This window comes from Shewanella sp. LC6, assembly GCF_006385735.2.
Classification (GTDB): domain Bacteria; phylum Pseudomonadota; class Gammaproteobacteria; order Enterobacterales; family Shewanellaceae; genus Shewanella; species Shewanella xiamenensis.
In genome coordinates this window covers 4,567,103-4,735,000 of the sequence record NZ_CP043902.1, presented here as the reverse complement: position 1 = coordinate 4,735,000, position 167,898 = coordinate 4,567,103, and the positions used below count along the sequence as shown (strand labels likewise).

Here is a 167,898-nt window from a genome sequence, read left to right as displayed (position 1 = left end):
TAGTTGCAAGGCGTAGACCCGAAACCCGGTGATCTAGCCATGGGCAGGTTGAAGGTTGAGTAACATCAACTGGAGGACCGAACCGACTAATGTTGAAAAATTAGCGGATGACTTGTGGCTGGGGGTGAAAGGCCAATCAAACCGGGAGATATCTGGTTCTCCTCGAAAGCTATTTAGGTAGCGCCTCGAGCGAATACCATTGGGGGTAGAGCACTGTTAAGGCTAGGGGGTCATCCCGACTTACCAACCCTTTGCAAACTCCGAATACCAATGAGTACTACTCGGGAGACAGACGGCGGGTGCTAACGTCCGTCGTCAAAAGGGAAACAACCCAGACCGTCAGCTAAGGTCCCAAAGTGTATGTTAAGTGGGAAACGATGTGGGAAGGCTTAGACAGCTAGGATGTTGGCTTAGAAGCAGCCATCATTTAAAGAAAGCGTAATAGCTCACTAGTCGAGTCGGCCTGCGCGGAAGATGTAACGGGGCTAAACATACCACCGAAGCTACGGGTGCAATTCATTAGAGTTGCGCGGTAGAGGAGCGTTCTGTAAGCCGTTGAAGGTGAAGGGGTAACCCACACTGGAGGTATCAGAAGTGCGAATGCTGACATGAGTAACGATAAAGGGGGTGAAAAACCCCCTCGCCGAAAGACCAAGGGTTCCTGTCCAACGTTAATCGGGGCAGGGTGAGTCGACCCCTAAGGTGAGGCCGAAAGGCGTAATCGATGGGAAACAGATTAATATTTCTGTACTTCCGCTAACTGCGATGGAGAGACGGAGAAGGCTAGGCTAGCGCGGCGTTGGTAGTCCGCGTTTAAGGTGGTAGGTGGGTGACTTAGGCAAATCCGGGTCACTATACACTGAGAGCTGATGACGAGTCCCCAAGGGGATGAAGTAGTTGATGCCATGCTTCCAGGAAAATCTTCTAAGCTTCAGGTTAGCGGGAATCGTACCCCAAACCGACACAGGTGGTCGGGTAGAGAATACCAAGGCGCTTGAGAGAACTCGGCTGAAGGAACTAGGCAAAATGGTACCGTAACTTCGGGAGAAGGTACGCTCCTGTTGGTGATGAGACTTGCTCTCTAAGCTGACGGGAGTCGCAGATACCAGGTGGCTGCAACTGTTTATCAAAAACACAGCACTGTGCAAACTCGCAAGAGGAAGTATACGGTGTGACGCCTGCCCGGTGCCGGAAGGTTAATTGATTGGGTTATCGCAAGAGAAGCTCATGATCGAAGCCCCGGTAAACGGCGGCCGTAACTATAACGGTCCTAAGGTAGCGAAATTCCTTGTCGGGTAAGTTCCGACCTGCACGAATGGCGTAATGATGGCCACGCTGTCTCCAGCCGAGACTCAGTGAAGTTGAAATTGCGGTGAAGATGCCGTATACCCGCGGCTAGACGGAAAGACCCCGTGAACCTTTACTATAGCTTGGCACTGAACATTGACCCTACATGTGTAGGATAGGTGGGAGACTATGAAGTTGGAACGCTAGTTCTGATGGAGTCGTCCTTGAAATACCACCCTTGTAGTGTTGATGTTCTAACTTGGCCCCATTATCTGGGGTAAGGACAGTGCCTGGTGGGTAGTTTGACTGGGGCGGTCTCCTCCCAAAGAGTAACGGAGGAGCACGAAGGTTGGCTAAGTACGGTCGGACATCGTACGGTTAGTGCAATGGCATAAGCCAGCTTAACTGCGAGACAGACACGTCGAGCAGGTACGAAAGTAGGTCATAGTGATCCGGTGGTTCTGAATGGAAGGGCCATCGCTCAACGGATAAAAGGTACTCCGGGGATAACAGGCTGATACCGCCCAAGAGTTCATATCGACGGCGGTGTTTGGCACCTCGATGTCGGCTCATCACATCCTGGGGCTGAAGTCGGTCCCAAGGGTATGGCTGTTCGCCATTTAAAGTGGTACGCGAGCTGGGTTCAGAACGTCGTGAGACAGTTCGGTCCCTATCTGCCGTGGGCGTTGGATGATTGAGGGGAGTTGCTCCTAGTACGAGAGGACCGGAGTGAACGAACCGCTGGTGTTCGGGTTGTCATGCCAATGGCATTGCCCGGTAGCTATGTTCGGAATCGATAACCGCTGAAAGCATCTAAGCGGGAAGCGAGCCCCAAGATGAGTCATCCCTTGGACTTTAAGTCCACTAAAGAGCCGTTCGAGACTAGGACGTTGATAGGTCAGGTGTGTAAGCGTTGTGAGGCGTTGAGCTAACTGATACTAATGACTCGAGAGGCTTAACCATACAACCCAGATGGGTTTTGCTAAGTAGCACTTAGCTTGAATAGAAACACTTAAGAAGTGATACTCAATACAGCTTTCTAAATTAACAAATAAAGGTTAATTACGCAGGTAATTGTACGGCAGACAAAGCCGTGACGAGCGAAGGGCGGAGTGTACGGTAGTACATGAGCACTGGAGTGAGGAAACAATGCCGTCAGACGTAGAATTAACCAGTAAGAATTTGCTTGGTGACAATAGCATTGTGGTCCCACCTGATCCCATCCCGAACTCAGAAGTGAAACGCAATCGCGCCGATGGTAGTGTGGGGTCTCCCCATGTGAGAGTAGGTCATCGCCAAGCGCCTAATTTAGCTTAATGTGCAAACGTTAAGTTAAAGGAGCGGTAGTTCAGTTGGTTAGAATACCGGCCTGTCACGCCGGGGGTCGCGGGTTCGAGTCCCGTCCGCTCCGCCAACATTTCGAAAAGCCCTAACAGCAATGTTAGGGCTTTTTCGTCTTTGGAATTTATCTATTTAAATTGTCGCGGAATCCTGTTCTGCAGCATTTATCCCTCTCATTTATTGAGCGCATCACTGTGTGATGTACCATACCAATCGTATTCAATATCTGTTCATTTCGCGGAGTACAAAGCACTTTAGGCAAGGTGAAGGCTTGAAGGCATAATGGGTTCTGCCAAAAGCCTTGAGCGCAGCATAAGCGCTTTACCAAGCAGTAAACATCTGACAGCCTCAAAGGCATCCTGCTTCCTGTGGGATTGACTTAAAATGGAATAACTCTTTCTGCGTTATGCGCCTCGGATTGAAATACTTGTGAGGCTATGAACTGGTGAGATATTTGATGTGGCTGGTTTCAATGGCGAGCTAAATTTAGTGGGATCGGGACAGTGTCAGTGGTTTGCTTAAATGAACTTGAGAATGAAAATACTCGACTAAAAAGCGGTTAAAGGCTGAAGTAATAGCAGAGATGATAATCCAATTTTGTTGATCAATATAAATACCCCTTTAGTGATTAGAAGAATATAGCCTACTTAAAAATCACTAAAAGTGAGCCATAGGGATCGCTCTTATCGGCCAGATTTAAACTGGTTTATAGCGTCTCTAAGGCTAATATTCTGTCAACTAAATAGCTTAAAAGCTTTGTTTGACTAAGAATCGCCATTCCCAACTGTTTACTGAATCGCCCCCCGTGTAAGGTACCGAAAAATCGATATGGGCGACGTTGCCGTAGCTGGATCTAGATGAATAAATCCGCGCGCCAATACCTATGCTACCGAGCGGGCCGTTGACTTCGTTATTGTCGGCTAAGGGGCCACCAGAGGCTTGGCCTACATCCGCAAAGACTGCCCAGCCGAGTTCGGCTAATTGGTATAAGTTGATATTCGGATAATTGCGGATTTCGGCGGTAAATAACCATTGGTTATCCCCTTGTTGATATTCGTTGGGATAACCTCGTACTCCAGTTTCATCCCCAAGTCCTTGAGTTAGATCGAGATAGGTATTATTGGACAGGCTTGCCCAAGCTTTGCCATATGCAATCCATTTTGGATTGATTTGATAGAAGTATTCCGCTTGTACATTAGCCTGAAAAGTATCTTTTTGCGTGGTGCCTAGAGTGCTGGTCGCGCCCATTTCCAGTAACCAAAGATGTTCATCAAATTTATAACCTCTAGTGGTTTGCCATTTAAAGTGGTAACCCACTGGGTTATTGTCGCCGATATCATTGGTTTCAATACCGAGTTGGATATAGTGATGCCATCCTAAGTTAAAGTCTTCATTATTACGGATCAGGTGCACGTTGTTCAGTATCTGAAAATCATCTTGAACATATTCATAGGCAACCCAGGGATACATAAAGTCCCTATCTTGTGGTAACTCTGAGTTAGGATATACCTCTGAATTGGCAAACTCGTGTTTGTCTTGGGTAAAGCCAGCAATAAAGCGAGACAGATTGTCGTTGCTTCTATTGAGTAACCAACCATATTGCAAATTAAGATAATCGACAGTGTGGGCAAACTCGTTCACCTCTTGCCCATTTTGTCTCAAAATATCGGTGCGGCTATCATCTTAAAACTCGGCCGAGTACATGGTCTCAGTATTCAATGAATAGAAAGGCTTGCTCACGTACACATGTTTAGCTTGGCCGTCACTATTATCATAAAATTCAGCGGCGACAATGCCGTGATCGATAAAACTCACGGGTGCCTCAAAGGCAAACTTATAGCCAGTGCGGGATTCGTTAGATTGATACTTTAAGCGGGTGCGAATGCCAGTACCTAGAAGGTTATCTTCTTTTACGCCAAAGGAATAACGAGTGTCTCCTCCTGAGCTGCTAAAGCTGGCCGTTGGCAGTAGCGACCAGTTGTCCCAAGTTTCAATAATAATGGATTCATCTTCGAGGGGAGAATCCGTTTGGGGATCTTTCTCACTTGTATAAACTTTGGCATCACGAATATAGGGTTCGGCGCGCAGTAAACGTTGAGACTCATCGAGATCTTTTTGGGTGACCGTATCGTTTTCGCTAAAGGTAAGCTTATCGCGAACCACATATTCCTTGGTATTTATATGCAGATAGTTTGCCCAGCGGTGGATAAAAAATGCATCGGGATCTGACTCGTCGAAGATCGGGTTGCTCACCACGACAATTTTGCTGACCTTTTTTGGGGCTTCCTCGGGAGGCGTTTTAGGCAAAGCCTCATCCGCTGTGGCTAGGTTGACTAGACCACAGAGGCAACAAGGTAGAATCGATGCATACAGGGTAAACTTCTGCATAAAACCACTCCCGTAAACTGGATGGCGACAGCTTAAGGTTCTGCTGTGCTTTACAATTTAATAACACACGGGATATGACGATTAGTCAAGTAAACATTTTAATAAGATTATGATTTTTCATAAGGTTATTTTAAGAATAGGGCTGGAATTGGCGCCAGCCCTGAGGATGAATGTTATAGCGTACGCCTTGGTGGTACTACGACGTTGGCAAAAATCAGTCCGGCGATAAGCGACATAAAGATCAAAAAGATCTGTGAGCCAATATGGGATTGGTTAAGCATAGTTTCGCCGGAGATCAGCGCGTTCAGCCCTATGTAGGTTTTACTGCCGGGTACTAAGATCACAATGCCTTGCAGCAATGCAATTGAGGCGGGAGCCTTCATCCAACGGGCATAAAGATTGGAGTAAACTCCTACGGCTAGGGCACCGAAAAATATCCCCACCGAATCACCAAAAAAGTGTCCTCCTAACATGGCGGAGAAAAATGCGACAATTCCCGCTAGAACGCCCCAAGGCGAATCTTGCATCCGTGCTTTAAAGATGAACACCAGCGCCATAGAAAGGATGGGCACCGCCGACCAAATCGCCCAGCGAGGCAATCCTTCCGGTTCAATATAAATGGCCTCACCGAAGAAGGCTTTACCAATTGCCATCCCCAACACTGCACCAAAATATAGCTTAAATAACAGCATACTGGCATCCATGATCCGCGCTGTGCCCGAAATCAAATCGCGTGCCGCCAGCTCAGCAAGCCCCAAGGTTAAGGCTAAACCGGGAATAAAGATGATGATGGAGGAGAGGATCACCACCGGAATATTAATATTAGGGTCGATGCGGGCAATGGCGCAGGCGGCAATGGCGCAAACAATCGTCGCGAATGGCTCTAACACTTCTGCCATGCGAGTCGAGCGCTCGGCGCGGTATACAAAGCCATAGACTAGCAAGCCTAACAAACCAGACCAAAAAACATCGTTCCACCCTGTGCCCATCAACATGGCAAATGCCGCTGCTGAGGTGCCGAAGGAAAAACAAGTTAGTGCTGGGCCGTAGGGGTTGGGTTTGTTGGCAATTTCCTCTAGCCTGTCTAAGGCTTCGGTGAGCGTGCGTTTACCTGAGGTGAGTTCATCCACCAGTTCATCGGTGCGGGCGAGAGAACCTAAATCCAACTCGCCGGGTTTTACCCGCGCAACATGGTTATATTCTTGATCGGTATCGTGTTGTAATACGAAGGTCATGGAGGTCGGCGAGATTAAAAAATAACCTTCGATTCCGAGCGTCCGAGAAACGGTTTGTAAATGGGTTTCAAGACGGTAAGCGGGTGTGCCAAACTTATGTAAAGCCTTACCTAGCTTAATGATAAATTTACGCTTTTCGAGAAACTGTTCGTTATCCAATCGGGCTATTCGCTGTATAAAAAGTTGTAAGAGATTGCGCGCGCATATTAACCTATCTCGTCACTAAAAGGTTAATGGCTTTTAACCTTAATGCAAATAAATTGCTGAATTTTTGCGGTATATACCGTGCTTATGTTAATTAAAAGGGAGTTGCTATGCCATTAATCGTAACAGGGTTTTACGCGAGCCTGACTGGGTTGTTAATCATTGCTTTAGCGTATCGAGTCGTGAAATTAAGACGAAGCCAAAAAATCGGTCTCGGTGACGGCGGTAACGATGCTTTAGCACTGGCGAACAGGGTGCACGCAAATCTAATTGAGAATGCGCCCATCGTATTGATTTTAATGCTAGTGGCCGAGGCGGGTGGCTTAGCGCATTTCTATTTGCATTGCTTTGGTACTGTATGGATTGTAGCGCGTTTACTCCATGCTATTGGCTTAACTCAGGGGAAAGGCGGTTATCATTTCGGCCGTTTTTGGGGCGTGTTGCTCACTTGGTTGGTGACTATCAGCCTAGCCCTAGTCAATTTAGCGCATTTTGCCCAAAGTCTGTAACTGCTGGGATAGGGTAATGGCCGTCTAAGCCATATCCTTAGCCACTTTAGGGGTATTAAGCGCATTGGCGTAAATACCCCGAAAAACACCTCGGCTGCTGTTTTTTTAATCGCACTTATCCCTGTTTGCCTGCTATACTCCGCGTCCCTAAATCGGTGCGGCTTGCTTTTGTCTGCACCTTTGTTTGACATTACGTTTTTGGGTCAAAATCGATGCAAGTTGAATCCACACTGTTTAGCCATCCCAAGTATTGGGCCGAATGTTTTGGCACAGCGCCTTTCTTACCTATGTCCCGCAAGGAGATGGAGAAATTAGGCTGGGACAGCTGTGACATTATTATCGTCACTGGCGATGCCTATGTGGATCACCCAAGCTTTGGCATGGCGGTCATTGGCCGGATGTTAGAAGCCCAAGGCTACCGCGTTGGGATTATTTCTCAGCCCGATTGGTCGAGCAAAGATGCCTTTATGCAGCTAGGGCGCCCGAATCTGTTTTTTGGCGTTACCGCTGGCAATATGGATTCGATGATCAACCGTTACACCGCCGATCGCCGTATTCGCAGTGATGATGCCTATACTCCCGGTGATGTGGGCGGTAAGCGCCCCGACCGCGCAGTCACGGTTTATACCCAACGTTGTAAAGAAGCCTTTAAAGATGTGCCAGTGATCATTGGCGGCATCGAGGCGAGTCTGCGCCGTATTGCGCACTACGATTATTGGTCGGACAAAGTCCGTCGCAGCGTGATTTTCGATGCTAAGGCCGATATCTTAATGTACGGCAACGCCGAACGCCCGCTGGTTGAGGTGGCACGCCGTTTAGCGGCGGGTGAAGCCATTGCGGATATCCAAGATGTGCGCGGTACAGCGGTGATCCGTAAAGAACCTATGCCCGAGTGGCGTGGGATGGATTCTCGCAAGATCGATCAGCTGCATAAGATCGATCCTATCCCGAACCCCTATGGCGCCGACGATGTGGGCTGCGCCAATTTATCTGGCCCATCGGATGTTAAAATTTTCGATAACGATGCGCCAAAGCCTATCAGTGTGCAGCCGCCACGCCCTAAGCCATGGGATAAAACCTATGTGCTGCTGCCTGCCTTTGAAAAGGTGTCTGAAGACAAATACTTATACGCCCATGCTTCGCGGATTTTGCACCAAGAGCAAAACCCGGGTTGTGCGCGGGCGTTGTTCCAGCCCCACGGTGACCGTGGCGTGTGGGTGAACCCGCCAGCTTGGCCACTCAATACCGACGAAATGGATGCCGTGTTCGATTTACCCTATAAACGGGTGCCGCATCCTGCCTACGGTAAGGAAAAAATCCCCGCCTATGACATGATCAAAACCTCGATCAACATCATGCGCGGTTGCTTTGGCGGCTGTTCATTCTGCTCGATTACCGAGCATGAAGGCCGGATTATCCAGAGCCGTTCACAAGAATCGATTATCAAAGAAATCAAAGATATTCAGGATAAGGTTCCCGGTTTTACTGGGGTGATTTCCGACTTAGGCGGCCCCACTGCCAACATGTATCGCCTCGGCTGTACCAGCGAAAAAGCGGAGAAAACCTGTCGCCGTTTATCCTGTGTGTATCCATCGATTTGCGGCCATTTAGGCACAGACCATAAACATACCATCGACTTGTACCGCGCTGCTCGCGCTGTGCCCGGCATTAAGAAAATCTTGATTGCTTCGGGCGTGCGTTACGACTTAGCGATTGAAGATCCTGCCTATGTCAAAGAGTTGGTCCAGCACCATGTGGGCGGCTACTTAAAAATCGCCCCTGAGCATACCGAAGAAGGGCCGCTCAGCAAGATGATGAAACCCGGCATGGGCGCCTATGATAAGTTTAAAGAGCTGTTTGATAAGTTTTCTAAGGAAGCGGGTAAAGAGCAGTTCCTGATCCCTTATTTTATTTCGGCGCATCCGGGCACGACCGACGAGGATATGCTCAACCTCGCGCTCTGGCTGAAGGAGCGTAAGTTTAAGCTCGACCAAGTACAAAACTTCTATCCATCGCCAATGGCAAACGCGACGACCATTTATCACACTGAGTTGAACTCGTTGAAAAACGTGAAGCACAGCAGTGAAGTAGTGCCAGTGCCGAAGAAGGGCCGCCAACGCCGCCTGCATAAGGCGCTGCTGCGTTACCACGACCCAGCAGGTTGGCCAATTATCCGTGAAGGCTTGATTGCCATGGGACGTGAAGATTTGATTGGTAACAGTCCAAATCACCTCGTTCCACCAGAAGGGCGCAACGAACGTGGCCCTAAATGGATGAAGGATGCCAACCAAGGGCAAAAAGCCCTGACACGCTTCTCGGGTAATCAGTTTGATGAGCGTAAAGGCAAAGGCGATGCCAAGGGCAAACCGAGCGCAAGCAAGCCTAAGGGACCAAAGTCTGGGGCGAATGCGGCGCAAGGTCAGCAGCCTAAAACCAGCCGTCCGGGAGCTAAGGCGCCTTTTGGTCAGTCGGGCTTTAAGGGAAAATCAGAGCAGGGTAAGGCTGGCCACCAAGGTCGCGGAAACAAAGCCTCTTCAGGCCGTCAGCACGCCAAGTAACGGTGAAAAAAAGCCACTCCAGTAAACCTATTTGGAGTGGCGCAGAGATGATAGTAAACCAGCGGTACCATCCAATGAGTGTGTGGCGAGCGTTTGTAGACGGAACGTGCGCCGCACCTCGGTCTCAAATGGGCCCACGGATATGAGGAACGTGAGCCACTATCCCTCAATGTACGGGAGAGCCTGATGAAGACTTTCCATTCCTAAAAGAAGTAGTTAATCCCTACCGCAAAGCCATTATCTTCCTGCGCTTCGAGTGCTGGATCATCCATATTGCTGAAATCTAACTTCATTTCGGCAAACATCACAGTGTCGTTACTGTAACGGTAGTGCAGGCCAAGCATGGCGAATTGGCGGGTCCATTTGCCTTGGATGGGCGTACTGGCATCTGTATCTAAGTCCAAATAGCTGAGGACAATCATAGGCACAAAGCCATTATCGAATTGATAGGCCGTCATCAGCTCAGCGCCAGTAGCGTCGTAGAGTTCGCCGCCGACTAGCTCATTGTTCTTACTCTGATGGGCGTTAAAGCCGACGTAGAGACCGCTGGCTTCGCGGTTATCGGCGTAGTGATAGTAATCACCATACATGGCGCCGATACCGACGATTTCGTTGGTTTCATCGACTTGAGTGTTTCCTAGGTGACCTTCAAAGTCGCCACGGTTAACGCCGGCGAGCAGTTTAAATTTGTTGGTGAGTGAGTAGGTTAGGCTAGCGCCGTAACTGCTATCGAAATTAAGCTCAGAGTTAGCCATTTCGCTGCCGTCATCGTTTTTTAAGGTGACATCACCATTGGTTTTGGCGGCGTATTGTAGGGCGATTTGCACTGGGCCAAAGCTATTGCGGTAGATAAACGCGGAGTCGGCACGGCCAGTTCCGGTTAAACCGCCATCGCTAAAGGCATAGGCACCGACACTATATCCGGCGAAGACGTTCGGTAAGTCCGTTGTGCCAGCGACATCGTAGTAAGCGCCCCATTGCTTACCAAAGCTGAGGCTACCCCATTCATCGTGTGACATACCGACATAGCCTAAGCGGTTGTAGAGGAAGTCTTCGGTTTTTTCGGCGGCCAATTTGCCACCTTGCATCACTAAACTGTCATCGCTAGACACCATGTTGATGCCCCATTCCGTGGTGGCAAAGGCGGTCCAGCCATTTCTCTCGCTGCGTTCAAAGCTAAATCGTACTCGGGAGGAGTCATCGATTACTGAGGTATCGTGGCTGTCGTTGAGTGCCGCGAAGCCTAACCAACCGCTTAAATCTAATGAATTTTTTTGATCGTTATAGAGTTCAATCGCTTGGCTGCTGGTGGCCACCAACAGCATAGGTAGCATTAACGCTATGCAGGTTTTATTCATCATTCCACCGAAATTAGGCAAGTTTTGTCTGGGGACCTTAGGCGCAGTGGCTTAAGGTCCCTAAAGACGGATTGCTGTTAAGTTTCTTATTTATTAAGGGATTAGACTCGCAGGTGCATTGTGCTCACGCCGCTTTGATCCCAACGCTTGGGGTTTTATTTGAAATCACCCCGTAGATGGTCCAACCGAAGAAGGTCGCGATAGCACCTAACATCACAGCAGTTTCACCAGAGCTATAGAGGGCGTAAAAGCTATACAGAGCACCGATAATCGCAATCACGTTGGCGACACGGGCTTTGTTCGCTGGCACCTTGAGTTGTTTTTGCATCACACCTAGCGCTGCCATCGACAGGATATAAGGCACAATGTTAGTTACCACCGCAAGGTTAACGAGCGCTTCAAACTGTTTGCTCAGTGATGGACTGATAGTCATCAAAGACAGCAGGGTTTGAATCGAAACGATGATGGTCATCCCCCAAATTGGCGCATCTGCTTTGCTGACTTTAGCGAACACTTTAGGGAAGAAACCTTCATCGGCAGAGGCTTTAAACACTTGCGCGATAGTGAACTGCCAACCGAGCAATGAACCTGTACAGGAGATAATGGCGCAGGCCATGACGATTTTACCCACAACAGGGTTAAACATTTGCGCGAAGGCTAAACCAAAAGGTGCGTTTGAATTAGCAAGTTCGGCGTTAGGCACAATCCCAGCTATCACGTTGGTGGAAACGATATAGATAAGCGCCGCTCCTAAGGTTCCGCCCATTACGGCGATAGGAACGTTTTTCTCTGGGTTATCAACGGCCTCTGAGTTAGCACAAGCCGATTCTAAGCCAAGGAATGCCCATAAGGTCATCGCGATAGAACCGCCTAAGGCTTTGAAGAACGGCATATCATGTGGGTTCCATGCGCCTTTATAGAGGTCGATGTCGAACCAGAACCAACCGACTAACGACACGCCAATCACTGGCAGAATAATCCCCCATACGGTCACGCTGCTCACGCGGCCCGTAATGCGAGCACCACCAAAGTTTGCGACTGTGGCTAACCAAAGCACGCCAATGGTGGCAAGACAGATAGCCATTGGGCTTAAGTTCACTTCGAGTAGCACCGCGGCATAACCCACGGCGGAGATAGCGATGGCGACGTTAGCGATAAGTAGCGAAACCGCATAGGTGTAGTTCGCCATAAAGTTACCGCTGCGGCCAAAGGCATATTCGGCATAACCGCCCATACCACCAGTTTTTTTACTGAACATCCCGCATTTTGCAAACGCAAAGGCCAGCGCGGTTGAGCCTGCGGCGGTCACAAGCCAAGAAAGCACAGAGATAGTACCGACTTGGGCTAATTGGGTGGGCAGCATGATAATCCCAGAGCCCATCATATTAACTATGGTGATAATCGTTAATTGGACAACGCCAATTTTATTTTCTGATTTACTCATAATAATGACCTAATAATATAATTCATTATAGAAGGTTGAAATTGACTGTAGAGCGGGGTTAATTAACTCTACAGTCAGATTCAATTATTTATTTAATACATAACCTAGGGCTTGGATTTTTCCGTCTGGGGTGCTTTCGAGGTAAACACCTTGTAATTCTGGAGAGAATCCGGGTAATAAATTGATGCCTTCTTCAAGGGCTAGGAAATAACGTTGTACTGCGCCACCCCATATTTCACCTGGCACCATACATAATACCCCTGGTGGATATGGCAGGGCGCCTTCTGCGGCAATTCGCCCTTCGATTTGTGACAGTGGCACTAATTCAACATTGCCGCGAATAAACTCGAGGTTAGCTTCCTGTGGGTCCATTACTTTTGTTGGGAAGTGAGCATGGCGGAACATTTCTTTTTGCAATTGTTTTACGTCATGGCTGACATAAAGGTTGTGCATTTCTTGGCAGAGTTGACGAATGGTATAGTCTTTATAACGAGCTTTATTGGCGTTATAGACGTTTGGCAATACTTCCGATAATGGCGCATCTTCATCGACTAATTTCTCGAAGCGAGATATTTGCGACACTAAGTGCTGCATTTTTGCCATATCTTCTGCAGGTGTCATCAAGAATAAAATCGAATTTAAGTCGCACTTCTCGGGAATAATATTATTTTCACGTAAGAAGTTAGCCAAAATCGTCGCGGGAATACCAAACTCAGTATATTTACCGGTTTCGGCATCAATACCTGGCGTAGTTAATAGGAATTTACAAGGATCAACGAAATATTGGCCTTTTTCATAGCCCTCGAAGGAGTGCCATTTTTGTCCGGGTTCAAACTCAAAGAAACGTAAATCATCGGCCATTAGTTCAGTTTGATAATCCTGCCATGGGCGCCCCTCGATCATACTTGGGATAAATGGCTTGATATATTTACATTTTTTCAGCAGTAACTTGCGCGCTTCGATACCGGCTTTTACCGCTTCACGCCACAGATAACGGCCGCTGGCGCCTTCGTGCATCTTAGCGTTCACATCCAATGCCGCAAACAGCGGGTAGAAGGGGCTGGTAGAGGCATGCATCATAAAGGCGTTGTTGAAACGTTTATGGTTGCAATATCTGGCTTGGCCTTTGATATGTTTATCTTTTTTGTGAATTTGCGAGGTTTGTGAGAAACCTGCTTGCTGTTTATGTACTGACTGAGTCACGATAATACCGGGATCGTCAGGTGTCAGTTCCAGCAGCAGTGGCGAGCAGTCGTTCATCATAGGAATAAACTGTTCATAGCCAACCCAAGCCGAGTCAAACAGGATGTAATCACATAGATGACCTATACGATCAACCACTTGGCGAGCGTTGTAGATAGTGCCATCGTAGGTGCCCAGCTGGATAATGGCTAAACGGAATGGACGTTGTTCATCGGCACGCTCAGGCGCAACGGCGCGGATCTGCTCCCTTAAATAAGACTCTTGGAAACAGTGGGCGTCGATACCGCCAATAAAACCGAAGGGGTTACGGGCGGTTTCCAAATAAATCGGTGTTGCGCCCGCTTGAATTAACGCGCCATGGTGGTTGGATTTATGGTTGTTACGGTCGAATAATACCAAGTCACCCTTCGCCAGCAGTGCGTTGGTCGCCACTTTGTTTGAAGAAGAAGTGCCGTTAAGCACAAAGTAGGTTTTATCGGCGTTAAATACCTTCGCCGCGTATTTTTGTGCATCCAGCGGCGCACCTTCGTGGATTAACAGATCGCCGAGTTTAACGTCGGCATTACACATATCTGAGCGGAAAATGGTTTCGCCAAAGAAATCGAAAAATTGACGACCCACAGGATGTTTACGGAAAAATTGACCACCCTGATGTCCTGGGCAAGCAAAGGTAGAGTTACCCATTTCCACGTATTTTTTCAGTGTGCCAAAGAAAGGTGGTAGTAGGGCTTGCTCATATTTTTGGACGGCGGTTTCGACCTGTTTTCCATAGAAATCGGTATTGTTACCGCAGAGTTCAAATACCCCGGTAATCGAGGAGCAAATATCATCTGGGAAGGTTTCTTCACAGCAAACGGATACGAAAATAGGCAGTTTTAATCCGGTATTTTTAATTTTTTCAACAATACCATTTTTAACATCATCAACAGAAACTACAGCCGCGCCCACATCGCAAAAATCTGTGGTTAATACATTGACAACTTCTCTGTCTATTTCAAAACATGATCTAACAGATAAGCTGGCGGCAACTTTTAATGATTTCATCGTTAATTTCCCTTTTACTTTAAAAAGTTTTGGATACAACTTGGCCTATACCTAATTAAAAATATTAATGGTATTAAATTAGATATGGCTATTCCGTGTGCAGATATGATGAAGCTATAAGTCGTCCAAGAATAAATAGATAGATTTATTCAAAATGAATGACTTAGCCGCAGCGTTACTGCACGAGCAAAAGAATGCTTTGATTTAGGTGCGAGATAATAAACCTGAAAAAAAACAGTACGATAAGTGTATGCGCTTACGAGGGCAATACCACTTTAGACCTGTTAATTGGTCTACTACCTACGCGAAGATTAGCGAAGGAAGATAAATGAATGGTCGAAGTAATCACGTTGGCTAGGCATCATGATATGTCTAGTACGTCGGATATGTGCCATGATTTTAGATTTCCTCTTCATATACAACTCCATTATGAAATTCGAGAAAATTATTAATTCGTTTTATTACGGCATGGAGTTTATCTAGGTGTTGCCAATAAAAATATGATCGGTGTCTTATTTTTAATTAACTGTAATTATTTATTGCAATAAGTTTTATCTGTGTAATTACAGTCAATCATCCTTAAGTATCATTATCTAAATAACGAAAGTAAATATTGTCAGTTTATTTTTAAAATTAAAAATGCATAAATTTATAAATAATAAATATCTAATTACGCGCAAACTACAGTATTAATTTGCTTGGTAATTTATAGAGTACGCCATCCCTGCATAAAAATGCAGATTAAGTCTTTACAAAATCACTTGAGTGCTTAAATATGACAAAAAGTCGACACTTTTTCTCAATTTTGAGCATTTAGGGAAGAAAATTGGCGTTTTGAGGCAGGTTTGCCACTTAAGACTGACGTAAATTAGCGGTGTTACGTATCAATTGGAGATTGTGATGAAGCATTTACATAAGTGGATAGTCGGAATTGGATTATTTACCGCAGTATTAGGGTCGGTGCAGGCCATGACCTTATCGAGCAAAGATATTAGTGAAGGTCAGCAATTATCTAATCAATTTGTTTTTAATGGGTTTGGCTGTACAGGCGCAAATATTTCGCCCCAACTTGCTTGGCGCGATGCCCCTGAAGGCACGAAAGCCTATGCGGTGACGGCGTATGATCCCGATGCACCGACGGGCAGCGGCTGGTGGCATTGGGCAGTTTATAATATTGGTGGCGATCAACAGCAATTAGCGCAAGGTGCGGGTTCTAAAGCCAATGCATTACCTAAAGGGGCGATTGCGCTAAAGAACGATTTTGGCACCACCGACTTTGGTGGCGCCTGTCCACCACAGGGGCACGGCATGCACCGATATGAATTTACAGTGTGGGCGCTACCGTCGCCATTAGAGTTACCTAAGGATGCCTCACCCGCGCTGTTAGGCTTTATGCTCAATGCACAAGCTTTAGGGCACGCTAAGCTGACCGCAGTGTATCACCGCTGATATTACAGGGCTGATGTATGATCCGCATGTTTGAATACGACTCGAAACAGGCGCAGTCACTCTCACGGGTGCCTGTGCATCAGCCCTCGATTATTAGAGTGATCCAAGGGGAAAAGTCGTTGCTTTGGCAAGATGATACCCTCGCCGTGAATGCGGAACAGCTATTATTGTTACCCGCCGGAAGCCATATCAGTTTCGTCAATCGGCCGATGAGCGGACGTTACCGAGCGGTGCAACTCGTCTTGCCCTATGAGTTGCCCTCAGGCGTTACGCTGGCGGCAACCGATAGGATGATGCCAAAGCCTACACAAACGATCTCACGCTCGGTCGATTTTGCCTGGAATGCGTTACTGCATAGCCTGACCTTGGCGCTGCCCACATCGGTGCAGATGCATTATTTAGCCGCATTATTGTTAAGTTTGCCGCAGCAAAGTAGTGTGAATTGGCTTTATGGGCATAAGCAATCGAGTGTCACCCAAGCCGTATTGGCAATACTGAGTCAACATCCTTCGGCCCCGTGGCAGCAAGAGGAAATCGCCGACAAGTTGCATATGAGCAGTGCCAGTTTAAGACGTAAACTGGCGCAGGAAGACACTAGCTTTAGGCAATTACTTGCCGAAGTGCGCTTGTGCCAGGGTTTAGCACTATTGCAAAACTCTAGCGATTCAGTTTTACAAGTCGCATTGTCTTGCGGGTACTTGTCAGCAGAAAAATTTTCGGCACGCTTTAAACAAACCTTCGGCCTAACACCCGCCGCGTATCGCCGCACCTTATGAACAATCTGCGCAGTTGAGTGGAGTGCCATCCTTGGCTGGGTTTGGGTTAACCTTTCCAGTTTAAATCGAAGTCGTAGCGAACCCCGATAGCGATACTGTTATCTGTATCTCGGTTGTCATTGTCTTGATATAAGTATTCTGCATGTAGGCGCACATTGGCGCTGGGATTCCACTCTATTGTGGTATTAACGCCTTGATAGTTAAGACTGCTTGAGTCGTTTATCCCATCGTCGAATCGGAAGTAACCCAGCTTAAGCTTATAGTCCTGGCCGAGTGGAAGGGCGAGTGCACTATCGAGGCTATAGCCCTCTCGGTCTTCGCCTTGATTGAGTTGGTAGTCCTTATATTGATAGGCAACGGCAAGATAGACACCATTGGTAAAGCTATAAGCCATTGCAAAGCCAGTAGTATTTTCTTTGCCAGTATTAAGATTGGACTCGAAAGTATCCTGCTCTAGGTAACTTAGGCCTAGGTGCAACTGCTGCCAGTCGAAGCCAAGCCCTGCGTTCAGCATATCGGCACCACTGTTGGCCTCTTCGCTCTTAAATTGCGCGGAACCCATAAGGGTAAAATAGCCGATTTTTGTTTGATAGAGCGCGAGATTATCCGTAAAGAAAGGACTCTCCTGATTGTAGGCGAAAGGTGAGTTGGCATTATTGAAGATGTCAGTATATTCGGCGACTAGGCTATATTGTACGGGGCGTTGACGGCCGAGAGTGAATTGTCCCCAAGGAGAGCTTACGCCCGCAAAAGCTAAGCGTGCATCACCAAAGCTACCATCACCGTTCAGGTTTATTTTCCATTCCCCTTGTGCCAGCAGTGCCCAGCCGGGAGCGAATTCAGTTTTACCTTTAATCCCTATACGTGAGAGCGCATCTCCAACATCCCAATCGTCGCTCAAACGACTATCGCTGTAGACTAGCGTCGGTCTCAGTGAGCCGTAGAGGCTAAGTTCGGTATTTTGCAGTTGAGTTGTTTGTTGCTGTTCTAAGTGTTGTAGGCGGCGATCGAGTTGCTCCCAATCACGATTTTCTGCGGCCATAGTGGCAAAAGGCAGCGTGAGACCGAGTAGCAGTAGTGAGGTTTTATTCATAATTTCCCCTTATTTTAGGGTGTAACGGTTTTTTAAGATGCAACTAGCCCTGACCTTAAAGATCGCGGACATGGGTGTGGGTGATTCCCCCCGAATGGGGGGATACTGGCGTTATTGACTCACTTGGAGTTGCAGTGACCCCGAGTCGTCAGCTTTTACTTGCTTTTAGGTAACTTCTGGAACCAGAGATTGTGGTGTTGCTTAGCCCAGTTCTCATCGCATTGTCCCGTGAGCATGCATTCCATACCGCCTTCAGAAATCACTGTCGCCATATAGATATGTACGACGGTAAATGCCCCTAGCACGAAAGCGCTCACGAGATGCAGGATTAAGGCGAGATTGGCGCCATCTTTGGTTGCGACCAAGCTTGGGAACATCAAGACCACACCGGAGCCAATCATCAGAGCGCCAAACAGGGCAAAACACCAGAACCAGAGTTTTTCGCCTGCGTTAGCAAAGCCTGCATCAGGGTGCTTACCTTTGAACGAGCCGAAGTTGAGGTAGCCGCCGAGCGCCTTAAACCAACCTAAGTCGCAGGCTTCAGGGAGTTGTTTGTTGGCCCATTTCACCACCATTACTAACCAACCTAATATAAAGGGAAAGGCCATAAGGTTATGAATGGCTACAGAGCTACCGATAAAACCGATCCAACGTTCTGCTCCCATATTCGGTTCTAACCAAAAACGGCCTGCGATCATCGCTAGTCCGGTGCCGATCAGCAGTAGGCAAGCAATTGCGCCTATCCAGTGGAACAATATATCCATTCCACTCCAGCGGTTGACTTTATGGCCAGAGAAACCTTGAGTCAGTTTTGCCTTGCCATTGATTAAAACAAACAGGGCTAAGACGAAAAACATCCCAAAGAAACTGTAGGTCAGTAGATCGGCCCACCAAGTCGCAGGAGCGAGCGTTTCGAGATAGCCTTGATTGACTTGGGCCAAGGGCGCAGGAAACTCAGGCTGTAGTGGCATTCCACGAAGTTCAGGAATATCCCCTTGAACGGCGATTTCCTGTATAGGTTGCCATTGTTGAGGTTGGGGCATTAACGTTTCGCTCGCCAGTAGCGGTAAGCTGTAAATGCCAGCAGTAAGACTAGTGATAACAGTGATTAATCTTTTCATATTATATCCTTAAGCATCGAGTCGAGGCTTTTCAGATGGGGCATGGGCCCCTGCAATATTTAATCTGTTCGCCAAAAAGTCGGCTAGCGCCTTGGCATAGCAGTCCCAAAACTTGAGCTGAGCATGGCGTGACATTCCGTCTGTGAAATATTCAAACCAAGTACCGAGATGTTGTTGTAAAAAACACTGCGCCATCTGGTTCAACTCATTGGCTACTGTAGGGTTGGTATTGCTATGGTGGTGACGTAGGGCTTCGGCACAGAAGAGAAACTCCATTTCATTGCCAATATAATCAGCAGGTTCATTGAGTTTGTTATCTATAACTAAGCCCAGTTTTTGGTAAAACGTCGCCACAGCGCTAGTGTTGTCGGTGTTGAGTTGCCTTCCCCCATCGCGATACACAGACTCGTAAGGGGGAACTAACAAGCGTGTCGGTCCGATACACATGCGGTTATAGTCACATTCGAGCTCTATCGGCTCAGTCAACCATTTACGAGCCTCCTGCAACAGCATGGGATATTGCTGGTTATGCTCTAACCAAGTGATCAGCAGTTGCAAGGTTTCGGGAGAGGAAGGAGTAAACAACATTCCCTTGAACGCCTGATAACCTGCCGCTACTGGACCAAAATCCGTTGATGTCATAGCCGCTCCTTAACAATGACCATGTTAGGTTTGGTGACGCAGTTACCGTAACCAATCCCTTGCTTAGAGACTGAAGGTTTTTGAGCGAGTAGCTGATTGATACGGTCGGTATCGAGACATTTTACGGGGCAGCCATCGACGCACGCTGGCTTAAGACCTTGGTCGATCAGTTCAATGCACATATTGCATTTAGCGGCTTTACCATCAGTTTTAAGCATGACGACGGCATCGTAAGGGCAGGCGCTGACACACAGGCCACAACCTGTGCACTTGTCGCGGTTGAGTACGACGAGCCCGTCACTACGTACGGTATATGCTTGGGCAGGGCAAGCAATTAAGCAGGCTGGATTACCACAGTGCATACAGGAGTGGCTTAGCCATACGTCTATTGCACCGTCATCGCGCGGCACTTCGTATCTGTCAACTTTACGAAAGCGTACGTCTTCTGGGAGTTCATTGTGGATTTGGCAGGCAATGGTGCAGGCTTGGCAGCCAACACAGTTTTCTTGTCTGAAGACGAATCCGAGTTGATGTTTATTTTCCATGGGGTTCTCCATCAGGCTTTAGCCAAAGACACGCGGGTTGAATGGTAGGCAGAGCAACCACCCATGTCGGTCAATCTGTCTGTCGTCAATGAGTTAGTGCAACCCTCAGTGCCGTTAGGATTGAGTCTGAGCCAATTACATTTAGGGCTCATCAAGGTCCCTTGAGGTACGCCACTGGTTATCATGGCGTCAAACTTGGCCTCACCGCGGTGATTACTGAGTTGAACTCTGTCGTTGTTTTTGATGCCGTAGGTTTTTGCATCTTCAGGATTGATTTTTACGTAGTAGGCGGGAATGGCACGAATGTATTTTACATTGTAGAAGGAGCTATTGACCCGCTGTGGAACACCTGATGAGAGTAGGCGGAAGGGAAGTGCTTTTTCTTTGGCTTCCATCTCATCTTCGGGTAAACCCCAATCGAGTACAGGGTGAAAACCTGCATCGGCCATGAGCTGAGAACTAAATTCAATCTTGCCACTTGGCGTATCGTATTTACCATCGGCGAGTACAGGCTGGGGAATGTCTAACTTGATGTATTTTTCCTTCATCAACCGCTCGTAACTGACGCCTTTATAGTAAGGCGAATCGTTCGTTAACAGCTCGCGAATGATGTCATCATTACTGGCTTTGAAGGCGGGGTCTTCAAATCCCATGGCTTGGCCTAATTCACGGAAGAAGGTCCAGTTGCATTTAGATTCTCCCAGCGGTTCAATGACTTTCTGACAGACCTGCACATAGTAGCCATGGTAGTCGCCGACGATATCATCGGTTTCAAATTGGCTGGCCGCAGGCAGGATAATATCGCAGTATTGCAGTGAGTCCGTCATGACCATGTCATGGCCGACCACAAACAGATCTTCCCGTTTCATCCCTTCGATAACGGCATTGGTATCCGGTGCCACAACGACAGGGTTACCGTTATAGATAATCATGCCGTGAATCGGTTTACTCGGTTTGTCATGGCTGGTGGGATGTGTAGGATGAAGCGCCTTGGCAAGCTCAGTCATATTAATCCGCTGCGCATCAGGATTGGAGCGCATATATTTACCGCTCGCTTGATACTGATTCAGTCCGCCACCTGCATGAACGTTATCGTAGATTAACCCGTTACCACGCTTACCAAAGTTCCCTGTAACGGCGAGCAACATAGCCACAGCGCGGGACATGCGGGCACCGTTAAAGTTACGTTGGAAACCATAGCCCATACGCAACATGGTTTTTTCGTTTTCGCCTAGCACCTTGGCAAATTCAAACATTTTTGCCCGAGGAACCCCTGTGATCTTCTCTATTTCGTCGTAACTGATCTCGTTCAAGCGTTGCAATAAGGCGTCGTAGCCAATGGTTTGCTCTGCGATAAACTTATGTTCGACAAGATCTTTCTCTACAAGATATTTCATTATGCCCGCGCAGAGTTGCACATCTGTGCTGGGGCGAGGTTGTAGGTAAATATCTGCCTGTGAACATAAAGGGGTTCGCTGTGGATTGACGGCTAACAGCTTGGTGCCGCGGTCACGGGCTTGGTTAATGAGTTTGATAGCAATAGTGTTAGAAACAACTTCATCATGTCCCCAGGTGAGGTACACATCGCTGAGTAAGATATCCTCAGGATCTGGGCCGAGGAAGGTGCCATACAAGGATTCGAGCCCATCATAGGCGGCATAGGTACAGACTTTACGTTCAAGAATAGAGGAGCCGATACGGTTCCAGAAACGCTCACCGGAAGCGGACATACCAATGGCGCCATAATTACCAGAATAGCTATAGGGAAGAATGGCCTCTGAACCGTGCTCTGCAATGATCTGCTTGAAACGACTAGATATTTTACTATAGGCTTCATCCCAACTAATACGGCGCCATTTACCTTCGCCTTTGTTACCAACACGCTCCATTGGATGTAAGATCCGGTCGGCGGCATAGGTATACTGAACGTAGCTTTGACCTTTCAAGCAGGGAGCTAAACCTGTTTTAGCTTGTTCTTCTGCCCCGGATACATAGGTCATGCGACCATCTTGCACTCTAAACTTAAGTAAACATCGGGCTGCACAGTTGCGTAAACAACTATGATAAACAACATCTCCATTTCGTTTTGCCAATAGACCTGTATTGGCGCCTTGTTGCTTGGCATGTGCTATGCCGGGGGTTAAGCCTGACAGGGAGGACAGCACAGCGCTTGCTGCAGCTCCTTGTAAAAACGTGCGTCTATCGATTTTCATCGTCATCACCCACCATGATTTGAACCTTAGGTTCGTTTTGATTATTGGCTTTGTGCCTTTTATATCGCCGGGGAACCGGCATGCCCCGAGAGAATCTCAGGGCGAAATTACTTACATCACATAGGTTTGCAGTTGGTTTTGCCCATTGATCAGGCTGATGGTCAACAGTTTGCCATCCTGTACTAACAGTCCTTGCGGATTGTTCGTGCCAGCCAGTTTGGCCATAGGTGTTACTTCGCCAGTAAGCAGATTGAGCTTAAGTACCTCGCTGCCGTCATTGTTGAGGATCCAAGCTTGCTCGCCTTGAACGCTGATGCCTGTTACTTGAGGTAGTGCAGGGAGTCCTTGTAAATTTGATTCGGCAGAGAGCGTCATATCTGTGCGGTCAAAGCGTGATAACACTAAGTGTTCGTTGAGTGCATCGCGGGTCGTAACCGTGACAAATTGTGCGAGTGTGCTGCTGTAACCCAATGCCAAGCTGTAGCTGGTTTTAGCGCGTACCGTGCTGAACTGGCCGCGAGCGGTTTCACCTATGCCATCGCTACTTTGGTTGAAGCGGCGATAGTTCATTTCCCAGTTTTGTGTTGGATCGAGCGTTAATTCCGCCCAAGCTTTATTGAAGCCCATCACCAGCAAGCTGTTGGCGGAAGTAAAGGCAACCCCATGAAGCGTTTCAATATGCAGCATATACATGCCGTCAATCTGCGCTTTACTGAGAATTTGCATTTTCTTATCAAGGATATAGACCCAATTATCTGTTGTCGTCAGAGCATAAACTCCCGCATCGGCCTGATAGTCAATGGCAGTCACTCGTCCACTTATCTCCGATGGCAGCACTTGTTCAGCGACTAATTTCGCTCTAGGAGCCTTAGCAAATAGCGGTTCTGTTGGTTGCCAAGTCTCAATATCAGGATTATCAATGGCGTAAGCACCGCGAGCATTAGGTGCATAAGTTGGCCAGTGGTCGAGTTCCCAACTCATGTATTGAGGATTAAAAGAGACTCGGCCAGGGCTATCTTGACCTACGAAGGGAAGGGGGCCCGTTTGCGTAAAGGCTTGGACAATATTGCCACTGATCACGACTAGGAATATCCCACAGGCAACCTTAGGAAGCGTATCGAGTGGTTGCTTGCCGTAGCCGTTATTCGGGAACTTATTGCCAAGTGTGAGCATGAGTAATGCCACCACAATAAGCACGACGACAAACACGAATAACGCCCAAGTATAGGTATGAGCGCCCATGATTTTCAGTGAAAAACCTTGGCCAATATCACTGCCTAAATTGATCGAGGTATGAACTGAGGCCATAAAGGCACCATATATTCCAAGCCAAACTAACGCGGCGATATATTTAGGTTTTAGGCCAAAGCGAACGATATAGAGGGCAGTTAGCGCCACTAAGATCATGGCTGTACGTTCTTGCCAGCAGAAAGCACAAGGGTTATCTAAATAAATAAATCCGAAAATAAAACAAGCAATACCAACGGGTAATGCCATGATAATAATAGAAGCAAATGAAGCTAGCTTGTTAAATAAATGCTCTTTCATGGTAGCCCTTTAGTAATTGCCGATAGGAAGTAAAATGCCCCAAGACATCATTATCCAAATGAAGAAACTTAACCCAATGCAACCAAATAATAATTTGTCTGCGAGCGACTCTTTTTCTGGTTTTTTTAACACCAGATAAGCGGCAAATGCCGTGATGCAAAAAAGTGTGAACTCCATTAACTACCTCTTTATTGACGTGTGACTTATCTCTTAATTAGCTGAGGCTAATCGCCATTCTCTCTCTAATCCATAAACGAGTTTTGATTTAACCCAGTTGAATGCTGGTGAGTTATTTATATTTCCATAGAGAATGTAATTTCCAACTGCTCTTTGTTCACTGCGGATTTCTTTAATATCGTTAATCATTTCATCTGTTAATCTTCGATAATTAACCGAGGGAATCATGTCGACAAATTGACGAGTAAATTGATTACAACTTAACGTGATGCTGTTAGATTGAGCGAGCATTTGCATGGCGGTTGCTACACTGTCGGTATAACCCGCCACATCCATTTGTAATCCATTGTCACGACAAAGATTAACCAATAGCGGACAACTGAGATCGTTATAGTTATCAATCTCTAACAGTGGATAGTTTGATAGTTGTTCCAATGACATTTCACCCTCAAGAATGGGGTGGTTATGATTGGCTAAGATGTATATATCTCCGGTTTCTGAAAATATTTCATTATTGAGGCGACTATCATCGAAGCCTTCGTACACAACAACAAAATCAATATCACCTGTAATAAGTTCATTGTTGCAGTCATGACTTAAACTACGAACATCAAATCTAAGATTGGGTGCTTCTGGTTGAATATAATTAGCGATTACTTTATGTACGGCATAAACGAATTCATCGTAGGCGCGTATTACAAAATGACCGCCTGACTCACTAGGAGTAAAAACAGAATGTTGACGTTCGAGTAGTTGATATTGTTCAACAAGATACTTAGCGTGCGGAATGAGCTCTTCTAACTTTTTAGTTGGAATTAATCCATGTGATTTACGAATGAATAGTGAGTCCATGAATATATCGCGTAGTGCATTTAATGTACGCGTGACGTTACAGTTTGATAGACCAAGCTCTGTAGCCGCGATATTACCTTGACCATGTTTATAGACGGAAAGTAACACTCTAAGCTGAAGATAATTCAGATTATCTATTTTCATGTTTAGTAAACTCTTTGCAATATTTACTTATTACTATGAGTTCTTTGTAGGCTTGTTGCCAAGATTAATGTGGCATTATGTTCTGGTTAATTCTGTTATTTATGAGTTTCATCCTGTTTTTAAGCGATTGAAATAATCTTATTTCTGATGATGAAATTTAATTTTTCTGGGTTTTATGAGTGAATGTGTGAATAGGGTCAAATATAAAGTTGAAAGATATATCGATGTAAATATTTGTGATGTTTGTACTTGTGTTATCTATTAGTGTGTCGTAGAAGGTTAATCGGGCTAAATAACAGTCAATATGAAAATGTGATATGAGATTGAATGTTTGCTTTATTCTTGAACAAAAGTGTGATTAGTTATTCGTAATACTCGGGGTTTGCTAGTTTGGAAAGGTAATGTGGATAGCAGTATTCAGGTTACGTTTAAATGGCACATTTTATCAGAGGGGGGGAGAGGTTTATGGCCGAGGAAGCATTTACTGAAACTGGTTTTTGGAACAAAATCAAAATGTTTGGTCGCCAGGCTGGGCGTGAGGTGGTTGAGCGTGCTTTGTGGCTTTACTATGCTGCACAAAAGCCTAATACACCTACGTGGGCCAAGTCGGTAATTTTTGGGGCCTTGGCGTATTTTATCTCGCCTTTAGATGCGATTCCCGATTTAACGCCGTTAGTCGGTTTTACTGATGATTTAGGGGCGTTAGCGGCGGCGTTGACTATGGTAACGCTTTATATTGATGATGAGGTTAAATCACTGGCTGCGGCTAAGTTAGCGTTGTGGTTTGGCGATGAGCCGACAACGCCTAAATCCTGATATCTCTGAGCATTAAACCTTAAAAATATGATTTTATTAGTGGTTAATGAAGATGAGTTGGCTTAGTTTTTTGAGGGTAAAAAAATTTTCTGTTAAACGTTTCACTATTACGCAATTGCGCTATATGCTAGCGCTGTTTTGTGAACCCATTGTGTGTGTTTAGGCAAATAAATGAAAAATATTATGGTGGTGATCCTGTGGTTGATAGGAGTCTCTGCCGCCACTCCCGTGTTCGCCGATAAGGCCTCGCCAGAACAACTCGCTCGTCTGTACCTCGATTTTATGGCTCAAACTAGTCGTCAGAGTGAAACTCTGTGGCCGGGATTTCGTCTCGACGATAAAGTCCACCTCTTCAGCTATGCGGGCAGTGTTTGGTTACGTCAGCCCGGTGGTGAGATTATTAAAGACAACAGTGTGTTAGAGTCAGTTAACCTTCACTCTGGTCTATCAGTTAATTTTGGTTTTCCTCAGTATCAAGGGTTGGCTGGTGTGCTGATCCAGCTCGAGTCGCCGACGATTCAATTTGATAGTACGACAAAAACTGCCGATTTGCCTTTCGTGATTTGGGCTGGCAATAGCGTGCATGAGGCGTTTCATTTTTACGCTCAATCCGAGTGGCGTGTATTAGAGGACGCTCGCCGCTATGAAGGGGAGGTCTACCCGCTTAATTTTGATGCGCGCTATTACCGTCTTCAGTTATTCAACTCGCTCATGTCAGCCTTAAAACAGCCCGAGCAACAAGCATTGTACTTAGGCCATGCTGCTTACTGGTTGCAGGCATGGCGTCAAACGGCGCCTAACGAAGATAAAGTCAGTTATGTGAGTGATTTAGTCGAAGGCAGTGCAAAATACGTTGAGTTGATTGCGGGCGCGCGCTTCCTGAGCCAAAACCAAACCTATCTCGGTTATCAACAGATACTGCTGCAATATGTGCAGGATTATTATCAACAGCAGCAAATGCTTGGCGGTTGGACGGCCGAAGCTGAGAATATCGGCGCACTTGCGGGAATACTGTTAGATAGCACTCAAGATGGCTATGTGTGGAAAGAGTCAGTGATGTCGGGCATGTTGCCTGTGGATTTACTACTGGGTCGCATTAAGCCGATTACTCCACCGGTTGGGCAAAATAGTGCACAGAAGAAACGTCTGCAAGATATGCTGGCTTACTATCCGTCGACTGACCAAAAATTGGCTCAGCTGTTGCGAGATGTGCAGGACCCCAAGGTGCCACTATTGGTCATGCCGAGCGTGAGCGATAGCAGTAGTTTTATGGATGTGGGGGAAGTTCGTTCCGGGTTTTATGTCGTGCCTTATCAAGAGGAAATGACTCAGGCTTATTTAGGGATGAGTGTGCAATTTAGTAACTTAAATGTCAGTGGTAGCCCCTTGTTGGATGTGCCTTTGCAAAATTATTGTGAGGGCATTGAAGCCGCAACTCTGTTACCTTTGGGGTTTACCTTCCAACGCGAAGGTCAGTATCTGGTGTTTAATGAGCCGGAAATCCACGGAACAATAAGGGTTTCTGCAAGTGTTGTTGAGGGAAGAACCCTCTACTGTGCGATGAATTAATATGAGAAAAAATCAGCTCGAATTTACCTACATGCGCGGCATTGCGATTATTTTTATCGTGCTTGGGCATAGTATTTACAACTCTGGGGAAGGGTTTCCGTCATTGCTGGAAAATTTACTCAGAGGTGGCACGGCGCTGTTCGTGTTTATCTCTGGCTATTTTTTCCATCGGATTTTTTATAAGGACTTCGATTACGGTAAGTTCATGAAGAATAAAGTGCAAAATGTGCTTTATCCCTTCTTAGTGGTTTCTGCTGTTGGCTTATTCTGCTTGAGTTTGCGCTGGATTTTTATGGAGCATCAGCCACTTGAACAGTTGTTGCTCAGTATTTTTTATACCGTACGGAATGGTTACATCTTGTACCCGCATTGGTATATCCCTTTTATCATGGCAGTGTTTTTATTGTCGCCAGTATTTTTATGGTTTATTCGCTGCTCACAGCAAATGCGTTGGACGCTATTTGTACTGAGTTGTGTGGTGGCCATTTTGCTCCACAGACCCATAGGCAACGTTAACTTTATTCATTCAGTCGTTTATTTTATGCCTTTCTATTTGATTGGTATTTTATATTCCCAAGATGAACATATTGTGATGCGCTATGGCTCGATTTTGAGTGCATTAGCAGGGATTTTCCTTGTTGTGAGTTTGGTTGAACAGAGTTACATAGTGCAGCACATTGGTAACTACCATAAAGCGCCGTTTGAATATAACGGCATCGACTGGCAGTTTATCCAAAAACTGAGCCTGTGTGTGTTGGTGCTTAACTTCTGTGATTGGCTGTCAAAACGTAGTCGCTTACCTTGGCTTATCGAAATCGCCGAAATGAGTTTTGCGATTTTCTTTATCCATCCGCTGTTCGATATGTTGTTTAATACCACTGCAACGATATTCCGTTTCCGTTTTCCGCCTGGGTCTGCTATCACGAGTATTCTGTTCTCGGCCGCGATTTTTCTCTTCCTGATGGTGGGTAGTATTATCACGGCACGCTTTATCAAAAAACGTTTAGGTAACCGTTCTCGTCTTTACATCGGTTGGTAATCCTTCACAAGTACAGGGGAATTAAGTTTAAATTTATTCCCCTGTGTTAGCGTGTTTTGCATTGAATTTCCCATGGAAAACATAATGCAAACTATCACCTTAGCACGTCTTGGAATTGTCGGCCTATGGATGGCAACGCCAGTATTTGCCAATGCGACTCCCAAACCTGCACTTGCCATAGAACAAGAGACTTTCTTCAATCAATTAGCCGCCCATTGCGGTAAAGCGTTTGCGGGTAAAGTCGTCTCAAAGGACAGCGCCGATGCGGCTTTTCGTGATAAAGCGCTGGTGATGCATGTGCGCGAATGCAGCGATACTGAGCTGAAAATCCCATTCCATGTGGGAGACGACCACTCCCGTACTTGGGTGATCACTAAAACGGAACAGGGGTTAAGGCTAAAGCACGATCACCGCCATCAAGATGGGACTGAAGATAAAGTCACTATGTATGGTGGCGATACCGCCAGTATGGGAACCAGTCAAAAGCAATCATTTCCCATCGATCAGGCATCGATTGATAACTTTATGCAAAATGGCCTAACCCAGTCTGTCACCAATGTGTGGCATATAGAAGTTACGCCAAACACCTTCAGTTATTTACTCACTCGGGAAGCCCGTCATTTTCAAGTGGATTTTGATCTAACCCAACCGCAGCCTTTCCCGCCAGTTCCTTGGGGACATGAGTAGGTTAAAGCGTAATTAAAACAAAACCTCTGAGCTTTTCGAGTTCAGAGGTTTTCTGGAAGCGGTCTTGTAATCTTAGTTAGCCCTAGGCTCGAAGGTAAAAGATTGTCCCGCCAGTGCGGCTTCAAACATTAGTCCACCCTTGGCAACGGTAAAGACTGCCATGCCATTGATATAGGCTGCGGTAGCAGATTGATTACCACCGGCTTGACCTGCACCTGCCGAGTTGCCTGTGGTGCCCGCTTTGGCGTTAGCGCCCATATTAATGGCAACGGCGGAGGCTTGGGCATCAAACTCAAAACTGCCACTGGTGAACTCATTGTAGGATTTGGCATCTTTAAAGAAGATGATTTCACTATAGGCTTGTCCACCTAATTGAAATCCAATAGATAGCTGGGTTAGGCTGGAGTCTCCCATATATTGTCCCGCTTGAAAAACCCGACCTTTGCCGTAGGCGGCGCCAATACCAATTCCACCTTTGCCAACTGTTGGAAAGAGGGCGTAGCCATAGGCGGTATCAAAAAATTTGCGGGTTTCCTTGGCTTGGTGAAAATTTTTTAAAGCCTCAGTGTAACTATCATCTGCTTGCGCAGCTGGTGTCAGTAAGCTGGCAATCAAGCAGGTCGATGCGACAACAAAAGATAAAATTGATTTCATGGCGTTCCTCCTTAAGTCTTGGTTCCATCAGACTACCCTTTGTTGTCACAAATGACAGCCTAAAGCTGCGTTAATGTCAGCTCGGATTCAGTTTTTCAATAAGACATGCTGCCAGTTTTGATTGCTAAGCGATGGTTTAGTTCTGAGGTGTACTGGGCGTGGTAGTCGATTTTTCCTTGCTATCGTTCGATTCTTGCTGCAGTTGCTGAATAAATTCAAGCTCCTCGGGGGTGAGCACTCCTGAAGATGAAGATTCAACTTTGGGTTTAGGCACTGATAAATGGCCTTTCAAATACGCTGTGCGAGTGATCTGCTTTAGACCATAGGCGGCAAGTAAGTAGAAACTTAATAGTAAGCTTAAGCGGGGCAAGGCGTGGGATAAGGCTGAAAGCGAGTCGCCTAGATAAAAAGGCAGTACAACCACAAATACACGCAGTAGCCAGTTAAATAACATCGCTAAGGTTAGGCCAAATAACCAGCGGAAACGGATGAGTTTCAAGGTGTCCTGTGGTGCATCGCTCAATGGCGGTTGACTGACTTTATATTGTTTAAGTAGATGCCACAGAGCGACAAAATAGGCTGCTGTTTGAGTAAACAGCAACAACGGCATTGCTAAACTCCAGTGGCTGAAATCGATCGTCAGCGGATTATTAAAGAATTCAGCCTGAAACCAAATGGCGTTTTTATGTAAGTTGAGCCGCAAAGTAATATCTATAACTGCAAGCAGTAGTGTGATAATCGCCGGCCAATAATGCCATGAAAAACCAATTGGCTCAGTATGTTGCTCTAAACTGCGTTTGCAATAGAGGTAAAGCAGTGGCATGAGTAAAAAATAAATCGGGGCAAGCAAATTAAATAATATGTGGATAGGAATTGGCGTGTTATCACGGTTAAGCATTCCCGTCAGAAAATACAGTGCGATGAGACTTAGAAAAGCCGCCAATAGCTTTTGATTATTGTCCGAATGATAAAAGTAACGAATATAAATAGCTAACGCGAGGCAATGTAAGCCACCAAATAGGGATAACCACCAATAGGCTTGAGCAAAAAATGTATTAAATTCGTTCATTTTGTCACCTCGACGACCTGTTATATCAGGGAAATTCGAGGCGAAAAAGCATTCCTAGGTATTTTTCTGTGAAATAGCGATGCGTTGATGACGATTAGATGCGGCTTCGGGGACTGACGCAGGTACGGGATGACGCTCGGCCAGTAAGTGTTTGATTGCACGAATGGGATGCGGTAACAGCATTCTCGGCCCCGCGAAAATCATGATCTCTTTGACCTGCGCCTTTTGGGCGGGCTTGTAGCAATGCACTGGGCACTTATTGCACGTGGGCTTATCTTGCCCATAGGGACAACGGTCGAGGCGAACGGCTGCATACTCTAGCAGTGCTAAACATTCTTCACACAGGCCGGATGCCGTTTGGCCTTGGTGCTTAGCTTTGCAATAGATCTTCGCCATCGCGCTAATGGTTTGATGCTCGTAGCGCAGTTTGCCTGTGAGTAGGGCCGCTGAGTCCATGGGAATACCTTAGTCTGTTACTCGGATAATCCCATCATAAGCAGCGGCACTGGCTTGTTCAAAACGTAAGTGTCAATTTATGAAGATGCGCACAAAATAAGACTTTAAATGTGCATTACCTTATCGGCGGCCAGAGTCCAGCGGGTGAGATCCTGTAAGGTGCCAATTTCAGCGCCTTCGAGCAGCATATCCGTATTCACTCCCCGCGCTTGAGCGCAGGTTTTACACAGTAAAATCGGGACTTGCTGAGCACTAAGGATCTCAAACATTTGCTGCAAGTTATAGCTTAAATCAGGCGTTGTCTGCTGTTTGAGTGCCCCAAATACCGCATCTGACATTAAAAAGATTTTGAGATCAACATCTTGCTCGGTTTGATCCTTGAGGGCTAAAGCAATGCGCAGGCTGTTAAACAGTTTTTCTGTGCCGTATGGACTCGCGTGGGCAACAATAAGAATTTTTTGCATTAGGCTTTCCTTAATTTTTTGCAAACGGTCATAAACCTTAGCAGTCTAGCCGAATTGCTTATATCGATTTGCGTGCAAGATCGGATAAAACGGCATAAATACTTGATTTACACAGACACTATGGACTTTAATAGCGGTTAATCACTGCTCAACTTTTGGACAAAACTCCTTGTCAGTCGCAGACCACTGAGTCGTTCTGGCAAGCCAACTGCAATAGCTTCTAACAGGAAGCAGCCATAAAAGGTGAAGAAGAATGAAGGTCATTGTCGTTTTAATACTGATCGTTATCGGAGTGTTTTTATTTCGTCGTGCCCAGCGCTTGGCGAAGGAAGAGCAAGAGGCAATGATGGCAAAAAAAACAACTGAAATGACAAAGGATACTAATTCTTTCCCAGAAGTGGCTGAATCTACGCCCGAAGTTACTCCTCCAGTAAATAATACGCCTGAAGACGCTTCTGCTACTATGAAAGCGCCTGAGATTGAATTAATGCCGAGGGAAGAGGTGCATCAGCCTAGCCGCGCCGAAATCGTTGCAATAAGTGAAGATATTATCGATGTCGATATTCCCGCTGTGCCCAATGAAGACCCTGTGATTATCTTGGCCGACGCCTCCGCAAATATTGAGAAAGAGGCTGAAATCAAACCTGTATCCTCCGAGGCCGAAGGCCTTGCGACACCAGGCTCATGGGCGAATGTGACATTGCAGCGTGCGTTCGAAGGTTATCAAAGTGCAGAGACCGAACTTGCGCGCTATAACGCGTTACAGGATGTGATTGCAGAGTGTTATAAGCAGCGAAAATCGACTGACTATTTAGCCTATGGTGCAGCACTGTGTGAGCTTTATCTGGCATTATTCCACCGAGCGAATGCCACCAAGCCCAAACAGGTTGAGCTTAAAACCACAGGCTTTATGCAACTTGCAACATTATTAAATGATACTCAAGCCTTTAACGAAGCTATCGCGTTATGTCAGCAGGCTGTCTCACTTGGCTTAACCGATGGTACTGTCACAGGATTCGAAGGCCGGATCAGCCGTATTGAGAAGGCGCAGGCAAAAGCTGCAACTGCATAAAAGTGATAGTAAGAATGACTCTGTTGTCATGGCGTAAGGTTAAAGACTCTGGCATAAACTGGTTAATTCTAGCGCCTCAAATGCCCATAACCTAAAAGCGGTTATTTAACGGCTAAAAGCCGTGTAGAATCCGGAGACTTACCGCGCAAAAGGCGAACTAAGGTTCGCTTTTTTTATGAGCTATTTTTATGAAGTGTGTTGCGAGTTTATTGAATCAAATCGTCAAAATGAAATTACCCTTGGTTGTCTTATTTGCCAGCTTGGGCCTTGGGCTGACAGGTTGCACTAAAACCCCGGAATGGACGCTATTTTATTATCCGAAGGCGATCTCGCTGCCAACGACGCCGTTACAACCTGATGATATCAATGGTTATTACGACACTCTCGAACAATGCCAGCGCAAAGCCCATGGATTACAGCGTTTAACGGGGTCAGGTATGAGTGGCTTCGAGGCCAGCGGCGCCGGCGTATATCAATGTGGCCAGCAGTGTGAGTTGAACGATAAGTCCGTGCTGGTGTGCAAGCAGCTCACTCAATAGGGAATGTATTGATGAAGTTCAAACAGGATTTTTTCACCCAATTGCCTGAGTTTTATTCCCAAGTCTATCCGCAGGGCATTAGTAACCCCCATTGGCTCGCTTGGAGTGAAGATGCCGCGTCATTAATTGGCTTAAGTCAGCCAACAGATGGGTTATTACAGGGCTTATCGGGTAACGCGGCTGTTGAAGGTGCAAGCTATTATGCGCAGGTTTATAGCGGGCACCAGTTTGGTGGCTATACCCCTAGATTAGGCGATGGGCGCTCGATTATTCTCGGTGAAGCAATCGGCCCTAATGGTGCATGGGATGTGGCGCTCAAAGGCGGCGGACCGACCCCTTATTCTCGTCATGGTGATGGCAGAGCCGTAATGCGCTCTGCGGTGCGGGAGTTTCTCGTTTCTGAGGCATTGCACCATTTAGGTGTGCCAACGACCCGTGCCTTGGCGGTGATCGGCTCTGATATGCCCGTTTGGCGCGAGAGCCAAGAAACCGCAGCCATTACTGTGCGTTTGGCGCGCAGCCATATCCGTTTCGGTCATTTCGAATTTTTCTGCCATAGCGAGCGTGGTCAAGCCGATAAGCTGACGCAATTGCTCAACTTTACCTTGAAGCAGCATTATCCGCATTTGAGCTGCGATCTGGCGGGTTATAAAGCTTGGTTTTTACAGGTGGTGCAAGATACCGCCAAGATGATCGCCCATTGGCAGGCTATCGGTTTTGCCCACGGGGTGATGAACACCGATAATATGTCGATTCTTGGTGATAGTTTCGATTTTGGCCCGTTTGCCTTCCTCGATACCTTCCAAGAAGACTTTATTTGTAATCATTCCGATCCTGAAGGGCGTTATGCCTTTGGGCAGCAGCCCGGCATTGGGCTGTGGAACCTGCAACGTTTAGCGCAGGCGTTGACGCCTGTTATCCCGTCAGATGATTTAATTGCCGCTTTGAATCAATATCAACATGCTCTAGTGCAGCATTATTTGATGCTGATGCGCGCTAAGTTAGGACTCGCTGAGCGAGCGGATTCGACAGCCGAGCAGGATCAACAGGACTTAGAACTCATTGGCCGCTTTACCGTGTTGATGGAGAAAAATCAGCTGGATTACAGCAACACTTGGCGTCGATTTGGTCAGCTTGATCCTAGCAGTGTGCACACGCCTTTGCGGGATGATTTTATTGATCTCAACGAGTTCGATACTTGGTATCAGGCATATCAGGTGCGGCTTGGTAAGGTTACTGATGTTGAGGCGTGGCAGCAGGCGCGTAATAACATCAATCCCAAGTATATTTTGCGCAACTATTTGGCCCAAGAAGCGATTATCGCCGTTGAAGAAGGGGATCTTGCGCCGCTACAGCGTTTGCACCAAGTGTTGCGTCAACCGTTTAGCGAGCAAGCTGAGCATGACGATCTGGCCAAGCGTCCTCCGGATTGGGGGCAAGGGCTGATTATGTCGTGCAGTAGTTGATGGAAGTAAAGATGAAATTAAACGCCATTCAGTTAGATAGAGCCGCGTTAAGCTTAAGTGTGAGCGGTGATATCGATTTTGATCATTTCGAAACCTTTGCCGAGCCGTTAGCCCAGGCCTTAGATTGCCGCGTGCGCGAGCGTCAATGGGGAGCCGATCGTCATCAATGGTTATTGGAGTTTGAAGGTACACCACTTTGGCTCAATTATGAGTTTTACGGCAATATCTGTTGGCTGAGTGTGGAGCGTGAGGCTGATGTTGAGGTGCTAGAATACCTTGCCACGCTGTTAAGCCGCCACTTATGAGCGCGCCACCATTTAATGAGAGAGTTCCAATGAGCCTAGATACGTTAAATCAACACCAAAGTGCCATCGATAATGCTGATTCGGGGGCGGCCTTTGCTTTTCAAGCTCTAACACCGGATTTGATTTTAGATGCTATCGAAAGTCTTGGCATTTACCCTGAAACGGGTCTGCTTGCACTCAATAGCTACGAAAACCGCGTGTATCAATTTCGCAGTGATGAAGGGCGGCGCTATGTAGTGAAGTTTTATCGTCCAAATCGCTGGACCGATGCGCAAATTCAGGAGGAGCACGATTTTGCCCTCGCGCTTGCCGAGCAGGAAATCCCGATGGCGGTGCCAGCCTTAGTGCAAGGGCGTACCTTGCACCATTTCCAAGGTTTTCGGTTTGCACTGTTTCCTTCCATCGGTGGTCGAGCCTTTGAGGTCGATAATTTAGAACAGTTGGAATTTGTTGGCCGTTTTATCGGTCGTATACATCAGTACGGCGCGCAGTCGGTTTTTCATGCCCGCGAACCGCTCAATCCGCAAATCTTAGGCGATGAGCCTTTGGCGTGGTTGAAACAATCAGAATTAGTGCCGACTTCTCTACGGGTCGCCTTTTTCACTGTGGTCGAACAAGTGCTGGCGAAGGTCAACACCGTTTGGTCGCAGCAATGTTTCAAACCGATTCGCTTGCATGGCGATCTACACCCAGGGAATATTCTTTGGACACCCGATGGGCCGGGTTTTGTGGATTTAGACGATGCCCGCATGGGACCTGCCATTCAAGATTTATGGATGATGCTAACGGGGGATAGGGCGCAGCAGCAACTGCAACTCGAGGTATTGCTCGAAGCCTATGAGGAATTTTGTGAATTCGATACGCGGCAACTGGCGTTGATTGAACCCCTACGCGCATTACGGATGGTGCACTATAACGCTTGGATTGGCAGGCGTTGGCAAGATCCGGCTTTCCCTATGCATTTCCCATGGTTTGGGGATGAAAAGTATTGGGAGCAGCAGATTTTGGCATTTAAGGAGCAACTCGCGGCACTTAATGAACCACCGCTAAGTTTGATCCCTTATTAAATGTGTGAACAGGGTGGGATTTACGTGGCTCTCTTGCCTAACGGATTGAACTCTCAGCTTGAGTTACACTCAAAAAATGAAATATGTTAGGCTCCAGCTATTTTAGATAATTGATTTAAGGAAAATTCATGAAAAAAGCATTACTTATGGCGGCAGCGCTGTTATTGGCTCCATTCGCGGTTTCGGCAGCGGAATACAAAGAAGGCGTACATTACACTGTGATTAATGATGGTCCCGCGACAGCTAAACCTGAAATCACCGAGTTTTTCTCTTTCTATTGCCCACATTGCTACAACTTTTCGAAAACGGTTGTGCCTAAAATTTTGGCTGAAAAGCCAGCAGGTGTTGAATTTAACCAAGCCCACGTTGATTTTATCGGCAAAGAAATGGGCGTAGAGATGTCACGCGCTTTTGCGGTTGCTCATCAACTCAATGTCGATGAAAAAATCGATGCGGCTTTATTTGCTGCCATCCATGACAAGAAACAACACTTTACTAGCCGTGACGATGTGCGTGCCTTATTTGTGGCTAATGGCGTTGATGGTAAAGCTTTTGATGCCGCAGCAGATTCATTTATGGTCAAAGCCCAAATGGCGAAAATGAAGCGCGATACTGAAAACGCGAAACTTTCTGGCGTGCCTGCGATAGTGGTGAATGGCAAATACCGTGTTGAAACGGGTGCGATTAAGTCCTATGACGAGCTATTAGACATTGCTTATTACTTAGCGAGGAAGTGATTATCTTAGGATTGCGGTGATTTAGTCATCTGATTGCAATCTAACTCATTGATAATGAAAAAATAATAAAAAAGGAGCCGAGCGCTCCTTTTTTATTGGCCGCATCAAATTGTCCAGAATACGTTGAACCAGTTTTGCGGAGAATGCGTATTAGGATTTAGGCAAAAAAAACCGTACTTCCGATAATGGAGAGTACGGACTTGAGCCATATGGCTCATTTTTACCCTGAGTAACACGGATGATTTTAGATAAGCGTCAAAATAATGTCAATAGTCAAAATGTTGACACTTGGGTTTGTGTTTATCATTGCTTTATTTTTATAAATTAAATCAATTTGTTATTTTGTATTTATTGTAAGTTTTGAAAATAATTCTTTATCGATGAAACTCAATTGGACATCTTTCTGTCAAATGACTGTGGTCAATAACAACAAAAATGCCTGTAGGGGGTTATATGAGAGTTTTCCCTGTCTACGCACCTAAGCTTATTGTTAAGCATGCGCGTATTTTTCTCACTGGTGTGATATGGGTAAAAGACTTAGGTCGATTGGAATTTGAAAAAGGAAGATTTTTATTACCGAGAAAAAGCCTGCCAAAAGTAAAGCAGGCTATCTTAGAGCTGAACGAATTGATTGAAGCGCAGAATCATCAAACTAAAACAGCTTAGATTTCACTATTGAGCAAGCCAACAAGTCCGGTAACTTTCTCGTTCCAAGAACTCAGTTCTTGCTGCAATTGTTGGTTTTGCTCACTTAATTGTTGGTTTTGCTCACTCAAGGTTGACGTCTTTTGCTTCTCTTCCTCTAGCTCCATTTTTAGAAGCTCGATAGTTTCGAGTGTAGCCTGGATCTTGGTTTCCAGTTTGGACAGTAATTCAAGGCTCATCTGGAGAGTCCTATAGTTTCTGGATGGGACTGTGATTCTAGCAGTGCCAAGAGCATAAGGAATAGCAGTCTTTGCCGTTTGGCTAAAAAATGCCCGATAACGGAGTGCTAATTTAAGTTTTTTTGCATTTGTTATTAACTCGTTAGTATTCTTGGTTTTATTTATTATCGGAATGGCCCATGACATCAAGCCTGCTCGCCATAATTCCCCTGTTATTAACCTTAGTGTTAGCCCTATGGTTGCGACGTACCTTAGTTGCCCTAGGTGTTGGTATCCTCTCGGGCGCCTTGATTATTGCCCACTTCAATATACTGCAAAGCTTAAGTTATCTTGTGGAGATAGGCGTTAAGCAGTTTTATAGCCAAGATGCATGGCAATGGTGGCATTTAAACGTGCTAATGGCCATGTTATTACTGGGTAGCATGACACAGCTACTTGCCCGAAGTGGTGCGGTAGGGCAGTTCGGTGATTGGTTATATCAGCGTATTCGTACGGGCCGACAAGCGCGTATTGGTGTCGTATTGCTGGGTTGGTTAGTGTTTATTGATGGTATTTTTAGCTGTCTTGCCGTGGGCCATGTGTGCCAACCGTTGAGCCAGCGTTATGGTATCCGTCAGACGCAACTGGCTTATTTGGTTGACTCTAATGCGTCGCCGCTTTGTTCTCTCTTGCCTTTTTCTAGCTGGGGGCCCTATGTGATGGCGCTACTGGCGGGACTCAGCTTTTTACCCGTTTCAGCCCTTGAAGCCTTTATCGAGGTGGCCTTATCCAATTTTTATGCGATTACGACTTTAGGTTTGTCGTTGATTGTGGCCTGGTTTGGGGTCGGATTTAATCCTATGGAGAGGGCTGCGTTGGGAGCTGAGCCGCTGGATACTGATCATGTTGAAATTGTATCGCCTAGCACCCAAGGGAATCCTTGGCTGTTGTCCATTCCGATGCTGACCTTACTGTGCGCCTCTGTCGGTTTAACTCTCTGGTCTGGCGCGCAGCAGGTGCCGTCATGGGATATTTCGGCCTGGTTAGCCAGCGCTGATATTGGTGCTGCGATGCGTGATGCGTGTTTGTTATCGACGTTAGTGACTCTAGTGTTGTTGCTGCTGTCGGGCCGAAGCATTGGGAAACTGCTGGGCGATTTAGCCCATGGGGTTCGGATGATCGCCTTTGCTATCGCGATTTTACTCTGCACTTGGATGATAGGTGCTGTAATCCAAGATCTGGGCGTAGCGAGTTTATTGGCCGATTGGGCAAAATGGTATTTATCCCCCAGTTTGCTGGTGGCGGGGATGTTCCTGCTTTGCGCTATCATGGCCTTTGCCACAGGTTCAAGCTGGGGAACCTTTGCGATTATGATCCCCATCGGCGGAGAAATCGCCCATAACATGGATGCCAGCTTGCTGTTACCGGTATTAAGTGCGGTGATGGCAGGCTCGGTGTTTGGCGATCACTGCTCGCCAATTTCCGATACCAGCGTGCTGAGCGCGACGAGCTCAGGCTGTTTACCCCATGACCATGTGGTGACTCAACTGCCCTTCGCATTAATTGCTGCTGTTGCGGCATTAGTGGGATTTCAGTTAGTCAATTTATCTGTGGCAACAGTGTTTGTATGGTGTGGCGTGATATTTACGGCGCTAGGTTTGCTCATGCTAATGACGCGCTTTTATCCACCCTGGGTGGGCGCTCGTTCGCAGACAAACTGAGCCTTTCGGGGTAAAATGGTCACAGAATTAACTATCTGATTTAAGAGATTATCCCTATGAGCATTACCCGTTTAGATGTTGGTACACGTATGAGCAGCATAGTGATCCACCAAGGCACAGTGTACTTATGTGGCCAAGTGGCGAAGGATAAGTATCAAAACATCACCGAACAAACGACGACTATGCTAGAGGAAGTTGATACCCTGTTAGCGCAGGCGGGCAGTTCCCGTGAGCACTTGTTGTCAGCCACTATCTATCTAAAGGATATGAATGACTACGATGCCATGAATGCCGTTTGGGACGCTTGGGTACCACAAGGTCATGCACCAGCCCGTGCCTGTGTACAGGCGGCGATTGCCGAGCCCGAATATTTGGTTGAAGTCTCTGTGATTGCAGCTGTAGCCAAGGCGTAAACCGCGATCGACAGCTAAGTCAGTCGTAAAGCCAAGTTAATACTTGGCTTTATTCGTCATCAGGTAATTGCTGCCAGAGATTCTGGTGTCATATCCGTCGCAACAACGCGATTTTCAATTAAAACAAGATCTTCAGTTAGAAATAGCGAGCCAGATTTGCCGGAATATTTGGGCTGTGCGAGGCATAATGTGCCTGCAACCCTTGGGAGATGGCTTCAATATTCAGTGTTGGTAAATCTTGCGCTATGATGGCCGCAGCCCAAGATGCGTGGAGCTTGAGTTGAGTATAATGTTCAGTTTCAATAAACCGTGCCAACGAATAACGGCTGCCGCCTAATCCGTGCCCCCAACCTTCGCTAACGTCAAAGGGGGAATCGAGTCGCTTGCTATCAAACTCCACCAAGTAGGGATATTGGCCATGGTGACCACCAGTCCAATCGCCTAATTCCAACAGCAGAATCATCCTTGCCATTTATTTTTGCTCCTTTGTTATTGGCTCGCAATCATAACACGGCCAAAACTAGCAGCGGGATCCGTGGGCGTGATGGCGATAATGCTATCTAGCCGCAGTGTTTGCTGGCCCGCTTGATGTTCAACGACCAGCCATTCAGTCTTATCGGCATGGGTCTGAGTCGTAATTGCCCGTGCTTGGCACTGGCTGCCGTCCTGTAACTCAATCTTGAGCCAATAGCTCCGAAGGCAAGCCAGCTCAAGGTAGTCATAATGGGCACAGGGGATCATTTTATAGTCAGACATCATCTTTTTTCTCAGTTGAATGATTTAGGTGCAATTCAAGGTCTCATCACTCAGTGATAGGAGGATTGAATATGAAATGCATCTTACTCGTTGGTCTTTTGTGGTTGCAGTGGTGGCAACCTGTATTTGCTCAGACATTGGCCCCATTTCAAGCGCAGAGTGCCGTGACCCGTCCTTATATTATCGAACTTTACACCTCACAGGGATGCAGTAGTTGTCCGCCCGCCGAAGCTTGGTTATCTGAGCAGTTTAACCAGACCGATTTATGGCAGAAATATTTTCCGCTAGCCTTTCATGTGACCTATTGGGATTACCTTGGTTGGCGGGATATTTTTGGTCAAAAAGCATTTAGTGAGCGCCAATATCAACATTTAAACCAAAAGCATACACGGCAAGTGTATACGCCACAGTTTGTGATTAATGCTAAGGAGTGGCGTGGCTGGTTTTCGGGTGAATTAACCGAGATTTTTGCCGAGCCTCAACCTGAGGTGGGTGTGCTTAAAGTGCGTATCGCCAACCAGCAGCTTGAGGCGAGTTTTGTGCCACAGCAACCTTGGGGGCAGCATAAAGATTTGAGTCAAGCACGTTTACAGTTAGCACTCGTCGGCTCAGGGTTAACTAGTGAAATTAAACGCGGTGAGAATCGCCATAAGCAGTTAACCCATGACTTTGTTGTATTTAGCATGCAATCAATCCCTGTGAGTGTCCGTGCGACGGAGTTTGTTGCATCAGATTCAGCACTGTATTTTGAGCAATATCTCAATAGCATTCCGGCTACGGCGAAGAAGGCACCTCATTTAGCTTGGGTGGTGTGGTTAACGCTAAATGAAGAGCCCATACAAGCCGTCGGTGGTTGGCTTGAGGCGAAGCAGGGGGAAATCCAAAGTCAATAAGGGAAGTAGAATCAACCTATTCAAGATTACGGCAAGCTAATAAGACATTTTTGCTGGGTTATTTTATCGGCTAAGACTTTTAGATGAATCTCACCTATTGACTTTATTCTTGTCGCTACCTAGTCTGCTTGTTCAGTAATCAAGGTGGTATGCGATGGAAATAAAATACGATTTAAAACCTGCGTCCGAACGCCGTACTGAGCAATTCAAGCCCGAAGGAAATGTGGGCTTCGGTAGCCTCAGAACCGATCATATGTTTTTAATGGATTATCGCGATGGTGAGTGGCGCGATCCTCGTATTGTGCCCTATGGCCCGTTTGAAATGGCGCCGGGTGCGATGGCCCTGCATTATGGTCAGTCAATCTTCGAAGGCGCCAAGGCCTTTATGCATCAAGATGGCGAAATTTACACGTTCCGCATCAACAAAAACGCCGAGCGTATGAATCGCTCTGCGGATATTGTCTGTATTCCTAATATTGATGAGCAGATGCAAATCGATGCGATCAACGCCTTGATCGACGTAGACCGTCTTTGGTTCCCGATGCAAGAAGGTGCCTGTTTATACATTCGCCCCTTTATTTTTGCGACCGAAGACCGTCTGTCTGTAAGCCCAAGTTCGCGCTACACATTCTGCGTGGTGTTAAGCCCAAGTGGTGCTTACTACGCGGCGGGTGTGAATAAAGGCATTCGTCTACTGATCAGCAAGACTTACCATCGCGCCGTATCGGGTGGTACTGGCGCCTCTAAAGCAGCGGGTAACTATGCTGCCTCATTGCGTGCGGGTAAAGCAGCCGCAAAGTTTGGTGCTTCGCAGGTACTGTATTTAGATGCGAACAACCAACAGATTGAAGAAGCGGGCGCGATGAACCACTTCCACATTCTGAAAGATGGCACAGTGATCATCCCAACCTTCACCGATACCATTTTAAAATCGATTACCTCGCAATCTATTATGGAGCTGGGTGAATTGCTCGGCTGCGAAGTGCGCCAAGAGACGGTCATGCTGGATAAGTTTATCGCCGATATCGAATCCGGTGAGATTATCGAAGCGGGAGGTTTTGGGACTGCTGCCGTAGTGTCTGCTGTCGGTTCCTATATTTTTGAAGATGGTCGAGTGGTGACTGTGGGCAACGGTGAAGTAGGTGAGCATATTCAACGCATCTACAAGCTGTATACCGATATCCAGAAAGGCCATATTCAAGGCCCTGATGGCTGGGTGAGACGCGTTGAGCGTATCGCACCTTAATAGTTTCTAAATCAATACGATAAGGCTCCATGATGGAGCCTTATTCTTTTGCGTCTTGACGCTTTTGTATCTGTTGTATTAAAAGTGTTTGGCAATCTTTGGCGCTCAGCGGTTTACTCAGCAGAAAGCCTTGGACTTGATCACAGCCTTGCAGCGCCAAGAAGTTAAGTTGTTCTTGAGTTTCAACCCCTTCTGCCACCACATTCAACTCTAGGCTGTGGGCGAGAGCAATAATCGCGCTGGTAATGGCCGCATCATCGGGGTCGTTGGTTATGTCGCGCACAAACTCGCGGTCAATTTTTAAGGTATCAATAGGGAAACGTTTGAGGTAACTCAAGCTTGAATAGCCAGTACCGAAATCGTCTACAGCAATGGTTAAGCCTAATGCTTTGAGTTTTGAGAGGATATTAACTGACTCCTGTGGGTTGCCCATGATCATCGATTCAGTTAGCTCCAACTCAAGAGCCTGGGCGGGAAGTCCTGATACCGCAAGGGCTACTTCAATGGTTGAGATAATATCGGCCTTTAACTGTCTAGCAGACAAGTTAACGGCCATGGTGATATCGCTAAAACCTAACTCATTCCATTCGGCCAGTTGTTGGCAAGCGTGGTTAATCACCCAATGGCCTATTTGATTGATCATGCCTGTTTCTTCCGCGAGGGGAATAAACTCGGCGGGAGAAATGGGGCCTAATTCTGAATGCTGCCAGCGCAGTAGTGCTTCAAGCCCTGTCAGAGATCCATTGCGTAGGCAAAACTTAGGTTGATACACCAAGCTTAACTCATTGTGGGCGATTGCTTGTTTTAATCCCGTTTCGAGCAGCATATGGCGAGTCGCCATCTCATTGAGTTTATTGGTGTAAAACTGAAAGTTATTTCGCCCGAGAGCCTTAGCATGGTACATGGCGGTATCGGCAAATTTAATTAACGAATCCACATCTACAGCATCATTAGGATAGAGACTGATACCTATCGAAGTGGAGATAGTGAGGGATTTGTCCTCTAATAAGAAGGGCGCTTGAAAGGCTTTGAGCACTTTTTCCGAAATTAACGTCGCTGCTTTAGTTTTCGCCACACCTTCTAGAATAATGGTAAATTCATCACCACCCAAGCGGGCTACGGTATCTCCTTCGCGGACGGCATTTTGCAGCCTATGGGCCACTGCTTTGAGTAATAGATCGCCAATGTGGTGCCCCATAGAGTCGTTAATGTGCTTAAAACGGTCGAGGTCTAAAAACAGTAGGGCGACAATATTATTCGATCTATGTGCTTGAGATATCGCGTGATTAAGCCGGTCTTGGAATAAGGTTCGATTAGGCAGCCCTGTGAGCGTGTCAAAGCTAGCGAGGAAACGTAAATCCTCCTCGGCCTTTTTGCGCTCTGTAATATCAGTAAATACCGCCACAAAGTGGCTAGTTTCACCTTTTACGTCAATTACTTGATTAATCTCGAGCCACACCAAAATTGCTCTACGGGCCTTATTGCGGATCCAAATTTCTCCCGCCCAATGTTTATGGCGTAGTAGTTGCTGTTCAATGCTATTAAACAGATCCCGTTGTTTTCTACTGTAGGCTAAGTGAATTAAGTATTTATCACTAATCTGCCGCTCTGAATAACCAGTGATATTGCTAAAAGCAGGGTTTACCGAACGGATTCGATAGTCTAATCCTGCCACCACGACGGCTTCATTCATGCTATTTAGCACTTGTGAGGAGAGTACCAGCTCGTTTTCGATCAGCTTGCGCGAGGTAATATCCCGAGTTGTGCCCGTCATACGAATGGGATGGTCCTGCCCATTAGCTTCAACAACTTTACCCCGCTCAAGGATCCAAACCCATTTGTTGGGCGAATGCTCAATGCGGTATTCCACTTCAAAGAAGGGAGTGCGTCCTTGTAGGTGTTCGGCTAACTCGTGCCTAAATCTTTCCCTATCTTCAGGATGAGCATTGTCGTGCAGTAGATGGTGACGGTTCCATTGAGGGACAGGTATATCTGTATGCGTCCGGTAAACCTGTTGTTCTTGGATATTCCAGTCCCACATCCCGTCGCCCGAAGCCCAAAGCGCCAGTTTAAGCCGTTCTTCAGATGCACGAATGCTAGTTTCAAACTCTTGTTGTTGGCGACGTTTTTGTTTGCGCCATTTTACTATCCATATCAGTAGAGTTAGTGTCAGTAGAATATAAAGCGCATAGGCCAATTCGGTGCGATAAAAAGGTGCATTGACGGTTAAATCGACCAAAAGCGTATAGTCACCTTGACGGTTGTATTCAAGTGAGTGGCGCACATGGAGCACGTAGTTGCCTGGATCGATATTAGTGAAGGTGATTTCATTGCCTGTCGGTAAATCGTGCCAATGGTTATCAAATCCTTCGAGGAAATAACTAAAGCGGTTTTTTCCTGTATAGCTAAAATCCAGTGAGGTGATTTCAAAGCTCACTAATTGATCGGCGTAGTTCATTACGATTTTCGGCGGATGACTCAGATCTAAAATCGTCTGTTTTTGGCCGGCAATTTTATATGCTGTGAGTGCTACCTTCGCTTCACCCCTTTTGTCAGGTAGGATTTTAGGGTTAAAGCGATTGATGCCATTAATTCCGCCAAACCAGAGATCGCCATCACTGTCTTTAAGTTTTACACCACCGTTAAATTCCAGTGCCTGTAAGCCTTCCTGTTCGTTGAAATTAATAATTTTGTTATTGATAGGGTTTAATTTTCCAATACCGGCATTGCTACTGAACCAAATATGATGCTCATCATCCTCCAGCAGAGCGTAAATTGTATCGCTGGGTAGACCTTGTTCACGGGTATAATCACTAAAAATGGGCAATAAGGTTTGATACGATAGCAGACTAATGCCACCGTGGGTCGCAAACCAAACATCACCATTACTTGCGACTAAGATATCCCTAATGCGGTTATTGATAATGCTGTTTTTGTCATGGGGGTCATGGTAAAAAACGTCGCCATGCCCCGTTTGCATATCTAATTTTACTAGTCCATTGAGCGAACCAATCCACAGAATATTATTATTGGCCCTAAGGGTGAGTAACAGGTTTTGTGTAGGATGAAAATTTTCAATGCCTGTTAGCGAAACAGGCGTAAATTCATCATTTATAGTGGATTTCCGATATAGCGCATGGGATGTCGCTACCCAGAGCCTATTTTGATCATCTAACTCTAGACTGCGGATATAGTTCGCTTCTGCTGAGGTGTCTTTGCTATCTGCAACATTAAGTAGGCTAAATTCACCGTTTGGAGCCAGACGCCCTAGTCCATAGTTACTGGCAAACCAGAGGGCGCCTTGCTTATCTTGAATAATCGAGCGCAGAGTGAGGTTTAAGTATTGAGTCTCTAACCCTAATGCCTTGGCAAACAAAGTGCTGTAATTTTCATATGTTTTACTATTTCGTGCTAACCGCTTAAGGCCCGCGCCTTCTGTTCCTATCCACAGTGCCTGATCTTGGCTGCGGTAAAGGCTACGGACATTATTGCTCTGTTGAGGTAATTCGGTCGTATATTCAAACAGATGCTGAAAATATTGACGGCGAGTGTTGATCTTATTCAATCCAGAATAACTCGCGCCGAGCCATAGATTGCCAAAAGGATCTTCTAGCAGGGATAAGATATTGTTTTCACTGATACTGTTGGTGCGTTTGGGATCAAATTTATGATAAGTTGCAACGAATTGATCCGCCTCTCTTTCTAATTGTATTAAACCAGCTTCAGGTCCGACGACCCAGAATTGTCCTTGGGATGTTTGAACAAAATCTTTGATATAGGGAACATTATTTTCTGCTTGCCAGATGATAGTCCCTTGTTGAGTGGTCAGATCATAGTGCCAGAGCTGATTACCAAGCGCTAAGCTAATTGCTCGACTTGAATTGGCTTTAATCTGATAAGCAATCACATCCTGCGGCACATTCAGCCGCGTAATCGTATTTGCACTTACAGCAAAGGTACCATTATCCCTGGTTCCTGCGAGTAAATAGGTGTTATCAACATTGGCAAGACTGGTGATGTAGGGTTCAACGCTGGTTCCTAGTGAAACTTGGGTTAAGCGTTTTGTTCTTGTGGAAAAAGAAAACAAGCCACTTTGAGTGCCAATCCACAGCGTATTGCCGACAATATTGAGTTTAGTGACCCTGGGATCGGTGAGACCCTGTTCTATGCCAATGCGTTCAAAGGTGCCTGTTTTTAAATTGAGCCGATTTATACCTTGGCTAAAAGTACCTATCCAAAGATAACCTTGGGCATCTTGGATAATATCCGAGATAAAACTTTCTGAAATGCTTTGAGGATCATTAGGGGAGTGGATAAAAAGATTGAAGTTGTAACCGTTATAGCTATGGAGTCCATCTTGAGTGCCAATCCACAGCATGCCAGCACTGTCCATAAATAGGCTGGTGATTGTGTTTTGGTTTAACCCTTCTTCGCTGCGGATATGCTCAAATTTAAGCAGTGTATTTGCCGCATTAAGCGGTAATGCCAAGCCTGCGGGAAGCACCGCAACAAAACTGAGAATGCAGAGCACGCTAACGATTAGTCTAAGGATTGGTTGACTCAAAGCTACCCCTATCATTCCCTACTTTTTCCCCAATTTTGGGAGGTATTATTAACGTTACTTTAGGAATGTCGCGTTAAGAATGAGACTGACGCGATCTCAGTTTTAAAATTAAAATAATGGTTAATTTATTCACAGATTTATATAGCGTAAGGTGTTTTTATCAATATCAGCTGTGACCAACGCAAGTTTAGCATTTTTTACCGAATGCCAACATATTGCAGCTCGCAGGGAAGATAAATAAAAAAAGACCTTGCCGGAAGGGGGAGAAGCAAGGCCTTTGGTTGAACTCTATTGATAGGGTGATATCAATCAACTTGAAGGTGCGAATCAGTTGTCTGGTTTTATACGGTGGGCACGCGTACAAAACCTTCCATCAGCACTCGGGCGCTGCGACTCATAATGGCTTTAGTCACTGTCCATTCGCCGTTTTGTTGCATGGCCTGTGCGCCGACGCGAAGGGTGCCAGAAGGATGGCCAAAACGTACCGCTTCCTTCTCACCACCGCCTGCCGCGAGATTGACTAAAGTGCCGGGAATCGCCGCCGCGGTACCAATCGCTACGGCGGCTGTGCCCATCATCGCATGGTGCAATTTGCCCATGGAGAGGGCACGTACCAGAAGATCGATCTCCTCCGCTGCAACTGCTTTGCCGCTGGATGACACATAGTTTTTCGGCTTAGCAACAAAGGCCACCTTAGGGGTATGTTGGCGTGATGCGGCCTCATCAATATGTGTGATAAGTCCCATACGTACGGCGCCATAAGCACGGATGGTCTCAAACTTGGCAAGAGCGGCATTATCGCTGTTGATATCGTCTTGCAGTTCAGTGCCCGAGTAACCTAAGTCCTCAGCATTGATAAAGATGGTTGGGATACCCGCGTTAATCATGGTGGCATTAAAGCTGCCAATCCCGGGTACTTCGAGTACATCCACTAAATTACCCGTTGGGAACATGCTGCCACCATCGCCATCTTCGTTAGCGGCGGGGTTCATAAATTCGATCTGCACTTCGGCGGCGGGGAAGGTCACGCCATCGAGCTCAAAATCGCCTGTCTCTTGCACCATGCCATCGGTAATCGGCACATGGGCAATAATGGTTTTTGCAATATTGGCCTGCCAAATACGCACGGTGCAGATACCGTTTTGCGGGATGCGCGCAGCATCAATCAGCCCATTGCTGATGGCAAATGCGCCGACGGCGGCGGTCAAGTTGCCGCAATTACCGCTCCAATCCACAAAGGGTTTGTCGATAGACACTTGGCCAAACAGATAGTCAACATCGTGGTCGGCTTGGCTGCTTTTAGACAGAATAACCGTCTTGCTGGTGCTTGAAGTTGCGCCGCCCATACCATCAATTTGTTTACCATAGGGGTCGGGGCTGCCAATGACGCGCAGCAGTAGTGCATCACGGTCAGGGCCGGGTACTTGGGCTGCTTCGGGTAAATCATGCAGACGGAAAAATACCCCTTTGCTAGTGCCACCACGCATATAGGTTGCAGCCACTTTAATCTGGGGCGGGAAAAGTTTATTACTCATGCTATTAACTCCAAGGGGAATAGCGAAAAGGTTCGTGTCGATATAGGCGGCAAGCTTGTCGGCATTGCCGCCTTTTAGCGCGAATCTTACTTCAGATTTGACTCTAAAAAATCCTGCGCAAACCGTTGCAGTACGCCGCCAGCAGAGTAGATAGACACTTCTTCAGCGGTATGTAAACGACAGGTCACAGGCACTTCGACATGCTCACCGTTTTTACGGGTGATGATAACGGTCAAGTCTGCACGTGGCGCGATATCACCAACAACATCAAACACCTCGGTGCCATCGATGCCATAGGTCGCGCGATTCTCGCCCGCTTTGAACTCCAGCGGCAACACGCCCATACCGACTAAGTTTGTGCGGTGAATACGCTCGAAACCTTCGGCGACAATCGCCTCAACACCCGCTAAACGCACACCTTTTGCCGCCCAGTCACGGGATGAACCCTGACCATAGTCAGCGCCGGCAATAATAATCAGCGGTTGTTTGCGATCCATATAGGTTTCAATGGCTTCCCACATGCGGGTGACTATGCCTTCTGGCTCGATACGCGCCAGTGAGCCTTGCTTCACCTTGCCATCGACAATTGCCATCTCGTTTTTGAGTTTAGGGTTGGCGAAGGTCGCGCGCTGGGCGGTTAAGTGGTCGCCCCTGTGGGTCGCGTAGGAGTTAAAGTCTTCCTCTGGCAGGCCCATCTTGTGCAGGTATTCGCCCGCCGCGCTGTCCATCATAATCGCGTTTGATGGCGATAAATGGTCGGTGGTGATGTTGTCGCCTAATACCGCGAGTGGACGCATGCCCTTGAGGGTGCGCTCGCCCGCTAATGCACCTTCCCAGTAGGGTGGGCGGCGGATATAGGTTGATTGTGGACGCCAGTCGTACAGTGGGCTGACCTTATCGCCATAGTCGACGCTCAGGTCGAACATCGGCTCGTAGACTTTGCGGAACTGCTCTGGCTTCACGCTTGCCGCAATCACAGCATCGATTTCGGCATCCGTTGGCCAAATATCGATTAAGCGCACTGGCTTGCCGTCTTTATCTTGACCGAGTACATCCTTCTCGATATCGAAGCGAATCGTCCCTGCGATTGCATAGGCGACGACTAATGGCGGTGATGCGAGGAAGGCTTGCTTAGCGTAGGGGTGAATACGGCCGTCGAAGTTACGGTTACCGGATAATACGGCGGTAGCGTAAAGATCGCGGTCGATCACTTCCTGCTGGATAACCGGGTCGAGGGCGCCGCTCATACCGTTACAGGTGGTGCAGGCAAAACCGACGATACCGAAGCCTAATGACTCAAGCTCTGGCAGCAAGTTGGCTTCTTCTAAATACAGTTGTACCGCCTTAGAGCCAGGGGCGAGTGAGGTTTTAACCCAAGGTTTGCGACTTAAGCCTTTGGCATTGGCGTTACGTGCCAGCAGGCCTGCTGCAATCACGTTACGTGGGTTACTGGTGTTGGTGCAGCTAGTGATGGCCGCAATAATCACGGCGCCATCTGGCATCAGGCCTGGCTCGTTTTCAACCACGCCGCTGATGCCGCGCGCGGCCAGTTCTGAAGTCGGAACGCGAGCATGGGGATTCGATGGGCCAGCAATGGTACGCACTACCGATGACAGATCAAAATGCAGGGTACGTGGGTACTCGGCCTGCTTGAGATCATCGCTCCACAAACCTGTGGTCTTGGCATAGGTTTCAACCAGCTTCACTTGCTCGTCGCTACGACCCGTGAGGGTTAGGTAGTCTAGCGTTTGTTGGTCGATGTAGAACATGGCGGCGGTGGCACCAAATTCTGGCGTCATGTTAGAGATAGTCGCGCGATCGCCAAGTGTTAAAGCCTCTGCGCCTTCGCCGAAGAACTCAAGGTAAGAGGAAACCACTTTTTCCTTACGCAGGAATTCGGTCAAGGCTAAAACGATATCGGTAGCGGTGATACCCGGCTGAGGTTTGCCTGTGAGTTCAACGCCGATAATGTCGGGCAGACGCATATAGGAGGCGCGGCCCAGCATCACGCTTTCGGCCTCAAGTCCACCCACACCGATAGCGATAACGCCCAGCGCATCCACGTGTGGCGTGTGACTGTCGGTGCCCACTAAGGTATCTGGGAAGGCCACGCCATCACGGGCATGGACCACGGGTGACATACGCTCCAGATTTATCTGGTGCATGATGCCGTTACCCTGCGGGATCACATCGATGTTTTTAAAGGCTTTTTGCGTCCAGTTGATAAAGTGAAATCTGTCTTCGTTTCGCCTGTCTTCGATAGCGCGGTTTTTGGCGAAGGCATCTTTATCGAAACCACCGAATTCCACTGCCAGTGAGTGGTCAACAATCAGCTGAGTTGGAACCACAGGGTTAACCTGCGCCGGATCGCCTCCCTTAGCAGCAATCGCATCACGCAGACCCGCAAGGTCAACGAGAGCTGTTTGCCCTAAAATATCGTGGCACACCACGCGGGCTGGGAACCATGGGAAATCCAGTTCCTGTTTTGATTCAATAATTTGTTTTAGTGAGTCGGTAAGCGCCTGCGGCTCGCAGCGACGCACTAAGTTTTCCGCTAACACGCGTGAGGTGTAAGGCAATTTCGCATAGGCGCCGGGGGCAATGGCTTCAATGGCTTCGCGGGTATCGAAATAGTCGAGTGCTGTGCCGGGTAAAGGCTTGCGATATTGGGTGTTCATAACAGTGCTCATAACATCATCCATTTCGGAAAATGAAGTCGGCGCGAGACGCACCTTGAGTGAAGTCTCGCGCTAAGTGTGGTCAGTTTTGCTTAACGGTTGGCAATGGGTACCACTTTGCGTGGTGATACACCCACATAGTCGGCACTTGGACGAATAATGCGGTTGTTTGAACGCTGCTCCATCACGTGCGCCGTCCAACCTGTTACCCGTGAACAAACGAAGATCGGGGTAAACAGTTTGGTTGGAATGCCCATGAAGTGGTAAGCACTGGCGTGGAAGAAGTCGGCGTTACAGAAGAGTTTTTTCTGTTCCCACATCAGGGCTTCACAGGCGACCGATACGCGATAGAGGCGATCATCGCCATAATCTGCGGCCAGTTTTTCTGACCATTCTTTGATGATGGCGTTACGAGGATCTGAATCTCGGTAGATGGCGTGACCAAAGCCCATAATCTTTTCTTTGCGCTCGAGTTTACCCATGAGCACATCGCGGGCATCGGCTTCGTCTTTCATATCTTGAATGAGTTCCATCGCCGCTTCGTTAGCGCCGCCGTGCAATGGACCACGCAGTGAGCCGATAGCACCCGTGACGCAGGAATGCATGTCCGACAGGGTCGATGCACACACACGGGCGGTAAAGGTTGAAGCGTTAAACTCATGCTCTGCATACAGAATTAACGATACGTCCATTACCTTAACGTGCAGCGCCGATGGAGCTTTGCCGTGCAGCAGGTGCAGGAAGTGAGCACCGATTTGCTCATCGGAGGTTTCGGTGTCGATGCGTACGCCATCGTGGCTAAAGCGATACCAGTAGCAGATAATCGATGGGAAGGCCGCCAGTAAACGGTCAGCAATTTGGCTTTGCTCGCTAAAGTTGTGCTCGGCTTCGAGGTTACCCAGCATCGAGCAACCGGTACGCATGACATCCATTGGATGGGCGTCGGCAGGAATGCGCTCTAACACTTCTTTTAATGCCTGTGGCAGGCCGCGCATGCCCTTAAGTTTGGTCTTATAGGTCTCGAGTTGTGCAGTGGTGGGCAGTTCACCGTAAAGGATCAGGTAGGCGACTTCTTCGAAGGTGGCGTTTTCGGCCAGATCTTTTACATCGTAACCGCGGTAGGTCAGGCCGCTACCCGATACACCTACAGTACTTAGTGCAGTCTCACCCGCGCTCTGGCCACGTAATCCAGCACCACTTAATTTTTTTGCGTCTGACATAATTCTTCCCTTCCGTTAACGCTATGGTTATTGCAGACAGGCTCAATATTAGCCGTCTACCTTTTTGGTTAAAGCTGCATAAATGTTGACTAAATACAGAGTTTTAGCCTTATGTAGGGTTGCAGCATATCGGTGATGCAGGAGCCGTTATTTGAGGTCACGGCTCTCGCATCTGGGTATCAGTAACAACGCGAAGCCTAAGCTTCTACTGACGTCCATGGTCTGTACTTATCTTTTACTTATCTTGGCTAAATAATTGATCTAACTTGTCTTCAAAGGCGTGGTAGCCCAAGTACTTATACAAATCCGTACGGGTCTGCATAGTGTCTAAGACATTGCGTTGATGACCATCATTCATCAGCGCTTGCATCACTTTCAGTGCGGCTTGGTTAGCGGCGCGGAAAGTGCCGAGTGGGTAAAGCACCATGTCGGCGCCCGCTTCGGCGAGTTCTTCTTTGTTGAACAATTGGGTTTGGCCAAATTCGGTCATGTTCGCCAGAATTGGTGCGTTAACTTGGGCTTTGAAGTGACGGTATTGGTCCAGCTCAGTTAAGGCTTCGGCGAAAATCATATCGGCACCCGCGGCGATATAGGCTTTTGCACGTTCGATACCCGCTTCTAAACCTTCAACGGCAACCGCATCGGTGCGCGCCATGATCACAAAGTTAGGGTCGGTGCGGGCATCGACGGCGGCCTTGATACGGTCAACCATTTCCTCGGTACTGACGACCGCTTTGTTGGGTCTGTGGCCACAACGCTTTTGCGACACTTGGTCTTCCATGTGCACGGCAGCTACACCGATTTTCTCAAACTCTTTAATGGTGCGGGCGATGTTGAAGGCGCCACCCCAACCGGTGTCGATATCGACCAGCAGTGGCAGTTGAGTTGCTGAGGTGATACGACCTGCATCGATTAGCACATCGTTCATCGAGGTCATGCCTAAATCCGGCAAACCGTAGGAGGCGTTCGCTACGCCTGCGCCCGACAGATACAGGGCTTGGAAACCGGTTTGCTCCGCCATCAAGGCGAAATACGCATTGGTGGTGCCAACGATTTGTAAGGGTTTTGAGTTAGCAAGAGCTTGGCGAAAACGTAATCCTGCGCTTTGGGTCATGGTCTTGTCCTTATCCAATTAAAAAGTACTGAATGATCAGTATTCGATGCTTATGGGCTGCGACTTAGCTGATATTGGCTAAGGTTTCTTTCGCGGCGGCGTTAGCTTGTAATTCAATCAAGCGTAATTCGGTATTTTTACGGCCTTGCTCAATATGGCGACGCATCAACAGGCTAGCGAGTTCACCATCACGCTGGGCAATGGCTTCGACTATGCGTCTGTGTTCGGCAATGGCTTTTACTGGGCGGTTCTTATTGGTGCACTGATAGCGATACATCCGCAGCAGATGATAAAGCCCGCCAATTAAGGTTTCTTGCAGATGTTTATTGCCGCTGGCTTGGATGATTTGATAATGGAAGTCGACATCACCTTCCTCTTGGAAATAGGTATCGCCATTGGCCAGCGCGGTTTCTTGCACCGCGAGTAAGTCTTCTAACTTGGCTAATTGTTCTGGGGTAATACGGCTGGCGGCAAGTTCGCAGGCCATGCCTTCGAGCACGCTACGTAATTGATATAAATCGTTTAACTCGCTCACTGTGAGTTGAGCGACTCGAGCTCCGACATGGGGCGCACGGACTACGAGACGTTGTCTTTCTAAGGTTTGCAGCGCCTCACGGGTCGGGCCGCGGCTGATGCCGTATTTTTCGGCGAGGGCTTGCTCGTTGATCTTACTGCCTGCAGGCAGTTCACCCTTGATGATGCTGGTTTGTATTTGCACCAAAATTTGATCGGCTAAGGTGGTCGACGATTTTTCGCTGGCGAGGGATTTCACCTTATTCGTTGGGCTCGTCGCGGCATGAGCCGCTGAACTTGGGGTGTCATCTGTGGGGAATATGGTCTCTTGCTTCAACATACTGCGCATCACTCGTTGATTGCTGGATTGTCGACTATGGGTAAAAAATAGTCCCGTTAAATCCCATTGTCAACAATATGTTTACTTAGACGTAAGTCTATACTTCTGTCGTTTTTATTTTTAGCTACTGTATTTGTTGGTTATTTTGTATTTAATTTGATTTTGATAATTTTATCTTCTCTATTTTTTAATTGGTAATTGTCGACAATTTTGGTGTCGAGTGATGTCAGATGGTGCGATCAAGCACAGCTTTTACCCCATTGCGACTTATTGAGTACAATGCTGAGAAGGTATTGGTTGGCACCTACAGGGTGAAGGTATAGAGGGACAAGATGGAGAAAATCCTCATTAGCAGTTGTTTGCTTGGGCAGGCGGTACGCTATGACGGCGGTCATAATCTGCTGCAAGACGAGTGGATGCAGCGATGGCAGCGAGAAGGGCGGATAGTGGCGTTTTGTCCTGAATGCGCGGGCGGATTACCCACACCAAGGCCAGCGGCCGAGCGTGTCGGCGATCTAGTGCTAACAGCGCAGGGTGAAGATGTCACAGCGGCTTTTAGGTTGGGAGCACAAAAGGCGCTTGCTTTGGCTCAGGAGCAAGGCATTAAAATAGCGATTTTAAAGGCGCGTAGTCCTTCCTGTGGTAATCAGCACATTTATGATGGCAGTTTCAGTAAGCATTTAATTGCAGGGCGGGGAATGACGGCCGAACTTCTGCTGGCGGCAGGTATGAGTGTGTTTAATGAAACGGAATTAGCAGAAGCGGCAATGAGGCTGGCACAGCTAGAAGTGGAATAAGCGGGCTAGGTAAGCCCAACCCGCTATCGACTCACTTACGTTAGTGAAGCTGTATTCGTTAATCTGTATTAGTGAAGCTGTGTGTGGGTGCTGGTGGCACTATCCGTTAGCTGCTGATGTTGCTGCAAGAGTGCAGCAATTTGATCATCTTTTTCCGCCCAAACTTGATTTAACCAACGCTGAAACTCGACCCGATATTCCGATTCTGAAAAGTAGCGAGTAGCGTCGACCTGCGGTACTGGCAAGGCTCGCACCCGTACAATAATCTTGCGTACTTTGCCGTTCATTACGCCAAATAACACATCGTCTGGCGCATCCGGATACACTACCGTCACATCCAGTAGGTTAGTAAATTGCTCACCCATAGCGGAAAGTGTAAAGGCAATACCACCTGCTTTAGGCCGGAGTAAATGACGGTAAGGCGAATCTTGGCGCTGACGCTTATCTTCGGTAAAGCGGCTGCCCTCAACGTAGTTGATAATTGATGTGGGCATATTTTTAAACTTTTCACAGGCTCGGCGAGTGGTGGCTAAATCTTTACCCTTAAGTTTTGGATTTTTCTTGAGTTTTGCCGGGCTGGTTCTGTCCATAAAAGGCATGTCGAGCGCCCAGCAACCTAGGCCCATAATAGGGACATAGATCAGCTCTTTCTTGAGGAAGAATTTCAACATGGGGATATGGTTACGCAGCAGGTAAGTCTGCGCGGCAATATCAAAGCCACTGAGGTGGTTACTGATTAGCAAGTACCAGCTGTTTTTATTGAGCCCTTCAAGTCCTTCAACATCCCACTCGATTTTGGCAATCAAATACAAAATGCCACCATTGCAGGTTGCCCATGCCCACATAAAACGATTCATCAGTCCGGTCACTGCATTGCGTGCGCCTTGAGCTGGCATCAACATTTTCACTAAACCACCAAGGCAAACCAAGGTTCCCCAAAGGGCGGTGTTAATGATCAGCAGGCTCAGACTGAGAATAAACAGCACTGGGCCGGGGAGAAAATTCAACATAGAGGTTTTACCTTACTTCTTGGTCCGCTTGCCCTGCCAATTGGCTGATCACTTGATCTTTAGCGAGCCAAAGTTCATTCAATTGTTCTTGGAAGCTAATTTTAAACTCGCGATCATTCATATAATCGCCACGCATATCCGGCGAAATATCCTTCACTGTTATGTGTACTTTAACCTTTGGCAGCTTGCCTGTCAGGTAGTCCCAATAGCTTGGAACGCTATCTGGGTAGTAGATCGTGACATCCACTAATTTGTGGATCTGTTCTCCCATCGCCGATAGCGCAAAGGCCATGCCGCCCGCTTTAGGTTTTAACAGATGTTGGAACGGTGAGTTTTGTTTTTTATGTTTGGCCTTGGTAAAGCGTGTTCCTTCGACAAAGTTCATCACACTCACTGGCTTAGTCTTAAACTTTGCGCAGGCTTTACGGGTGATCTCGATATCTTTGCCCTTGAGTTTTGGGTTCTTTTTAAGTTGTGCAGTGCTATAGCGGCGCATAAAAGGAAAATCTAATGCCCACCATGCTAGCCCTAACACGGGCACATAAATCAGTTCTTGTTTCAGGAAGAATTTCAAAAACGGGATTCGGCGATTAAATACGCGCTGCAGGATCAAAATATCCACCCAAGACTGATGATTAGCGATCACCATATACCATTCTTTGGTAGAAAATTGGCTATCGCCCGAGAGCTCAATTTGCACTGGGTGCAGCACACGTTCAATCACCCCATTGACGCTTATCCAAGCGCTGGCGCAAAAGTCGAGAAAATAGCTCGTCGCCGTTCTCAACACAGGCAAAGGAATAAGTTTAATGAAGCTGCCCAGAACAATGGGTACAACCCAAAACAGCGTATTCACGACATAACCTAAGAAAGCTATGCAGCCTTTTAATTGTGAAAACAACGTCCCCATTGGCGCCCCCTGATAAAAATTGGAGGCCTATGTTACTCGGTGTCGGCGTTTGGCTCAATCTTAGGGCGGCTGGTCGGGGCATTTGTTAATATTTCGAGTCTCAATACTGTTGGGATAAACGGGCCAATAATTTATCCATAGCCCGATATCCTAAGGCTTGGGCGAGGTGGCGTCTTTCGGTATTGGGGGCCTGCTCAAGGTCGGCAATGGTGCGGGCAACCCGTTGAATACGATGAAAGCTGCGCACGGATAATCCTAACTTGACGACACTCTGTTCTAAAAAAACTAGGTCAGCATCATTGATACCACTAAATTGCTTAAGTTGTTTACCTGATAGTTCGCTGTTAAGCACGCCCGCTCTGGCGAGTTGAATATCGCGGGCGCATTTTACTCGTTTGGCGATTTGATGGCTGGTTTCGCCTTGCGTCGACTGTTGCGTTAGGGTGCCTGCGGGGAGTTTGGGGACTTCGATGGTGAGATCAAATCTATCTATAAACGGGCCAGAGAGTCTGGCGAGATAGCGCTGGATTTGATCGGGTGTAGCTCGATTGGGGCCGTCGATATCGCCGCTCGGGCTGGGGTTCATGGCGGCGATCAATTGAAAGCGGCTTAAAAAGGTCAGTTTTGCCGCCGCGCGGGAGATCACCACTTCACCTGTTTCCATCGGTTCACGCAAACAGTCGAGCACTTTTCTTGGAAATTCAGCGACTTCATCCAGAAATAATACTCCGCGATGGGCCAATGAAATTTCGCCAGGCTTAGGAATACTGCCACCTCCGACTAAGGAAATTGAGGAGCAAGTATGGTGCGGCGCGCGAAATGGTCGCTTAAGAAAGTCCTGCGGTTTGATATTGATGCCCGCGACGGAATGAATTGCAGCCACTTCTAAGGCTTCTTCATAATTGAGTGCAGGTAATAGCGCCATCATGCGGCTGGCTAGCATGGTTTTGCCAGTACCCGGCGGGCCTAGCATTAATAGGTTATGGTTGCCTGCAGCGGCGATTTCAAGTGCTTGTTTAGCTTGGTATTGACCTATCACCTCGCTAAGGCAAGGCGTGGACTGCGCCGGCTCATCCGAGATCCACTCGAGCTGCTGCTCCAGCATGGGAAGTGGCGCTTGTCCATGGAGAAACGCCGCTAAACTTTGCAAATGGGAGCCAAAGTAGACCTTAGGATAGCCAACTAACTCGGCATCGTGGCGATTATCGAGTGGCAGAATTAACTGATTATTATGGCGTTTAGCCGCAATGATTGCTGGTAGTAATCCTTGGCAGTGGCGGATTTGCCCTGAGAGGGCAAGTTCGCCGACAAATTCAGTATCCTTAAGGCTCGTGGCGGGGATTTGCTCTGACGCGGCTAGAATGCCGATGGCGATAGGCAAATCGTAACGGCCGCCCTGTTTGGGTAAATCTGCGGGGGCGAGATTGACGGTTATCCGGCGCATCGGAAACTCGAATCCCGCATTGATCAGGGCACTGCGCACCCGCTCACGGGCTTCTTTGACTGAGGCTTCTGGCAAACCCACCAGATTAAAGGCGGGTAGGCCATTACTGAGATGGACTTCAACCGTGACTTCTGGAGCTTCAACACCACAACTGGCTCGGGTATGTACACAGGCTATCGCCATAAACAAATCCTTTTGTTGATCTTTTTAGCTGAGTTTGAGTGTAGCAGTAATTCGCCTAAGGGTTTTCAATTCATAGGATCGCTGTCCGACTGCACCGCAAGCTGCTGACTCAGGCTTTAGCGTTAGCGTGATAGCCTCGGCAATTTGAGCTGTTAAGCGATAGCAAATATTTGATAGAAATGATAAAAAGCCAATATTGGAGTCGTGAGGTAAATATGGATATGTTGTTAGCAGAAAATTCCCCCATTCGTCAGCAGCTGCTCGAGCAAAAGTTGGCGCAGTTTAAAGACCCGCATCTTGCCCATACGCTTTCGGCATTTATTCGAAGTAGTGTCGATCTCTATCCCTGCGCAATCGAGGACTATGCGCAATTAGGTAATAGCCGACTGGGTGGATTGCCGGATTTGCCTATCGGCATGGATTATCCAGTGACCTTGGTCGGAAGGGAGGAGATGTTGGATGGCTATGTTGAGAGCTTTGGCCATACCCGCGAGTTTATTAATGAGCATTGGCGGGAGGACTGGCAGGACGATTGGGAGACAGATGAGGCGCATCTTTGGGACTGGGACGAGGCGGCGCAGGCCTTTCGTGTACCCATGCAATTTATCGCGCAGATCAATTGTAGCGAACTGAAGGCGTTACAATCCTACTTGCCCCGAGAAGGGCGATTGTTGTTCTTTTTGGAGCGCTGGCGATTCTCAGAAATGCTTCGCGGCCATGTCTATTATGTCGCTGAAGATCAGCAACTGAACTCTGGGAAAGCGATTGCTGAACCTAAATTCGACGATGCTGTATGTGCAAACTATGAGTATGAGGCGGCTTATCAACTTCAGGGAATTGCCAGCATTAAGATGATAGCCCCTGACATGATTAATAGTGACAACCCGCATTTAGTAAAGTTAGCCAAGGCACGTTTACAAGCGCTACCAGAACCGCAACAAGCTATGGTGCTGGATGCCCTAGCGGTTGTGGATGATGAATTGGCTCCAGAGTGGCAAGATCAGCTCAAGGGCTATGAGCTGATACAATTGAATGAGCACGGGTTTATCCCTGGTCAGATTCTCACTCAATCGCAATGGGCTAATACCGAGTGGCAGTCATCTAACTTGCAGGCATTGCTTGTCCCCGAGCAGCCGCTGCCGTATTTCGATGGGATAGCCAGTATTAATGGCCATGGTGATAGCCGCTATAAAGCACCCGAATTCCGCGCCGCAGCTGAATTAGGCGGCAATGCCGAAGATTATCTGGTGCTGCTTAAAGTCGTCTATAGTGAGCACTCAATGCAGTTGAATTTTATTATCCACCGAGACGATCTCGTATCGGGAAAATTCGAGCGCATTTACTGCATTTATGACTACTAGCTGAGCTATAACCAACCTTTTTGCTTGGCGATGCGGGCGGCATCGATTCGGTTGCTCGCGTTGAGTTTGGCAATGGCTTCGGATAAATAATTAACCTCAGATCTGGTTAAGCCAGCACTAAATTAGAGCTATCTAACAGTTCAAGCTCCTGAGCTGTTAGATTTAACGATGGCTTTTCTTCTTTTAAACAATATGCAATCAATCCACCAAGTAGATTGAGCATGAACCCATGCTCGCTGCGGTGTCTTGAGTGTTCAATATAGGAAATGTTCTTCAATTGGTCATTCACTGTTTCAATGATGAATCGCTTTTTTAAGATTGCTCTATCCCATAGAGAAATAAACTTTTTCTTCATGTTCTTACGAACTGTGGTGATTAACTCAACGCCCTTTTCCAAAAGCTCACCTGTTAGGGCTTGGCTAATATAGCCTTTATCACCATAAAGCTTACCAAAAAGAGACTCAGCCATTTCACTGACAGGTTGCCTGTCATCGACATTACCTTTCGTCAGTTTTAACGCTACAATTTCACCCAAGTGATTGATAATAAGATGCAGTTTAAATCCAAACGACCAGCCCATAGTTCCCTTTCCATGTTCGGCAATGCCTTCAAAAACCTTATTTCGCTTCGCTCGAATAATATGACAGACTTCAATTTTAGTGGAGTCGACAAACTGAATTCCCGTTGGCTTTCCAAGCTTTGAAGTCAGATAGCTACACATAGGGACAACGACGCTAGGCATTAATGCAAGGAAACGAGTGTAGCTCAACAACTCTGGAAAATAGGGTTTTAGCTGGCGACAAACATAGTGCAGATAATAATTTTTGAAATCTCGGTAATGTGATTGATGGAAATGAATGATAATGGTCATCACTTCTGCGGGAGAAAGGCGACAAGGTCTATTACGCTTCATTTCACCATTATCAAGCAATAAGCGTTGCCAATGTGGGATAAATAACTGACAGAAATCATCGACATCACAGTAAGTTTCAACTAGTTTGTTCATGCTCGTTCCTTTTTCTAATCACTCTTGGTCGAATGATCGGATCAGGGAACGAGCATTTAGTTCCTTTTGGGAGCTAAATTCTTATCCGAAGCTCAGGTTAATTACGTACCGTGCCTTCGGCAATAAACAGTATCTCGGCAATTTCGGCGGTGGATTTGCCTTCGCTGGCAAACCGAAGGGCGCGGCGTTCTTTATCATTGAGGGGATCGACATCGCCAATTGCCATCATGGCTAACTCAGGATCGATAACGCGTTTGCCCGCCATCACTTGTTGAATTGAACTGACGAGGGTTTCTGAGGGCGCATCTTTTAGCAAAAATCCACCGACACCCGCTTCGATAGCGCGTTTAATATAACCTGCGCGGCCAAAAGTTGTGATCACCACCACTTTGGTTTGGCTATGTTGCTCCTTTAGCCAAGCGGCTAGTTCCAAACCAGTTCGTCCCGGCATTTCAATATCCGTCAGTAACAGGTCAAAATGCTGCTGTTTGAGGAGGCTTAATGCTTCATCGCCATTGCTGGCTTGAGTAATGGTAAAACCGCCAGCGAGAGTTAATAGTGCTGCGAGCGCGCCGCGCACCATGGCTTGATCTTCTGCCAATAGAATCTTCATTAATCTGTTGCTCCCTGCAAAGGTAAAGTAACGCTAAAGGCATATCCCTGCTCAAGATTATAGCGTAAATGACCTCCGAGGCTATCGAGACGTTCACGGATACCTGTGAGCCCATTTCCTTCGACAAAAGGTCTTGCTAAGGCATTATCTTTAACCTCGACATTAAGGGTATTTGCCTGCTCACTAAATTGAATGCTGCATTGGCTCGCGTTGCTGTGGCGCAAAATATTATTCACGAGTTCAGTTAAAATCAGCACAAGTTGGCTTTCTGTTCTGGCGGGTAGTTTTGGTAATTCACCGATTAACTCTACGTAGATGCCTTTATCCCTGAGTGAATTACATAGCTGGGTGATGCAACTTGCTAAGCCTTTGTGTTTATAGTCTGAGACGGTATGCCTTATTTGGCTCAAGCTTTCCCGCGCAATTTGTCCTAGCTCTTGTAGTTGAGTCGTTGCAAGTTGATATTCTTGTTTCGCTAGTAGTTTTTCGGCCAATTCAGCCTTTAGAGCAATCGATGACAAACTGTGCCCCATAATATCGTGCAAGTCTCTGGCGATACGCTCCCGTTCAACCATAGTGGCTAAGGTGCTGATCTCTTTGGCGCTTTGTCGCTCCTTCAATCTATGCTGGTAACGTCTTCGCTCTGCTTTACCGAGCATACCAACCCCTAATACTAAGGCTGAGCCGTACATTGGAAAATAGTAGCTATTGAATTGACTAACGTAGTTGAGCAAGAACAGTGTAACTAGTATCCCGAACCAGCATAACAAGCTAACTCTAAAGGAATAAAAGAAACCAATAAAGAAACTGGCAAAGGTAAAGAGTGAGATGGACCCGGGATTAATGGGGGTAATGGCTATAGCAAGTACTAACATGCCGATAATAGGCCGATGGGCGCTGCGGAAATTACTGCGGTAGGTCCAAAAATAACAGTAAATAAAGGGAACCAGCACGGCTAAAATTAAGATAATTTGCCAGCTAGGATAAGGCGTAATAAACAGCGGTATCAGATAAAACGCGAGGTTTATTAAGTACACCCATGCGAGCTTTCGTTCAAGTTGTAGGGGGTTATTTGTCATATCGCTTCGCCTAAGATCCATTTTGCGTCTGCTGAGAGTAGGATTGGCCTCAAACGTTAGCCAATCCTTTCGCCTTTTCTGGGATTATTTTGCACTTATTTGCTGATTTTGCTGAAGTAAAAACTTAGCCCAACCATAATCTTTTTCCACTTGCAGCGCCTGTTGCCAATCTTCAATCGCCCCTTGGGCGTCGCCTAATTCCTGTTTTGCGAGTCCGCGCCAAGTGTAAGCTTCGGCCTCACCCCAGCATATGTCCTCGCAAGGTTGATTAAACCGTTCAATGGCGCTGCTGGCGAGTGACTTGGCAACTTGCATGCTGCCACCAAACATGGCGGGCGTATTATAGGCGGCAATCGCTTTTACTAATGCGACCCGCGGATTAAGCGGTGCCAGCTGTTCGGCTTGAGCGATGGCATTGGCGGATTTGCTCACAAGCTCGGCACCTTTGCTGTTATCCAAGGCGATTTGCATGCCGTAAACGGACGATAATAGTGCGAGGGACTCGGCATCGGCTTGGGTATTGTTGATGGCTTCTAAGCTGGTTTGCGCCGAAGTTAAGGCCTGTTCCGCCAAGGTTTTTTGCCCCATAACATTGGCGCTGATGGCTAAACGATAGTTGGCATAGGCTGCTTCGTAATCCTGTGTTGTCGTGCTGAGCTGTTGTAATTTTTCGATATTCAAGGTGCTTGCCGCTTTGTCGACTTCTGCGATATTGATACTCGAGTTGGAAGCCGCGAATACGGGCGCGCAGGCGAGGGCAAGGCTTGATAACAGTAAGAATGTTTTCATGGTATTTCCTTATTGAAGTGATAACCCATTGCTTGGGGACGGCTTCATTATCAGAAATACCTTGGGCTGAGTGCAGGCACAAAGGTCATCAATTGGGCATGACAAATGTCATGTCTTAGGCCTAAAAGTAAAACACCGGAGAAGCTCCGGTGTTTTGTAAGGCAAGGCGCAGCGCGTTAAACGACGGCTTGGGTGCTGGCTTGGTTGACGAGGTAAATCATGTAGCCTAAGTAAGCGACAAGCAGTGTGGCACCTTCACGGCGACCGATGCGTAGTCCCGACCACGCGAAGGGTAAAATCACTACGGCTAGGGCGAGCATCACGATAAAGTCGAAGGATTGGAAACCTAAGGCTGATACTGGGTGCACAATCGCAGTCACACCTAAAATACCCAGAATGTTGAATAGGTTAGAGCCAACCACGTTACCGATAGCAATATCGCTCTCACCTTTGAGCGCCGCTAAAACTGAGGTCACTAGCTCAGGCATGCTGGTGCCGATAGCGACAATGGTTAAGCCGATAATGACTTCACTCACGCCAAAAACTTTAGCTAAATCGACCGCACCGTTCACAAATAAAATCCCGCCACCGACTAACATGCCGATACCCACGACAATAAAGGCCACTGAGAGTAATGGGTTTTTAGGGCCTTCTTCGATGATTTCGCCATCGGCATCTGTGGTATTTTTCGAGCTGAAATAGCTGAATACGAGGTAGCCAACAAGCAGTGATAATAAAATCACGCCGTCAATCAGGCTGAGTTCGCCATCAAATAACAATCCCCAAAACAGCATAGAGGCGAGGATCATCAAGGGGATATCCCGTCTTACCATCTGAGACTGTACTTGAATCGGGCGAATAAGAGCGGTAATCGCCAAAATCAAACCAATGTTGGCGATGTTAGAGCCAATCACGTTACCCAGCGCAATGCCGCTATTGCCTGCCAGTGCTGACTTGACACTCACCGCAAGTTCGGGCGCGCTGGTACCAAAGGCCACAATGGTTAAGCCGATGATGAGTGGCGTAATGCCAAGACGTAGGGCGATGGAGCTCGCGCCACGGACTAAGGCTTCTGCGCCTAAGGTTAAAATGATAAAGCCGCCGATAATTGAAAGTGCAATGAGCATTTTAGACTCTGTTAAACCTAATTAAGTGAATTGATTTAAGGTGTATCACCTTACGCTGACAGGCGCACATGATACGTGTTTTTCAAACGCTTTGACAGAATATGTCATAAAAAAGCACACCGAAAAGGTGTGCTTTAGAGGTGAGTGTCATTACGTCAGGATTCGATGGGTTATTTTGCAGATAACTCATCTTCCCAGCGTACTTGCGCACCGCGAATACCGTCGACACGCTCGCTAAATGCCTTCTCGAGCACATGACGTTTGATCTTCAGTGTCGGAGTTAGCACATCGTTTTCGATGGTCCAAGGCTCGTTCACGACCACAATCGCATCCACATGCTCATGGGACTCTAAATGTGGGTTCACGCTATCGAGGGTCGCTTTTAAAGATGTGCGAACTTCCTCGCGGGCTTGTAAGGTCGCGCCCTCGGAAAGTTGCACTAATGCGACGGGATGCGGCAGACCAGAACCAATAACGCAAATCAGCTCCACATGGGGATCCTGCGCGAGCTTACGTTCAATTGGCACTGGAGCGACGTATTTACCCTTAGCGGTTTTAAAGTTGTCCTTCACGCGGCCAGTGATAGTCACACAACCATCGGCATCGATAGCGCAGAGGTCGCCAGTATGGAAAAAACCATCGGGATCGAAGGCCGCTGCTGTTGCTTCGGGTTGCAGATAATAGGCCGTCATCAGGCCGGGACTCTTCAGTAGCAGTTCGCCGTCCTCACCCTGGCGGATTTGGCAATCCTGCACGGGTTTACCCACAGTGCCGATTTTGCGCACATCGAAGGGATAGTTGATGATGGAGTAAGCACAGTTTTCCGTCATACCCCAGGCTTCGCAGATATCCAAGCCAATGCTGTGGTACCAGTGAATAAGAGAGGGCGGAATAGGCGCCGAGCCAGAGCCGAGTAAGCGGCAATGGTTGAGTCCTAATCCTTTGTGGATCTTGTGTTTTACTAGGCTGCTAATTAGTGGGATTTTTAGCAATAGATTGAGTTTGCCAACACCAATCTTGTCGATAATGTTCTTCTGGAACAGGCTCCACAGTCGCGGAACCGAGAAAAACACCGTAGGTTTAGCCCGCTGCACATCGGCAACGAAGGAGTCTAAGCTTTCGACGAAGGCGACGGTACTGCCAGAATAAAAAGATGAGCCTTCGATCGCCACACGCTCGGTAATATGCGCTAACGGTAAGTAGGACAATAATCTGTCGTTGCCATTGGTACGCAGATCGCGCACCACCGCTTGGCAAGTCCAGCCATAGCTGGCAAACGTCTGAATCGCGCCCTTAGGTTGGCCCGTTGAGCCCGAGGTGTAAATCAGCGTCATGGTCTGATCGAGCTCAGGTAATGGCGCTTCAATCAGAGGGTTGCCCATCTTCAGCAGTTGCTCCCACTGATATTGAGCCGGCATGGTCTCATAGGGCATGGCAAGGCGGAGTAATTCACCGCCGACGCCGGCTTCTTGATCGGCCCAGTGGTCGAGCTTGCCGAGGAAAATCGCTTTGGCACCACTATGTTGCAACACATAGCGGATAGTATCTGTATTGGCGGTGGGGTAGATGGGAACGCTGATATAGCCGCCGTGCATCAAGGCGAGGTCGGTAATAAACCATTCGGCGCAGTTTTTAGAGAGCACGGCAATCTTATCGCCCGGCTCTAAGCCTAAATGGCGCAGTGCACCCGCGAGTTGCTGCACTTTTTCTTGCACTTCATTCCAAGTGAAATCAAGGTATTGTCCCTTGATGGGCTGGCGCAAATAGATCTCATCCCCACGTGTATTCGCCCAGTGCGCCAACATTTCAACTGGCGTCTTAATCGCATTATCCATAGGCAATTCCCTGTTCTTTATTGTTATTTTAACCCCAACATAGGTGCCCAGTATGGCGAGTTTTGTGAGGCCACGCAAATAGTTTGCAAGATTGTAAAATCTTAAAATTGGCGGACTAGCCTATCGTTTGAGTATGAAATGAAAATGAACTTAATCACAGGTCAGAGCAGGAGCCGCGGGTGCATTAGGCAATAAAAAAGGCGCCTAAGCGCCTCGTAAAATTGGTGGAAGCTTACAGCTCCATCACGCCATCCATTTCGACTTGCGCATCCTTAGGCAGCTGCTTCACACCGATAGCGGCGCGAGCAGGGTAAGGTTGGCTGAAGTAACGGCTCATGATTTCATTCACTTTTGCGAAGTGGCTTAAGTCCGTTAGGAAGATATTGAGCTTAACGATATCGTTGATCGTGCCGCCAGCTGCGGTACAAACGGCCGTTAAGTTTTCAAACACTTGCACAACTTGCGCCTCAAAATCATCGCTCACGATCTGCATTGTGCTTGGCACTAGTGGGATTTGGCCGGATAAATATACTGTGCTGCCGACTTTAACCGCTTGAGAATAAGTGCCAATTGCCGCTGGGGCGTTTTCGGTCGCGATAATGATTTTTTCTGCCATGACGCTCTCTCTAAAGTAATGATCAACGATTACGGGATGTACGTAACACCTCGGGCAGTACCCGGATACGGCGCATCACGTTAGCTAAATGGATCCTGTCCTTCACCGAAATCCGCAGGTTAATCAAGTAAACGCGGCCATCGCGCTCTTCGGTGCTAAGGTTGTGAATGTTCGAACCTTCGGCGGCGATAATCGAGGTGATCTTCGCCAGCGCGCCTTGGTGGTTAACAATTTCCACCCGCAGATTGGCTTGATATTCGACGCCTTCGACATTGTCCCACTGTACGGGAATATATTTATCTGGCTCGCCTTGGTAACCGCGAATGTTAGCGCAGTTTTCCATGTGGACGACTAAGCCTTTGCCTTGGCTCACGTGGGCTATCACCGCATCACCTGGGATCGGGCGGCAACAGTTGGCGAAGGTCACTAACATACCTTCGGTGCCACGGATTGGCATCAGGTGAGAATCGCGGCTCTCTTGATTCTCTAAATTATCGCCAATCAAACGTTGGGCGATGACTATGCTCATGGCATTGCCAAGACCGATGTCGGCGAGTAAGGAATTTAAATTGGCGTGCTTGGTATCGCGCACGACTTTATCAATTTGCTCGGCAGGAATACTATCGAGCTTGGTTTTACCCAGCGCATGGTTTAGCAAACGGCGGCCAAGGGCGATAGCATCGTCTGCTTTTAGGCTCTTAAGCACTTGGCGGATTTTGGCGCGGGCTTTACCCGTCACCACAAAGTTAAGCCAAGCGGCATTCGGACGCGCGCCTTTGGCGGTAATGATCTCAACGGTTTGGCCGGAGATTAATGGCTGGCTTAACGGATAAGCTTGGCGGTTAACGCGGGCGCCGACACAGGTATTGCCCACATCAGTGTGGACTTCATAGGCAAAGTCGACGGCGGTGGCGTTAACCGGTAATTCTAAAATGCGACCTTCGGGGGTAAAGACGTAAATCTCTTCGGGGAAGAGTTCGGTTTTAACGTTTTCCACGAATTCGAAGGAGGTGCTGGCGCTCTGTTGCAGTTCCAGCAAGCTTTGCATCCACTTGCGGGCACGCACTTGCGTGGTAGTGCCTTGACCATCGGCACCGCCTTTGTAAGCCCAGTGGGCCGCAACCCCTTTGTCGGCCATTTGATCCATATCTTCGGTACGAATTTGGATCTCGACGGGCACGCCGTGTGGGCCGAATAACGAGGTATGTAGCGACTGATAACCGTTGGCTTTTGGGATGGCGATATAATCTTTAAAGCGACCCGGACGCGGTTTATACAGGCCGTGCATAGCACCGAGGACGCGGTAGCAAGTATCGATGGAGTCGACGATGACGCGAAAGGCGTAGATATCCATCACCTCTTGGAACTGGAGTTCCTTGCTCTGCATCTTGTTATAGATGGAGTAGAGGTTTTTCTCGCGACCTTTCACTTTGCCTTTAATGCCCGCATCGTTTAGGCGAGTTAATACCGCAGCTTCAATACCTTGAATGAGTTCTTTACGGTTACCACGGGCAGCTTTGACCACTTCCTTTAACACCCGATAGCGCATCGGATAATAGGCTTGGAAGCCTAAATCCTCTAACTCCGTCTTGATATTGTGAATACCGAGTCGGTTGGCAATCGGCGCGTAAATCTCTAAGGTTTCGCGGGCAATGCGGCGGCGTTTATCGGGGCGCAGTGCACCTAAGGTACGCATGTTGTGGGTACGGTCGGCAAGCTTGATGAGAATAACGCGGATATCCTGCGTCATTGCCATCATCATTTTGCGAAAGTTTTCCGCTTGGGCTTCTTTTTTATCGCGAAATTTCAGCTTGTCGAGCTTAGACACCCCTTCAACCAACTCTGCCACGGCTTCGCCAAATTGTTCGGCCAAGTCCTCTTTGGTGACATGGGTATCTTCGATGGTGTCGTGCAGCAAAGCAGCCATCAGCGTCTCGTGATCGAGACGCATCTCGGCGAGGATGCGGGCAACCGCAACCGGATGGGTAATATAAGGTTCGCCGCTGGTGCGCATTTGCCCTTCATGGGCATCACGCGCAACTTGGTACGCCTGCTTGAGCAATTCTACCTGTTCAGGTTCTAAGTAACCGGAAGCAGACTCCTTTAGACCTTCAAACAGATACAAGTGGCAGCTCTCCTTTACCCAAACAGGTGTGACTCAATTAGACTTATAGTGAACGGCCTTCAGCGATGGCTGCAACAGCTGCGATTTCAGCTGCTTCACGCTCACGCACTGATTGACGCTCGTCAGCATCTAAAGTGTGAGCATTCACTAAACCTAGTTCGATTTCACGCAGGGCGATAACCGTTGGCTTGTCGTTCATCTCTTCAACCATAGGGTCTTTACCCTGCACGGCGATTTGGCGAGCACGACGCGCCGCAACCAGGATCATATCAAAACGGTTGCCGATTTGTTCTACGGCGTCTTCTACAGTTACGCGAGCCATGTGTTGAAACTCCAGTTTATCTAGGGAAAAAATGACGCAAAATTGTACACTAAGGCAGTTAGCCTGCCAACAGATCGTTAAGCATATCATTTTGCGCGTGGATCTGACTAGCACCCGTTAAGCGTTGGCTGCGAATGATCGCCCGCAGATCGGCCAGTGCTGTGTCAAAATCGTCATTGACGATAATAAAATCATATTCTTTATAGTGCGACATTTCAGAAACCGCCTGTGCCATACGGCTGGCGATAACTTCCTGACTGTCTTGGCCACGGCCAGTGAGGCGACGTTCTAGCTCATCCCGTGAGGGCGGTAGAATAAATACACCAATGGCCTCTGGCATCACGGCTTTGACTTGCTGGGCGCCTTGCCAGTCGATATCGAGGAAAACATCGATACCTTGAGTCAAAGTGTGCTCAATGACGTGGCGTGAAGTGCCATAGTAGTTACCGAACACTTCGGCCCACTCGAAAAAGGCATTTTGCGCGATCAGTGCTTTAAATTCTTCAACATTAACAAAATGGTAGTGCTGACCATTCACTTCGCCAGGGCGAGGCGCACGGGTGGTGTGCGATACTGAAACCTGCATATCGGCAGGTTTGTCTTTTAACAATGCCGAAATTAGCGAGGATTTACCAGCACCACTCGGGGCTGAAACAATAAATAAATTTCCGCGTGCGGTCATGAGCAAAATATCCAGTTGGTTAACGCAAGAAGGGCCCAGAAAGCCGAGCATTATACAGATTTTGACCTTAAAAACGCTAGGGCTTGTTAGCCAGCAATTGTTGTCTATTTATGTTTTGCGACAGTTAACGCTGCCGTTGGTGCATTTTTACGGTTTAATGATCTCTCAAAGATCAGATACTGAAAATCTCTGCGTCCCTAAGCCTTGCAGAGCCTGAGAATTAAGCCTGATTTAGCTTTAGATGGATATAATCAGCATTTTTGCTTATCTAGCGTCTTATTGCACTGACAATTGCGGCTAAATTCGTTACGCTCGTGCCTATGCGACATTGAGAGTCGTGTGCGCTAGGATTATTTCACTATAAAGGAAGGGTCGTGCTGTTAAAATCTCTTTTCTGCCTTCATGGGCGTGATTCCCGTCCCCGCTTTGTGGCCATCAGTGTTGGTGTGTATTTGGGCATTTCACTGGCTGTCGCCGCGTTTGGGGCGAACTTTTTAATGTATCTTTTAGCGTTGGTGGGCTTACCTTTGCTCGCCCTTACTGCGCTGCGCCGTTTAAATGATGCGGCTAAGCCTAAGGCCTTGGTTGCAGTCTTTATTCTGCCGCTACTGATTTTACTGGCTCTGTATATAGTGGCTGCGCCACCAGTATTGGCGATATTAGGGTTAGTGTTGGGGGCTGGCGCGACTTTTTGGGGAACCCGTTTGAAGTCGCTAACCATAGTGGATTACCGTTTTGGTTATTATGGACCAGCACTCGATGCGCCTATCTCGCAGGCGATCCCCCGTCGCCGAGTTGAACCTGTGATCACGCCAAAGGCGGCCGCGGCGCAAAATGCGGTGCCTGATGTATCAGCAAATATTCCTGTTGCGGCTCCGGCAGAAGCTTATTCCCAGACAGAGCCAACTATTTCGTCTGCTGTTGCTGAGCCAGAACTTGAGGTGTTGCGCCAAGATGAGCTGCGCTTTGATGCCTTAACTAAGATGACTGCTAATCCAGCGGATTTTGTGGTGCCTGATGCTGTAATTGAGGGGCATGCCGATTTTCGTCCCGCCAATCCGAGCCGAGTAGAGCAAACGCGAATCGACCTCGCCGAGGTCGATTTAGCTCAAGTGGATTTGCAGGGAGAAGAATTTAAGCGTGCGCCGCTTGATCCTGCTGAGCACAGTGATGAGCCGGTGTGGCGCTTTGATCCCGATGACAATGCTGAGGTATTTAATGATACCGAGCATGCTGAAGAAGTGCGTCGTCGCCGCGCCGAAGCTAAAGAATCCGGTTCTATGACCGAATTGTTTAGGGGCGTGGCGGAGTTTTTTGCTCCTTACCGTCGTTATATTAAGTTGCCTAAATTACCTAAGCTGGAACGCCGTTACTGGTTGCCTGTCGGCGGCGGTGCGGGCGCTGTGTTGTTAGTCTTGCTGGTATGGGGATTATGGCCTAGTTCTGATGAGTCGCAGGTAGACGAATCGGTCGTGCCAGCGGTGCCTTCAGCACCTATTGCAGCAAGCGATCGTGTGACCTTAGATCTGCCCGACGGTTTTTCGGTGGCGTTAGAGCAAGATGTATTAATTATTCGTTGGTTGGGTGAACGCGACAAGCCGCAAAACCTGTGGTCTATTGCTACGGCGAAGGGTGATAAGAGTTGTAGTGCACTGGTGTTTAATAATGGCACTGAGTATCGCACTATCACTGTGGACTTGCTTGCCGACTCTGCCACTGAAGCACGTTTCACGCCGCTCGATACCGCTAATATCATTACCGATTTAGCCCGCCGTGGCAGCATTGGTTTGTGTGGTTATAAGTTCAGCCTCAAAGGCAGCCAAGCGGTTTTAGAGCCAAATCGTGCCTTTGGAACTTATTTAGCCCGTTAAATAGATAAAAATAAGCTTAAATGCTAGTCAGGATTAGAGGGGTAGATTACACTTTTGCTCCTCTTTTTCTCCGATCTTGTGTTACATGCGCTCGCATAGCCGATGACGGCGAGGTTCGGGAAAATTTCTTTAATACGAACTGAAAACTCAATCCCACATGAATACAGATTTGACCTTAGTCATTATGGCGGCGGGCCTTGGAAGTCGTTTTGGCGGCGATAAGCAGTTAGCCTCCCTTGGGCCTGCTGGCGAACCCATGTTGGTGTTATCTATTTTATCGGCTATTCGCAGTGGATTTCAGCGCGCCGTATTAGTGATCCGCCCTGAGCTTGAGGCGGAGCTCTTAGGGATATTGACGCAGTTTTTACCCGCAAACTTTGAATATCACTTTTGCTACCAGTCATTAAGTGATTTGCCACAAGACGCAAAGCTTGCTGATTTTAGCCATCGTTTAAAGCCTTGGGGGACAGCGCATGCGCTCTGGTGTGCCCGCAATTGTGTTAATGGGCCAATGGCTGTGATCAATGCCGATGATTTTTACGGCGACAGCGCCTTTGCTTCTTTAGCGAAGGGATTAACCGCAAGGCCCCATGATTGGATGATGGTGGCTTATCCTATCGAGCTGACGTTATCTGAGCATGGCGGAGTAAACCGTGGCTTATGCCAAGTTGAGCATGGGCAGTTACGCTCGGTCGCCGAGTGGTTAAATATTCAAGCACAAGAAGATGGTTTTGTGGGCGAAGGACCAATGGGATTCGCAAAGCTTCCTTCACAGTCGCTGGTATCCATGACCTGCTGGGGCTTTTCGCCAAGCATATTTGATGTTATTAAACAGCAATTAACCGTATTTATTGAACAACAGGGCCAATTGCCGAAATCGGAATGCTATTTGCCCGCAGTGGTTCAGGTGGCAATTGAGCAAGGTGTGCCCGTTTATGTTGATGTGGCCAGCGAACCTTGGCTCGGTGTGACCTATCCGCAGGATACTGTCTGGGTAAAGCAAAAATTAATGGAGTTATTGGGTGATAAAACTCATTAGGCAGTCAGTGTTGCCTCATTTTGGAATTGAAGCCGACGAGGCAAAAATCTCAGCGTTAGGGAATGGTCATATTAACGACACCTTATTAGTGCGTTGGCCTACGGGTGAGCTAGTTTTACAACGCATTAATACTCAAGTGTTTAAGACGCCGCAGGCGCTGGTGAGTAATGCCGATAAGATCAGCCATCACTTATGCGCCAAGGCATTGCAGCAGCAATATGGTCTGCAAGTGGTTAGCCCTTGTCTTACCCAAGAGGGTGAACTTGCTATCGACTTAGGTGAGCAGGGATTTTGGCGTGCGATCAGTTATTTACCCCATAGTTTAAGTATCGAAGTGGTGAAGTCCGAAGCGCAAGCTGAAATGGCCGCCAAGGCTTTTGGTCACTTTGCCTGTGCATTAAGTGATTTTGACGCCACTGAGCTTGAAGATGTGATCCCGCAGTTTCATCACTTGCCTGGGCGGATGGAAATGCTGCGCCAAGCGGTGCAGCAGGATAAAGCCAAACGCTTAGGGTCGTGCCGTCAATGGGTTGATTATGCGCTGTCACAGCAGAGTTTATTGGATGAACTGGCTGAAATCTCGCCGCAGTTACCGCTGCGGATCTGCCATAACGACACGAAAATCAACAATATGTTGTTTGATAAGCGCGACATGTCGAGCATGGCGATTATCGATTTAGACACCTGCATGAAAGGTCATCTAATGTATGACTTTGGCGATATGGTGCGTACCTTCTGTTCGCCCGAGGAAGAAGATTCTACTGCCCTTGAAAATGTTAAAGTGCGCCAGTCGATCTTTGCCGCCATTTGCCGTGGCTATTTAAGTGAGCTCTCCGAGGTATTAACTGAGGTCGAAAAACGCAGCCTTTGGCTTGGGGCGCGAGTCATTTGCCTGATGATCGGCGTGCGTTTTTTAACGGATTATCTCAATGGCGACGTGTATTTCCACGTGCACCGTGAGGGTCATAATCTGGATAGAGCGGCGAATCAGTTTACCTTGTATCAAAGCCTGCTCGACCAAGAGGCTGAACTTAAAGCCTGTTTCTAGTCTGCTTTCTTTTAGCAAACGCCCCAAACGGGGCGTTTTGTTTTTTGCTTATATACGACATAATTGCACCATTAAAAACCCTTAGTCTCATATGGATTTGGCTTGGAATGGGCAACCACGAAGTACCCACTGCATTAACTTGTGCGCGCCGTAGCGCCAGAAATCTCTGGTTAAGGTGTACTCTACGCCGCTCGCAGCAGGAAGCCGTTGCCTCGTCGATGATGACGGCAACCAGCGATAACTTTTTTAATGCTTACGCGATTTTTCTCGGTGCTAGTCTTGCGCAAATGGGTTTTGTTACTGGATTACCGCAGCTCTTCGGGGCGATGTCGCAGTTAGTTTCCGTCTGGTTAGCGAGTCACTTTTCCCGTCGTAGTTTTATTGTTTACTGTGCTGCTTTACAGGCTGTGTTGGTATTAGGAATGGGCGCGTTAGCGGCCTTTCGGCCTGAGCACGCAGTATGGATATTTATCGCGCTCGCCGTGGGGTATCACGGTTTTATTAATCTTATCCAACCCCATTGGCGTGCGTGGATGGGGTCAATCGTGCCTGAACGTCGCCGTGGCGCTTTTTTCGCGGCGCGTACCCGCTTAACCATGGGCGCATCCTTAAGCGTGTTCTTTATTGGCGGTGGTATTCTGACCTTGACCGATTCGCAGCAAATGGCGTGGTTGGGTTTTACGCTGCTGTTTTCGATTGCCGCCATGGGGCGTTTTGTCTCGGCTTGGTTATTACTGCAAATGCACGATCCTGATCCGCGTGAAGCCAAGCAGCGCGGCGTGTTTATCCAAACCATTCGCAATTTTCGCGGCGCATGGAAGGATAAAACCTTTCGCCAGTACAGCTTGTTTGTGGCCAGTATGCAGGCGATGGTCGCCATATCGGCGCCATTTTTCGCTGTGTATATGCTAGAAAACCTGCACTTTAGCTACATCGAATTTGTGCTCGCGAGTGTGGCCTCGATAGCGACTCAATTTGTGACGCTAAAGTTTTGGGGGCGATTTAGCGATCAATTCGGCAATCGTTTGGTGATGATTATTACCAGTTGCATGATCCCAAGCTTGCCATTGTTATGGCTGTTTTCCGATAACTATCTGTATATTATCCTTATTCAGGCATTTTCTGGGCTGGCGTGGAGCGGCTTTACCTTAAGTACCGCCAATTACCTTTATGATATTCGTCCCTTTCGCAGTGACTTTGCTACCTATGCAGCGTTGCAAGCGTCACTCAGTGCGGGATTCGTATTTGTGGGGGCAATGGTCGGTGGCACGATAGCCTCCCATGCGGCGGATTTTTTAGTCTGGTCAGGCTGGAATGCTTGGCTCAGTAGCCCGATTTTTGTAGTGTTTTTAGTATCGACCATACTGCGCGCATTTGTGACACTGTGGTTTATTCCACGCTCGGTCGAACCCAAAGTCAGGCCTCGGCCGCAGTTACTGCAACTTATCTTCCGTATTCGCGGTTTTAATGCGATTTCGGGCGTGAGTCTCGACTGGCTAACTGTGGTTAAGCGTCGGAAAAATAATGATTAACCTAGAACCTAGAACCTAGAACCTAGAACCTAGATTTTATAATCAAAGAACTTACGTTTTTCAGGCCCCGAGGCATTGGCGCTGATCTTATTCGGGTGTTTATATTCATCCCAACTAGCCACATTGCGGCCGACATTGAGCTTAGGAAAGTTCTGCTGATTTTCGGTAGCGGCTAGGCCCATAAAAGCCAATAGCTGACCGAGGGCACCTTGTTGGCTCACATCGATACTGAGTAAGTCGTGTCTGCCCGCAAAGTAGTTAACCACCTCAGCTTTATGACGCTGATAACAATCGATAAGATGTTGTTCATCCTGCGGATTTTCTACCATTCCTACGCCAAAGCTATGGCGAAAGCTGCGCTTCATGATTGGGTGGAATCGGCCAGTTTTGGCATCCAAATGTGGCAGCATTCGGCTGAGTAACATCTGCATCGACGGCACCCAAGAGTCTAACTCGCGGTCAAGATAAACAAACTTGGCCTCGGGGAATAATTCATCCAACTGCTTGAAATCACTAAAACAAGGCGCATCGGAAATCGCATCAGCCTGCATAAAGGCTGCTTTAGTAAACGCCATATGTGCCACTTTTAAGCCTTGCTCCAATAGCGCCACGCTTACGCTCGTCGTCCCCGTGCGGGGCAAGCCGATAAAAATAACCTTCTGTTTTTGCTCGGCAACAACCGATTCATGCTTAATTGCATTTGGCTTAATTGCACTCGGTTTGGTTGCATTCGGCGCGAGTAAGCTTGGCCTGATTTCATTTGGTTTAGTCGAATCGCACTGTGGCTGATTGAGCTGCACATCTTCACTATGGTTATGCCTTTGAGAATCGGGAAGGGTGGCAATAGTTGGGTTATCAGGCATGGATTAGGCTCGGCATTCTTGTCAGCGTGGTCGCGATGGGTAGGTAAATTGGGGTTTAACATTAGCGTTTTATCAACGTTGGCAGTATATCGCAGTGCACAGGTTTTGGCAGCGCAAAGCTGGCGTTGCGTCGGTATTGCGTTGTAGAGGTAATCAACAGGATAAATTCCTTTATGCTAGAAGCAGTTGGGCAAGGTGAGGCAATTACTTGTATTATTTGCCTCATTTTGTGAGGCGAATAGGTTTGTTAATTGACTCATTGTGTGAGTAGAATAGGCTTGTTATTTGACTCATGGGGTAGGATATGTGGATTTGGCAGCAAGCCGATTGGCCTAAGTTTCATTGGAATATCAGCAGAGTTGATGCCCTGATACGTCAGGTATATTTCAATCAGGGCCAACTGCTCGGCAAGCAAATGCTAAGTCACGACGACAGCCAGTTAACCTCAGCGGCAGCACTCGACACCTTACTCGCTAACATTATCCACTCCAGTGCCATTGAAGGTGAAAAGCTCAATGCGGCTTCGGTGCGCTCATCCTTGGCTAAAAAACTCGGTGTGTCCGAAGACAAACCGTATCCGACCACGGCACAAACCGATGGTTTGGCCGACATTATGCTCGATGCCTTAAAAAATTTAGATACAGAGTTAACCCTTGAGCGGATATTAGGTTGGCATAAACAGTTATTTCCCCAGGGTTATACGCTGTTAAACCCCGTTATTGGTGGAGTGCTACGTGGCGATACGCCTATGCAGGTTGTCTCAGGCCGGATTGATAAACCAACGGTACATTTTGAGACACCCTCTCGAGCGACTTTGGACGCTGAACTCTCACAGTTTATTGAATGGTTTAATGCATCAAGGCAAGATCTGGGTTTAGATCCGCTTATCCGCGCGGCGATAACTCACCTTTGGTTTGTGACTCTGCATCCGCTTGATGATGGTAATGGGCGCATCACGCGTTTGTTGACCGATTTAGCTTTGGCGCAAGCAGAAAAACGCTCAATTCGTTTTTACGCTATGTCGGTCAGTATTCTTGCCCGTCGCCAAGCCTACTATGACATTTTAGAGTCCACTCAAAGGGGAAATGTCGATATTACTCCTTGGTTAGTATGGTTTTTTGAAACCCTCAATGATTGTTTGCTCAATGCGATGGCTGATGTGAACAAGACTCTGCTAAAAACGCAGTATTGGCAAAATGTCGATCAATCCTTATTGAGTCAAGAGCAAGCCAAAGTGCTCAATCGGATGTTAGATGGCGATTTTGAATTAGGGATGAATAGTAGCCAGTACCAAAAAGTCGCTAAGGTGAGTCGCGCCACCGCCACCCGTCACCTTGCGCAAATGGTCGAGCAAGGCTTTTTAGTGAAAGCTGACGCCGGCGGCCGAAGTACGAGGTACTTATTGCCGAGTGGGCAGTAGTGAGTGCTTAGCTTTAAGTCTCAACAGTGGCCACAAAATGGTATCGCCCGCAGGCACGCCGTAAACTCTTCCATGAGGGCTCCACCGCGCCATCCATGGCGCAGAGGGCCTGCTTATCGATACCATTTTCCGCTATGAAGCCCTCGTATCGCGTCAACTTCAGTGTGAGCCTTGAATGAGGTTACAAATTAGCAGTTGAATAAGCGCATACTCACAATTGGTATCCACATTTCTTTTAATTAAATATCAGTATGTTATATTGCACCAAGCTGCTTAGATAAGGATTGGTGACGAATAATGGAAATTCAGATTGGTGATGTACTGAGATATAAAAAGCCAGCATGTGGTAAAAACATGTATGAAGATGGCCACCTCAATTTCCACTTTCTAACCAAATCCATTGATGCCAACAACCTGCAACTTGAAAAGGGAATCAATCCCTGCGCCAAAATCAAAACGAGCTTGGGTCAACTTGTGCGCCCGGCAATACTGATTTCCAGTAGCCCAAATAAAAAAGGATCAGTAGAAACCCCCTGGGAAGATTTTTATGACGTTGATAATGGCCATATTCGCTACTTTGGTGACAACAAAGAACCTGGTAAAGATCCTGCCACAGCACCAGGAAATAAAGCACTACTTGAAGCGTTTCGTTTAGCCCATTCACACAGTGTGGACGAGAGATTATTAACTCCACCTATCTTGTTTTTTAAGCGGGCGATAGTTAATGGCGTCGCTAAAGGCTATCCGCAATTTTATGGATTGGGGATCATCAATAGTGTCGAATTAGTGACTCAGTGGGACAATAAATTAGCTCGCACTTTTACAAATTATGCCTTTGATTTTACTGTGCTTTGCATTGCTGCGGAGCATGAAGTATTCGAATGGGATTGGATAAATAGCCGCCGTAAGAAAGGCTTTTCGCTTGCGATAACCAATAATGCCGCCCCTAAAAGCTGGCGACAATGGCTAAATGAAGGCAGTAATTCCCTTAATAAATTACGCCGCCGAGTTTCCAAACTGAGTCTAGAGAAAACGGTAAATCAAAAGCCTATTCCGGGATCTGAGTCCGATAAAATTTTAAATCAAATTTATGATTACTATGCCAACAAGAAGCATAGATTTGAGGCGCTTGCAGAGGTTATTGCAGAGCGCGTAATCGATAGGGAGCTTGGAATTTATCAAAAAGGCTGGGTGACTCAAGGCTCGGGTGACGGTGGTGCCGATTTTATCGGTAAGGTGACGTTGGGCAGTGGATTCTCCAAAGTGGAGTTGATTGTGCTAGGGCAGGCAAAATGTGAGTCACTCAATACGCCAACGGGCGGTAATCATATTGCTCGTACAGTAGCTCGCTTAAAGCGTGGTTGGCTCGGTGTGTATGTAACCACCAGTTATTTTTCAGATTCAGTTCAACGAGAAGTGATTGAAGATAAGTATCCAATAGTCTTGATTCATGGACGCAGACTTGCAGAGGAAGTCGCTAAGTTAGTGTATGAAAGCGAAGCGTATTCCAATGTCGCAGAGTTTTTAATCGCGATGGATGCAGTGTATCCATCGCGATTAAAGCAAAGGCAAGCTGAAGAGATTTTGAATAACTAAAAAATACAAACTTAATATGTACTAGCCCATTCTAATTTTTTACTACTGAAAATGAGCACTTACTAAATCAACGCCTATACGTGATTCATATTGCAGCTGGGTATTTTGATATCGAGAGGCAAAGCTATCTCTTAGTTTAGCTATAGGTTTCAATTTTTTAGTAATTATTTCCAACTCTTTAGTTTCCTTATTTGTATTGAAAAATTGTACGTCCTTATGTTCCCCACCTCCAATCAAGTTCGAATCGTGATTAAGTACGACACCTTGTTCAATAGTTGGAGTATCTTTGTCTTCATAAACACTTAAAGCAAGTCTGTTATCAGCATCACTAATAAAAATAGTGTTTGATTGGTGCGCATCCTTTAAGCATTTCAGTAAGCTTTCAGTTTTATTAGCAAGCTTTATAAACCGCATTGGCCGATGAGGTGTCATGCGCTTAGCTATCTGCCCTGTAGGTTGGTTTGGTACCGTGTTACAACTCGGTGCAATACATAAGTAGAATGAACCATCATCTAAATCTTTAAGAACAACGCCTGTAGATATATAATTTGGTAGTTCCTTTTCTGTAGATAGTTGCTCATTGAGAGCATGTAAAACGTCGGCACAAAATTCTTTATCAGCGGCCGAAGCTGAACGGTCATAATTTTTTCTTGCTGCGGACATTACATTTTTTAAATATAAATTGTACAGATTAGCTTCAGATTTTGGACTGAAGAATCCCCTGATGATTTACAAATAAATCATCAAATTAGAGTGGAAGCGCATCTTGTTGCATGATCAAATGGTTTCGCTAAAAACTACACTTGGACAACAAGATGCGCGAAGCCAATATCCTACAACATTCTTTACACCAATACTGCCCAGAACTTCACCTAAAACGATTAAACAGCTTGATGCTGGCCTCTAAGGCACTGATTGAATGTAAGACACTGACCTTGACTGAGTTAGGTCGAAATTTACCAACCACGGCCCGAACCAAGCACAACATCAAGCGCATTGATCGTTTGCTCGGCAACACGCATCTGCATCAAGAACGGTTAGCTGTCTACCAATGGCATGCCAGCCTCATCTGTTCTGGTAACCCTATGCCGATTGTGCTCGTCGATTGGTCAGACATCCGAGAGCATAAACGCATCATGGCTCTGCGCGCCTCAATAGCCTTCAATGGCCGCTCTATTACCCTGTATGAGAAGTCCTATCCCCTATCAGAACAATGCTCTAAGGCCTCCCACAACGGTTTTTTAGCGGACTTAGCCAAGATTTTACCTTTGCATGTTACCCCTCTCATCGTGACTGACGCGGGGTTCAAAGTGCCTTGGTACAAAGAGGTTGAGGCGCATGGTTGGTTTTGGCTAAGCCGTATTCGCGGTACAGTTCAATTTGCAGATATTGGCGCTGAAAATTGGCGTGCAGTTCGCAGTACACATGACTTGGCCAACGGTCAAGCGAAGAGCCTGGGTTGTAAGACCTTGACCAAAACTAACCCTATCAATTGCCATCTCACGCTTTATCGTAGCAAACCTAAGGGGCGTACAAATCAGCGTTCAACGAGGACTAATTGCCACCATCCATCGGCAAAAACGTACTCAACATCGGCGAAAGAGCCTTGGGTGTTAGCCAGCAATTTACCACCAGAATCTCGGAGCCCAAAGCAGCTGGTAAACCTGTACGCCAAACGTATGCAAATAGAGGAAACCTTTCGTGACCTCAAAAGCCCGGCATACGGCTTTGGCTTACGCCAAAGTCGTACCAACAGTCCAGAGCGATTCGACATCATCCTACTGATAGCGTTGATGGTTCAATGCCTGTTGTGGCTAGTTGGTTTACACGCACAGCAACAGGGCTGGGATAAGCATTTTCAGGCCAATACCATTGGGCATCGAACGGTACTCTCAACGATTCGCTTGGGATTGGAGGTGCTCAGGCGGCCTGATTATCAAATCACGGAGAAAGAATTGCTGGCGGCCTGGGTATTATTCGCCAATCAGTTGCTCAAATATGGCTATGCTATGGCTGATTTATGAGGGGATCCTTCAGGATTTTGGATCTACATATGTGGGAATGTTATCAGCTACATTGTTTGCTGTATCTTTGACAAAATTAAGTAGCTCGCAGCTAGATTTAACTTTATCTACCACGTCAGATAGTAAAGTGTTTAGTAATTCTCTACTTGCTTGAATACGATTATCATCATGCACTCTTAAAATACCCCAAAGAGCAGCTATCTGTTCAAAAGAACTTTTAGCAAGTACTTTTTCCATCGAAAGATTTGCATCTTCTATTTGGTTTTGAAGCTCAGATGTAATTACACGATAGAAGCTAGGGCAGGGTGAGATCGCGAACACTTTTCAACCAAATTCATGATCGATTTGACGATCACATTTAGCTGTGATCATATACTCCCTTTTTAGGGAGAGCACCATGCACATTGACCACTTCAAAGAACATTTTCAAACGATTATCGACCAACGCCAAGGTGCAAAGGTCACATATTGCCTGTTTGAAGTCCTTTTTGGCTCGCTATGTGCGGTGATTGCAGGCGCGAAAGGCTGGTTTGATATTCGTGAATACATTCTCGGTCATCATGATTGGTTTAAGCGTAATGGCCTCTTTGTGAACGGCATTCCTGTTGATGACACTATTGCTCGCATAATATCGACGATTGAACCAGAGTCGTTTCATGAGTGCTTCATCAACTGGATGTCGTCAGTACATACTCTTACCCAAGGTCAAGTCGTTGCGATCGACGGCAAAACACTTCGAGGCTCATACAATCGCGAAGATAGGTCGAGCACTATCCATATGATCAGTGCTTATGCATCATCAAACAAACTTGTGTTGGGACAGTTAAAAACTGAGCAAAAGAGTAATGAAATAACGGCCATTCCTGAGCTGATAAAGATGCTTGATATCAGGGGAGCCCTAGTCACCATTGATGCAATGGCTTGTCAGACTAGTATAGCCAAAGCCATTGTAGAGCAAGGTGGTGATTACTTGCTTGCAGTAAAGAGCAATCAAGGAAAACTCCGACAAGCGATGGAAAAAGCATTCTCATCTCAGCGAGCCAATGTGGCAGACACTGTCAACCTTGAACAGGGGCATGGACGTATAGAGTCTCGCCAATGCTATGTTTTGGCCAGTACCAACCTTGATGGTGACTTTTCTCGCTGGAAAGGGTTGAAGAACATTATCATGGTTGAAAACTTCCGCTTTGAGAAAGGCAAATCTGTCGAGCTAGAGTACCGTTATTACATCAGTTCCAAAGCGCTTAGTGCAGAGCAAGCTGCGGTAGCAGTCAGAGACCACTGGGGCATAGAGTCAATGCACTGGGTGCTTGATGTCACCATGAATGAAGATGCGTGCCAGATATATAAAGGTCATGGTGCAGAAAATCTGTCTTGCTTACGCCATATGAGTTTGAATATGCTTCGAGCAGAGCCAACCAAGCTAAGCATTGTTGGTAAACAAAAGCGATGCATGATGAGCACAACCATGCTAGAGGAGGTATTAAGCGCTGGTTTTAGTCATGTGGTTAAAATGTAGACACTCATGCGGTCGCCCTGGAAGCTAGGGTACCAATCAACGAGTGCTCGTTCTATTTGTCCCCAAACCTCTTCAGGGGTTGTATCGCGCAATACTCTGTCCTCTCCAGCAGGTCTTTCTTTTTCGCAAAGAACGATAAAAACAGCACCAGCTTGAAGCCATAAATTCTTTTTGCCATGAACATCAACATTTGACAGAGGCTTAGAATTTTTATTGAACTTAATCACACTTTTTTCTAATAACCACTTAACATGCTCAGCTTCGGGTTTTTCATAACCGTTACCTTCACAGATAACCTGAAATTCATTAGTAGTGACTTCAATGTTGAGCTCAGCTTTTAAATACTCAGCTTCAATGTTTGCGTTATAAAACTGATCCCATTCATTGTTCCAGTCACCATAAAAATCATTCCAAGAGTCAATCAAGCGTTCGTCATTATTGAAGAATGCATCAACATTGCCAATGTGAGCCCCCCTTAAAGTTGCTGCAATTTCTCGCCAAACATCTTTTAAGTCTTCAGCAGTAAAAACAACCACGACGTTCATATGTTTACTGCGACTGAGTTCTGATATTAGATTCAGTGAATGCTCTGCAGGATTGTGTTCAGTAGCTGCTTTCAGATGGTAATCGAGTACGATTAGATCGCTTTTCCGTATTTTGTCTATATCTAAGTTGTTAGTCTGGTTTTCTACATCACAAATCAGTTTTTTTGTGTGGAAAAAATCAACAAATTGCCCAGCAGTTTCAGAAGACATCAATTCAGAACTTGATCTGTTAACAATATTGCGAATTGCTGTTAGTTTTAGTTTTAGTTGTTCAATTGTTTCTTGTTCTTCTGCTGGGGCTGAGATCAGTTCACCCAGTTCATTCTTTGTATTTATGTAACTCTGCCCAATTCCCTGATATGGAAGATAATGATCATCAATTAATAGCACTGATTTAATCGCATTATCGCGAAATGCACTTACAATTTTTTCTCTATATAATGCTGGCATTATCTTACTTCCATTCCACGAAATTGAATTACAAAATTAGCACCATCTTGGATTAGCTTTTCTTCTGGCTTTTCTGCGTACCAGATATTATGGCGAGCTATTGCAAGATTTTGTTTAGAAAGGTACAAACCTACACCGTTACCTGTTGGTCGGCGGCTATAAAACAATTGAAATAAATTGCCAATATCGTCGGGATCAATTGCGGGACCATTATTAGCAATAACAACCAAATCATTAATGATACCAACCTTTATTTCACGCTCATGTTCGGCTAACGCCACCCAATATAGCGCATTATTCAGTAAGTTGATAAATACCGGGATAATCCGAGATTTCACATCTACAACATTCATGCGTATAAAAGTATCACTGAACTCAAGATTAATGTTTTGTTGTTCAAACTGATCTTGAAAGAATAATTTAACATTTTTGACAATCTCTTGCCCTGTAATATCATCGCGTGTCTGATAACCGGAAAGCTTAAGTGGTGATAGAAATCTGAGGTATTCGGTAAACTGTTTATGTGCTTTCATGGCATTTTTAAAACCAAGCTCTGCTTTTGCACTACTGCTCATCGAATTGAGTGAGCGAGTTACGGCTTTATCTTGTGCACTTAATTCATGGGCTAAAATCTCAAAGCTGATACCGAGCTGCGCAAGACTGCGCATTTGGGTAATCTCTTGCTCTGCTTTAACTCGTTCATCTTCTGCTAACGTAAATGCCGATTCGAGGTCTACACCTTGCTCTAATTTATCAAGGGCCTGTAAAAAACCTTCATATTTGGTGGCAATATCATCGGCTAAGTCGCGATAGATTTTATCCAACGAATTAAGTACTTGGGTTGGATCACTGGCATTGGTCACTGCATCGAGTAATGGCAAAGCTTGCTGCTCAAATGCTTCTTTGTCGGTTCGCGCTGTTTTTTTCCAAGTTGTCAATAAACGTTCTAGGGTTTTATCTATTTCGTTGGCATATCGATTCACCTGCTTAGTTAGTGCAGAATCAATCGCATTGTATTTGTTCAGTGCACTTTCCATAGGCGAGCGCTGCTGACTCAGTGCTTCTAGATTATTTAAGCGCTCGCGGCATGTTTGTAATAGTTCACTGAGTTCACCAAATAAATCGCGGTAGTTCCGGTATTGTTCTTCAAGATGATCGTCCATTTTTGCAGGCTTGTTGGGCGCTTTTAGCTCAGGTCTAAGTGCTTCTAGCTTATCAATACTTGTAACTAACTCATCTAAATGATGAAGCGATATTGCAACGCCTTCTTCTAGCTCCTTATGCACGCTTCGAGCTGATTCCACATGGATACTAAGCTTAGGCAAATTGATTGTCATTGCACTGGTGAAAGCTTTTTTTGATAGCCTTGCAGATGAGTTACGTGCTTTAAGTTGTTTTTGTTTATCTTTCGATAACTGCTCAAGCATTATTTTTCGTTCTTCGGAATAACTTCCAAAATACGTGTCTGCTAATTTTAATAGAAGTGCCCTGACAAGTTCTTTTAACTCTCTGGCCGCTTGATTTTTAACAAAACCTTCTCGTCCTGCCTTATCTTTTAGTTGTTGATTACTTGTTTGGTTTAAGAGTATTTGGCCAAATAAGCGTCTAGAAGCCCAATAATAACGCCCCGCATTTTTTCCCCGACTTTCTTCAATCTGAAAGAAATCATTATCAGAACGACCATAGGGTAGGACTCGTAATCCATCGCGAAAGATCATAAAGCCTGCGTATTTTTTGGCTTGTCCTTGTAGGTACGAATTATGCTCTGGATCATGGGTAGATTTAGAAAGTTCTAGCTCAAAGGTGCCTAATTTAACATCAAAAGCTCCCGTTTTTGTTAACGCGTCCATACCAGGCGTTCGGCAGGGAATGACTACATTCGGGTATTCCTTTCCAAAAGCTGTCACATGACCCCTAAACCAGCCTTTATCATCAACTTGCCCAACCACTTTATGTTCTAGAGTTTCAAATTCAGATAGCTTGAATACATCTTGATAATTGAGAATTGCTGTCTTCTCACCAAAAGGGTACCCGGAGCGATCAAAGGCAATAATCTCATAATGGAATTCGTTGCTCTCATCCGATTCTCGATTAAATGGGTCGACAAACGCGCGCAGAGTATCTACTAAATCTTGCTGGATAGCTTGATACTCATTAGCTTCACGACTTATATCACCTCTGTTAGTAAGCAAAGCTAAATCACGACTAAGGTCCAATAGAAAAAGAGCTGTACCGTGCTCTGCGCCATCTAATTCTGCCACTTTATTTAAAAGGGGGACCCAACTTTCAGAGTGACTTGATTTAAATATAAAGTTTTCACTTAGCAGCCTAACTTTTTGCTCCGTTGATATAAATTCTTCATTATCTTGGGGATTATGCCTTAAATCGAAAGCTTCTTTCTCGTCTTCGCTAAAGCGCTGCCACATATGGCGGAGAATTTTTTCATCTTCAGTTTGTGGGTTGAGAGCGAGGTTATTAAGCATCTCTTGCTGCAGGCCTGAACATACTTCGGGGAGCTCATCGAGACTATCAAACTGCTGCATTGGCACTTTAATATCATGTAAACCCAGATAGGTGTTTTCAAATAAACGCCAGTCAATCAGTGCCGCGGAGTATTGTGTATTAACCTTTTTAGTTACGATAAGGGTGACTGGTGCTAAAAATGCAGTAGAAAGTCGGCCAATCCCTTTTTCACCTTGAGTATATCGATGTTTTAAACCAAAACGGTCTTCTTCAGGTAGAAGGCTTTTCTTGGTTTTTGATGCAGTGCCAATGGTTAGCCAGCTATTACTTAACTGCTCATAAGTCATACCGCAGCCATTATCAATAATGGCACCACATTTTATATCATCATCGAATAAATGGAGGGCGACATCTCGAGCATAAGCATCGTAAGAGTTTTTCCAAAGCTCACTAACAGCTGTGGGGGCATCTGCGATTTGACCTTTGCCTAGGTGGTCGACAGTGCGAGCTTGAGCTTTAAACGAAACCGATTTTCTTGAAGATTCATTTCTCATATCAAATGGTTACATTGGAAAGTAATGCAACCTATTCTATGCACTTTTTTTAATTCAATCCATTTATTATCGATTTAATTAGAACTTTGCCGAGTAAAGGGGGAACAGCATTACCAATCTGTTTACCTTGTTGAGTCGAAGTACCCAAAAAAATAAAGCTATCAGGGAAGGTTTGTAATCGAGCGGCATGGCGTAGTGTCATACCTTGGTTTTTCCAAGGATGAACAAAACGACCTTTAGAGGGATTGTTACATCCGGTAGTGATGGTATTACTTGGTAAGTGGATCATTACTCGGCCATATACGTCTTTATGACCTTTATATCCATTTGAATGGCAGGGCAGTCTAAATTCTTCGCCAGCGTCTTCGCGGCTTCCATTTAAAGGTGTGGCTTCAAATTGCCTAATCATTTTGGGTGTTGGCCGCATTGTGATGTTACAAGGATCACCCTCTTTTACGGCTTCACCATATTCTAGGTTGAGTAGGAGATCTCTTGCTTCATCATCTGCAAGCTTAGTTTTTGGTCGAAAATACTCTTCAATATATTGCTCGATAAGGTCTGCTGGTATTTTTTCAAATACAGTTGAGGCCGTTTTCCAGTAAGGTGATTTATTACTAGACGGTGAGGAGTGTGTCGCTGCTGGCGGAAAATTTGCAGCATCAACATTCAGGTCTTTACGTGTACCAAAGATAAAAACACGTTTACGGTTTTGTGGCACGCCATAGTCTTTAGCGTTGAGAATGTCGCAAAAATGAATGGTATAGCCATGGGTTTCTGCGAGAGCTAGAAGCTGATTGAGATAGTTTTCATGGCGTTTCCATAAAAGTCCCGCCACGTTTTCAATCAAGAACGCTTTTGGTCGTAAACCATCAACAAAATCAAAATACTTCAACAGAAGCTGATTTCGGGGATCATTAATACCTGCACCGTTAATCCTATGAGTCGAGAAGCCTTGACATGGTGGGCCACCAAGGAGCAAATCCAATTTTCCTGGTTTGAGCTTTAACTCTGTCATTAAGGCGGGCAAGTCGACAGCATTAATATCGCCATTAATTAATTTAGTTGGCGCTTTTAGGCGTTCAATGAGGTTACGTTGATAAGTAACGGTAGCGGCTGTATCTAGTTCGATAGCTGCGATGACATCAATGCCACATTGATGTGCGGCAAGAGATAAGCCGCCAGCACCCGAAAATAGATCTATCGCTTTCATTAATCATCAGTCCAAACTCAAATTTCGAACCGCAAATTATACATGGCAAGCACTATTCCGCTAGCTTTTAGTTTGTGATTGAGGAGTTTGTAATTGTGATAAAACTTAATGACTAACTTATATTCACATCGTACAAAATAACGCCACATGCTTAGTCGTTAGAAAGCTTTTTTGCAGAAATGCTTTTGGGGCTATAAGTACAGATACCTGATAGAGCTGAGGCCGTATTAGAATCGACATTGTTGCACCAGTGACCGTCTAAAACAGGGAGGTTTTAGTCGAGCCTACATGGAGGTATGAACGGCGTGTCACTGGGGAAATAATGGAGGTTAAGTGACTCATTTTATGTATCACTTTCTACTCTGTTTTTTAAATTTGATCATTATATCAATTGGTAATGAGTGGAACACCCATAAGCAACTAATCCTCTTTTGCCCTAGAATTTATAAATTGTTGTGCATCTGCCAGTGCAAAATCAAAATGAAATACTAGCCCTGATTGAATTACTTTATTATCAAAGCATACGAACCATTCAAAGCCTCCTCTGAACCGATCTGGGTTTCGTTCGATGTAGATCACGTATCCACACCATTCTTCTTCATAAGCGACAAAATAAGCCTCTTCAAACTGGCTAACGGATTGGTATTCCATGATTTAAACCTAGTGTATTGGTAGGCTTATATTTTCAGTCATTGCTGTTGTATGTCCCACGGACTATGAGTCACATCGAATAGTTTTATTTTATTAGTCGGGCATTTATGTCGTGGTTATCGTATTGAAACGACTTTGGCGCTCAGTTGCTGTTTTATCTGCTCAAGGTAGTGAATTAGGTCACTGGGTTGTTCAAATTCAAGCTGTAGTGTTGGTTGAGAAGCGGTACGGATTTCTGGGTGTAGGTTGTCGCCGTCATTTACGGCTGAAATGATGCTGTAGCGGGGATAATCTTCTTCGCGGCAGATGGGGTCGGCATAGTCGACCCAAAGAATAAAATAGTGGTTGTTGTGTTTGAAGTAAAAGCTGGGACACATGTCGTTTTGGTAGCTTTTATCGATAAGAAATGTGTATAAGCTTAGGTCGAAGCCAAGCTCAAATTTATCGCCAAATGTTTGCTGATAAGCACTCATTTTTTTGCCTTAAATCATCGCATTAAGTGATGTTAAGTACTGAAGAATCCCCTGATGATTTACAAATAAATCATCAAATTAGGGTGGAAGCGCATCTTGTTGCATGATCAAATGGTTTCTCCAAAAACTACACTTGGACAACAAGATGCGCGAAGCCAATATTCTACAACATTCTTTACACCAATACTGCCCAGAACTTCACCTAAAACGATTAAACAGCTTGATGCTGGCCTCTAAGGCACTGATTGAATGTAAGACACTGACCTTGACTGAGTTAGGTCGAAATTTACCAACCACGGCCCGAACCAAGCACAACATCAAGCGCATTGATCGTTTGCTCGGCAACACGCATCTGCATCAAGAACGGTTAGCTGTCTACCAATGGCATGCCAGCCTCATCTGTTCTGGTAACCCTATGCCGATTGTGCTCGTCGATTGGTCAGACATCCGAGAGCATAAACGCATCATGGCTCTGCGCGCCTCAATAGCCTTCAATGGCCGCTCTATTACCCTGTATGAGAAGTCCTATCCCCTATCAGAACAATGCTCTAAGGCCTCCCACAACGGTTTTTTAGCGGACTTAGCCAAGATTTTACCTTTGCATGTTACCCCTCTCATCGTGACTGACGCGGGGTTCAAAGTGCCTTGGTACAAAGAGGTTGAGGCGCATGGTTGGTTTTGGCTAAGCCGTATTCGCGGTACAGTTCAATTTGCAGATATTGGCGCTGAAAATTGGCGTGCAGTTCGCAGTACACATGACTTGGCCAACGGTCAAGCGAAGAGCCTGGGTTGTAAGACCTTGACCAAAACTAACCCTATCAATTGCCATCTCACGCTTTATCGTAGCAAACCTAAGGGGCGTACAAATCAGCGTTCAACGAGGACTAATTGCCACCATCCATCGGCAAAAACGTACTCAACATCGGCGAAAGAGCCTTGGGTGTTAGCCAGCAATTTACCACCAGAATCTCGGAGCCCAAAGCAGCTGGTAAACCTGTACGCCAAACGTATGCAAATAGAGGAAACCTTTCGTGACCTCAAAAGCCCGGCATACGGCTTTGGCTTACGCCAAAGTCGTACCAACAGTCCAGAGCGATTCGACATCATCCTACTGATAGCGTTGATGGTTCAATGCCTGTTGTGGCTAGTTGGTTTACACGCACAGCAACAGGGCTGGGATAAGCATTTTCAGGCCAATACCATTGGGCATCGAACGGTACTCTCAACGATTCGCTTGGGATTGGAGGTACTCAGGCGGCCTGATTATCAAATCACGGAGAAAGAATTGCTGGCGGCCTGGGTATTATTCGCCAATCAGTTGCTCAAATATGGCTATGCTATGGCTGATTTATGAGGGGATCCTTCAGTGTTAAGTATAGCTGAGGCATTTGCTTAACGAACTGTTTTATTTGGTTTAAATGTGTTTTCATTAGTCTGTTTTGGCTGTGTGGTTATGTTCGTTATAACCATCATGTAAAGCCGTATTTATCGTTAACCCTAGCTAATAATTGCCCTATTTTTTGCTAAGAACTCCATCAAAAACTCAATTAATACCGTCACTTTGGTCGGTTGGTATTTTCGCTGTGGATACACGGCGTAAATGCCATGTTCGGGTAACGGATAGTCTGTAAGTAACGCCTGTAAATGTCCGGTTTGCAGAGCTGGCTCAATAATAAAATGTGGCAGGTTGGCGATACCTAGGCCATCGAGACAGGCTTGATGGATGGCATCACTATTATTGACCTGATAGTTTCCTTTGGGTTGAACACGTTGCACGCCATCGGGACTGTGGAAACTCCATTCCACACCATCTTGAAAGTAACTGTAAAACAAGCAGTTGTGCTGAGTTAACTCGCTAGGAGTCATGGGTAAACCGTGCTGCGCGAGATATGCGGGGGACGCGCAAATCACGCTCAAACAAGGGGCAATTTTACGGGCGATAAGGCTGGAGTCGGGTAATTCGCCGATACGAATGGCTAAGTCGAAGCCGCCTGCGATTAAATCTGTGGTCTTGTCATCCATTTGCATTTGCAGCTGGATATCGGGGTAACGCCTTAAAAATTCAGCTATTAATGGCGAAATATATCTGCGTCCAAACGCCATAGGTACTGAAATCCGCAAATTGCCTCTAGGTGTTTGCTGCAATTCAGAGATGGCATCCAATCCTTCTTGGGTGAGCTGTACCGCCGGGCGAATGTACTCGAAATAGCGCGCGCCAGCGTCGGTTAGGCTTAAGCTGCGGGTGGTGCGTTGTAATAGTTGAATCCCTAAGTGCTGCTCCAACTGTGTGATTCGTTTGCTGATGGCTGATTTACTGAGTCCAAGCTTTTGTCCCGCCGCAGAAAAACTACCGCATTCGACCACAGTGACAAAAATGGGTAGAGCAGAAAAATGTTCCATGTGCGTCCTATTCTGTTGAGGCGAGGTTGGTTACTGCATTTCGATTCGATGTAATCAGTCTTCACTTAAGCGGGCCAAGAGATAAACCAGACAGAGCACGTTTACTGTTGAGTTATGTTCAACAATAGGTTGCATTATCACGGTATTATCCGTAATGGATAAAGATAGTAGACTATTTTGCAACAAAAACGGTGTTCCCATAAATAGAATCTTGCGCCTGTTTTGTGCGTTCGATGCCATGTTGGATGAGGCCGACTGCATGATCCCGAGTTGAGTTTGGCGATGCGTTAATTTGCTATGGTGTTAGCGGCTTCCCTATACTGCCAGTGTTGACAATTTTTAATTAGTTACATTTTATCTTTTGTTAGGAGTGTTATTTTGTCCTCAAACCAAACCTATTCCTCGGCCACGCCCTATGCTTGGGTGCTTTTCGACGCCGATGAAACGTTATTTTATTTCGATGCCTTTGAAGGACTAAAGTTGATGTTTGCTGGCTTTGGTGTTGAGTTTACTCAGGCCGATTTTGAGGAATACCAAAGGGTAAATAAACCGCTTTGGGTTGCTTATCAGGATGGCAAGATCAGTGCCGCAGAGCTGCAAACTATCCGTTTTGAGCCTTGGGCAGCAAGGCTTAATGTATCGCCACAAATCTTAAACAGTGCATTTTTAGCCGCCATGGCTGAGATTTGTGCGCCGCTGCCCGGTGCGCGCGAATTGCTATCGGCATTGCAAGGTAAGGCTAAACTGGGGATTATCACTAATGGCTTTACTGAGTTGCAGACGGTGCGCTTACAGCGAACAGGCTTGCAGCATCATTTTGATATTTTAGTGATTTCAGAAAAAGTCGGCATCGCCAAACCCGATGTGGGTATTTTTGAGCATGCGCTTGAGTTAATGGGGCGGCCAGCGCGTGAGCAAGTATTAATGGTGGGTGATAATCCCCATTCCGATATTCAAGGCGGTATCAATGCCGGTATTCATACTTGCTGGTACAACGTCCATGGCCATGCTGCGCCAGCGGGGATCACCCCACATTATCAAGTGAACTCCCATCAAGAGCTACAACAGATGCTGGGGCTTTAAGGCGATATTCGGGGTACATATTGCCGTACACATAATGCGAAAAGGGGCTAACCTTTGCAGGTTAACCCCTTTTCTAACAATCACTTAATCTAAAAGATTAGTTCATTCCATATTTCTTTAATTTCTTACGCAGAGTACCGCGGTTGATACCTAGCATGTTTGCTGCGCGGGTTTGGTTGCCGCGAGTGTGTTGCATGATGATGTCAAGCAGAGGTGCTTCAACTTCACTTAGCACCATTTCATACACTTCTTGTGCTTCCTGACCGTCCAACTGTGCGAAGAAGTTAGTTACGGCACGCTTAACAGCATCACGTAATAACTGGGGCTTGATAGTGCCGTTTGCGGTTTCGATTTTGCCAACGGTAAGCTGGTGAACTTCTGTGTTAGTTGTCTGATCAAACATTCTATTCTGCTCTTTATTAATTCTTTACTAATTCATCAAAATAATATTCCACGAGGGAATACTGTTCTGCAGCGGTTTCCAGCTGATTAAAGTCAGCCCGAAACTGGCGCTGATCCTCCTGGTCTAGGTACCATCCAATATGTTTTCTGGCGAAGCGGATACCCTTATATTCACCATATAAATCATAAAGTTTGGTGAGGTGTTCCAGCATCACTTGACGCTGTTCTACCACCTCAATGGGCGCTAGCTTATTACCCGTCTCCAAGTAGTGCTGGATTTCTCTGAAAATCCAAGGTCGTCCTTGAGCACCCCGTCCTATCATCAGAGCATCGACACCGGTGTAATCCAGCACAAAGCGGGCTTTCTCCGGACTGTCGATATCCCCGTTTGCGACAACAGGAATCGAGACATTCTGTTTAATTGCTTTAATGGTGTCGTACTCGGCGTCGCCTTTGTACATGCATTGTCTCGTGCGGCCATGAACGGCCAGCGAGGCAATGCCACAATCCTCGGCAATCTGGGCGATTTGAACACCGTTCCTGTGTTCAGGCTCCCAGCCTGTGCGAATTTTTAACGTAACGGGCACATCTACTGCAGCTACCACGGCTTGTAAAATGTCTTTTACGAGGGGCGGATTTTGCATTAAGGCTGAGCCAGCCAGCTTTTTATTCACTTTTTTTGCAGGACATCCCATGTTGATATCAATGATATGGGCGCCTTGTTCAACGTTGAACTGGGCGGCCTGCGCCATTAACTCTGGATCTGCACCTGCAATTTGCACTGAGCGAATACCTTCCTCACCAGAATGTGTCATACGCTGGCGGCTCTTATCCGTATCCCAAACCTCAGGATTGGATGAAAGCATCTCCGACACCGCTAAGGCTGCACCATAACGAAGACAGAGATTACGGAAAGCTTGATCGGTGACACCTGCCATTGGTGCCACGATCAGCTGATTCTTCAGTTGATAGGGTCCAATCTGCATTTACTGTTTCACCTTAGCTCTTCAAAGGGGCGCTATAGTAGCCCTTTTTATTGGCCGTGAAAAGGTCAATAAATGACCTAGGAGCAATTTTTTTTCTTGACTTTTTAGCCTTGAGAAGTAATCGGCAAAATTAGTCTAAGCCAGTGGTGGCGCATGTTGCGCCACCCTTTAGCGTTATTTGCGCGTACCTGTCAAGCGGCTCCAATCTTCTTTGTGAGCCGCTTCGTCCATGTCGAACCATTGGCTATAAAAGTCAGAGATTTCTTGCGCTTGCTCTTTTAGGAGTCCAGAGAGGGCTAATTTACCGCCTGTTTTGACTCGGTCGGCGATAAGGGGGGCGAGTTCGCGCAGTGGGCCTGCGAGAATATTGGCAACTAATACATCGGCCTTAAGATCGGCGGGTTGATCTTCAGGCAGGTAGAGCTCGAGTTGGTCGGCAACATCGTTACGCTCGGCATTGGCTTTTGAGGCGTCAATGGCTTGATAGTCGATGTCGATACCAGTGACTTTTTTCGCGCCCAGTTTTAGGGCGGCAACGGCAAGAATCCCTGAGCCACAACCAAAGTCGATCACTTCTTCGTTGCTTAGATCTAAGCTGTCTAACCACTCTAAACACAGTGCTGTCGTGGGGTGAGTGCCTGTGCCGAAGGCCAGACCCGGATCTAAGATCACGTTGACTGCACTTGGATCGGGCACTTCACGCCAGCTTGGGCATATCCATAGGCGTTTACCAAATTGGATTGGGTGGTAGTTATCCATCCATTCGCGGACCCAATCTTTGTCTTCAATCTGCTCGATTTTATGGCTGAAGTGTTCACCTAAAAACGGCAGGGTTTTCAGCATCTCAATGCTTGGGGTTAGATCGGTATCGGCTTCGAATAGCGCGACAACCACGGTATCACGCCACAGCGGGGTTTCGCCCAGTTTAGGTTCAAAAATCGGGGTGTCTTTACCATCTTCAAAGGTAATGGAGACTGCGCCTTCTTCCATGAGTAAGTCGCTGATGGTTTCTGCATCATCACTGTTAGTGTTAATGCGGAGTTGGATCCAAGGCATGGGTTAAATCCTGTGGCTAGGGTTAAAAAATATCACGCTATTGTATACCCAAACCGCGCTAAATTGCAGAATTCGGTGGCAATTTCGCATTGTTCAATTAGATAAATGAGTTGCTGTGCAGCAGGGGATTGGCGAGTGATAAATGGATTTTATTCTACGCCGACAAAGAGTTAGTCAGTCATCCTTTTTGTGCGAAAATGCGAACCGGTCGTTTCGATTTTTAGTATAAACATATGAAATATAATGGTTAATTGGTTTTACCTTTGTTTGGTTTTTTACTTGCTTTTTGTGATCGCCTTCTAAGAGTTGACGCTGCTCCCGTGAGTTACCTCACGCTTTAAATCTGTGACGCTCAGCCGGGTATTTTGTTACTGCTATGGTGTAGTTTGCAAAGAGGTGTCAACAAACCATCAAAGGTAAAAGCAAGATGATAAGCGTAACGCGCGTTCACACTAGGGTGAAAACACAGGGGATAGGTCACCCTTGGTCGGCTAAGGCTGATCGATTACAGAGCGCGACAGGCATTATGTTGGGATGCTTCCTGTTGTTGCATATGCACTTCGAGTCGAGCATTTTGCTGGGCAAAGAGGCATTTTACCAAGTAGTACAACTGCTTGAAGGCGGTATGTTTAGTAGTACAGGCCATGGCTTTCCGATGGTTACTAAAGTCTTCTCGGTTTTTATGCTGTTAGTGGTGATATTGCATGCCGCAGTTGCGCTTAGGCGGTTTCCGGCACAACTGGGTCAGTGGCGGGCATTGCGCTCGCATTTAGGTGGCATTAATCACCGTGATACCCATGCATGGTTTTGGCAGCTCATTACTGGCTTTATTCTGTTTTTCCTGGTGCCTGTACATCTGTTTACCATGATCTTAAATCCTGAGATTGGCCCACATTTATCCGCCGAGCGTGTTTATCACGATAATGCTTGGCTGCTTTATGCCTTATTGCTGCCCGCAGTGGTGATCCACGCCATGATTGGTTTGTACCGTGTGGCAGTTAAGTGGGGCATTACCACTCAACGCTCCGGCTTACGTAAACTCGCTAAGATATTAATTATCTATTTGTTGTGTCTAGGTAGCGCTAGCTTAGTTACTTATATGTTGATCGGCAGCGAGTTGACTGTTCCTGTGCAGCCCTATGTGCCCCAGTAATTTGAATGCCAACCCTGCTGCGCGCATTGCACTGAGATAATTCGCCGCAGGATTTTGTGTCGCTGCCACTCGTTTTTATTGGTTCTATCGCTAATAGTTAAGCATTCGATTAATTATTCGCCTCCTAGTTGATCTAACTCAGGTTTGTTGTTGGATTTGTGAGCGATATTAATTTTTAAAGATCACTTAATGAGCTTGGCTCAATAGAGCCTGTGGCGCGAGGCGAAAGCAATGGCAATCAAACTAAGTATAAAAAAATGGAGTGCGTGGCTGGATTTAAGCCAGAGTGTGTCGGGTGTCATTTTGGCGGTGTTTTTATGGAGTCACTTAGTGTTGGTGTCGTCCATTTTGTTGGGTGGCGATGCCATGAACTGGGTGGCGCGCACTATGGAGCTAAGTTTTCTCTCTAGTGATGGTCATGGGTACCCTTGGGTGGTGACTGGTATTGCCATCGGTATTGCCGCTTTAGCGTTAGTGCATGTGCTAGTGGCATTGCAGAAGCTACCGATGAGTTTGCGTCAGCAAAGGGCGCTGCAACAGCAGATGCAAGTGATCAATCACAGCGATACTCGCCTGTGGCGCTGGCAGGCCATTACGGGGGTGGTGATCCTGTTATTGCTGCCAGTGCATCTGTGGCTTATTGGCTCGGCGCCTGAAACCATAGGCCCGCAGGGCAGCGCCGAGCGGATTTGGAACCAAGGCGTGTGGATGGTGTATCTGCCGCTATTACTGACGGTGGAGTTACATGCGGCCATCGGGGTTTACCGCGTGGCACTGAAGTGGGGCGCTGCGCGGGATCTTAATAGTCGCAGCCGTTTACGTAAGATTAAAACTATTGTGAGTATCGCGTTTGTCACTGTAGGAATTGCCTCTTTATTGGCATTTTTACCCCATGCGAGTTGAGCGAAATATAACAAAAGAGTGTTGTCCTAAAACAATAACAGCAGTACCCGTTAAGGAGCAGGCGTGAAACTGATTTATACCGATTCATTAGTGGTTGGTGCCGGATTGGCAGGGCTAAGGGTTGCCATTGCCTCTAAAGAGCGTGGGCTGGATACCTTAGTGCTATCGCTTATTCCTGCCAAACGTTCTCACTCCGCCGCAGCGCAGGGGGGAATGCAGGCAAGCCTTGGCAACGCAGTTAAAGGCATGGGTGATGATGAAGATGTGCACTTTCAAGACACTGTGAAAGGTTCGGACTGGGGCTGCGATCAAGAGGTCGCCAGAATGTTTGCTCACTGTGCGCCAAAGGCAGTACGTGAGTTAGCCAACTGGGGTGTACCTTGGTCACGCGTCAGTGCTGGTCCGAGGGAAGTCATTGTTAACGCACAAAAAGTTACTCTACAGGAAGCCGAAGAAGCCCACGGGTTAATTAATGCCCGCGACTTTGGTGGCACCAAAAAGTGGCGCACCTGCTACACCGCCGACGGTACAGGCCACTCTTTACTCTATGCCATGGATAACAAAGCCATTTCGATGGATATTCCGGTCCATGAGCGCGTCGAAGCGCTGGCGATTATCCACGATGGAGAGCGTTGTCACGGGGTGATTGCCCGCTGTTTAATCACGGGCGAGTTGCGTGCCTATGTCGCGAAATCGACCACGATTGCCACTGGTGGCTATGGCCGGATTTATGAAGTCTCAACCAATGCGATTATCTGCGAGGGTATAGGTCAGGCGCTGGCGCTCGAAACGGGCGTGGCGACCCTTGGTAATATGGAAGCGGTGCAGTTCCACCCAACGGCGATTGTGCCCGTAGGGATTTTAACCACAGAGGGTTGCCGCGGTGACGGTGGCTTGCTGCGGGATAAAGACGGCTACCGTTTTATGCCGGACTATGAGCCAGAGAAAAAAGAACTGGCATCGCGGGATGTAGTGTCTCGCCGCATGACCGAACATATGCGTAAAGGTAAGGGCGTCGATAGCCCCTATGGCCCGCATTTATGGCTCGATATCACCCTGCTTGGGCGCAAACATATCGAAACCAACCTGCGTGAAGTGCAAGAAATTTGTGAGAACTTCCTTGGGATCGACCCTGCAAAGGATTGGATACCCGTGCGTCCGACTCAGCATTACTCCATGGGTGGCATTCGCACCAAAGCAACCGGTGAAAGTCCGCAGCTTAAGGGCTTATTCAGCGTGGGCGAAGCCGCCTGTTGGGATATGCATGGCTTTAACCGCTTGGGCGGTAACTCGCTCGCCGAAACCGTAGTGGGCGGTATGATTATTGGTAAATATGTCGCTGATTTTTGTGAGAATAATAGCCTTGAAATCAATACCCAGCTTGCCGAAAAATTTATGCGGCAAGTACAGACTGAGATAGACACCATAGTCGATGGCGATGGTCAAGAAAACCCCTTCGAACTTAAGCACGCAATGCAGCGAATTATGATGGATTACGTGGGGATTTTCCGTAATGGCCCTGAACTCGATAAAGCAGTGACAGAGCTGAAAGCCCTGCTTGAACGTTCACGCAAACTCGGTATTAAGTGTAAAAAACGCCACGCCAACCCAGAGCTGGTGGAGGCATTGAGGGTGAAGCGCATGCTCAAGGTAGCGCTGACCGTTGCTTGCGGCGCTGCCGCTCGCACCGAAAGCCGCGGTGCCCATGCCCGTGAAGATTATCCACAGCGTAATGACCGCGATTGGCTTAATCGCACCCTCGCCAGTTGGCCTGATGCCAATGCGTTGGAACCCGTGTTGAGCTACGAGCCGCTAGATGTGATGAAGATGGAACTGCCACCGGGATACCGGGGTTATGGTATCGACAATGCGATTGCTCACCCCGATACCGCTAAACGTGAGCAACAAATTGCTGAAATTTTGGCTGTGCTCGGGGAGGATGCCGATCGCTATCAACGCCAAGCGGCGCTGATGCCTTTCGAGCTGCCGCCCAGCCTGCAAGCTAAAAATGAACGTTTAAGTGATACCTTACAAAAACCCTCTGCCAATGCGTTAGGAGAAAAATCATAATGACCCAAGGTCGCCAGTTAACCTTTAATATTTTTCGTTATGATCCACAGGAGCCAAACGATAAGCCGAAAATGGTGCGTTACCAACTCACTGAAACGCCGGGGATGACAGTATTTATTGCCCTCAATAAGCTGAGAGAAGAGCAAGATACGTCGTTGCAGTTTGATTTTGTGTGTCGGGCAGGGATCTGTGGCAGTTGCGCCATGGTGATCAATGGTTTTCCGACATTAGCTTGCCGTACCTTAACCGCTAAATATCCCAAGGGTGAGATTACCCTGATGCCGTTACCTGGCTTTGAATTGATCGGTGATTTATCGGTTAACACAGGTAAATTTATGCGTGAACTCGCTGAGCGGTTAAAGCTATGGTTACATCCTAAGGCGAATGATATCAGCATTCATCGCCTCGAAGAGCCTATGGCTCCTGAAGAAGCTGCTCGCCTGTATGAGTTAGAGCGCTGCGTCGAGTGTGGCGTTTGCGTATCAGCCTGCGCGACCAAGCAAATGCGCGAGACCTTTGTCGGTGCAGTTGGCATGATGAAAATTGCCCGCTTTGAACTCGATAGCCGTGATGCCCGCACTGCGGAGGATTTTTACCATGTGATCGGTAATCAGGATGGTGTGTTTGGGTGCATGACCTTGCTCGGCTGCCAAGACAACTGTCCGAAGGATTTACCCCATATGCAACAGATTGCTTATCTACGCCGAAAAATGGCGATGACGTTGGTTTAGCTTTATTTACGCAGTTGATTTAAAAATAGAAAGCGCCAAATTTGGCGCTTTCTTGTTAGTGATGCTAGCAAGCATAACTCTTATGGATCTCGACTTTCTCTACTAACTGCTCGGAGGTGGCGACAAAGGTATTAAAGTGTGGGCTTGCCATATGCGCATCCAGTGCTGCTTGGGATTGCCACACTTCATACATCCAAAACTGATTAGCATTATCTAAAGAATGATGCAGCGTATACTCCAAACAGCCTGCCTCGGTGTGGGTGTCACTTACCAGTTGTTTGAGGACTTTAAAGAGTGAATCACTCTGGCCTGAATGCGCTTGGATTTGCGCAAAAACCGTGATTTTCATTGGCTAAATCCCTCAAGCACAATTTTACCAATCGCTTTGCCCGACTCAATTTGTGCATGGGCCTTTAGCAAGTTTTGCGCATTAATCGTGCCGTAATGCTCACCAAAGGTGCTTTTTACTTTACCGGTATCGATAAGCTCTGCAATGCGATTGAGTAGATGGTGCTGGGCAATCATATCCTCGGTTTGATACAGGCTGCGGGTAAACATCAGCTCCCAATGCAGCGACAGGCTTTTACGCTTCAGTTTCATCACATCTAACGGGCCGACAGGATCATCAATCAGTGCCAGTTTACCTTGCGGTCTGAGCACTTTTACAATTTCGTCAAAGTGCTTATCGGTTTGAGTCAGGCTAATCACATGGGTGACATCGGCAATATCGAGCTTAGCCAGCTCTTCCGAGAGGGGTTTATTGTGATTAATCACTGCATCGGCACCTAAGGTTTGCACCCAAGTTGCTGATTCTGGCCGTGATGCGGTGCCGATAACTTCTGCTCCAGTCAATTTGACCGCCAGTTGAGTGATAATCGAACCCACACCACCTGCGGCACCGATAATTAAAATACGTGCATCTGTGGCTGAACCATCTTGTGGTAGACCTAAACGGTCAAACAGCAATTCCCAAGCCGTGATACTGGTTAAGGGTAAGGCTGCCGCCTGTGCGTTGCTTAAGGTTTGCGGTTTATGGCCGACAATGCGCTCATCCACTAACTGATATTCGGCATAACTACCACTGCGGCTAATATCGCCGGCATACCAAACTTCATCGCCTACCTTAAATAGGCTGACTTTGTCCCCGATAGCTTTTACAACGCCAACGGCATCCCAACCGAGGATTTTATACTCCCCAGCAGGCGCTGAGCTTGATGCGCGGATCTTGGTATCAACGGGGTTAACCGATATGGCCTTAACCTCGACTAACAAATCAAAACCCGTTGGAGTTGGTTTGGCTAATGTTATGTTTTCTAATGCATTATGCGCATCGACTGCGCCTGCTGTTTGGTAACCTACGGCTCTCATAATCATTCCTCACTGGCGACTCATGTCTGTCACTTGTCATTGAGCACCATTGTGTGAAATATTAACCTTTAGATAAACGGGGTAAAGTTTGTAATTTTTTCAAAGGAAATTTGATAATCATGTTGCTTAATGATCTCGCCTTATTTGTTCGCGTTGCCGATTGCGGCAGTATTTCGGCCGCAGCGGCCGAAATGGACCTCTCTGCTGCTTCAGCGAGCGCAGCGATTAAACGTCTTGAAAAACAGCTTGATACGAGTTTGTTTGTGCGCACGACTCGCAGCCTTAGATTAACCGCTCAAGGGGAGCGTTACCTGATCCATTGCCGCCGCGCCTTAAGTGATCTCGCCCTTGGAGAGCAGGCGATTGCCAGCGATAAAGGTAAGGTCTCTGGCACCTTAAGCCTGTCGGTTTCATCTGACTTTGGGCGAAACTTATTTGTCCCTTGGCTCGATGACTTTCTCTTGGATTTTCCACAGCTGCAAGTGCGTCTGCATTTAGGCGACAATATCAGCAGTTTTTACCACGATAAAATTGATGTGGCGGTGCGTTATGGTAAGCCGCAGGATTCTAATCAAGTTGCCTTTCCGATTTGCAGTGCCGACAGAGTGTTATGTGCATCGCCGGACTATCTTGCTAAATTTGGTCAACCCGAAACCTTAGAGCAGCTAACACAACATAATTGCTTGTTTTATAAGTTAGATGAGAGAACTCACGATCAATGGCAATTTGAGCGTGATGGCCAGGAATGTAAAGTTCGCGTCACGGGGAATCGTAGTGCGAATGATGCTGAAATTGCGCGCCGCTGGGCGGTAGCAGGAAAGGGGTTAGTGTTTAAGTCGAGCTTAGATTTGGCAGAGGATATTATGGCTGGGCGTTTAGTGCCCTTGTTACCAGAATATCGCGGCGAGTCGGTCAATTTATACTTAGTGTGCCCAGGACGCGAACATGTCACACCCGTGGTGTTACTGCTTCGCGAAATGTTACGTCGCCGTTGTAAAGAATTGCAAACTCAACTGGCTGCTCATCATATTATCCCAAACTACCGTTAAGCTATTTGCATTATGGTGGCATATGTAAATAATCGCACTGCATGTTGTTATTTATTGTTTTTAATCTGTTTTTAAATTGTGTTTTATGGCGGTTTTTTCTGTTATGAATTGTGTTGTTTATGTTTAATGTCGCTAATTTTTTCTGATCTAACTCATATTTATTTTAATTGCATATGAGTTGTCGCTGGCTTGAGTTGAAAAGCATTTTTTTTCGTGCGTATGATGCGATAAATGTATCGTTTTGTATCTTTAACTGTGGGTCACAGTGGAGATTATTTATAGTATGACGTATTGACTGAAAATGTTAACTAAATTAGCCACAACAAATTACTCAAAAATACCGAAACATCTTCATCCCATAGTCGGTGGATTACTGGTGCTCGGAATATTATGGTTGAGCTTATCGCTAAGTGTTTCTGCTAAAAATGAAATTTATTCTTTTGAAAAGAATGATTTTTTAATGGCTTCGACACTTGTGGCGCAGAGTGAGTTTGTGGGCCATAAATCGACAATCGTACTGAATGAATATAGCGTTACACTTTGGAATTGGTTTTGTGAAACTAATTTTGAAAGCATATTTATTGGACTGTCTTTTTTTGTTTTATTTGGTGTTATTTATTTCATTTCAGCTATTTTTCTGCGTAGTTACATTCTTAATTTGGAACATTGCTATTCCATTTTACTTAATTGGATAAAGTCTATTCAAGCAAGTACATCCTAGCGCTATATAGAGCGCATGCTCACTATCAATATTTTCATCAAAATATAAATCAAGGTTTTATTATGCAACCAACGAATAATCAATATTATTCGTCGATTTCTCGTCGACGAAATAAATGGTCTGTGTTTTTCTGCTTGCAGGTGATGCTGGCGAGTTTTTCATTTGTCGGCCAAGTATTGGCTGTCAATGAATTTGAGTTAGCCACGGATGCACAAGCTGCAAAATGGTCTGGCTACGTTAATGTTGGGTTTACCCGAAACATTTATGACTCGGATAGTTATTACGCCTATCAAGCCTATAACATCGATAGCCGGATCGATTACAAGGCAAATTGGGGCAATGTGCTGTTTACCCTTGGGGGCGAAAAGCAAACATTGCATGGCAAAGAGTCCAGTTTTTATGACCCTTTGCTGGAATACCGTACACCACTGTATGCCTTAAGCGATACCGTCTCATTCAAAGGCAGTTTAGGTGTGTATCTGCCCGCAGAGCGCGAATCAAAATTGGATAGGTTGCAATATGCACCGCGTATTGCTGCGTACTTATTTTGGAGCCCGCTAGATAACCTCAGTTTTTATTTTTCACCGCGCTATCGCTACAACGCTTACCAATACAAAACCGCTGGTGAGCGCGTGTTAGTTGAACAGCAACTCGATGGATTACTCGATGCTTATTGGCAAATTACGGCTAATTGGTATTTGGATGTGAGTGGTCGTTATCGAGTCTCCAAAAACTATTACGGTCGTCGACTCGACGATCAATTTACCTTCGCCCAAGAACTCGGTTGGTCGTTTAAGCCTGACTGGGTGTTGGCTGTTGGTCATAACAATAGTGGTCGTTTCTATAACCCAGAAGTGGGGACATCTCAGGGATTTGAGATTTATGACAAAAAGAGTTCAACCTTTTATTTGTCAGTTACTAAATATCTATAAAAACAGTAGTTAAGAGGAATCTATGAAGAAGTCCATGGTATGTCTGGCGATAACCAGCGCACTGACCCTTGTGGGGTGTGGTGCCGGTGATGAGCCTTATAAAGAACTCCCCAAAGATGAAAAGCAAGTCACCACTGCCGACATCGATAAAGCCACTGAGCGGCAATATCTCTACATTCGCAGCGTGGGTAAGGCTCCGCGTTATGCCGCCGAGGTGCGAGGTTTTACCCAAGGTGATCCTAAGTTGGTAACCTTGCATAAAACAGAGAATGGTATCCAAGTACGTCAAATTGACCGAGATAATATCGGATTAGGCCATGACAGCCGTTATCCTAATGAATATAACCAAGCGCCAGTGTTAACCATTCCTGGTGAATATATCGACTTTAAATGTACCGAAGATAAATGGCGTGAGTGTATTAACGTAGAGCAAGTTAACACCGATGCTAATTTAACATGGCAGGATAAGCGCTACTTTGTCCCCGATTTTGCCAAAGCTAAAATTGCCGAGCTGGGCATTAATGACATTTTCACCTTTGGTGAATGTGTGACTGAAACAGAGGCCCCACGACTAGTGAATACTCAAGGCCAAAAAGGCTATGAGATGGATTTAGCTAAGGGCGTGGTTAACTTTGAAATTGAGCATACCTATCAGGCTTCACCAAGTTGCTTTAACCAATTTTACGGTGGCAACCTCGACAATCTATCCTTTACGACCACTGAGTTTATTTCGATTGTGGCGGTGGATCAGTTAGCCAGTAAAGACTATCAAGCGATTCCCTATGCCGAAAATGAAAAGGGCGCATTTGGTTTCTTTACCTCTTCCCATACTTACCGTGATGCGACTGATTCAGAGGGCGTTGACGGGTATGTGCGTACCTACATGAATCGCTTCAATCCGGCCAAATCGGAACTGACTTATTACTTGAGTAATAATTTCTACGATGCGAAAAATAAACCCTTTTTGGATGCTGCTATCGAGTCCGTGACGGCAATTAACATTCAAAACAAGTTGTATAAAACGGGTTTCCCACAGATAAAACTTGAGCAAGCCCACGATAAACGCCATGGCGACCTGCGCTATAGCAACATCACTTTATTTGATGAACCGCTGGATAATGGTTTGGCGGGTTATGGCCCATCCGCGGCAAACCCGCTTACAGGCGAAATTGTGAGTGCGCGAGTCAATCAATACAGCTCGAATCTAAAACAAGGCGCAGTACGTTACTATCGCCAAGTGCGTTTAGATTATAACAGAGGCAAATTGGACGCGAATTCAGTCACATCGTTAACGGGCGAGCCTTATGTGTCGAATTTGAACAAGCCAGATGTCAGCGTTGATACTGTGCCAGTTGAGGCGGCGGCATTTGAACAACCGACTCAGCAGCTTATTGCAGCACCCAAATCAATGTTATTAACGCCTAAGGATAATAGTCTCGATGCTTTGGCGGATTTTGATGAAAAAACACAAGCGTTTTGGTCTGAAAATTCAATGATGCATGTGGATACCGTGTTTGCTACAGGTGGTAGTAATCGTGAATTACCTCGCGGTATCAAAGGTCATGAAATTGATTGGAAAAAAGCCGAAATGTGGGTTGATGGCAAAGTGGGCGGTAAATTAGCTGCATTTGAAGATTTGCCGATAAGTTTACAAGACTCATTAACTACAGCCCTTGCTGCACAAGCATTTGCCGGCACCTTGACCCATGAATTAGGGCATACCTTTGGCTTAAGACATAACTTTGCTGGGAGTCGCGACCACGACAATACCTTTAACCAAGCACAACTGACGGAGTTAAAAGCCGCCTTTAGCGATGCAGGTTACCCAGATATTACTGTTAATGCCGAGTTTTCGAGCCAAATGGACTACAACGTGAATCGGTTTGCAACCACGTTTGAACCCTATGACTTAGCGGCGTTACGTTTTGGCTATGCCCGCGAAGTGGAAACAAAGGCTAACGAATTTGTATCGCTCAAAGCGGAAGATGCTAAGCGTCGCGACGAACTTGCCAAAGGCATTGTTAACGGGGATACCCGATTTGGCGCACTTTATAATATTGAGCAAAACAATAGCCTACGTCAGTATTCTTATTGCACAGATGAACATGTGTCCCTTAACAGCAACTGTAATCGTGGTGATGCGGGTAAAAACTTAGATGATATTAACCAGTTCTATATCGATAAGTATTTTGATAGCTACGAGACCATGAACCTACGCCATAATCGTCAATCTTTGTTTGAGGATCATAGTCTAAGTTACACCATTAATCGTAAAGTTCAGTTTGATGAGATACGTCAATTCATTGAAGATGTGAGCTTTTTAGAGCAATTATTTGGTCTATCAGAAAACTTTTTTGCAGGTGAGTGCGACCGACTGGCTGCGGCAGGTAGCGAGGCTTGGTATTGTGCGAATCAGCGGGCAATGAATCAGTCGGCCGATTTCTTTCTTAAGCTAGTGGGAGAAAACGACGCCACATTGGACGTCACATACAAACAAGCTGATGGCAGCGTAGCGTTAAGACAGCAGTACAATTTTGCTAAGGTACTTGAGCAATATCGTTTTAAAAGCGGCGATATGAAGGCGCAATTTGAGCCGGGTGAAGTGATCAGTCAGTTCTCTGATTCCCCAGAAGCCTTGAAAGAGTTGATCATTAAATCGCAAATAAATCCTCAATTTCAGGATTTATTAACGGCTGATGTTAGCTTTTCGGGCCGCTTACTCAACGGTATTAAAACGCCTGCATCCTCACCTAACCATCCGTATGTGAATGAGCGCGACGTGTTAGGTGTATGGCCTGATAAATTGTTAGCCGTGCGAGCCTTAGTATCACGTACAACGCCCCGCAGCACATCGAGTCGTGGTTATAAAGCCTTGGTTGATTTACCGAATGTGGGTCCAGTGTTCCAAGACATGTTGTGTAAGATGACCATGGGTGAAGGCCCTGGGCTGACTCGTGGTAGCACGCCGCTCTTTACCGAAAGCTGTGGCGTGAGTGGTAAGCTCGATAGCTATCTGCCTTATTACACTGATTTTGCCCAACAAAGTATTGAGCCATTACCTAATTACGATCGTTCAGTTTCACGTTACTTCCAATTTGATACTGTTAACGGCCAGCCAAAAGGTAAGAGCAATTTATTGCAGATGATATTACGCCAAGTGGTGCTTGCATCGGTTGACAGTGATTATCAAGGCGAGCAAAAAGCCAGAGTATGGCGTGAATACGTCGGTATTCATCTAGCCGGCCCTGCATTAGCCACACAAGCGGAAGTGACAGTAAATGGCCGTGTGTATGCTGCGACCGCAGAAAACACTTTAGCATTGGCGCTGATCAACCGAATTAAAGAAATGGAAACCTTTAAGGCGCAGGTCGGCGAGGCCACGCTTGCCATCAAGTTAAACAACGGTACAGTAGGTGAGATCATTGATGGGCAACTAAGCCGAGATCAGTTAGTACTCAGTTATTTGCCTGTGCTTGATTAAGTCACTTGAATCGAGTGAGCCGCACCCGCGGCTTTGCAATCCATAACCATATGTAAAACGTAAAAAAAGGCCGCTCAGTGAGCGGCCTTATTATTCATACAATCTTATATGGCTTAAGACTTTGCGCGTTTCATCGCGGTGAAGAATTCTTCGTTAGTCTTAGTCATCGCCAGCTTATCAATGAGGAATTCCATTGCACTGACTTCATCCATTGGATTGAGGATCTTACGCAGGATCCACATTTTTTGCAGTTCGTCTGGATTTGTCAGCTTCTCTTCACGACGAGTACCACTGCGGTTAAAGTCAATCGCAGGGAAGACGCGTTTTTCAGCGGCTTTGCGTGACAGATGCAGTTCTTGGTTACCAGTACCTTTAAACTCTTCGTAAATCACTTCGTCCATCTTAGAACCAGTATCGACTAACGCAGTAGCGATAATGGTTAAGCTGCCGCCGTGTTCGATGTTACGTGCTGCACCGAAGAAGCGTTTTGGACGATGCAGGGCGTTGGCGTCCACACCACCGGTTAACACTTTGCCTGATGAAGGGATTACAGTGTTGTAAGCACGCGCCAAACGGGTGATAGAGTCGAGCAGAATCACCACGTCTTTTTTGTGTTCGACTAAACGTTTAGCCTTTTCAATAACCATTTCAGCCACTTGTACGTGACGGCTTGCTGGTTCGTCGAAGGTAGATGCAATAACTTCACCTTTAACGAGGCGTTGCATCTCGGTTACTTCTTCTGGGCGTTCATCGATCAGCAGAACCATCAATACCACTTCAGGGTTGTTGTAGGTAATGGATTGCGCAATGTTTTGCAGTAATAGCGTTTTACCCGCTTTTGGTGGCGCAACGATCAGACCACGTTGACCTTTACCGATAGGTGAGCATAAATCCAGAATACGGGCAGTGATGTCTTCAGTTGAGCCATTACCACGCTCCATACGCATACGTTCTTCTGCGTGGAGTGGGGTTAAGTTTTCAAAGAGGATTTTATTGCGAGAGTTTTCAGGTTTATCAAAGTTAACTTCGTTAACTTTTAACAGGGCAAAATAACGTTCACCTTCTTTTGGTGGACGAATCTTACCAAAAATGGTGTCACCCGTTCGCATGTTGAAACGGCGAATTTGGCTTGGTGACACGTAAATATCATCAGGGCCAGCTAAGTAAGATCCATCTGCACTTCGTAAGAAACCGAATCCGTCTTGGAGTATCTCTAATACGCCGCCACCGAAAATGTCTTCGCCACTTTTGGCGTGGGCTTTAAGGATGGAGAAAATAATGTCCTGCTTGCGAGCACGGGCCATATTTTCGAGTTTCATGTTTTCGGCTAGCGAAACTAGGTCGGATATCGGCGTGTCTTTTAATTCAGTTAAGTTCATGTTGGGGATCTTGTGTTACGCGACAAAGCTTACCGCGATCAATCAGTAAAGTTTGTGATTCAGGATAGTGATTGACGAGCGAGAAGTGGTTTAGTTAGAAAGAATCTGGTTATTAAAGTAGCACTAACAAAGCGGGGCGTCCAGAAATTTAGGGGCATTCCGGCACAATTTAATTTCAGCTTGTGCCGGAGGTCACTCATAACGACAACAAATTAGATTTGTGCGTCGATAAACTCTTTTAACTGAGTTTTAGAGAGCGCGCCAACTTTGGTCGCTGCCAATTCACCGTTTTTGAATAACAGCAATGTTGGAATGCCGCGAACGCCGTATTTCGCTGGAGAAACGTTGTTCTGGTCAACGTTTAATTTAGCGATAGTTACGCGACCGGCATACTCTTCGGCAACGTCGTCAAGGATTGGCGCGATCATTTTACATGGACCACACCATTCAGCCCAAAAGTCTACCAATACTGGTAAATCGGCCTTTAATACGTCGTTTTCGAAGCTGTCGTCGCTCAGGTATATAATTTTATCGCTCATGATGTTCTCCAGTTTGGTTGCCATTGCTGGTTTGTTAATGGCTTACCATGTATATTGGGGCTGAAAAATAGCTTTTCAAGTTACCTTTTACAATGTGGCTATTTCAAACGATCGAGTATCTTATTGCAACCCCAAATGGTATGCTTGCGCTATGAGCCAAACACATTTATCAAATCAAAAATTTGCCGACTTACCTCTGCATCCTGAGGTTAAACAGGCCCTTGCCGAGAACGGCTTTGAATTTTGTACGCCGATTCAGGCGTTATCATTACCCGTATTACTTCAATCAAAAGATATCGCTGGCCAAGCTCAGACGGGCACTGGCAAGACAATGGCGTTTTTGGTTGCCACATTTAACCATTTATTGTCGACCCCTGTTCCTGAAGGGCGTCAATTAAATCAACCGCGTGCCATTATCATGGCGCCCACCCGTGAATTAGCCATTCAAATTGCTAAGGACGCGATTTTACTCGCGAAACATACTCGCTTAAAGGTGGGGATTGTTTACGGTGGTGAGAGTTACGACGTCCAACGTAAAGTGCTCGACCAAGGTGTTGACATCTTAATCGGCACAACCGGACGGATTATTGATTATGTGCGTCAGGGCATTATTAGCTTAAATGCGATTCAAGCCGTGGTGTTAGATGAAGCCGATCGTATGTTCGACCTCGGTTTTATCAAGGATATTCGTTTCTTATTCCGACGCATGCCTAATGCCGATCAGCGCCTGAACATGTTGTTTTCAGCGACGCTTTCAATGAAGGTGCAAGAGTTGGCTTATGATCATATGAATGATCCGGTGAAAGTCGAAATTGCCCCCGAAGAAAAAACCTCAAAGAATATCAAAGAAGAAATTTTCTATCCTTCCCAAGAAGATAAGATGCGTTTATTGCTAACGCTGATTGAAGAAGATTGGCCTGAGAAAGCCATTGTTTTTTCAAACACTAAGCACAGCTGTGAAAACCTATGGTCTTGGCTTGAAGGGGATGGTCATCGCGTCGGTTTGCTGACGGGTGATGTGCCGCAGAAGAAGCGTATTCGCATTCTCGAGCAATTTACCCAAGGCCAATTAGATATTCTGGTCGCGACTGACGTTGCCGCGCGCGGACTGCATATTTCCGATGTTTCCCATGTTTACAATTATGATTTACCTGATGATTGTGAAGATTACGTTCACCGTATTGGTCGTACTGGGCGAGCAGGGAACAAAGGGGTATCAGTTAGTTTTGCCTGTGAGGAATACGCACTAAACTTACCAGCGATTGAGACTTATATTAATCACTCAATCCCAGTGAGTAATTATGACCGCGATGCGTTACTGGATGATATTCCACAGCCTGCTAAGATTCATCGTAAACATCCAGCGGGAGCTCGTAATTTACGTGAGCGCTCAGGAGCAGGGCGACCACAAGGTGCCCATCGTAGTGGTGGACGTCCACCTCGCCATGACAGGACGCGTAGACAGCCTTAAATGCCAACACCCGCTTATGCCGCCATTACTTTAGGCTCTAATAGCTTTAATATGCTGATCGCTAAGACAAAAGGCGGTCAGCCACAGATTATTGCTAAATACAAACGTAAAGTAAGGTTAGCCGAAGGCATTGGCGAAGATGGTCATCTAACCGCAGAAGTGATGCAGCGTGGCCTAGATTGCCTAGCGATGTTTGCCCAGATGTTAGCGCTGCATAAAATCCATCCTAATCATGTCGCTGTGATTGCCACTGCAACATTGCGCTGTATCCATAATGCCGATGAGTTTAATCAGAAGGCGATTCCGCTATTGGGTCATCCGATTGAGATTATCTCAGGCATGCGTGAGGCTGAGCTTATTTATCAAGGCATGGTGGCGACCACTTGTGGCCAAGGTCGACGCTTAGTGATTGATATTGGTGGAGCAAGTACCGAATTTATTATCGGGGATGGTCATCAGGTTCAGTTTAAGACTAGCTTGCCTATGGGCAGCGTGACCTTTAACCGCCGTTTCTTCAACAACGCGCCGTTGCAAGAGCTCGATTTTGACGATGCTAAACAGGAAGTGCTAGCAGTCTTAGGTGAACATAGGCAAAGGCTAAAAGACTTAGGATGGCACTGTGTAGTGGGGGCTTCTGGCGCAGTGCAATCTGTGGTCGAAGTGCTAATGCACCGTAAGCAGTCTGAAATCATCACTTTGGCTGTGCTGACACAGCTGAAAGCGGAAATCCTCGCCGAGGAAGATGTGAGTCTTGAGGGAATTATCGGCTTAAGCGCCGAACGTGCGCCGACATTTGCCGCAGGGGTGGCGATTTTACTTGCGCTCTTTGAACTCTTAGGAATTGAGCAGTTGGCGCTATCAGGTGGAGCATTGCGTGAGGGTGTGTTAGTGATGCTGGCGCAGCGGATTTTAGAAGAAGCTATTTAACTCTCAAGCCCATTTAAAAAAGATAAAGGCCGTCAAGTGCACACTTGACGGCCTTTATCTTTTAATGGATTGGGTTACTTTAAGATTTCGGCTAAATCTTTTTCGAGCGAAACGGTTGGGCGTTCAACAATGCGGCCAATTTCTTTACCTTGTTGTTGCACGATAAAGGTGGGAATACGTTTGAATTCGTATTTTGCCGCCAGTCCTTCTGGGTCTTGCTTGCTGCGATCGACACCAATATAAGTCACTTTAATATTGGGGTTCGCCACTTCTTCGATAATACGGATAAAACGTGGCGTTTCGCGATGACAGTCTGGGCACCAAGTACCAATAATCACGACGATTTCTGTTGGTTCTGTGACTTTTTTGAGTGGTGCTAAGGCGTCGGTATCGACTTGGTAGCTTTTGTAGCCCTCAGCAAACTCATTGAGATCTTTTACTAAATGTTGCGCTTCAACTACACCGGTTAAAATCACTTCTTGTTTCTCCTCGCTGCAGGTGGCAATCAAGCCCTGTTGTTGCTCTTCAAAGCCACAGCCGCCATTTGCTAGTACTTGGCAACTAAAAAATAACGCGGTCGTGGCGAGTAATGCTTTAACGTTATTGTGCATGATATGCCCTCAAAATCGAAGAAGAATAATGAATTTGCATTCAAGCACTAATTTACGTTTTGTAAAAGTTGTGAATGAATTTGCTGCAAGCCAGATCACGTATCGCTAATGTAAATCTGGCTGTTACCCATAAAAAGATGTGATTAGTTTTGTGCTAATAGCTTGGCGAGGATAGGTTTATTAGCATCAGGGAAGTCATAATGGGTGAGCTCGTGCTTCTCGACCCAGACGATTTGTTGTCCTTCAAGCCCTTGCGCCTCGCCCGTAAAGTCACTCACAGTGTGAATATCGAGTAGTACCTGTTTATCTGGGTAGTCGTAGCTTAAGGCCATAAAAGGTTCGCTCGAATGGACGTTAAGCGCCACTTCTTCTTTTAACTCACGAATTAAGGCTTGGGTAACGGTTTCGTTTTGCTCCACTTTTCCACCGGGAAATTCCCATTTGCCGCCTTGATGTAAATGCTCTGGGCGCTTGGCGAGTAGGATTTGTCCGTCAGTATTAAGAATAATGCCCACGGCAACATGAATACGTTTTGTCATAAATTTCTACTTATCACTGTATGAACAACAATCCGAGACTCGTCGGTTCTGGCCGTTGGTAAATATACGGAGTTGTTGTATGAGGCTTATTCTTTAAAGAAGCTTTCTTCGTCGTAACCAAGTTCGTCTAAAGCGTCGACATCAAACTCAGATTTGACTGGAATGGCGTGTTTCTCCGATGCCCAATCACCGAGATCGATCATCTTACAGCGCTCACTGCAAAAAGGTTTGAACTCTGACTGAGGGCTCCATTGTACTGGGGTTTTGCAAATTGGGCAGTTGACGGTTAACGGCATAATGGGGATCTCTTGATTTACTGCTGAATAACGAATAACGAATAACGAATAACGAATAACGAATAACGAATAACGGTTATCAATGGCGTTAGTGTAAAGGCTTCACGCGCAGGTCGCTAGTAAGAATTCGATGCTTCGGTCTGAGTGGCGTTGTTGATCGAATTGTACAAAATGAATGGCATAACGATTTTTATGGCCACTGATCGTGGGATAACAACCGTGGGAAGCATCGACTTTGACTCGAACTAATGACAGGGCTTGAGTGCTATCCCCTTGATAAAAACCGGCATGAGCGGTGGCATTATCGAAATCAGCGGTACTGCGGGTAAGTTGAAGCAAAAGCGTGATGGGTGTGAGTAGGGGATCGAAATGACTTATCCAAGCTTGATAATCCTGGCGTCTTTCTTCCCAAGGTTTGGCGAGCCAAAAATGCAGTTGGGGAAGGTCGAAGTTACAGCAGGCACCTGGCATACCAAAGCGTTGCCTGAGTGCAGATAAGAATCTGTCTTGCTTTAGCTGGCTCCCACAGCGTTCGGGGCGTTGTAATGGTTCTCTGGCTTGGGTTAAGGCTTGAATATAAAAGCGGATTTGTTCGCTATCGACGTGCTCGAGTTCTTGCCATTTGCTCAGTTGCAGTAGATTTCGCTCGATATCTTTGAGGACCTCATTGCGGTAGTCGCAGCGCTCCGAGAGCTCGCACAGGGAAAACAGAGGGTAGAAACATCTATGCTGGTGGTCGTGATTTAGGTTATTACAGAGCTGCTTGTTGAGGTATTCGAGCCGCAAGTAGCTGCGGATCTTCTCATTTAAAGGCTGTTCATAAACTAAGTCAGTCATGGGCGTTGTGATTACCAGATAATTGTAAATAGCGCTGATGCAATGCTTGCACCTCTTGTTTTAGCGTTGATATCTCTCCCTGATTATCAATAATGTCATCGGCTCTAGCGAGTTTTTCACTGCGGCTACACTGGCTCTCAATGATGTTATTTACTTGAGTTGCATCGACATTGTCCCGCTTTACGGTACGGCTTATTTGTAACTCTGGCGAAATATCCACCACTAAAGTCCGATTGACTAACCTATCTAACCCGTTCTCAAATAGCAAGGGTACAACCATAATTACATAGTCTGAGGTGGCATTTTTGACTTGCAAAAGCATTTCTTGGCGGATCATGGGGTGCAGCAGTTGATTTAACCACTGACGCGCTTGTTCATCGCTAAACACTCGTTGCCTAAGTTTTGCGCGGTCAAGCTCACCCGAGGCCGTTAAGATTTCTGTCCCAAAATGGTCAATAATGGCGTTTAATCCGTAGGTGCCTGGTGCGACGACTTCTCGGGCAACGACATCGGCATCGACTAGGCAAACACCTTCTGCCGCAAACAGATTCGCCACGGTCGTTTTACCACTGCCAATCCCGCCCGTTAAACCGACAACAAATTTGGACATAAAACTCTCTTAAAAGCGATGACGGACGTGCTTATAGGACCTAGGACCTAGAACGGAGACTGGACTTCGTCCTGCTAGGGCGTCGCTGCGCTCCTTCTAGAACCTAAAGCCTAGAACCTATAAGGCCGAAGCCAGTTCTATAATGTACTTAAATACCAATCCACTATAGGTTGACCCCATATTAGGGCGATCCAACCTGCGGCGGCAATGTAAGGACCAAAGGGAATCGGATTTGCCAGTTGATTACGTTTGGTCACGATCAGCGTAATGCCTACGAGGGCACCCACTAAGGATGAAAGTAAAATCACCAGTGGCAACATTTGCCAACCAAGCCAAGCACCAAATACGGCAAGCAGTTTAAAGTCACCATAGCCCATGCCTTCTTTACCGGTTAACAGCTTAAATAGCCAAAAAATCGACCATAAACTTAAATAGCCTACAGCGGCACCAATAATCGCATCGGTTGGGTTGGTAAAGGTATGGTTGAGGTTAATGAGTAGTCCTAACCATAGCAGGGGAAGGGTCATCTGGTCGGGAAGCAGCATTTCATCCAGATCGATTCCGGTGAGCGCAATCAACACAAAAGTGAGTATTGCAGCAAACACAAATTGCCCGCTGGGGCCAAAATGCCAAGCCAATGTTGCAACGAGTAACCCTGTTATTAGCTCAATAATCGGATAGCGTGAGGAAATGGGGGCATGACAGGCAGCGCATTTTCCCCTCAACATTAACCAACCTAAAATGGGTAAATTATGCCAAGGCTGGATGGAGGTTTTACATTTAGGGCAAGCAGAGCCAGGTACCACAAGATTGTATTTGGGAGGATAGTGATCAATCGGTTTATTGAGCTTTTCTATTCCTACTTGCTTAACAATATCTGCATGATATTCCTGCAGATACTGATTACATTCCTGTTGCCATTCGCGCTTCATCATCACCGGAAAACGATGAATAACCACATTTAAAAAACTACCAATAGTAGCGGCAAACACAAAACTTAAGCAGATAAAAAGCCATGGTGCTTGGTCAAAAGTGTGACCCAATAAAGTGAAAAATTCAGTCATTATTCTTACTTAATTATATTGTTCAATGTAAAACGGATTTTAGGTGTCTAGGACGCTTTGCTGCTCAGGCGTCGCTTCGCTGCTCTAGAACCTAGAATCTATAAGGGCGTAGCCCGTTTTGCTTTTTCTGGCTGCTGCGCTTTTTGCAGCATTCTAACCACTAACCACTTTACCCATTTGGAAGATGGGTAAATACATAGCGACAATAAGACCACCAACAACAGTGCCAATGACCACCATCATGATAGGTTCAATTAGGCTGGATAAACCATCGACAGCGTCGTCTACTTGCATTTCATAGATGGTTGAAACCTTATTGAGCATATTATCTAGCGAGCCTGATTCTTCACCAATCATCACCATTTGGATCAACATATCGGGGAACAGCCCTGTGGTCCGCATTGCCACGTTCATTTGCATCCCGGCCATTACTTCCTGGCGGATTTTTAAGATGGCTTTACGGTATACCGCATTGCCCGATGCCCCTGCGGCGGATTCTAAGCCGTCGATTAAGGGGACACCAGCGGCAAAGGTGGTGGCTAAGGTACGGGCAAAACGCGCCATAGCGCCTTTGTGTAGAATGGGACCAATAGCTGGAATTTTTAAGATGACTTCGTCAACTCTGTCTCTCACGATTTGCGAGTTCCTATGAGCCCTCACAAATAAAAATACGCCAGCCACTATGGCACCCAAAAAAATATACCAAGAGGATTGTAGGCCGCGGGAGATATGCAAAACCAATTGGGTAAATGCAGGTAACTCGGCCCCAAAGCCCTTAAAAATATCTTCAAATTGTGGCACCACAAACAGTAATAATAGTGCCGTTACTAAAATAGCGACTATTACTACTGCTGCCGGATAAAACATGGCTTTTTTAATCTTGGATTTTAATGCTTCAGATTTTTCACGGTAGGTCGCAATACGATCAAACACTACATCGAGTGAGCCTGAATGTTCACCCGCCGCCACTAAATCGACATAAAGATCATCAAAATAACGTCGGTGGGGACGCAAAGCATCAGATAACGGAATACCTGACTGGATCTCCGATAGAATTGTCGCTAACAGCTCACGCATTTTTGCTTTTTCATGGCCGCGACCCAGTAATTCAATGGTAGTCACTAATGGCACCCCAGCGGCAAGCATGGTGGCAATTTGCCGAGTCACCATAGCAATATCCATAGGGGTAATTTTGGCATCTCCTAATTTAAATAAGGCGGCCGATTGTTTGCGAACGGTTTTAGGATTTACCCCTTGAGATTTTAACTTGCTACGAACCTCAGCAGCAGAGGCCCCCCTCAGTTCGCCACTGGTTTTTTGGCCGTCGCGGTTAACACCTTTCCATTCAAAGGTATAAATTTTAGGTTGGCTTTTTTGCTCAATCTTTTTTGGGCGAGGCTTTTTTACTGTGGTTGCCGTAGCCATAAATTATCCCTGTTGGTTGTAAAGCTAAGAAGGACGCTGTGCTGCGAGAGTGTCGCCATACTCCTTCTAGAATCTAGAGCCTAGAAGGGCGCAGTCCGTCCCACTATTAAAAACTGGTTACCCGATTCACTTCGGCAATACTGGTTACACCTTGGAGCACTTTTAGTAGCCCTGATTGACGCAGATCGCGCATGCCTTGGGCCTTGGCTTGGGCAGCAATTTGTAATGAATTACCCCCTTCCATAATAGTACGGGCAATTTCATCTGACATCTTCATCACTTCGTAAATGCCTACCCGTCCTTTATAGCCTCCGGAGCAATGCTCGCAGCCCACAGGTTTATAGGTGATAAACCCTTGGGCGATTTGCGCATCACTAAAGCCTAAACGTTGTAGCTCATGTTCGGGTATTTGTTCGGGTTGTTTGCATTCTGGGCAAAGTCGCCGTGCAAGTCGCTGAGCAATAATTAAATTGACTGAGCTGGCAATATTATAGCCGGGTACGCCCATATTAATTAAACGGGTGAGCGTTTCTGCCGCCGAGTTAGTATGCAGTGTTGATAATACTAAATGGCCTGTTTGTGCGGCTTTAATGGCAATTTCGGCGGTTTCAAGGTCACGGATTTCCCCGACCATCACCACATCGGGGTCTTGGCGCAAAAACGAACGTAGTGCTGAGGCGAAGGTTAAACCTGCTTTTAAATTAATATGGACTTGGTTTACCCCCTCAAGGTTAATTTCCACCGGATCTTCGGCGGTGGAAATATTACGCTCGGCGGTATTGAGGATATTTAAGCCTGTATAGAGCGAAACGGTTTTACCCGAACCTGTTGGGCCGGTCACTAATATCATGCCTTGGGGTTTGGCTAGCATCTCAAGGTAGAGCTTTTCTTGATCGGGTTCGTAGCCGAGTTTTTCGATACCGAGCTGTGCGGAAGAAGAATCCAATATCCGCATTACAATTTTTTCGCCCCACAGGGTCGGCAGGGTACTTACCCGAAAGTCGATAGACTTAGTGCGGGATAGCTTCATTTTAATCCGGCCATCCTGGGGGACGCGACGCTCGGCAATATCCAGCTTTGACATTACCTTTAAGCGCGCTGAGAGTCGTCCGGCTAGGCTGATTGGCGGCTCGGAGACTTCATGCAAAATACCATCGATACGAAAACGGATACGATAGCGTTTTTCATAGGGCTCAAAATGTAAGTCTGAAGCGCCCTTACGAATAGCATCGGTTAGTATCTTATTGATATAAATGACGATAGGGGCATCGTCACTGGATTCACCAGCATTGTCTTCATTGCGTTTATCGGTATCGGTAATTTCGATACCAGCAAGCGCTGCTTCATCCATTCCGCTTAAATCAAGGCCAGTAATATCTTCTTCGAGTACCTTTTCAAGGGCCTTAGCGAGCTTATCTTCTTCCACCAAAATGGCTTCGGCATGTAGGCCTGCACTAAATTGAAACTCTTCTAGGGCGGCAATATTGGTAGGATCTGAGGTGGCAATATAGAGGCGATTGCCGCGCTTAAATAGCGGTAAGCAGCGGTGCTTTTCAATCAGTTTTTTATTAAGAAACTCTTCAGGGATGGCGCTAACATCAAATTCGGCTAAATCCAACAGCGGGGTGCCATATTCCTCATAGCAAAGCTCGGCAATACTGCGAGCCGACACGAGCTTAGTTTGCACTAAGGTGGTGACTAGGGTTTGTTTATTTTGGCGGGATTTGGTGATGGCACTCGCCATCTGCTCTTCATTAAGCAGACCTTTACGGATGAAAAGGGTGGATAATCCCAGGTGAAGGCCAGCGGATGGCATGAAAAACTCCTATCTCCATTAGTTTTTCCATCATAGCGGCAAAATGGTTATTTGTCATATATAAAAAAGCTCAAATAATCACAAAAAAATGAGTATCATCATAAGGATGCGAATTTATGTACAGCTTTCAAAAATGGCTATATTTTACCATAAACTGTACTGTGGATTAATGGTCGATAAATAACAATGCCTTATAATAAAGTCACTTCGATTTACTTGACTAGAACGCGTAAATAATCGGTGATTTGGTGATGCACTTTAACGCCAATATTGTGGGATAAATACGTGATGGAATGCTCAATTAAGGAAACAGATATTGCAATCAACTCCGATTTTTAGCCGGATTATCCTGCTCACTTTCTTCGCGCTATTTTTACTTGGCTCGGTATTATCAGGTTATATCACAGGATATCTGGGGGTGGATAACGCTTACGATCTTAAGCGAATCCTAGTAATTATATTTATCGTGTGTTCAGCGGTTGGCCTTTTGTGGCGATCGAGTATTCCGATGATAGCCCCATCGCCTTTTACACTTTGGGTGGTGGTAAGCCTATTTATACTTGGTTTTATATCAACCCTTTTTAGCCAGCATCCATTTTGGTCATTACTTGAATTAGCCAACTTTTTTTTGCTGCTCTGTTTGTTTTATATCTTAGGTGTACTCATAACTGACATTGGCAGAAATCTGACGCTACAATATTTTTTTGGATTTGCATTATTTTTCTCGATTTGTATTGCGGTTAAGTTTTTTTTGCTGCTGTTTTTTCATGCACTCGATGCTAATCGGCCAGATGTGCATTCTTTAGTGGCAGGCTTTATGAATGTAAGGTTTTTCAATCAATTGCAAGTTATGCTGCTACCGTTGTTGTGTTTGTCTTTTTATATCGAACCACTTAAAAAATATAAACGGGCAGCCATGGTGACCTTTAGTGTGTTGTGGTTAATCCTGCTGCAATCAGAGGCTCGCGGCGCAGTATTAGCGCTGGTAGTGGCGGCTGTTGTGGTATATCGCTTTTTATCTACCGATCTGCGTAAAGGGTTTATTCGCCCTATTTTAAAGGCGGTGGCTTTCGGCACGCTTTTATGGCTGGTGCTGATCATTATTATTCCACTGTTTATTTTTGATAGCCCAATTTGGCAATTAAGAACCAATAGCTCTGGCCGTATTGATATGTGGATTTATATTTTGCATGCGATCCCTGAACGTATTGGCTTAGGTTACGGGCCAATGAGTTTTGCATGGGCAGAAGCAAGACCTTTACCTAATGCTCACCCACATAATGCCCTCATGCAGTTTTTATATGAGTTTGGTGTGGTTGCGTTTATCTTGGCTACGAGTTGGTCGCTGATAATATTATGGTCAATATTAAAGCGGCTTACCTTATTAGGGGAAAAACCGAGTGAGCATTTAGCTAAAAACTCACAATGTAGCCTCGACACAGGCTCATATATAGGCATAGAGAAGGACACTACCGATATAGTGTTGGCATTTGCACTATGCGCACTATGGATTTATGCCATGTTTGACGGGGTAATTGTCATGCCATTATCCCAAGCATTATTGGTGGCATTATTGGCTGTTAATTGCCGTCACTATCAACTGCGAGTGATTGCATTACCTTGGAAAGTGGTATTAATGGCAGCAGTGATAATCTGTGGTGCACTGTTAATCGCGAGCCTTGGTGATACCGCGCTTAATCCGCAAATGTATCCAAGATTATGGTTAACTGGGATAATTAATTGATAAAAATAAAAAAGCCCCTTTAAGGGGCTTTCTATAAAAGAATAAGATTAGGTACTAGCTTTTACACCTGCACCTTGTTCGCAAAGTTTTACATCATTGTCACCGACAGCTTCAACGGCATAAGCCACAGCGCCAGTTGGTTCTACAGTTGCAGTAATTTTGCAACGAGTTGTAGCGAATGTGTAAGTGCTTTGTTTTTCTGGTTCCATAGTTCCTGTCGCACCAGCAGCTTTAATGTTATCGTTAACTGTCTTACATCCGATGCCTGAACTTACACAAGCAGCAGCAGTAGAAGATAAGCCGCCAATAGTTTTCATTGTTGCACCACCATCAGCAGTAACAACATAATCACGATATGCAGGCAATGCCACAGCTGCCAAAATACCGATAATGGCTACTACAATCATCAGTTCGATCAAGGTAAAACCCTGAGCATTCTTATTCATTTTGATACCTTTCATTTTTAACTCCAATACAGTGCAAAGTGTCATTTATCGATTGTGTTCGTTTCGGCTGCTTATCTTAATTGCTTGGCATGAATTGCTGGTTTTTTGGCTAGCGACAATTCACTTTGAGCTCATTTTGATAAGGAAGGCCGAAACGGCCATCTCGCCTAGGTAAAAGTTAGTACAAAGTTAACCTCAGATCTGGTTAAGCCAGCACTAAATTAGAGCTATCTAACAGTTCAAGCTCCTGAGCTGTTAGATTTAACGATGGCTTTTCTTCTTTTAAACAATATGCAATCAATCCACCAAGTAGATTGAGCATGAACCCATGCTCGCTGCGGTGTCTTGAGTGTTCAATATAGGAAATGTTCTTCAATTGGTCATTCACTGTTTCAATGATGAATCGCTTTTTTAAGATTGCTCTATCCCATAGAGAAATAAACTTTTTCTTCATGTTCTTACGAACTGTGGTGATTAACTCAACGCCCTTTTCCAAAAGCTCACCTGTTAGGGCTTGGCTAATATAGCCTTTATCACCATAAAGCTTACCAAAAAGAGACTCAGCCATTTCACTGACAGGTTGCCTGTCATCGACATTACCTTTCGTCAGTTTTAACGCTACAATTTCACCCAAGTGATTGATAATAAGATGCAGTTTAAATCCAAACGACCAGCCCATAGTTCCCTTTCCATGTTCGGCAATGCCTTCAAAAACCTTATTTCGCTTCGCTCGAATAATATGACAGACTTCAATTTTAGTGGAGTCGACAAACTGAATTCCCGTTGGCTTTCCAAGCTTTGAAGTCAGATAGCTACACATAGGGACAACGACGCTAGGCATTAATGCAAGGAAACGAGTGTAGCTCAACAACTCTGGAAAATAGGGTTTTAGCTGGCGACAAACATAGTGCAGATAATAATTTTTGAAATCTCGGTAATGTGATTGATGGAAATGAATGATAATGGTCATCACTTCTGCGGGAGAAAGGCGACAAGGTCTATTACGCTTCATTTCACCATTATCAAGCAATAAGCGTTGCCAATGTGGGATAAATAACTGACAGAAATCATCGACATCACAGTAAGTTTCAACTAGTTTGTTCATGCTCGTTCCTTTTTCTAATCACTCTTGGTCGAATGATCGGATCAGGGAACGAGCATTTAGTTCCTTTTGGGAGCTAAATTCTTATCCGAAGCTCAGGTAAGTTAAGTAAAATGAAACAACTTTTACGCATAAAGTATTAATTAAATGATTATTTTGTCTAAAAACTTGACGCTAAAACGTATTGCGTTCTAACAAATGTTTGACAATGTTAGTTAAGTTGACGCATTTAACACAGAGTCAAAACATCGACGCGAGTTATACCTGTTTTTAATGTGCGTATTTAGTGGGGTTATGCTGTAAAGGTTGGGAAGATAGAATCTAGGACGTTGCTGCGCAACTGCTAGGACGCTCGCAAGCTCGCTCTAGAAGCTAGAGCTGAAATGCATAAAGCTGGATCCCCTCGTCGATAACTGCTCCTGCGTTATTCTACCTCCTGCATCCATGCAGTCGTTCGCGAGGATGACGGCTTATGGGCTGCTACTAGAACCTAGTACCTAGAATCTATAAGGGCGCAGCCCGCTCTGCTTTTTCTAGCCTTTCAGTCGCATTGATAGGTCTAAGGCGCGAACATGCTTGGTGAGGGCGCCAACAGAGATATAGTCAACCCCAGTTTTGGCAAATTCTGCCAAGGTATCTAAGGTGACATTGCCTGAGACTTCAAGTTTTGCACCGCTGCCTTTAGCCTTGTATTGATTATTCAGCTCAACAGCCTCAACCATCATGGTGATATCAAAGTTATCTAACATAATGATATCTGTGCCTGAATCTAGCGCTAATGCGAGTTCTTCTAGCGATTCGACTTCGACTTCTACGGGTTTATTAGGATGTAAACTGCGCGCTGCATCCACCGCTTGGCGTATGCCACCACAGGCCATTATGTGGTTTTCTTTAATTAAGAAGGCGTCAAACAGACCGATTCGATGGTTTTTACCACCGCCACAGGTCACTGCGTATTTTTGAGCCGTGCGGAGTCCTGGGATGGTTTTGCGAGTATCGAGCAGGCGTGTGTGAGTGCCCGCTAACTTATCGACATAGTGTTTTGTCAGCGTTGCCACTCCTGACAAGGTCTGAATAAAGTTCATTGCCGTGCGCTCGCCCGTCAGCAGGGTGCGGGCAGGGCCTGATAATTCACATAACACTTGGTTTGGCAGCACGAGATCGCCATCATCAACATGCCAGTGCAGGGCAACTTCGCCACCTAATTGATTAAAGACTTGTTCGGCCCAAGCTTTTCCGCAAAAAACGCCTTCTTCACGGGTGATTAAGGTTGCTTCAGCATATTTATCAGCGGGAATAAGTTGGGCGGTAATATCGCCGTAGGCAATGGCTTTGCTGTGCTCGTTGATCTCGGTTCCACCAAGGTCTTCATTGAGGGCGGTTTTTACGGCGTGGCGAATATCGTTTTCTAGCATGATTGGGTCCTTGCATTCTTGCATGCCACAGATGGCGTGCTTGAAATTGCTTGCTTGCATTTGGCTTAAGATTATCATGGCTGCGCCGCTAGGTGCTAGAGCGTCGCGAGGCAACGGCTATGATATAGGGCCTAGAGCGTTGCTGCGCAACTGCTAGGACGCTCGCAAGCTCGCTCTAGAATCTATAAGGGCGCAGCCCGCTCTGCTTTTAAGGAGTAAACATGAGTTTTGAGTTTGGTTGGTATCGCGCGGCGCGGCGCTGTGAATCACCACATTTTAACCGTCGGCCCTTTGGAGAGATCAGCCTGTTGGTGATCCACAATATTAGTTTGCCCGCGGGATGCTTTGGGCTGCCTTATATTGATCAATTATTTCAAGGGTGTTTAGATACCAGTGCCGATGAAAGTTTCGCCGATTTAGCTGGGCTGCAGGTGTCAGCTCATTTTTTAATTCGCCGCGATGGCGAATGTGTGCAGTATGTGAGTTGTGAAGATAGAGCTTGGCACGCGGGTGTATCCCGTTATGGCGAAAGGGAAAATTGTAATGATTTCTCTATTGGTATTGAACTTGAAGGTACGGATACTAAGCCCTATACTGCCGCCCAATATCAGCAACTTATCGCATTGACCCAAGCCTTATTGGCACAATATCCTGCGTTAACTGCAGAGCGGATTGTGGGACATTGCGATATTGCGCCAATGCGGAAGACTGACCCAGGCCCAAGCTTTGACTGGCAAAGATATTTAGCGGCGCTGCGCGACTTTTAGTATCTAGGACGTTGCTGCGCAACTGCTAGGACGCTCGCAAGCTCGCTCTAGAATCTAGAGCCTAAAATCTAGATTCTATAAGGGCGCAGCCCGTTCTGCTTTTTCTAGCAGCTGCGCTTTTTGCAGCGCTCTAGAGCCTAGAGCCTAGAACCTAGAGCCTAGAGCCTAGAGCCTAGAGCCTAGGGCCTAGAAGGGCGAAGCCCGCGCTGCTTTTTCTAGTCCGTCCAGCTTTTTTACAAGGAGTATTACCGATGGCATTATTTTCATTATTGGTCGCCATTCTCGTGGAACGATTAAAGTTTCTTCCTGCCTCCTGGCAATGCGATCGCGTGCTGCAATCCTATCAATCGACCTTTTTTGGTGATAAAGCTTCTCTTACTAGTACTAACATGTTGCTCGCACTCTTGTTACCGGCTTTGGTCGTGCATGTTTTGGGGTGGGTTGCGTCTGGCATGTTTTGGGGTTTATTAACCCTTGCCCTGTGGGTGGTAGTGGCAATTATTTGCTTTAATCATCAAAAACAGCGCGATAGCTTCAAAAAGTATATGCAGGCGGCGTGTCGCTCCGATGTGCAAGCCTGTTACCACTATGCCGCCGAACTAGATTGCAGTGAGTGTTTGGATGCGGTGTCTGAAAAAGACTTAGGCGCCAAGGTCGGGCAGAGTGTTGCTTGGATTAACTATCGTTATTACGGCGCAGTGGCATTATGTTTTATCTTCCTAGGCCCAGTCGGCGCGGTGTTATATTGCACCGCCCGCTTTTATGCCGAAGAGAATGTGCGTAAGTCGCTTAATTTACCGCTGATTGAAGATATTATGTTTGTTATGGATTGGATCCCGAGTCGGATATTTTCCTTTGGCTATGCGCTCAGCGGTCAGTTTAGCGAAGGGCTCTCGGCTTGGCGTGAGCATGCCTTAAATATCCATGCGAGTGCCAGACGAGTGGTGACAGAAACCGCTTTAGCGGCGCAGCCGCTGCCAGAGGAGTCTAGTGCACCAGTTTGTGTACAATCGACCTTAGCATTATTAGTCTTAAGTAAACGCAACTTTACGCTGATGGTTGCTGTGCTATCGCTGTTGACCATTTTTGGGTTGGTGAGTTAATAAAAAGGACACTGCGCGGCTTCTAGAATCTAGGACGCCACTTCGTTGCTCTAGCACCTAGAACCTAAAATCTAGAATCTATAAGGGCGCAGCCCGTTCTGCTTTTTCTAGCAGCTGCGCTTTTGCAGCGTTCTAGAATCTAGCACCTAGCACCTGCACTTGCTGTGGTTTAATGGTCTGACCCCATGATGAGTTTTTTAGGCTATGCTCTCTCATCGTGAGCGGTTTTGGATGGGATCACCTTTTAAGGTCGATTTTCAATCTAGACATCAAAAGTATGATTTGATAAAGTGCGCTCACTCATAAAAATTGGTAAGACCAATTTACAACGGAGCTGAGCGCCAAATGGCCTATAGTAAAATTAATCAGCCAAAAATTTCTGATGTGATCATGGCGCAACTCGAGCAGATGATCCTCGAAGGCAGTTTACAGCCGGGTCAGAAATTACCGCCGGAGCGCGAACTGGCCATCCAGTTTGAAGTGTCTCGCCCTTCCTTGCGTGAAGCCATTCAAAAGCTTGAGGCGAAAGGGCTATTAATGCGCCGTCAAGGCGGTGGCACTTATGTCAAAGAACAACTCTGGCAGAGTCTTGCCGATCCTATCGTTGAATTAATGACTGCCGATCCAGAAAGCCAATACGACTTGCTGGAATTCCGTCATGCGACCGAAGGCATGATGGCCTATTTTGCCGCATTGCGTGGCACAGACGCCGATATGCAAAATATCAAGCGTATGATCCTTGAGGTGGAAGCCGCCACCAATATCGAACAACAAGCCGCCGCGATTGTACGTTTTTACCGCGCCGTCGCCGAAGCGTCACACAATGTGGCTATGTTGCATCTCGTACTCAGTTTAACCCCTGTGCTGCATAAGAATGTGGCGCAAAACTTGGAGCTTTTAAGCCGCCGCGAAGAAGCCTCCACTATGGCCAACGATCACAGACGTGCTCTGCTCGCTGCTATCGTTCGTCGTGATCCTGAAGCCGCCAGAGAAGCCTCGAATGAACACTTAAGTTACATCGAAGAGGTGATGTTATCTGTGCGGGAAGAAGATAGCCGGTTGCAGCGAAGTTTGCGCCGTTTAAAGAGTGGCGCTTAAGTTCCCGACTTTAGCACTCGCTAAAGCGGAATATGCCGCAAACACCATTCATCATCATGTATATAGAGAAGGACAGTGTCATGTCTGAAGATATGCTACAAGACTTAGATCCGTTAGAGACTCAGGAATGGGTTGACGCCCTGCAAGCTGTATTAGAACAGGAAGGCCCTGAACGCGCCCATTTCTTATTAGAGAAACTGATCGATAAAGCCCGTCGCAATGGCACGCACTTGCCTTACACTGCGACCACGGCCTATTTGAACACTATTCCTGCGGGTCAAGAGCCGCACATGCCAGGCAACCAAGAGATGGAACGTCGCATTCGCGCCATCATCCGTTGGAACGCCTTAGCTATGGTGCTACGTGGTTCTAAGAAAGATTTAGAGTTAGGCGGCCATATTTCGAGTTTCGCGTCGAGCGCAACCATTTATGACGTATGCTTCAACCACTTCTTCCGCGCGCCAAACGAGAAAGACGGCGGCGACTTAGTGTATTTCCAAGGCCATATCGCCCCAGGTATCTACGCCCGTTCATTCTTAGAAGGTCGTTTAACTGAAGACCAACTGGCTAACTTCCGTCAAGAAGTGGATGGCAAAGGTTTATCTTCTTATCCGCACCCTAAGTTGATGCCAGACTACTGGCAATTCCCAACGGTTTCTATGGGCTTAGGTCCAATCCAAGCGATTTACCAAGCTCGCTTCTTAAAATACCTGACTGACCGTGGTCTGAAAGATTGTTCTGAGCAAACCGTATACTGCTTCTTAGGTGACGGTGAGTGTGACGAGCCAGAAGCCTTAGGTGCTATCGGTTTGGCCGCGCGTGAAGAATTAGACAATTTAGTCTTCATCATCAACTGTAACCTGCAACGTCTGGACGGCCCAGTACGCGGTAACGGTAAGATCATCCAAGAACTGGAAGGTGAATTCCGCGGCGCTGGCTGGGAAGTCGTGAAAGTGATTTGGGGTCGTTACTGGGATCCATTATTGGCCCGTGATACCAGCGGTAAGTTATTGCAGTTAATGGAAGAAACCGTTGACGGTGAATACCAAAACTGTAAAGCCAAAGGTGGCGCTTATACTCGCGAACACTTCTTCGGCAAATACCCAGAAACCGCCGAAATGGTAGCGAACATGTCAGATGATGACATTTGGCGCTTAAACCGTGGTGGTCATGACCCAGTTAAAGTGTACGCGGCATTAGACCATGCGCGTAAGACTAAAGGTCGCCCAACGGTGATCCTAGCGAAAACCGTTAAAGGTTACGGCCTAGGTGATGCGGGTGAAGGTAAGAACATCGCCCACAACGTGAAGAAAATGGGTATCGAGTCTATCCGTTACTTCCGCGATCGTTTCAATATCCCGATTCCTGACGATCAATTAGAAGATCTGCCGTTCTACCACCCAGGTCCAGATTCGGAAGAAGTGAAGTACATGATGAGCCGTCGTGCCGCGCTGCATGGTAGCGTGCCACAACGTCGTGAGAAGTTCAGCGAAGAGCTGGAAGTGCCATCACTGAAGATTTTCGATTCGATCTTAGCAGGCTCAAATGGCCGTGAAATTTCATCGACCATGGCGTTTGTTCGCGTACTGACTGCGCTGTTAAAAGACAAGAAAATTGGCAAAAACATTGTGCCAATTATTCCTGACGAAGCGCGTACTTTCGGTATGGAAGGTCTGTTCCGCCAAGTGGGTATTTATGCTCACGAAGGCCAAAAATACGTACCGCAAGACTCTGACCAAGTGGCTTACTATCGTGAAGATAAAACCGGTCAGGTGCTGCAGGAAGGTATTAACGAACTGGGTGCAATGTCATCTTGGGTGGCTGCTGCGACCAGCTACTCAGTCAACGATACACCGATGATCCCATTCTACATCTACTACTCAATGTTCGGTTTCCAACGTATTGGCGACATGGCATGGGCTGCGGGTGATATGCGTGCACGTGGTTTCTTAGTCGGTGGTACTTCAGGCCGTACAACACTGAATGGTGAAGGTTTACAGCATCAGGATGGTCACAGTCACGTACTGGCTAACACTATTCCTAACTGTATTACCTACGATCCAACTTACGGTTATGAAATTGCCGTTATCGTTCAAGATGGTATTCGTCGTATGTACGGCGAAAAACAAGAAGATATCTTCTACTACCTGACCACAATGAACGAAAACTACATCCAGCCTGAAATGCCAGAAGGTGCTGAGGAAGGTATCGTTAAAGGTATCTACAAGCTGGAAACGGTTAGTGGTTCTGGTAAAGGCAAAGTGCAGTTACTGAGCTGTGGCACCATTCTTGAGCAAACCCGTAAAGCGGCGCAAGCGCTGGCGAAAGACTTTGGTATCACTGCCGACGTATTTAGCGTGACAAGTTTCAACGAATTGACTCGCGATGGTCAAGCGGCAGAACGTTGGAACATGCTGCACCCAACGCAAACGCCAAAACAAGCGTATATCAGCCAAGTGATCTCGAGTGATGCGCCTGCAATCGCAGCGACTGACTACATGAAGATCTACGGCGAGCAGTTACGTGCATTTATGCCAACCGATTACAAAGTGTTAGGTACTGACGGTTTCGGTCGCTCAGACAGCCGTGACAACCTGCGTCACCACTTCGAAGTGGACGCTAAGTTCATCGTTATCGCGGCACTGAAGTCACTGGTTGATCGTAAAGAGCTGCCTGTTGATGTGTTAGCGAATGCCATCAAGGAATACGGCATCGACGCTGACAAGATCAATCCACAGTACGCGTAAGAGGCAATAAAAATGGCTGAATTAAAAGAAGTTTTTGTTCCTGATATCGGCGGCGATGAAGTACAAGTTATCGAAATCTGTGCTTCTGTGGGCGATACCTTAGCAGCGGAAGAGTCGATTCTGACCGTTGAAAGCGACAAGGCGACCATGGACATTCCTGCGCCTTTCGCGGGTGTGTTAGCCGAATTGAAAGTGGCCGTCGGTGACAAAGTCAGCGAAGGTACCTTAATTGCGATGATGCAAGCAGCGGGCGCATCCGCTCAAGCTGCTGCGCCAGTTGCTCAAGCTGCTGCTCCTGCGCCAGCTCCAGCAGCACCTGCTCCAGTACAAGCGGCTCCAGCCCCTGTGGCTGCCGCGACAGCGACGGGCGCAACCCAAGTGGTTGAAGTCACTGTGCCGGATATCGGTGGTGACACCGATGTGTCAGTTATCGAAGTCTTAGTCGCCGCTGGCGATAAGATTGAGGTTGACGCTGGCCTTATCACGCTTGAAACCGACAAAGCGACCATGGACGTACCATCGCCATTCGCGGGTGTGGTAAAAGAAGTGAAAGTGGCTGTGGGTGACAAGGTTTCCCAAGGCTCATTAGTGATCATGCTCGAAGTGGGCGGCGCGGCTCCTGCTGCAGCGCCACAAGCGAGCGCGCCAGCAGCATCAGCTCCTGTCGCTCAAGCGGCTCCTGCTGCGCCAATTGCTCCAGTTGCAGCTGCAGCACCAGTGGTTGCTGTTAAAGAAATCCAAGTGCCAGATATTGGTGATGCCAGCAATGTCGATGTGATTGAAGTGCTAGTGTCTGTGGGTGATATGATCACCGCCGACCAAGGTTTGATCACGTTAGAAACCGATAAAGCGACCATGGAAGTACCAGCGCCATTCGCCGGTAAACTGTTGTCGTTAACCGTTAAAGTCGGTGATAAGGTTTCTCAAGGTAGCGTGATTGCGACGATTGAGACTGTGACTGCTGGTGCAGCTCCTGCGCCTCAAGCCGCCGCGCCAGCACCTGCACCAGTCGCCCAAGAAGTGGCACCAGCTCCTGTTGCAGCCGCCCCTAGCCGTCCACCAGTTCCACATCACCCAAGTGCAGGTGCGCCTGTGTCTACTGGTGCGGTTCATGCGTCTCCTGCGGTTCGCCGTTTGGCCCGTGAATTTGGTGTGGATCTTACTCAAGTGACGGGTTCTGGCCGTAAAGGTCGCATCATGAAGGAAGACGTTCAGGCGTATGTGAAATACGAACTGTCTCGTCCTAAGGCGACAGCAGCAACTTCCGTTGCAGCGGGTAACGGTGGTGGTCTGCAAGTGATTGCCGCACCGAAAGTGGATTTCAGCAAATTTGGTGAAGTGGAAGAAATTCCATTAAGCCGTATCCAGAAGATCTCTGGTCCAAACCTGCACCGCAACTGGGTAACTATTCCTCACGTGACTCAGTTCGATGAAGCTGATATCACTGAAATGGAAGAGTTCCGTAAGCAGCAGAACGACGCAGCGGCGAAGAAGAAAGCCGATTATAAGATCACTCCGCTGGTCTTTATGATGAAAGCTGTGGCGAAAACGCTACAACAGTTCCCTGTGTTCAACTCAAGCTTAAGCAGCGACGGTGAATCACTGATCCAGAAGAAGTACTACCACATCGGTGTGGCGGTTGATACGCCAAACGGTTTGGTTGTGCCAGTGGTGCGTGACGTGGATAAGAAAGGCATTATCGAGTTATCTCGTGAGCTGGCCGATATTTCTATCCGTGCTCGCGATGGTAAGCTCAAATCTGCTGATATGCAGGGTAGCTGCTTCACTATTTCAAGCCTAGGTGGCATTGGTGGTACTGCATTTACCCCAATCGTTAACTACCCAGACGTGGCGATTTTAGGTGTGTCTAAATCTGAAATTAAGCCTAAGTGGAATGGTAAAGAGTTCGAGCCTAAATTGATGTTGCCACTGTCGCTATCCTACGATCACCGCGTGATCGATGGTGCAATGGCTGCACGCTTTAGCGTGACCCTGTCAGGAATTCTGTCCGATATTCGTACTTTGATTCTGTAAACAAATAAGGCTGCTCATCTTGAGTGGCCTTTTGTTTATTGTGATCAGTATCAAACACAGGTTAAAATGCGCCCACCTTACGCGCTGGCGCATTTTCGGTTGGCAGGATTACTCCCCTCCAACGGATTGAATGAGAATTAGAGGAAAACATGAGTAACGAAATCAAAACTCAGGTAGTGGTATTAGGTGCAGGTCCTGCGGGATATTCTGCTGCCTTCCGTGCGGCTGACTTAGGTCTGGAAACCGTTATCGTTGAACGTTTTAGCACTTTAGGTGGCGTGTGTTTGAACGTGGGTTGTATCCCATCTAAAGCCCTGTTACACGTTGCTAAAGTCATCGAAGAAGCCAAAGCCGTTGCTGCACACGGTGTGGTGTTCGGCGAGCCAACCATCGATTTAGACAAGTTACGCAGCTTCAAGCAAAAAGTGATCAGCCAGTTGACTGGTGGCTTAGGCGGCATGTCTAAAATGCGTAAAGTAAACGTTGTTAATGGCTTCGGTAAATTTACTGGCCCTAACAGCTTAGAAGTGACAGCTGAAGACGGCACTGTGACCGTTGTTAAGTTTGACCAAGCGATCATCGCTGCGGGTTCTCGCCCAATCAAACTGCCATTCATTCCCCATGAAGACCCACGTATTTGGGATTCGACCGACGCATTAGAACTGAAAGAAGTTCCTGGCAAACTGCTGGTAATGGGCGGCGGTATCATCGGTTTAGAAATGGGTACGGTTTACTCTTCTCTGGGCAGTGAAATCGACGTGGTTGAAATGTTCGACCAAGTGATCCCTGCGGCTGACAAAGACGTTGTTCGCGTATTCACTAAGCAAATCAAGAAGAAATTCAACCTGATCCTCGAAACCAAAGTCACTGCGGTTGAAGCCCGTGAAGACGGTATCTACGTTTCGATGGAAGGTAAGAGCGCGCCAGCAGAGCCTGTTCGTTACGATGCTGTGTTAGTGGCTATCGGCCGTACACCAAATGGCAAGCTGATCGACGCTGAAAAAGCGGGCGTTAAGATTGATGAGCGTGGTTTCATCAACGTAGACAAACAATTACGTACTAACGTACCGCACATCTACGCTATCGGTGACATCGTTGGTCAACCAATGCTCGCTCACAAAGGCGTGCACGAAGGCCACGTAGCGGCCGAAGTTATCGCTGGCATGAAGCACTACTTCGATCCAAAAGTCATCCCATCAATCGCTTACACAGACCCTGAAGTGGCCTGGGTTGGTCTGACTGAGAAAGAAGCGAAAGAGCAAGGTATTGCTTACGAAACAGCGACTTTCCCATGGGCTGCATCTGGCCGTGCAATCGCTTCAGATTGCAGCGAAGGTATGACTAAGCTGATTTTCGATAAAGACACTCACCGCGTAATCGGTGGTGCTATCGTGGGTGTGAACGGTGGCGAACTGTTAGGCGAAATCGGCCTAGCAATCGAAATGGGTTGTGATGCTGAAGATTTAGCATTAACTATCCACGCTCACCCAACGCTGCACGAGTCAGTGGGTCTAGCGGCTGAAATCTACGAAGGTTCTATTACTGACCTGCCAAACCCAAAGGCAAAGAAAAAGTAATTTAACCTTTGTCTCGTCCTGAAATAAGTTGAGACTTATATTCGTAAAAGCGCCTTTAGGGCGCTTTTTTATTGCCTAAGTAAAAATGTAAAGTTAATGTGAATGTGCGGGTGTATTCAGACTGTTGAACTGCTACAGTAAAACTATGGTGTTAAGTAAGTCGTCAAATGAAAAAAATAATAATCCACTTCCTTTTGGCATCAATATTGGTTTTTTGTTCAGGTCTTCATTCGGCTTGGGCGGGTAGTTTTGTACAACGGGTTTTTTCCGACAGGGACGGACTTGAAGCGACCAGTATTCGCGCGCTCACACTCGATGACCATGGTTTTATATGGGCTGCAACCGAGCAAGGTTTATATAGGGTTAGTAATTCTAAAGTGAGGCGAATTGATAAAACGGGTTCTGAGTTACGCCTTGCTGATGAGTTTTTGACAACAGTTGTCAATATCGATCGCGATATGCTGTTAGTCAGCACCAATGCCGCAACCTATCTTTATGACATCGCAAAAAATCAATTTACCCAGATGGGGTCACCTAATTTATTCCCTCATTTCCCTAGTGGAGTGTTAATTTCTGCTGCTCGTAAAAATGCCCAAGAATGGCGCTTGTTGATTGATAACGGCCAGATTTACGACTTATCCCCCTCAACCTTAACCTTAACTTTAGTGAGTCAGTTACCCGTTAATCGCGATCTACCCTGGCGCAAGTTATTGAGCATGCCTGATGGTCAGTTTCTTGTTGCGGGTCAATTTCAATTGTTACTCCTCAACAGTGCCGGGGAAAAAGTCGTTGATTACCAATGGACTGAACCTATGGGCAGTATTCTGGATATGCTTGAGGATTCAAAACAGCGTATTTGGATTGCAACGAGCCGAGGGATTTACCGATTAGAACCAAAAACCTTACAGATTTTCCCTGTTCCTGAATTACCCGATTGGAGCACTGCTATGGCTGAAGGCCATAATGGTGAGATTTGGTTTTCGAGTCGGGCAGGTTTATTAAAGTGGTCTCCAGATACCCATCAGATTGAAAATTATCAACAAGAGCTTAAAACTCAAGCCAATATGGAAACATTAAAGGCGATATTGTTTGATAAATCAGGTTTGATGTGGGTTGGGGGCTCTGGAGATGGTTTAGCCTTACTGGCCTCGCAACCGGATTTCATTCTTGATACTTATACTGGCGAACCGCCACACCAATTATCTGACGCTATGGTGTGGTCGGTGTTTGCGAGTGATGAAGGATTATGGTTTGGGGCGTCAAATGTCAGCTTTGTCGGGCGAAACACTCAAAAAGCAATTACCGTAGATATTGAGGGATTAAAGCCGCACGAGAGTGTTTACGGGATCAGTCGCTTTATTGACCACTATTTATTAGTTTCGACCACCAGTGGTTTGTTTGTCGTGGATAAGTTGACCTTAAAAGGGATCAGTTTTGCCCAGTGGACGCATGGTGGTGAAGCATTTAAAAATAAACTCATCTATGGCACTTATGCCGATCCGAAACTCAAAGGACGGTTTTGGATTGCAACGGGTACGGGGCTGTATTTTTGGGAGCAAGGACTGTTTGAGCCGCAGCCATTTAACTTTGATGGGGCAACTGGGAATTCGCCAGAGCTTAAGCGGCCAACCATTCGTACTTTATATCGAGCCTCTGACGGTAAATTATGGATAGGTGGACGAAAGGTATTTGGTTATATTGACGAGCAAAATCTTTTTCACGATCAAAGACAATTGTTCAGTGGCTTAAACTCTGTGCCCTCAATTAGCCATATTGAAGAAATATCTCCCGGTGTGATGTGGTTTGGCTCCTATGAAAGGGGCTTATTCGAATTAAATCTCCACAGCGGTAAACTGGTTTCGTTAAGTTCACAATGGCAAGTAAATTGTAGTTCAGTATTTTTTATCCAAAAAACAACCAATGCCAATGTCGTTGCCTGTGCTGATTCGCTAATTCGTCAAGATAGAGCGACAGGGCAAATCTCAATGTTTAACCAACTTGATGGCCTAATTTCTAATGAAATGAATGAAGGCGCCTATTTTTATTCTGCCGTTTCAGGTCTGTATATTGGTACTCCTGAAGGGGTGATGAACCTTGATGTGGACAAGATGGTCAACCGTATTGCCGATGATCATGTGATGTTGGAGTCGGTATCGGTTTATTACGACAACAATACCCAAGTCTCGTTGTTACCCAAACCGTTGATGGTGATTAAGCCTGACGCCAATATGGTAAGCCTGCAGATCACTAACCTCGATTACCTTGATGATTCGCCAATACAATTTAAATATCGACTCAGATATCAAGGGGAGGAAGATAACTACGTGCTGCTCCAAGGTGAGTCGCAGGTAAACCTCGCAGGCTTAGCAGCGGGAGAATATCTACTTGAGGTGTTAAGCCAAGTCAATGGAATCTGGTCAGATAAGCCCTTTACTTTTCCCTTCTATGTTGAGCAGCACTGGTGGCTGACTCAAGGGTTTAAAGGTTTATTATTATTAGTGTTTTCGATTATTGCACTGAGTTTAGCTTGGTATCGACAGCGTCAGGTTCGCACCTTTATGGCGATGAATCAAGCGCTAACCGAGAGTGATGATCGTCTCAGGCAATCGTTACGTGGTAGCGACTCTGATCTTTGGGAATGGCACAGGGATAGCCAATGTTTTTATCTCGATAACCGCGGTTATGTCTTGGGAAGTCATGCCAACGAAATTGTACTTACTCTTGATTCACTTCCCGTACATCCTTTGGATCGGGAAAAAGTACTGGTGCAATGGAATAGCATGCTTGCAGGAGAGGTTGATCGGTTTGAAGCCGAATATCGATATCATCGTCGCGATGGTAACTGGGGCTGGTTGAGGGTGCGTGGGCGTCCTGTGGCTCGTAATAAACAAACCCAAGTTATTGAGCGGGTAGCGGGGATTTATAGTGATATAACCTTGCAGCGACAGCTTGAAGATGAAGTCAGTCTTTTAGCCCAAGCATTTGAAAATACATCAGAAGGTGTACTTATTTTAGACGTAGATGAAAATATTCGTGTTGCCAATCATGCCGCACAGCACATTATAGGCTCAGAACAACAGAGCTTAGTCGGCCTATCATTTTCGCAATTTGTGCAAATGAAGGATGGGTTATCTACGGAAGTTGCCCAGTTACTTGGTCAGGATAGCTCATGGACGGGTGAGCGTGAGTTAGTCGGACAAAACGGCCTAGTGTATCCCGTATGGCTTAACGTGTCGGTGATGCAGTCACTGAATGAAAATGCCATTCACTATGTAGTGGTATTTTCAGATATCACTGAGCGGAAACGCACCGAGGCCGACCTTAGACGTCTGGCAAATTACGATGTATTAACAGGACTCCCTAACCGTTCGTTATTCGCCAATCGTTTGATGCAATCTATTCAAGCGGCTGAGCAAAGTGGTGAAAAGTTAGCATTGCTGTTTCTTGACCTAGATAGATTTAAGCATGTCAATGATTCCTATGGCCACAGTATGGGCGATGCACTCTTAGTTGAAGCATCTAATCGATTACAATCCTGTATCGGAAGTGACCATTTACTCTGCCGTTTTGGTGGCGATGAATTTGTTATTTTGCTGAAGAATGTTAAAGAGTTAAGTGATATTAACCACTTAGCTGAACAGTTGTTGGCACAAATCGTCGCGCCATTTAGGTTGTTTGGCCGCGAGTTTTATATTTCAACCAGCATTGGGATCAGTATTTGGCCCGATGATGCAATGCAGCCAGAAGCCTTCATAAAAAATGCGGATCTGGCCATGTATCATGCCAAGGAAGAAGGTCGTGGTAACTTCAAATATTATTCATCAGAGCGCAACGCCCAAGCGTTATACCATTTACGTTTGGAGGCGGATTTACGTAAAGCGATAGAGCGGCAAGAATTTGAACTGTATTATCAACCACAAATTGATATTTTGCAGGGGGATAAATTTATTGGCATGGAAGCACTCATTCGTTGGCGACATCCCGTCGATGGTTTTGTGCGACCCGATATTTTTATTAAAGTTGCCGAAGCTTGTGGTTTGGTTGTTGATATTGATCGCTGGGTTTTACGCCGCGCGTGTTCGGATGGGGCCAAATGGGCAATGCAAACCGCTGAGCCATTTAAATTGTCGGTCAATATTTCAGCTGTGCATTTCCGTCAGCCAGACTTTATCGATGGCGTGAAGAAAATTCTCGATGCCACCCGTATGCCCGCTTCATCTTTATGCTTAGAAATTACCGAAGGGGTGTTAATGAAAGAGTTGCAGGTGGCTAAAGCCCACTTAATGCAGCTTGACGAGCTAGGCATTGAAGTCGCGATTGACGACTTTGGCACCGGATATTCCTCTTTAGCTTATTTACGCAATTTTGAGGTGAATACACTCAAAATTGACCGTTCATTTTTGATCGATATCGCCTCGAATTCTGCCGATCAGGCTATTGTGAGTAGTATTATTGAATTGGCTCGTAACTTAAAATTAACCGTAGTAGCAGAAGGGGTTGAAACCGTTGAGCAGTTAGAGCAGCTTTTTAGCCGTGGCTGTTATATTGTTCAGGGCTATTACTTTGCCAAACCAATGTCTGTCAGTGATTTTGAAAAATATCTTCAGTTACAGTCTCCGCTTGACTCATTGCAATCTTAATCTGCAATTTATGTGTGCTTAATTGCGCATTTTTAGCCTCGGCTCAAGTTGGGGTTTTATGTTGAATTATCTGTTTACAGCACTTGTGTTTAAACGTAAATGAAATAACGCGATCATTAATGGCAAATTTTCAACTCATCGGTTCAGATAAAATATGACTGATGGTTAAATAGATAAATTTGCTAATATTAACTCGAAATTTTTTATCCTATAAAAGTACTCATTATGATGCGCCGAATAGTAGCTTCTCTCTTTTTATGTGTGTTGCTGACTCCCTTATGTGCGGCTGAACGGCCAAAAATAGGATTAGTGTTAAGCGGTGGTGGTGCTAAAGGCGCCGCCCATGTTGGTGTACTTAAAATTTTAGAAGAACATCATATTCCTGTGGACTATATTGCAGGTACGAGTATCGGCGCTTATGTCGCGGGTATGTATGCCTTGGGATACAGTGCAAGTGAAGTCGAAACCATCATGATGGGAGTTGATTGGGATAGTGGTTATTCGGATACCATCCCTCGTAATGTATTGAGTTATCGAGATAAACAGTTACGAGATCGCTATAATATTCCGCTCAATATTGGTTATACCGAAGGCGAGGTGAAAGCGCCAAGTGGGGTATTGCGTGGGCAGACCATGTCGCAGTTATTACGGCAGTCTACGGATTTAGTGGAGCAATTTGGTGATTTTGATGCTTTAGCTATTCCTTATCGTGCCGTGGCGACGGATTTAGAAACCAGCCTACCCGTTGTGCTTAACCATGGCAGTATTATCAAAGCAATGCAGGCTTCTGCTACGGTGCCAGGTGCATTACAACCTACGCAAATCGACGGTAAGTTACTGGTGGATGGTGGTATTGCCAACAATATGCCTGTGGACGTAGTGAAGGCGATGGGCGCTGATATTATCATTGCTGTGGATATTGGCTCACCACTGGTAAAAAAAGATAAGCTCGATAGCACTATTGCCGTATTAGATCAGTTGTCCAATTTCTTGACTAACGCCAGTACTGAAAAACAAAAGCAATTATTGACTGATAATGATGTGTTGATCCGTCCTGCGATCGATGCCCTAAGCACAACCGATTTTACCATCATGCCTTTAGCGTTAACCCTCGGCAAAGAAGCGGCGACCAGTCAGTTAGTTAAATTGCAAAAGATGAGCGTTAGCGAAGAACAATATGCCGCCTATGTTGAGAGTAAAAGGGCCAAGGGTAAGACTGTCATGGCGGATATCGCTCATCCTATCAAGGAAATTGTGTTTGATAACCACTCAAAAGTTAGCCTTAATTTATTAAAAGAAACCCTAGAACTTAAACCTGGTCAGAATATTACTAAAGATGAATTGAACGATGCGATAAAACGTATCTATTCCTTAAATAAATTTGAACGTGTTGACGCCGAATTTGTGGAGGGTAAAGAAGGGCGTGTACTTACGGTAACCACCCGAGCTAAATCTTGGGGACCAAATTACTTCCAACTAGGCTTTAATTGGGAGGACGATTTTAGCTCTGATTCAGCCATCAGCTTTGATATGGCTTATACCATGACAGACTTAACCTTTAATGGCGGAGAGTGGCGAAACGAAGTTAAGCTTGGATTCGAAAAGCTATTTGCAACCGAGTTTTATCAACCGCTAGATAGAGATCAAGAGTTTTATAGTCGAGCCCGATATCAATTCGATGTTCATAATTGGGATCTCTACGATAACAATAACCGTGTTTTTGTCTTTGACAAGAAAACCCACACTATTGAATTAGGAATTGGTTATAACTATGTCTTGCAAGGGTTTATTGAATTTGGTTTAGTGGGGGAGAAAGGCGTTATCGTCAATGATGCCTGGTTGCTGAAGGATTTTGATTTTAACTCCTACGGTGCTTACTTGAGGGTTGGTTATGACAGCTTAGACAGTATTAGTTTCCCGACTTCGGGTAACCGCATCACCTTAAATGTGTATGTGCGTAATGAAGATTTTGACGATGTCGTTGATAACAATAAAAACGAATTTAGTGTTCAGGTTGAAGCCGATTGGAAAGGCGCACTGAGCGTTGGCAATCACGCCTTTGTAGGTAAAGCGTCGCTTGCGACAAATAATAATGACGGACTTAATACGTTACACTTGTCCGATTTGGGCGGTTTCTTAAACCTTTCTGGTTATCACAAGGACTCGCTCACAGGGGCGCATAAGCTCTTTGGCGCCTTTGTCTATCAGTATGATCTGGGCCGAGATGCCTTATTAGGTATGAGAGATTACCCACTCTATTTAGGGCTAAGTTTAGAGGCGGGAAATGTATGGTATGAACGCTCAGAGGTATCCCTCTCAGACCTTATCTATGCTTCTAGCCTTTACATAGGTACAGATACTTCTATGGGGCCGGCAGCACTGGGCTTTGGTATTACAGATATGGGTGATAAATCCTTGTATTTATTTGTCGGTAAAGCCTTCTAAATCGATCGAAGGGCATAACTAAGGTTATGCCCTTCGTTTTTCCTGCTGAACACTATTCCCGCATAATCTAAAAATCGCGTTTATACTGGTTTGCGCAAATATCACTAAGTGTCATAACCTTTTACAAAATCTTGCTACAGCCAAACTAGGCAAAATGCTAAGGTTTTGCAGGAAAAAATAACAACACTCTCAACGGAAGCTGGGGAAAACAATGAAGAAGATTAGCACACTGGCGCTGGGGATTGCCCTGAGCCTAGGTTTAGCCGCTTGCAGCAGCGAGCCTAAAACTGAAGTCGCCGCGGTTTCTGGCATTGAATTACAAAACTTTGATGCCTCAGTTCGCCATCAAGATGATTTTTACTACAGTGTTAACGGTAAATGGTTAGCCAACACACCCATTCCAGCTGATAAATCCAACTACGGTGCATTTTCTGTGCTGTACGATCAAAGCCAAGATGCATTGAAAAAGATCATCGATGCAGCGGCCGCAAAAAAGAATGCAGCCCCTGGCTCCAATGAGCAAAAAATTGGCGACTTTAACGCCAGCTTTATGAATACCGATTTGCTCGAATCCTTAGGTGTAACCCCATTAAATCCATTACTGGCGGACATCTCTGCAGTGAAAAATCACAGTGAATTACCCGCGGTGATGGGGAAATTACTCACCAGCGGCTCAGGTATTCCCTTTGGTTTCTACGTTAATAACGACGCGAAAAATTCTACCCAATATGCAGTGTATTTAAGCCAGTCGGGCTTAACCTTGCCAGACCGCGATTACTACTTAAAAGATGACGCTAAGTTTGTCGCTAATCGCCAAGCAATGGCGAAATATGTGACTGATATTCTGACTGAAGCGGGCTATAAAAATGCAAAACGTGCCGCGAAAAACGTGGCCGATATTGAAATGATGATCGCGAAAAGTCAGTGGAGCCGTGTAGAGTCGCGCGATGCGAACAAATCCTATAACAAACTGAACCGCGCCGAGCTGCAAAAGCTTATGGGACAGTTTGATTTTAATGCCTTTGCCGCGACTGCTGGCTTAGGTGATAAAGTGACTGACGTGATCGTGCGTCAACCCTCTTATTTTGAAAAGTTAGGTGCAAATTTTGATGCCTTCCCTGTTTCGGCTTGGCAGGACTATTTAACGTTCCACCTCGTGGATAGTTACGCCGAGCTGTTAAGTAAAAACTTTGTCGATCTTAACTTTGCCTTTAAGAGCAAAACGTTGATGGGCATTGAAGAGCAGCAACCACGCTGGAAAAAAGCGGTTGATGGCGCCGACCAAGTAATAGGTGAATTAGTGGGTGAAGAGTACGTTAAGCAGTACTTTAAACCAGAAGCCAAAGCTCGCATGGAAACTATGATCAAAAATCTGATCAAAGGTTTCGAAGTCAGTATTAATGAGCTCGAGTGGATGACGCCAGAAACTAAAGTCGCGGCTCAGGAAAAACTGTCTAAGTTTACCTACAAGATTGGTTATCCAGACAAATGGAAAGACTACACTGCGCTAGAAATCAAGCCTGATGAGCTGGTGGGCAACTATATGCGTTACGCCCAGTTTGAATATCAAGACATGATCAACAAGCTCGGTAAGCCAATCGATCGTACCGAGTGGCATATGACACCGCAAACGGTGAACGCTTATTACAGCCCAGTTGGCAATGAAATCGTATTCCCAGCAGCGATTCTGCAACCGCCATTTTTCAATATGGAAGCCGATGATGCGGTCAACTACGGCGGTATCGGTGCGGTTATTGGCCACGAAATCAGCCATGGTTTCGACGACCAAGGCGCTAAGTACGATGGCGACGGTAACCTGCGTGACTGGTGGTCGGATAAAGACCGTGAAGAGTTCCAAAAACGCGGTAAGCAACTGTCGGCGCAGTATTCTGGCTACGAAGCATTACCCGGTAAGTTTGTGAACGGTGATTTAACCTTAGGCGAAAACATCGGTGACTTAGGTGGATTAACAGTAGCTGCTCGCGCTTATATGATGAGCTTAAACGGTAAACCTGCTCCCGTGCTCGATGGCCTAACGGGCGAGCAGCGTTTCTTCGTCGGTTGGTCACAGGTATGGCGCCGTAATTACCGTGATGAAGAGTTAGGTCGTCGTTTACTGACGGATCCACATTCACCTAGCCACTACCGCGCGATGGGGACGCCGCGCAATATTGAAGCTTTCTATAAAGCCTTTGAGCTGAAAGAGAGCGACAAGATGTATTTAAAACCAGAAGAGCGCGTAAAAATCTGGTAATCCATAGGATGAAAACGAAAAAGCCAGACATCTGTCTGGCTTTTTACTTGGGTTAGGATTAATGCCCATATCCTAAGGTTTCAATTTTTTCGATTTTTTGATCGGTTGCATAAACCCGCCGCATCAATCGTGTTGGGCCAAAATCATAGGTCCACTCAGCATATTCTATCGGCAACTTGCTTGGATCAATCACGATATCACCCGCGGAGTTTCGATAAGTGGCGGGTTGGCTGTATTCTTTGGCTTCGTTTGGCGGTCCGCACTTTTCTAACACTGCGTCTAAGGGATCGCCTACGTTGATGACGAATTGCTTACAGCGCATAGAATCTGTCGCTAAGGCTGGCAAACTCGCCGCCCACAGTATTAACAACACATAATACTTCATCGGTTTGTCCTAGCAGTGATTAACCTTTCTCAAATTGATTCGGTGAATTGATTTAGCCGTCATTCCGCAGCTAATTCCAGAATTTAAATAGTGTGATCTGGCGATCAGCTTTTCATAAAAACTACGACACCATCTTGACCGCGATCGACAGTTTTGATCTATTACTGCTATTTGACGGTCTCAAAATATGTCTACCCATCCTGTTATTAAACGCTTAGATCACCTTGGTCTCATTGCCGCCTTTTGTCACGAAATTGGCCTGCCACGGATGATAGATGCCGTTATCCCAAAATATTCTGACCACAATGTTTCTCATGGTGACGCGGTATTGGCCATGCTCCTAAATGGACTTGGCTTTCATAGCAGAACACTGCACATGTTCTCGGACTTTTTTAAGACCAAGCCTGTATCTAAGCTACTCGCCAAAGACATTGAAGCACACCACCTGACTGATGATGTACTAGGCCGCACATTAGATGCTCTATACGAAGCCGATGTCTCAGCGCTCTATCAGGTTATTGCTGAGCGTGTTGTTGATAAACTGGGCTTGACGACCGATTCTGTTCATCTTGATATCACTAGCTTCCACGTTGATGGTGAGTATGCACAAGATGAAAACACCAACGTGATTAAGCTTGTAAGAGGTTATAGTCGGGATCATAGGCCAGAGCTTAACCAAGTCGTGCTTGAACTCATCTGTGAAAACCAAGCAGGTATTCCTGTTTACATGCAAGCACTGAGTGGTAACACCAATGATGCCAAGGCATTCGCTGAAGTCACTAAAAGACACATACATTGCCTAAAAGCCGCGCAAAATAGTCGTTACTTTATCGCTGATGCCGCTTTGTACACCGAAGAAAGCATCTCCTCGCTAGATGAGCAAAATCAAAAATTCATTACCCGTGTCCCCATGACCATCAAGCTCGCAAAACAAGCACTACTTGCGCTAGAGCCAGAGCAATTAAGCACTATCGGTCATGGCTACTCAGGATGTTGGATAGACTCGGATTACGGAAAGGTCAATCAACGTTGGTTGCTCGTTCACAGTGAACAGGCCACCAAGCGGGAAGAAATCACTTTCTTCAAGAACTTAGAGAAAAACATAGCAAAAGAAATCAAAGCGTTGGAAAAGCTAAGTAAAAAACCATTCGCTTGTGAAGTTGACGCAGAATTAGCGTTTAACGATTTCAAGAAACAATGTGACTTACTTGGGTTTGAACAAGGCACTCTCATCAAACAGCCGACTTACTCTCATTCGGGCCGCCCAAAGACAGATGAAGCACCGACAGGATACCAATACTTTATCGAAGCCGCCCCCTTCACCGACCTAGAAAAAGTAAAACTGGCTAAGCTCAAAGTAGGCATGTTTATCCTCGCGACGAATGACACCGACAATGAAGCACTCACCATGGCGGCTCTTCTAGCACATTACAAATCGCAACAAAAAGTCGAGCGCGGCTTCCGTTTTCTAAAAAGCCCTGAGTTTTTAACCTCTTCCATCTTCTTGAAAAAGCCTGAGCGCATTGAAGCGTTGCTAATGATAATGACGTTGAGCTTGCTTGTTTACGCTAGTTTAGAACACAAAATCAGAGAACAACTCGCACAAACCGAAGCGTTCTTCCCAAGTATGGTAAAGAACAAGACGACCTCCAGACCGACGGCACGTTGGGTCTTCTTGCAATTCGAAGGCATAGATACGCTAGAGATTAACGGCCAAAGGTTCATCACTGGACTTCAAGATCACCAAACACAACTACTCAAATTACTCGGTAGATTCTATGAGGTAGTTTATTCCTAAATTAGCTGCGGAATGTCGGATTTAGAACACCTTATCAAGCTCCAATAAACTCTCTAATTGATGATGGGCGATGATCCATTTTGCTTCACCGCGTTGTTCTGGCGCAGGAATCGCAACGGTTTGCATATTGGCAGCGCGGGCTGCGATCAGACCATTAAAAGAGTCTTCAATCGCGAGGCAATAACGCGGGTCGACTTCTAAGGCGGCCGCGCAATTTAAGTAAACCTCTGGATGCGGCTTGCCATAGGTGAGGCCTTCGGCGGATTGTACCGCCATAAACTCATCACTTAGGCCGAGCTTACTAAGTACGGCTTCGATAATGGTGTAAAAAGAGGAGGTGGCTAAGCCTATCTTTAAGCCTTTGGCTTGGCAGTAATCAATGGCTTGCTGAACGCCTTGCATGGCTTCGCCTGTTTTCAGGATCTCCTCAGCAACCCTATCAACAATGGCGTTGCTGACCTTGGCATTATCGTAATCGGCCCAAGGCGCTTTGTGATACCAATAATCGACACATTGATCGATACGTAACCCCGTGGTTTGTTGAATCGTTTCAATAGTGACGGGTACGCCAAGTGCCGATAACACTTCATATTCAACCCTTTGCCAAAGGGGTTCTGAATCAATTAACACGCCATCCATATCAAAAATAACGGCTTGAATACTGAGGGATGTCATTACTACTCCAAAGGACGGGAAATGGGTCATTCGAGCTTGAGTGTAAGTTTAAGCCCGTCATCTTCAAAGCCTAAACACACAAAGTTGAGAAATATTTTTGGCGGAAAGGAATTGATGTCCAAAAAAATAATCGTTCGATTTTAAATTGATTAACTTATGTTAACTATTTGTAGGTTATGGTTTTTTATCTGTTTTCAAACTATTGTCTAATTTCCATTGTTTTATTGTTGCCGTAAGTTGAGTTGCACCTCCGGATTTAGCCCTTATTTCGTCTTTTGCCGAGTGTGACCTGATTCATACTTTTGCAAAGCTGTAGTATACTGCTGGCCGGAAATACGGGTCGATCATGTCGGACTGTCAGCTTCAATTGAGAAGACGTGCAGTTTCGTTGTTAGAGCGCCAAACAAAGAGGAATGTTGCCGTGCTAGAAGCATATCGTAAACACGTCGCAGAACGTGCTGCAGAGGGCGTAGTCCCTAAGCCATTAGATGCACATCAAGTGGCTGAACTGGTTAAATTGGTTCAAAATCCCCCCGCTGGTGAAGAAGCTGTTATTCTTGACCTGCTCGAAAATCGAATTCCCCCCGGTGTTGACGAAGCCGCCTATGTAAAAGCCGCTTTCTTAGATGCGGTTGCTAAAGGCACTGCAACTTCACCCATACTATCTGCCGAACGTGCGACTGAGTTATTAGGCACTATGCAAGGTGGCTATAACATCGAGCCGCTGATCGCTCAGTTAGATAACCCCGCTCTGGCGCCTTTAGCTGCTAAAGCCTTATCTCACACTTTGCTGATGTTTGACTCTTTCCACGATGTGGTTGAGAAAATGGAAGCCGGTAACGTCTATGCTAAACAAGTGGTTGAAGCGTGGGCAAATGCAGACTGGTACTTAAGCCGTCCAAAATTAGCGGACAAAGTCACCCTGACCGTATTCAAAGTCTCTGGTGAAACCAACACCGACGACCTGTCACCAGCACCCGATGCTTGGTCACGTCCAGATATCCCATTGCACGCCTTAGCTATGCTGAAAAACGCACGTGATGGTATCGAGCCAGATGTACCTGGTAGCGTAGGTCCAATCAAGAAATTAGAAGAACTGAAAACCAAAGGTTTCCCATTAGTTTACGTGGGTGACGTTGTAGGTACTGGTTCATCACGTAAATCTGCGACTAACTCAGTACTGTGGTTCATGGGCGATGATATCCCATTCGTACCTAACAAACGTGCTGGTGGTTTCTGCTTAGGTGGCAAAATTGCGCCGATTTTCTTCAACACTATGGAAGATGCGGGCGCACTGCCAATCGAACTCGACGTCAGCAAAATGGAAATGGGCGATGTGATCGACATTTACCCATATGCTGGTGTTGTTAAGCGTCATGGCTCAGATGAAGTGATTTCTGAGTTCAGCCTGAAAACCGACGTACTGTTAGACGAAGTGCGTGCAGGTGGTCGTATTCCACTGATCATCGGTCGTGGTTTAACTGACAAAGCACGTGCAGTATTAGGTTTACCAGCCTCTGACGTATTCGTACGTCCTCAAGACATCGCTGATAATGGCAAAGGTTATACGCTTGCACAGAAGATGGTCGGTAAAGCCTGTGGCGTTGCTGGCGTGCGCCCAGGCCAATACTGCGAACCTAAGATGACTTCTGTAGGTTCACAGGACACTACCGGTCCTATGACCCGTGACGAGCTGAAAGACTTAGCTTGTTTAGGCTTCAGTGCCGATTTGACTATGCAGTCATTCTGCCACACTGCCGCTTATCCAAAACCAGTTGACGTTAACACGCACCACACACTGCCAGACTTCATTATGAACCGTGGTGGTGTGTCGCTGCGCCCAGGTGACGGTGTTATTCACTCATGGTTAAACCGTATGTTATTACCAGACACAGTTGGTACTGGTGGTGACTCACATACGCGTTTCCCAATCGGTATTTCATTCCCAGCGGGTTCTGGTCTTGTTGCCTTCGCTGCTGCGACCGGTGTGATGCCTCTGGACATGCCAGAATCAGTATTAGTACGCTTCAAGGGCAAGATGCAACCTGGTATCACCCTACGTGATCTAGTACATGCTATCCCATTAAAAGCGATTGAAATGGGTCTGCTGACTGTTGAGAAGAAAGGTAAGATCAACATCTTCTCTGGTCGCGTACTGGAAATCGAAGGCTTAGAAACCCTGAAAGTAGAACAGGCATTCGAACTGTCTGACGCCTCAGCAGAACGCTCTGCAGCGGGTTGTACTATCAAGTTAGACAAAGAGCCAATCATCGAGTACCTGAACTCTAACATCACTATGCTGAAGTGGATGATCGCTGAAGGTTACGGTGACCGTCGCACGATAGAGCGTCGTATCAAAGGCATGGAAGAGTGGTTAGCGAACCCTGAGTTGATGAGTGCTGACGCCGATGCCGAGTACGCAGCAGTAATCGAAATCGATCTGAACGAGATCAAAGAGCCAATCCTGTGTGCGCCTAACGATCCAGACGATGCCGTGTTACTGTCATCTGTTGCGCAAACGAAGATTGACGAAGTGTTCGTGGGTTCTTGTATGACTAACATCGGTCACTTCCGTGCGACTGGTAAGATGTTAGATAAGTTTGCTAAGACACTGCCAACCCGTCTTTGGATTGCACCACCGACTAAGATGGACAAAGACCAACTGACCGAGGAAGGCTACTACGGTATTTTCGGTCGCGTTGGTGCGCGTATCGAGATCCCAGGCTGTTCACTGTGTATGGGTAACCAAGCACGAGTGGCTGAAGGTGCGACAGTGGTTTCTACTTCTACCCGTAACTTCCCGAACCGTTTAGGTACAGGTGCTAACGTATACTTAGCGTCTGCGGAATTAGCGGCAGTGGCAGCATTGTTAGGTCGTCTGCCTACGGTTGAAGAATACCAAGAATACGCGAAAGAGTTAGACGCAACTGCAGCTGACACTTACCGTTACTTGAACTTCGATCAAATCGATTCTTACACTAAGAAAGCATCACAAGTGATCTTTCAATCAGCTGTATAATCGATTGATATGATAATGAAAAAGCCAGCGAAAGCTGGCTTTTTTGTTTCTATTGAATGCTTTGCTCTAACTGTTTATGCGCAAACAATCACATAGCAACTTAACGAAAGACAGAGGATAAATTGATTATTTATCGGTCAGATATCTCTTTAGCGCAGTGTTTAGCGTGGCTTATCATGCCGCATTAAGCTTGCTGGGCGTGCTCTGAGTATTTGCTGTGCAGCACTTCGAGGAGCTTATCCTCTAACTCGAAACGCGTTTCCATGGTATGCGCCAGTTCGGAGAGATCTTTATCGAGCTGATACATCACTTGATCGTCCTGCGTTTCAGCATACTTATCGTTAAAGTCTAGCGCTGCGTTGGTCGTTGGGGTGATCTTAGGCAAAACCTGTTGAATAGCCGCTTTGCAAGGGGCGCCAAATTTTTCGCAGGCGTTAATCACTTGGTCATACACTTCGAAATGACCTTCAGAAACGTAATCCACTAATAAATCACAAAATGACTTTACGTTCTCAAAAGAGGGAAGCGATTTTTCCGCATTAGTGTAGGGCGGTAGCCCAGCAATTTGGCAATAATGCACCAAGAGTTTGCGACGATTTTCTAGCCATTGATCTATAAGCTTATTTGAACCGCCCCACTTTTGTTCTGCTTTTTCGAGTTCTCTCAGCATGATGCATTCCATTTAAGTGCTAGGACATAACTCTAATGTAGGGGAGAAATAGCTCTTCGATCAACCCTTTTTATCGGGATTTGCGATAATTGGTAAATGGACAAACCAGCTGTTTTGTATAAAAAAATGTGGAAATAAAAAGCCCAACGATAGAAACCTATCGTTGGGCGAGTAATGTATATAGCAGGCTCGATGCGACGAGCTTCTTGATTGTTCTTGCTAGCGCAGACTTTTTATACCAAAGGCGGGGAACTGGTGCAACTTTTTTCTGTCTGACTGTGACTTTGAGTTCGATTAATAAACAGTATGTTATCTGGCTAGCATTTTGAGGATAACTGCTTAAATGGACAGCAATGATGGGGAATAGCTCACATAAATTATCTCATATTGGTTACATTATTCGCGTAAATGCTAAACTACCGACCCAGCGGATCTCAATAAAAGTCTAGGAATCAAGCCAAATGGCAGAATTAAAGAATGATCGTTATTTACGCGCCCTATTAAAACAGCCTGTCGATATGACTCCGGTTTGGATGATGCGTCAAGCAGGCCGCTACCTTCCTGAATATAAAGCGACTCGCGCTCAAGCGGGCGATTTCATGTCTTTATGTAAAAACCATGAATTGGCCTGTGAAGTGACACTACAACCGCTGCGTCGTTATGAGCTGGATGCGGCGATTCTGTTTTCCGACATTTTGACTGTTCCCGATGCAATGGGATTAGGTCTGTATTTTGAGGCGGGTGAAGGCCCACGTTTTGAGCGCCCAACAGATACTATCGATGCCATCAAAAAATTATCAATCCCAGACCCAGAAGATGAGCTGGGTTATGTGATGAAGGCCGTTAGCACGATTCGTCGTGAACTGAATGGCCAAGTGCCATTAATCGGCTTCTCTGGTTCTCCTTGGACTCTAGCCACTTACATGGTTGAAGGCGGTTCGAGCAAAACCTTCGAAAAAATTAAGAAAATGGCCTACGCCGAGCCTGCTGCATTGCATATGTTGCTTGATAAGCTTGCAGATTCAGTGACCTTATATTTAAACGCACAGGTAGCTAATGGTGCGCAATCTTTAATGATTTTCGACTCTTGGGGCGGCGCGTTATCGCACACTGCTTACCGTGAGTTCTCACTGCGTTATATGCAGAAAATTGTTGATGGCTTAACTCGCTTTGCTGATGGCCGCCAAGTGCCAGTGACCTTATTCACTAAGGGCGGTGGTTTATGGTTAGAAGCGATGGCTGAAACGGGCTGTGATGCTTTAGGTTTAGACTGGACTGTCGATATTGCTGACGCCCGTCGCCGTGTTGGTCATAAAGTTGCTCTGCAAGGCAACATGGATCCATCCATGTTATATGCACCAATCCCACGTATCGAAGAAGAAGTCGCTCAAATTCTGGCTGGCTACGGTGAAGGTACAGGCCATGTGTTTAACTTAGGCCATGGTATTCACCAGCATGTGGACCCAGAGCATGCAGGTGCCTTTATTAAGGCGGTTCACGCTCAATCTAAGCAGTATCATAAATAAGCTGCACTAAATAACAAACGGACCTGAGGGTCCGTTTTTTATGGCGTTTATCACAGCGTCAGAAACTTCCACTTGGGCGTTGTTAATTGGGTATTAACTTGTGGTTTAGCGAGTGCATTAATTAATCGCGTGCTTTATAGCGTATGTCTCCGCGGTGTTAGTGCATTGGAGCTCGGTTACCATCTAACTTTTTAAAACTTTTTATCGAATAGCTGCGTTAAATCAAAGGCGTTTAAAGCAATTAAATGCATGCTATTGCCTACTTTAGCAACGGATAAAGCAAAGTGATATTTAATACTATTTGCAAATGAGATATGTTGCATGGCGCTATAAGGGACTAAATAAAGCCGTTTGTTAATTTAATTACGTAAGCCGTGGTAAAAGATGCACATAGGCAACAAAATATTGGTATTTATTGCAGGGTTCTGTTTACCAGCCGTTGTGCTTGTCTCCTATTGCCTCGGGGTTTGGTTTGACCATAGGGTCGAATTGTTACGTCAGGATAATGTACAGCGCGAGCTAGCGAATATTCAGCAGCAGTTCCGCATCGATGTCGATCGGTTAGGGTTTCTCACTAATATTTATGCCTCCCCATTAGCTCATCTCGATAGCGAGCAGTTAAAATCTCTCGAGTCTTCGTGGCTTGAGAGCTCCATGTCTGCCAATTTAAGTTGGTTTATTCTGCGAGATGGAAATTTGCAGAGTGTTTTTCAAAATGAGCAATCAATAGCTGATGTGAATCGGCAGGAAATCGCCAAGGCGATAACGACGCAGGCTAAGCCTGAGTTTGCCAGCGCCTATTTAATTGGCGATAAAGGATATGTCGTCACTGCGGTCGCTTCACATTTGGGTGAGTATGTGCTGTTAGTGCGGCAACTTACTGAGCGCGATCTACTGGAATACGCCCAAACCTCCCTTGTCGCGCGGATCAGCATGTCTAATGCTGTAACAACACATAATACCTTACATCCAAGTTCGGTTGCGCTGCCGAGTCTCATTAGTCAACAACCAATCTATCTTCAGGTTGAATTTTCTGATGATCCTTTTCGAGATGTAAAGCTTAGTCTCGACTGGGTGTCGCTTGCGGTGATATTGCTGGGGGGTATTCATTGTCGCCTTGGGTTATGTTTGGTTGCGTTCAGGCCTGTTACAGCCCCTTAATAGCTTGATGCAGCAATTAGCGCTCGTTGATCCTATGGCGAGTGTATATCGGCCTGTGACCAGCGAGGGTAATGAAGAGTTATCTGTATTGGCGAATCGCGTAAACAGCTTACTCGCGAGGATTTATCAGCAGAAAGAGCGCGGTAAAATAACCTTAGAGTCGATTGCTGAAGCCGTTATCTTGACCGACATCGATGCAAACGTCATTTACATGAATCCAAAGGCTGAAACACTGCTTGATGTGGCCAGTTGTGATGCCGTTGGTGAGAGTCTTGCTAGCTTATTAAAGGCTGGAGAGCAGTTAAATCAAGCGGTATTTCACTGTATTCGCCTTGGCGAAACGACACCTCAAGTCGCTAAAATCAAACTGCTAACCACAACGCCACGGATTATTGAACGTAGCATTAGTAATGTGCTTAATCATGAAAAAGAGATTGTCGGTACTGTAGTGGTACTGCGGGATATCACCCAAGAAGAACGCCTTAAGCACCAGCTACAAAAACGTGCAAACTTTGACGGTATTACCGGGTTACTTAATCGCCAAGCGTTTGAAGAACAACTGCCCGAGTTCGCCGGTCAAACGAGGAGCCTTGCGGTATGTTATTTGGATTTAGAGCAGTTTAAGTTGATCAATGATAGTTGTGGCCATACTGCAGGTGATGGCATGCTGGCCATGGTCGCTAAGGCAATCCAATCATGTCTTGGGCCTCAGGAGTTATTCGCTCGCTTAGGTGGGGATGAGTTCGGACTGGTGATCTGCGATCGCTCGGCGTTAGCCGTTGTGCAGTTGCTAAAACACATTATTACCCAGGTATCGTTGCAAGTGTTACACGATAAAAATTGCAACTACAAAGTCGGCTTAAGTATTGGTGTTGCCTTTGGGCGTGCGCCCTATATCAATGCGCAGGAATTACTCAAGGATGCGGATATCGCTTGTATTGCCGCTAAAGCTAAGGGCGCCAATCAAATCCATATTTATGATGATAAAGATAAAGAACTGACCTACCAGCGTAATGCGCCTAAATGGGCGATGCGTATTGCCCAAGCAATTGAGGAAAATGAACTCTTGCTCTACTACCAGCCCATCCAAGGATTAGGTGCGAGTTCTAAACGCCAACGGATGGAGATTTTGCTCAGGATCCAAGAGCCTTGTGGTCGCATTTTGGCGCCTGCCCAGTTTATTGCTGCCGCGGAGCGTTTTAAGTTGATGCCTGAAATTGATAAAGAAGTGATACGTAAAGCCTTTTTATGGCTGTCGCTAAATTCGCAGCTTTGGCCGGATCACTGCATTTCAATCAACCTTTCGGGCAATAGTCTCGGCGCCGAAGGCATGGTGGAATATATTGCTAAGCAGCAGCAGATTTTTGATATTCCTAGCCAATGCGTTTGCTTTGAAATAACCGAAACGACTGCGATTCAAAACCGTCACCGCGGCATGGAAATGCTCAGGCAATTGCGCAAACTCGGTTTTTCCTTTGCATTGGATGATTTTGGCAGTGGCTTTGCTTCCTACGGCTATTTACGCGAACTGCCCGTGGACTACGTCAAAATCGACGGCTGCTTTGTTAAAAACCTTGCCGTCAATGCCAAGGACTATGCCATCGTGAAATCTATTCAAGACGTTTGCCGAGTAATGGGAATTGAGACGGTTGCCGAATTTGTAGAAAACCAAGAGATTATCGAGAGATTACAAGCGATTGGTATCAACTATGCTCAAGGTTATGCGATAGGACGGCCGCAACCTCTAGCAAGTTATTGTGAGCAGTTTGAGATGAGCTTAGCGCAACGCGCATAGGGGATTGCGCTTTTTAGGTGATTATGCCAATTTACCCTTAACCAAAGTTAACATATTAGTAACAAGGATATGGTTATGGATGGACTGACGGGTAAAGTGGTTATTATTACAGGGGCTTCTGAAGGTATTGGTCGTGCGCTGGCGATTGCCATGGCGCGGGTAGGATGCCAACTTGTATTGAGTGCTCGCAATGAAACGCGTCTTGCCTCACTTGCCCTCGAAATTGCTAACTATGGTCCTACTCCCTTTGTTTTTGCCGCTGATGTTAGCAGTGCCTCCCAGTGTGAAGACTTAATTCAAGCCACGATTGCCCATTATGGCCGTCTCGATATTTTGGTTAATAATGCGGGCATGACGATGTGGTCGCGTTTTGATGAGTTAACCCAACTAGCGGTTCTTGAAGATATCATGCGCGTTAATTACTTAGGCCCTGCCTATTTGACCCATGCCGCCTTACCCTATTTAAAGTCGAGCCAAGGTCAGGTAGTGGTGGTGGCTTCGGTGGCTGGGTTAACAGGCGTACCGACTCGTAGTGGTTATGCGGCGTCTAAGCATGCAGTTATCGGTTTTTTTGATTCGCTGCGGATTGAGCTTGCTGACGATAATGTGGCCGTGACGGTGATTTGCCCTGATTTTGTCGTCTCGCAAATCCATAAGCGAGCCTTAGATGGTGCGGGTAAGCCACTCGGTAAATCGCCAATGCAGGAAGCTAAAATTATTTCCGCAGAGCAATGTGCCGACATGATGCTACCCGTGATAGCAACCCGAGGCCGGCAGCTTATCACTTCTCTTCGCGGCCGGCTCGGGCGTTGGCTTAAGCTGATTGCACCGGGTTTAATCGATAAAATAGCCCGTAAAGCAATTGCCTCAGGCCATTAGCTTTTATTGAGGTGTTTAACGATGGCTTGTTCAGCTTCATTTTGGGTTGCCTTATCACCATCAGCTTGGATGTTGGCTGTTGCCTTATGGCCTGTGAGATCCTCGGCAATATGAAGCCAGTCAGGATGCCAGTAAAAATTCTGTCCCGACAGTGTTTGCCAATTATGCACGCCGGACTTTTCGCCTTGATAAATAATGTCTTTGATTGAATAACCCATAGAAAACCCCTGATTTATTATTGGATATCATTATAGAGGTCAAATAGTGCGCTATCCACTTCGCAACTTGTGTGCGTTAGATCACGCTTTTAGGCAAAAATAAACCTCGCATTTGCGAGGTTTATTTTTTATTGCACTTAATTTTCAGTGTCTTAACGTCTAGTGTTTTAACGTCTAGGGTATTAAGGTTTCGCGCATTGGTTAGGTGAGCCTGTGCCTTTCCAAAGTGTGCTGCTATCGCTCAGTGACAGTGGGATAAAGGTTAAGCCTTGGCTCATATTAGCGGGTGGTAAATCAGTTTCGAGCTCATACATACCCATTGGTACCGTGCCAAGGGTGGCGTTTGCTGTGACTTGCATGGCTGCAAGACTAGAGTAACGCAGTCCTAGCATATCGAAATGGCTGCGCCAATCTTTGCCTGTGAGTTTGCTTAAGGAAACCAACATAAAGTCATTGCCAGGAATATCTCTGACCGTTTTACCACCGTAGACGCTATGGCCATCGAAGGGGAACAAGTCAAAACCGAGTTTACTGCGGTTTGCCTCCCAATCGCTGGCGTTATTAGCGTATTTACCGAAAATACGGCTATGCTGATACAGCAAGGTAAAGAGATTAAAGCCATTACTTAAGGTTGTGCCATCACTTAGCGTCATGCCATGGGCCTTGAGGGCCATTTGGATATAAAACCCCATGCGATAGCCATTATGTACCGCATAATCATTACTTGCCCAAGGTGCGGTATATCGGTCTTCGCCGATATCTAACACTTTACAGTTAGCGCCAAAGACTACACGTTTGCCACTGGTATCCTTAGTGCCTATGGCATCGGACATAAACACATAAAAGAGATCTTTGTGATTCATATGACCATCATTGATGGTGTTGGTATTACCATCACGCAAATAATGGGTCTTCCATAGCACCACATAGGGGAAGATATTGTTGGAGTTTTCTCCTGCACGGCTGCCATAACCTGTCCAATTATCGCTATTGGCGACAGTGGCATATTGCACATTGAGGCGGTTGGTTTGCAGATTATGGCCAAGTTCATGGTTATCTCCCCAACCCGTGGGTGAAATATTCCAGGCGGCATCCCAAGGATTGCCACTGCAACCCGATCCACATTGGGCATTCTGGTCATAGTTAGCGTGTTGGATGATGCTGCGGGTATGCAGACTGGCATCGGTGCAATCGGCGCCAAACAGCGCCTGACAGCTTGATAGCACCTCGGCGGGTAACGACTCACTTAAGCTTTTACCTTGGATCTTAAGTCCTGCTAAGGTGTAAACACTATTGATATGGTCCTCGACGATGCTTTTGAGCAAGGCGGTAACATCGGGGATCTTACCGCCAATGGCATTCATAAAACGGTCGCGGCGTAAATGCTGTTCAGCGCCATCAGTGCGCAGATCCACATGGGGCAGCTCAGTGTTTTGGATTTTGTCATTGAAGGCCGTGATTTCAGCAGGATTAGAAAAATCCATGATGCTCGGGTGCTTAGCCACATTTTTTGCTTGCACATCGACACTGAGCGCGCCTTCGCCGCCACTGATATAGAAATAAATCGGGCCGCCATAGGGGGTTGAAAACTCGATGCTTTGCCCTTTGGCGAGCTTAAGGCGCTGCTGCGCTAACTCAAGCGGCGCGCGATAAACCTTTTGTTCAAAGGCGCGGTTGGTATTGCGTCTATGATAATTGAGCTTAATTTCGACGTTGGCATTGGTGCTATCCAAACGACTGAGCGTGATGGTTTGTCCCGGTAAGGCGTACCAGCCTGAGCTGGTCCATTGACCCGTATAAGGTACGCTAATGGTTTTGCGCTCTGATACTGTGGCCGGATAAGCGTAGTGAGCATTAGTGCCTTTACTTAGATTGGCTCTGTCGGTGACATATTCCCCTAAATCGGCTTGGGCAAGGTTATGGGCGCGGGCGTAGCTCACTGTCCAATCGGCAAATAGTGCTTGCTGCCATTGGGTGAACTCGCTGTAGGCGATGGGATAATCAATTTCACTACGGTATTTATCGGCGAGCAGTAAACCGGCCTTTATCAGTGGGAAGTTAGTGCGACTAAACACATCAATGCCATTGATATCTAAGGTTTCAGCGCTGCTGCGATACCAGTCGGCACCCGCTTTAAAGGCCTCAACAAAGGCGCTTCTATTACAGCTTAAGTAATTGCCTGTGCAGTCATTTAATACCTGCGTGTCAAAGCGCTGCTCCCGCAGATTTGCCAGTAGTTTTTTAACATCTTCAAGAGCTTTATCTTCAGCCAGAATGCTACTTACACTCAGATTGTCGGCGTTGAGTTTCGACCAATAGTTGCCCGCAGTCGATAGCCCCATTTCAAGGTAAAGGGGAGAGAGCATTGGGCTCTGTTCGCGTCGATAATTTGAGAGTAGCAGGGGAATACCCGCAGCCTTGGCTTTGGCAATCGCCGCTTGAATGCCCGCGTAACCTAGGTTGTCGCGGTCAATATCGCTGATAACGATTAAATCGGGTTTTAAGGTATCGATACAGCTGGCGAGGGCGCTGTAGTCGCAGCTATTGGCGGTATTGATACTGTGAGCATCGGGATAGTACTTGCTTAGCCAAGTGCGGATCCCTTCGTTATGGGGGAAATACCAACTGTCGGCACGGCTCGGCATTTGGGCCGTGACTATGCTGAGTCCATCCTGTTGATCGCCACCTTTAGTCAGCCATGAGATGAGATTTTTCAACAGTATATCTGTCTGCGCAGAAGTGTTGACGCTAAATAAGTTGCCGCCCATAGCGGCATAACGTTGTCCCTGTTGCTCGCCCGCCATCACTAGGCCGCGAACAGCACTGGCACCACTGCCATCCACATTTGATGGCAGTAGGGTAAAAGTGTTTTCCGGCATAAAGCTCGAAAAGGTAATGGAGTCGTGGGTCGGATGCCAGCTAATGCTGCTACCTACACCTTGATAGAGCTGGGTGATTTGCGTTTTACGCACGGTATCAATTCTGGCCAGTTCAGCAGTGCTGAAGTCAATCAGCTCAATAGCGCTGGCAAGGGTATGATCTTGATGCCGAATGGCATTTTCAGCATTGCTGATAAAGGCTGGAGTAATCGTGCAATCCGCCGACATCTCCGCTGTGGTATAAGTTAACTCGGCTAATGAACCGCCACAGCCACTAATATTTTCTAGTACAAAGCCTGCGTCCGCTTGAACACTAAAGCTGGCTCTTTTGCCCGAATCGACTTTTTGGCTTGCGGGAGTGAGTTTGCCGCCCGATACCTGACTTGCACTGGCGGTATATTGGGTGATAGTCGGTGGCTGAACGGGTGGTGTGGTGGTGCTCGCATCCTCAGAGCCGCCCCCGCAACCGCCAATCAGTAAGGCGATGGCGGTAGATATAAGTCTAATCTCCATAGGGAGTCCTTATTATTTTTGGAATTAACAATTATGCAGCATTGTAGCGGAATAATACGGGCTAAAGTAGATAATATCTTAATAAAATTTATATAAATCATTACCTTAAATTTGACGATCGTCAAATTTAAGGCATAAAAATACCGGCATTACGCCGGTATTTTTAGTGGGATTAACCCTTAGCTCTGTTGTTCACGGGCAATGGCGCGATAGCCAATATCGGTACGGAAATACACATCATCCCAATGGATTTCATCAACCAATTGATAAGCGGCTTTTTGTGCTTCGGTCACTGTGTTTCCTAAGGCTGTAGCGCATAACACGCGGCCGCCATTAGTGACTACATGGCCGCCTTTCATTTCAGTACCGGCGTGGAAGACCTTGGCATCGTGATTACCTAGGCTTAGGCCGTCAATCACATCGCCTTTGCGGTAGTCGTCTGGGTAACCGCCTGCGGCCAGTACTACGCCAACTGCGGCGCGCTCGTCGTACTCAGCGGTGACTTTATCTAGCTCGCCGCGGGTTGCGGCTAAACAGAGTTCAACCAGATCTGATTTTAAGCGCATCATAATAGGTTGGGTTTCTGGATCGCCAAAGCGGCAGTTGTATTCCAGTACCTTGGCGCTACCGTCTGGTGCGATCATTAGACCTGCATACAGGAAGCCAGTGTAAACATTGCCTTCAGCCGCCATGCCATCAACCGTTGGGCGGATAACATTAGCAATTGTCCAATCGTGTACGCTTTGGGTGACCACGGGCGCTGGTGAGTAAGCGCCCATGCCGCCAGTGTTTGGACCGTGATCGGCATTATCGCGAGCTTTATGATCTTGGCTGGTCGCCATGGCGAGGATATTTTTGCCATCGACCATCACGATAAAGCTGGCTTCTTCGCCTTTTAAGAACTCTTCGATGACCACGCGTGAGCCGGCATTACCAAACTTGTTGCCCGCGAGCATATCATCAATCGCAGCATCAGCTTCGGCTTGGTCTTGGGCGATAATAACGCCTTTACCTGCGGCTAAACCGTCGGCCTTGATCACTACTGGATAGCCTGTCTTGCCCGTCAGTTCACGCACGAAGGCTTTAGCGTCTTGGATTTCGGAACAGTTTTTATAACCGGCGGTTGGGATATTGTGGCGCGCTAAAAAGTCCTTAGTGAAGGCTTTTGAACCTTCGAGCTGAGCTGCCGCCTTCGTTGGGCCGAAAATAGGTAAACCCGCAGCGTTAAAGGCATCGACCACGCCTAATACCAGTGGCGCTTCCGGGCCGACGATGGTGAGTTCGATTTGATTAGTTTTTGCAAAATCGAGCAGTGCAGGAATATCCGTTGCGCTGATGTTGATATTTTCTAACTTTGGCTCGAGGGCTGTGCCCGCGTTACCCGGTGCAACATAGACTGTGTCTACCTGAGCCGACTGTGCCGCTTTCCAAGCTAGGGCATGTTCGCGGCCGCCGCCACCAATAACTAATACTTTCATGTTAAGTCATCCCTTTGAGTTTTAAATTCTTGTGGTTAGATTCTTAGTGCTACAGAGTGCGATAAACGAAACAGCCAGCACTTGGCGTGCTGGCTGTAGGTGGCATTAGTGACGGAAGTGGCGCATGCCCGTCATTACCATGGCCATGCCGTGCTCGTCGGCAGCGGCGATGATTTCAGCATCGCGCATTGAGCCACCCGGTTGGATGATACAGCTAATGCCCGCCGCCGCTGCGGCATCGATACCGTCGCGGAATGGGAAGAAGGCATCGGACGCCATCACAGAGTTAACCACTTCTAAGCCTTCATCGGCAGCCTTGATACCGGCAATCTTAGCGCTGTAGACGCGGCTCATTTGGCCGGCACCGACACCGATGGTCATGCCGTCTCTAGCGTAAACAATCGCGTTAGATTTAACGAACTTAGCCACTTTCCAGCAGAACATTAAGTCCTTCAGCTCGCTCTCGGTCGGTTGACGCTTAGTCACGACTTTAATGTCATCTAAGCCAACCATGCCTTGGTCGCGGTCTTGCACCAGCAGGCCACCGTTTACGCGCTTATAGTCTAAGGTCTTGGTCTTAGTATCCCATTGACCGCACTCTAACAGACGCACGTTGGTTTTCTTGGCCACTACATCGCGGGCGCCTTGGCTCACGACTGGCGCAATAATCACTTCAACGAATTGACGCTCAACGATAGCGCTAGCGGTTGCTGCATCTAACTCGCCGTTGAAGGCGATAATGCCGCCAAAGGCTGACGTTGGGTCAGTTTGATAGGCGCGGTTATAGGCATCGAGCAGATCTTTACCCAGTGCAACACCACATGGGTTAGCGTGTTTAACGATAACGCAAGCGGGTTCGCTGAACTCTTTCACGCACTCAAGGGCGGCATCGGTATCGGCGATATTGTTGTAAGACAGTGCTTTACCTTGCAGTTGAACTGCCGTTGCGACTGAGGCTTCGTCGATCTTAGTGTCAACATAGAAGGCCGCAGTTTGGTGGCTGTTTTCACCGTAACGCAGATCTTGCTTCTTCACTAATTGAGTGTTGAAGGTGCGTGGGAACTTTGAGTCTTCGAAGCACTCATCAGTGCTATGCGCTGGAACCATAGTGCCGAAGTAATTGGCGATCATGCCATCGTAACCCGCAGTGTGTTCGAAGGCGGCAATCGCTAAATCAAAACGGGTTGCGTGAGTCGTGCTGCCATTGTTGGCGGCCATTTCGGCTAATACGCGATTATAGTCGGCCGCATTTACCACGATAGTCACGTCTTTATGGTTTTTCGCCGCAGCGCGCACCATAGTCGGGCCACCGATGTCGATGTTTTCAATCGCATCTTCTAAGGTGCAACCAGCTTTAGCAACGGTATCGGCAAAGGGGTAGAGGTTAACCGCAACCAGATCGATTGCATTGATATTGTTAGCAGCCATGACATTTTCATCAAGACCGCGACGCGCCAAAATGCCGCCATGCACTTTCGGGTGCAGGGTTTTAACGCGACCATCCATGATCTCAGGGTGTCCTGTATAGTCAGATACTTCGATAACAGGCACGCCGTTATCCGCTAACAAGCGAGCGGTACCGCCCGTTGACAGCAGTTCAACGCCTTGGGCGTGTAATGCTTTGGCGAATTCGAGAATTCCGGTTTTATCTGAAACGCTTAACAGCGCGCGACGAATGGGTCTGGCATTATTTGCAACAGTCATTTGGGTACAGGGTCCAGTTATTTTAGTTTCAAGGATCTTTCGGAAAACAGAACAACTTCAATCGGTTCTGCTTTCCAAAAGCCCCTTGGTCCTACTTATATTTTTTGTCCCAACGTCAGGCGCGCGTATTCTACCGTAAAACGGGATTTACGGGTGTTTTTTCTGCGCGATTTCACAATATTGATATCAGAACAAAGTGGAATGATTTTGGGGTGAAGTGTAAATTTGAAAATAGCCCTTGACCTTGGAGTAGGCTCTAAGGTTTATACTCGCTCCATCATATTGATTGTCAGTGTTGCTTGAGAAGATTCGAGTAAAACTGCAAAGGATTAACTATGTACCGAATTGGTGAGTTAGCCGATTTATGCGAGGTGAAGGCCGATACCCTCAGATTCTATGAGAAACACGGTCTACTTTCGCCTTCGAGCCGAACCGACTCTGGCTATCGGGTCTATACCGATGCCGACGCGGCGCGGCTGCGTTTTATTCTGCGGGCGAAGACGGTGGGTTTTACCTTAAGTGAAATCAGTGAGCTGTTGTCTATCGATCTTGATAAATCCAATTGGGTCTGTGCCGATGTAAAGGGCATGGTGGACCTCAAGCTGGCGCAGGTACAGGCGAAGATTGCCGAGTTATTGCATTTTCAAACCAGCTTACAGAGTCTGTCGGATGCCTGCTGCGGCGGGCCTCGTAGTGCCGAACATTGCTCGATTTTAGAGGCGCTAGAGTCGAGTACCGAACGAGTTCGCGTTGAGCATGATCATGGTGCAGTCCACAGAGCTACAACCCTAGATAAGTCAGGGAATTAATTATGTTACTGAAGAATTTTATCGATCTGTTTTTAGATTCCGCCCCTTGGCTGTTGCTTGGCTTGATTCTGGCGGGTTTACTTAAAGTATTCGTGCCTATGGCCTGGATGCAAAAGCAGCTCGGCGGACATGGCTTTAAAACCGTGGTCAAGGCAGCATTATTGGGCGCGCCTTTACCTCTGTGTTCCTGCGGTGTGATCCCCGCCGCCGTGGGGCTGCGCCGCTCTGGGGCATCGAAAGCGGCAACCACCTCCTTTTTAGTCTCCACTCCTGAAACTGGGGTTGACTCAGTAACGGTTTCCTACGTGTTACTCGGCCCTTTTATGGCAATAGTGCGCCCAATTGCGGCGATCACCAGTGCCATTGTTGCGGGCTTACTGGTGGGACGTGATGATGACGATGGCAAACCTGCGGTTAAGGCCGATTCCCAGTCAGACAAGGTTCAGTCAGACAAGGCATTAGCTAGCGCTGCGCCTGTCGCTTCATGCTGCGCCTCAAAATCCCCGTCACCAGAGACAGTGGTAAAAGCCGAAGCGGTAAAACGCTGCTGCGCCTCGACTAAGGCGCCTGCAATTACGCCGGTCAAATCTTCCTGTTGCGGCAGTGATAACGCGAAAGCGCCATCAACCGAACCGAAAATCAAAATGACACCTATGGCTAAGCCTAGTCTAATGGCAGTTAGTGGCTCAAGTATGGGCACTGTCGGTATGGTTAATGCGGCTAAAGTCAGTGCGGTCAAGGTTGAAAATGCTGGTTCATGCTGTGGCACTCAAACTGCCGCGCCTGAAAAAATAGTCGTAGTGAAGAAGGGCGCTTGTTGTGGTAGCTCAAGCGCGAAAACGGCTGAGAGCCATCAAGCCGAAGGCGAGAGCTGCTGTGCGTCGACTCAGGATATGGCGACTGAGTTGAAGTCTGAATCTGTGATTGCACGTATTGGTATTGGGCTTAAATATGCGGCGACGGATCTGGTGCGTGATACTACCCTCTGGCTGCTGGTGGGTTTATTCTTCGCAGCATTAGTACAAACCTATGTTCCTGCTGACTTTTTGGCTAAGTGGGGCGATGGGTTGCTGGCCATGCTGGTGATGGTGCTAGTGTCTGTGCCTATGTATATCTGCGCAACGGCTTCGACGCCGATTGCCGCGGGCTTGTTACTCGCTGGCGTGTCCCCCGGCGCCGTGCTGGTGTTTATGATGGCAGGTCCTGCAACCAATATCGCTACTTTAGGTGTAGTGACTAAGGAGCTGGGTAAGCGTGCGCTCTATGGCTATCTTGGCGGTGTGTTAGGTGTTGCCTTAATAGCTGGTGCCTTAGTGAACTATCTAGTGGCGAACTTTGGCTTTGAGGTAATGCCACAGATTGGTCATGAACACCAAATGCTACCAAGTTGGTTAGTGGCCACCTCGGGCATAGTACTGGCGTTGTTGATGGCGAAAGTGGTGTTTGAGAAGATCCCAAGAAGCTGGTTACGCCGCAGCGATTGCTGTTCATAGCGCTAACGCTAAATAAAAATCCCCAGCAATGACTGGGGATTTTTATGGTAAAGCCTAATGCGTATCGCTAGTGGCAAATAGCTTCCTTGCGATGCTTAGTCGTTTGTTAGTTCGACTTCTTAGCATCGATAAAGGGCAGAGTGCCCGTTGGTAAGACTGTGGTTGGTAGTTTTCCATCCCATTTCTCGGCCTTGGTCAGTTCGACAAGGTTTTGATTTTGTGCCAGAGCCTCGGCGCGGCTCTTAATCGCAGAGGCTTCAGCATCCCCTTTAATCCTAATACTTTCGGCCTCAGCCTTCGCGCGGGCGAGTTGTGAGTCTGCTTCCGCTTGCGCTTGGGTCACGGCGATTTGGGCGCTGACTCTTTCTTTCTCTAGGTTTTGCAGTTGGGTCTGTACTTCAACCTCTGCGCGCATCCTGTCTTCAACAGATTTCTCATAAGCGTTGGAGAAATCGATATTTTCAATCTGTACCGAGGTGATCTCGATTGGCCCTTTCACCGATTGGGTGATGGCATTGGTCACATCGATACCAAATTTGATCCGCTCCTGTACTACTGAAATTGCGGTGTATTTACCAAAAATGTTTTCAACTTGCGTTGGCACTTGGCGGTCGAGTAAGCGCGCCACCATGGCATCGATACTTTTGAAGTTGGCATAGACTTCTTCGACCCGATCCGGCGGTACGCTAAAGGTGACTGAAGCGTTAAGTGTCGCGGGTTGTTGGTCACGGCTATAGGCTTGTAGTGAACTGTAGCTAGTCGTGTGGGTTTGGGTTGAGATTTTTACTACGGTGTCAAACATGGGCAGTTTAAACCCAAGTCCCGGCTCTGCTGTACCAATGATCTTACCGTTACGTAGAATCACCCCGCGTTCACCTTGGTCAACCGTGTACCAACTACCAAAGAGTGAGATAAAGAGGATCAGTAAAATCACTAAAGGAATGATTTTAGACAGGCCAAAGGAACTTGGCAGGTTGAGTTCATTTTTTATCATTTAGCTTCCTTTGCTAGGGTCGTCGAGATGGGGTTGGAGTGATCGCGGATCGTGTTGATGATTATTTATATCGAGACGAAACGGTTGCTGCAAAATGTATCTTAATGGTTAACAGCTGGCAACAATCGGGTATCTAGCTTATCAATATGTGACAGTAATATCACAACTCATCCTTACACTGTAAATCTTATTGCGAATTATTCTCACCATGGCTAGAGTCCTGAAGATTCAAATTCTTCCATTGCTTTCATGCGTTTATCTTTTTATAGGATATACACCGAGCATAGGCAAATGGACTCGAATGCTAACGCTTTGTGGTGAGAGGAAAACATCCCGTGTTGCAACTTATATCTGTGTTAGCGACGCTGTTGGCCTGCTTGTTATTTTATGTGACGAATAAGCAGCAAAAACTATTTGCAAGCTCCCTTCCTAAGCGGCCTTGGCGGTTACTCGCCTATGCTTTTGCCTTTGCCAGTTTACTCGGTTGGCTCAGTCTCTTTACCCTTAGCGCCGCGATTTTTATTTGGTTAGCCCTGTTGATGTTATTGACGGGGTTAGTGCCTTTTGTCTCACTTTTGGGGCGTAAATAACTCATGGCACGTTTAGCTGAACAGGACAAATTACAACCTGACTGGTGGACTAAATCATTGGCGGGATTGATTTTAGGATTTACCTTTGCGCTTGGATTGGTGGGGTTATTTGCCTGGTTTGGCCCAGGCGGTATCGATGCCGATACTAAAGTGCAGTTCAACATGTGGCTGATAACGCCTATCTGGTTATTGATCTTAAGTTTTAGCTTTATGTTTAAAACCGGACTCAGGGCAATTGGCTACTTGGGCCTATTTAACATTTTGACTTATATAGTGTTATATACCTTTAGGTGACAAGGATGAAAGTTCGCAGTGATGTGTTACGGGTGTATCAGTCTATCCATATTTGGACTGGTATCATCGCCGGAATCGTATTGTTTATCGGCTTTTATGCTGGTTCGCTCACCATGTTTAAGGGGGCGATTGACGCTTGGTCAATGCCGCCAGCCCTAACTTTGCCTCAAGTGCCCGCTGACAAACTGGATGATTTAGTCGCGCAAGTGTTAGCGCAAGATGATAAGGCCAAAACTGGTTTTAGTTTGCACTTAAATGATGCGCATCAATCGCCGATGACCTGGTATCAACAGGGCTCGGAGCGTGAACTCAGCATGAGTCACCAGCTTTGGCATGCCAGTCTTGACGAAAATGGGCAGCTACTGACACAGTTAAGTACGCCCAGTGAGTTGGCTGAGCTGATTGACCAATTACATCGCACCGCGGGGATTGCCGGCGAAGTCGGTCACGATCAGGCAGGTGTCTATGTGTTGGGGATAGCCGCCGTTTTATACTTCTTAGCATTGGTTTCTGGGGTGATTTTTTTACTGCCCACCTTAACCAAAAGCTTTTTTGCTCTGCGTAAAGATAAAGGTGAGAGTCGTTTCTGGCTCGATGCCCATAATTTAGTCGGTATTACCAGTCTGCCATTTCATTTAGTGATTAGCCTTACTGTAATAGTGTTTGCCTTCCATGATCAGCTTTACGATGGGCTTAAGCAGGTGGTTTATGGTGAAAAACCGCTCTTTGTCCAGCCCGCGCCTGACAGAACGCCCTATACACTTGCCGATTTGCCAAAGGTCACCACTGTGTTAGCCAAGGTGCAGCAAATCGCCCCCGATTATCAAGTGAATGAAATGACCTTTATGAACTTGGATAATCCCCGTGCGACCTTGCGCTTGGGGTTATATAACCCCAATGGTTTTATGCGTGGACCCGTCACTGATTATTTATATCTGCATCCTTACAGTCTTAAGGTGTCCAACAGCACGATTGACCAAAGTGACAAGGGGATTTGGGCTAGAACGGTCGCAGTATTCTTTGGATTACACTTTGGCAGTTATGGTGGCGATCTCGGGCGCTGGGTGTATTTCTTCTTAGGTTTGAGCGGCGCTTTTTTATTTTACAGTGGCAACCTGCTGTGGCTGGAAAAACGCCGTAAAAAGCAGGCCAGTGAACAAACCCGTGCTTGCCGTTTAATGGCCAGTGCCACAGTGGGGATTTGCTTAGGCTCCGTTGCCGCCTTAACGATAAGTATGTTGCTGGGTAAATGGTTTTACGCGCATGTGAGCAATATTAACCACGTCTATTTGTGGCTGTATTATCTGGTGTTTGGATTGCTGGTGGCTTACGCCTTTTGGCGTGGTGCAGCCAAGGCGGCGCTACTGATTTTGCCTTTGTGCGGCTTGGCTACATTGGCGATGCCAATCACGTCTCTAGTTGCGGTATTCGCGCCAAGTTTAGGCTTATGGGCGCCTTATTCTTCAGCGACTTTGGGCGTTGATCTGGTGGCGTTGGCCTTTAGCGGGGTGTTCTTTTATGGTTACAAGCTGACTCGCCATCGGGTGCTTAATGGGCCGCAGGACAGTATCTGGGCCATTTCCGCTACAGTGCCAGTGGCAGAACTCACCCAGCAAACATCGTAATAGCAATGGGCGCCGTTATCGACGCCCATTACTATTTATCGGATGCAGATGACTCAACATTAACGGCCCTGGACTAAGCCTTCGCTGC

General features: G+C 46.6%; 132 protein-coding genes, 1 tRNA gene, 2 rRNA genes and 4 pseudogenes (2 of these 139 only partly in view). 64 read left to right on the top strand and 75 right to left on the bottom strand.

Annotation, left to right across the window (positions count from 1 at the left end; translation table 11 throughout):
• The 3 genes from FJD32_RS21160 to FJD32_RS21150 form a co-directional block, all read left to right on the top strand.
• Positions 1 to 2,250, top strand: a 23S ribosomal RNA gene (locus tag FJD32_RS21160); it begins 643 nt to the left of the window's first position.
• Positions 2,251 to 2,472: 222 nt separating this feature from the next.
• A 5S ribosomal RNA gene (rrf, locus tag FJD32_RS21155) occupies positions 2,473 to 2,588 on the top strand.
• 36 nt (positions 2,589 to 2,624) lie between these two features.
• Positions 2,625 to 2,701: transfer RNA gene (locus FJD32_RS21150), tRNA-Asp, on the top strand.
• Positions 2,702 to 3,375: 674 nt separating this feature from the next.
• On the opposite strand, the pseudogene FJD32_RS21145 reads toward FJD32_RS21150, so the two are convergent.
• Together FJD32_RS21145 and FJD32_RS21140 are read right to left on the bottom strand one after the other, a co-directional pair.
• A pseudogene (locus FJD32_RS21145) lies at positions 3,376 to 5,016 on the bottom strand (hypothetical protein).
• A gap of 173 nt (positions 5,017 to 5,189) precedes the next feature.
• Positions 5,190 to 6,410, bottom strand: coding sequence for a threonine/serine exporter family protein (locus tag FJD32_RS21140; protein ID WP_037413798.1), 1,221 nt, complete (start codon positions 6,408 to 6,410; stop codon positions 5,190 to 5,192).
• 155 nt (positions 6,411 to 6,565) lie between these two features.
• Between FJD32_RS21140 and FJD32_RS21135 the strand changes: the two genes are divergently transcribed.
• A complete protein-coding gene (locus tag FJD32_RS21135; RefSeq protein WP_088586268.1) occupies positions 6,566 to 6,964 on the top strand; it encodes an MAPEG family protein in 399 nt (132 codons plus the stop codon).
• A 212-nt stretch (positions 6,965 to 7,176) separates the two neighbouring features.
• On the top strand, positions 7,177 to 9,522 hold the full coding sequence (locus FJD32_RS21130; protein ID WP_088586267.1) for a YgiQ family radical SAM protein: 2,346 nt from the start codon (positions 7,177 to 7,179) through the stop codon (positions 9,520 to 9,522).
• Positions 9,523 to 9,725: 203 nt separating this feature from the next.
• On the opposite strand, the gene FJD32_RS21125 is transcribed toward FJD32_RS21130, so the two are convergent.
• From FJD32_RS21125 to speF, 3 genes are all read right to left on the bottom strand, one after another.
• A complete protein-coding gene (locus FJD32_RS21125; protein ID WP_088586266.1) occupies positions 9,726 to 10,880 on the bottom strand; it encodes a porin in 1,155 nt (384 codons plus the stop codon).
• A gap of 124 nt (positions 10,881 to 11,004) precedes the next feature.
• A complete protein-coding gene (gene potE / locus FJD32_RS21120) occupies positions 11,005 to 12,324 on the bottom strand; it encodes a putrescine-ornithine antiporter (protein ID WP_037413789.1) in 1,320 nt (439 codons plus the stop codon).
• Between the two features lie 84 nt (positions 12,325 to 12,408).
• The gene (gene speF, locus FJD32_RS21115) at positions 12,409 to 14,571 is read right to left on the bottom strand and encodes an ornithine decarboxylase SpeF (RefSeq protein WP_088586265.1); all 2,163 of its coding nucleotides are present in this window, start codon (positions 14,569 to 14,571) and stop codon (positions 12,409 to 12,411) included.
• Between the two features lie 900 nt (positions 14,572 to 15,471).
• On the opposite strand from speF, the gene FJD32_RS21105 reads away from it, so the two are divergent.
• Both FJD32_RS21105 and FJD32_RS21100 read left to right on the top strand, forming a co-directional pair.
• Positions 15,472 to 16,020, top strand: a complete 549-nt coding sequence (locus FJD32_RS21105; protein ID WP_047534161.1) for a YbhB/YbcL family Raf kinase inhibitor-like protein — start codon at positions 15,472 to 15,474, stop codon at positions 16,018 to 16,020.
• 17 nt (positions 16,021 to 16,037) lie between these two features.
• Entirely contained in the window at positions 16,038 to 16,796 is a 759-nt protein-coding gene (locus FJD32_RS21100) for an AraC family transcriptional regulator (RefSeq protein ID WP_037413785.1), read from the top strand.
• 46 nt (positions 16,797 to 16,842) lie between these two features.
• Here FJD32_RS21100 and FJD32_RS21095 read toward each other — a convergent pair whose 3' ends face one another.
• From FJD32_RS21095 to FJD32_RS21065, 7 genes are all read right to left on the bottom strand, one after another.
• Positions 16,843 to 17,889 carry a porin gene (locus FJD32_RS21095; protein WP_037431621.1) on the bottom strand — a complete coding sequence of 349 codons (1,047 nt, stop codon included), beginning with the start codon at positions 17,887 to 17,889 and terminating at the stop codon, positions 16,843 to 16,845.
• 155 nt (positions 17,890 to 18,044) lie between these two features.
• Entirely contained in the window at positions 18,045 to 19,010 is a 966-nt protein-coding gene (locus FJD32_RS21090) for a formate dehydrogenase subunit gamma (protein WP_037413783.1), read from the bottom strand.
• 9 nt (positions 19,011 to 19,019) lie between these two features.
• Positions 19,020 to 19,652: a molecular chaperone TorD family protein gene (locus FJD32_RS21085; protein ID WP_088586264.1), complete on the bottom strand. Its 633-nt coding sequence runs from the start codon at positions 19,650 to 19,652 to the stop codon at positions 19,020 to 19,022.
• Positions 19,649 to 20,197: a 4Fe-4S dicluster domain-containing protein gene (locus FJD32_RS21080; RefSeq protein ID WP_037413781.1), complete on the bottom strand. Its 549-nt coding sequence runs from the start codon at positions 20,195 to 20,197 to the stop codon at positions 19,649 to 19,651. Before FJD32_RS21080 ends, FJD32_RS21085 begins: the two co-directional genes overlap by 4 nt.
• A gap of 11 nt (positions 20,198 to 20,208) precedes the next feature.
• Positions 20,209 to 22,410, bottom strand: a complete 2,202-nt coding sequence (locus FJD32_RS21075) for a molybdopterin-dependent oxidoreductase (RefSeq protein ID WP_140906445.1) — start codon at positions 22,408 to 22,410, stop codon at positions 20,209 to 20,211.
• 111 nt (positions 22,411 to 22,521) lie between these two features.
• Positions 22,522 to 23,958, bottom strand: coding sequence for a disulfide bond formation protein B (locus FJD32_RS21070; protein ID WP_069453795.1), 1,437 nt, complete (start codon positions 23,956 to 23,958; stop codon positions 22,522 to 22,524).
• A gap of 210 nt (positions 23,959 to 24,168) precedes the next feature.
• Entirely contained in the window at positions 24,169 to 25,131 is a 963-nt protein-coding gene (locus FJD32_RS21065) for a LysR family transcriptional regulator (protein WP_037429252.1), read from the bottom strand.
• 465 nt (positions 25,132 to 25,596) lie between these two features.
• Between FJD32_RS21065 and FJD32_RS21060 the strand changes: the two genes are divergently transcribed.
• From FJD32_RS21060 to FJD32_RS21045, 4 genes are all read left to right on the top strand, one after another.
• A complete protein-coding gene (locus FJD32_RS21060) occupies positions 25,597 to 25,947 on the top strand; it encodes a YkvA family protein (RefSeq protein ID WP_037429250.1) in 351 nt (116 codons plus the stop codon).
• 171 nt (positions 25,948 to 26,118) lie between these two features.
• Positions 26,119 to 27,516: a hypothetical protein gene (locus FJD32_RS21055; protein WP_088586262.1), complete on the top strand. Its 1,398-nt coding sequence runs from the start codon at positions 26,119 to 26,121 to the stop codon at positions 27,514 to 27,516.
• A gap of 1 nt (position 27,517) precedes the next feature.
• Positions 27,518 to 28,555 (top strand): acyltransferase, encoded by a 1,038-nt coding sequence (locus tag FJD32_RS21050; RefSeq protein ID WP_088586261.1) that lies wholly within the window; start codon positions 27,518 to 27,520, stop codon positions 28,553 to 28,555.
• A 129-nt stretch (positions 28,556 to 28,684) separates the two neighbouring features.
• On the top strand, positions 28,685 to 29,242 hold the full coding sequence (locus FJD32_RS21045) for a hypothetical protein (RefSeq protein ID WP_050991370.1): 558 nt from the start codon (positions 28,685 to 28,687) through the stop codon (positions 29,240 to 29,242).
• A gap of 72 nt (positions 29,243 to 29,314) precedes the next feature.
• Here FJD32_RS21045 and FJD32_RS21040 read toward each other — a convergent pair whose 3' ends face one another.
• The 4 genes from FJD32_RS21040 to FJD32_RS21025 all read right to left on the bottom strand — a co-directional run bounded on the left by FJD32_RS21040 (position 29,315) and on the right by FJD32_RS21025 (position 31,885).
• Entirely contained in the window at positions 29,315 to 29,896 is a 582-nt protein-coding gene (locus FJD32_RS21040) for a lipid-binding SYLF domain-containing protein (protein WP_088586260.1), read from the bottom strand.
• A 136-nt stretch (positions 29,897 to 30,032) separates the two neighbouring features.
• A complete protein-coding gene (locus tag FJD32_RS21035) occupies positions 30,033 to 30,965 on the bottom strand; it encodes a hypothetical protein (protein ID WP_088586259.1) in 933 nt (310 codons plus the stop codon).
• 54 nt (positions 30,966 to 31,019) lie between these two features.
• Positions 31,020 to 31,421 carry a nitrous oxide-stimulated promoter family protein gene (locus FJD32_RS21030; RefSeq protein WP_037413759.1) on the bottom strand — a complete coding sequence of 134 codons (402 nt, stop codon included), beginning with the start codon at positions 31,419 to 31,421 and terminating at the stop codon, positions 31,020 to 31,022.
• Positions 31,422 to 31,525: 104 nt separating this feature from the next.
• Positions 31,526 to 31,885, bottom strand: coding sequence for a DsrE family protein (locus FJD32_RS21025; RefSeq protein WP_037413757.1), 360 nt, complete (start codon positions 31,883 to 31,885; stop codon positions 31,526 to 31,528).
• A gap of 253 nt (positions 31,886 to 32,138) precedes the next feature.
• Here FJD32_RS21025 and FJD32_RS21020 point away from each other — a divergent pair, with 253 nt between their 5' ends.
• The 7 genes from FJD32_RS21020 (at position 32,139) to FJD32_RS20990 (ending at position 37,737) form a co-directional block, all read left to right on the top strand.
• Positions 32,139 to 32,957, top strand: a complete 819-nt coding sequence (locus tag FJD32_RS21020; RefSeq protein WP_037413755.1) for a hypothetical protein — start codon at positions 32,139 to 32,141, stop codon at positions 32,955 to 32,957.
• A gap of 227 nt (positions 32,958 to 33,184) precedes the next feature.
• Positions 33,185 to 33,496: a hypothetical protein gene (locus FJD32_RS21015; protein ID WP_181159772.1), complete on the top strand. Its 312-nt coding sequence runs from the start codon at positions 33,185 to 33,187 to the stop codon at positions 33,494 to 33,496.
• Positions 33,497 to 33,507: 11 nt separating this feature from the next.
• Positions 33,508 to 34,962 carry a protein adenylyltransferase SelO gene (locus FJD32_RS21010; RefSeq protein ID WP_069453790.1) on the top strand — a complete coding sequence of 485 codons (1,455 nt, stop codon included), beginning with the start codon at positions 33,508 to 33,510 and terminating at the stop codon, positions 34,960 to 34,962.
• An 11-nt stretch (positions 34,963 to 34,973) separates the two neighbouring features.
• Positions 34,974 to 35,267, top strand: coding sequence for a DUF3630 family protein (locus FJD32_RS21005; protein WP_088586257.1), 294 nt, complete (start codon positions 34,974 to 34,976; stop codon positions 35,265 to 35,267).
• Between the two features lie 29 nt (positions 35,268 to 35,296).
• Entirely contained in the window at positions 35,297 to 36,334 is a 1,038-nt protein-coding gene (locus tag FJD32_RS21000) for a serine/threonine protein kinase (RefSeq protein WP_069453788.1), read from the top strand.
• A gap of 128 nt (positions 36,335 to 36,462) precedes the next feature.
• Positions 36,463 to 37,071 carry a thiol:disulfide interchange protein DsbA/DsbL gene (locus tag FJD32_RS20995; RefSeq protein ID WP_088586256.1) on the top strand — a complete coding sequence of 203 codons (609 nt, stop codon included), beginning with the start codon at positions 36,463 to 36,465 and terminating at the stop codon, positions 37,069 to 37,071.
• A 453-nt stretch (positions 37,072 to 37,524) separates the two neighbouring features.
• Positions 37,525 to 37,737: a DUF1107 domain-containing protein gene (locus tag FJD32_RS20990; protein WP_011070699.1), complete on the top strand. Its 213-nt coding sequence runs from the start codon at positions 37,525 to 37,527 to the stop codon at positions 37,735 to 37,737.
• Here FJD32_RS20990 and FJD32_RS20985 read toward each other — a convergent pair.
• Entirely contained in the window at positions 37,734 to 37,955 is a 222-nt protein-coding gene (locus FJD32_RS20985; protein ID WP_037413745.1) for a cell division protein ZapB, read from the bottom strand. The two genes, FJD32_RS20990 and FJD32_RS20985, sit on opposite strands and share 4 nt — an antisense overlap.
• 179 nt (positions 37,956 to 38,134) lie before the next feature.
• Here FJD32_RS20985 and FJD32_RS20980 point away from each other — a divergent pair, with 179 nt between their 5' ends.
• Both FJD32_RS20980 and FJD32_RS20975 read left to right on the top strand, forming a co-directional pair.
• Complete coding sequence (locus FJD32_RS20980; RefSeq protein ID WP_047534212.1) at positions 38,135 to 39,655, top strand: Na+/H+ antiporter NhaC family protein; 1,521 nt, start codon at positions 38,135 to 38,137, stop codon at positions 39,653 to 39,655.
• Positions 39,656 to 39,711: 56 nt separating this feature from the next.
• The gene (locus FJD32_RS20975; protein WP_037413739.1) at positions 39,712 to 40,068 is read left to right on the top strand and encodes a RidA family protein; all 357 of its coding nucleotides are present in this window, start codon (positions 39,712 to 39,714) and stop codon (positions 40,066 to 40,068) included.
• A 136-nt stretch (positions 40,069 to 40,204) separates the two neighbouring features.
• On the opposite strand, the gene FJD32_RS20970 is transcribed toward FJD32_RS20975, so the two are convergent.
• Together FJD32_RS20970 and FJD32_RS20965 are read right to left on the bottom strand one after the other, a co-directional pair.
• Positions 40,205 to 40,540 (bottom strand): hypothetical protein, encoded by a 336-nt coding sequence (locus FJD32_RS20970; RefSeq protein WP_088586255.1) that lies wholly within the window; start codon positions 40,538 to 40,540, stop codon positions 40,205 to 40,207.
• Positions 40,541 to 40,557: 17 nt separating this feature from the next.
• On the bottom strand, positions 40,558 to 40,824 hold the full coding sequence (locus FJD32_RS20965) for a Rho-binding antiterminator (protein WP_037413736.1): 267 nt from the start codon (positions 40,822 to 40,824) through the stop codon (positions 40,558 to 40,560).
• A 71-nt stretch (positions 40,825 to 40,895) separates the two neighbouring features.
• Here FJD32_RS20965 and FJD32_RS20960 point away from each other — a divergent pair, with 71 nt between their 5' ends.
• Together FJD32_RS20960 and FJD32_RS20955 are read left to right on the top strand one after the other, a co-directional pair.
• Positions 40,896 to 41,717 carry a DUF1223 domain-containing protein gene (locus FJD32_RS20960; protein WP_088586254.1) on the top strand — a complete coding sequence of 274 codons (822 nt, stop codon included), beginning with the start codon at positions 40,896 to 40,898 and terminating at the stop codon, positions 41,715 to 41,717.
• Between the two features lie 154 nt (positions 41,718 to 41,871).
• On the top strand, positions 41,872 to 42,963 hold the full coding sequence (locus FJD32_RS20955; protein WP_088586253.1) for a branched-chain amino acid aminotransferase: 1,092 nt from the start codon (positions 41,872 to 41,874) through the stop codon (positions 42,961 to 42,963).
• A 40-nt stretch (positions 42,964 to 43,003) separates the two neighbouring features.
• On the opposite strand, the gene FJD32_RS20950 is transcribed toward FJD32_RS20955, so the two are convergent.
• The 6 genes from FJD32_RS20950 to FJD32_RS20925 all read right to left on the bottom strand — a co-directional run bounded on the left by FJD32_RS20950 (position 43,004) and on the right by FJD32_RS20925 (position 54,927).
• A complete protein-coding gene (locus FJD32_RS20950) occupies positions 43,004 to 47,542 on the bottom strand; it encodes an EAL domain-containing protein (protein WP_088586252.1) in 4,539 nt (1,512 codons plus the stop codon).
• A 326-nt stretch (positions 47,543 to 47,868) separates the two neighbouring features.
• A complete protein-coding gene (prpF, locus tag FJD32_RS20945) occupies positions 47,869 to 49,062 on the bottom strand; it encodes a 2-methylaconitate cis-trans isomerase PrpF (RefSeq protein WP_099457111.1) in 1,194 nt (397 codons plus the stop codon).
• 86 nt (positions 49,063 to 49,148) lie between these two features.
• Entirely contained in the window at positions 49,149 to 51,752 is a 2,604-nt protein-coding gene (gene acnD, locus FJD32_RS20940) for a Fe/S-dependent 2-methylisocitrate dehydratase AcnD (RefSeq protein WP_140906444.1), read from the bottom strand.
• Positions 51,753 to 51,832: 80 nt separating this feature from the next.
• The gene (prpC, locus tag FJD32_RS20935; RefSeq protein WP_099457109.1) at positions 51,833 to 52,960 is read right to left on the bottom strand and encodes a 2-methylcitrate synthase; all 1,128 of its coding nucleotides are present in this window, start codon (positions 52,958 to 52,960) and stop codon (positions 51,833 to 51,835) included.
• A gap of 235 nt (positions 52,961 to 53,195) precedes the next feature.
• On the bottom strand, positions 53,196 to 54,074 hold the full coding sequence (gene prpB / locus FJD32_RS20930; RefSeq protein ID WP_037431229.1) for a methylisocitrate lyase: 879 nt from the start codon (positions 54,072 to 54,074) through the stop codon (positions 53,196 to 53,198).
• A gap of 64 nt (positions 54,075 to 54,138) precedes the next feature.
• Complete coding sequence (locus tag FJD32_RS20925) at positions 54,139 to 54,927, bottom strand: GntR family transcriptional regulator (RefSeq protein ID WP_099457108.1); 789 nt, start codon at positions 54,925 to 54,927, stop codon at positions 54,139 to 54,141.
• Positions 54,928 to 55,259: 332 nt separating this feature from the next.
• Here FJD32_RS20925 and FJD32_RS20920 point away from each other — a divergent pair, with 332 nt between their 5' ends.
• On the top strand, positions 55,260 to 55,724 hold the full coding sequence (locus tag FJD32_RS20920) for a DUF523 domain-containing protein (RefSeq protein WP_099457107.1): 465 nt from the start codon (positions 55,260 to 55,262) through the stop codon (positions 55,722 to 55,724).
• A gap of 68 nt (positions 55,725 to 55,792) precedes the next feature.
• On the opposite strand, the gene FJD32_RS20915 is transcribed toward FJD32_RS20920, so the two are convergent.
• From FJD32_RS20915 to FJD32_RS20905, 3 genes are all read right to left on the bottom strand, one after another.
• On the bottom strand, positions 55,793 to 56,734 hold the full coding sequence (locus FJD32_RS20915) for an acyltransferase (protein WP_037431237.1): 942 nt from the start codon (positions 56,732 to 56,734) through the stop codon (positions 55,793 to 55,795).
• A 7-nt stretch (positions 56,735 to 56,741) separates the two neighbouring features.
• A complete protein-coding gene (locus tag FJD32_RS20910) occupies positions 56,742 to 57,644 on the bottom strand; it encodes an acyltransferase (protein WP_037413712.1) in 903 nt (300 codons plus the stop codon).
• 100 nt (positions 57,645 to 57,744) lie between these two features.
• A complete protein-coding gene (locus tag FJD32_RS20905; protein ID WP_099457106.1) occupies positions 57,745 to 59,271 on the bottom strand; it encodes a YifB family Mg chelatase-like AAA ATPase in 1,527 nt (508 codons plus the stop codon).
• 215 nt (positions 59,272 to 59,486) lie between these two features.
• Between FJD32_RS20905 and FJD32_RS20900 the strand changes: the two genes are divergently transcribed.
• On the top strand, positions 59,487 to 60,632 hold the full coding sequence (locus FJD32_RS20900) for a DUF1963 domain-containing protein (RefSeq protein ID WP_099457105.1): 1,146 nt from the start codon (positions 59,487 to 59,489) through the stop codon (positions 60,630 to 60,632).
• A gap of 5 nt (positions 60,633 to 60,637) precedes the next feature.
• Here FJD32_RS20900 and FJD32_RS20895 read toward each other — a convergent pair.
• The 11 genes and pseudogenes from FJD32_RS20895 to gmk all read right to left on the bottom strand — a co-directional run.
• Positions 60,638 to 60,724, bottom strand: a pseudogene (locus FJD32_RS20895) (DNA-binding response regulator); the annotation flags it as partial.
• Between the two features lie 14 nt (positions 60,725 to 60,738).
• The gene (locus tag FJD32_RS20890; protein ID WP_088585327.1) at positions 60,739 to 61,638 is read right to left on the bottom strand and encodes an IS982 family transposase; all 900 of its coding nucleotides are present in this window, start codon (positions 61,636 to 61,638) and stop codon (positions 60,739 to 60,741) included.
• 100 nt (positions 61,639 to 61,738) lie between these two features.
• Positions 61,739 to 62,251: pseudogene (locus tag FJD32_RS20885) on the bottom strand (response regulator); the annotation flags it as partial.
• Positions 62,251 to 63,330 carry a sensor histidine kinase gene (locus FJD32_RS20880; RefSeq protein WP_099457103.1) on the bottom strand — a complete coding sequence of 360 codons (1,080 nt, stop codon included), beginning with the start codon at positions 63,328 to 63,330 and terminating at the stop codon, positions 62,251 to 62,253. The gene FJD32_RS20880 and the pseudogene FJD32_RS20885, both read right to left, overlap by 1 nt.
• 84 nt (positions 63,331 to 63,414) lie before the next feature.
• Positions 63,415 to 64,119 carry a hypothetical protein gene (locus FJD32_RS20875; protein WP_011718556.1) on the bottom strand — a complete coding sequence of 235 codons (705 nt, stop codon included), beginning with the start codon at positions 64,117 to 64,119 and terminating at the stop codon, positions 63,415 to 63,417.
• A gap of 176 nt (positions 64,120 to 64,295) precedes the next feature.
• Complete coding sequence (locus FJD32_RS20870) at positions 64,296 to 65,246, bottom strand: calcium/sodium antiporter (protein WP_011718555.1); 951 nt, start codon at positions 65,244 to 65,246, stop codon at positions 64,296 to 64,298.
• 170 nt (positions 65,247 to 65,416) lie between these two features.
• The gene (locus FJD32_RS20865; protein ID WP_011718554.1) at positions 65,417 to 67,081 is read right to left on the bottom strand and encodes an AMP-binding protein; all 1,665 of its coding nucleotides are present in this window, start codon (positions 67,079 to 67,081) and stop codon (positions 65,417 to 65,419) included.
• 232 nt (positions 67,082 to 67,313) lie between these two features.
• The gene (locus FJD32_RS20860) at positions 67,314 to 67,697 is read right to left on the bottom strand and encodes a RidA family protein (RefSeq protein WP_011718553.1); all 384 of its coding nucleotides are present in this window, start codon (positions 67,695 to 67,697) and stop codon (positions 67,314 to 67,316) included.
• A gap of 22 nt (positions 67,698 to 67,719) precedes the next feature.
• Positions 67,720 to 69,822, bottom strand: a complete 2,103-nt coding sequence (spoT, locus tag FJD32_RS20855; RefSeq protein ID WP_140906897.1) for a bifunctional GTP diphosphokinase/guanosine-3',5'-bis pyrophosphate 3'-pyrophosphohydrolase — start codon at positions 69,820 to 69,822, stop codon at positions 67,720 to 67,722.
• A 43-nt stretch (positions 69,823 to 69,865) separates the two neighbouring features.
• Positions 69,866 to 70,144, bottom strand: coding sequence for a DNA-directed RNA polymerase subunit omega (rpoZ, locus tag FJD32_RS20850; protein ID WP_011624339.1), 279 nt, complete (start codon positions 70,142 to 70,144; stop codon positions 69,866 to 69,868).
• Between the two features lie 58 nt (positions 70,145 to 70,202).
• Positions 70,203 to 70,826: a guanylate kinase gene (gene gmk / locus FJD32_RS20845; protein ID WP_140906896.1), complete on the bottom strand. Its 624-nt coding sequence runs from the start codon at positions 70,824 to 70,826 to the stop codon at positions 70,203 to 70,205.
• Between the two features lie 374 nt (positions 70,827 to 71,200).
• Between gmk and FJD32_RS20840 the strand changes: the two genes are divergently transcribed.
• The 4 genes from FJD32_RS20840 to FJD32_RS20825 all read left to right on the top strand — a co-directional run bounded on the left by FJD32_RS20840 (position 71,201) and on the right by FJD32_RS20825 (position 76,316).
• The gene (locus FJD32_RS20840; RefSeq protein ID WP_140906895.1) at positions 71,201 to 72,697 is read left to right on the top strand and encodes a hypothetical protein; all 1,497 of its coding nucleotides are present in this window, start codon (positions 71,201 to 71,203) and stop codon (positions 72,695 to 72,697) included.
• 157 nt (positions 72,698 to 72,854) lie between these two features.
• Positions 72,855 to 73,736: an NTP transferase domain-containing protein gene (locus tag FJD32_RS20835; RefSeq protein ID WP_088586248.1), complete on the top strand. Its 882-nt coding sequence runs from the start codon at positions 72,855 to 72,857 to the stop codon at positions 73,734 to 73,736.
• The gene (locus tag FJD32_RS20830; protein ID WP_037426411.1) at positions 73,720 to 74,784 is read left to right on the top strand and encodes an aminoglycoside phosphotransferase family protein; all 1,065 of its coding nucleotides are present in this window, start codon (positions 73,720 to 73,722) and stop codon (positions 74,782 to 74,784) included. The genes FJD32_RS20835 and FJD32_RS20830 overlap by 17 nt, the downstream gene beginning before the upstream one ends.
• Before the next feature lie 107 nt (positions 74,785 to 74,891).
• A complete protein-coding gene (locus tag FJD32_RS20825; protein WP_055647869.1) occupies positions 74,892 to 76,316 on the top strand; it encodes an MFS transporter in 1,425 nt (474 codons plus the stop codon).
• Positions 76,317 to 76,345: 29 nt separating this feature from the next.
• Here the strand turns inward: FJD32_RS20825 and FJD32_RS20820 are convergent, their stop codons facing one another.
• Positions 76,346 to 77,179, bottom strand: coding sequence for a sulfotransferase family protein (locus FJD32_RS20820; protein ID WP_088586247.1), 834 nt, complete (start codon positions 77,177 to 77,179; stop codon positions 76,346 to 76,348).
• Between the two features lie 304 nt (positions 77,180 to 77,483).
• On the opposite strand from FJD32_RS20820, the gene FJD32_RS20815 reads away from it, so the two are divergent.
• Entirely contained in the window at positions 77,484 to 78,599 is a 1,116-nt protein-coding gene (locus tag FJD32_RS20815; RefSeq protein ID WP_088586246.1) for a Fic family protein, read from the top strand.
• A 297-nt stretch (positions 78,600 to 78,896) separates the two neighbouring features.
• Complete coding sequence (locus FJD32_RS20810; RefSeq protein WP_088586245.1) at positions 78,897 to 80,195, top strand: restriction endonuclease; 1,299 nt, start codon at positions 78,897 to 78,899, stop codon at positions 80,193 to 80,195.
• A gap of 42 nt (positions 80,196 to 80,237) precedes the next feature.
• On the opposite strand, the gene FJD32_RS20805 is transcribed toward FJD32_RS20810, so the two are convergent.
• Positions 80,238 to 80,858, bottom strand: coding sequence for a hypothetical protein (locus tag FJD32_RS20805; RefSeq protein ID WP_140906894.1), 621 nt, complete (start codon positions 80,856 to 80,858; stop codon positions 80,238 to 80,240).
• Between the two features lie 152 nt (positions 80,859 to 81,010).
• On the opposite strand from FJD32_RS20805, the gene FJD32_RS20800 reads away from it, so the two are divergent.
• Positions 81,011 to 82,219: an IS4-like element IS10A family transposase gene (locus tag FJD32_RS20800; protein WP_001206290.1), complete on the top strand. Its 1,209-nt coding sequence runs from the start codon at positions 81,011 to 81,013 to the stop codon at positions 82,217 to 82,219.
• A 9-nt stretch (positions 82,220 to 82,228) separates the two neighbouring features.
• Here the strand turns inward: FJD32_RS20800 and FJD32_RS20795 are convergent, their stop codons facing one another.
• On the bottom strand, positions 82,229 to 82,456 hold the full coding sequence (locus tag FJD32_RS20795; RefSeq protein WP_205403016.1) for a hypothetical protein: 228 nt from the start codon (positions 82,454 to 82,456) through the stop codon (positions 82,229 to 82,231).
• 160 nt (positions 82,457 to 82,616) lie between these two features.
• Between FJD32_RS20795 and FJD32_RS20790 the strand changes: the two genes are divergently transcribed.
• On the top strand, positions 82,617 to 83,738 hold the full coding sequence (locus FJD32_RS20790; protein ID WP_088585462.1) for an ISAs1 family transposase: 1,122 nt from the start codon (positions 82,617 to 82,619) through the stop codon (positions 83,736 to 83,738).
• Here FJD32_RS20790 and FJD32_RS20785 read toward each other — a convergent pair.
• The 5 genes from FJD32_RS20785 to FJD32_RS20765 form a co-directional block, all read right to left on the bottom strand.
• Positions 83,720 to 84,733, bottom strand: a complete 1,014-nt coding sequence (locus FJD32_RS20785; protein WP_140906983.1) for a response regulator receiver domain — start codon at positions 84,731 to 84,733, stop codon at positions 83,720 to 83,722. The genes FJD32_RS20790 and FJD32_RS20785 overlap by 19 nt on opposite strands.
• Entirely contained in the window at positions 84,733 to 87,750 is a 3,018-nt protein-coding gene (locus FJD32_RS20780; RefSeq protein ID WP_055648731.1) for a sensor histidine kinase, read from the bottom strand. The genes FJD32_RS20785 and FJD32_RS20780 overlap by 1 nt, the downstream gene beginning before the upstream one ends.
• A gap of 49 nt (positions 87,751 to 87,799) precedes the next feature.
• Positions 87,800 to 88,960 carry a DNA cytosine methyltransferase gene (locus FJD32_RS20775; RefSeq protein WP_055648730.1) on the bottom strand — a complete coding sequence of 387 codons (1,161 nt, stop codon included), beginning with the start codon at positions 88,958 to 88,960 and terminating at the stop codon, positions 87,800 to 87,802.
• Positions 88,961 to 89,380: 420 nt separating this feature from the next.
• On the bottom strand, positions 89,381 to 89,611 hold the full coding sequence (locus FJD32_RS20770) for a hypothetical protein (RefSeq protein ID WP_055648729.1): 231 nt from the start codon (positions 89,609 to 89,611) through the stop codon (positions 89,381 to 89,383).
• Positions 89,612 to 89,727: 116 nt separating this feature from the next.
• On the bottom strand, positions 89,728 to 90,084 hold the full coding sequence (locus tag FJD32_RS20765; protein ID WP_122040767.1) for a hypothetical protein: 357 nt from the start codon (positions 90,082 to 90,084) through the stop codon (positions 89,728 to 89,730).
• 145 nt (positions 90,085 to 90,229) lie between these two features.
• On the opposite strand from FJD32_RS20765, the gene FJD32_RS20760 reads away from it, so the two are divergent.
• Positions 90,230 to 91,438 (top strand): IS4-like element IS10A family transposase, encoded by a 1,209-nt coding sequence (locus tag FJD32_RS20760; protein WP_001206290.1) that lies wholly within the window; start codon positions 90,230 to 90,232, stop codon positions 91,436 to 91,438.
• A gap of 143 nt (positions 91,439 to 91,581) precedes the next feature.
• Here the strand turns inward: FJD32_RS20760 and FJD32_RS20755 are convergent, their stop codons facing one another.
• A complete protein-coding gene (locus tag FJD32_RS20755) occupies positions 91,582 to 92,484 on the bottom strand; it encodes a LysR family transcriptional regulator (protein WP_055648728.1) in 903 nt (300 codons plus the stop codon).
• 378 nt (positions 92,485 to 92,862) lie between these two features.
• Here FJD32_RS20755 and yjjG point away from each other — a divergent pair, with 378 nt between their 5' ends.
• Positions 92,863 to 93,567 carry a pyrimidine 5'-nucleotidase gene (gene yjjG / locus FJD32_RS20750; protein ID WP_037426395.1) on the top strand — a complete coding sequence of 235 codons (705 nt, stop codon included), beginning with the start codon at positions 92,863 to 92,865 and terminating at the stop codon, positions 93,565 to 93,567.
• 97 nt (positions 93,568 to 93,664) lie between these two features.
• On the opposite strand, the gene fis is transcribed toward yjjG, so the two are convergent.
• From fis to prmA, 3 genes are all read right to left on the bottom strand, one after another.
• Positions 93,665 to 93,970, bottom strand: a complete 306-nt coding sequence (fis, locus tag FJD32_RS20745; RefSeq protein ID WP_006083371.1) for a DNA-binding transcriptional regulator Fis — start codon at positions 93,968 to 93,970, stop codon at positions 93,665 to 93,667.
• 16 nt (positions 93,971 to 93,986) lie between these two features.
• The gene (dusB, locus tag FJD32_RS20740) at positions 93,987 to 94,955 is read right to left on the bottom strand and encodes a tRNA dihydrouridine synthase DusB (RefSeq protein WP_037413666.1); all 969 of its coding nucleotides are present in this window, start codon (positions 94,953 to 94,955) and stop codon (positions 93,987 to 93,989) included.
• 174 nt (positions 94,956 to 95,129) lie between these two features.
• A complete protein-coding gene (prmA, locus tag FJD32_RS20735) occupies positions 95,130 to 96,011 on the bottom strand; it encodes a 50S ribosomal protein L11 methyltransferase (RefSeq protein WP_037413663.1) in 882 nt (293 codons plus the stop codon).
• Between the two features lie 427 nt (positions 96,012 to 96,438).
• Between prmA and FJD32_RS20730 the strand changes: the two genes are divergently transcribed.
• From FJD32_RS20730 to FJD32_RS20715, 4 genes are all read left to right on the top strand, one after another.
• Complete coding sequence (locus FJD32_RS20730) at positions 96,439 to 97,164, top strand: fumarate reductase cytochrome b subunit (RefSeq protein ID WP_088586242.1); 726 nt, start codon at positions 96,439 to 96,441, stop codon at positions 97,162 to 97,164.
• 231 nt (positions 97,165 to 97,395) lie between these two features.
• Positions 97,396 to 98,067: a fumarate reductase cytochrome b subunit gene (locus tag FJD32_RS20725; protein WP_088586241.1), complete on the top strand. Its 672-nt coding sequence runs from the start codon at positions 97,396 to 97,398 to the stop codon at positions 98,065 to 98,067.
• Positions 98,068 to 98,130: 63 nt separating this feature from the next.
• Positions 98,131 to 100,137, top strand: coding sequence for a fumarate reductase flavoprotein subunit (locus tag FJD32_RS20720; protein ID WP_088586240.1), 2,007 nt, complete (start codon positions 98,131 to 98,133; stop codon positions 100,135 to 100,137).
• Positions 100,137 to 100,868, top strand: coding sequence for a fumarate reductase iron-sulfur subunit (locus FJD32_RS20715; protein ID WP_088586239.1), 732 nt, complete (start codon positions 100,137 to 100,139; stop codon positions 100,866 to 100,868). The genes FJD32_RS20720 and FJD32_RS20715 overlap by 1 nt, the downstream gene beginning before the upstream one ends.
• 64 nt (positions 100,869 to 100,932) lie before the next feature.
• Here the strand turns inward: FJD32_RS20715 and FJD32_RS20710 are convergent, their stop codons facing one another.
• Together FJD32_RS20710 and FJD32_RS20705 are read right to left on the bottom strand one after the other, a co-directional pair.
• Entirely contained in the window at positions 100,933 to 101,217 is a 285-nt protein-coding gene (locus FJD32_RS20710; protein WP_037413650.1) for a putative quinol monooxygenase, read from the bottom strand.
• On the bottom strand, positions 101,214 to 102,236 hold the full coding sequence (locus tag FJD32_RS20705; protein ID WP_088586238.1) for a zinc-binding alcohol dehydrogenase family protein: 1,023 nt from the start codon (positions 102,234 to 102,236) through the stop codon (positions 101,214 to 101,216). The genes FJD32_RS20710 and FJD32_RS20705 overlap by 4 nt, the downstream gene beginning before the upstream one ends.
• A gap of 119 nt (positions 102,237 to 102,355) precedes the next feature.
• On the opposite strand from FJD32_RS20705, the gene FJD32_RS20700 reads away from it, so the two are divergent.
• The 4 genes from FJD32_RS20700 (at position 102,356) to FJD32_RS20685 (ending at position 108,419) form a co-directional block, all read left to right on the top strand.
• The gene (locus FJD32_RS20700) at positions 102,356 to 103,285 is read left to right on the top strand and encodes a LysR family transcriptional regulator (RefSeq protein ID WP_037426378.1); all 930 of its coding nucleotides are present in this window, start codon (positions 102,356 to 102,358) and stop codon (positions 103,283 to 103,285) included.
• Positions 103,286 to 103,586: 301 nt separating this feature from the next.
• Positions 103,587 to 104,006, top strand: coding sequence for a hypothetical protein (locus FJD32_RS20695; RefSeq protein WP_088586237.1), 420 nt, complete (start codon positions 103,587 to 103,589; stop codon positions 104,004 to 104,006).
• Between the two features lie 62 nt (positions 104,007 to 104,068).
• Positions 104,069 to 104,938: a hypothetical protein gene (locus FJD32_RS20690; protein WP_037426371.1), complete on the top strand. Its 870-nt coding sequence runs from the start codon at positions 104,069 to 104,071 to the stop codon at positions 104,936 to 104,938.
• Between the two features lie 22 nt (positions 104,939 to 104,960).
• Positions 104,961 to 108,419: a zinc-dependent metalloprotease gene (locus FJD32_RS20685; RefSeq protein WP_088586236.1), complete on the top strand. Its 3,459-nt coding sequence runs from the start codon at positions 104,961 to 104,963 to the stop codon at positions 108,417 to 108,419.
• Between the two features lie 113 nt (positions 108,420 to 108,532).
• On the opposite strand, the gene rho is transcribed toward FJD32_RS20685, so the two are convergent.
• Positions 108,533 to 109,798 (bottom strand): transcription termination factor Rho, encoded by a 1,266-nt coding sequence (gene rho, locus FJD32_RS20680; RefSeq protein WP_037413641.1) that lies wholly within the window; start codon positions 109,796 to 109,798, stop codon positions 108,533 to 108,535.
• Positions 109,799 to 110,010: 212 nt separating this feature from the next.
• Complete coding sequence (gene trxA / locus FJD32_RS20675) at positions 110,011 to 110,337, bottom strand: thioredoxin TrxA (protein ID WP_011070766.1); 327 nt, start codon at positions 110,335 to 110,337, stop codon at positions 110,011 to 110,013.
• A gap of 151 nt (positions 110,338 to 110,488) precedes the next feature.
• Between trxA and rhlB the strand changes: the two genes are divergently transcribed.
• Both rhlB and FJD32_RS20665 read left to right on the top strand, forming a co-directional pair.
• A complete protein-coding gene (gene rhlB / locus FJD32_RS20670) occupies positions 110,489 to 111,808 on the top strand; it encodes an ATP-dependent RNA helicase RhlB (RefSeq protein ID WP_140907789.1) in 1,320 nt (439 codons plus the stop codon).
• Complete coding sequence (locus FJD32_RS20665; RefSeq protein ID WP_140907788.1) at positions 111,809 to 112,735, top strand: exopolyphosphatase; 927 nt, start codon at positions 111,809 to 111,811, stop codon at positions 112,733 to 112,735. It abuts the gene before it with no gap.
• A gap of 74 nt (positions 112,736 to 112,809) precedes the next feature.
• Here FJD32_RS20665 and FJD32_RS20660 read toward each other — a convergent pair whose 3' ends face one another.
• The 8 genes from FJD32_RS20660 to pilB all read right to left on the bottom strand — a co-directional run bounded on the left by FJD32_RS20660 (position 112,810) and on the right by pilB (position 119,933).
• Positions 112,810 to 113,346, bottom strand: coding sequence for a thioredoxin family protein (locus FJD32_RS20660; protein ID WP_037426365.1), 537 nt, complete (start codon positions 113,344 to 113,346; stop codon positions 112,810 to 112,812).
• Positions 113,347 to 113,489: 143 nt separating this feature from the next.
• Positions 113,490 to 113,885 carry an 8-oxo-dGTP diphosphatase MutT gene (mutT, locus tag FJD32_RS20655; RefSeq protein WP_140907787.1) on the bottom strand — a complete coding sequence of 132 codons (396 nt, stop codon included), beginning with the start codon at positions 113,883 to 113,885 and terminating at the stop codon, positions 113,490 to 113,492.
• An 86-nt stretch (positions 113,886 to 113,971) separates the two neighbouring features.
• Positions 113,972 to 114,181 carry a DNA gyrase inhibitor YacG gene (yacG, locus tag FJD32_RS20650; protein WP_037413634.1) on the bottom strand — a complete coding sequence of 70 codons (210 nt, stop codon included), beginning with the start codon at positions 114,179 to 114,181 and terminating at the stop codon, positions 113,972 to 113,974.
• Between the two features lie 102 nt (positions 114,182 to 114,283).
• On the bottom strand, positions 114,284 to 115,018 hold the full coding sequence (gene zapD / locus FJD32_RS20645; protein ID WP_037413632.1) for a cell division protein ZapD: 735 nt from the start codon (positions 115,016 to 115,018) through the stop codon (positions 114,284 to 114,286).
• Positions 115,011 to 115,628: a dephospho-CoA kinase gene (coaE, locus tag FJD32_RS20640; protein WP_047534370.1), complete on the bottom strand. Its 618-nt coding sequence runs from the start codon at positions 115,626 to 115,628 to the stop codon at positions 115,011 to 115,013. The genes zapD and coaE overlap by 8 nt, the downstream gene beginning before the upstream one ends.
• A gap of 137 nt (positions 115,629 to 115,765) precedes the next feature.
• The gene (locus FJD32_RS20635; protein ID WP_140907786.1) at positions 115,766 to 116,692 is read right to left on the bottom strand and encodes an A24 family peptidase; all 927 of its coding nucleotides are present in this window, start codon (positions 116,690 to 116,692) and stop codon (positions 115,766 to 115,768) included.
• 153 nt (positions 116,693 to 116,845) lie between these two features.
• Entirely contained in the window at positions 116,846 to 118,117 is a 1,272-nt protein-coding gene (locus FJD32_RS20630; RefSeq protein ID WP_140907785.1) for a type II secretion system F family protein, read from the bottom strand.
• Between the two features lie 106 nt (positions 118,118 to 118,223).
• Positions 118,224 to 119,933, bottom strand: coding sequence for a type IV-A pilus assembly ATPase PilB (pilB, locus tag FJD32_RS20625; protein WP_140907784.1), 1,710 nt, complete (start codon positions 119,931 to 119,933; stop codon positions 118,224 to 118,226).
• Positions 119,934 to 120,750: 817 nt separating this feature from the next.
• On the opposite strand from pilB, the gene FJD32_RS20620 reads away from it, so the two are divergent.
• Positions 120,751 to 121,677 (top strand): O-antigen ligase family protein, encoded by a 927-nt coding sequence (locus FJD32_RS20620; protein WP_181159898.1) that lies wholly within the window; start codon positions 120,751 to 120,753, stop codon positions 121,675 to 121,677.
• A gap of 47 nt (positions 121,678 to 121,724) precedes the next feature.
• Here FJD32_RS20620 and FJD32_RS25315 read toward each other — a convergent pair whose 3' ends face one another.
• The 3 genes from FJD32_RS25315 to nadC all read right to left on the bottom strand — a co-directional run bounded on the left by FJD32_RS25315 (position 121,725) and on the right by nadC (position 124,640).
• Positions 121,725 to 122,138, bottom strand: coding sequence for a prepilin-type N-terminal cleavage/methylation domain-containing protein (locus tag FJD32_RS25315; RefSeq protein WP_088586230.1), 414 nt, complete (start codon positions 122,136 to 122,138; stop codon positions 121,725 to 121,727).
• Positions 122,139 to 122,328: 190 nt separating this feature from the next.
• On the bottom strand, positions 122,329 to 123,228 hold the full coding sequence (locus FJD32_RS20610) for an IS982 family transposase (RefSeq protein ID WP_088585327.1): 900 nt from the start codon (positions 123,226 to 123,228) through the stop codon (positions 122,329 to 122,331).
• Positions 123,229 to 123,758: 530 nt separating this feature from the next.
• A complete protein-coding gene (nadC, locus tag FJD32_RS20605) occupies positions 123,759 to 124,640 on the bottom strand; it encodes a carboxylating nicotinate-nucleotide diphosphorylase (protein ID WP_140907504.1) in 882 nt (293 codons plus the stop codon).
• Between the two features lie 221 nt (positions 124,641 to 124,861).
• On the opposite strand from nadC, the gene ampD reads away from it, so the two are divergent.
• From ampD to FJD32_RS20560, 9 genes are all read left to right on the top strand, one after another.
• Positions 124,862 to 125,407, top strand: a complete 546-nt coding sequence (ampD, locus tag FJD32_RS20600; protein ID WP_140907503.1) for a 1,6-anhydro-N-acetylmuramyl-L-alanine amidase AmpD — start codon at positions 124,862 to 124,864, stop codon at positions 125,405 to 125,407.
• Positions 125,408 to 125,658: 251 nt separating this feature from the next.
• On the top strand, positions 125,659 to 126,510 hold the full coding sequence (ampE, locus tag FJD32_RS20595) for a beta-lactamase regulator AmpE (protein WP_140907502.1): 852 nt from the start codon (positions 125,659 to 125,661) through the stop codon (positions 126,508 to 126,510).
• Between the two features lie 345 nt (positions 126,511 to 126,855).
• Positions 126,856 to 127,608: a pyruvate dehydrogenase complex transcriptional repressor PdhR gene (gene pdhR, locus FJD32_RS20590; RefSeq protein WP_011070781.1), complete on the top strand. Its 753-nt coding sequence runs from the start codon at positions 126,856 to 126,858 to the stop codon at positions 127,606 to 127,608.
• Between the two features lie 80 nt (positions 127,609 to 127,688).
• Positions 127,689 to 130,355 (top strand): pyruvate dehydrogenase (acetyl-transferring), homodimeric type, encoded by a 2,667-nt coding sequence (aceE, locus tag FJD32_RS20585; RefSeq protein WP_037413614.1) that lies wholly within the window; start codon positions 127,689 to 127,691, stop codon positions 130,353 to 130,355.
• A 12-nt stretch (positions 130,356 to 130,367) separates the two neighbouring features.
• Positions 130,368 to 132,389: a pyruvate dehydrogenase complex dihydrolipoyllysine-residue acetyltransferase gene (gene aceF / locus FJD32_RS20580; protein ID WP_140907501.1), complete on the top strand. Its 2,022-nt coding sequence runs from the start codon at positions 130,368 to 130,370 to the stop codon at positions 132,387 to 132,389.
• 149 nt (positions 132,390 to 132,538) lie between these two features.
• The gene (gene lpdA / locus FJD32_RS20575; protein WP_011627382.1) at positions 132,539 to 133,966 is read left to right on the top strand and encodes a dihydrolipoyl dehydrogenase; all 1,428 of its coding nucleotides are present in this window, start codon (positions 132,539 to 132,541) and stop codon (positions 133,964 to 133,966) included.
• A gap of 167 nt (positions 133,967 to 134,133) precedes the next feature.
• Complete coding sequence (locus tag FJD32_RS20570; RefSeq protein WP_140907500.1) at positions 134,134 to 138,606, top strand: EAL domain-containing protein; 4,473 nt, start codon at positions 134,134 to 134,136, stop codon at positions 138,604 to 138,606.
• Between the two features lie 225 nt (positions 138,607 to 138,831).
• Positions 138,832 to 141,051 (top strand): patatin-like phospholipase family protein, encoded by a 2,220-nt coding sequence (locus FJD32_RS20565; RefSeq protein ID WP_181159866.1) that lies wholly within the window; start codon positions 138,832 to 138,834, stop codon positions 141,049 to 141,051.
• Positions 141,052 to 141,262: 211 nt separating this feature from the next.
• On the top strand, positions 141,263 to 143,305 hold the full coding sequence (locus tag FJD32_RS20560) for a M13-type metalloendopeptidase (RefSeq protein WP_140907498.1): 2,043 nt from the start codon (positions 141,263 to 141,265) through the stop codon (positions 143,303 to 143,305).
• A 58-nt stretch (positions 143,306 to 143,363) separates the two neighbouring features.
• Here the strand turns inward: FJD32_RS20560 and FJD32_RS20555 are convergent, their stop codons facing one another.
• Complete coding sequence (locus tag FJD32_RS20555) at positions 143,364 to 143,690, bottom strand: DUF2845 domain-containing protein (protein WP_037413600.1); 327 nt, start codon at positions 143,688 to 143,690, stop codon at positions 143,364 to 143,366.
• Between the two features lie 187 nt (positions 143,691 to 143,877).
• Between FJD32_RS20555 and FJD32_RS20550 the strand changes: the two genes are divergently transcribed.
• Positions 143,878 to 145,488, top strand: coding sequence for an IS1634-like element ISSpu7 family transposase (locus FJD32_RS20550; protein WP_011787758.1), 1,611 nt, complete (start codon positions 143,878 to 143,880; stop codon positions 145,486 to 145,488).
• 21 nt (positions 145,489 to 145,509) lie between these two features.
• Here FJD32_RS20550 and hxpB read toward each other — a convergent pair whose 3' ends face one another.
• Positions 145,510 to 146,163, bottom strand: a complete 654-nt coding sequence (gene hxpB / locus FJD32_RS20545) for a hexitol phosphatase HxpB (protein WP_140906844.1) — start codon at positions 146,161 to 146,163, stop codon at positions 145,510 to 145,512.
• A gap of 421 nt (positions 146,164 to 146,584) precedes the next feature.
• On the opposite strand from hxpB, the gene acnB reads away from it, so the two are divergent.
• Entirely contained in the window at positions 146,585 to 149,182 is a 2,598-nt protein-coding gene (gene acnB, locus FJD32_RS20540; RefSeq protein ID WP_047535159.1) for a bifunctional aconitate hydratase 2/2-methylisocitrate dehydratase, read from the top strand.
• A gap of 184 nt (positions 149,183 to 149,366) precedes the next feature.
• Here the strand turns inward: acnB and rsd are convergent, their stop codons facing one another.
• Entirely contained in the window at positions 149,367 to 149,852 is a 486-nt protein-coding gene (rsd, locus tag FJD32_RS20535) for a sigma D regulator (RefSeq protein ID WP_086023981.1), read from the bottom strand.
• Positions 149,853 to 150,313: 461 nt separating this feature from the next.
• On the opposite strand from rsd, the gene hemE reads away from it, so the two are divergent.
• The 3 genes and pseudogenes from hemE (at position 150,314) to FJD32_RS20520 (ending at position 155,213) form a co-directional block, all read left to right on the top strand.
• Positions 150,314 to 151,378, top strand: coding sequence for a uroporphyrinogen decarboxylase (gene hemE, locus FJD32_RS20530; RefSeq protein ID WP_037413592.1), 1,065 nt, complete (start codon positions 150,314 to 150,316; stop codon positions 151,376 to 151,378).
• Between the two features lie 384 nt (positions 151,379 to 151,762).
• Positions 151,763 to 154,334, top strand: a pseudogene (gene pdeB / locus FJD32_RS20525) (cyclic di-GMP phosphodiesterase PdeB).
• A 75-nt stretch (positions 154,335 to 154,409) separates the two neighbouring features.
• Positions 154,410 to 155,213 (top strand): SDR family oxidoreductase, encoded by an 804-nt coding sequence (locus tag FJD32_RS20520; protein ID WP_055648707.1) that lies wholly within the window; start codon positions 154,410 to 154,412, stop codon positions 155,211 to 155,213.
• Here the strand turns inward: FJD32_RS20520 and FJD32_RS20515 are convergent.
• The 4 genes from FJD32_RS20515 to purH all read right to left on the bottom strand — a co-directional run bounded on the left by FJD32_RS20515 (position 155,210) and on the right by purH (position 162,005).
• The gene (locus FJD32_RS20515) at positions 155,210 to 155,431 is read right to left on the bottom strand and encodes a hypothetical protein (RefSeq protein WP_037413589.1); all 222 of its coding nucleotides are present in this window, start codon (positions 155,429 to 155,431) and stop codon (positions 155,210 to 155,212) included. The two genes, FJD32_RS20520 and FJD32_RS20515, sit on opposite strands and share 4 nt — an antisense overlap.
• 182 nt (positions 155,432 to 155,613) lie before the next feature.
• On the bottom strand, positions 155,614 to 158,823 hold the full coding sequence (locus tag FJD32_RS20510; RefSeq protein WP_140906843.1) for an ImpA family metalloprotease: 3,210 nt from the start codon (positions 158,821 to 158,823) through the stop codon (positions 155,614 to 155,616).
• Between the two features lie 179 nt (positions 158,824 to 159,002).
• Entirely contained in the window at positions 159,003 to 160,301 is a 1,299-nt protein-coding gene (gene purD / locus FJD32_RS20505; RefSeq protein WP_140906842.1) for a phosphoribosylamine--glycine ligase, read from the bottom strand.
• A gap of 105 nt (positions 160,302 to 160,406) precedes the next feature.
• On the bottom strand, positions 160,407 to 162,005 hold the full coding sequence (gene purH, locus FJD32_RS20500) for a bifunctional phosphoribosylaminoimidazolecarboxamide formyltransferase/IMP cyclohydrolase (RefSeq protein WP_055648704.1): 1,599 nt from the start codon (positions 162,003 to 162,005) through the stop codon (positions 160,407 to 160,409).
• 335 nt (positions 162,006 to 162,340) lie between these two features.
• Between purH and zntR the strand changes: the two genes are divergently transcribed.
• Together zntR and FJD32_RS20490 are read left to right on the top strand one after the other, a co-directional pair.
• Positions 162,341 to 162,814 (top strand): Zn(2+)-responsive transcriptional regulator, encoded by a 474-nt coding sequence (gene zntR, locus FJD32_RS20495; RefSeq protein ID WP_055648703.1) that lies wholly within the window; start codon positions 162,341 to 162,343, stop codon positions 162,812 to 162,814.
• Positions 162,815 to 162,816: 2 nt separating this feature from the next.
• Entirely contained in the window at positions 162,817 to 164,307 is a 1,491-nt protein-coding gene (locus FJD32_RS20490) for a permease (protein ID WP_181159793.1), read from the top strand.
• A gap of 106 nt (positions 164,308 to 164,413) precedes the next feature.
• Here FJD32_RS20490 and FJD32_RS20485 read toward each other — a convergent pair whose 3' ends face one another.
• Complete coding sequence (locus FJD32_RS20485; protein ID WP_037413580.1) at positions 164,414 to 165,301, bottom strand: SPFH domain-containing protein; 888 nt, start codon at positions 165,299 to 165,301, stop codon at positions 164,414 to 164,416.
• Between the two features lie 335 nt (positions 165,302 to 165,636).
• Between FJD32_RS20485 and FJD32_RS20480 the strand changes: the two genes are divergently transcribed.
• The 3 genes from FJD32_RS20480 to FJD32_RS20470 are packed head-to-tail and all read left to right on the top strand — an operon-like array spanning position 165,637 to position 167,810.
• A complete protein-coding gene (locus FJD32_RS20480) occupies positions 165,637 to 165,891 on the top strand; it encodes a hypothetical protein (RefSeq protein ID WP_037413578.1) in 255 nt (84 codons plus the stop codon).
• 3 nt (positions 165,892 to 165,894) lie between these two features.
• On the top strand, positions 165,895 to 166,185 hold the full coding sequence (locus FJD32_RS20475; protein WP_140906840.1) for a hypothetical protein: 291 nt from the start codon (positions 165,895 to 165,897) through the stop codon (positions 166,183 to 166,185).
• Positions 166,186 to 166,190: 5 nt separating this feature from the next.
• A complete protein-coding gene (locus FJD32_RS20470) occupies positions 166,191 to 167,810 on the top strand; it encodes a PepSY-associated TM helix domain-containing protein (RefSeq protein WP_055648701.1) in 1,620 nt (539 codons plus the stop codon).
• 73 nt (positions 167,811 to 167,883) lie between these two features.
• On the opposite strand, the gene FJD32_RS20465 is transcribed toward FJD32_RS20470, so the two are convergent.
• Positions 167,884 to 167,898, bottom strand: the final stretch of a protein-coding gene (locus FJD32_RS20465) for an MFS transporter (RefSeq protein WP_047535132.1). 1,158 nt of this gene lie beyond the right edge of the window; only the last 15 of its 1,173 coding nucleotides appear in the window; its start codon lies off the right edge, out of view — the gene reads right to left on this strand; its stop codon occupies positions 167,884 to 167,886.

Bases quoted from the DNA above. Each gene is read 5' to 3' on its own strand.
- FJD32_RS21135 (WP_088586268.1), top strand. From the start codon at position 6,566: ATGCCATTAATCGTAACAGGGTTTTACGCGAGCCTGACTGGGTTGTTA.
- FJD32_RS21130 (WP_088586267.1), top strand. From the start codon at position 7,177: ATGCAAGTTGAATCCACACTGTTTAGCCATCCCAAGTATTGGGCCGAA.
- FJD32_RS21125 (WP_088586266.1), bottom strand. From the start codon at position 10,880: ATGAATAAAACCTGCATAGCGTTAATGCTACCTATGCTGTTGGTGGCC.
- potE (WP_037413789.1), bottom strand. From the start codon at position 12,324: ATGAGTAAATCAGAAAATAAAATTGGCGTTGTCCAATTAACGATTATC.
- speF (WP_088586265.1), bottom strand. From the start codon at position 14,571: ATGAAATCATTAAAAGTTGCCGCCAGCTTATCTGTTAGATCATGTTTT.
- FJD32_RS21105 (WP_047534161.1), top strand. From the start codon at position 15,472: ATGAAGCATTTACATAAGTGGATAGTCGGAATTGGATTATTTACCGCA.
- FJD32_RS21100 (WP_037413785.1), top strand. From the start codon at position 16,038: ATGATCCGCATGTTTGAATACGACTCGAAACAGGCGCAGTCACTCTCA.
- FJD32_RS21095 (WP_037431621.1), bottom strand. From the start codon at position 17,889: ATGAATAAAACCTCACTACTGCTACTCGGTCTCACGCTGCCTTTTGCC.
- FJD32_RS21090 (WP_037413783.1), bottom strand. From the start codon at position 19,010: ATGAAAAGATTAATCACTGTTATCACTAGTCTTACTGCTGGCATTTAC.
- FJD32_RS21085 (WP_088586264.1), bottom strand. From the start codon at position 19,652: ATGACATCAACGGATTTTGGTCCAGTAGCGGCAGGTTATCAGGCGTTC.
- FJD32_RS21080 (WP_037413781.1), bottom strand. From the start codon at position 20,197: ATGGAAAATAAACATCAACTCGGATTCGTCTTCAGACAAGAAAACTGT.
- FJD32_RS21075 (WP_140906445.1), bottom strand. From the start codon at position 22,410: ATGAAAATCGATAGACGCACGTTTTTACAAGGAGCTGCAGCAAGCGCT.
- FJD32_RS21070 (WP_069453795.1), bottom strand. From the start codon at position 23,958: ATGAAAGAGCATTTATTTAACAAGCTAGCTTCATTTGCTTCTATTATT.
- FJD32_RS21065 (WP_037429252.1), bottom strand. From the start codon at position 25,131: ATGAAAATAGATAATCTGAATTATCTTCAGCTTAGAGTGTTACTTTCC.
- FJD32_RS21060 (WP_037429250.1), top strand. From the start codon at position 25,597: ATGGCCGAGGAAGCATTTACTGAAACTGGTTTTTGGAACAAAATCAAA.
- FJD32_RS21055 (WP_088586262.1), top strand. From the start codon at position 26,119: ATGAAAAATATTATGGTGGTGATCCTGTGGTTGATAGGAGTCTCTGCC.
- FJD32_RS21050 (WP_088586261.1), top strand. From the start codon at position 27,518: ATGAGAAAAAATCAGCTCGAATTTACCTACATGCGCGGCATTGCGATT.
- FJD32_RS21045 (WP_050991370.1), top strand. From the start codon at position 28,685: ATGGCAACGCCAGTATTTGCCAATGCGACTCCCAAACCTGCACTTGCC.
- FJD32_RS21040 (WP_088586260.1), bottom strand. From the start codon at position 29,896: ATGAAATCAATTTTATCTTTTGTTGTCGCATCGACCTGCTTGATTGCC.
- FJD32_RS21035 (WP_088586259.1), bottom strand. From the start codon at position 30,965: ATGAACGAATTTAATACATTTTTTGCTCAAGCCTATTGGTGGTTATCC.
- FJD32_RS21030 (WP_037413759.1), bottom strand. From the start codon at position 31,421: ATGGACTCAGCGGCCCTACTCACAGGCAAACTGCGCTACGAGCATCAA.
- FJD32_RS21025 (WP_037413757.1), bottom strand. From the start codon at position 31,885: ATGCAAAAAATTCTTATTGTTGCCCACGCGAGTCCATACGGCACAGAA.
- FJD32_RS21020 (WP_037413755.1), top strand. From the start codon at position 32,139: ATGAAGGTCATTGTCGTTTTAATACTGATCGTTATCGGAGTGTTTTTA.
- FJD32_RS21015 (WP_181159772.1), top strand. From the start codon at position 33,185: ATGAAATTACCCTTGGTTGTCTTATTTGCCAGCTTGGGCCTTGGGCTG.
- FJD32_RS21010 (WP_069453790.1), top strand. From the start codon at position 33,508: ATGAAGTTCAAACAGGATTTTTTCACCCAATTGCCTGAGTTTTATTCC.
- FJD32_RS21005 (WP_088586257.1), top strand. From the start codon at position 34,974: ATGAAATTAAACGCCATTCAGTTAGATAGAGCCGCGTTAAGCTTAAGT.
- FJD32_RS21000 (WP_069453788.1), top strand. From the start codon at position 35,297: ATGAGCCTAGATACGTTAAATCAACACCAAAGTGCCATCGATAATGCT.
- FJD32_RS20995 (WP_088586256.1), top strand. From the start codon at position 36,463: ATGAAAAAAGCATTACTTATGGCGGCAGCGCTGTTATTGGCTCCATTC.
- FJD32_RS20990 (WP_011070699.1), top strand. From the start codon at position 37,525: ATGAGAGTTTTCCCTGTCTACGCACCTAAGCTTATTGTTAAGCATGCG.
- FJD32_RS20985 (WP_037413745.1), bottom strand. From the start codon at position 37,955: ATGAGCCTTGAATTACTGTCCAAACTGGAAACCAAGATCCAGGCTACA.
- FJD32_RS20980 (WP_047534212.1), top strand. From the start codon at position 38,135: ATGACATCAAGCCTGCTCGCCATAATTCCCCTGTTATTAACCTTAGTG.
- FJD32_RS20975 (WP_037413739.1), top strand. From the start codon at position 39,712: ATGAGCATTACCCGTTTAGATGTTGGTACACGTATGAGCAGCATAGTG.
- FJD32_RS20970 (WP_088586255.1), bottom strand. From the start codon at position 40,540: ATGGCAAGGATGATTCTGCTGTTGGAATTAGGCGATTGGACTGGTGGT.
- FJD32_RS20965 (WP_037413736.1), bottom strand. From the start codon at position 40,824: ATGTCTGACTATAAAATGATCCCCTGTGCCCATTATGACTACCTTGAG.
- FJD32_RS20960 (WP_088586254.1), top strand. From the start codon at position 40,896: ATGAAATGCATCTTACTCGTTGGTCTTTTGTGGTTGCAGTGGTGGCAA.
- FJD32_RS20955 (WP_088586253.1), top strand. From the start codon at position 41,872: ATGGAAATAAAATACGATTTAAAACCTGCGTCCGAACGCCGTACTGAG.
- FJD32_RS20950 (WP_088586252.1), bottom strand. From the start codon at position 47,542: ATGATAGGGGTAGCTTTGAGTCAACCAATCCTTAGACTAATCGTTAGC.
- prpF (WP_099457111.1), bottom strand. From the start codon at position 49,062: ATGAGTAATAAACTTTTCCCGCCCCAGATTAAAGTGGCTGCAACCTAT.
- acnD (WP_140906444.1), bottom strand. From the start codon at position 51,752: ATGAGCACTGTTATGAACACCCAATATCGCAAGCCTTTACCCGGCACA.
- prpC (WP_099457109.1), bottom strand. From the start codon at position 52,960: ATGTCAGACGCAAAAAAATTAAGTGGTGCTGGATTACGTGGCCAGAGC.
- prpB (WP_037431229.1), bottom strand. From the start codon at position 54,074: ATGACCCAAAGCGCAGGATTACGTTTTCGCCAAGCTCTTGCTAACTCA.
- FJD32_RS20925 (WP_099457108.1), bottom strand. From the start codon at position 54,927: ATGTTGAAGCAAGAGACCATATTCCCCACAGATGACACCCCAAGTTCA.
- FJD32_RS20920 (WP_099457107.1), top strand. From the start codon at position 55,260: ATGGAGAAAATCCTCATTAGCAGTTGTTTGCTTGGGCAGGCGGTACGC.
- FJD32_RS20915 (WP_037431237.1), bottom strand. From the start codon at position 56,734: ATGTTGAATTTTCTCCCCGGCCCAGTGCTGTTTATTCTCAGTCTGAGC.
- FJD32_RS20910 (WP_037413712.1), bottom strand. From the start codon at position 57,644: ATGGGGACGTTGTTTTCACAATTAAAAGGCTGCATAGCTTTCTTAGGT.
- FJD32_RS20905 (WP_099457106.1), bottom strand. From the start codon at position 59,271: ATGGCGATAGCCTGTGTACATACCCGAGCCAGTTGTGGTGTTGAAGCT.
- FJD32_RS20900 (WP_099457105.1), top strand. From the start codon at position 59,487: ATGGATATGTTGTTAGCAGAAAATTCCCCCATTCGTCAGCAGCTGCTC.
- FJD32_RS20890 (WP_088585327.1), bottom strand. From the start codon at position 61,638: ATGAACAAACTAGTTGAAACTTACTGTGATGTCGATGATTTCTGTCAG.
- FJD32_RS20880 (WP_099457103.1), bottom strand. From the start codon at position 63,330: ATGACAAATAACCCCCTACAACTTGAACGAAAGCTCGCATGGGTGTAC.
- FJD32_RS20875 (WP_011718556.1), bottom strand. From the start codon at position 64,119: ATGAAAACATTCTTACTGTTATCAAGCCTTGCCCTCGCCTGCGCGCCC.
- FJD32_RS20870 (WP_011718555.1), bottom strand. From the start codon at position 65,246: ATGCTCATTGCACTTTCAATTATCGGCGGCTTTATCATTTTAACCTTA.
- FJD32_RS20865 (WP_011718554.1), bottom strand. From the start codon at position 67,081: ATGGATAATGCGATTAAGACGCCAGTTGAAATGTTGGCGCACTGGGCG.
- FJD32_RS20860 (WP_011718553.1), bottom strand. From the start codon at position 67,697: ATGGCAGAAAAAATCATTATCGCGACCGAAAACGCCCCAGCGGCAATT.
- rpoZ (WP_011624339.1), bottom strand. From the start codon at position 70,144: ATGGCTCGCGTAACTGTAGAAGACGCCGTAGAACAAATCGGCAACCGT.
- gmk (WP_140906896.1), bottom strand. From the start codon at position 70,826: ATGACCGCACGCGGAAATTTATTTATTGTTTCAGCCCCGAGTGGTGCT.
- FJD32_RS20835 (WP_088586248.1), top strand. From the start codon at position 72,855: ATGAATACAGATTTGACCTTAGTCATTATGGCGGCGGGCCTTGGAAGT.
- FJD32_RS20825 (WP_055647869.1), top strand. From the start codon at position 74,892: ATGGGCAACCACGAAGTACCCACTGCATTAACTTGTGCGCGCCGTAGC.
- FJD32_RS20820 (WP_088586247.1), bottom strand. From the start codon at position 77,179: ATGCCTGATAACCCAACTATTGCCACCCTTCCCGATTCTCAAAGGCAT.
- FJD32_RS20815 (WP_088586246.1), top strand. From the start codon at position 77,484: ATGTGGATTTGGCAGCAAGCCGATTGGCCTAAGTTTCATTGGAATATC.
- FJD32_RS20810 (WP_088586245.1), top strand. From the start codon at position 78,897: ATGGAAATTCAGATTGGTGATGTACTGAGATATAAAAAGCCAGCATGT.
- FJD32_RS20805 (WP_140906894.1), bottom strand. From the start codon at position 80,858: ATGTCCGCAGCAAGAAAAAATTATGACCGTTCAGCTTCGGCCGCTGAT.
- FJD32_RS20800 (WP_001206290.1), top strand. From the start codon at position 81,011: ATGCGCGAAGCCAATATCCTACAACATTCTTTACACCAATACTGCCCA.
- FJD32_RS20795 (WP_205403016.1), bottom strand. From the start codon at position 82,456: ATGGAAAAAGTACTTGCTAAAAGTTCTTTTGAACAGATAGCTGCTCTT.
- FJD32_RS20790 (WP_088585462.1), top strand. From the start codon at position 82,617: ATGCACATTGACCACTTCAAAGAACATTTTCAAACGATTATCGACCAA.
- FJD32_RS20785 (WP_140906983.1), bottom strand. From the start codon at position 84,733: ATGCCAGCATTATATAGAGAAAAAATTGTAAGTGCATTTCGCGATAAT.
- FJD32_RS20780 (WP_055648731.1), bottom strand. From the start codon at position 87,750: ATGAGAAATGAATCTTCAAGAAAATCGGTTTCGTTTAAAGCTCAAGCT.
- FJD32_RS20775 (WP_055648730.1), bottom strand. From the start codon at position 88,960: ATGAAAGCGATAGATCTATTTTCGGGTGCTGGCGGCTTATCTCTTGCC.
- FJD32_RS20770 (WP_055648729.1), bottom strand. From the start codon at position 89,611: ATGGAATACCAATCCGTTAGCCAGTTTGAAGAGGCTTATTTTGTCGCT.
- FJD32_RS20765 (WP_122040767.1), bottom strand. From the start codon at position 90,084: ATGAGTGCTTATCAGCAAACATTTGGCGATAAATTTGAGCTTGGCTTC.
- FJD32_RS20760 (WP_001206290.1), top strand. From the start codon at position 90,230: ATGCGCGAAGCCAATATTCTACAACATTCTTTACACCAATACTGCCCA.
- FJD32_RS20755 (WP_055648728.1), bottom strand. From the start codon at position 92,484: ATGGAACATTTTTCTGCTCTACCCATTTTTGTCACTGTGGTCGAATGC.
- fis (WP_006083371.1), bottom strand. From the start codon at position 93,970: ATGTTTGATCAGACAACTAACACAGAAGTTCACCAGCTTACCGTTGGC.
- dusB (WP_037413666.1), bottom strand. From the start codon at position 94,955: ATGCAGATTGGACCCTATCAACTGAAGAATCAGCTGATCGTGGCACCA.
- prmA (WP_037413663.1), bottom strand. From the start codon at position 96,011: ATGCCTTGGATCCAACTCCGCATTAACACTAACAGTGATGATGCAGAA.
- FJD32_RS20730 (WP_088586242.1), top strand. From the start codon at position 96,439: ATGATAAGCGTAACGCGCGTTCACACTAGGGTGAAAACACAGGGGATA.
- FJD32_RS20725 (WP_088586241.1), top strand. From the start codon at position 97,396: ATGGCAATCAAACTAAGTATAAAAAAATGGAGTGCGTGGCTGGATTTA.
- FJD32_RS20715 (WP_088586239.1), top strand. From the start codon at position 100,137: ATGACCCAAGGTCGCCAGTTAACCTTTAATATTTTTCGTTATGATCCA.
- FJD32_RS20710 (WP_037413650.1), bottom strand. From the start codon at position 101,217: ATGAAAATCACGGTTTTTGCGCAAATCCAAGCGCATTCAGGCCAGAGT.
- FJD32_RS20705 (WP_088586238.1), bottom strand. From the start codon at position 102,236: ATGAGAGCCGTAGGTTACCAAACAGCAGGCGCAGTCGATGCGCATAAT.
- FJD32_RS20700 (WP_037426378.1), top strand. From the start codon at position 102,356: ATGTTGCTTAATGATCTCGCCTTATTTGTTCGCGTTGCCGATTGCGGC.
- FJD32_RS20695 (WP_088586237.1), top strand. From the start codon at position 103,587: ATGTTAACTAAATTAGCCACAACAAATTACTCAAAAATACCGAAACAT.
- FJD32_RS20690 (WP_037426371.1), top strand. From the start codon at position 104,069: ATGCAACCAACGAATAATCAATATTATTCGTCGATTTCTCGTCGACGA.
- FJD32_RS20685 (WP_088586236.1), top strand. From the start codon at position 104,961: ATGAAGAAGTCCATGGTATGTCTGGCGATAACCAGCGCACTGACCCTT.
- rho (WP_037413641.1), bottom strand. From the start codon at position 109,798: ATGAACTTAACTGAATTAAAAGACACGCCGATATCCGACCTAGTTTCG.
- trxA (WP_011070766.1), bottom strand. From the start codon at position 110,337: ATGAGCGATAAAATTATATACCTGAGCGACGACAGCTTCGAAAACGAC.
- rhlB (WP_140907789.1), top strand. From the start codon at position 110,489: ATGAGCCAAACACATTTATCAAATCAAAAATTTGCCGACTTACCTCTG.
- FJD32_RS20665 (WP_140907788.1), top strand. From the start codon at position 111,809: ATGCCAACACCCGCTTATGCCGCCATTACTTTAGGCTCTAATAGCTTT.
- FJD32_RS20660 (WP_037426365.1), bottom strand. From the start codon at position 113,346: ATGCACAATAACGTTAAAGCATTACTCGCCACGACCGCGTTATTTTTT.
- mutT (WP_140907787.1), bottom strand. From the start codon at position 113,885: ATGACAAAACGTATTCATGTTGCCGTGGGCATTATTCTTAATACTGAC.
- yacG (WP_037413634.1), bottom strand. From the start codon at position 114,181: ATGCCGTTAACCGTCAACTGCCCAATTTGCAAAACCCCAGTACAATGG.
- zapD (WP_037413632.1), bottom strand. From the start codon at position 115,018: ATGACTGACTTAGTTTATGAACAGCCTTTAAATGAGAAGATCCGCAGC.
- coaE (WP_047534370.1), bottom strand. From the start codon at position 115,628: ATGTCCAAATTTGTTGTCGGTTTAACGGGCGGGATTGGCAGTGGTAAA.
- FJD32_RS20635 (WP_140907786.1), bottom strand. From the start codon at position 116,692: ATGACTGAATTTTTCACTTTATTGGGTCACACTTTTGACCAAGCACCA.
- FJD32_RS20630 (WP_140907785.1), bottom strand. From the start codon at position 118,117: ATGGCTACGGCAACCACAGTAAAAAAGCCTCGCCCAAAAAAGATTGAG.
- pilB (WP_140907784.1), bottom strand. From the start codon at position 119,933: ATGCCATCCGCTGGCCTTCACCTGGGATTATCCACCCTTTTCATCCGT.
- FJD32_RS20620 (WP_181159898.1), top strand. From the start codon at position 120,751: ATGAATGTAAGGTTTTTCAATCAATTGCAAGTTATGCTGCTACCGTTG.
- FJD32_RS25315 (WP_088586230.1), bottom strand. From the start codon at position 122,138: ATGAAAGGTATCAAAATGAATAAGAATGCTCAGGGTTTTACCTTGATC.
- FJD32_RS20610 (WP_088585327.1), bottom strand. From the start codon at position 123,228: ATGAACAAACTAGTTGAAACTTACTGTGATGTCGATGATTTCTGTCAG.
- nadC (WP_140907504.1), bottom strand. From the start codon at position 124,640: ATGCTAGAAAACGATATTCGCCACGCCGTAAAAACCGCCCTCAATGAA.
- ampD (WP_140907503.1), top strand. From the start codon at position 124,862: ATGAGTTTTGAGTTTGGTTGGTATCGCGCGGCGCGGCGCTGTGAATCA.
- ampE (WP_140907502.1), top strand. From the start codon at position 125,659: ATGGCATTATTTTCATTATTGGTCGCCATTCTCGTGGAACGATTAAAG.
- pdhR (WP_011070781.1), top strand. From the start codon at position 126,856: ATGGCCTATAGTAAAATTAATCAGCCAAAAATTTCTGATGTGATCATG.
- aceE (WP_037413614.1), top strand. From the start codon at position 127,689: ATGTCTGAAGATATGCTACAAGACTTAGATCCGTTAGAGACTCAGGAA.
- aceF (WP_140907501.1), top strand. From the start codon at position 130,368: ATGGCTGAATTAAAAGAAGTTTTTGTTCCTGATATCGGCGGCGATGAA.
- lpdA (WP_011627382.1), top strand. From the start codon at position 132,539: ATGAGTAACGAAATCAAAACTCAGGTAGTGGTATTAGGTGCAGGTCCT.
- FJD32_RS20570 (WP_140907500.1), top strand. From the start codon at position 134,134: ATGAAAAAAATAATAATCCACTTCCTTTTGGCATCAATATTGGTTTTT.
- FJD32_RS20565 (WP_181159866.1), top strand. From the start codon at position 138,832: ATGATGCGCCGAATAGTAGCTTCTCTCTTTTTATGTGTGTTGCTGACT.
- FJD32_RS20560 (WP_140907498.1), top strand. From the start codon at position 141,263: ATGAAGAAGATTAGCACACTGGCGCTGGGGATTGCCCTGAGCCTAGGT.
- FJD32_RS20555 (WP_037413600.1), bottom strand. From the start codon at position 143,690: ATGAAGTATTATGTGTTGTTAATACTGTGGGCGGCGAGTTTGCCAGCC.
- FJD32_RS20550 (WP_011787758.1), top strand. From the start codon at position 143,878: ATGTCTACCCATCCTGTTATTAAACGCTTAGATCACCTTGGTCTCATT.
- hxpB (WP_140906844.1), bottom strand. From the start codon at position 146,163: ATGACATCCCTCAGTATTCAAGCCGTTATTTTTGATATGGATGGCGTG.
- rsd (WP_086023981.1), bottom strand. From the start codon at position 149,852: ATGCTGAGAGAACTCGAAAAAGCAGAACAAAAGTGGGGCGGTTCAAAT.
- hemE (WP_037413592.1), top strand. From the start codon at position 150,314: ATGGCAGAATTAAAGAATGATCGTTATTTACGCGCCCTATTAAAACAG.
- FJD32_RS20520 (WP_055648707.1), top strand. From the start codon at position 154,410: ATGGATGGACTGACGGGTAAAGTGGTTATTATTACAGGGGCTTCTGAA.
- FJD32_RS20515 (WP_037413589.1), bottom strand. From the start codon at position 155,431: ATGGGTTATTCAATCAAAGACATTATTTATCAAGGCGAAAAGTCCGGC.
- FJD32_RS20510 (WP_140906843.1), bottom strand. From the start codon at position 158,823: ATGGAGATTAGACTTATATCTACCGCCATCGCCTTACTGATTGGCGGT.
- purD (WP_140906842.1), bottom strand. From the start codon at position 160,301: ATGAAAGTATTAGTTATTGGTGGCGGCGGCCGCGAACATGCCCTAGCT.
- purH (WP_055648704.1), bottom strand. From the start codon at position 162,005: ATGACTGTTGCAAATAATGCCAGACCCATTCGTCGCGCGCTGTTAAGC.
- zntR (WP_055648703.1), top strand. From the start codon at position 162,341: ATGTACCGAATTGGTGAGTTAGCCGATTTATGCGAGGTGAAGGCCGAT.
- FJD32_RS20490 (WP_181159793.1), top strand. From the start codon at position 162,817: ATGTTACTGAAGAATTTTATCGATCTGTTTTTAGATTCCGCCCCTTGG.
- FJD32_RS20485 (WP_037413580.1), bottom strand. From the start codon at position 165,301: ATGATAAAAAATGAACTCAACCTGCCAAGTTCCTTTGGCCTGTCTAAA.
- FJD32_RS20475 (WP_140906840.1), top strand. From the start codon at position 165,895: ATGGCACGTTTAGCTGAACAGGACAAATTACAACCTGACTGGTGGACT.
- FJD32_RS20470 (WP_055648701.1), top strand. From the start codon at position 166,191: ATGAAAGTTCGCAGTGATGTGTTACGGGTGTATCAGTCTATCCATATT.